General features: G+C 31.5%; 202 protein-coding genes and 2 pseudogenes (1 of these 204 cut by a window edge). 28 read left to right on the plus strand and 176 right to left on the minus strand.

Annotated elements, in window-relative coordinates:
* From JOC47_RS03050 to JOC47_RS03110, 13 genes are all read right to left on the minus strand, one after another.
* Positions 1–200: hypothetical protein (locus JOC47_RS03050; protein ID WP_204700512.1), on the minus strand; the 200-nt coding region annotated here is incomplete at its 3' end.
* Between the two features lie 201 nt (positions 201–401).
* The gene (locus tag JOC47_RS03055; RefSeq protein ID WP_204700513.1) at positions 402–1,016 is read right to left on the minus strand and encodes a sugar O-acetyltransferase; all 615 of its coding nucleotides are present in this window, start codon (positions 1,014–1,016) and stop codon (positions 402–404) included.
* A gap of 70 nt (positions 1,017–1,086) precedes the next feature.
* Positions 1,087–3,348: a restriction endonuclease-like protein gene (locus JOC47_RS03060; RefSeq protein WP_204700514.1), complete on the minus strand. Its 2,262-nt coding sequence runs from the start codon at positions 3,346–3,348 to the stop codon at positions 1,087–1,089.
* 15 nt (positions 3,349–3,363) lie between these two features.
* Positions 3,364–5,787, minus strand: coding sequence for an McrB family protein (locus JOC47_RS03065; RefSeq protein ID WP_204700515.1), 2,424 nt, complete (start codon positions 5,785–5,787; stop codon positions 3,364–3,366).
* Between the two features lie 65 nt (positions 5,788–5,852).
* Positions 5,853–6,893, minus strand: a complete 1,041-nt coding sequence (locus JOC47_RS03070; protein WP_204700516.1) for a hypothetical protein — start codon at positions 6,891–6,893, stop codon at positions 5,853–5,855.
* A gap of 71 nt (positions 6,894–6,964) precedes the next feature.
* Positions 6,965–7,522: an HNH endonuclease gene (locus tag JOC47_RS03075; protein WP_204700517.1), complete on the minus strand. Its 558-nt coding sequence runs from the start codon at positions 7,520–7,522 to the stop codon at positions 6,965–6,967.
* A gap of 97 nt (positions 7,523–7,619) precedes the next feature.
* Positions 7,620–8,843, minus strand: coding sequence for a PD-(D/E)XK nuclease family protein (locus JOC47_RS03080; RefSeq protein WP_204700518.1), 1,224 nt, complete (start codon positions 8,841–8,843; stop codon positions 7,620–7,622).
* Positions 8,844–8,927: 84 nt separating this feature from the next.
* Positions 8,928–9,818: a cold shock domain-containing protein gene (locus JOC47_RS03085; RefSeq protein ID WP_204700519.1), complete on the minus strand. Its 891-nt coding sequence runs from the start codon at positions 9,816–9,818 to the stop codon at positions 8,928–8,930.
* A gap of 203 nt (positions 9,819–10,021) precedes the next feature.
* Positions 10,022–10,333 carry a nucleoside triphosphate pyrophosphohydrolase gene (locus tag JOC47_RS03090; RefSeq protein WP_204700520.1) on the minus strand — a complete coding sequence of 104 codons (312 nt, stop codon included), beginning with the start codon at positions 10,331–10,333 and terminating at the stop codon, positions 10,022–10,024.
* Positions 10,334–10,335: 2 nt separating this feature from the next.
* Positions 10,336–12,723 carry a DEAD/DEAH box helicase family protein gene (locus tag JOC47_RS03095; RefSeq protein WP_338035306.1) on the minus strand — a complete coding sequence of 796 codons (2,388 nt, stop codon included), beginning with the start codon at positions 12,721–12,723 and terminating at the stop codon, positions 10,336–10,338.
* A gap of 273 nt (positions 12,724–12,996) precedes the next feature.
* Positions 12,997–14,868, minus strand: coding sequence for a methyl-accepting chemotaxis protein (locus tag JOC47_RS03100; protein WP_204700521.1), 1,872 nt, complete (start codon positions 14,866–14,868; stop codon positions 12,997–12,999).
* Between the two features lie 181 nt (positions 14,869–15,049).
* Positions 15,050–16,246, minus strand: coding sequence for a methyl-accepting chemotaxis protein (locus tag JOC47_RS03105; protein WP_204700522.1), 1,197 nt, complete (start codon positions 16,244–16,246; stop codon positions 15,050–15,052).
* Positions 16,247–16,447: 201 nt separating this feature from the next.
* Positions 16,448–16,714, minus strand: coding sequence for a hypothetical protein (locus tag JOC47_RS03110; RefSeq protein WP_204700523.1), 267 nt, complete (start codon positions 16,712–16,714; stop codon positions 16,448–16,450).
* 253 nt (positions 16,715–16,967) lie between these two features.
* On the opposite strand from JOC47_RS03110, the gene JOC47_RS03115 reads away from it, so the two are divergent.
* Positions 16,968–17,675: a putative metalloprotease CJM1_0395 family protein gene (locus tag JOC47_RS03115; RefSeq protein ID WP_204700524.1), complete on the plus strand. Its 708-nt coding sequence runs from the start codon at positions 16,968–16,970 to the stop codon at positions 17,673–17,675.
* 66 nt (positions 17,676–17,741) lie between these two features.
* Here JOC47_RS03115 and JOC47_RS03120 read toward each other — a convergent pair whose 3' ends face one another.
* Positions 17,742–18,416 (minus strand): methyl-accepting chemotaxis protein, encoded by a 675-nt coding sequence (locus tag JOC47_RS03120; RefSeq protein ID WP_204700525.1) that lies wholly within the window; start codon positions 18,414–18,416, stop codon positions 17,742–17,744.
* 166 nt (positions 18,417–18,582) lie between these two features.
* Here JOC47_RS03120 and JOC47_RS03125 point away from each other — a divergent pair, with 166 nt between their 5' ends.
* Positions 18,583–19,332: a metallophosphoesterase family protein gene (locus JOC47_RS03125; RefSeq protein WP_204700526.1), complete on the plus strand. Its 750-nt coding sequence runs from the start codon at positions 18,583–18,585 to the stop codon at positions 19,330–19,332.
* 28 nt (positions 19,333–19,360) lie between these two features.
* Here JOC47_RS03125 and JOC47_RS03130 read toward each other — a convergent pair whose 3' ends face one another.
* From JOC47_RS03130 to JOC47_RS03170, 9 genes are all read right to left on the minus strand, one after another.
* A complete protein-coding gene (locus JOC47_RS03130) occupies positions 19,361–19,795 on the minus strand; it encodes a DUF4476 domain-containing protein (protein WP_204700527.1) in 435 nt (144 codons plus the stop codon).
* Between the two features lie 42 nt (positions 19,796–19,837).
* Entirely contained in the window at positions 19,838–21,154 is a 1,317-nt protein-coding gene (locus JOC47_RS03135) for a TolC family protein (RefSeq protein WP_204700528.1), read from the minus strand.
* A 97-nt stretch (positions 21,155–21,251) separates the two neighbouring features.
* Positions 21,252–22,637, minus strand: coding sequence for an outer membrane protein assembly factor BamB family protein (locus tag JOC47_RS03140; RefSeq protein ID WP_204700529.1), 1,386 nt, complete (start codon positions 22,635–22,637; stop codon positions 21,252–21,254).
* Between the two features lie 148 nt (positions 22,638–22,785).
* A complete protein-coding gene (gene htpG, locus JOC47_RS03145; protein WP_204700530.1) occupies positions 22,786–24,675 on the minus strand; it encodes a molecular chaperone HtpG in 1,890 nt (629 codons plus the stop codon).
* 160 nt (positions 24,676–24,835) lie between these two features.
* A complete protein-coding gene (locus JOC47_RS03150; protein WP_204700531.1) occupies positions 24,836–25,582 on the minus strand; it encodes an MBL fold metallo-hydrolase in 747 nt (248 codons plus the stop codon).
* Between the two features lie 20 nt (positions 25,583–25,602).
* Positions 25,603–26,238, minus strand: a complete 636-nt coding sequence (locus JOC47_RS03155) for a hypothetical protein (protein ID WP_204700532.1) — start codon at positions 26,236–26,238, stop codon at positions 25,603–25,605.
* 317 nt (positions 26,239–26,555) lie between these two features.
* Entirely contained in the window at positions 26,556–28,883 is a 2,328-nt protein-coding gene (locus tag JOC47_RS03160) for a Lon protease family protein (RefSeq protein WP_204700533.1), read from the minus strand.
* A 59-nt stretch (positions 28,884–28,942) separates the two neighbouring features.
* Complete coding sequence (locus JOC47_RS03165; protein WP_204700534.1) at positions 28,943–29,974, minus strand: potassium channel family protein; 1,032 nt, start codon at positions 29,972–29,974, stop codon at positions 28,943–28,945.
* A gap of 134 nt (positions 29,975–30,108) precedes the next feature.
* On the minus strand, positions 30,109–30,768 hold the full coding sequence (locus JOC47_RS03170) for a flagellar brake protein (protein WP_204700535.1): 660 nt from the start codon (positions 30,766–30,768) through the stop codon (positions 30,109–30,111).
* A gap of 241 nt (positions 30,769–31,009) precedes the next feature.
* Between JOC47_RS03170 and JOC47_RS03175 the strand changes: the two genes are divergently transcribed.
* The 3 genes from JOC47_RS03175 to JOC47_RS03185 are packed head-to-tail and all read left to right on the plus strand — an operon-like array spanning position 31,010 to position 33,808.
* The gene (locus JOC47_RS03175; protein WP_338035307.1) at positions 31,010–32,329 is read left to right on the plus strand and encodes an FAD-dependent oxidoreductase; all 1,320 of its coding nucleotides are present in this window, start codon (positions 31,010–31,012) and stop codon (positions 32,327–32,329) included.
* Between the two features lie 2 nt (positions 32,330–32,331).
* A complete protein-coding gene (locus JOC47_RS03180) occupies positions 32,332–32,610 on the plus strand; it encodes a ferredoxin family protein (protein ID WP_204700536.1) in 279 nt (92 codons plus the stop codon).
* A 1-nt stretch (position 32,611) separates the two neighbouring features.
* Positions 32,612–33,808, plus strand: coding sequence for an MFS transporter (locus JOC47_RS03185; protein WP_239550892.1), 1,197 nt, complete (start codon positions 32,612–32,614; stop codon positions 33,806–33,808).
* On the opposite strand, the gene JOC47_RS03190 is transcribed toward JOC47_RS03185, so the two are convergent.
* The 8 genes from JOC47_RS03190 to JOC47_RS03220 form a co-directional block, all read right to left on the minus strand.
* The gene (locus JOC47_RS03190) at positions 33,801–33,968 is read right to left on the minus strand and encodes a hypothetical protein (protein WP_204700538.1); all 168 of its coding nucleotides are present in this window, start codon (positions 33,966–33,968) and stop codon (positions 33,801–33,803) included. The two genes, JOC47_RS03185 and JOC47_RS03190, sit on opposite strands and share 8 nt — an antisense overlap.
* A 69-nt stretch (positions 33,969–34,037) precedes the next feature.
* Positions 34,038–34,196 (minus strand): CDP-alcohol phosphatidyltransferase family protein, encoded by a 159-nt coding sequence (locus JOC47_RS15945; RefSeq protein ID WP_369127956.1) that lies wholly within the window; start codon positions 34,194–34,196, stop codon positions 34,038–34,040.
* 50 nt (positions 34,197–34,246) lie between these two features.
* Positions 34,247–34,546 carry a hypothetical protein gene (locus tag JOC47_RS03195; protein WP_204700539.1) on the minus strand — a complete coding sequence of 100 codons (300 nt, stop codon included), beginning with the start codon at positions 34,544–34,546 and terminating at the stop codon, positions 34,247–34,249.
* 13 nt (positions 34,547–34,559) lie between these two features.
* The gene (locus JOC47_RS03200; protein ID WP_204700540.1) at positions 34,560–34,838 is read right to left on the minus strand and encodes an acylphosphatase; all 279 of its coding nucleotides are present in this window, start codon (positions 34,836–34,838) and stop codon (positions 34,560–34,562) included.
* A 262-nt stretch (positions 34,839–35,100) separates the two neighbouring features.
* Positions 35,101–35,466, minus strand: a complete 366-nt coding sequence (locus JOC47_RS03205; protein WP_204700541.1) for a response regulator — start codon at positions 35,464–35,466, stop codon at positions 35,101–35,103.
* Positions 35,467–35,584: 118 nt separating this feature from the next.
* On the minus strand, positions 35,585–36,118 hold the full coding sequence (locus tag JOC47_RS03210; protein WP_204700542.1) for a Holliday junction resolvase RecU: 534 nt from the start codon (positions 36,116–36,118) through the stop codon (positions 35,585–35,587).
* Positions 36,115–37,695: a fibronectin type III domain-containing protein gene (locus tag JOC47_RS03215; protein ID WP_204700543.1), complete on the minus strand. Its 1,581-nt coding sequence runs from the start codon at positions 37,693–37,695 to the stop codon at positions 36,115–36,117. Before JOC47_RS03215 ends, JOC47_RS03210 begins: the two co-directional genes overlap by 4 nt.
* Before the next feature lie 54 nt (positions 37,696–37,749).
* Positions 37,750–38,655 (minus strand): cation diffusion facilitator family transporter, encoded by a 906-nt coding sequence (locus JOC47_RS03220; RefSeq protein ID WP_204700544.1) that lies wholly within the window; start codon positions 38,653–38,655, stop codon positions 37,750–37,752.
* A gap of 207 nt (positions 38,656–38,862) precedes the next feature.
* Between JOC47_RS03220 and murB the strand changes: the two genes are divergently transcribed.
* Entirely contained in the window at positions 38,863–39,774 is a 912-nt protein-coding gene (gene murB, locus JOC47_RS03225) for a UDP-N-acetylmuramate dehydrogenase (RefSeq protein WP_204700545.1), read from the plus strand.
* A gap of 106 nt (positions 39,775–39,880) precedes the next feature.
* Here murB and JOC47_RS03230 read toward each other — a convergent pair whose 3' ends face one another.
* The 20 genes from JOC47_RS03230 to JOC47_RS03320 form a co-directional block, all read right to left on the minus strand.
* Positions 39,881–42,394, minus strand: a complete 2,514-nt coding sequence (locus tag JOC47_RS03230; protein ID WP_204700546.1) for a bifunctional diguanylate cyclase/phosphodiesterase — start codon at positions 42,392–42,394, stop codon at positions 39,881–39,883.
* A 101-nt stretch (positions 42,395–42,495) separates the two neighbouring features.
* Complete coding sequence (locus JOC47_RS03235) at positions 42,496–43,935, minus strand: TrkH family potassium uptake protein (RefSeq protein ID WP_204700547.1); 1,440 nt, start codon at positions 43,933–43,935, stop codon at positions 42,496–42,498.
* Positions 43,936–44,380: 445 nt separating this feature from the next.
* The gene (locus JOC47_RS03240) at positions 44,381–45,751 is read right to left on the minus strand and encodes an NAD-binding protein (protein WP_204700548.1); all 1,371 of its coding nucleotides are present in this window, start codon (positions 45,749–45,751) and stop codon (positions 44,381–44,383) included.
* A 152-nt stretch (positions 45,752–45,903) separates the two neighbouring features.
* Positions 45,904–47,991 (minus strand): diguanylate cyclase, encoded by a 2,088-nt coding sequence (locus JOC47_RS03245; RefSeq protein ID WP_204700549.1) that lies wholly within the window; start codon positions 47,989–47,991, stop codon positions 45,904–45,906.
* Positions 47,992–48,170: 179 nt separating this feature from the next.
* Positions 48,171–49,175, minus strand: a complete 1,005-nt coding sequence (locus JOC47_RS03250) for a LacI family DNA-binding transcriptional regulator (protein ID WP_204700550.1) — start codon at positions 49,173–49,175, stop codon at positions 48,171–48,173.
* 199 nt (positions 49,176–49,374) lie between these two features.
* On the minus strand, positions 49,375–51,693 hold the full coding sequence (locus JOC47_RS03255; RefSeq protein WP_204700551.1) for a glycoside hydrolase family 65 protein: 2,319 nt from the start codon (positions 51,691–51,693) through the stop codon (positions 49,375–49,377).
* A gap of 46 nt (positions 51,694–51,739) precedes the next feature.
* Positions 51,740–54,100 carry a glucosylglycerol hydrolase gene (gene gghA, locus JOC47_RS03260; protein ID WP_204700552.1) on the minus strand — a complete coding sequence of 787 codons (2,361 nt, stop codon included), beginning with the start codon at positions 54,098–54,100 and terminating at the stop codon, positions 51,740–51,742.
* Between the two features lie 522 nt (positions 54,101–54,622).
* Positions 54,623–55,267 (minus strand): beta-phosphoglucomutase, encoded by a 645-nt coding sequence (gene pgmB / locus JOC47_RS03265; RefSeq protein ID WP_204700553.1) that lies wholly within the window; start codon positions 55,265–55,267, stop codon positions 54,623–54,625.
* A gap of 17 nt (positions 55,268–55,284) precedes the next feature.
* The gene (locus JOC47_RS03270) at positions 55,285–56,604 is read right to left on the minus strand and encodes an ABC transporter substrate-binding protein (protein WP_204700554.1); all 1,320 of its coding nucleotides are present in this window, start codon (positions 56,602–56,604) and stop codon (positions 55,285–55,287) included.
* 28 nt (positions 56,605–56,632) lie between these two features.
* Positions 56,633–58,201, minus strand: a complete 1,569-nt coding sequence (locus JOC47_RS03275) for a methyl-accepting chemotaxis protein (protein ID WP_204700555.1) — start codon at positions 58,199–58,201, stop codon at positions 56,633–56,635.
* 227 nt (positions 58,202–58,428) lie between these two features.
* Positions 58,429–60,117, minus strand: coding sequence for a glycoside hydrolase family 13 protein (locus tag JOC47_RS03280; protein WP_204700556.1), 1,689 nt, complete (start codon positions 60,115–60,117; stop codon positions 58,429–58,431).
* Positions 60,118–60,222: 105 nt separating this feature from the next.
* A complete protein-coding gene (locus tag JOC47_RS03285) occupies positions 60,223–61,617 on the minus strand; it encodes an ABC transporter substrate-binding protein (protein ID WP_239550893.1) in 1,395 nt (464 codons plus the stop codon).
* Between the two features lie 253 nt (positions 61,618–61,870).
* Positions 61,871–61,996, minus strand: a complete 126-nt coding sequence (locus JOC47_RS15645; protein WP_275579363.1) for a hypothetical protein — start codon at positions 61,994–61,996, stop codon at positions 61,871–61,873.
* Positions 61,997–62,160: 164 nt separating this feature from the next.
* Entirely contained in the window at positions 62,161–63,027 is an 867-nt protein-coding gene (locus JOC47_RS03290) for a carbohydrate ABC transporter permease (RefSeq protein WP_204700755.1), read from the minus strand.
* Positions 63,027–64,100, minus strand: coding sequence for a carbohydrate ABC transporter permease (locus JOC47_RS03295; protein WP_204700557.1), 1,074 nt, complete (start codon positions 64,098–64,100; stop codon positions 63,027–63,029). The genes JOC47_RS03290 and JOC47_RS03295 overlap by 1 nt, the downstream gene beginning before the upstream one ends.
* Positions 64,101–64,571: 471 nt before the next feature.
* Positions 64,572–65,264, minus strand: a complete 693-nt coding sequence (locus tag JOC47_RS03300; protein WP_204700558.1) for a PilZ domain-containing protein — start codon at positions 65,262–65,264, stop codon at positions 64,572–64,574.
* Between the two features lie 128 nt (positions 65,265–65,392).
* The gene (recJ, locus tag JOC47_RS03305) at positions 65,393–67,684 is read right to left on the minus strand and encodes a single-stranded-DNA-specific exonuclease RecJ (protein ID WP_204700559.1); all 2,292 of its coding nucleotides are present in this window, start codon (positions 67,682–67,684) and stop codon (positions 65,393–65,395) included.
* An 18-nt stretch (positions 67,685–67,702) separates the two neighbouring features.
* On the minus strand, positions 67,703–68,521 hold the full coding sequence (locus tag JOC47_RS03310) for a PD-(D/E)XK nuclease family protein (RefSeq protein WP_204700560.1): 819 nt from the start codon (positions 68,519–68,521) through the stop codon (positions 67,703–67,705).
* Positions 68,514–70,715 carry an ATP-dependent helicase gene (locus JOC47_RS03315; protein WP_204700561.1) on the minus strand — a complete coding sequence of 734 codons (2,202 nt, stop codon included), beginning with the start codon at positions 70,713–70,715 and terminating at the stop codon, positions 68,514–68,516. The genes JOC47_RS03310 and JOC47_RS03315 overlap by 8 nt, the downstream gene beginning before the upstream one ends.
* Positions 70,715–72,721, minus strand: a complete 2,007-nt coding sequence (locus JOC47_RS03320) for a UvrD-helicase domain-containing protein (protein ID WP_204700562.1) — start codon at positions 72,719–72,721, stop codon at positions 70,715–70,717. Before JOC47_RS03320 ends, JOC47_RS03315 begins: the two co-directional genes overlap by 1 nt.
* Positions 72,722–73,110: 389 nt before the next feature.
* On the opposite strand from JOC47_RS03320, the gene JOC47_RS03325 reads away from it, so the two are divergent.
* The 5 genes from JOC47_RS03325 to JOC47_RS03345 all read left to right on the plus strand — a co-directional run bounded on the left by JOC47_RS03325 (position 73,111) and on the right by JOC47_RS03345 (position 76,498).
* A complete protein-coding gene (locus tag JOC47_RS03325) occupies positions 73,111–73,953 on the plus strand; it encodes a DUF4349 domain-containing protein (protein ID WP_204700563.1) in 843 nt (280 codons plus the stop codon).
* 142 nt (positions 73,954–74,095) lie between these two features.
* Entirely contained in the window at positions 74,096–74,677 is a 582-nt protein-coding gene (locus JOC47_RS03330; RefSeq protein WP_204700564.1) for a hypothetical protein, read from the plus strand.
* Between the two features lie 25 nt (positions 74,678–74,702).
* On the plus strand, positions 74,703–75,509 hold the full coding sequence (locus JOC47_RS03335; protein ID WP_204700565.1) for a type IV pilus modification PilV family protein: 807 nt from the start codon (positions 74,703–74,705) through the stop codon (positions 75,507–75,509).
* A complete protein-coding gene (locus tag JOC47_RS03340) occupies positions 75,502–75,879 on the plus strand; it encodes a PulJ/GspJ family protein (protein WP_204700566.1) in 378 nt (125 codons plus the stop codon). Before JOC47_RS03335 ends, JOC47_RS03340 begins: the two co-directional genes overlap by 8 nt.
* Positions 75,880–76,084: 205 nt before the next feature.
* Positions 76,085–76,498 carry a hypothetical protein gene (locus JOC47_RS03345; protein WP_204700567.1) on the plus strand — a complete coding sequence of 138 codons (414 nt, stop codon included), beginning with the start codon at positions 76,085–76,087 and terminating at the stop codon, positions 76,496–76,498.
* 65 nt (positions 76,499–76,563) lie between these two features.
* Here JOC47_RS03345 and dapF read toward each other — a convergent pair whose 3' ends face one another.
* The 14 genes from dapF to JOC47_RS03415 all read right to left on the minus strand — a co-directional run bounded on the left by dapF (position 76,564) and on the right by JOC47_RS03415 (position 95,420).
* Positions 76,564–77,403, minus strand: coding sequence for a diaminopimelate epimerase (gene dapF, locus JOC47_RS03350; protein ID WP_204700568.1), 840 nt, complete (start codon positions 77,401–77,403; stop codon positions 76,564–76,566).
* A gap of 45 nt (positions 77,404–77,448) precedes the next feature.
* Positions 77,449–77,673: an RNA chaperone Hfq gene (gene hfq / locus JOC47_RS03355; protein ID WP_204700569.1), complete on the minus strand. Its 225-nt coding sequence runs from the start codon at positions 77,671–77,673 to the stop codon at positions 77,449–77,451.
* A gap of 100 nt (positions 77,674–77,773) precedes the next feature.
* On the minus strand, positions 77,774–78,322 hold the full coding sequence (locus JOC47_RS03360; RefSeq protein WP_338035308.1) for a hypothetical protein: 549 nt from the start codon (positions 78,320–78,322) through the stop codon (positions 77,774–77,776).
* A gap of 152 nt (positions 78,323–78,474) precedes the next feature.
* Entirely contained in the window at positions 78,475–79,383 is a 909-nt protein-coding gene (locus JOC47_RS03365) for a phosphate ABC transporter substrate-binding protein (protein ID WP_338035309.1), read from the minus strand.
* Between the two features lie 110 nt (positions 79,384–79,493).
* Complete coding sequence (locus tag JOC47_RS03370) at positions 79,494–79,790, minus strand: hypothetical protein (protein WP_204700570.1); 297 nt, start codon at positions 79,788–79,790, stop codon at positions 79,494–79,496.
* Positions 79,791–79,808: 18 nt separating this feature from the next.
* Entirely contained in the window at positions 79,809–80,741 is a 933-nt protein-coding gene (gene miaA, locus JOC47_RS03375; protein ID WP_204700571.1) for a tRNA (adenosine(37)-N6)-dimethylallyltransferase MiaA, read from the minus strand.
* Between the two features lie 279 nt (positions 80,742–81,020).
* Positions 81,021–83,003, minus strand: a complete 1,983-nt coding sequence (gene mutL, locus JOC47_RS03380) for a DNA mismatch repair endonuclease MutL (protein WP_239550895.1) — start codon at positions 83,001–83,003, stop codon at positions 81,021–81,023.
* A complete protein-coding gene (gene mutS, locus JOC47_RS03385; protein ID WP_204700572.1) occupies positions 82,963–85,695 on the minus strand; it encodes a DNA mismatch repair protein MutS in 2,733 nt (910 codons plus the stop codon). Before mutS ends, mutL begins: the two co-directional genes overlap by 41 nt.
* A 266-nt stretch (positions 85,696–85,961) precedes the next feature.
* Complete coding sequence (locus tag JOC47_RS03390; RefSeq protein WP_204700573.1) at positions 85,962–88,016, minus strand: methyl-accepting chemotaxis protein; 2,055 nt, start codon at positions 88,014–88,016, stop codon at positions 85,962–85,964.
* 198 nt (positions 88,017–88,214) lie between these two features.
* The gene (locus JOC47_RS03395; RefSeq protein WP_204700574.1) at positions 88,215–89,105 is read right to left on the minus strand and encodes a mechanosensitive ion channel family protein; all 891 of its coding nucleotides are present in this window, start codon (positions 89,103–89,105) and stop codon (positions 88,215–88,217) included.
* 139 nt (positions 89,106–89,244) lie between these two features.
* Positions 89,245–90,726, minus strand: coding sequence for an AAA family ATPase (locus tag JOC47_RS03400; RefSeq protein ID WP_204700575.1), 1,482 nt, complete (start codon positions 90,724–90,726; stop codon positions 89,245–89,247).
* Positions 90,719–91,249, minus strand: coding sequence for a hypothetical protein (locus tag JOC47_RS03405; RefSeq protein WP_204700576.1), 531 nt, complete (start codon positions 91,247–91,249; stop codon positions 90,719–90,721). Before JOC47_RS03405 ends, JOC47_RS03400 begins: the two co-directional genes overlap by 8 nt.
* A 493-nt stretch (positions 91,250–91,742) precedes the next feature.
* Positions 91,743–93,869, minus strand: coding sequence for an RNA degradosome polyphosphate kinase (locus tag JOC47_RS03410; protein ID WP_204700577.1), 2,127 nt, complete (start codon positions 93,867–93,869; stop codon positions 91,743–91,745).
* Positions 93,870–93,872: 3 nt separating this feature from the next.
* Positions 93,873–95,420 (minus strand): Ppx/GppA phosphatase family protein, encoded by a 1,548-nt coding sequence (locus JOC47_RS03415; RefSeq protein WP_204700578.1) that lies wholly within the window; start codon positions 95,418–95,420, stop codon positions 93,873–93,875.
* A gap of 266 nt (positions 95,421–95,686) precedes the next feature.
* On the opposite strand from JOC47_RS03415, the gene ppx reads away from it, so the two are divergent.
* Positions 95,687–97,225: an exopolyphosphatase gene (gene ppx, locus JOC47_RS03420; protein ID WP_204700579.1), complete on the plus strand. Its 1,539-nt coding sequence runs from the start codon at positions 95,687–95,689 to the stop codon at positions 97,223–97,225.
* Positions 97,226–97,375: 150 nt separating this feature from the next.
* Here the strand turns inward: ppx and JOC47_RS03425 are convergent, their stop codons facing one another.
* Both JOC47_RS03425 and JOC47_RS03430 read right to left on the minus strand, forming a co-directional pair.
* Positions 97,376–98,551 (minus strand): M23 family metallopeptidase, encoded by a 1,176-nt coding sequence (locus JOC47_RS03425; protein WP_204700580.1) that lies wholly within the window; start codon positions 98,549–98,551, stop codon positions 97,376–97,378.
* 24 nt (positions 98,552–98,575) lie between these two features.
* Positions 98,576–99,343 carry an exodeoxyribonuclease III gene (locus JOC47_RS03430; RefSeq protein WP_204700581.1) on the minus strand — a complete coding sequence of 256 codons (768 nt, stop codon included), beginning with the start codon at positions 99,341–99,343 and terminating at the stop codon, positions 98,576–98,578.
* Between the two features lie 250 nt (positions 99,344–99,593).
* Here JOC47_RS03430 and JOC47_RS03435 point away from each other — a divergent pair, with 250 nt between their 5' ends.
* On the plus strand, positions 99,594–100,172 hold the full coding sequence (locus tag JOC47_RS03435; RefSeq protein ID WP_204700582.1) for a hypothetical protein: 579 nt from the start codon (positions 99,594–99,596) through the stop codon (positions 100,170–100,172).
* Positions 100,173–100,304: 132 nt separating this feature from the next.
* Here JOC47_RS03435 and JOC47_RS03440 read toward each other — a convergent pair whose 3' ends face one another.
* Positions 100,305–102,074, minus strand: a complete 1,770-nt coding sequence (locus JOC47_RS03440) for a M3 family oligoendopeptidase (protein WP_204700583.1) — start codon at positions 102,072–102,074, stop codon at positions 100,305–100,307.
* Positions 102,075–102,482: 408 nt separating this feature from the next.
* On the opposite strand from JOC47_RS03440, the gene JOC47_RS03445 reads away from it, so the two are divergent.
* Positions 102,483–104,246: a DUF4153 domain-containing protein gene (locus JOC47_RS03445; RefSeq protein WP_204700584.1), complete on the plus strand. Its 1,764-nt coding sequence runs from the start codon at positions 102,483–102,485 to the stop codon at positions 104,244–104,246.
* A gap of 124 nt (positions 104,247–104,370) precedes the next feature.
* On the opposite strand, the gene JOC47_RS03450 is transcribed toward JOC47_RS03445, so the two are convergent.
* The 9 genes from JOC47_RS03450 to JOC47_RS03490 form a co-directional block, all read right to left on the minus strand.
* Complete coding sequence (locus JOC47_RS03450; RefSeq protein ID WP_204700585.1) at positions 104,371–105,342, minus strand: polysaccharide deacetylase family protein; 972 nt, start codon at positions 105,340–105,342, stop codon at positions 104,371–104,373.
* 123 nt (positions 105,343–105,465) lie between these two features.
* Positions 105,466–107,124, minus strand: a complete 1,659-nt coding sequence (locus tag JOC47_RS15870) for a methyl-accepting chemotaxis protein (RefSeq protein WP_338035313.1) — start codon at positions 107,122–107,124, stop codon at positions 105,466–105,468.
* 6 nt (positions 107,125–107,130) lie between these two features.
* Complete coding sequence (locus JOC47_RS03460) at positions 107,131–107,478, minus strand: hypothetical protein (RefSeq protein WP_204700587.1); 348 nt, start codon at positions 107,476–107,478, stop codon at positions 107,131–107,133.
* A gap of 11 nt (positions 107,479–107,489) precedes the next feature.
* Positions 107,490–107,654: a hypothetical protein gene (locus tag JOC47_RS03465; RefSeq protein ID WP_204700588.1), complete on the minus strand. Its 165-nt coding sequence runs from the start codon at positions 107,652–107,654 to the stop codon at positions 107,490–107,492.
* Positions 107,655–107,800: 146 nt separating this feature from the next.
* Positions 107,801–110,971 (minus strand): BTAD domain-containing putative transcriptional regulator, encoded by a 3,171-nt coding sequence (locus JOC47_RS03470; RefSeq protein ID WP_204700589.1) that lies wholly within the window; start codon positions 110,969–110,971, stop codon positions 107,801–107,803.
* Positions 110,972–111,244: 273 nt separating this feature from the next.
* A complete protein-coding gene (locus JOC47_RS03475; RefSeq protein ID WP_239550896.1) occupies positions 111,245–111,706 on the minus strand; it encodes a phosphatidylglycerophosphatase A family protein in 462 nt (153 codons plus the stop codon).
* The gene (pgsA, locus tag JOC47_RS03480) at positions 111,693–112,241 is read right to left on the minus strand and encodes a CDP-diacylglycerol--glycerol-3-phosphate 3-phosphatidyltransferase (protein WP_338035310.1); all 549 of its coding nucleotides are present in this window, start codon (positions 112,239–112,241) and stop codon (positions 111,693–111,695) included. The genes JOC47_RS03475 and pgsA overlap by 14 nt, the downstream gene beginning before the upstream one ends.
* Positions 112,241–113,578, minus strand: coding sequence for a 30S ribosomal protein S12 methylthiotransferase RimO (gene rimO, locus JOC47_RS03485; protein WP_369127955.1), 1,338 nt, complete (start codon positions 113,576–113,578; stop codon positions 112,241–112,243). Before rimO ends, pgsA begins: the two co-directional genes overlap by 1 nt.
* Before the next feature lie 86 nt (positions 113,579–113,664).
* Positions 113,665–115,959, minus strand: a complete 2,295-nt coding sequence (locus JOC47_RS03490) for an alpha-amylase family glycosyl hydrolase (RefSeq protein WP_239550908.1) — start codon at positions 115,957–115,959, stop codon at positions 113,665–113,667.
* A 133-nt stretch (positions 115,960–116,092) separates the two neighbouring features.
* On the opposite strand from JOC47_RS03490, the gene JOC47_RS03495 reads away from it, so the two are divergent.
* Positions 116,093–116,266: a hypothetical protein gene (locus tag JOC47_RS03495; protein WP_204700592.1), complete on the plus strand. Its 174-nt coding sequence runs from the start codon at positions 116,093–116,095 to the stop codon at positions 116,264–116,266.
* A gap of 28 nt (positions 116,267–116,294) precedes the next feature.
* On the opposite strand, the gene JOC47_RS03500 is transcribed toward JOC47_RS03495, so the two are convergent.
* From JOC47_RS03500 to JOC47_RS03525, 6 genes are all read right to left on the minus strand, one after another.
* The gene (locus tag JOC47_RS03500) at positions 116,295–116,744 is read right to left on the minus strand and encodes a hypothetical protein (protein WP_204700593.1); all 450 of its coding nucleotides are present in this window, start codon (positions 116,742–116,744) and stop codon (positions 116,295–116,297) included.
* Between the two features lie 96 nt (positions 116,745–116,840).
* The gene (locus JOC47_RS03505; RefSeq protein ID WP_204700594.1) at positions 116,841–118,010 is read right to left on the minus strand and encodes a LysM peptidoglycan-binding domain-containing protein; all 1,170 of its coding nucleotides are present in this window, start codon (positions 118,008–118,010) and stop codon (positions 116,841–116,843) included.
* Positions 118,011–118,115: 105 nt separating this feature from the next.
* The gene (locus tag JOC47_RS03510) at positions 118,116–118,415 is read right to left on the minus strand and encodes a DUF2103 domain-containing protein (protein ID WP_204700595.1); all 300 of its coding nucleotides are present in this window, start codon (positions 118,413–118,415) and stop codon (positions 118,116–118,118) included.
* Positions 118,416–118,706: 291 nt separating this feature from the next.
* Positions 118,707–120,110, minus strand: a complete 1,404-nt coding sequence (gene argH, locus JOC47_RS03515) for an argininosuccinate lyase (protein ID WP_204700596.1) — start codon at positions 120,108–120,110, stop codon at positions 118,707–118,709.
* Positions 120,111–120,133: 23 nt separating this feature from the next.
* Positions 120,134–120,598, minus strand: a complete 465-nt coding sequence (locus JOC47_RS03520; RefSeq protein WP_204700597.1) for a GNAT family N-acetyltransferase — start codon at positions 120,596–120,598, stop codon at positions 120,134–120,136.
* 169 nt (positions 120,599–120,767) lie between these two features.
* Entirely contained in the window at positions 120,768–121,973 is a 1,206-nt protein-coding gene (locus tag JOC47_RS03525; RefSeq protein WP_204700598.1) for an argininosuccinate synthase, read from the minus strand.
* A gap of 258 nt (positions 121,974–122,231) precedes the next feature.
* Here JOC47_RS03525 and JOC47_RS03530 point away from each other — a divergent pair, with 258 nt between their 5' ends.
* Complete coding sequence (locus tag JOC47_RS03530) at positions 122,232–122,885, plus strand: deoxynucleoside kinase (RefSeq protein ID WP_204700599.1); 654 nt, start codon at positions 122,232–122,234, stop codon at positions 122,883–122,885.
* Positions 122,886–123,212: 327 nt separating this feature from the next.
* On the opposite strand, the gene JOC47_RS03535 is transcribed toward JOC47_RS03530, so the two are convergent.
* The 8 genes from JOC47_RS03535 to JOC47_RS03570 all read right to left on the minus strand — a co-directional run bounded on the left by JOC47_RS03535 (position 123,213) and on the right by JOC47_RS03570 (position 133,180).
* On the minus strand, positions 123,213–123,992 hold the full coding sequence (locus JOC47_RS03535; protein ID WP_204700600.1) for an ATP-binding protein: 780 nt from the start codon (positions 123,990–123,992) through the stop codon (positions 123,213–123,215).
* A gap of 389 nt (positions 123,993–124,381) precedes the next feature.
* Positions 124,382–125,932, minus strand: a complete 1,551-nt coding sequence (locus tag JOC47_RS03540) for a bacteriohemerythrin (protein ID WP_204700601.1) — start codon at positions 125,930–125,932, stop codon at positions 124,382–124,384.
* A gap of 104 nt (positions 125,933–126,036) precedes the next feature.
* Positions 126,037–126,654: a phospholipase D-like domain-containing protein gene (locus JOC47_RS03545; protein WP_239550910.1), complete on the minus strand. Its 618-nt coding sequence runs from the start codon at positions 126,652–126,654 to the stop codon at positions 126,037–126,039.
* A 45-nt stretch (positions 126,655–126,699) separates the two neighbouring features.
* A complete protein-coding gene (locus JOC47_RS03550; protein ID WP_204700603.1) occupies positions 126,700–127,107 on the minus strand; it encodes a phospholipase D-like domain-containing protein in 408 nt (135 codons plus the stop codon).
* Between the two features lie 162 nt (positions 127,108–127,269).
* The gene (hcp, locus tag JOC47_RS03555; protein ID WP_204700604.1) at positions 127,270–128,928 is read right to left on the minus strand and encodes a hydroxylamine reductase; all 1,659 of its coding nucleotides are present in this window, start codon (positions 128,926–128,928) and stop codon (positions 127,270–127,272) included.
* A 199-nt stretch (positions 128,929–129,127) separates the two neighbouring features.
* Positions 129,128–131,074: a GTP-binding protein gene (locus JOC47_RS03560; protein WP_204700605.1), complete on the minus strand. Its 1,947-nt coding sequence runs from the start codon at positions 131,072–131,074 to the stop codon at positions 129,128–129,130.
* A 93-nt stretch (positions 131,075–131,167) separates the two neighbouring features.
* The gene (locus tag JOC47_RS03565; RefSeq protein WP_204700606.1) at positions 131,168–132,124 is read right to left on the minus strand and encodes a polyprenyl synthetase family protein; all 957 of its coding nucleotides are present in this window, start codon (positions 132,122–132,124) and stop codon (positions 131,168–131,170) included.
* Between the two features lie 21 nt (positions 132,125–132,145).
* Positions 132,146–133,180 (minus strand): FAD:protein FMN transferase, encoded by a 1,035-nt coding sequence (locus tag JOC47_RS03570; RefSeq protein WP_204700607.1) that lies wholly within the window; start codon positions 133,178–133,180, stop codon positions 132,146–132,148.
* Positions 133,181–133,378: 198 nt separating this feature from the next.
* Between JOC47_RS03570 and JOC47_RS03575 the strand changes: the two genes are divergently transcribed.
* The 3 genes from JOC47_RS03575 to JOC47_RS03585 are packed head-to-tail and all read left to right on the plus strand — an operon-like array spanning position 133,379 to position 137,106.
* On the plus strand, positions 133,379–135,178 hold the full coding sequence (locus JOC47_RS03575) for an FAD-dependent oxidoreductase (RefSeq protein ID WP_204700608.1): 1,800 nt from the start codon (positions 133,379–133,381) through the stop codon (positions 135,176–135,178).
* Between the two features lie 50 nt (positions 135,179–135,228).
* Entirely contained in the window at positions 135,229–136,110 is an 882-nt protein-coding gene (locus tag JOC47_RS03580; protein WP_204700609.1) for a prenyltransferase, read from the plus strand.
* Positions 136,111–136,125: 15 nt separating this feature from the next.
* Positions 136,126–137,106, plus strand: coding sequence for a hypothetical protein (locus JOC47_RS03585; protein WP_204700610.1), 981 nt, complete (start codon positions 136,126–136,128; stop codon positions 137,104–137,106).
* Positions 137,107–137,207: 101 nt separating this feature from the next.
* Here JOC47_RS03585 and JOC47_RS03590 read toward each other — a convergent pair whose 3' ends face one another.
* The 6 genes from JOC47_RS03590 to JOC47_RS03615 form a co-directional block, all read right to left on the minus strand.
* Positions 137,208–137,477, minus strand: coding sequence for an SHOCT domain-containing protein (locus JOC47_RS03590; protein WP_204700611.1), 270 nt, complete (start codon positions 137,475–137,477; stop codon positions 137,208–137,210).
* A gap of 45 nt (positions 137,478–137,522) precedes the next feature.
* Positions 137,523–138,083, minus strand: coding sequence for a periplasmic heavy metal sensor (locus tag JOC47_RS03595; protein WP_204700612.1), 561 nt, complete (start codon positions 138,081–138,083; stop codon positions 137,523–137,525).
* Positions 138,084–138,399: 316 nt separating this feature from the next.
* A complete protein-coding gene (locus tag JOC47_RS03600; protein ID WP_204700613.1) occupies positions 138,400–139,500 on the minus strand; it encodes a DUF2141 domain-containing protein in 1,101 nt (366 codons plus the stop codon).
* A 212-nt stretch (positions 139,501–139,712) separates the two neighbouring features.
* Complete coding sequence (locus tag JOC47_RS03605) at positions 139,713–140,489, minus strand: methyl-accepting chemotaxis protein (RefSeq protein ID WP_204700614.1); 777 nt, start codon at positions 140,487–140,489, stop codon at positions 139,713–139,715.
* Positions 140,490–140,694: 205 nt separating this feature from the next.
* On the minus strand, positions 140,695–140,916 hold the full coding sequence (locus JOC47_RS03610; RefSeq protein WP_204700615.1) for a NifU family protein: 222 nt from the start codon (positions 140,914–140,916) through the stop codon (positions 140,695–140,697).
* Between the two features lie 35 nt (positions 140,917–140,951).
* The gene (locus tag JOC47_RS03615) at positions 140,952–141,338 is read right to left on the minus strand and encodes a carboxymuconolactone decarboxylase family protein (RefSeq protein WP_204700616.1); all 387 of its coding nucleotides are present in this window, start codon (positions 141,336–141,338) and stop codon (positions 140,952–140,954) included.
* 455 nt (positions 141,339–141,793) lie between these two features.
* On the opposite strand from JOC47_RS03615, the gene JOC47_RS03620 reads away from it, so the two are divergent.
* The gene (locus JOC47_RS03620; protein WP_204700617.1) at positions 141,794–142,381 is read left to right on the plus strand and encodes a hypothetical protein; all 588 of its coding nucleotides are present in this window, start codon (positions 141,794–141,796) and stop codon (positions 142,379–142,381) included.
* 67 nt (positions 142,382–142,448) lie between these two features.
* Here JOC47_RS03620 and JOC47_RS03625 read toward each other — a convergent pair whose 3' ends face one another.
* The 6 genes from JOC47_RS03625 to JOC47_RS03650 form a co-directional block, all read right to left on the minus strand.
* A complete protein-coding gene (locus JOC47_RS03625; RefSeq protein WP_204700618.1) occupies positions 142,449–143,123 on the minus strand; it encodes a Crp/Fnr family transcriptional regulator in 675 nt (224 codons plus the stop codon).
* A 130-nt stretch (positions 143,124–143,253) separates the two neighbouring features.
* Positions 143,254–143,700 (minus strand): hypothetical protein, encoded by a 447-nt coding sequence (locus JOC47_RS03630; RefSeq protein WP_204700619.1) that lies wholly within the window; start codon positions 143,698–143,700, stop codon positions 143,254–143,256.
* Positions 143,701–143,733: 33 nt separating this feature from the next.
* Positions 143,734–143,970 (minus strand): dehydroquinate synthase/iron-containing alcohol dehydrogenase family protein, encoded by a 237-nt coding sequence (locus tag JOC47_RS03635; protein WP_239550897.1) that lies wholly within the window; start codon positions 143,968–143,970, stop codon positions 143,734–143,736.
* A 480-nt stretch (positions 143,971–144,450) separates the two neighbouring features.
* Entirely contained in the window at positions 144,451–144,876 is a 426-nt protein-coding gene (locus JOC47_RS03640; protein ID WP_204700620.1) for a PPC domain-containing DNA-binding protein, read from the minus strand.
* A gap of 122 nt (positions 144,877–144,998) precedes the next feature.
* Positions 144,999–145,793 carry a family 1 encapsulin nanocompartment shell protein gene (locus JOC47_RS03645; RefSeq protein ID WP_204700621.1) on the minus strand — a complete coding sequence of 265 codons (795 nt, stop codon included), beginning with the start codon at positions 145,791–145,793 and terminating at the stop codon, positions 144,999–145,001.
* A 20-nt stretch (positions 145,794–145,813) separates the two neighbouring features.
* The gene (locus JOC47_RS03650) at positions 145,814–146,173 is read right to left on the minus strand and encodes an encapsulin-associated ferritin-like protein (protein WP_204700622.1); all 360 of its coding nucleotides are present in this window, start codon (positions 146,171–146,173) and stop codon (positions 145,814–145,816) included.
* Positions 146,174–146,364: 191 nt separating this feature from the next.
* On the opposite strand from JOC47_RS03650, the gene JOC47_RS03655 reads away from it, so the two are divergent.
* Positions 146,365–146,934: a 2'-5' RNA ligase family protein gene (locus JOC47_RS03655; protein WP_204700623.1), complete on the plus strand. Its 570-nt coding sequence runs from the start codon at positions 146,365–146,367 to the stop codon at positions 146,932–146,934.
* Between the two features lie 40 nt (positions 146,935–146,974).
* Here the strand turns inward: JOC47_RS03655 and JOC47_RS03660 are convergent, their stop codons facing one another.
* From JOC47_RS03660 to JOC47_RS03730, 16 genes and pseudogenes are all read right to left on the minus strand, one after another.
* Complete coding sequence (locus JOC47_RS03660) at positions 146,975–149,032, minus strand: methyl-accepting chemotaxis protein (protein WP_239550898.1); 2,058 nt, start codon at positions 149,030–149,032, stop codon at positions 146,975–146,977.
* 133 nt (positions 149,033–149,165) lie between these two features.
* Positions 149,166–151,148, minus strand: a complete 1,983-nt coding sequence (locus JOC47_RS03665; RefSeq protein ID WP_204700624.1) for a SpoIIE family protein phosphatase — start codon at positions 151,146–151,148, stop codon at positions 149,166–149,168.
* A gap of 42 nt (positions 151,149–151,190) precedes the next feature.
* Positions 151,191–152,243 (minus strand): protein-glutamate methylesterase/protein-glutamine glutaminase, encoded by a 1,053-nt coding sequence (locus JOC47_RS03670; RefSeq protein WP_204700625.1) that lies wholly within the window; start codon positions 152,241–152,243, stop codon positions 151,191–151,193.
* A 57-nt stretch (positions 152,244–152,300) separates the two neighbouring features.
* Positions 152,301–153,173, minus strand: coding sequence for a methyl-accepting chemotaxis protein (locus JOC47_RS16015; RefSeq protein ID WP_439109072.1), 873 nt, complete (start codon positions 153,171–153,173; stop codon positions 152,301–152,303).
* Between the two features lie 312 nt (positions 153,174–153,485).
* Positions 153,486–153,857: pseudogene (locus JOC47_RS16020) on the minus strand (CZB domain-containing protein); the annotation flags it as partial.
* Between the two features lie 189 nt (positions 153,858–154,046).
* Positions 154,047–156,110: a methyl-accepting chemotaxis protein gene (locus tag JOC47_RS03680; RefSeq protein ID WP_239550900.1), complete on the minus strand. Its 2,064-nt coding sequence runs from the start codon at positions 156,108–156,110 to the stop codon at positions 154,047–154,049.
* A 3-nt stretch (positions 156,111–156,113) separates the two neighbouring features.
* The gene (locus JOC47_RS03685; protein WP_338035311.1) at positions 156,114–156,935 is read right to left on the minus strand and encodes a CheR family methyltransferase; all 822 of its coding nucleotides are present in this window, start codon (positions 156,933–156,935) and stop codon (positions 156,114–156,116) included.
* A 36-nt stretch (positions 156,936–156,971) separates the two neighbouring features.
* On the minus strand, positions 156,972–157,550 hold the full coding sequence (locus JOC47_RS03690; protein ID WP_204700626.1) for a chemotaxis protein CheW: 579 nt from the start codon (positions 157,548–157,550) through the stop codon (positions 156,972–156,974).
* 47 nt (positions 157,551–157,597) lie between these two features.
* Positions 157,598–159,685, minus strand: a complete 2,088-nt coding sequence (locus JOC47_RS03695; RefSeq protein ID WP_204700627.1) for a chemotaxis protein CheA — start codon at positions 159,683–159,685, stop codon at positions 157,598–157,600.
* A 12-nt stretch (positions 159,686–159,697) separates the two neighbouring features.
* Positions 159,698–160,081 (minus strand): response regulator, encoded by a 384-nt coding sequence (locus JOC47_RS03700; RefSeq protein WP_204700628.1) that lies wholly within the window; start codon positions 160,079–160,081, stop codon positions 159,698–159,700.
* Positions 160,074–160,373, minus strand: coding sequence for an STAS domain-containing protein (locus JOC47_RS03705; RefSeq protein WP_204700629.1), 300 nt, complete (start codon positions 160,371–160,373; stop codon positions 160,074–160,076). The genes JOC47_RS03700 and JOC47_RS03705 overlap by 8 nt, the downstream gene beginning before the upstream one ends.
* A gap of 13 nt (positions 160,374–160,386) precedes the next feature.
* Complete coding sequence (locus JOC47_RS03710) at positions 160,387–162,234, minus strand: hypothetical protein (protein ID WP_204700630.1); 1,848 nt, start codon at positions 162,232–162,234, stop codon at positions 160,387–160,389.
* A gap of 194 nt (positions 162,235–162,428) precedes the next feature.
* The gene (locus JOC47_RS03715; RefSeq protein ID WP_204700631.1) at positions 162,429–164,744 is read right to left on the minus strand and encodes an MASE3 domain-containing protein; all 2,316 of its coding nucleotides are present in this window, start codon (positions 164,742–164,744) and stop codon (positions 162,429–162,431) included.
* A 63-nt stretch (positions 164,745–164,807) separates the two neighbouring features.
* A complete protein-coding gene (locus JOC47_RS03720; RefSeq protein WP_204700632.1) occupies positions 164,808–165,119 on the minus strand; it encodes an STAS domain-containing protein in 312 nt (103 codons plus the stop codon).
* A 33-nt stretch (positions 165,120–165,152) separates the two neighbouring features.
* Complete coding sequence (locus JOC47_RS03725) at positions 165,153–165,737, minus strand: chemotaxis protein CheD (protein WP_204700633.1); 585 nt, start codon at positions 165,735–165,737, stop codon at positions 165,153–165,155.
* Between the two features lie 153 nt (positions 165,738–165,890).
* On the minus strand, positions 165,891–166,271 hold the full coding sequence (locus tag JOC47_RS03730) for a desulfoferrodoxin (protein ID WP_204700634.1): 381 nt from the start codon (positions 166,269–166,271) through the stop codon (positions 165,891–165,893).
* Between the two features lie 262 nt (positions 166,272–166,533).
* Here JOC47_RS03730 and JOC47_RS03735 point away from each other — a divergent pair, with 262 nt between their 5' ends.
* The gene (locus JOC47_RS03735; RefSeq protein WP_500683575.1) at positions 166,534–167,091 is read left to right on the plus strand and encodes a biotin transporter BioY; all 558 of its coding nucleotides are present in this window, start codon (positions 166,534–166,536) and stop codon (positions 167,089–167,091) included.
* Between the two features lie 47 nt (positions 167,092–167,138).
* Here the strand turns inward: JOC47_RS03735 and JOC47_RS03740 are convergent, their stop codons facing one another.
* The 5 genes from JOC47_RS03740 to JOC47_RS03760 all read right to left on the minus strand — a co-directional run bounded on the left by JOC47_RS03740 (position 167,139) and on the right by JOC47_RS03760 (position 169,693).
* Positions 167,139–167,516: a YlbF/YmcA family competence regulator gene (locus tag JOC47_RS03740; RefSeq protein WP_204700635.1), complete on the minus strand. Its 378-nt coding sequence runs from the start codon at positions 167,514–167,516 to the stop codon at positions 167,139–167,141.
* Positions 167,517–167,613: 97 nt separating this feature from the next.
* Entirely contained in the window at positions 167,614–168,180 is a 567-nt protein-coding gene (locus tag JOC47_RS03745) for a hypothetical protein (RefSeq protein ID WP_204700636.1), read from the minus strand.
* A gap of 103 nt (positions 168,181–168,283) precedes the next feature.
* Positions 168,284–168,457, minus strand: a complete 174-nt coding sequence (locus JOC47_RS03750; RefSeq protein WP_204700637.1) for a small, acid-soluble spore protein, alpha/beta type — start codon at positions 168,455–168,457, stop codon at positions 168,284–168,286.
* Positions 168,458–168,768: 311 nt separating this feature from the next.
* A complete protein-coding gene (locus JOC47_RS03755) occupies positions 168,769–169,110 on the minus strand; it encodes a class II SORL domain-containing protein (RefSeq protein WP_204700638.1) in 342 nt (113 codons plus the stop codon).
* 28 nt (positions 169,111–169,138) lie between these two features.
* On the minus strand, positions 169,139–169,693 hold the full coding sequence (locus tag JOC47_RS03760) for a rubrerythrin family protein (protein ID WP_204700639.1): 555 nt from the start codon (positions 169,691–169,693) through the stop codon (positions 169,139–169,141).
* A gap of 214 nt (positions 169,694–169,907) precedes the next feature.
* Here JOC47_RS03760 and JOC47_RS03765 point away from each other — a divergent pair, with 214 nt between their 5' ends.
* Complete coding sequence (locus tag JOC47_RS03765) at positions 169,908–170,414, plus strand: ferritin-like domain-containing protein (protein ID WP_204700640.1); 507 nt, start codon at positions 169,908–169,910, stop codon at positions 170,412–170,414.
* A gap of 107 nt (positions 170,415–170,521) precedes the next feature.
* Here the strand turns inward: JOC47_RS03765 and malQ are convergent, their stop codons facing one another.
* The 12 genes from malQ to JOC47_RS03825 form a co-directional block, all read right to left on the minus strand.
* Positions 170,522–172,027, minus strand: coding sequence for a 4-alpha-glucanotransferase (gene malQ, locus JOC47_RS03770; protein WP_204700641.1), 1,506 nt, complete (start codon positions 172,025–172,027; stop codon positions 170,522–170,524).
* A gap of 312 nt (positions 172,028–172,339) precedes the next feature.
* Positions 172,340–173,419, minus strand: a complete 1,080-nt coding sequence (locus tag JOC47_RS03775; protein WP_204700642.1) for a hypothetical protein — start codon at positions 173,417–173,419, stop codon at positions 172,340–172,342.
* 36 nt (positions 173,420–173,455) lie between these two features.
* Complete coding sequence (locus JOC47_RS03780; protein ID WP_204700643.1) at positions 173,456–174,214, minus strand: outer membrane lipoprotein-sorting protein; 759 nt, start codon at positions 174,212–174,214, stop codon at positions 173,456–173,458.
* Positions 174,215–174,231: 17 nt separating this feature from the next.
* Entirely contained in the window at positions 174,232–175,488 is a 1,257-nt protein-coding gene (locus tag JOC47_RS03785; RefSeq protein WP_204700644.1) for an ABC transporter permease, read from the minus strand.
* 13 nt (positions 175,489–175,501) lie between these two features.
* Entirely contained in the window at positions 175,502–176,737 is a 1,236-nt protein-coding gene (locus JOC47_RS03790) for an ABC transporter permease (protein WP_204700645.1), read from the minus strand.
* Positions 176,738–176,757: 20 nt separating this feature from the next.
* Positions 176,758–177,444, minus strand: a complete 687-nt coding sequence (locus JOC47_RS03795) for an ABC transporter ATP-binding protein (RefSeq protein ID WP_204700646.1) — start codon at positions 177,442–177,444, stop codon at positions 176,758–176,760.
* Positions 177,445–177,588: 144 nt separating this feature from the next.
* A complete protein-coding gene (locus JOC47_RS03800; protein ID WP_204700647.1) occupies positions 177,589–178,041 on the minus strand; it encodes a ferritin-like domain-containing protein in 453 nt (150 codons plus the stop codon).
* Positions 178,042–178,437: 396 nt separating this feature from the next.
* Positions 178,438–179,610, minus strand: a complete 1,173-nt coding sequence (locus JOC47_RS03805) for a tRNA pseudouridine(54/55) synthase Pus10 (protein ID WP_204700648.1) — start codon at positions 179,608–179,610, stop codon at positions 178,438–178,440.
* A gap of 82 nt (positions 179,611–179,692) precedes the next feature.
* The gene (locus tag JOC47_RS03810) at positions 179,693–182,350 is read right to left on the minus strand and encodes a diguanylate cyclase domain-containing protein (protein ID WP_204700649.1); all 2,658 of its coding nucleotides are present in this window, start codon (positions 182,348–182,350) and stop codon (positions 179,693–179,695) included.
* A 63-nt stretch (positions 182,351–182,413) separates the two neighbouring features.
* Positions 182,414–183,919 carry a sensor domain-containing diguanylate cyclase gene (locus JOC47_RS03815; protein ID WP_204700650.1) on the minus strand — a complete coding sequence of 502 codons (1,506 nt, stop codon included), beginning with the start codon at positions 183,917–183,919 and terminating at the stop codon, positions 182,414–182,416.
* Between the two features lie 128 nt (positions 183,920–184,047).
* Positions 184,048–184,590: an NUDIX hydrolase gene (locus JOC47_RS03820; RefSeq protein ID WP_204700651.1), complete on the minus strand. Its 543-nt coding sequence runs from the start codon at positions 184,588–184,590 to the stop codon at positions 184,048–184,050.
* A gap of 110 nt (positions 184,591–184,700) precedes the next feature.
* On the minus strand, positions 184,701–185,021 hold the full coding sequence (locus JOC47_RS03825; protein WP_204700652.1) for a DUF1232 domain-containing protein: 321 nt from the start codon (positions 185,019–185,021) through the stop codon (positions 184,701–184,703).
* Between the two features lie 121 nt (positions 185,022–185,142).
* On the opposite strand from JOC47_RS03825, the gene JOC47_RS03830 reads away from it, so the two are divergent.
* On the plus strand, positions 185,143–186,903 hold the full coding sequence (locus JOC47_RS03830) for an Rqc2 family fibronectin-binding protein (protein WP_204700653.1): 1,761 nt from the start codon (positions 185,143–185,145) through the stop codon (positions 186,901–186,903).
* An 88-nt stretch (positions 186,904–186,991) separates the two neighbouring features.
* Here JOC47_RS03830 and JOC47_RS03835 read toward each other — a convergent pair whose 3' ends face one another.
* The 11 genes from JOC47_RS03835 to JOC47_RS03885 form a co-directional block, all read right to left on the minus strand.
* A complete protein-coding gene (locus JOC47_RS03835; RefSeq protein ID WP_204700654.1) occupies positions 186,992–187,870 on the minus strand; it encodes a GNAT family N-acetyltransferase in 879 nt (292 codons plus the stop codon).
* Between the two features lie 237 nt (positions 187,871–188,107).
* Complete coding sequence (locus JOC47_RS03840; RefSeq protein WP_204700655.1) at positions 188,108–188,461, minus strand: YlbF/YmcA family competence regulator; 354 nt, start codon at positions 188,459–188,461, stop codon at positions 188,108–188,110.
* Between the two features lie 26 nt (positions 188,462–188,487).
* Complete coding sequence (gene miaB, locus JOC47_RS03845) at positions 188,488–189,819, minus strand: tRNA (N6-isopentenyl adenosine(37)-C2)-methylthiotransferase MiaB (protein WP_204700656.1); 1,332 nt, start codon at positions 189,817–189,819, stop codon at positions 188,488–188,490.
* Between the two features lie 152 nt (positions 189,820–189,971).
* Positions 189,972–190,271 carry a carbohydrate-binding protein gene (locus tag JOC47_RS03850; protein WP_204700657.1) on the minus strand — a complete coding sequence of 100 codons (300 nt, stop codon included), beginning with the start codon at positions 190,269–190,271 and terminating at the stop codon, positions 189,972–189,974.
* A gap of 221 nt (positions 190,272–190,492) precedes the next feature.
* Positions 190,493–193,069: an ATP-dependent chaperone ClpB gene (gene clpB / locus JOC47_RS03855; protein WP_204700658.1), complete on the minus strand. Its 2,577-nt coding sequence runs from the start codon at positions 193,067–193,069 to the stop codon at positions 190,493–190,495.
* Positions 193,070–193,236: 167 nt separating this feature from the next.
* The gene (locus JOC47_RS03860; RefSeq protein ID WP_204700659.1) at positions 193,237–194,142 is read right to left on the minus strand and encodes a Gfo/Idh/MocA family protein; all 906 of its coding nucleotides are present in this window, start codon (positions 194,140–194,142) and stop codon (positions 193,237–193,239) included.
* A 28-nt stretch (positions 194,143–194,170) separates the two neighbouring features.
* Complete coding sequence (gene nagB, locus JOC47_RS03865) at positions 194,171–194,899, minus strand: glucosamine-6-phosphate deaminase (RefSeq protein WP_204700660.1); 729 nt, start codon at positions 194,897–194,899, stop codon at positions 194,171–194,173.
* Positions 194,900–194,914: 15 nt separating this feature from the next.
* Positions 194,915–195,214: a DUF7916 family protein gene (locus tag JOC47_RS03870; RefSeq protein WP_204700661.1), complete on the minus strand. Its 300-nt coding sequence runs from the start codon at positions 195,212–195,214 to the stop codon at positions 194,915–194,917.
* A gap of 77 nt (positions 195,215–195,291) precedes the next feature.
* The gene (locus JOC47_RS03875) at positions 195,292–196,017 is read right to left on the minus strand and encodes a GntR family transcriptional regulator (RefSeq protein WP_204700662.1); all 726 of its coding nucleotides are present in this window, start codon (positions 196,015–196,017) and stop codon (positions 195,292–195,294) included.
* A gap of 157 nt (positions 196,018–196,174) precedes the next feature.
* On the minus strand, positions 196,175–197,572 hold the full coding sequence (asnS, locus tag JOC47_RS03880; protein WP_204700663.1) for an asparagine--tRNA ligase: 1,398 nt from the start codon (positions 197,570–197,572) through the stop codon (positions 196,175–196,177).
* A gap of 46 nt (positions 197,573–197,618) precedes the next feature.
* The gene (locus tag JOC47_RS03885) at positions 197,619–198,182 is read right to left on the minus strand and encodes a hypothetical protein (RefSeq protein ID WP_204700664.1); all 564 of its coding nucleotides are present in this window, start codon (positions 198,180–198,182) and stop codon (positions 197,619–197,621) included.
* A 205-nt stretch (positions 198,183–198,387) separates the two neighbouring features.
* On the opposite strand from JOC47_RS03885, the gene JOC47_RS03890 reads away from it, so the two are divergent.
* Positions 198,388–199,083, plus strand: coding sequence for a hypothetical protein (locus tag JOC47_RS03890; protein ID WP_204700665.1), 696 nt, complete (start codon positions 198,388–198,390; stop codon positions 199,081–199,083).
* 71 nt (positions 199,084–199,154) lie between these two features.
* Here the strand turns inward: JOC47_RS03890 and murC are convergent, their stop codons facing one another.
* From murC to JOC47_RS03905, 3 genes are read right to left on the minus strand one after another with little or no spacing between them, the layout of a single operon-like run.
* Positions 199,155–200,528, minus strand: a complete 1,374-nt coding sequence (gene murC / locus JOC47_RS03895) for a UDP-N-acetylmuramate--L-alanine ligase (RefSeq protein ID WP_204700666.1) — start codon at positions 200,526–200,528, stop codon at positions 199,155–199,157.
* 18 nt (positions 200,529–200,546) lie between these two features.
* The gene (locus tag JOC47_RS03900; RefSeq protein WP_204700667.1) at positions 200,547–202,157 is read right to left on the minus strand and encodes a hypothetical protein; all 1,611 of its coding nucleotides are present in this window, start codon (positions 202,155–202,157) and stop codon (positions 200,547–200,549) included.
* A gap of 59 nt (positions 202,158–202,216) precedes the next feature.
* Positions 202,217–202,360: a hypothetical protein gene (locus tag JOC47_RS03905; protein WP_204700668.1), complete on the minus strand. Its 144-nt coding sequence runs from the start codon at positions 202,358–202,360 to the stop codon at positions 202,217–202,219.
* Between the two features lie 196 nt (positions 202,361–202,556).
* On the opposite strand from JOC47_RS03905, the gene JOC47_RS03910 reads away from it, so the two are divergent.
* Positions 202,557–203,135, plus strand: a complete 579-nt coding sequence (locus JOC47_RS03910; RefSeq protein ID WP_204700669.1) for a metal-dependent hydrolase — start codon at positions 202,557–202,559, stop codon at positions 203,133–203,135.
* Positions 203,136–203,225: 90 nt separating this feature from the next.
* Here JOC47_RS03910 and JOC47_RS15875 read toward each other — a convergent pair whose 3' ends face one another.
* The 9 genes and pseudogenes from JOC47_RS15875 to JOC47_RS03955 all read right to left on the minus strand — a co-directional run bounded on the left by JOC47_RS15875 (position 203,226) and on the right by JOC47_RS03955 (position 209,717).
* On the minus strand, positions 203,226–204,617 hold the full coding sequence (locus JOC47_RS15875; protein WP_204700766.1) for a ribonucleotide reductase barrel domain-containing protein: 1,392 nt from the start codon (positions 204,615–204,617) through the stop codon (positions 203,226–203,228).
* A 57-nt stretch (positions 204,618–204,674) separates the two neighbouring features.
* On the minus strand, positions 204,675–205,616 hold the full coding sequence (locus tag JOC47_RS03920) for an NUMOD3 domain-containing DNA-binding protein (protein ID WP_204700670.1): 942 nt from the start codon (positions 205,614–205,616) through the stop codon (positions 204,675–204,677).
* 193 nt (positions 205,617–205,809) lie between these two features.
* Positions 205,810–206,790: pseudogene (locus JOC47_RS03925) on the minus strand (ribonucleotide reductase barrel domain-containing protein); the annotation flags it as partial.
* Positions 206,791–206,889: 99 nt separating this feature from the next.
* A complete protein-coding gene (locus tag JOC47_RS03930; RefSeq protein ID WP_204700672.1) occupies positions 206,890–207,171 on the minus strand; it encodes a metal-sensitive transcriptional regulator in 282 nt (93 codons plus the stop codon).
* 88 nt (positions 207,172–207,259) lie between these two features.
* Entirely contained in the window at positions 207,260–207,586 is a 327-nt protein-coding gene (gene trxA / locus JOC47_RS03935) for a thioredoxin (RefSeq protein WP_204700673.1), read from the minus strand.
* A gap of 217 nt (positions 207,587–207,803) precedes the next feature.
* Entirely contained in the window at positions 207,804–208,067 is a 264-nt protein-coding gene (locus JOC47_RS03940) for an HPr family phosphocarrier protein (protein ID WP_204700674.1), read from the minus strand.
* A 238-nt stretch (positions 208,068–208,305) separates the two neighbouring features.
* Positions 208,306–208,848: a stage V sporulation T C-terminal domain-containing protein gene (locus JOC47_RS03945; protein WP_204700675.1), complete on the minus strand. Its 543-nt coding sequence runs from the start codon at positions 208,846–208,848 to the stop codon at positions 208,306–208,308.
* A gap of 236 nt (positions 208,849–209,084) precedes the next feature.
* The gene (gene rd / locus JOC47_RS03950) at positions 209,085–209,246 is read right to left on the minus strand and encodes a rubredoxin (RefSeq protein WP_204700676.1); all 162 of its coding nucleotides are present in this window, start codon (positions 209,244–209,246) and stop codon (positions 209,085–209,087) included.
* A gap of 84 nt (positions 209,247–209,330) precedes the next feature.
* Positions 209,331–209,717 (minus strand): PadR family transcriptional regulator, encoded by a 387-nt coding sequence (locus JOC47_RS03955; RefSeq protein ID WP_204700677.1) that lies wholly within the window; start codon positions 209,715–209,717, stop codon positions 209,331–209,333.
* A gap of 84 nt (positions 209,718–209,801) precedes the next feature.
* Here JOC47_RS03955 and JOC47_RS03960 point away from each other — a divergent pair, with 84 nt between their 5' ends.
* Entirely contained in the window at positions 209,802–210,059 is a 258-nt protein-coding gene (locus tag JOC47_RS03960; RefSeq protein WP_204700678.1) for a hypothetical protein, read from the plus strand.
* Positions 210,060–210,097: 38 nt separating this feature from the next.
* Here the strand turns inward: JOC47_RS03960 and gyrB are convergent, their stop codons facing one another.
* Positions 210,098–211,999: a DNA topoisomerase (ATP-hydrolyzing) subunit B gene (gene gyrB, locus JOC47_RS03965; protein ID WP_204700679.1), complete on the minus strand. Its 1,902-nt coding sequence runs from the start codon at positions 211,997–211,999 to the stop codon at positions 210,098–210,100.
* Between the two features lie 657 nt (positions 212,000–212,656).
* On the opposite strand from gyrB, the gene gyrA reads away from it, so the two are divergent.
* The gene (gene gyrA / locus JOC47_RS03970; RefSeq protein ID WP_204700680.1) at positions 212,657–215,044 is read left to right on the plus strand and encodes a DNA gyrase subunit A; all 2,388 of its coding nucleotides are present in this window, start codon (positions 212,657–212,659) and stop codon (positions 215,042–215,044) included.
* Positions 215,045–215,085: 41 nt separating this feature from the next.
* Here gyrA and JOC47_RS03975 read toward each other — a convergent pair whose 3' ends face one another.
* The 16 genes from JOC47_RS03975 to JOC47_RS04050 all read right to left on the minus strand — a co-directional run.
* Positions 215,086–216,165: a chemotaxis-specific protein-glutamate methyltransferase CheB gene (locus tag JOC47_RS03975; RefSeq protein WP_204700681.1), complete on the minus strand. Its 1,080-nt coding sequence runs from the start codon at positions 216,163–216,165 to the stop codon at positions 215,086–215,088.
* A gap of 22 nt (positions 216,166–216,187) precedes the next feature.
* Positions 216,188–216,550 (minus strand): response regulator, encoded by a 363-nt coding sequence (locus JOC47_RS03980; protein ID WP_204700682.1) that lies wholly within the window; start codon positions 216,548–216,550, stop codon positions 216,188–216,190.
* An 18-nt stretch (positions 216,551–216,568) separates the two neighbouring features.
* Positions 216,569–218,578, minus strand: coding sequence for a chemotaxis protein CheA (locus JOC47_RS03985; protein ID WP_204700683.1), 2,010 nt, complete (start codon positions 218,576–218,578; stop codon positions 216,569–216,571).
* Between the two features lie 23 nt (positions 218,579–218,601).
* Positions 218,602–219,072, minus strand: coding sequence for a chemotaxis protein CheW (locus tag JOC47_RS03990; RefSeq protein WP_204700684.1), 471 nt, complete (start codon positions 219,070–219,072; stop codon positions 218,602–218,604).
* A 143-nt stretch (positions 219,073–219,215) separates the two neighbouring features.
* Positions 219,216–219,866, minus strand: a complete 651-nt coding sequence (gene hisIE, locus JOC47_RS03995; protein ID WP_204700685.1) for a bifunctional phosphoribosyl-AMP cyclohydrolase/phosphoribosyl-ATP diphosphatase HisIE — start codon at positions 219,864–219,866, stop codon at positions 219,216–219,218.
* Entirely contained in the window at positions 219,857–220,615 is a 759-nt protein-coding gene (hisF, locus tag JOC47_RS04000; protein ID WP_204700686.1) for an imidazole glycerol phosphate synthase subunit HisF, read from the minus strand. The genes hisIE and hisF overlap by 10 nt, the downstream gene beginning before the upstream one ends.
* 103 nt (positions 220,616–220,718) lie before the next feature.
* Positions 220,719–221,444: a 1-(5-phosphoribosyl)-5-[(5-phosphoribosylamino)methylideneamino]imidazole-4-carboxamide isomerase gene (hisA, locus tag JOC47_RS04005; protein WP_204700687.1), complete on the minus strand. Its 726-nt coding sequence runs from the start codon at positions 221,442–221,444 to the stop codon at positions 220,719–220,721.
* Between the two features lie 3 nt (positions 221,445–221,447).
* Positions 221,448–222,065, minus strand: coding sequence for an imidazole glycerol phosphate synthase subunit HisH (hisH, locus tag JOC47_RS04010; RefSeq protein ID WP_204700688.1), 618 nt, complete (start codon positions 222,063–222,065; stop codon positions 221,448–221,450).
* 263 nt (positions 222,066–222,328) lie between these two features.
* A complete protein-coding gene (gene hisB / locus JOC47_RS04015; protein WP_204700689.1) occupies positions 222,329–222,916 on the minus strand; it encodes an imidazoleglycerol-phosphate dehydratase HisB in 588 nt (195 codons plus the stop codon).
* A 221-nt stretch (positions 222,917–223,137) separates the two neighbouring features.
* Positions 223,138–224,430: a histidinol dehydrogenase gene (hisD, locus tag JOC47_RS04020; protein ID WP_204700690.1), complete on the minus strand. Its 1,293-nt coding sequence runs from the start codon at positions 224,428–224,430 to the stop codon at positions 223,138–223,140.
* A gap of 157 nt (positions 224,431–224,587) precedes the next feature.
* Positions 224,588–225,232 (minus strand): ATP phosphoribosyltransferase, encoded by a 645-nt coding sequence (hisG, locus tag JOC47_RS04025; RefSeq protein WP_204700691.1) that lies wholly within the window; start codon positions 225,230–225,232, stop codon positions 224,588–224,590.
* Positions 225,225–226,463 carry an ATP phosphoribosyltransferase regulatory subunit gene (gene hisZ, locus JOC47_RS04030; protein ID WP_204700692.1) on the minus strand — a complete coding sequence of 413 codons (1,239 nt, stop codon included), beginning with the start codon at positions 226,461–226,463 and terminating at the stop codon, positions 225,225–225,227. Before hisZ ends, hisG begins: the two co-directional genes overlap by 8 nt.
* Before the next feature lie 171 nt (positions 226,464–226,634).
* Positions 226,635–227,243, minus strand: a complete 609-nt coding sequence (locus JOC47_RS04035) for a cell wall hydrolase (RefSeq protein ID WP_204700693.1) — start codon at positions 227,241–227,243, stop codon at positions 226,635–226,637.
* Positions 227,244–227,259: 16 nt separating this feature from the next.
* A complete protein-coding gene (locus JOC47_RS04040; protein ID WP_338035312.1) occupies positions 227,260–227,931 on the minus strand; it encodes an S-layer homology domain-containing protein in 672 nt (223 codons plus the stop codon).
* Positions 227,932–227,933: 2 nt separating this feature from the next.
* On the minus strand, positions 227,934–229,925 hold the full coding sequence (locus tag JOC47_RS04045) for a cohesin domain-containing protein (RefSeq protein ID WP_204700694.1): 1,992 nt from the start codon (positions 229,923–229,925) through the stop codon (positions 227,934–227,936).
* A 10-nt stretch (positions 229,926–229,935) separates the two neighbouring features.
* Positions 229,936–230,686, minus strand: partial view of an energy transducer TonB gene (locus JOC47_RS04050; RefSeq protein WP_204700695.1) — the 3' portion only. Its footprint extends 587 nt past the window's final position; only the last 751 of its 1,338 coding nucleotides appear in the window; its start codon lies beyond the right edge, outside the window; it ends in the stop codon at positions 229,936–229,938.

A 230,686-nucleotide genomic window follows, 5' to 3' on the forward strand; every position in this document is an offset into this window, starting at 1 on the left:
ATTTCAGTATAAAGTTCAGATTTATATATATGATTCTTTTTCTCATCTTCATAATTATAATTGAATATTAAAGAAATATCATTATGAAATTTCTTTTCATTTTCTACATTCATATTATATTTATTTTTAGAATATTTTTTCATTAACTTAGTATGTAATTCTTCAAATGAAAGGTGGTTTTGTTTTTCTTCTTCCCCCATTCTATCCCTCCTCCCTAATTATTATGCTCATAATAATTATATCATATTAAAAATGAAATTATAAAAATTATTTTTTAGTCTAATTTTTAAATTCTTTATGCGTTTATAAACTCCTGTTTGAAATTAAATATATTTCAAAAATACAAAAATTATTCTAAATCTATTCACTCCAACCGCCAAAAAACCATAGTTAAGGAGAAATTACTCATTAACATCTTTATAATATTCATTTTTTAATTTATTCCAATATTCTTTATCTTCATTAGTAATTTCTCTGATTACTCGACAAGGGTTTCCTGCTGCTACAACTCCATCAGGAATATCTTTAGTAACCACAGAACCTGAGCCAATCACTGTATTGCTACCAATTGTTACTCCGGGGTTAATTACTGTATTACCACCAACCCACACATCATCTCCAATAGTAACCGGTTCGCCAAATTCTAACATTTCATTTCTCACCTCAGCAGAGATAGGGTGCCCAGCCGTATATATATTAACTCGCGGGCCAAAAAACACATTGTTCCCTATTTTCACTTCTGCTACATCAATTATAATACAATCATAATTAGCGTAGAAATTATTTCCCACTTCAATATTCGACCCGTAGTCACAATTAAACGGCGGTTCTATGTATATTTTTTCACCAGTAGCAGCGAATAATTCTTTTAATAGCTTTTCCCGATGCTCTTTTTCTTCTTCGGTAGTATTATTAAATAATCTAGTTAGTTTTTTAGCTTGCTGATTATCTTTGTTTAATTCTTCTCCCTGTGCTTTATATAGTTTCCCAGCTAACATTCTCTCTTTTTCAGTCATTTCGTATTCCTCCCGTAATTATTAGATATAATATGCTATCACACTATCTTATTTTTAACAATTTTGCTCTTTATAATTTACTTTGTCTTTTTTCTTCTAACAGTTTTCTCCACTGCTTTAAGCTATCAATTTTTAGTTCATCTAAACTATCAGCTTTCTGCAACAGCAAATAATTAGTATAGATATGACTACCAACTAGACCGTAATCAGCTGGATTTACTGCTTGGTCTAACTCCTGCCATTCTGATAGTTCGAAATAATAATAATCTTCGTTACTATTATTATGAGTTAATGGAACAGGAATATCTTTTCTCTTCATTATTTCATAATCTTTAATTTCTGCATAATAATTAACTCCGGCTTCTTCTGAAAACTTCTTTTTACTCTGATATAAAGCTATATATTCTAAAGGATGGTCGACAAAATCTGCTCTTTTTACAGGAATATAGTAGAAGTTTTGCTCCTGCATAATTTCAAATTGCTTCTGACTTCTTATTGATCCGACTAGTACATTTTGCTCAAAATCTAACTTAGTCTGATACTCCTCTTCTCCTTGCGGTAATACATTACGTTCGAAGTTGCTTAATGAAGTTTCATTAACTAATTTTTCTAAAAAATCAGCTACTAATTCAATATTTCCCGGTAAGAAAGGAAAGGCGCCTACATTTACTTCTTCAATACTTTTATAGAAATGATGTTCTTTAAACTCTTGTTCATTATTATAAGGAAATAATACATAAGCTCCGACAACCGTTCTTTTTGCTCCATTAGACTCTCTAGCCAAAATAGCATCACGATAGCGATGCATTGTATTAATTGTACCTTCCTCTGGGCCAGGGCTTTGATACTGTCTGCTATAACTACTATCTGCTTCAGCAGGATTAAGCCGATATTTAGCATCAAAGACAAACTTATAATCAACTGCACTATCTTCCTTACTTAAACTTAGTATATTATCTGGTTTTTGTCCTGTAGTGACACTTGCACCTGCCTTAGCATTATATGTTAAAGTAAATTTTTCTTTTGTCTGCGGGTGTTCGTATTTAACTTGAGCTGTTTTGCCTTTTCTCAATGTAACAGAAATCCCTGAATAATCAATATCAATTAATGTACTCTCCAACAAATTATATCTTTTTCTTAAAATCTGATTTAACTTTAAGAAGCACCAATACTCATATAATTTCCACGTTTCTTTCATGGACAGATTGAACAAACCATCACTTAAAGATAATCCTTTTCTTAACATCAGAAAATATTTATATAGTTCACGATAGCCAGGTGCTAACTGCAGCACTAAGGATAAAGAGTTTAACTTTTGTAAGTTACTAACTTCCTGCAAAAATGTATGATCACTCATATAATCCAACTCTTGTCCTAGGTCTTCAATTCGAGCAAGTAGTTCTGGATCTGCATCTTGACCGTGAATTTCCTGATATTCTTCTTTAAAATCAAATAATCTCTTCTTTAATTCAAAAATAACCCACTTAACAAACTTATTCTCAAAAGTATTATAACTGATGTCTTTCTCCATATCCAAACATTTAGTCGGGCGTCCTGTAGCTTGATCATAATGCTGAGGATTCTTTTTTAACCATTTAATACTCTGCTGATTAATCTTTCTCACTCGAGCAGCCGGTTTCACTTTCCGATTAGCTTCTAAACGATGGTGAGGCGCTTGTTCTATCCGACGAAAAGCTTGTTTAAATTTATTAAAGATATTATCTAAAATCGTAAAAAACTCACTATGACTAACATTTTCAGCCTGCTGAGGACTTAAATTGTTAAAGGCCCGCCGCAAAAAATCATAAGCTAAATTATAGACTTCTTGATTAACTTCCTGCAATAATTGTTCATAATCTGTTTTATAATCTAATTTGGAAGGATAGACTTCTAGCTGTAGATTGAATAGCGGCTCGCCTTCTTCCCTAATCTCTAATTTAGAAAAACCGACATCTGTTCTGAAATTGATGGTTCCTGTTAAAATATTTTGGTTACTACTTAACGGAGTGACTGCTTCTCTTAACTGCTGATTGCTGTGATAGAATTCTAAGTTAGTATTTTTTGAAGCTGTAATGATTATCTCATAATCCTGCCATTCAAAGAACAAAGGCTGTAGTTGGGCCAAATTACCTGTCCCGGCAACTAAATTTTCTTCTGCAGGCGCGAAATAAGACCACTCTTCAACTTTACAATCTAGCGGCATGATTTCTATTCTTGAAGATTGCTCTTGCTCATTATGTATTTGCTCCCACTGCGGATGATAGGGCTTCCCTTTGATTGTGAGATCAAATTTAGTTGTTTTAATTGTTACTAACTCTCTTACATCAGACATTAAAAACCCCTCTCCCTACAGCCAATAAGCTGTAAATCCATCTTCTTCAAAACGCTTAATCATATAGGCTATCTTGTGGGCTGATTGCGGATAAGGGCCAACCGCTCCCTCGTTGACCAACTCTAATGCTTCTCCTGCTACACGACGATTATCTGCTGTTAAATCCGCACCACTACTTAGATTAAATAATTCAATTAATACTTCCTTAATCATATTAGAACTGCCTTGAATTCGCGGCAATATCTTTTGCTGTAGTTGATAATCGATAGCTTGATCAAAATCAAGTAACTGATAGCGTTGGTTATAAATCAAATAAAAACAAACCTCATCCCTCACACGGTAACCAACATGGAGGTTATCTAGCTTTAAAATTTGATTTATCTCTTGGAGACGATCTACAACTTGATTGATAAGTTCTCTTTTTTCTTCTGAACAATCTTTTAAAGTTAAATAGTCAGGTGCTAAAAAGTCATTTTGAATATCAGTTAAGGTTTCACCTTGCTTAGCAGTTAAATTAAATTTGCTTAGTTCAACTTCAGAAAATTCAATTGTATTAGCTCGATCTAAAACTTTTTTGCTAAAAGGATGTGTAGTTTCGTCCATATTAACTGTTCCAATTAAATAGAGATTATCAGGGATTCTTAATCCAGCATATTGTTTTTTATCATTTTCATTAGTAAAGTAATCTTCTTCTAACAATACTGCTGACTTAATTCCATCCACCATTTGTTTTCTAGTTTCAATTGTACTCAACAAGTCACTAAAATAATACTCAACACGGGCCAAGTTCATCTCATCAAGACAGACAAAGTGCGGATAGCTAGGATTTTGATTGGCTTGCTTAATGATATCAATTATGGCCCCAGGTCTGAAGTTGCCGTCTAAGTCTTTATACCCTAATAAGTCAGAAGGATCACTCCAATCAGGCCGCACAGGAATAATTTGAAAGCGATTATTCTCTGGCGTACAGCCAATTGCTTCGGCAAATAATTGGGCTAATTTAGTCTTCCCAGTACCAGAAATACCTGCTAAAAGAACAAACGGTTTTGTTTTCAGAGATAGATAGAAATTTTCAATTAAACCTTGCGGATAATTAAATCCTTTTGCAGCAATATACTCTTTTACTTGCTCTACAATTTCTGTAGTAGAAAGTTCAACTTCTTCTTCTCCTGTTAACTGTTGTTTATATTGTTGATAGATATCAACTAATTCCATTAAATCTTCTTCTAACACTTCTTCACTTGCTAAATCATCTGCTTGATATTCTAAATAAGCAATAGTAGAAGTCTCATAATCTGAACCAATTCCACTATCAGTTAATTCTAATTCATTATCTACTGTTAAGTCTTTTAAATCTAATTCTTCTCTTAGTTGAGCTCGAGCTTGGAGTTGTTCTTCAGTACTTGTGTTAGTTACTCCTTGATTTAAAGTAAGATAGACGCGGCTCATATCTTCCGCAAAGAGATAAACAACATAAACTCCTTCCCGAGTGGTAGTAGTGATATCTTGGTCCATAATTGCTAGCCACGGGACCTTGGCCCAATTACCTTGTCCAATCGAGCCTCTGACTTCATAGTTATCTTCTAACGAATAAGACTGTAATTTTTCTGTTATGATTTCTGGTAATTTATGACGCAATAAATCACCTAGTTCATGTTGCTTAAATTGTTCATTCATTCTGGCTTGATAATATTCATCTAGTACTTTAGCTAAATTATTTCTCAATTGCCCACCAATAGTATCTAACTCTACTATAAATTTTTGTTCTTCATCACTAGTATAAATCTTCAGGAATTCTTTTTTATCCTCTGGTAATTTAACTTGCGGTCTTTCTTCGCCGTTTTCAATCTTTCTTTTCCGTTCTTCAATTATGTATTGCTGACTGAATTTAAATTTTTCTGCTAATAAATCTTTTAATTGCTGGTTATTATCATATCTAAGTTGTAAAGTTTCGCTTTTTGAAGTACGATCTATGTTTTTTAGGCTGGCTTCATACTCTTGGTCCTCAATTACTAAAGTAATCGTTTGGCTTTCTCCAATGTTTAAACGGCGACCATTAGCTCTATAGAACTTATTGTGTAATTCAACTGGTATTGTTAGACCCCATTCAAACATAGACCAATTAATTTCTTTCTCTAGGAGTTTCTCGCGATTATTTTGCTTGCGATATTTTTCTAGGTCTATTATTTCAAATCCTCGCTTACGAATAAAACTATTAGCTTCTTTTCCGCCGCTAAAATAAGGTCGATCCAATCCTGCTTCTTGGGCTGCAATGCGAATTATTTCTTTGACGGGATATAATTTATCTTTATATGTAATGGCATATTTATGATTGCGGTTATTTATCAAATTGGCCCATTGTTCTTTTGGTCTGTAATCACGGTCAAATATTTCAAATGCTTTAGTTATGTATTTGCTATCAAAATCAGGAATTGCCATAGATGTACCTCCTTGCTTATTTAATTAACTTTAATCTGGATAATTAAAACCATCTAATCAGATTATTATTTATCCCTTTTTACTATCTTACTCCAAATTTCATCAAAACTATAATATGTTTGATATGAATTATTCTGCTTTTTAGTTCTTTTAGGAGTATCAAAAGGCAATTTGTCTCCTAAAATAAAAACTTGACCACTTTTAAACTCTTCATCCTCATACCATTTTTCTACTTTTTCTTTTATTTCTTTATTTTCTATTTCGTTTACCGTATTTTTATCTACTGCAAAAGTATCTATAATCGGATAAAGTTCTTCAAAAACTCCAACTGCAACATCAGTATTGAAAAAATCTGAATCTTTTTTACTCTTTGTTAAAGGAATTCTAGGCATTAAATACAAACTCTTTTTTATAGTTCTATCATATTGACAGCAGTAAATATTCAATTCCCTTATCTTATCAATTGTCTTTCCAGCTGGGGGACTAAATATTTCTTTTTTAAAAAATTGCATCATTTCTCCCTCCAATAAATGTTTATAAAACATATTAATATATTCGTCTTTTTCTTTATATCTTTCTAAAAGGTTGAAAATTTCCTTCCATGTTATAGAAATCAAATCAATATCTCTTCTTTTCCGATATATTTCTTCAATATTAGTAAGAAAAATCCCTATTTTACGATTGAAATTAGATACATCCGAATAATGATCTTCTGATAAATATTCTAATAATTGATCTTCTACTTTAGATAAATTTTTTAAACTTAATTTAGGATTTTTAGCTTCTATTACAATCAAAGAATTATTCATTTTTTCTGGATTAAGCTTTAATGTTATATCCCTTCTTATTTTTTGTTTACTAAAATTAGGATATTGCTCAGATAAAACTTTTAATATTTCAACTTGTCCTATTTTATTTAGCCCTCGTTCTTTTAATTTTTTATTTATTAATTTTAAAAAACCGTTACAAAACTTTTTTGATTTATAAATCAAAAAAGATAACCCCTTAGTTAAAGCAGGTTCCTTATAACCTATAATGCTAAATATATTATGTGATAAACTCTTAGGAGGTATCTCTGAAGAATATAACTTAAAATATTTTTCCATTTATTATTCCTCCTATTGTGATATTTTATTAGTAAAACACATTACTTCTAGATAAGCGGACTTTAAGCCTTCTATAAATTATTATTCTTTATTTTACTATATTCCCAAAACAAAGCAACTATTGTTGAAGGAGTAATTTGAGATCCGTAACCAGATTGACTAAAATGAATACCTATTTTATCTCTTGCCCATTCTTTAAAATCTTTAGATATTAACATATCACTCAATTCCTCTATTTCCTTTGGAGTTTTTTCATCAAATCCAAAAGTTTTACATTCTTCTTCTATACTTTTAAACATTCTGCCTGTCCAACTTTGATTTTCGACCCACTTAAAAAAGGCCTCACGAGATGTTGTATCAGGTGCTCTGTCATGACATTCTATGCACATTAAAAATAAATTTGATGGTTCATCTTCACCGCCCAAGGATTTAGGAATAATATGACAACGTTGTAATGGAACCTTATTCCAAGCTTTTCTAATCTCTTCCCATGGTGCATTCGGGTCTTCTACATCATATTTTGTATCCCACCAATGTCCACAAGCCCAACAACTAGGTTCTCCCCAATCAAAACCTCTTTCATCTAACCAGTCTTTCCAATATTCAAAAATATCTGCTTTACTTTGCATGGTAATATTTATATCCTCCTTTTAACAATCGTATTAGCTTATCCTAATTTCATCTAACCCCATATTAACCGAAGTACCCTAATCCATTTAAATCCTTTTAATTATTTTTTTCAGGTGCTCTTATTTTATATCCTTTTTCTTCTAAAACATTACAAAATTCTTCACCTGTAAACCACTGGGGGGTTTTTCTTTCATTTGATACTTCCCATCCTTTTCTATCTTTGATTTCACCTATATCCATATTTCTTAATTTTTCTAATCCTCCTCTCATACCAATACAAATATTACTCTTTTCATCTTTAGAAACTAAATATAATAAATCAGTAAAAAAGGGTTTGCCTTCCCAATGAATTCCCGACAAATTATTATCTTTTGGATTAATTGCCCAATTGCAAATAGTTTTAAATTCTTTTAAACTAAGATATTGCCAACTTTCTTTAGTATCAGAAACATTTAAATATTCAGAAGTAAAATCTGAATTTTCCCACGCTTTTCTTATTAAACCAGCCTTACCATGCTGAACTCCAATATATATTTCTTTATTACTCTTTAAAATATTTTTTACTTTCATTTTTTCATGAACATTTTTCTCAACAACTTTATCATACGGATAACCATTAAAATCATTTAAGCAAAAATTTATAAATGATTTTAATGACTGATTTAGGTCATATGTAATAGGGTCTATTTCACCACTTCTAGACTGATTCAAAATTTCTCTAAATATTGATACTATAGAAATGGTTTCATCATCTTCAGGAGGTTGCCAATAAACAACAGATGAATAATCTCCTTCACCAAGTTTGAAATCTAATTCATTTTCATAAAATTCTCCTGAACTCCATACTCCTTCTGATGAAATAGCAGGGACTAAATATAAAATTAATATATTGTGTTCTTCAATATCCTTCTTTTCTAAAGTTTCTTTAAACCCTAAATATTGTTCATAAACTTGACCATCAGTACATGAACTAGAATTTATTTTGTTTTCAATTATTATATACCATTTATTAATACTTAAAACTATATCAATATAACCAATACCACCTTGCTTATTATATTTATACTCCAATTCTAAATTAAAATTATTATTTTTAGATTCATCAAACAAATCAGTTCTGAAATCATTTTGTAATTCATCAACCAAATCAGATAACTCAGGTAAATTTTGTACTTCTCTTATTTTCTTTACAATCATTTTTAATAAAACAAATCCAAGTCCATGATCCATCTTTGGGGATAATAAATATGCAAAATAAGCTGAAACAAATTCTTCTCTAAGGCTATTTTTCCCAGATGCTAATACTTTAAATATATTCATTTGTTCACCTCTGTTTGATTTATTAATATATTACCACAAGGGTATTTGAGCTAACCCATGTTAAGCGATGTTGATTTTATTTACTTAATTATCATTAATAATCTCTACATACTCTGCCTTTATTCCTTTTTTAGAATAATTAATAAAAAAATCTACTTTGCTCCCTTCTTCTAATGAATCTAAATCTTTCACTTCTGAAAAATGAAAGAATATGTCCCCTTTTTTATCGTTTTTTATAAATCCATATCCTTTATCGTCATTAATAAATTTAATAGTTCCGGGAGTTTTATTATATAATCTTAATTCAAGCATTAATGAATTTATTTTTCTCTTAGCTTCATAGTAATCTATATTAAAAAATTCTCTATCAGTTCTTATTCTATATTCTTCTAATTTTTTGAATATTTCTTTTTCAGCATAAGCAGGATTTTTTACTTTAAATACCTCTCTTGGCGAAAAAGGTCGTAAAATTCCTGTAGCAGAATTTATTTCTTTTACTCTTTTAACAACATTTCTTTCTGTCATCCCTATTTTTAGAACGTCTTTTTCATTTCTTCTTGACAAAATATAAATATATCCCAAATCATCAACCGACCATTCTTCAATGCCAAGAAAAATTTCACATATTTTTTTTGCATAACTATTTCTTAAAAATTTTATATTGTCATCAACCACTTCTTTATCTTCTTCAATCAATCCATTTCTCAATTCAGATAAGGCTTGGGGAAGGGGATATAAGTACCTTAAATCTGGTTCTCCAAACAATTCATAAACTGTAAACCAATCCCACTGATCTTGTCTAAGACATCGATTTATCATACCTTTAAATTCGCTTATATTTCCCAAAATATTTTCATCTGTTTTCTCATTTTGTATTAAATTATAAACAGAAGTTACCGCATTATTATATTTCTTTTTTGTCTTATCTTTTAATGGAGCCATTCCAAATCCCCATTTGTTATGAATCTTTTTCATTTTATCTCCTCCTCGAAAAATATAATAAAACTCACTTGAATTCACATAACGATAAACAAAAATAAACCAATATCGTCTAAAGTCCCGATGATTCGCTACGTCTGGAAAATGTGCACTGAAACTTTCATCCCCATAAGTTTCACAAGTCAGCTCCAGTCTCTGTTTATACACAACTACCAGATGTCACTAATCCTGTGTTTAGTTCACTCAAAAACCTTCAACAACTTCAATCTATCCTCAAAACCACCTCGTTCATACTTCTTCTCCTCACGAATCCTTTCTATCTCCTCAAAATCAACATCATCCAAATCAACAATAGCCCTCATAACCTCCAAAACATCAGCCAATTCCTCTATTTCTTCCGACTCTATATATTCTTCAACTTCTTCCACTAATTTATCCTGTAAATACTTCTTATACTCTTCCTCATCCATTACCTCTACTTCATATTCTTTACCGTCTGCTGCAATAATTTCTGGTATCTTATCGCGGATTAATTTATCATATTTTTTCATTGTTATTCCTCCTTGAATCTGCGGCTAAAGTATTTTCTACTTCTATACTCTAAAATATCTTTAACATGATTTGCTAGATTATTATCCACATAAGGAATTAATTCTTTACTCAATCTAAGTTCTTGATTAACTTCATCATAGATGAAATACTTACTCTCTCTACCTTTCGTTAAATAATGAACTGGATTTTCTAAGGCTAACTTAACAAACTTCTTTTTAGACCAGTCTTGCCATCCTTCATGCTTTTTATTATTTAAATCTTTTTGATGAATTTGATTGTTAAGATAATAATTCATAAATTTTTCTCCAACTTGGTCAATACTTACTTTCACTTGGAGTTCTTCTCCTGTTAATAAAGCTAATAGTACAGGGATTTTATACGACTTACTCATACTAGTTCTTTCTAATCTATATAAGAATTTTTCAGAGATAGTATCTAGCCATTTTTCTTCTTGCTCATTCAACTCATTAATACTTGCTAAAAATCTTAGATAACCTTTTTGTCCTTGATAAGTGCGGTTTAAGTATTCTTTTGTTTGAATATCAATTCCTTCTTGAACATCTACTCGTAATGGTCGATATCCTAAATATTTTTTCAAGCGATAGTATTCTTCTTCCATCTTATCGCGGAAAGAATCATACTGCTGCATTTCTTGAAACAAATCAATCACCTTAAAATCAAGTGAGACTTGACATCCTGTTGGATACTCAAAATCATTAATTTTATCTAAGTCCTGTTTATCTTTCTCCATAGGATTTTCTCCTGCTAATAAAAAAGGTACATAATGAGCTCGTTTATAATTTCCTATAAAGTCTAAAACAGTTAAGTATTCTTTTTCTTTATACTTTCTTAAACCTCGCCCTAACTGCTGTAAAAATACTACATAAGATTCAGTCGGTCTTAGAAATAGAACCGTATCTAAGGCCGGAATATCAACGCCTTCATTAAAGATATCCACTGCAAAAATAATATCAATTTCTCCTGCCTCTAGTTTTGCTACTGCTTCTTGTCTTTCCATATCATACTCTTCTTGCCCGGCAGAACTATGAACTGCTACTGCGCGAATATTATTTTCGTTAAAGTGATCAGCCATATAACGAGCATGATCAATGGACGCACAAAAGCCTAATGCTTTATCTCCTGCTAAATGATGATAGTTTTTTAAAATTAGATTAGCTCGTTTATGAGTTGATAATTTTTTCTCTAAATCTTTAATATTATAAGAGCCATTAGAATAATCAACTTCATCATAATCCACTTCAACATCATAAACACCGTGGTATTTAAATGGTACTAATAGATCTCGATTGATAGCATTTTTTAAGTTTAGTTCATATATCACATTATCATTGCATAATTCATAAATATCACGATTATCCATCCGATAAGGGGTAGCAGTTAAACCGAGTAGAAATTCGGGTTGGAAGTACTCTAAGACTTTCAAATAACTATCTGCTCCAGCGTGGTGAAACTCATCTACTACTATGTAGTCAAACTCTTCCGGGCCAAGCTCCCCCGCGCCCAAATACTCTTCTTTTCGCAACGTCTGCACACTAGCTAACACCAAATCTCCACTCGTATCCTTCTCATCACCAGTAAAGAAGCTCACTTCCAAATCAGGTGCAATACTTTTATATGTCTCCTTAGTCTGACGCAGTATTTCCTCCCGATGGGCTACAAACAAAACTTTATCAAAATCTATTGAATCAAAGGCAGCCAAATAAGTCTTTCCTACTCCAGTAGCTGCAATGACTAATCCTTTTTCAATTCCTTCTTCTCTTGCTAATCGCAATTCATGTAAGGCTTCAATTTGAGCGCCTCTCGGTTCTGGTTTATCATCTGTTGCAGCATCTTCTTCAACCATCTGCACACTTGGTTTACTCCACTGACTAGCATATTTTCTTAACTGCTGCTGATCAATTACAGTTGTTTCTTCGGCAAAAATTCGATCAAATTCCTGTTCAAATCTTCCATAGGAAACACCATCAGTTTCTTCTGCCATCCGATAATTCCATTCTACTCCATCAGTCAATGCACTTGAAGAAATATTAGACGAACCAATAAATAAAACTTTTTCCTTCTCCTTTTTTAAAAAATAGGCCTTCGGATGAAAAGAAACAGCATCTTGATCATAAAACCTTAAATCTACCATCTCCCCCAACTTATCTTTTAATAAATAAAGGGCTGATGGTTCAGTTATATTTAAATACTTCCCAGCAATTATTTTTATATCAGCACCTTTTAAGGCTTGTTTCTTTAACTCATCAACAATCAATTTAACTCCAGATTCTTTAAGAAAAGCAACAATTATTTTAATTTCTTGAGCTTGTGGGATCTCTTTTTTAAATTGACTGTATAAATTCTCTTCTCCTCCAGTCAGTGCATTCACTATTTAAACCTCCTGATAAAATCATAATGCCAATAACACTTGCTATATTAATAATATTCAACTGCTAACTATTAAGAACATCCATTATTATATTTTCTATAATTTCTACTATATTCCTTTAAATAAATGATAATTTAACAAAATAAAATATATTTTGCTATAATCACCTTTCTTAACAAAGAAAAACCAAGCTACACTAGGATTTAATCTAGTTCAGCTTGGTTTTAATTTAAAAAATATCTTATTTTTATGAAATTTTAATTCTACCTTGATCTATACTTTAAATTTATTCACTATCTCTTGTAATTCCTGGGCCATCACCGATAATTCTTGCGAAGACTCAGTTACTTCATCAGACATCTGTTCGATTCCTTCTGAAGCCTCTTTTATTTCCTCGCTATTTTGGGCCAAATCCTGAGTCGAAGATGCAGTCTGTTCAATTTGAGCTGATGTTTCTTCCGTTGCCTCTTCAATCTCTGCAAATACTTGACCAGTTTCTTGCACAATCTCTTGTCCATTTTCTGCCTTGTTTTTAACCTCTTTAATTGCTTCTATTCCTGCATCAGATTTTTCTTGGGTTTTATTAATTAAATTAGCTATTTTATCAGTAGCATCTGCAGTATCTTCAGCTAAATCTCTAATTTCTTCTGCTACTACAGCAAAACCCTGTCCATGTTCACCTGCCCGGGCTGCTTCTATTGCTGCATTTAGAGCTAAGAGATTAGTCTGTTCAGCAATATTAGTGATCATTTCTACAATTTGACCAATCTCTTCTGAAGTATTATCTAAATCATTAATAATTGTTACCGTTTCATCTACTGCCTGATTAATCTCTTTCATATTATTCATAGTCTGCTCTATCTTTTTTCGTCCTACTTCAGTTTGTGAATTAGATTCTTGAGCAAAACTAGTTACCTCTTGGGCACTAGCAGAAATCTGTTGGATACTTGCCGACATATTTTCAATCAAATTATTAGTAGTCTCTATAGTAGCATTACCCTCTTCTGATGAAGCAGCTAATTCTTCACTATAAGCTGATAAGTTTTCTGTAGTATCAAGTATATTTTCCACTATATCATGTAAGTTAGTAATCATTGTATTTAAAGCAGACTGAATTTGTCCAATTTCATCTTCTTTAACATTATCTACTTTTCTATCTAAATCGCCTTGGGCTACTTTAGAAATTAATTCTACTAATTCATTAATTGGATTTAATAGATACTTTTTATTAACAAAATAGACTGCCGTACCTACTATAATTAAGACCAATAAACTCATACCAAAAATTATTAACTGCAATTCATTTTTTACTGCATAAGCTTCTTGAGACTCTATTTGAGCAAAAATAGTCCCATTAATTCTATCTACTGATACATAAGAAGCTAGCTTGTTTTTTTGAGTATCAATATCTTGATATTCAATCGAACCTTTCTCTTTTTCCAATACAGATTCAAAATCTAAATCTTGGTTAATATTATAGCTTTCTTTAACTAAGCTAGAATCAGGATGAGCAATAATCTCACCTTTATTATTTGTCATATAAGCATAGCCAGTTTTACCAATCTTTCGACTAGCCACAGCTTGACTTAATTTTTCTAAAGAAACATCTCCTGCCAAAACCCCAATTAGTTGACCCTGGATATCTTCTACTGGAATAGCAGTAGTTATAATTGAATCTCCACTACCTGCATCTGTGAAAACATCAGTCCAAATCAAACCATCCTCTTGCATAGCCTTTTGATACCATGGTCTTGTCGTAGGATCGAAATCTGAACCTAAATCCGCTTGAGGATAAATAATCATTTCTCCTTCAGTAGTAGCCAAATATACATATTTAAAATGTGGATTCTCTTCTTTAACTTTTCTAACCATTTCTAGAACATCCTGTTTATTTTCACTCTTGATTTTATCAAATCTAGACGTTAGCTTAATTACTCCCTCTGTCTGATTTAAAAAATCATTTGCATTCTGTTGTAATGAACTAGCTATTTCTAGATTTTTTTCTTCAACTTGATTAGTAATTTCTTTAGAAACTAAATTATTAACTACCAATCCTAAAATTAGCATAAAAATAATTAAAATAAGAATTATACTCCCATTGACCTTAACTAATAGGCTTTTGTACCACTTTACTTCATCTTCCATTTGATTCACTCCTTACTTAATTATAAATTTATAAACTTTTTAAAGGTGCTTATATTATACTTTTCTATACTAATCAACAACTTCCCTGCAATAATTTTCGACAAAAAATATAATACCCCCCAGCTAACAGGAAAGGCTCCTATTAGCTGGGGGGTATTATTACTTTAACCTATATCTAAATCTAAACTTCAAATTGATTAACTATTTCCTCTAATTCTTCACCCATCTCTGCTAATTCCAGTGACGAATCAGTAATTTCATCAGTCATACTCACAATCTCACCTGAATTAGTCATCAACTCATCACTACTTTCTGCTAATTCCTGCGTCGCATTAGCAGTCTCTTCTATCTGCTCTGTAGTCTGTTGACTAGTATTAGCAATTTTTCTAAAGATTTCAGTTGTTTTCTTCGCATTTTCTTGTCCTTCTTCTGCTTTCTTTTGTACTTCATTAATTGCTTCTAATCCTTCATCAGTTTCTTCTTGTATCTCGTCAACTAAATTATAAATTTTAGTTGTAGCTTGATTAGTTTCTTCAGCTAAATCTCTAATTTCCTCTGCTACTACTGCAAAACCTTGACCATGCTCTCCTGCTCTCGCTGCTTCTATAGCAGCATTTAATGCTAAGAGATTTGTCTGTTCAGCTATATCAGTAATTAATTCCACAATTTCTCCAATTTCTTCTGATTTATTATCTAAATCAGTAATCACTTTAACTGTTTCTCCTACAGTCTCATTAATTTCACGAATACTAGCAACTGTATCTTGAATATTATCAGTCCCTAAATCAGTTTGCGAACTCGCTTCTTCAGCAAAACTAGTCACTTCTTCACTACTAGCAGAAATCTCTTCAATTCCAGAAGAAATAGTTTCTATTAATTCATTCGTTTTTTCTACTGTAGCATTACCTTCTTCAGCTGAAGCGGATAATTCTTCACTATAAGCAGATACTTCTTCAATAGTATCCATTAATTTCTCTATTATGTTTGATAATTGTCCATTCATTTCATTCACTTGTCTCTGTAACTGACCAATCTCATCTTTACGCTCTACCTCTATGTTTTCTACATCCAAATTACCTTTTTTAACCTCATTAATTCTTCTAATTACCCTTTTTAAAGGATTGATAATCAACTTACGATTAATAACTGTTAAAACTCCTATTAAAGTAATAGTATTAACTACAGATGATATTAAAGTCCGCCAATTACCCATTCGCCCACCATGTAATAAATAATTACTAATTACAAAATTAATCCCACTAGCTAATATTGTAGATACAAAAATGGAAGCTACAACCGCAATCATAAACTTCAGATTCAAATTTAACTTAATCTTTTGCTGCATATCATTAACTTGCTCTCCTGCACTTTGGCTCATTTTATCCCCTCCTATAATAGTTATTATTGTTAATAATTTAATTCGTTATTTTTTTATTTATTCCTTCATTTAAGTAAAAAAATTATGTAAAATTCGACAATTTTCTAAAAATTAAACTTTTTAAAGCAAAAAAATAATATCCTAAATATATTTAGGATGTTAAACTAATCATTATTTTCTCTTTTATCTAAAATTCATTATTTAAACTTCAAACTTTTCAGTTAGTGCTCCTAATTCTTCTGCCATTTGTGCTAGTTCCTGAGAAGAATTAGTAATTTCAATAGAAATAGTTTGCACATCTTCAGTACTTACCTTGACTTCCTCTCCTTTTTCAGCTAATTGCTGTGTTGCATTAGCAGTTTGTTCAATTTGTCTAGCAGTCTGTTTACTGGATTGTTGAATTTCTGCAAAAAGTTCTTTAGTTTCAGTTACTACCTGCTCTCCTTTATCAGCTTTTTTGATTAACATTTTGAATTTCTCTTGCTCATATAATTCACCCTCTACTGCATAATTTTTTAGACCACTGCTCCTCATCTTTATTTCTAATAGCAGTTATAAGGTGTTTCTTTTTTAAATTTTTACTATAATCTTTCCATAATTCAAATCCTATTTTGATACTAGTTTGCTCTCGATTATTATAATTTTCTGAGCAAAATAAAATAAAAATAAATTGCAGAATTCACTTTAAAATTATATAATATAGATAAGGTAGGTGATATTTATGAGCATTAATACAGTTAGATCTCAGCCCACACCATCTTGGGCCAAAAATATAAATAATAATCAAGCTCAAAAAAATAATGAACAGCAGAAAAAAACTGCTAAGAGGCAAACTACTGGAAAGCAAAGAAAAGAAGAACAACAATCTCAAAATAGTACTCAACGTAGGCAATCAATCTCTAAAGAACAGCCTCAAAGTAATAAAATTGCTAATCAAGAAACAAAAACTAATAATTCGGATTCTAAATCAAAAGAGTTAGATATTAAAGAACAGCAGCAAGTTCAAAAACTAAGGCAACGTGATAGTGAAGTTCGACAACATGAATTAGCTCATAAAACTACCGGTGGACAATACGCTGGTAATATCACTTACACTTATCAAGAAGGACCAGATGGAAGGCGTTATGCTGTAGGTGGTTCAGTCGGTATGAATATTTCTGCTGAACCTGGTGAGCCTAAAAAGACAATTGAAAAGGCTGAACAAGTACGTAAAGCAGCTTTAGCACCAGCTCAACCTTCTGCTCAAGATTTAAAAGTTGCTGCTAAAGCAGCGCGGATGAAGATGGAAGCTAAAGCCAAATTAGAAAATCCCCAAGCCAACAAACAGCCAGGGGAAAATAATAAAAACCAAAATAATAAATTAAATGAACTATATAACAACCAACAATCACAACAAGAACAACAACAAAATATTTCATTAATCGCTTAAAAAGACTTCTCCCGCAGTGGAAGAAGTCTTTTTTAGTACATAATTTTCAATATGTAAAATAGTCAACTAATTTCTATCTTCCAAATCACTAATCACCTGTCCAATATTCTCATTTAAATCTACAATATCATCATTAACTTCCTCAATTTCTCCTACTATTTCATTCGATTCCGATGATAACTCTTTAACTTCATCAGCCACTACTGAAAAACCTTGGCCTTGCTCTCCTGCTCTTGCTGCCTCAATTGAAGCATTCAAAGCCAACATATTTAAATTATTAGTAATTTTTTCAATCTGATTTAATAAATCGCTAACCTTCTTTGAATCATCTTCAATAGCCGTATAAGCATCTTCTAAATGTTCGATAACTTTTGTTAGTAGGTTTCCTTCTAAACATTTATACTCATTAATCAAATTATAAATAAAGTACGAAGATTCTCCACTAATAATTTCAGCTTGCCGAGATTTATTCTCTCTTATCTGCTCTAACACCTCTTGTGAACCAGTTACTTCTAAAATTATATTAATACTACTATCCTGTACAGCTGTTTTTAAATCTGTAGTAGTAGGAATATCATTTTCTTTAGCTAATTGCATTCCTTCTGCCTCAGGATCAATGTCTACCATGTACTCTACTGCCACTGCTTCCATTTTCAAAAACATGTTCAGCAAATTACTTCCTATTTCCCCACCGCCAATTATACATACTTTCTCTTGACTACTCACATTATCATCTGCCATTTAGAAGCCCCCCTGTTTCTACTCTATTCTACATTTAATTACTTTCTAATTTTATTATATCGCACTTTTCTAAAAATTCAAAAATTAATATTATAAAACCTGAGCTTTTGTTTTCATTTGACAAAAACATTAATATTTATTACTTTAAACTTAAGAGGTGGTAATTATGAAAATAGCTGTTTTTAGTGACATTCACGGTAATTATACTGCCTGGAAAAAAGCATTCTCAATCATGCAGGCTAAAAATATCGATAAATATTTATGTGCCGGTGATTTAGTAGGATATGGTCCGCGGCCTAATGAAGTGATTAATCACATTAAAGAACAACAAGAGACGGGACTAGATATTACTATTGTCCCCGGTAATCATGATTATGGGGTGATTAATGAACAATCTCTAAAACGATTTAACTCTCATGCTAAACAAGCCATTCGTTGGACTAGAAAAGAACTAAATGCGACTAATAAACAGTTTTTAGAGGAATTACCTCTCAGCTGGTCGAACGAAGAAATTCTTTTGGCTCACGGTACACCTAATAATCCAATTTGGCAGTATTTAAAAGGCTGGAATGTTAATCATATATTTGCTGAATATGATTTTAAATACTGCTTTGTCGGTCATACACATTTATTACAGTCTTTTATAGCACCACTTGACTCTGCAGAGGCTAAAAAAACTGAACTAAGTACTAATCAAAGTTTAACTCTTGAATCTCAACAGCGTGTAGTTATCAATGACGGCTCTATTGGACAGCCGCGTGATCACAATCCACAGGGTAGTTTTATTATCCTGGATACTAGCAAAAATAAAATTGATGTTATCCGTTTCCAGTATAACATCAATCAGACACAGCAATTAATTTATGATTCTGATTTGCCTAATCTTGAGGGAGAACGACTAGCTGAGGGCCGATAAAATAATACTTGGCCCTGGCTATACTTTTTTAACTACTTAGATCACTATCTTTTTTTATGTTTTTAAGATATTCAAATAAACGATACATATCTTTGGGATTAGATATATTAGGAACGAGCAATTCGAGGATAGTAAATTTATTATCTATGTCCTTAATAGAGTGCAAAATCCTATAGACTTGATTAACAGTAAAATTTTTCTGAAGAGAAGTCATGAGTAAGACATTCTTCTGTTTAGCAAAGGAGTTATTAGTCATTAAAACTTCTAATAGTTTATTAAACTGGGTTCGGGACAAAGTATCTTTACGTTCATTAGTTTCAAATCCTTCTTGTTCCATAATCTGATCGACTAATTCTCCAATTTCATCTATCATGACCACAGCTTCTCTTCTCTCTTGTGAAGACAGTTCAGAAAGATACTCCTCTTCAATTTCATCAAGTTTTTGGACTATTTTATCTTTCAAAATATCACCCTCTTTAAAATTTTAAATCCCGCTGGGCTTCACTTATATTTTCAAACCGCCTAATAACTTCACCAATTCATATTTACTAAGTAATAATTGATGCTGCTCTTCCTGTAAAGACAACTCTGCTTTTTTTAAATCTAATTGCTGATCCTGATATTCTAAAGCACTAATTTCATCTGCAGCCATTTCTTTTTCACTTTCTTCTAAATCTAAAACGCTTTCTTCTAATCTCAGCTCTTTTTCTGTTACTTGCAATTGATTAACTGTAATTTCTCCTACTAAATCCTCAATCTCAGCTTGTAATTCTCTAATATATTCTGTCTTTTCTGCCTCAAGTGCTGCCAATTCGTCTGCTAACTCTTCTCGTACAAGTTCATCTTGCTTATGATTAAATAATTTATGAGTTAGATTAAGTGCTACCTGCCATTTATCCGTTCCACCCTCATAATTAGCATTTAAATCTAATTGTGGTTTTTGCTCTTGCTGCAGTTCTTCTTGTTCTTGCTGTAATTGCTTCCTTTCTAATTGTTGAATCAATAATTCCTTGCTATTAGCCTTAGCCTGAGCTAATAACTGCTGACTATTATCCAAATTCGGTAGTACTTCTTCTAATTCAGCCAACCAATGTAAATTACATTCTTTAGTAATCGAAACTTCTAATTGCTGTTCATTCTCTAATCCTAAATTATCTTTCAATATTCTAAGAGACTTTTGATAATCGTTTCTAACTTCTTCGACATCTTGCTGAGCTTCATTAATATCTATTTTAGCTTGTAGGACTTTCTTACGCTTGCTATATCCATCCTTTTCTTCTTCCTTTATCATTTCTAATATTTTTTCAGCTAACTCTAATTCTTCACTGCTGATCTTTTCCTCTAGTTTTAATTCTATTAATTCTAAATAATCTGCTAAGTAATCTAATAATAGTTTCCTTTTTAACTGCTGCAATTCAGCCCTCTCAGCTTGCAATCTTAACTGCAAATTTTGTTCTTCTTTTTTATTTTCTGCTTCTAAGGCTGGATAAAGAGGCTGCTCAAGTTCAATACTAAAGTCAATACTCTCATCACTAAGTCCAGTTTCCCATAATTCTTTTTCTTTTAATGACACTTCCGGGTTTATCTTTAACCCTTGATTAAACTCTCGCTCCCCTTTTAGAGTAGCAAAGTTCTTCTGAGCTGTAGTACGAGTATTATCACTAACAGTCCGCCCCTCTAAAGCAGCCTCCCACTGCCAATCATTTTCTGCTTCCATTTCTTCTATTCTACGTTTCAAATTATTTATTTTTCTTTTCTGTTTCATAATTCTAGAATTTTTTTCAAGGCCTTGCTGCACAGCCTCAGCAAATGTTAACTTCATTGCTATCTCCTTCCTTTTACTAAGTAGATAATATCTACATTGCTTTTATTTCTACACTTATAAAAATATTCCTTGCTGTCGTATAATTATTTTAAAATTATTCTTGTTCAGTACTTTCTTTTTCTGATTGCAATTGATTTAAACAATATAACATTCCACTTTGATCACTATAATATAATTTACCATCAGCTATTACTGGTGCAGAAACGATTGTATTCTGTCCTTTAAAAGACCACTGCTCTTGACCAGTATCAATATTCAAACCATATAAATTACCTTCTGAATCTCCAATATAAACTACATTCTTAGTTGTAATTGGAGCAGCAATTATTTCCCCTGGAGTAGAAAAACTCCACTTTTTCTGCTGAGTCTTAGCATCAACAGCATGTAAATCTCCTGCTAAAGTTCCCACAAAAATAGTATCATCCTGATAAGCAATGGCATAAGGACTAGGATCCTCAAAATTCATTTCCCACTTCTTATCACCATTCTCGCCATTTACTGCAGTTAATAGTCCTTCATTTTGCCGGTAAGAGACATAGTAAATAATATTCTCATCATTAACAGGAGAAGATACAATTGGATGATCCATTTCTTTCATCCACTCTTGTTCTCCATTATTCTTATTAACCGCATATAATTCTCCATCTACAGTACCAATCACTACTGTATCTGCTGTGACTGCTGGGGTCGAATACATAATTGCCGAAGCAACTTTAAATTTCCATTTCACTTGCCCAGTTTTAGCATTAACTGCATATAAATTTCCTTTTTTATCTCCAAAGTACAATATATTATCTTCAATTTTAGGTGCTGAATAATAAATTGCTCCTTCTGTCTCTAACTGCCAAATCTTTTGCCCCGTTTCTGCATCTACAGCATAAAAATTACCTGTGTCTGCTTCTTGAGCTGCAGTACCAAAATAAACTGTTCCTTCATTAACTGCTGGAGTCGATATCACTCGTGACTGTACTGCAAACTGCCACTTTTGTTGGCCTGTTTTACTATTTAAAGCATATAATTTCTTCTTTTTACTGCCCAGATAAATTGTATTATTGACCACTACTGGAGAAGAACTAACTTGATAATCAGCTTGTGAAGTCCACAATAAAGCAACGCCTTCTTCTATATCGCTGCTAAAATAAGCACTCTTATTATCTAATCCTCCACTTGACATCACTCTAGTTTTAACAAAATTAGCTTTAACCTCTAAATTCTTTTTTATGACTACTGTTTTAGGATTTTTACTCCCCGTAATTGCTCCTGCCCATGAAGCAAATTTCCAACCTTCAGCTGCCTGAGCATTCAAGACCACCTTGCTACCTAATTGATACTGGTCTTGATTACTGCTCACCACTTCAACTTCTCCTTTTCCAGTACTAGACAATAATCTCAATTGATATTCTTCCTGCTTACAGGCTGATATAAAAAACAACAAACAAATTACCAGACCTATGCCCATCATTTGGCGCTTATTAATCATCGCTGTCACTCCTCTATTAAAGATTATATTACAAGCCTGCTTTAATTAATCTTTTACCCTTCTTATAATTCATATTCTATATTTTCTATTATTTTCCTTTAAATTAATTAAAACAAAGCCGGCCGCAGCCGACTTTGTTTTTGAATACTTATTCTGCCATTAATTCTGTAATTTTATTACTAAATTCAACTGGATCTTCAGGCGTAAATCCTTCTACTAACCCTGCCAAAGAGTACAACAAATCACTATATTTACTTAGTTGCTGAGAATTACCTTGCTGCTCATAAATAGTTTTTAATTTAGAGAATAATTGATGTTTAGGATTAATCTCTAAAATCCGCTGAGCCCGACCAACATTTTGATTCATCTGCTCTAACACCTTTTCCATAGACATACTCAATCCTGCCTCTGCACTAACTAAACAGACAGCACTCGACTTTAATCTCTTACTTAAGCGTACTTCATCAACTTTAGATTCTAGATTTTCTTCAATTGCTGCTAATAATTCTTCTGTTTCATCATCTTCTTCATCGTCTTCTTCATCTTCATCTAATAAATCCAAATCACCACTTAGGACAGACTTAAATTCAATTTCATCATACTCCGCTAAATTATTAATTACAAATTCATCAATTTCATCAAAGAAGTACAGAACTTCTAGTCCTTTTTCTTGTAATAACTCCATCTGTGGTAGCTTTTCTACAGTAGCTTCATTTTCTCCAGTCACATAATAAATTTTATCTTGCTCTTCATTCATTCGCTCCACATATTCTTCTAAAGTAGTGAACTCATCACTATGAGAAGAAGGGAAGACCAATAAGTCCACTAATTTATCTCTCTTATCACCATAAGTCATATTAACGCCACTCTTAATTAATTGCCCAAATTCACTCCAAAACTTTAGATACTGTTCCCAATCATCTTCTAGCATCTTCTTCAATCTTTTTAGAACAGCCTTTTCTAGATTCTTGCCAATTATTTTCAATTGTTTATTATCCTGCAGCGTTTCACGGGATAAATTAAGAGAAAAATCAGGCGAATCTACTAAACCACGCACAAATCGTAAATAATCTGGTAGTAGTTTCTGACAATTATCCATCACAAAATTATTTTTAGAATATAAACGCAACCCCTGTTCAAAATCTTCAGAATAGATATCTGATGGAGCCTGTTCAGGAATAAATAACAATGTCGTATACTTAACTAAGCCTTCAACTTTTTTATGTATAACTTCTAGTGGGTCACTCCACTCTTGAAATACTTCCTGATAAAATTCACTGTATTCCTCTTCAGATACATCCTGTTTATTACGCTCCCACAGCGGCTTCATTGTATTTAAAGTACGAACTTCTTCTTCAGTTTCGCCCTCTTCATTTTCTGGATAGAACTTCATTTTAATTGGATATTCTACATAGTTAGAATAACGTTTAACTAACCGTTGAATAGTCTGGCGGTCTGTCACATCTATTTCATCTCCACCAGCAGTGAAATCATCTCTTAAATCTAATTTAATAGTAGTTCCTCGCTCTTCTTTATCAACCTTTTCAATACTATAAGTACCATCACCTTCTGATACCCATTTAACTCCTTTATCTGCTTGAGGTGCTCGAGTAATTAAAGTTACTTTATCTGCGACCATAAAGGAAGAATAAAATCCAACTCCAAATTGTCCAATGAAATCTACTGCATCTTCATCGTTTTGATGTTCCTGCAGTTTTTGAAGGAACTCTTGTGAACCTGATTGAGCAATAGTTCCAATATTCTCAATCACTTCATCATAAGTCATACCAATTCCATTATCAGAGATAGTAAATTCCCCTTCATCAGCGTCAACATCTAAGCAAATTTCAAAATCAGAATCTCCTTCTAACAAATCCACATTAGTTAAAGACTCAAATTGAATTTTATCAATTGCATCAGAAGCGTTAGCAATTAATTCTCGCAAAAAGATCTCTTGATTAGTGTAAATCGAATTAATCATTAAATCCAACATCTTCTGAGTTTCTGTTTTAAATTCTCTCTGTTCTGCATTAGCCATTGGACTGAACCCCCTTAGTATATTCTTCTTAGTTAACCTACCCATTATTTTAGCATCAACTAACAGTATATGTCAAACCAAAACCACCTTCCAATTAAATAATTAATCAGAAGGTGGCACTAGTTTCAAATTTATAATTAAACTCAAGCTTATTCTTTACTTATTTATCATACACTATTTTTTCTCCCCGACCATTAATTACTGCACTCTCTACAGCTAAATTATTAATTACTTCAGCAAATTCTTCAGTAATATAATAATTATCACTAAAATGGATCGGTACCAACAGTTTTGGGGCTATAGTCTGAGCAAAATACTGCCCTGCCAAATAGTAATGCTCTTCTAATCGTGGATCTACAGGTACAAAAGCAATATCTAAATTCTTATCTTTAAATCGAGCTAATTCTTCTTTAAAGTCTTCTTCTTCTACTTTTCTTTCGGCAGCACTAAATTTCTTCCAATGCCACCAATTCAAATCTCCTGAATGAAAGATATTAAATCCATCAACTTCTACATAATAAGATAAACCTTGGTCTGTCGTACCATAAGTTTCAATTACTAAATCATCTATATTTAAATTTTCATATTTATCAAGTACATAGTAATTATCCTTCTTTTGTTGGGCAGTCGACAATTTAACATCTGCACTTAAAATATAATTTATATTATCATTCTCTTCTTCCCAGTCAAAAATAACCCGGTTAAAATGATCATGATGATTGTGCGTTACAAAAACAAAAATATCCTTCTCTTCTCTTAATAATTCTTCATTAATTACTCCCTGTTCTAATCTTCTTTCATCGCCGGCTGAACGATCATTATAATAATCAAAGATAAGTACCTTATCTGCAGTTTTAACTGCTACTCCGCTATGATAGAGATGATATATCTCTACTTCCGCACTCATCAATAACCCCCCTTTAGAAATTACCAAAACCCAAACATTCGTTTATCATCTTTTTTCTTATTTTCTTGTTTTAGTTCATTTACTTCTTCTTTCAGCTCTGTGACTTGCTGTTTATAATCTTCCAATTCATCTTTTAAATTATTCTTAATCCGCTGTTCCTTAGCCAAAGCAAATTTTAGAGACGTCACATTTTCTTGCGAATCGAAAACACTTAATAATTTTCTTTTTTCATCTTTTTTAGCTTCAGCATCATCTACATTATTTAAAATCAACTGACATACATTTTTCAAAATAAAATAAATTTGTTCTTGACCAACATTTTCATTAGCAATCATTTTATCGATTAAAACTGAAGCCCGGTTAACACTTTTGTTATTAGTATTTTCTTTAAAATTTTCATTATTAACGAGCATTTTGTTCAAAATCTGTTGCCGATTATCATCTAACTTTTGAAAGTAATTCATATAAGCTCTGACACCAATTGTTGATGGAAAATCTATTACATAATCAATTGCTTCAGAAATTTTCTGCATTTTTTCCTTTTTCAGTAGCTCAACTATCATCTGTCTGGCGGCTTTAGAATCACTCTGTGATAACCGATACCCATTCTCTTTGTATTTCGTTCTTAAAGTTTTTAATGATTCACCTGCATCCATAAGAATCCCCCTTCGAACTGATTTTCCTAATTTACCCATTCAGCAAATTTCAGCTCCTTGACACCATATTATAATTTTCTACAATATATAGAATATTCCTTTTTAAAATCTAATTTAATCATGAATTTAGCTGAATTAATTAGTTAATTTGGGATGACTGTATTATTTTCTACCAAATACCCAAAAGACTCCACTATTTGCAGATCAAATCTTTTCTAGCTTCAATAGTTTAGCTTTAGAATCTATTATTCGACAATTAGTATTATTATTTTAGCATATCCTCAATTACAATTCAAAACTAATAATTTCATTTTATTTTATTCCGCCCATTTATTCATCTTTTGTTGTACTAGTTCGTTAACATTCTGCTCAGTAGCAGTTAATATTTCAAGCCCCTCACTAACATTACTAATTGTATAAATATTAAACTTATCTTCAGCAACAGCCCTAATCACTTCAGATGAAAGCATTAAATCATCTTCATTTTGCTGAGGAATAATCACTCCTTGCTCACCGCTTAAACCTTTTAATTGACACAGACTAAAAAAACCTTCTATTTTATCTATAACTCCCCCTACTGGTTGAATAACTCCTTTCTGATTAATAGAACCAGTCACAGCAATCCCCTGTTTTAATGGTACTTCCGCTAAAGCAGATAATAAAGCATATAACTCAGCACTCGAAGCACTATCACCATCAATTTCTGAATATAATTGTTCAAAACAGATCCGCGCTGATAAATTCAAATTTATCTCTTGAGCAAAATTTTGCCCCACATAACTCTCTAAAATCATAACACCTTTATCATGTATTTTACCACTAGTATTGATTTCTCGTTCAATATTAATAATTCCTTCTTCCCCTTTATAAGCTACAGCAGTGATCCGGGTTGGACGCCCAAAACTATAGTCTCCTACATCTATAATTGATAAAGCATTTACCATACCTATTTCTGCGCCTGTAGTATTGATTAGAATTTTATTGTTTTTATAAAATTCTTGCAATTTACTTTCATATTTATTATTCCAATACTTTCTTTGCTGTTGTACTTGCTCTATCTCAGCAGCAGTAATTAATTGTTGTTCATTTTTAGAAGCAATTAAATTAGCCTCAACTAATAAATCTGTTACTACACTATAATTGATTTCTAATTTATTTTTATTTTCAGCCTGTCGTGAACAATATTCAATCACTTTTGCTACTGCCTCGTGATTTAAATCTAATAACCCTTCTTGACTACATTTATAACTTATAAATTGAGCTAGTTTATAAATATTAGCATGATTTCTAGACATCTCAGTACTAAAATCAGCTTTGATTTTAAATAACTCTTTAAATTCATCATCATAACATTGTAATAAATAATATAATTGCGAGCAACCAATTATAATCACTTTTATATTAGCTGCTAACTTCTGCGGCAACAAAGTAGCAATTGGTAGCTGTTCATATTCTGTTCCTAAATTCTCCATCTTTATCTGCTCAGATTTTAATACCTGCTTTAATAAGGGCCAAGCCTTAAAGTTACTTAATAATTTCTCGGCTTCAAGGATTAAATAACCTCCATTAGCTTGCTGCAAGGACCCAGCTTTAATCTTCTTAAAATTAGTTTTTAATCCCTGCTGTAAATTTTCATACTCTACACGCCCTAATAAATTATAATAAGTAGGGTTATCTTCTTTAATTACTGGAGCCCCTTTTAAAGAGCTATTATCAACAATTAAATTAACTTCATACTGAGAAAAGTCTTCTTCTTTCTCTTCAGTAAATAAAATAACACTTTCCGATTGTTCTTCTTCTTTGAATTGATCAATATTATTTAATAAATCTAATTTTAAATCATCTAAATAGGAAACAACTTTATCTAAATTAGCAAATGACTGATATAAATTTTCTAATTTATTTTCTACTATTTCTTTCACTAATTTATTATTTAAGGCAGCTAACTTTGTTTCATATTTTGCTTCTAAATCATCTAAACGATCAAAAACTAATTCTATTTTATCTTCAATAATTGATACTTTATGGTCAATTTCTTCTTGCTGTTCTAAGGTTAAATTATTATATTCTTCTTCACTCATTGCTTCTTGATCATCGCTTAAAGGGGTAATAGAAAAGCCTTCCTCCTCTTTGATTAATAAATATCCCATTTCCTTTGCTTCTACCTTAATTTTAGTTAAAATTTCCTTTGTTTGTTGTTGATACTCTTTTTTTATCTCACGTTTTTGTTTATTATACTTTTCACTCGTAAATAAATTATTAACCTCATCTTTAATCGCTTCAATCTTACTCTCTATTTCCTGCTTGAATTCTCTTCCCCGCCCCGCAGGTAATTTTAAAAGCAAAGGCTGAGTTGGAGAATTAAAATTATGAACATAACATAAATCTGGCGGTATTTGTTCTTGAGCAGCAGTCTCTTTTATCTTTTTGATTATGTAATCTCTTTCTTCAGTACCAGAAAAATTGAGCACATAAATATTATATCCCTTCTGTTTGAGGTTTAAACCAAAATTGAGAGCCTCAAGGGCTCTATCTTGTCCTATTACTTCAAATTGCCCTTCCAATTCAGCCGTAGTTGTAAAATTAAATAACTCAAAATTGCAATTACAGCTTAATTGTTCCGACTTTAATCTATACTCAGACATGAAATCACTCCTTTCATGTTATAGTATATTTGTTTACTTTGGATTTTGATAATTATTTTTTAACGAAATTGAGGTTCAGTAAATTCTCCTAGGGCAATGTATATTAAATCATCTCCTTGTTGAATTAGCTCTTCATTAGCAGGATTAGTTATAATCTTCCCTTTACGTTTAATGCCAATTAAAATCAAATTTGTTTCTCGTTTGTATTTAATAAACAAATCAATAAATCTAACTCCTAATTCCGCCTCAACTGCTGTTAACATATAAATTTGCCGGCCGCTTTCATTTGATAATAACTGTTCTATAATTTGTGAAGTGCCACTATATAAAGCACTCCGGACTAATAATTGACTATTAATCGAACTATTGACTATAACTTCATCTACCTGAGCATTAATTAAATGAATTTGATTCTCTCTATTACTAATTTCAGCAATAGTATAAATATTCGGATTGAGATTTTCAATTGTTAAAACAGTTAAAACTGTACGAGCATCATTATTAGTTTCATTTAAAATAATAGCTGCCCGCGCTGTTTTAACTCCCGCTTTAATCAATGCTTCTTTTTGGTCTGTCTTACCCCGAATAAAATGAACTAATTCGTTATCTACAAATGGATCACGCTCTAAATCTGCTAATAAAACTAATTTACTATCTTCAATCTCTTCATCTAATAATTGATTAACTACATTCTTAGTTTTTTTGTTCCAGCCACAAACAATTAAATGATCTGTATAATCAGTTTGCACTTCTCCTAACTCCTTTCGTCGGCTACTGCCAATTAATAAATCCGAAAATTTTGCCGTAACACCACTAACCACTCCAATACCTACAAACATCAAAATAACAGCTATAACTCGTCCTAAAAAAGAATGAGGATATTTATCTCCATAACCTACTGTTGTTATTGTTACTATCACCCACCACAGATCATCAGCAAAGTTGCTAAAACTATCGCCGCTTTCTACAATCAAAATCCCTGCTGCACTTAAAACCATAATTACAACTGCAATTAAAATTAATCTAATAAAAACATATTTATCACTTGCTTTTCTTAAATTACTAAAATAGTTGTTCAATAAATCAAACATCTCTTTCCCTCCAATTAGCTAATTTCTAATTAATTATAGTTTTACCACAAGCAGCAAAAAAATTAATCATTTTTTTCTACCAATAAAAAAATCATAGGTCTCAGACCTATGACTAAAAATACTATCTAATGTTTTTACAATACTCCCTTTTGTCTCAATTGTCTTTGTTTAAATAGAACCCATTCAATTAATTTCTCTTGTTCTGTAACTGAAATATCAATAAATTCTACTCCTAAATCATAAAAAGGTTTTTTAGGATCAGGGTCCTCTTTTTCATCTAAACGAACTACTCTACCTTTGAGCAAATTAATACCACAAGATAAATTATTTAGCTTTAAATCTAAAACTTGATACATAGCTACTCCATTTAATTCCTCTAACCTGATTTTCAAGCCTGAAGCACTAATATCTAACATCATTGCTGATAAGAAATTATCTTCTATATTAATAATTCTTTGATATTCAATTTCTTTTCTTAAAGGGAGCCGCACATACTTTCTTCTTTGAATCCGTCTTATCTTACTCTTTCTGGTCACTATAAATTTCTTACGATATTCTTTAACTCTTTTAACTTTAACATCTAAACGATTTAGCCCAGCCTGTCCAGCAAAAGAAATAGTTAATAACTCTCCTTGCTCAATTATATCCGGTTTTTGACCGTCTTTTTTTGGTAATTCTAGTTCAATCATTTTCTTATAAACCGCTAATACTCTAACCCGATATAGGTTAGTATTATTGTTATAGTCTTTACCTATAGTAACCTTTTGCCCTGAACTAATTTTATTCTGATGCAAAATTTCATCTCACCTCCACAGTTACCTCGATTATATTTTTAATTAGAATAGATTCATTTTTTATATTTTCTAAATAATGTATTTTATTAATTTTTTTTCTTCTTTTTACTTATTTCTATATCTTTTATAAAATTCCTGTTTCAAATATCTTTTATTTTCCAATTGATAGTTAAATAATCACTTATTATAAAATGAAAACTAATAATTTAATTAATTAACGTAAATAATACTATTAAGTGAGGTGATTAAAATAACTGCTAAACATTATGATGTCATCATTGTTGGAGCTGGTCCGGCTGGAATAGCCGCTGCTATTAAATTAGCTCAAAATAATATCCCCGTTTTAGTCATCGAACGAGGACGTTATCCAGGAGCAAAAAATATGTTTGGAGGAGCAATTTATCGCAAACCAACAGCAAAAGTGATTCCAAATTTTTGGGAAAATGCTCCATTAGAGAGATCGATTATCACTGAAGAATTATGGCTTATGGATACTACTTCTGCTGTTAAGCTAGGTTTCAGTGGGGTTAATTTCTCTAAACCCCCTCATAATAAATTTTCTGTTATTCGCAGCAAATTTGACAACTGGTTTGCTCAACAAGCCGTCACAGCAGGAGCAGAACTATTAACTAATACAGTTGTCATCGACTTAGTCTATCAACAACAAGGCCTAATTAAGAAAAAAGTAAGTGGGGTTAAACTAGATTCAGGAACTACAATTTCAGCCAATATAGTCTTATTAGCTGAAGGGGGGCAGGCTAAGTTAACTCTTCAAGCTGGATTACGAGACAAACTAAAGGCAGAAGATTTCAGATTATATATTAAAGAAGAACTAGCTTTACCTCAATCAGAGATCAATTCACGTTTTAACCTAAAAGATAATCAAGGTGCTATTATTGCAATGATGGGCCAAGCTGTCTCTAATATTATTGGCAAAGTTGGTCTATGGACCAATCGCAATTCTCTATCCTTAACTATAGGAGCTAATTTACAAAAATTAAATGAACATGACTTAGAATTACAAGAAATGATGGCTCATTTTAAATCACATCCGCTTATTCAAAATTTAATCAAAGATACAGAACTAATCAATTACAAATCACTCACTGTACCAGATGGAGGATATCATAAATTACCTAAATTATATGATGATGGTATATTAGTTGCTGGCAATGCTGCTAGGTTAGTTGCAGGTCGTCGCGGGTCTGATTTAGCTATGCTAAGTGGTATCTATGCTGCTGAAGTGATTACTCAGGCTCATGCAGCACAAGATTATAGTGCTAAAATTCTTAAAATTTATGAGCAAAAGATAAAAAACAGTTTCTTTATGCAAGATATAAAAAAGGAAACAACAATTAATAATTACTACCGGACTAATCCTCAAATTGAATGTATGCTCTCTAAAAGTTTAAATAATGCCGCCTATAAATTTTTTGATACTGGATTTATCTCTACTTCAGATAAAATTGACCAAATAAAAAGTGAAACACTGGAAATGCAGCCTTTACCACAGACTATATCTGATTTATTCTATACTATTAAACGTTGGAGTGTGTATTAATTATGACTAAAACCACCAAAGAATTATTGCAATCTGTCAAAATTTCAGCAGCAGAGGAGTCACATATTCACATTGAAAATAAAGATATCTGTTTAGAACAGTGCCAGAAAAAATACTGTACTAGCTTTTGTCCAACTAATGTATTTACTTGGTCCACTGAACAAGAAAAAATTATAATTAATAATCAGCACTGTATTGAGTGCTTAGCCTGTCCCTTTGGCTGTCCCTACAATAATATTTACTGGCAGTTTCCACCATCAGGCTATGGAGTGGAATACTAAATTGATTGATAAACAAACTTCTGATATCCAAAATAAAAAACTAATCACTTTTTCTTTAGCAATTGTACCTTTAGCTATGGTCCTTGGTAATTCTATGTTAATTCCTGAACTGCCAAACTTAGCTGAGGTTTTAGGAGTAAGCAACTTTGAAATTGGCTTATTAATCACCTTCTTTTCTTTAAGTGGTGGCCTCTCTATACCCATTTTAGGCTATCTATCTGACAAATATAATCGTAAGCGAATCCTAATTTATTCTCTTTTAATCTACGGCACTGGGGGAATCATAGCTGGGCTATTAGCTTTACTTAATAATCCTCAAATTTATTCTTACATTTTATTTGCCCGAATCATTCAAGGCTTTGGAGCGGGAGGAACTTATCCACTAGCTATCGCTTTAGCAGGAGATATTTTTAACCCTCAAAATCGCAAACAAATTTTAGGTATTTTAGAAGCTGCTAATGCCTTCGGAAAGGTTGTTAGCCCTTTCTTAGGGGCTTTAATTGCTCTTTTCTTCTGGCCAGGTTTATTTTTTATTTATGCTATTTTAACACTACCCTTAGCAATTATTATTTATTACTTTATTCCGGAACCACAACCTAGTACTATAAAAATAAATTTTAAAGACTATCTGATTCAAATCACTACTATTATCACTGACAAAGGAAGTTCTTTTATACTTTACTTAGCCACTTCTATAGTTGTTCTATTTATCTTATTTGGAGTTTTATCTTTTGTTTCAGAAACTCTCAGCACAGTTTACAATATTTATGGTTTAACTAAAGCTGGGTTAATTGCTATTCCAATTATAGCAATGGTAATTACTGCTTATTTGATGGGATTATATCTAAAAAGAAATAATCCGCAGCTCAACTATTTATTGAGTAGCGGATTATTACTTGATGCTATTTCACTTTTAACTCTACCTTTTTTAGATGGTTTAATACTCTATTTAGTATTAATTGCTTGTGTTGGAATTGCTAACGGTATTGTTCTAACTGTTTTAAATACAATTATTACTAGCAGCAGTAGTGAAAGCTACCGCGGTGGTTTAACATCTATTTATAGTAGTATGAGATTCTTAGGAATTGCTCTTGGCCCACCTGTTTTCACACTATTAAATCAAATTAGTACTTTTACTATGTTCGCTATACCAGCTTTAATAGCTATGATCCTCAGTTTATTTGCCTTCTTTATCTAATGATCCCATTTTCATGACTTCGAATAATCTCTTCAAACTCTTTAACAATATATTCAATATCATCTTGATAACCTAAATCAACTAAATTTTTTCCACTTTCAGAATCTAAATTTAATTTAATCCCTCCAATAATAAAAAAGCTAGATACAGTTAACTGCATCTAGCTTAAACTTTTAATTATTATTTTTACGTCTCATTTGTACCATAATGCAACTATTAGTTATGAGATCTATATATAAGCATCTAAAAAATCAATCAGACTAGACAATACTAGAACTATGCCAGCGGTTAAATTATTATGTACATAATTACTAAAGAAAATAAATAAAAATAGGGGTAAAATAATAATTTGAGTTAAAGTAAGATAATTAGCTAAACTCTCATTGATTCCTCCTAAACTAAATAAAACTAATTCCCCCTAATAAAATTATAAACTTATTATTTTTCTTCTTCTGTTGGGTTTATGATCTGTCCCCCGCTAATCTCTTGACTTAAAATATTTAAATTCTTATCAAGTTCTAAAGATAAATTAATGGAATCATAACAATTAGGACAGACAAGTTCTTTTTGAATAGAGTAATCATATTCTTCAGCACCATAAGTAGGTTGAAAATCATAATTCTTTCTAAATACAGAATCAATTTCTTCCTGACATTTATTGCATCTTACTTTTAATTTAATTAGATCCTTCTGACTGCCAATACCTAATAGCTTTTTTATTTTATCAAAAATGCCCATTTTATCACCTCAATTAATACTTGATAGTAAATCGAAAGTGATCATCATCTGGTTCTACCCATTCATAATCAAACTCATCAATTTCAGCACCTGATGTTCCAGATTCTAAAAATTCAATCAACTCTGTTAAATCATCTTCAGCGCCTTGAGCTAACACTTCTACTTCATTCCCCGATACATTTCTAATATATCCAGTGATACCAAGTCTTGTCGCCTTTTGTTGTGTAGAAGCCCGATAAGCAACACCTTGAATTCTTCCCTTTACAGTTACTTTAACTGCTTTATCAGCCATAAATTAAAATCCCCCTATTAGTTAATTTTTCCTCAATTCACTAATTACTATTCCCTATACAATATATTTTAATTACTATATATGAATTTCTTTAAAAGAATCAGTTTTCCTTTACTACAGCTTTAGATTTACAAAAAGAATAAATGTGCCTCTTGCTAAATACAACAGGCACTTTAAAAATATTTTTATTACAAGCTATTATCGACAGAAAAAACAGTTAATCTAAATACTTAGATTAACTGTGCCCAAATAGATTACTAATCTATTCTTCTAACAACTTCTCTAAAGTTTCTTTAACTTTATCTGGTTTAATTGGTTTTACAATAAAGTCTTTAGCCCCTGCTTCAATTGCTTCTAATACCATCGGCTTTTGCCCCATAGCACTACACACAACTATTCTAGCATCAGGATCATAATCAATAATCTCTTTAGTAGCTTCAATACCATCCATTCCAGGCATTGTAATATCCATAGTTACTAAATCAGGCTCTAATTCTTTATACTGTTGAATTGCATCTTCACCATTTTCTGCTTTTCCTACTACTTCATAACCATTATCTTCAACTATTTTAGCAAGCATTGTTCTCATAAAATTAGCATCATCTGTAATTAATATTTCTTTAGCCATGTTAGCCCTCCTAACTTATACCTAACTTACTTTATCATCATAAAATTAAATATGTAGTAAAGTTTATTTCTGACTGTCTCCTTTATAATTTTATTATATTTAGAGCTAAAAATCAAGTTCATTCCTCACTATCATCTAAAAAAATCTCATCTACTACCGCTAAATAATCTACAACTATCATTCCATCATTAGTTATTTTGTAATCTTCTTTTGCTATTTCATTATAGGGTATACTTTTTCGCCCTCCATTATTCATTTGTTCCCAATATTCCTCTAATAACCCAAATGGCAAATAATAAATTTCATCTAAAGTACTAAACTGCAGTAAGATAAATCCTATTCCTCCACTAGCCACCCATGATTTTAAAAAGCTATACTGGTGCTCTTTAATATTACTCAAATCAAATCTTGTTTCCACATTGGTCTCTTTAGCTTCAAAGGCCAAAGCAATACCTTGGTAAGTCCCCATATAATCAACTGTTGATTTTTGTTCATAAAAACCACTACGGATATTTCCCGTTTGAGGATTAATATCTAAGACTTTTACTGGTGTAGGTATTTTTTGTACTACTGCTTTGTTTTGAAATTTATACTGCTGATTAGAGGTCTGAATCATTTTTTCAAATGATTTTCCTCTATTTCCATATCTCATGTATTATTATCCTCCCTACTGAATTGTTTAAGATCAGCTATCATTAAATTATAATTACTTTGATTAATTTCTGAAGTTAATAAATATAATTTATTTTGCTGCTGGTTCCAAGCCAAACGATTAATATAATGATCCAATTTAATTTTATTAAGTAATTGATTATTATCTAAAGAATAGATATAAATCATTTTATCAACTGCTGCAAAAATTCTGCGTTGTTCTTCATCAACTGCAAAATCTTTAGGAGTCGAAATCTTATCAAATTTATTTTTCAATGAAGCTTTTCCAGATTTTATTCCTGAATAAACCTGCAGTGGATGATGTGTATTAGCTACATAGAGACAACTTTCTCCATTAATCTCACAAAACATACTATTTTTAACAATTCCAATATCAAATTTAGAAATAGGCTGCTGTAAATTATCCAATATATAAATTAAACTCTCACCAAATACTTTATCAATAAATAAATATTCTTCATCTAATATATCTATTTGTGAAGCATTAATTACATTATTATTATGAGTTACTTTTAATCTTTCTATTATTTTACCTTCTTCAATATCAAATTTGATTAAATTGTATTCTCCACTAACAGCTACATACATTTTTTCTGCAGTTAAACTAATATCTTTAATAGATTTTGCAAAAGAAAACTGCTGCTGCGAAAAATCTTCTAAATCTAGCCGGAGTAAAGTTTTCTTATTCTTGGCTAAAGCGAATAAATAATTGTTCTGTTCCCCTAAAAATAATTTCTCAACTGCAAAATCCCAATTTACTTTTTTCTCTACTTTTTGACTTTCAGCATCTAAAATAAGCAACTTGTTTTGTTGAGCATTATTCAAGTATAATTTAGAACGAGTTTCATCAATAACTATATCTGATAGTTGGCCCTGTAAATCAACCTTAGTTATTCTTTGTGGTAGAGTTTCAATCATTTTTTCATTACTAATAGATAAATAACCGGAATTATTAATAACCATTACTTGATAAGAATATACCTGTTTCGGATTAATATTATAATCGACATAAGAGTTTTGACTTTGATTATTAATTGTAGCAATTACATCTGCTTGACCGTCAATAAAATTATTATTACTGCGTAAAATTTTATAAGTGTAAAAATCATCTTTAGGATATTTAGACCAAGTGACTTTAATACCTGATTTTAAAGAAGACGTAGTCAAATCATCTAGAGATACTTGTGGTGGATAATCTCCTTTAACATTAAAAGAGAATTCATGTTGAATTTGTTCCCCAGATTGATCTTTGATAGTTAAAAAGAGAGTATAATCCCCAGGTAAATTAGGAGTTAAATAATTTATTTGTGACTTATTTTTTTCTAAAATTTGGCCACCATTAGCTGTCCATTTATAATCTAAATCTCTTCCTTGATCGTTTTTTACATTAACAGAAAATTTAACTAAACGTTTAGGAAGAAAATGACCTTCCTTATTATATTGTTCTGAATCTACATTAAAATCATTGATGACTAATGATTGATTACAACCACTTACTACTAACAACATTAAACTTAATAGTATAAATTTAGCTAAAAGTTTATAATTTCGTTTCATTACAATTATTAACCCCTTTGTATTTTTAATCATTAGGATTTTAACAATAATAAATCAGTTCATTGTTTCTTTAACAGACTGGTTATTATAATAAGCTTGTTCAGGGTCTACATGAACCATCACTTCCCGAACTCGCTCATGATTAGCAACTAGCTCTTCCCTAACCTTAACAGCAATTTTATGCCCTTCAATTACAGTTAATTGATCTTTAACTACAATTGCTACATCTACATATAAATAGGGTCCATATGACCTTAATTTTATATCTCCTACAGTAATTACTCCCGAAATTTCTTTTACATCCGAAGTAATCCTCTCTACTTTATGAGTGTTTGGTACAGCATCCATTAAATCATCAATAGCATCAAGTAAAATTTCAACTCCTACTTTAATTATTAATGAGGAAACAACTAATCCTGCTACAGGATCTAAGATAGGATATCCTAATCTTGCTCCAGCTGCTCCAATTAAAGCAGCAATTGAGGATAATGCATCAGAACGATGATGATGGGCATCTGCTATTAAACCCTTGCTATTAATTTCACGCCCTATCTTTACTGTATATCTATAAAGTAATTCTTTAACTAAAATAGATAATGCTGCTACCCATAAAACTAAAGTACCCGGTACAGCAATCTGATTATTGATAATACTAACCACTGCATCTTTAATTAAGAATATTCCTGTTGCTATTAAAATTAATCCTAATATTATAGTAGCAATTGATTCAGCTTTACCATGTCCATAAGGATGGTCTTGATCAGGTGGGGTTTTAGATATTCTAATACTCATTAAGATAATCACTGTTGAAACAACATCTGATACTGAATGAAAACCGTCAGCCACCAGTGCCTTACTACTAAAAGTAAATCCTACAATCACTTTCAAAACAGCTAGTAGGACATTAGATATCAAACTAATAATACTTACTTTTTTTCCTTGTTTATATCTTTCTGACATTGTTAGCCTCTTTTCTTTTAAATAATAAACATAAATGTCAAAGTAATTAGTTTAATACTTTGACATTACTATATTATAACTTATTTAAGCCCCTTTTTCAATTTAATTAGAAAAAAGTTTTTAAATTTATTTGGTTATTACTTATATATATGATAAATTAAAAGTATACAATATAAGAACAGAGTAATTTTACAGGAGGTAAAATTGATGAATAAGCAAGATTTAATTAACAAACTAGAAAAAATAAATAATTTAGAAGTAATTAAAAATCAATCATTAAGCCACTATACTTCTTTTGAAGTAGGTGGTCCTAGTGATATATTCTTAATCCCTAATCATATTACAGCAGCCCAAAAATCTTTTGAATTAATTAATCAAGCTGAACTACCTTACTTAATTTTAGGTGCAGGTAGTAACTTAGTAGTTTCTGACCAAGGCTTCCGCGGAGCAACTATTTATACAGAACAATTAAATAAAATCAAAGTAAATGATACAACCATTACTGCTCAAGTTGGTATTTCATTAGCTGATTTAGCAGAAAAAGCTGCTGAAGCTGGCTTAACTGGCTTAGAATTTGCTAGCGGTATTCCTGGTAGTTTAGGAGGGGCATTATATATGAACGCTGGCGCTTATGGGGGAGAAATGAAAGATGTTGTCTCGGAAATTACTGTTATTAACCCTCAGGGCCAAAAAGAAACTCTTGATCGTTCCGAAATCAACCTTGGTTATCGCCAAAGTATTTTACAGGAACAACCTTACCTAGCTGTGCAGGCAAAAATTGAATTAGACCGCGGGGTTAAAGAAAAAATCAAGTCTAAAATCGAAGAACTAACAAACAAACGCTGGGGCAAGCAGCCAATGGAAATGCCGAGTGCAGGCAGTATGTTTAAACGACCTGAAAACCACTATGCTAGTGCCTTGATTGATGAAGCTGGATTAAAAGGCACTCGAGTTGGAGGCGCTCAAATATCTACTAAACACGCTGGATTTGTAGTTAATTTAGGCTCAGCTACTGCTCAAGATATTAAACAATTAGTACAAGTAGTCCAAGAAAAAATATATCAAGAATATGAAGTTAAATTAGAAACAGAACCGCGCTTTATTGGAGACTTTAAATGAACTAAGGCTGCTCATCCAAGCTTATTTTAAAAAAGACGTTTAAATTATCTAATTTATTAAGTAAAGAAAGCAATTACAATCTAGATTGTAATTGCTTTCTTTACTATTATTCTTCATTGATTTTCTCTATAAAATTAATAGTAGTTATCTCTTTTATTTTCTCCCACTTCTGCGGCCGACTAAATAAATAGCCTTGGATATAATCACATCCCTTTTCTTGCAATCTTTGGTATTGCTCTTTATCTTCTATTCCTTCTGCTACTACAGGCAAATTAAAACTATGAAATAACTTTATTAAATTCCCCATAGCCGATGCCTTTGCTTCTAAAAACTTATCATTTAAAGATTTATCAAGTTTAACCTTATCTAAAGGAATATAATTTAAATAATTCAAAGAAGAATATCCGGTTCCAAAATCATCTAAAGCAAGTTTAATCCCTAAATCTTTTAATTGCTTTAAAAATTTCACAGCCTCTTCTTCTTTTTTGATCAGTATACTTTCAGTGATTTCTATTTCAATCAATTCAGGAGCTACATTATTTTCCTGTAGAGTTTCCTTTAAAAACTTAATATAATTATGGTCTTCTAATTGATGTACTGAAAAGTTAATAGCAATTTTTTTAGGAGCTTTTCCTTTTGCTAAGTCAGTGCTAATTTTTCCTATTACTCTTTTAGTGACCCACCGCCCAATCTCTATAATCAATCCACTATTCTCAGCTATAGGAATAAATTTACCAGGCGATATATCATATTCCTTTAATCTGATTAAGGCTTCTAAATACTCAGCTTGACCATTATCAAGATCGATTTGGGGTTGATATTTTAATTCAAATCCATTATTATTTAAAGCCTTCTCTAATATTTTCTTGATTCTTTTTCTTTCCTCTATTTTTTCTATCAATTTAATATTATAATAGAAATAATCCTTCTTTGTATTCTCTTTAGCCCGATACATAGCTGCATCAGCATTAGTAATTAATTGATTCGGACTATAAGCATCATTAGGATAGAGAGTAATACCGATACTAAAATCAATTTCTAGTTCATTATTCTTAATTAAAAAAGCTTTATTTAAACTATTTCTAATTTTATTAATTTGAGTCTCAATACTTTCCAAATCAGTTCTATTCTTTAATAAAAATAAAAACTCATCTCCCCCATACCTTGCTACAAAAAATTCCTCATTTGATAATTTAAGCAACCTTGCTCCTAATCTTTTTAATAATCTATCTCCGTAAATATGTCCTAAAGTATCATTAATTTCTTTAAAATTATCTAAATCTAATAGCATTACTACTCCTTCTTTTTCTTCATCTAATTCTGCTTCAAGCTCTTTCATAAATTTACTTCGATTCGGTAATTCTGTTAGTGAATCATGTTCTGCTTGATATTCAAGCTTTTTATTTAATTGGCTTATTTCTTCAGTATAAGCTCCTAATTGCTGATATGCCGCCTTCACTTCATCTAAATAATCTCTTAAATTATTTCTCATATTATTTAATGCTTGACCTAAATCTCCTATCTCATCTCTTGATTCTATTTTTAAATCTTCAACTTCTAAATTATTGTTAGAAATCTCTTGGGCAAAATTAGTAGCATTAATTATAGGAGTTGAAACTAAATCACCAATATATATAGCTATTAATATAACTGCTAAGGCTACAAATAAGGTTGTTATTATTATTTTCCAATAAAGAGTTTCTGTTTTAGCAGTTAATTCTTCTTTTGGAATTACAGAGATAAACTTCCAATTTGTTTCTTGATCAGTATATATATTAAACAAATAATCTTGCTTATTCATTTCAGCAAAAAAATTATCTGAGCTTATATTTTTCAAATTATTTAGAGCTTTAATATTTAATTTATCGATAGTTTGAAAATTGAATTTAGGATTCTGGGGATGAGCTAAAATCTTTCCCTGCTCAGTAGCTAAAATCAAAAAACCTTCTTCTCCAATTTGAATATTCTTAATCATATTCGTTAATCCATCTAAACTAACATCTAAACCCTGAACTCCAATTACTTCGCCATCATTATTCTTAATTTTAGTCACAGTACTAACAATTATGTTATTATCTAGTTGAGCATGATAAGGGGCAGTTAATACTACCTCCTCTTGACTATTAATTGCCTGTTTATAAAATGGCCTCTCACGAGGATCATACTCAGCACTATTTACCCCTCGTGGCCATTGCACATAACCTCCATCTTTAGTACCAAGATAAACATAGGCAACATTTTTATGTGTTTTAGCAAAATCTTCATAAAATTTATAAATTTCTGCTTCAACCTCTCCGTTTTTTAAGGGGGTCATTTTTAATTTTTCTTTAGTTCTTTTATTGATATAAGTAGTAATCGTCTCATCAGCTTTTTTAACTACTGGGCGAGAGGCTAAAAATTTAGAGTTTTTTGCTACTTCCTCAAAGTAAAGATTTAGAGTATCAGAAGCTTTTTTCATCTCTTTGCTACTAGTTGCAATAAAGTTATTTTTAATTGTTTCCTGCATTGTACTAATTGAAAAATAACTAGCTAACATTAAGGGAACTAAAGCCATTAACAAAAATAGTATAATTAATTTCTTTTTTAGACCACTAAACAATAGTTTTTTTAATTGCTCCATCTTAAAAACCCCCCCCTTTAGAAGATCAATTGCATTTTTTGTCGTTTTTTCTGTTTGATTTATTATTTCTAGTAATAGGATAAAAGTTCCTGCACTATTTTTTATTTACGCCAAAAACCAGATAGTAAAAAGACCAATACTGTATATATCTCCAAACGACCAAGGATCATACAAAAACTAAGCAATAATTTCCCCACTATCGGTAGCGGCACATAAGTATTCAAAGGGCCAATTAACCCCAATCCTGGACCAATATTCCCCAAAGTAGCTGCTACCGCTGAAATAGAACTAATTAAATCTATACCAAAAGAGGTTAAGGTAATAGTAGAAATCACAAATACAATAATATATAAAAAGAAAAAACCCAAAATACTTGTTGATACTTCTTCTGAAATAGCTCTATTTCCTATCTTCAGGGAAGTTACAGCCCGGGGACGAATAACTTTATATAATTCTTGAAATCCTTTCTTCATTAAAGCATAAATCCGAATCACTTTAATTCCCCCAGCAGTTGAACCTGCACAACCACCAATAAACATCAAAATCAACAAAATCCCCCGCGAAAATGGAGGCCAAATATCATAATCTACAGTAGCAAAACCAGCCGTACTAATAATAGAAGTTACTTGAAATGCAGCATACTTAAAAGATTCCACAAATGTCTTATAAACCTGTAGTCTTAAATTAATAGTAATCGCAACAATAGCAGTTACTACAATTAAAGTATAGAAACGAAATTCTTGATTAGTTAATAAAGCCTTAACTTTCCCCGTTAAAACTTGATAATGCAAAGTTAAATTAACCCCTGCTAAAAACATAAAAAACGCCATAATAACTTCAATCATTAAACTATCATAAGCCTTAACACTTAAAGTCCGAGAAGAAAATCCCCCTGTTGAAATAGTACCAAAAGAATGAATCACTGCATCAAACAACGGCATTCCCTGCAGACATAGAACTATTATCTGAACTACAGTTAAAATTAAATAAACCACCCACAGTGTTTTAGCAGTTTCTTTAATTCGAGGTTTTAAGCGTTCATGAATTGGCCCTGGTACTTCTGCTTTAAATAACTGCATTGAACCAGCTAATTCTGGTAAGATTACAATTGAGAGAACAATAATTCCCATTCCTCCTAACCAATGCATTAAACTCCGCCACATTAAGATAGTATGGGACAAACTTTCTAAAGACATAATTACTGTAGCACCAGTTGTAGTAAAACCACTTACACTTTCAAAAAAAGCATCTACGAAATTATCAAAAACTCCAGCTAGTAGAAAAGGAATAGCACCAAAAATGGAAATCAAAAACCAACCTAAAGTCACAATTGCAAATCCTTCCCTATGACGCAGATTCTCTTCTCCTGTTGCTAAATTGCGCAATACTTGTCCGACCACTATTGTAAATCCCATTGTTACAATAAATGCTACTCCATCAACATCTCGATAATAAAGCGCTGTCAAAATGGGAAATACCATACTACCGCCAATGAAAATTAATAAAGTACCTAAAAAACTAAATACTACTCTTAATCTCATATCCTCTCCCCCTAAGCTATATAAAGTGGCACTTTCAGTGCAACTTTATAGTGACAAGTAAAGAGTAATCAATAATGAGTTAAAACCATAAAGTCAAAACCTTAAAAAGATATGAACCCTGAGATGATAGTTTTTGAATTTGATTTTGACTAACTATTAGCTAAATTAAAATCAAAACCAAAAGGCACAACCAAAAAAATAAGCAACCTCATAATGGTACATCCTTGCCTCCACCATTAAAGTAAAACTGCCTTGGATTGAGATAAAATTGTTTCGCAGCGTCTTTAAATCTAGTTTGGTAACGAGTCTTAATAAAGTCTAGTGAATATAAATTTTGTGAGCTTAATTCCTATTTAATTAAGCTAAATTTATATTCACTAGACAAGTTTAGACGAATCAAACTAGATTTATAAGCAAAGAAATTATTTTATCTCAATCCCGAAAGTTACACTTTATATAAATAACTCTCTACTTCTTCTAAAGCTAAAATAGTAAATACTAATAGTTCGTCTTGAGGTGCTAACTTTTGTTCTGGGCTAGGAATAATGACCTCATCCCCTCGCCAAATTAAGACAATTACTAGATCAGCTGGCAAATTCAAACTATCAATACTTTTCCGCCGTTTAGACTTAAAAGTTAATTTATGTGCTTTAATTTGCCCTCCAAAAACTGTTTGCCCAGTTAATTGGCCCTGATGTAAGTAATCTAAGATGGTATCTATAGCTAATAAGGCGGGGCAAATACTATAATCTAATTCCAAGTAATCATCTAAATTACTATAAAAAATTTCATCTACTAAAGCAATTGTTTTTTTACTGCCTAATTTTTGGGCCAAGGCTGCTACTAATAGGTTCTGTTTTTGATCCTCAGTCCCTGCTACAAAAACATCAGTTTGAGCTACTCCTTCTTCTTGCAATAAATCTAAATCCAAGGTAGAACCTTCTAAGACCAATATATCCTCTAAATTTTCTGCTAGTTCTTGGCCCTTAGCTCTCTGCTCTTCAATGATAGTTACTACTGTTCCTTTAGAAAAAAAGCAGGCTAACTTTTGATTAATTTCCCCAGCTCCAGCTAAAATCAATTTATCCTTCTGCGTTGTAGTATTAATCAAATCAGAAATTTTATTTTTTATCCCCCGCCTAGAAATTACAAACAATAGATCACCTGGGTATAACTTTTCTGTACTCTGAGGCAATAAAGCTCTTCCTTTACGCAAGATAGTAATTAATAAAGCATCTTGGCCTAAATCTAACTGTCTTACTTCTTGGTAAGCTAAACGATTTTGATGAGAAATTTTAAATTTATTAATCTTAACCCTATTATCTAAGATCTGTTTTAACTCTAGCTCAGTACCTGAATTAACCAAACCTTTGATTCGTTTGACAGCCATAGCAAAAGGGTTTAACACCAAATCCAAACCCAAGTTCTGACCCTGCATTTTTTCATCATATAAATCTTCATCTGTAATTTGCACAATTACTTCTTTGACTCCTGATTTTTTGGCATAAATCCCCGTTAATAAATTATATTGATCATTATTAGTTACAGCAATCACCAAGGTAGCTTCGGCAAATTTACTTTCTTTTCTTGTTTCAACCTTTGTAGCTAAGCCTTGAATCACCAAACAATCAAGGCGTTCTTGAATCTGTTTACACAATTTGATATCTTCTTCAATAATAATAATTTCTTGCCCTAACTGGCTTAATCTATCTGCTAATTGAATACTAACTTCTGTACCACCTACTATAATTGCACAGCCATCAGATTGAACTAAATTACTAGTTACCTGTTTAATCTTATTAAAAACTTTTTTCATCTCTACCCGCTCCTATTCCTTACTAACTACTACAAAATTTATGCAAAATAATAATTTAAAATCACAAAAAATAAAAAAGAACAGAGAAAATTATTCTCTGTTCCAAAAAACTATTTCTTAAAGCTTAATATTTCTTACCTTTCTCCCTTAATTCAAACAAGTTCTAAAAACATTTCAACTAATCGAGGGTCAAATTGCTTACCAGAACAATTCTCCAATTCCTTTTCAGCTTCTTTTTTGCTTATCGCTTCTTGATATGATCTCCCACTAGTCATCACTTCATAGGCATCAATAATTGCTATAACACGTGCTAATAAAGGTATCTCTTCTCCTTGCAACCCTTTAGGATAACCAGAACCATCCCACCATTCATGATGATGTAATATTTCCTCAGCAATATGAGCAAACTCATCTGTAGCAGAAGCAATTCTATAACCTGCTTCACTATGATTTTTCATAATTGCCCATTCTTTATCTGTCAAAGGTCCTGCTTTCTTCAATATTTTTTCTACAATAGTTACTTTTCCAATATCATGTAGAGAAGCCAGTAAAGACAACTCTTTTAATTCCACATCAGAAAGCCCAATTTTGCTTCCTAAACTAGAACCTAGTTCTTCTAAGCGCTGCATATGTCTATCTGTTTCAAAACTTTTATTCTGCAACGTTTTTACTAAAGTATTTAAAGTATCATTCTGTACAATTTTATGCTGAATTAATTTATTTTTATACATTTCATCTTCAGCTTCTTTTAATATTTCATAAATATCTTCTTCTGCTTTTTCTTTAATAGAACTGCCAAGAGCTAAAGAAATTGATATAGGATCTGCTGGAGACTCAGCGCAAGCCTGTTTAATACGCTTTCTTATCTGATCTACCACTTTATTATTTACATTAAATAATACAATAACAAATTCATCTCCACCCCAGCGGCAGACTATATCTTCACTTCGACAAGATTTTTCTAATAAATCAGCTGCTCTCTGTAAGATTTTATCTCCCGCCTCATGCCCAAAACCATCATTAATTAGCTTTAAACCATTTAAATCAATCATAATCAAAGCAACTGCTACTTTCTCAGTCGCATTAATTTTCTTCAACTCTTGGTCTAAATAAGTTCTATTATACAAAGTAGTTAACTGGTCATGATAAGTTAAATGAGTTAAACTCTTTTCAGCCTCTTTGAGCTTAGTAATATCTTGAAAAGTACAAACTAAGCCTAATACTTGTTCCCAATTATCACGCAGAATAGAGGCAGAAAAAAGACAAGGGATTACTTCATTATCATTTGTTAATAACATTTTTTCTTCGCTTTTAAAAATATAGCTCTGTTTAGTATCTTTATAAGTATTAAGTTCAAATGCTTCTTTATCTTCTTGACTAGCAAAGATATTACTTAAATGATAATTAAGTAATTCTTCTTCTTGATAACCTAACAACTGTTTAGTACTTTTATTGATTCGCTTTATTTTTCCTTCTACATCACAAGTTAATAATCCCTCTTCCATTGTTTCTAAAATATCTTGATTTATCCGTTCTGTACTTAAAGCCATAAATCTATATTCCTTAATTATATAAAACATTACAGGTAAAGAAGTCAAATTTACTAATATGCCTAATGCCGGTATATTTATACCAAAGGCAGGTAGGATAATATCAGGAGTAGAACCAATTATTATTGCAAGTACAAAAGCTATAAAGATAATTTTAGCCTGCTTCTTTTCTCGTTCAAAATCAGTCTTCCACCACCAAGAAATAACTACTAACATCCCTAGCAGCGTAAAGCTAGAATAATAAACAGTAAAAGACCAAAACATTAGTTTATCATCTTGAAAAAACAGATAAGTCCAACCCCAATCTGTTAGCAATAGATGCTCTTTATCGATTGGACCCTTTAAAAACCAAAATAAATATGTGAAAATAAACCCTGGTAAATAAATCCCCAAATAAACCCACCATTTTTTCAATAATTCTTTCTTTTTAGCTACTAATAAAAAGAAATGTAAGAAAGGTCCATAATGTAAACACCAGCCAGGTACAGAAAGCTTTCTCCAAAAAACAGCCTCCTCTGCACTAGGAGCTGTTTGCATAAAAGCATAAGTGAAAGCCCAATAGGCAGCCGTAAGACAGACTAAAAAAAAGGTTTTACTGATACTTGATTTATGATTTAGCCACAGTAAATAACCACCTAGAAGTAAAGCCCCAAAACAAGTTATTAAATATAATATAGTTATTATGTTCATAAATTCTCCTCCTAGCCAATAGCAAATATACCAAAACAATTAATATTAGTGCTAATTAGTTTATGTATTATAAAATAATTCCTTTATTATATATTTATTGTTAAAGCTTATATATCCTTTATCAAAATAAAAAAAGTCTCGGATATCCGAGACTTTTGACTACTTCGCCTATTTCTAATTTAAACTGAATCGCGAATCAATAATTCTAAATCTAAAACTTTATGCCAATTAAAATTTTTATTTCCATTAATCAAATTAATTAAACTTTCTACTGCCTCTTCTCCTAACTCATAAGCTGGTTGCCGTACAGTAGTTAATCTTGGTTCAGTATAAGCCCCTAAATCTATACCATCAAAGCCCATTACAGCACATTCTTCTGGAACTGCTATACCTTCTTCTTTCAAAGCCCTAATAGCTCCAATAGCCATCGAATCACTAACTGCAAATACCGCACTAAAAGAATTACCTTGAGCTATTAATTCCTTCATCTTTTGATAACCACTCTCTCTAGTAAATTCTCCGCTAACTATTAAATTTTCATCAAATTCAAGATTATTTTCTTCTATAGCTTGTTTATAACCTTTAAATCGAAGTCTACTAGCCACAAATTCATCAGTCCCAGTTATACAAGCAATTTTTTCATGTCCCTGCTCAATTAAATATTCAACTGCCTCATAAGCACCACCTACATTATCACCATCAACCCAACATACATCATCTCTATTCTTTAACGGTCTACCTAAGAAAACAAAAGGCAAATCTTCTTCTTGAAAATATTCTATCCGAAAATCATTAACCTTCGGATTAACTATAATAACCCCATCTAATTGATTAAAATTAATCCCTTCTTCATATAATTCTCTTTTATCTTTTTCACTAACTGTTGGTAATGATAAGCTATAACTATATTCTGCTGCTTTATTGCCAACTCCATGTAAAAACTCTAAGAAGAAAGGATCCGTAATATCACGAGGGGGACCAGGAATCATTAACCCCAAAGTATGAGATAAATCCCGTGCCAATCCTCGAGCTACAGTATGAGGTTTATAGTCATACTTTTGTACTAAGTCCATTACTTTTTTTCTAGTATTCTCACTGACATAGGCATCTTTATTAATTACTCGAGAAACAGTTGCTTTAGACACACCTGCTTCTTTAGCAATATCCTTCATCGTTACCGACATAACATCCCCCCCTATATTAAATAATACATTAAAGAGTGATGAGAGAAGAGTAATGAGTAAAAAATCAAGTTCAAAATCTTTCATTCTAAGCATAATTTATTCTTTTAAGGTTTTAATCTTATGGTTCTTACTCTTTACTCTTTACTCTTTACTCTCTTTACTCTCTTTACTGATTACTAATTACTCATTACTTGTCACTTTATATAGAAAATTCAACACTTTCTCCCTCATTTAATTTCTTAGTTACACCATTAACATTCAAAGCAAGTGCTTCTTCTCCTTGATTAGTCTTCATCTTTACTTTGAATTTATTCGGAGCAATACTAATTATTAAGGATTTTCCTCTAAATTGCAAGTTAAATTTGATTTTATCCCATTTCTCTGGTAAAGCAGGATTAAACTTTAATTCTTCACCAGCAATTCCTAAACCAGCAAAACCTTGCACAATCATCTTCCAAGCTGCACCACAAGCAGCAGTATGAACTCCACCAATAAAAGTACCACCGTGAATTGCTTTATTAGTATTATAAAGGTCAACAGTACAAGATTCCATAAAGTAATCATAAGCTTCTTCTAAATATCCTACCTTACTAGCAATAATTGAATGAGCTGAAGGACTTAAAGAAGAACCATGTTCACAGCGCGGCTCATAATAATCATAGTTAGCTTTCATTACTTCTTCACTAAATCTATCCTGCATACTAAATAACTGTAATAGGTCTGCTTGTTTAGATACTTGAGTTCTAGTAGCTACACCTACTGGCCAACCTAAATATTCATGAGGGTCTTGTAATCTACTTTCTACTTCTTCTGGAGTTGCATCTTCTAACTCAAAAAAGCCATCAAATTGTTCAATTAATAGACTATCTTCATCTGGCTGTGGTAAATAGATCAATTCTGCCATCTCTTCCCAATTTTCACGATCAGAACTATCTAACTCAAGCTTAGATAACAGCTTTTCTAACTGTTCTGGGTTTTCTTTCTCTAATTTTTCATAAATCATTACAGCTTTATCAAGTACATATTGAGCTTGGTAATTAGTAAAGGCATTATTATCAACATTTTCATGATATTCATCAGGACCTAAGACACGAACGATTTCGTATCTATTCTTATCTTTTTTGAAATAAGCATGAGAAAACAGAAACTGAGCTATTTCAAAAACAACTTCTGCGCCATAATTCTCAATGAATTCCCAATCACCTGTTGCCTGATAATAATGCCACATTGCATATGCTATATCAGGTGAAATATGAATCTGCCAATCATTAAAGTGATTTCTAATCTTACGACCTGTTAGCACATTTTCAAAGAAGAAATCAGGACATAGTTCTTGGCCTGTTTTACCACTGATCCACGGATAATAAGCTCCATAATAGCCTAAATCTTCTGCTTTTTCTCGCGCTCCATCTAAGGTATGATATCTATATTTTAATATATTTTTAGCAATTTCAGGCTGGGTATAGAGGAACATCGGCATATTAAAGATTTCTTGGTCCCAAAATGCTGACCCCTGATAAGCCTGACAAGATAAACCTCGTGCTCCAATTGGTAATTTATCAGTATGGGCTGGAGTACAGATAATATTGTGGTATAGATTGAAGCGCAATAATACTTGTGCTTCTAAATCACCTGCAATCTCAATATCTGATACATCCCACATTTTGGCCCATTCTTGTTCATGCTTTTCCTTTAATTTACTATATCCTTCTTCTTCTGCTGTAGCAATATCATTGACTGCAGCTCCTAAAGGCTTATCTACATCATTACTACTATAAATCCCTACGAACTTCTCTAAAGTTACTTCTTGACCAGCCTCTAAGTCAAAAGTTAATTTTCTTAGTATCTTTTTATCTTGATGAATTATATTTTCTGTTTTTGCTCTACCTCCAATAATATTAATCCCTTCTACTACATCTAAATTGATCTCTTCTTCGACAGTAGTAGCTTCAATAGCAATCAAATCTTCTTCTTCCATCAATTGATAGTCTTTAAGATGTTGTCCATTCAAATCCCAAACTGCACCATCAATTCCAGTAACTAAAGTAACTTTTGTATCTTCTTTAGCTTTAAAACTATAATCCATCGTCAGTAGATGTAAATTATCATAGCTAGCAAATCTTTCCGTAGTTAATTCAACTTCACTCCCAGCATCACTTTTCCACGTTGATTCTCTTTTTACAACACCATTTTTTAAGTTTAACTCGCGTTGATAATCAATTGTCTCTCCTGCTCCTTCAAAAGCAGACAACTCTTGCTCATCAACTATTAATTTAGTATATAAGCCATTAGGAGCATTACATAATTCTCTCCATTTCCCATCAGCCATATCATAAGTATCAGTCACAATACATCCTACATAATCTTCTTTATCCCACTCTGCTAAAGTACCTCGATAACCTAAATATCCATTACCGGCTAAAAAGTTACTCCCCGTAATAATTGTCTGCTCGGGATCAAAAGTATTAGTTTTTATTTCCCAACCACTTTCTGTATATAAATCATTTTCTAATTCCATTATTATGCCCTCCTGATTAACTAGTAAATAATTTATAGTATTGAAATTAATTATTAAAACGCTTAAATACAATTCCTTGACTATTGCTTAAAGTTATTTCTTCATCAACTGCAGCAGCTTCAACTTCTGGAGTTGTAATTGCTACTTGCCATCCATCTTCTTTCAAACCAGGAATTTCTAACTGATTAGGAACTACTGTAACTGGTGTTCCTTCCATATTAGCTATAAATAATAGTTGTTCATCACTATCAGGAGCTTCACGTAAACCATAGAATAAAACTGTTCCTTGGCAGGGATGTTGATAATCAAAATATTCATTTCCATCTAAATTATCCATTAACCATGGACGCTGCAACCGGAATCTTCTCAATTTTAGATTAAATTCTGTTTGTTGACTATTTTGTTCATGCCAATGGTTACTAACATTACAGTATTCAAATACATCTTCCATCCAAGCAGTACTTATCTCTTTTAATTTTTCACTAGTAATTTCAAACTCTACATCAGAATCTGATAGAGTATTTAAAATCTTAGTTATTTCAGCCAAATCATGATCTGTCATTTGAACTGCTTCATCTACTTTTCTAACAAAAGATTTTAACTGATCTAATTCACTAAAGCCTAAATTCTTTAATCGCTCAAAATTGTCTACTTCATTATAATCTTCTTCTGTTACCTGCCAATCTAGGAAATACTTTTCTTCAGCGAAGACTTTAACAGCATATTGATCATCAGTGTTACGGATAAAGCTCCATGGTGCGCGCATTGAAGCATTAATAAAGTCCATTGGTAATCCTGGGAACATAGCATAAGTTAATAGTTTCTCAGCTGGATTATCATAAGCATTTTTTATAATTTCAGGTAATGTAGAACCTAACTTTTCATTAATTTTAGCATCAGGAGCAATTTGCGTTCCCCGACGCAGAGTATCATGATTAGAACAACCACTGATCCATTGATCACCAAAGTTGATTATTTCTTGAATCCGCCACCATTTTGAAACCCAAAATGTATATAAAAATGGTGTATTATGAGCAAAAGTTAAGGGACCCCATTGAAAAATATCAGGTTGTTCTTCAATTACTGAGCGATAAGTAGAGGCCAACTCCCAATCTTCTCGCGGCCAAGGTCGACCATCTTCAAAGATCATCCACGGATAATACTTCTGACCAGCTACTTCTTGTACAACATTACTCATATTTTTTAAATATTGATCATCATGATATAATTCTTGATCTTCTTCATCCCAGTAAACAAAGTCCTGGGCTCCATCAACACGAACACCATCAACACCAAAGTTCACTTTGCGACGCTGCATTTCTAATAAAATAGCTCTCACAGTTGGATGTTGATAGTCTAACCCTTGTCCATACATATCAGGACCAGAGAAGAAATTCTCATTTAATACATTTAAACCTTGATTGTCAGAATGACCAAAGACTACATCAATCACTACTTTAATTGGCCCATTTGGAAAATTATGCAGAGTAGAAATTAAATCTACTAATTCATACGGCCGACCACTACCTAAAATAGATGGATTAACAGCTGAAGAATCTGATACTACAACATCATAACCCCAATTAATCACATCTGGCTTAACTAGTTTTATCTCTACTTCTTCACCTTCTACATCTTCTTCCTGCTGCCAAAAGCCAGGGCCAACTTCATACTCAATTGTAGGTTCAATGGGCATTAATTGAACGCCCTCATAGCCAATATAATTTTCTTCTGCTGCTGTTAATTCTTCTTCATTCTTAATTTTCTTTCCAATCTCTTGATAGATATTAGCTAACCCACGTAAACTACCTTCTTCTGATGCAGTTCCTGGGTGAATCTGCAGTAAATTAGTTGGATCGCTAATCTTAGGAATTTCTTCCTCTCTATCAGCCAATTTATCAAAATAGGATTTATCATTTCTATTTTCTTGTAATTGCTGCATATCATAAAGCTCAGCTGGAGCAAAAACACCAAATGGTACTGAATAAGCTACTGGATCATAAACATGACCCCATTCACCATCTGCTTTCTGATATTTAATCCAATAAAAGGATCCCGCCTGCTCTCTAGTTCCTGCCTGCATTCCTGACAGGATCCCCCATAAGTATTCTCCTTCTTGCTCTAAAGAGATTAAGTCTTGTTCAAATTTTATCTGCTGTTCCTCAGCTTCAAAGTCTAAATCTTCAACTGGAGTTAGTACTTCTAAATAAACATCTTCTACCTCATCATCTGCTAATATTTCCGGTAGCCAAAATCCAATTTGAGTCTTGCCATTATTATAATGTGCTCCTAATTTAGTGGCTAATTTTTTCGCTGCTTCAAATTCAGACTCTGTTTCATTTTTGACTTTCCGGGTCCAATCTATTAATTCTTTTGTCTCTTGCTTTAATAATTTTATTTTGCTCATAATTACCCCCTTCTGTAACACATGGTTGCCTACTTATTAACAAAACCATCTCTGTTTTATTTTAGCTTCGCACTTATTGTTGCCCTCCGTGTTTTCAAAAAACGGAAAACACTCCGTATAGCACTAGTCTCTGTACTTAGAGCTAATTAAGTGTCTACGAGTTTTGACAAGCAAAACTCTCCGTGTAGCCCAAGACACTTAGCTTTGCTATTAATTACTTTGCGCAATCAATATGCAATACATTTTGCAAATTGCTGTGATTCCGCAATCTATATACTTTTATTTTTGCTAGGTTGCCTACTTGCGCTTAAAACTCGAAATACTATTCCTATACTAAGATATTGTTTCAATGGTATATTAATTTTAGTCCTCCGAGTTTTTTAAAAGCAAAAAACTCTCCGTGTAGCCCTGAACTCTCTACTTCTTGCTATATACTCTGCGCAATCTATATACGAGTTCTTTTTGCTAGGTTACCTACTTGCTGTTACCGGTTTCAAGAACTTTAAAAAAATTATGTTATATCTATAATATCTTTTCTAAATCTATATCTGCAGTACTATCAAATCTATAATCTCCATGTCCTACTCTTTCTTCTGGGCCAACTCCTACTGCTATCATCTCTGCTGCTATAGCAGCATCAATACCAGATTCTGCATCTTCTAATACAACACATTCTTCTGGCTTCAATCCAATTTCTTTAGCTGCATGCAAGAAAATATCTGGAGCTGGTTTAGCATCTTCTACACTATGTCCATCAGCAATAGCATCAAATTCATCACTAATATCTAAGCTGTTTAAAACACGTTTAGCATTCCGACTCGAAGAAGCAATTGCCATTTTTAGTCCCCGCTCCTTAATTTCATCTAATAATTCTCTAGCCCCAGGTAATAAGTCATCATCATCCATATCATCAAGAAAAGATTGATAGTATCCATTCTTCCGATCCATCATTTCTTGAAATTCTTCATCACTATAATCATCTATTTTATCACCTAATAATATTTCTAATGATCTGCTGCGGGAAACACCACGCAATTGTTCATTATCTTCACGAGTGAACTCAATACCTTCTTCTTCCGCTAATCTTTTCCATCCTTGAAAGTGATATTCTGATGTTTCAGTAATTACTCCATCTAAATCGATAATAAAGCCTTTAATATTTGACATTGCATTGCCCCCTTGAATTATGGATTATCAGTTTTAAAAGCTGTTATTTTCTTTAACTTTTCTTCTAACTTTTCTAAAGCAGTTGCTGTATCTTTTTCTCCAGTTAACACTGAATGCACTGCCTGATAAAAAGCCTGAGAAACTTGATTATAGTTCGGTGCTGTAACACTAGCTGGACGAGGAGTTGCAGTTATAAATACATTATATAGTTTCTCAAAGAATGGGACAGCTGCTAATACTTCTTGATCTTGATACAAAGACTTAATAGTTGGATTCAAAGCAGCTTCAATAGCCCTCATTTTCTGCACTTTAGGTGAAGTCATAAATAATGCTACATCAGCAGCAACTTGAGGATGTTCACTATACTTACTAACTGCTAAACTGCCACCACCTAAAACAGATGTCGAGTCTCCATCTCCTGCTGGTAAAGGCGCCACATCAAATTTACCTTCTACAGCACTATCTTCTGCACTAGCTAAGGCATAAACGTAAGGTAAATTACGCATGAATACAGCATTTCCCGACTGCCACATTTTACGAGTACTTTCTTCAGTCATGCTAGTAACTCCATGAGGAGAAATTCTACCAACCCAACTAGCAACTTCTTTAATCATCTCTCTTGCTTGTTGATTATTAACAGTAATCTCTTGCTCAGAATTAACAATTGTACCGCCATTATTAGATGCTATCCATTCTAAAGCATTAGAAGTTAATCCTTCATAAGCTTCTCCCTGCCAGAGATAACCCCAAAAATTCGAATTGCCTTTATCACGTTCTTCTTTTTGGATTTTTTTAACCATCTTTTCTAGTTGATCCCAAGTTCTAGGAGGCCCCTCATATCCATACTTTTCTAACAAGTCACTACGGTAATATAATAAAGAACTTTCAATAAACCACGGTATAGCTATTAATTTATCATTAACCCTATTACTTTCAACAACAGTTTGAAAATGTTTTTCTATAGCCTGATTAATTTCATTATTATTCAAATCAATAAAATACTGTGCTAAGTCACCAGGCCAAGTCATATCAATTTGATAGAGGTCTACTTCTGAACTTTTATTTTTGAGATACTGCAAATAAAGATCTAAACGGTCTTGAGCTAAATTAGGGGTATCTAATACTTTTATATCTACATTAGAATGATCATTTTCATACATTCTAGCAGCTTTTTTAATAGTTTCTAATTCTTTACCAACAGCTCCACCAGCAATAACAATTTCAACCTTATCATCACTTTTTTCTTGCGAACTTGACTGTTCTTCAGCATTACAAGCCACTAATAATAATGACACCACTACTATTAAAATTAAAAATAATTTTTTTCTTTTGAACATGTGTTCCCCCCTTATTAAGATTAATTAATCAAGTATTAAATTTCTTAATAATTTTTCTCAGTTCCTTAGACATATTAGATAATTTATGAGCTGAGCTAGCTATTTCATCAGACATGGTATTAACTTCATTAGAAGCAGCTAACACTTCATTACTATTCTCATTTAATTTTTCTGTTGCAAGAGCTGTTTCTTCAACTTTATCAGAAGTGTTTTCGATTGAGTTTTCAATCTCATTAAATATTTCGCCTGCTCTTTCGGCAATCTTTCGCCCTTCATCTGCTTCCTCTGCTACTTCTTTTACAGATTCTAAACTACTTTCAGATTTACTTTGAATTCTATTAACTAATGAATTGATATCATCAGTAGCATCTTCAGTTTCTTCAGCTAAGCTTCTAATCTCATCAGCTACTACTGCAAAACTTTCTCCAGCCTTTCCTGCTCTAGCTGCTTCAATTGAAGCATTTAAAGCTAATAAGTTAGTCTGCTCTGCTATATCATTAATCAAATCAACAATTTTACTGATTTCTTTGGAATCAGCAGTTAGATCTTCAATTTCATCTACTGTAGTATCAACTTTGTTATCAATATTTTGAATACTTTTGACTGTATTATTTATCTTTTGATTACCAAACTCAGTCTGAGAGTTAGCTTCTTGAGCTAAGCTATTGACTTGCTTACTATTAGCAGATATCTGTTCTATTGCTGTAAACATATCTTCAAGATGATTAGTTGTTTCTTCAATTGTAGCATTACCTTCTTCAGCAGTTGCCGATAGTTGTTCACTATTAGAAGATAAGTTATCTATTGAATCAGATAACTTATTTACTATTTCTTTTAATTCTCTTAACATTTTATTAAGAGCTTCTACTAAAAACCCAATTTCTCCTTTAGCTTCAATCTCTAATGGACTAATATTCAGATTGCCATTAGCAATTTCATTGGCAAAATTAGCTGCTTGAACAATTGGCGTAGTAATTTTACGGTATAAAATAACAAATGTAACTAAGATACTGATTAGTACAATTCCTATTAAAATATTAGTAATCCACAAATAAAGATTTGCTTTCTTTTGAGCTGTATTAATTTTTTTCTGCGCTCGGGTTTCAATTCGATTTTGAAATTCTCTAATTGGAGTTAAGACCTTTTCTTTTTGCTTGGTATAGTAACTATCAAAAATTGTTTTGCGAGCATCTAAAAAATTACCGTTTTTAGCCTTTTTTAAAGCAGCTTTTTCAGTAGCAGTTATCATCATCGAGCCTTCAATTGCTTTTTCAATCAAGGCTATATCTTTATCAGGAATATCCATCTGCTTTAGTTTTTGCAATACTTTTGCTTTAGTTTTAGTTTCATTAACTTCTTTGAAATAATTGTTATAATATTTATCTTCACCTTGAACAGCATATTTATTAACTTGCTCAGTCAAATAATCAAATGTAGTAAGCAACTCTTTACTTAACTGTTTTATTTTCTCCTGGCGATTAGTAACTTCTCGTTCCTTTCTAAAACTAACATTTAATTTAAATACAGTAAAACTAACTAAAATAAGTAGTACGAATATAGTGATTCCAACTATTTTTAAAAGTTTAGATATTTTCAATGTAACTCCCCCTTTTTTATACTTAGTAATTACTTTCTAATCTTTGTTTAAAGTTAACTATAACTATAATTTCAAATTTTATTAATTATAACTTTTTATATTATTTCCCTATCAAACAAAGGGGGCTTATTTTGATTATTTACTAAATTTTACTTATTCCTTAAACTTATACTCAAACTCTTATTTTTTATACTTATGCTTTTTATGCTTTTGCTTATACTTATCCTTTAACTCAATTTATATACTCTAGCCTCATAAGGTTTTAAATCTATCTCTTTAATTTCAGAATCAGCTCTAACTTCATAATTATTAATTAATAATTCCTGCTCTGAAAAATCTATATCTTGTGGTAATTCAAACTTAGTTTCATCGGCACTAAAGTTTAGCATTACTAATACTCTTTCTCCTTCTAAAACTCTTAAATAAGAATAAATACTTTGGCTATCTTCTAACAATAAACGATAATCACCATAGACTAACACATCTTCACTTTTTCTTAAATCGATTAAATCTTGATAATAATGAAAAATAGAGTTAGGGTTAGCAAGATTAGCTGCTACATTAATCTCTTCATAATTAGGATTAACATCAATCCATGGTTCACCATCACTAAAACCAGCTTGCTCGCTATTATCCCACTGCATTGGAGTTCGACTATTATCTCTACTCCACGTTCTAATAATTTCTTTAGCATCGGCGAAGTTATCAATATTACCTTTTTTCTTCTCTTCTTTAAACTTATTTAAAGTATCTACATCTTGTACTTGTTCTAAACTTTCAAAAGGGAAATTAGTCATGCCAATTTCTTCACCTTGGTATAAATAAGGAGTACCACGTAAAGTTAATAGCAAAGTAGCTAACATCTTAGCAGATTCAACTCTATACTCTTCATCATTAGCAAATCTAGACACAGCACGCGGTTGATCGTGATTATTGAGATACAAGCTATTCCAACCATTTTGCTCCTGCATTTCAACCTGCCATTTAGTAATAATCTCTTTTAAATCTGTTAACTTCCATTCGCCAGTTCCACTCCAGCGTCCTCCTTCAGGTGTATCAACTAACATATGTTCGAAGTGGAATAACATATTTAACTCATCTCGATCAGAACTGACATATTTAACTCCTTCATCTACATCCACAAAGGGCATCTCTCCTACAGTCAGAATATCATAGTTGCTCAATACTTCTTGATTCATCTCTTGTAAATAATCATGGACTTTAGGTCCATCAACATAATGATTAGCTCCTGTAGGTAGTTCTCCCTCATTATCTTTATCATCTGGCAGTTCAGGTTCTTTAGAAATAAAGTTGATAACATCCATTCTAAAGCCATCAATTCCTTTATCTAACCACCATTTCATCATCTCATAAATTTCAGTTCTAAGATCTGGATTCTCCCAATTTAAATCAGGCTGCTTTTGATGGAATAAATGTAGATAATATTCTCCTGTTTCTTCATCATACTGCCAAGCTGAGCCGCCAAAGTTAGACTCCCAATTATTCGGTGGAGTTCCTTCTTCTCCAGACCTCCAAATATAATAATCTCGATAGTCATTATCTTTAGCAGAACGAGATTCTACAAACCACTGATGTTCATCAGAAGTATGATTAACTACTAAGTCCATAATTAATTTCATATCTCTGTTATGTAATTCATCTAATAGTTCTTCCCAATCATCCAATGTACCAAACTCATCCATAATTGCTTTATAATCACTAATATCATAACCATTATCAGCATTAGGTGACTGATAAACTGGACCTAACCAAACAACATCTATTCCTAATTTATCTAAATAGTCTACTTTTTCAATAATCCCTTGTAAATCCCCAATTCCATCACCATCAGAATCATTAAAACTCCGTGGATAAATTTCATAGGCTACAGCTTCTTTCCACCACTGTTGTTCCATATAATCTCAACTCCTTGTCTTCCGTAATTAAAATATGTCTCCCACCTAAAGCAAATTGCTTCAAGTGGGAGACTAAATAGTTATTACTTGATCTTAACTAATTCTTTACTCTATAGTTTTAGTTGGTTCTCCAGATTCAAAACCAGTAATATCCTTTAACTTATATTCAAGAGATCTTAAAGCACTTCCTGCTTCTTTTTCACCGTTTAGTACAGAATAAACAGATTTAAAGAATGCAGTTGATACTTCGTTATAGTTAGGAGCTACTGGAGTAGATGGTCTAGGTGTACTGTTTCGGAATACACTTAATAAAGTCTTGAAGTACGGATTCTCGTTTATAATTTCTTCGTCATTATAAAGAGCTTTTCTACTACCAGTTAATCCTGCTTCCATAGCTCTTAACTTCTGAATCTTATAAGAAGTTAGAAACTTAACAACTTCTGCAGCTGCTTCTTTGTTGTCACTATATTTACTAACAGCTAATTGCCATCCACCTAAAGTAGCAGCACCGTGTCCACTATCTCCTTTAGGTAACGGAGCAATATCAAATTTACCTTTAACAGCAGAATCATCACTTTTAGCTAATGGATAAGCATACGGCCAATTACGCATGAATAATGCGTGACCACCTTGCCACATCTTACGAGCATCTTCCTCTTTCATACCAGTTACACCCGGAGGAGAGATCTCACCAATCCAATCTGCTGCCATAGTAATAGCTTCAGCAGCTTTTTCGTTATTGATAGTAACTTTCTTATCAGGGCTAACGATTACACCGCCACCATTAGAGTAAACCCATTCTAGAGCGTCACAAGTTAGACCTTCATAAGCTTCACCTTGCCATACAAATCCCCAGAAGTCCTGCTTACCTTCAGCACGTTCTCCTTTTTGAACTTTCTTTGCCATCTTCTCCATCTCTTCCCAAGTTTTTGGAGGATTGTCGAATCCATATTTTTCTAATAAATCTGTTCTATAATACATTACAGCAGCATCGACAAACCATGGAATAGCAATTAATTCTCCATCAACAGTATTGTTCTTGATACTACCTTTAAAGAACTTATCGATTTCACTTTGGGACATATAATCTTTAAAGTCTATGAAGTGTTCACCCATATCTCCAGACCAAATAACATCAGTCTGATAAACATCTAACTTATTACTCTGTGCTTCTAAGTATTGTAGGTATAAAGAATATCTCTCAGAAGAACTTTCCGGCATAGAAACTAACTCAATATCAATATTAGGATTTTCTTCTTCATACATTTTTGCAGCTTTCTTAGTTACTTCAAATTCTTTACCAACATTTCCTACACCTACTTTAACAACTTTCTTATCGCTACTACTTTCTTCTTGAGACTGTTCTTGTTCCTGAGCTTGATCTTGAGCTTGTTGATCACTACTTTGATTGCCACCACCACCACAACCTGTTACTAATAATGAAAACATTAATACTATACCTAAAACTAAAACAAAACCTTTCTTCTTAGATAAAACCATTTCACTACCTGCTTATAAAAATCTATGCAAAGCTATACATAGACCACAATCATACAGGATTAGATCGTATTAGGTATAATCGCTTGATTATAATCTTCCCTCCTGCCCTTAATATCTACAATATCAAGGTGCTAGAAAGATACAGGTGTTACCTGTCCCTAAATTTACATTCTAGGCAAAGTCCTTTCTCTACGTGGTGCTTTGCCCTATATAAGCTATTTGAAAATTGATTCTTTTTATCAGGTTATAATTATTAAGCGATTTCCAACAACCTTTTCCTGTATCTAGAATATGCATAGTCTTTGCTATAAGCAGGATTTTCACCACCTTCCTTTTTAATATTTTGGATTGATTTTTTATAGCTTTTAAAATATTTCATTCTGTCACCTCCTAGATATAGGGTGCCCTATATCTAGGCAATAAATTAAAAAGTTTTTTACCTTGATTTGAATAATTTTACAGGAAATTTTACCTCCTTCCTTAGTTGCAATTTAATAATTAGTAATTGCTTTATATAATTATATAAGGAAGATTTCCTTATTATTATCCTTTTACTGAACCAGCAGTTAAACCTTTTACGATCTTCTTCTGGAAGTATAATACTAATCCAACAATAGGCAATGTAACCAATACAGCTGCGGCCATTTTAGCTCCTGCTGGTTCCTGTCTAGAAACTTCACCACTAAACAATGCAATAGCTACAGGAACGGTTCGCGCTTCAGCATCAAAGGATGTAAAGGTTAAAGCAAATAGATATTCATTCCACGCTCTAATAAATGTTAACAATCCTGTAGTTACTAATGCCGGAGCAGTCAATGGTAATAAGATCAATCTAAAGGTCTGAAAAGCAGTTGCTCCGTCTACTTGAGCAGATTGCATTATTTCATCAGGTAGATCTTTAAAGAATGAAGTTAAGACCCAAGTAGTAAATGGTAATGCAAATAACATATATGAGAAAATCATACTAAACCTTGGCCCTAAATTATACTGCCTGATTAAAGCATACAAACCAGTTAATACGGTAACCTGTGGGAACATGGTCATCGATAATATGACATATAAACTCAGTTTTTTACCTTTAAACCTTAATTTACCTAAAGCAAAGGCGGAGAATGAACCAACCATTAATGATAAGACTGTAGTACTGGTCGCTACTATAGCACTGTTAAGTATACCCCTCATAAAGGTATCATTATTAAATAATTGTTTATAATTTGTTAATGAGATGTCTATTGCTCCTGTATCAGGATCACGAGGTACAAAAGTAGCAGGCATCATCATCAACTGATCTTCTGTCTTTAATGAAGAGTTAACTGCCCAATAAAATGGAAATAGTAAATAAAAACAAATTAAGCCGATTATAAACCAAAAGCCTACTTTTTTAAGAATTTGAATTCTTTCGTCAGTCATCATTCGACATCAACTCCTAACCCTTGAATATAGGCATACGCAAAGATAGCAATAAATATAAAGATTACTACTCCAATAGCAGATGCTAATCCCATCTCTCTATTTCCAATTAACTGAAAATAATTATAAGTAGCTAAGGAGTAAACACGATCTCCTAATAGAACTTGGAACACACCAAATGCTCTTAATGTGTCTAGAGTTCTGAAGATTAAAGCTACACCAATAGCTGGTTTTATTAAAGGCAATGTAATAGTAAAGAACTGCCGTACTTTACTAGCACCATCAACTCGTGCAGCTTCATACAAAGATTGCGGAATTAACTGCAATCCTGCTAAAATCAGCAAAGCCATAAATGGTGTTGTCTTCCACACATCAACTGCAATCAAGGACGGTAACTGTAGTGAGGGATCTCCTAAAAAGTTTATTTGACCTTCGGTTATACCGAGCATATCTCCTACAGTATTAAATAATCCCATTCTGTTTGGTTCCAACATCCAAGCCCAAATTTCAGCTGAAACAACTGTAATAACAGCCCAAGGTACTAACATAATTGCTCGCATGGCGCCTCGACCTTTAAAGTTACTGTTAACTGTCAGGGCAATAATCAAACCAATTATCGTTTCTAAAGTTACTGCCACAATTGTATATATCAATGTGTTTTTAATGGCACTCATAAAGTCCGCATCCGAAGCTCCTACTACATATTTATTACCAAAGAACCCAACAGTAAATAATTTTTCATAAAGAAATGGTTCCGATGGCAATGCTTCATATGCAGGCTTATATACTTTTTCACCTGTCTCAGAGTCCACTTTCACCTTCCCTGTATCGGGATTAACTTGTGGTTCTAATTTTTTAACTGTTACACCTAATAACTTGCGATAATTCCTTAAACCTACAAATTCTGTTTTTTGGGAACTAGCAAATCTCTTATTAGTAAAACTAGTAACAAAGACTTGTGCTAGAGGATAAAATGCAACTAAGAGTAAAATTAACATCGTCGGGATCAATAACTTATACGCTGTTCTCTGTTCTTTTTTAGCTAATTCTGACATACTAGACTTTTGACTCATTAAGCCCCCCCCTTTTTTTAGGCAACAATAAATACAGTTGATTATAAAATAAAGAAAACCCACCTCAACTAGTTCAGTAATGAATTTCACTGATCCTGTGAAAACACTAGCAACTAGATAAAGGAAGGTCTTATAGGCTTATATAAATTATTAGTATTAAATTATGATAATTATATTTTCTTCAAACTTGTAATTAATAATAACTTCATCTTATACCTTAGTCATCTTTATTTTTTAATCAACTACAAAATAATTATAAATTTGATTTTAATTAAGTTAGCTTGATAATTAATAATTTTGGGTTATAGGATTATTGCTTATATTTTTAAAACTAACTTATTTTATTATTTTGTAACGCGTTTCTGAAACCGGTTACTGAAACTGTAAAAATAAAAGCATGAACTTCTTCGATTCATGCTAATTTAATTATAGTGAATATAAGATTAATTGTCAAGAATTTTAAAAGAATTTCTATAAATATCTGTTAGTTTGTCGATTTAACCAATTAGCTAACTCATCTTGGTGACTCAAATCTTCCCATACAAACTCTAACCCTGCTTCATAATATTCAGCTTCTTTAAAGGAGGTTGCCTTATTATCAACTCTAGAAACTTTAGCGATTACTTTATCAAAAGAAAGACCAGCAAAACTAATATCTAGATTAAGATGACTACTTTTTACTAAGGGTACATGTGTTACTAATTTAACTCCCGCTGCACTAATATTTTCAATTACCCCTTGGTACTCTTGTATCTCAGATTCTGCATCAAATTTAGTGATTTTAGTAAAATTAATTCTCTTATATATATTCAAACGGAAATAACTTCTATTTTGAATCTTATAGTTCTTATCTTTAGCTCTAACTTTTAAGATTAAATCTTCTCCATTATTAATCACTTCTTCTAACTCTACTAAGACCTTATAAACTCCCGTTTTCTGCATGAATATAATTTCAAATTCTTGCCCTATATCAAGTGGAATATTACATTCATTAACTAATTTAAATTTAAGTGTTTCCGTTTCTACATCAGTTATTTTAGCCAGACAATTATATTTTTCTTGTTCCATAACCACTCCTAATTTAACAATATCTTTAGGAATCAATTTACTCTTTAAATCTAAATTATTGATTCTACGACTATTATCAAAGTCAAATTCTAACATAATACTCCACCTTCTTTCTTTCTTACATTTCAAATAAAAATTATCATTTAAAATATAATTTAAGTTTTGCTTATCCACTTTTTGTTATTATAGATAAATATCTTAATCCCTTCTTTTAATTAGAAAATTTATCTTAAATTTATTAATTTTTCAAGCTGGGATAGCTCTTTATTAAGCATATAACTTCTAAAAGCTCTACTTTCGCTTAATAAATCTTGCAAATCTTCTTTATTATTCTTTTCTTTTTTTATTTTACGGCGAGATAATAAAATTTTATCTGGCTTAATAAAACGCACTCTCAGTTGTCCCTTAAACTGTAAATATTTTAAGCCTAAGAGCACAGTTAACTCTCGTTCTCCAGTTAAAATAGTTAATGTATATATATCCGTAACACCATTTTTATTCTCTAATACATTTTTGACTAATCCGACTAAATGATTAATAAATTTCTTGCTTAATTCTAAATCTTGTTCAGTATAAGCTAAAATCAAACGTTTAGGGTCTACTGTATATAACAAATCCTTAACAATTTTTAAATCAGGTGGACAAGATAATAATACTAAATCATCACTCTTATCAGCTGCATAGCGATCTATAACCTCTACAGGCCAATCTTGAGGAGGACCTTCATAATAATATAGAGCATCATCAAATTTGGGAAATTCACGCCCGCGGTGATACCAATTACGCCAATCTATTAATTCACAGTCTAACTCCCGCTCAGTAGTCAAATCTTCTGTTTCTTTAATTATTTCTTTTACTTCTAACTGCAAATTACGCTGCCCCTGCCAAGTATTAGACTGTAGGGTGTACACTACATCTACTTCATCGGCTAGCTTTTCTTTATCTCCTCCCCACCATAAAGCAGTCCGCTGCACTCTGCCATCACTAACAGTTAACTTTAAATTGTCTTCAGTATTTAATGTCCGATAATTAACTACTTCTAAACCCTTATCATAAAATAATGGTTCCGGATTTCCTTCCCCAAAAGGAGCTAGTTGACGTAATTTTTCATATAAATCCAAATTAGTTGCTGCTAAGTTTAACTGTTGGTCAACCTTAATCTCTCTTTGCTCTCCTAATTCTGCTAAACGTTGCTTTAAAATTTCTTCCAATCTTTGCTTAAAAGTAGGCCAATCTTCTTTATGTAGTGAGCATCCAGCTGCTCCAGCATGTCCTCCAAAGCTAAGCAATAACTCCTTAATTTGGGCCAAAGCATCGCGAATATGAATCCCTTCAATTGAACGCGCTGAACCAGTGATTATGTCCTCCGAATTTTCTTTATTACATAGTAATAAAACCGGAACCCCAAATTTTTCTGCCAATCTGCCAGCAACAATTCCTACTACTCCTTGATGCCAATGAGGTTGATATAATACAATTGCCTCTGTTCCGTCATTATCTACTGTTAAATCTAAAGCCTCTTCTCTCATTTTAGTCCCTATTTCACGTCGCTGCTGATTAATTTCATCTAATCTATCAGCTAAAGTTTTGGCTCGTTCTTCTTCCTGACTTAATAACAACTCTACTGCTAAATCTCCTTTTACAATTCTACCAGCAGCATTTAAACGAGGTCCTAATCTAAATCCAATATCCACTTCAGAAATTTGAAAAAGTTCTACGCCTGCTACTCGGCATAATTCAGCTATTCCAGGCCAACTTGTAGCAGCTAAAGACTCCAAACCTTTCTGCAGCAAATAACGATTTTCTCCTCTTAATTTAACCACATCAGCTACTATGGCCAAAGCAGCAAAATCAATTAAACTAGCAGCTAATTTATCCTCACCTGCTCTACTTAATACGGCTTGGGCCAAAAAATAAGTGATTCCAGCACCCGGCAAATGATAAGCACGATGTTCAGGGTCTAATAATTTAGGAGATACTATTTCATCTGCTGCCTCCGGTAGTTTTTCCGGCAGGTCATGATGGTCAGTCACAATTATATCCAAACCTAAATCTTTAGCAAATTCAACCTCTTCCCAATTAGAAATCCCACAATCACAAGTGATAATCAAATCTACTCCTGCTGCAGCCAAATCTTCAATTACTCCTTTATCCAAACCATAACCTTCACTAAAACGATCTGGAATATGATAATCAACATCTGTGGCTATTCTCTGTAGCATCAACATTAAAATAGAAGTAGAAGTAACACCATCAGCATCATAATCACCATAGACACAAATCGTTTTTTCCTCTGCTGCTGACTTTAAAATTATATCCGCCGCTGTCATTAACCCTGGAAAATCTCCAGGCTCTACAGGTTGATAAGAGTCCGGATTTAAAAAGTGTTCAACTTCTTGTGGAGTATCAATCTCCCGCTGCACTAATAATTTTGCTAAGAGTTCTTCGCCATCAACTTTATCAAGCAGCCACTGTGGAACTTCTATTTCTTCTTGATAATCAACTTGCACTCCCATTTATTCTACCTTCCCTTCTTAAAAAGATATCGGATCAATCTCATCCCAATCTTCCATTAATTCTAAATCTTCTTCCTTCGGTTCTATTTCTAAAGCCGGCTCTCCATGACAAATAGGTCTGTATTCACAAGAAAGACAGTTATTTTTCTCACTAGTTGCTAAAACATCTTCATCTACTGCAAAATTAGTCTCTTTAATCTGCTCAATTATATTTTTAATCTTATCTTCATCCCTAGCATACTGCTCTTTAGTATAAGGAAGTTCTTTGCTATCATCAGGAAAACGAGGATTCCAATAGATCAAAGTAATATCTTCTGCTGCCCACTCTCCTGTTTGTGAATAATCTCCTCCCGCTCTTGCTAATAAATAACGGTAAACAATGGTCTGCATACTTCTTTTTAAGAAGCTTTTTTTAGAATTGCTACGGTAAGTCTTCCAATCATAAATTACAACTCGATTGTCCTGAGTAATATGCAATAGGTCATATTTAGCTAGTAATTTTAACCCCTGATTATTAAACTGCAGACGATGTTCAGGCAAAAATTGATCTTCCTCATTATAAGGTCTAAAATCGACTAAGCGTTCTAACCACTTAACTACTTTGTCTTCAATTACTTCCTTAGAATCAACCACTTTGCCCCGCAAATAGTATCTCTCAGCTAAAGTATGAAATAATTGACCTAAGCGCTGTGTTTCTTTCTTTTCTTTATCCTTGACCCAATCATCAGGCCAAAATAAACCATCTATATAACGTCGCTTGAATTTTAATTGACAAGTACGATAAGTACGCAGTGATGAAGCACTAAAATATAATTCATCAACTTTTCTTTCACTCATGATGATTGCTCCCTTCTAAATACTGCTGTAAAATTTGAAATACTAAACTCGGTTTAACATTCCACCAACTATCATTAAATGGACTACGTCGTTTATAGTGACTACTTAAATATAAATTTTTCTCCGCTCTAGTGATTGCTACATACAATAATCTAATCCGTTCTTTGATCACTTTTATTTTAGCTTCACGGTTAGAATCTTGATAAGACTGACCATCAACTAACTTCTCTAATTCAGCTTCTACCTGCGCTTTAGGATTTTTGCGCCCATCTACTAAGTAGTTAAACTCACCTCTGAAACGATCATTCAAGGTAATAGGATAACTATCATGGACAATAGAGTTGACAAATACAGTATCCCACTCCAATCCTTTTGACTTATGAGCAGTTAATACAGTGATAACTCCCTCTTGGGGTTGAAATCCACTTAATTTATTAAATTTATCCGCTAATTGATTGAAAGAACGTTTTAAATCATTTAGTTGCCCCATAATATCAATTAATCTATATTCAGGATTCAAACGCAATTGATCTCTGATTTGTAGAGCAATTCCCTGCACTAATGCTAATAATTCACCTTCAAATTCTAAGCTCTCAGCCACAAATAATAGCAATTCATCAGGTGGTAGTTCTACACTAGCCTCTAGCCAATTTTTAATCTTCTCTTGGGCTCGGTTAAACTGTTGATATAACTGTTGGTTATTAAATAATTCTTCTGGCAATTTAGCTGCTGATAATTGCCCGCCTAAGGGATATATAATCTCTTCTATATTTTCTTCCTTAAATAATTTAGCAATTATTTTATCTTCTTCATTAGAGAAATCTTTCATAAATACCTCAGTTAACAGTTCTAGTAATTTTTCTTCATCTTGTGGTTGAGCTAAATAAGCAATAGCTTTTATTAAAGCCGAAATAGTAAATTGCTGTCCTTGTTTTAAATCCCCTACTGATTCAACCGGTAGGTCTTTTTCTTCTAAGGCATTCACAACATCTTCCTGCACATAACTATTAGGTACTAAAACTCCTATCTTCTGAGCTTCATTATCTTCTAATTCAAATTTAGCTTGATTCACAATCCAATCTATCTCTTCTTCCTGCGTTGTAAATACTTTCGCTGCTACTTGATGTCCTTCTGTCGTAGGATTTTCTTCAGGGCCCACAGCTTGAATTTTTTGTTCTTCTAAGGCATCACGACAAGCCGAATTAGGATGTTCTTTACGAGTCCAATCAACTAAATAATTAGCTACATCAATGATATCTTGACTACTGCGGCCTGAATAAAGGATTGACTCCTGTTTTACATCATCACGAGCACAAAAGTCTCTAAAAACTTTAGGATTAGCTGCAGTAAAGGTACCCATAATTGCTTGATTAGAGTCCCCTACGCGTACTAAATTACCATCATCCCCTGCAATTAATTTCAAAATAGTCTCCTGCACTAAATTTGAATCTTGGGCTTCATCTTCAAAAACATAAGTCCATTTATTACTTAAACGTTGACAAAATTCAGCATCAGATTTAAGTAGCTTCCAAGTATTAATCAATAAATCATCAAAATCAACCCAGGCATTTTCATTTAATTCTTCAATATAAGCTACTAATAATTCTAAAGCCCACGATAAGTACTGAGAATCAAAAGTATGTTTATGTAACTGTAGTGCTTTAGAGCGATTAATTCCCCTCATTTTCAGATAACTAATCCAACTCTGCACAATGCGCGGGAATTTCTTTTTAAACTTTTCTGCTTTACGATGGTTACTTAAAGTCTTTTTCCAACGCTGTCGATTATTAACTAGCCACTGAGCTGTAATATTATATATGCTTTGACTCTGCTGCTGTTGGTCAATTACAGTAAAGTCATCATTAATCAAGACTAAATCAGAGCGTTGTTTTAAAATATTAACTGCTAAAGAATGAAGGGTTTTGACATCATAACCTCTGTTTTCTGCTAAACCATAAGCTTCTAAAAAGTTATTGATTCTAGTTCTGAAATTAGCTACAGCAGAATTCATATAAGTTACAATTAATATTTTACCAGGCTGTACTTTCCCATCAGCAATCAACTTAGCTGCAAGATGGGCCAAAGTAAACGTCTTCCCCGCACCTGGTACCGCTGGTACTGCTAAGTGTCCAGAGTCATATTTTAATACTTCATCTTGACCAGGTCTCAATTCAATTTCCGATAAATCAAACATTAATAATTCACCTCTTCTACTCTATCTTCAGCTAACCATTCTCCTAACTGTCCTTCTTGTTCCCAGCCGCGACTGCTTAAATCACTATCAGCTAAATAAAGTTTCTCTGTAGTTTTATTAAAGATACCTTGTAAGTAATCGGCTAATTGCTCTCTGCGCAAATGTTGATCAATTCTATCGCCCCATTCTCCGCTATTGGCCCGCGATAAAACATAAGGGTTACTTAATTCCTTACCACTACCTAATAGCCATAGCTCACTAGATAAATCTAATAAAAATAGATGTTCGACTTCTTCCACATCAGGTAAAGATAAGAAAGTATAAGGGGTTGCCAATACAACTTTATCTTCTCTACTCTCTGTGCCAAATAATAACTCAGCTGCTAAAGTACCATCTAAAACCATCTCAATGAATTTAGAACCAATAGCCCGTTGGTCAATTGCTTTAAACTCTTTAACGGCTCGTTTAAATTTAACAATTGAATCCATAATTTTACGACAAGATAAGATAATCTCTTCTTTCTCAGCTTCATCAGAAATCGAGTCTAAGAGCGGAGCTAATAACTCTCCAAATGCTTCGCGGAAGAAATATTCTAACTCAAATTCCTGTTCTTGTTTATCTTTAATCCACTCTCTGAAAGTATCATATTGATTAGCTTTATCAAAACCAATCCGTTCTCTTAAATGTGGATTAGCTTCTAAATCAGGCAGTTCATATCCCTCCACTTCTTCAGCTACTAAAGCAGCTCGTACAGGGTCTAAATCCAAGATCAAATCAAAGGTTTCAATCAACGAAGAAAAGTTTAATTCTAAATTCCAATTAGGATTAGTTAAAATTGTTAAGACCACTAATACTTCAGCAAAAGAATTATCTAAAAGGCGTCTTTCGCGGCGCAAATTAAATACCGAATAGTCTTCATCATCTAATTCTCGCTCTAAAATAAACTCTAAAATTTTATCTATTTGCGGTGCTATTAAAGCTATATTCTCAGCTTTAACACCATCAGCAATTAACTCTTTGACCTGTTCTACAACCTTAGTTAACATTTCCCCACGAAATTTTTCGTGAATAATTTGCTCGTGAGCAATAAATTGATTATAACTCAGTTGACTCCCATCTAAAATTTTATCTGCTACTGCTTCTGACATTTCCTGCGCTTCAACTGAAGCAGTATGTGAATCTTTTAATTCAATCACTTCTCCTCCCTGTATGAATCTATCTGCCGCAAGTTCCGGCGCAGCACCAAAAAACTTTTCAAATCCTCCAGCGGGATTATAAGCTAAATAACTTTCCTGCACATTTTCTAGTAATTTAGCAATTAAATCTTGGGCTGCGGGAGAGCTTTTTTCTAAATCATCAACAATTAAATAATTATAATTTTTCTTTAGAAATTGATTATATTCTTTATTATTTAGTAAAAATTTATTATATAGTTCTATCACCAAAGAATAGTCTAAACAACGTCTTTCTAAGCAAATATTTCTAAACCTTTTCATAATCGTAAACGCATTCTGATAGGACATCTCTTGTTCTTCTACTAAAGCCCAATTAGCCAAACGCTCTTTAACCTCTTCTAAATCTAATGTATTTAAAGCAGCATAATTGAGGTTATTAATTAACTGTAAAGCTATCTGCTGCTCAGTAGCATTAACTTCAATAAAACTTCCTTTTTCTCTAGCTTGTTTAACTAAAGAAGTCATTAAATAATGCGTCGGCTCGACTGTCATAAAAGTTGGCTCTAGTTTTTGTCTTACACCTTCTAAATTTTCTTCAATTAAGTCCCAAAATCTTTTTACTTCTTGATTTATCAAACCAAAATAAGTCATAATATTTAACTTACCAGCCTGTTTTAGCTCAATTTCAGAGCGCCATTTACTCACGGCTGAACCTTGATTTAATAATACTAAACAATTATCTGTTTTATTTTCTCTAGCAATCTGATGAAATTTATCTTCTAACTTAGTAGTTTTCCCACTTCCAGTTGGTCCCACATATATTTTATGCACTTAAACCCCTCCAAATCAGACTTAAGACTCTAAAAATCAGCTTAAAATTTTAATTCCCTTTGTTATCATTTCTGCATTGATAATAAAATTCCTTGCTTAAAAGGATATTGACTACTCTGGGAGAAATAATACATTGTAGTAATGAATATAATTTAGTATAATCTATATAAAGTGGCACTATCGTGCCACTAGCTAGTAGATAAAAGCTAGTAGCTAGTAGTAAATTCAAAACCAAAAAACAGTTCACAGCTTTGAATTATTGAATACTAGGTTAATGTTTTAGGTTTTGAATTTGATTTTATGTTTTTTACTACTACCTCCTAGCTACTTACTTCTAGCTATAAAGCTTCACTGCAAAGTGCAACTTTATATAGAAAAGGAGGTATTCTATGACAAAAAAATCTACAGTTTCAAAATCATTTTTATTAGTTGTAATTAGTATTTTAATTATCATTTCTGGCTGCCAAGGTAATCAGAGTATGGATCAACAAAGCAAAGTAAAATCCACTATGAGGACTGAGTCTGTATCTAATCAATATGGGTCTCCAGAACCCAGTGGAAAATCTGCTCTTAAAGCAGAAGAATATCAGGCACAAGAAACTATAGAAAGAAAAATTATCACTAAAAAGTTAGAATCTATTCCTGAGCAAGTTAAAACAATTATTAAGACTTATGATGGTTATTTAGCTAATTCAAATCAATGGCAAAGTGATAGAAAATATTATCGTTATAATATTAAAATCCCGCAGGAAAATTTCCAAACTGCAATTAGCGAATTAGAAAAACTAGGTGCAGTCAATAATAAACAGATTAGTTCCCGCGATATAACTAAAGAATATATCGACTTACAATCTCGTTTAAAAAACTTTAAGGCCCAAGAAGAGAGGTATTTAGAACTTTTAAACCAAGCTAAAAATGTTAAAGATATGTTGACAATTGAAAAAGAACTTAATCGTGTCCGGAGAAAGATTGAACAAATTCAGGGCCAATTAAATTATTATAATAATAAAATTAACTTCTCAACTATCAATATTACTTTTACTGAACCAAAACCAGTCATCAATAATAATTCGTGGGGGATTTTCAATAGTCTTAAGCAAGCCATCCAAGAATTCGTAAACAGCATTAATGCAATTATAGTTATCTCAGGTGCTTTATTACCCTGGTTACTTTTAATTAGCGTTTTAGCTCTAATAGCTTATAAATTATATCAAAAGAAAAAGAATAAATAATATTTTTTAGAGAAAGCCGTATTTAAGTACGGCTTTCTTTTTTTACCCTTTATGCAGGAATTTTTATTTTTATATAGTATTTTATATATAATAATGTTAATAATTAGTAATTTATTTTCTGTATCTAAAGGGGGAGTACACATTGCGCTTACTTACTAATCTAAATTATAAATTAGCAGCAGGTTTTTCTTACTTAGAATTATTAATTGTGATTTCTGTATTTGCATTATTAATTATACTCTTAGTCCCCCCTTTAATTCAGACTAAAAATTCAGCTCAAAAAGAAGAAATAGACCAACAAATCATTCATCAACTGCAAATAATTAAATTGAGTTTAGAAAAGTTTAATTTTAATCACGGCTATTATCCAGTCTATAATTTTCCTCTACCCCAACAAAATAATAATAAATATGCTACTTTAAAAGACATAACAAAGCATTATCCTAAATTAGCAAAGTTACTTCAAAATAAAATAAAAGAAGCAGAAAAATATTATTATTATGCTCCAGCAAATACTAATTTAGTGAACTCCTCACCTTTTTATCCTTCACAAGAGGTATTAACTCAGCAGCCTTTAAAGGGAGCTAATCGCTTTATCCTTATTTATAATGGCAACCATAAATATTATAAGTTAACTAGCTATAGTTCTAGTCTAACTATTAAAGAAAAAAAAGATACAAACAAAAAGCAACAAGAACAATTGAAAGACTTAGTTAAATTTTAATTTATTAAATAATTGAGGTGAAAAAATGAATAATTGGAAAAATGAAAGCGGCTTTAGTCTAATTGAACTCTCCTTTAGCATTGCTATTTTTGCGACATCGTTAGTATTTATTAGCAGCTTTTTTCTTAATAATTTCGGGGCACAACAACAAACATTAAGATATCAAGCTTTAGATTTATGTAGGTCTACTTTAGAAGAATATAAAAGCAAATCAGCCAAATCTGCAACTATTATAAATGATTATGGAGAAATTAAAGGCTATGGCCCTAACTCAAAACAGTTCAAAAGAAAGATTACAATCAGTAAAGGCAAACTTAGACAGATTAAAGTCACTATCTTTTGGAAAGAAAGATTGCAAGAAAAAAAAGTTAGTTTAAGTACTATCTACAGTACTCACCCTTTCTCGATTAAGAATGAAAAAATTAATTCTAATCAAGTCTTAAAAAAACTATTAACCGCTAAACAAGAATTAGCCAATTATAAAAAACTGCAAAAACAGTTCCCAGCTTGGGATCGCAGAACTGGAAATCTTAAAGAATTAAGTAATTACTATCCCCAATTTAATACTTCAATGACTGAAGCTGAAAAATTTGTTTATCGCAATCCTAGATTTTATGATTGGTGGGAAGAAGGTTATTTATTACTCTATAAAGAAGCAATTAACGGGAAATTCTACTGTTTGACTAATCAGAGTGGAATTTATACTATTCCGGCTGAAGGTAGAACTGCTAAAGAAATATTAGGCGATTTAGTAGCCAATAGTAGACGAGATAAAGTTATTTTTATATCACATGCTACTAAATTTTGGCGAGGAAGTGATGGGAATGAATAATTTAAATCACCATAATAAAGGCTATTCTCTAATAGAGGTTCTCTTTGTAGTAATCATTTTTTCTATTATCGGCTTAGGAATTATTCAAATTAGTAATTTCAGTTGGAACTCTTACACTTATAATAAAGAACAGTCTATACTACAAAGAAATCGCACTGCTATTCAAAAAATCACTAAGCAGATTAGAAATGCTTTAAATATCATGATTAATGATTCTGGCCAAGAAATAATTTTGAAAACAAAAACAGCTAATAATCAATTTAAATATTATCACTATCTACTCCAAAATAAAAATTTATATTTACAAACTAGCAATTATCAACCACACTTTAAGCAGAAAAAAATAATTTACTGGAAGATTTTAAATTAATCATTGACCAAGAAATCATTAATAATAACAACATATTTTCTTTTACTGACAAGCAATTAATAGCTCTATCATTTGACTTTAAAAAGAAGATAGCTCAAACAGATACTAAAGAAAAAATTAAACTTCAGCAAACTATCCACCGTAAAGTTTATCCCCGTCAAATTAATATTAATATCAATTTGAAATCTCAAAGTGAGGTGCAAAAATGATTGCTAATGAAGATGGTTTAACGATGATTTTAAGTATATTTATAATTGTAACTCTTTTAAGTTTAGTCTATGCCTTTAATTTTATCTCACGCAGCAATAGCGACAATCTAGTCTTTGCTACTAATTCAAGCAAAGCATTTTATGGAGCAGAAACTGGGATCGAAACTGCTCTTGTTTATCTTAATAAAATCGAGCCTGATTTAAGTAAAAAAAATTCTATCAAAGGTCAATTAGCAACAGTTAATTACCAAGTTGTAATAAAAAAGGATGCTACTTTTAAATATCAGATTATATCTAAAGGTCACTACCAAGACCTTAGTAAAACTATCATTGCACAATTAGAAAGTATTGACCACAATGGTGATGGTCAATCAGATGGATTAGTAATTGCCTCTTGGAGAGAGTATTAATTAGATAATAAAAACCCTGATCAAGGCATTTCTCAATACCTAATCAGGGTTTAAAATTAGTTTTATTAGTTAAGATAATCTCCAGTGAATACTTCCGTAGCAGGACCACTCATATAAACATGGTCATCATCAGCCCATTCAATTACTAAATCTCCACCTAGTAAATGAACCGTAACTTTTTGTTTAGTTAAATCATTTAAAATAGCTGCTACTGTAGAGCCACAAGCTCCCGTACCACAAGCTAAAGTTACTCCAGCACCTCGTTCCCAAACTCTCATTTCTAATTCTTCTTCATTAACAACTTCTATAAATTCTACATTAATATCTTCAGGGAATAAATCATGAGTTTCTATTTTAGGACCTAATTCTCTCACTGGAGCTTCATCAGCATCATCTACAAAAATAACACAGTGGGGATTCCCCATGGAGACACAAGTAACTTCAAATTTTTCTCCAGCTACCTCTACTGGCTCTTTAACTACTTCTTCACTTTCTTCTCCCTTCATTGGGATTTCACTACGCTTCAAACGTGGTTGGCCCATATCGACCTTAACTAACTTTACTGCTCCATCTTCTAAAATAAGTTTAGGCTTTATAATCCCAGCTAAAGTTTCAACATTTAAATTAGTTTTAGTAGTTAAATCTCTTTCATATAAGTATTTAGCAAAACATCTAATTGCATTACCACACATTTCTGGCTCACTACCATCAGGATTAAAAATTCTCATTCTAAAATCAGCTTCTTCTATCTCCGACGGTAAAACTAAAACTAGTCCATCAGCTCCAATTCCAAAATTTCTATCACACATCTCTTGAGCTAATTGTGAAGGGTTATCAACAGTTCCTCCTAAGCAATTAAGTAAGATGAAATCATTACCTAAACCGTGCATTTTAGTGAATTTCATTTTCTAAGACCTCCATTTTAAAATTATAAACTTATAATTAACTGTTTATCCAAATAAATTATCTACTTTTTTAGCTGGTTCAATGGTAGATACAGCATGTTTATAAACCATTTGCTGACCTTTATCTGATTCAACCATAATAATAAAGTCGTCAAATCCCTCTACAGTTCCAGTTAGACGAACTCCATTAACAAGATAAATAGTAACTTGGATCTTTTCTTTACGTACATGATTTAAAAACTTATCTTGAATTTTAATTTTATTTCCCACTTTTTTTCCTCCTTTTATTTATATTATCTAATTTAGCTTTTTCTATATAATTATCTTTTTTCCTGCTTAATTACTACTTTATCTAAAAATATATCTAGCTTTACATTAAAAGATTAATTAAAAAGCTAAAAACGATTATCAATAAAGTTAACTGCCAGTTAAGATTCAAACTAAAAACTAAAGAAAATATAATAATAAAAAAAGTCCCCGAGCGCCCAAAGTAATTAATAAAGTTATCTCTTGCAATATATTTTTCCCGATAATAGTCTATATAATCATCAACTGCTTGAATAAATAAAATAATTATTAATGCAAATAAAAATTGAGAGCTATCTAATACTAAAAAAGCAATTATTAATAATAAAAATACTTCTTGATACATCTTTAAAGTAAATGGCAATTCTGTTTTATTAATTCCCATTCCTACAATATAACTAGCCCAAAATAATGAAATTGCTAATTTATAATTACATAATATCGCAAAACTAAATAACAATAAGCTATAAGGAACAATCCCTCGTTTTAACTTTACTGCTAAGGCATTGCGATTATTCAATCTATCAATCTCTTGGTCCAAATAGTCATCCATTAACTTAATTACTAAACCAGTTAAAAAAACAGCAAGGCTTGTTTTTAGTATACTCCTCACCCCCCTGTTTATATTCCATCTTTACTCATTACCGTTTCTATAATTATATGCTGCATGATGGAAAAAGATGTTGACTCTTCCTAAAATTAATAATAAAAAAATTAAATCAGCTGCAGGACCAATCCCACAGCTGATTGTTATAACATATTTTTTTAATATAAAGGTACATATCCTTGTTCTTTAACTATCTTTTGTCCTTCAGGACTTAAAATGAAATTAATAAATTTATTAGTTACTCCTTCCGGCCAACCATCAGTAAACATAAATAAAGGTCGAGAAATCGGGAATTCTCCACTAGCTACTGTTTGGTTAGTCGGCATAACACCATTAACTTTCACTGCTTTAACATCATCTGTTAAATAGCCTAATCCTATATAGCCAATAGCTCCTTTAGTATTAGAGACTGTGCTTTTTACAGTTCCATTAGAAGACTGCATTAAAGCAGTTTGAGCTACTCGAGAACCATCTAATGCAATTTCACCAAACACTTCAAAAGTTCCAGAACTAGAATCTCGAGACACAATAACAATCTCAGCATCTGGGCCACCTAATTCTTTCCAATTTTCTACTTCTCCAGTATATATTTGTTTCAACTCTTCTAAAGTCAAGTTCTCAATCCCATTCTCTGGATTAATAATTACTGCAATACCATCCATTGCTATTCTATGCGGCACAGGATAAACTCCATTATTATCAGCCTGCTTAAATTCTTCATCAGTAATAAAGCGGGATGTATTTGCTATGTCAACTGCATTATCAATCAATGCAGCAACTCCATTACCTGATCCACCCCCACGAACACTAATACTAGCTTCAGGATTCTTCTGCATATAATCTTCAGCTGCTTTTTGGGCAATCGGTAAAACTGTAGAAGAACCTTGGACTGATAAACCACCTTCATTATTTTTCTGTTTCTTTTCTTGCTTTTCACTCTGCTGCTCTTTCTCCTGCTGCCCTTGTTGCTTATTATTTTTTTCAGGGGCAGAACCACCACAAGCAGTAACTATCACAACTAAAGCTAACATAAGCACTACTAATAAACTAGATTTCTTATTTAACACTGTTGGTCCTGGCTATAAATTAATCATACCACCCATATCATATTATAACCAGGTTCCCCACCTCCTTTAAATTTAATAATTTATATTTTTTTATTATTAACTAATTTAGATTATAAATTCAACTCACTAGAACAGTACTTTTCACATAACATCAATACTTCTTCATTAGACGAAAAGATTTCTTTTCCTAATATATCATTAACTAGTTGATAATCATTACATAATTCAAATCTACAACAAACATCACAAACATATCCGCTTACAATTGGGCAATAAACATACTCTTCATGCTCACCATCAGAACATGAACAGGCACAACATTCTATACTTATATTCTTAATCGGGCTATCTTGGTCTTCCTTCATTTTAGTAATCAATTTACCTACCTGTTCATTTATTTTAACCATTTTTTTACCCCCTGACGATTATAACGCTTCGCTAATCTCACTCTTTACTGCAGTTACTAATTCTTCAAATTCATATTCTCCTACATCAAACCATTTAATATCATCATCTCTTTTAAACCAAGTTAATTGGCGTTTAGCAAAATGACGGGTATCTCTTTTAATCAATCTAATGGCTTCTTCTAAATCATATTCTCCTTCAAAATGCTTGATTAATTGTTTATATCCTAAAGCTTGCATTGATGTTAATTCAAGATCATATCCCTGTTGATAGAGACTTCTAACCTCTTCAATTAGTCCTTGCTCAATCATTTGATCAACTCGGTCATTAATCCGTTCATATAATTTTTCTCGTTCACGAAACAGACCAATTTTGACTGCATCATAACGCGGAGGACGTTCTTTGGCTTTTTCTTTGAAATGAGTGCTAGTCTTACCCGTTTGACGATAAACTTCTATTCCTCTAATTACTCTTCTTAAGTCATTTGGATGTAATTTATCAGCTAATTTAGGATCAATTTCTTTTAATTTATCATGTACATATTCAGTTCCTTTTTCCTCAGCTTCTTCCTCTAATCTATTTCTTAAATCCCAATCTTTTTCCATATCAGGGAAGATAAACCCTTCAATCACTGATTTAACATATAAACCAGTCCCCCCCACTAACATTGGTAACTTCCCTCGTTGATCAATTTCAGGTATCAATTCATCAACTTCTTCTTGGAAATCTGCTACACTAAATTCTTCGTCAGGCTCTACTATATCAAGCAAATGATGAGGTACCAAGTCTCTTTCTTCCTGCGAAGCTTTAGCTGTTCCTATATCCATTCCTTTATAAATTTGCATTGAATCTGCAGAAATAATTTCTCCTTTCAAATCCTGGGCCAAACGCAGCGACAATTTGGTCTTTCCTACTGCAGTTGGTCCTACTAAAGCAAGGATTTGTTCACGCACTATACCACTCCCCTATAAAAAATAGTAAGCAGTAATGAGAAAAGAGTGATGAGTAGAAACCTAAAAAACAAAAGTCAAAACATTGTATTTATAGTCCTACAATATTAATTAATACTGCAAGATTACAATTCTATTTTATGTGTTTATTTTTTTAGTCTTTGACTTTGTTTTTTAACTCATTACTTCTTACTCATTACTTCTTATTGTTTCACTGTCTTTATCCTATATAACAGTATAGCCCATTAATCAATTATTATCAACTTTTTGCTAAAAAAGAATTTAATCTCTTTGAAATTTATCGGCTAACTGTTCTGCAGTTAATTTTAGCATCACTGGGCGACCATGAGGACAATTAGTAATATTATACTCCTCCATATCACTTAGCAACTTATTCATTTCCTGCTTGGATAATTTATCGCCTGCTTTAACTGACATTTTACAAGAAATCATAGTAATAAAGTCTTCTACTAATTCATGTTCTTCGCTAATTTCCTCAGTTAATAATTTTTCAATACTATCTAAAATCAACTGCTGATTATCTAAACTATATAATTTAGCAGGTACTCCCTGCACTACATAAGTGCCGCCACCAAATTCTTCAATCTCAAATCCTAACTCTGCTAATTTATCATGTTTCTCTTTTAACATCTGGGCTTCTTGATGAGTTAAATCCAATTTTAATGGTACTAATAATTCCTGCACATTAACTTCTTGAGATTTGAAATTAGCTAGTAATTTTTCATAATTGATTCGTTCATGTAGGGCATGTTGATCAATTAAGCACATTCCATCTAAGCTTTGAGCTACAATATAGGTTTGATGAATTTGACCTAATGGTACTAAGTTTAAATCTTCCTCATAATCTCCTGCTGTTTCCTGGATTTGGCCATCTAAAGTTTCTGCTTTATCTTCTACTGTTGGCCCTTGTTTTTCTCGTTTATCTTCTGGTACTTCTCCCCCATATAATTTTTCTATTTTTTTAGCTCTAGTTTCTTTATCATCATAATCTTTTTTCTGCTGCTGATAATTATTTGATGTATTAGACTTAGCTTTTGACTTTGACGTAGACTTAGACTTAAACTCATCCTTGTCCTTATTCTTATCCTCAGACTCAGACTTAGACTTATTCTTAGCTTTACCCTTAAATTTCAACTCGGACTGTACTGCATCTTCTGTTTCTGTTTTAGGCTCTGATTTTTTATTATCTTCCAAACTCATTTCAGGTACTAAATCACTTTCTTCTAAGGCTTGACTAACTCCCTCTTTCACTAACTTATAAACTACATTACCGCGACTAAATTTTGCTTCTAACTTAGTAGGATGCACATTTACATCTACTAAAATAGGATTTAAATCAAGTTTCAAAGCTACTATCGGATACTTGTGTACCTTTAATAAAGTATGATAAGCTTCCTTTAAAGCTTTGCCCATTAAATTACTCTTAATAAATCGTCCATTAACAAAGAACGATTGGTGTTTACGAGAAGTTCTAGTCACTGTTGGCTTAGAAACATAGCCCTGCAATTTCATATATTGATCTTCATAATCAACTTCAATCATATTTTTAGCAACTTTACGTCCGTAAATATTAAAGATAACATCTAATAAATTATCACTACCGCTTGTTTCTAAGATATTACGACCATTATGTTCTAAAGAAAAACTGATTTCAGGATAAGCTAAACTCAAACGATTTATAATATTACTAATATGACCTATTTCAGTTGAAGTCTGTTTCAAATATTTATAGCGGACAGGGGTATTAAAGAACAAATCCCGTACTCTAATATTCGTCCCTTTACGACAACCATAACTTTCTTCTTCCTTAATTTCGCCGCCCACTACTTTTAATTTAGTACCTTTTAAATCATCTTCAGTCCTTGTAATTAATTGCACTTTAGATACAGCAGCAATACTCGGTAAAGCTTCACCTCTAAATCCTAAAGTCCGCAGAGCAAATAAATCATTAGCTTTTTTTATTTTACTCGTTGCATGACGTCTAAAGGCTAGTTTAGCATCTTCAGCATTCATCCCATAACCATCATCAATTACTTGTATCTCTTTTTTTCCTCCGTCTTTAACTTTTATCTTGATTTCACTGCTGTCAGCATCAATAGCATTTTCTACTAATTCTTTAACCACAGAGGCTGGTCTTTCCACTACTTCTCCAGCAGCTATTTTATTACTAACCTCTTCTGGTAATTGAGTTATTCGCCCGATATTAATCCCCCCTATCCTTTTTCGCTTTTTTCTGTAATTCATGTAATTTATTCATCGCTTCTAATGGCGTCATAGACATAATATCTAATTTTTCTAATTCTTCTGCTAATTGATTATCAGTTCCCCCGGTATTAAATAAAGCTAATTGTCCATCGGAACTCTCTTTAACCTGATTTGTAGTTTCTTCTTGTGCTTTCTTGTCCTTATCTTCTTCAACTTCTATAACTTCGTTATCATTTTTTTCTGCAACCTCTTCTTCCGTCTCAAATTCCGAATCATGATAAATCTTATTCTCTACTGCTTTTTCTTCTGATTCTAAATTATCTAATATATCTCGCGAACGGTCTATTACTTCACTTGGAATTCCAGCTCGCTTAGCAACTTCAATTCCGTAACTTTGGTCTGCACCGCCAGGAATGATCTTCCGCAAGAAAACTACATCTTCATCCTCTTCTTCTACAGCTATGTTATAATTTTTTACTCCTGGTAAATGTTCTTCTAAATCAGTCAATTCATGATAATGAGTGGCAAATAAAGATTTGGCACCAATTTTGTCTTGGTCACTAATATATTCAGTCACTGCCCAAGCAATACTTAAGCCATCATAGGTGCTTGTCCCCCGACCAACTTCATCTAAAATAATTAAACTCTTATCAGTAGCATTATTTAGAATATTAGCCACTTCATTCATTTCGACCATAAAGGTACTTTGTCCAGTAGTTAAATCATCAGAAGCCCCTACTCTTGTAAAGATCCGATCGACAATTCCAATTTCAGCTGCTTCAGCAGGCACAAAACTACCCATTTGAGTCAATAATGTAATCAACGCTACTTGACGCATATACGTAGATTTACCGGACATATTGGGACCAGTAATAATACAAAAGCGATCCTCTTCACCATTTAAATAAGCATCATTAGGGACAAAAACTTCTTGATCCATCATTTCTTCCACTACCGGATGTCGTCCCTCTTTTATTTCTAATTCATCACTATTATTAACTTCAGGCTTCGTATAGTTATTATTTAAAGCTACATCTGCTAGTGAAACTAATGAATCCAATTGGGCCAATACATCTGCTGAAACCTGAATTCGTTCTGTTTCTGCTGCTACTTTGTCTCTTAGCTCTACAAATAATTCATACTCTAAATCCATACTTTCCTCTTGGGCCCCTAATATTTGCGACTCTTTATCTTTAAGTTCAGGCGTAATATATCGCTCACTATTACTTAGAGTCTGTTTACGCACATAATCATCAGGCACTGCATCAAGATTAGCTTTAGTAACCTCAATATAATATCCATGCACCTTATTGTGGCCAACTTTTAAAGAACTGATTCCTGTTCTTTCTCGTTCCTGCTTTTGTAAATTAACAATCCAATCTTTACCTTCATTCATGGCATCTAACAATTCATCTAATTCTTCATCATAACCATACTTAATAATTCCACCCTCAGTCAAAGTAGTAGGCGGCTCTTCTTGAATTGCTTCATCAATCAATCCACTTACATCTTCTAATTTATCTAAAGTCTCTCTTAATCTATCTAATTTAGCAGTATCAAATTGGGCCAATAACTCTTTGATATCAGGCAGCACTACTAAAGAATTCTTCAGTGAAATTAAATCTCTTGCATTAGCAGATCCATAAATCACCTTACCCATTAAACGTTCAATATCATAAACTTGATCTAATAAATCTTTCAAATCTTCTTTAATCAAAATATTATTCTTAATTTCCTCTACTGCATCTAAGCGATCTTGAATTTTATCTACTTCTAAAAGGGGTTGTTCTAACCACTTTTTCAGTCTTCTGCCCCCCATAGCAGTTACCGTTTGGTCAATTACTCCTAACAAGCTCCCAGCTTTACTTTTGTCCCGCATAGTTTCTACTAATTCTAAATTACGCCGAGTATTAACATCTAAGATCATATAATCCGTAGTTGAATAAGTAGATAATTTATTAATATGATTCAAACTTCTCTTCTGAGTTTCAATTAAAAAATCTAAAATAACACCTGCTACTTTAATTGCATGAGGTTTATTCTCACAACCAAACCCTTCTAAGCTGACAGTATTAAAATGATCTGTTAATAATTCATAGGCTTCTTCTCGACTAAATTCATCCTCTAAATCTGTAAGACTAGGATTTAATTGAGCATCAATAAAATCCATAATCCGTTCTGATTTTTTAGTACCTTCATCTATCAAGATTTCAGCTGGATTCAAACGCGATAATTCATCAATCACTTTCTCTAAAGCCTCAGCACCTGTTAATTCAGTTACAGAAAATTCTCCAGTGGAAACATCAACAAATCCAAACCCATAGCCTTCACCATCGCTAACTACTGCAGCTAAATAATTATTATTCTTATCTTCTAAAATATTATTATCTACTACAGTACCTGGAGTGATAATTCTAACTACATCTCGTTCTACTAACCCACTTGTCTGACTTGGCTCTTCCATCTGTTCACAAATTGCAACTCGATAACCTTTATCTATTAATTGTGAGATGTATGAATCAACTGATTTACAAGGTACACCTGCCATCGGTGTTTTTTCTCCGCCCCCCTTTTTTCTTGAAGTTAAAGTTATCTCTAACTCTCGGGAAGCAACCTCGGCATCTTCATTAAACATCTCATAAAAATCTCCTAATCTAAAAAACAAAATTGACTCTGGATATTCTTCTTTCAACGAAAAATACTGCTGCATCATTGGTGTTAAATCTGCCATTATATCCCTCCAACTATATAAAAATACAGTAATTAGTAAAGAGTAACAAGTAATCAGTTAAAAAACAAAACAGGAAAACAATTTAGACTTTATCTCTAGATAATAATATATGTTCTATTCTTCACTCTTCACTCTTCACTTCTTTACTCTTTACTGATTACTCTTTACTATTTTATTCTGAATTGTTATTATACCATATTTAAAACAAAATAAAAACTAGCATCCAAAATTTCGGATGCTAGTAACTTTGTATTACTAATTTATCATTAAATATTGAATTCTTCAATTAAATTTTGTAACTTATGAGCCATCTCGGCTAATTGTTCTGATGAGTGAGTAATTTCATCAGAAATACTACTTACTTTTTGATTAACAGAAGTAATTTCATCACTACTTTCATCTAATTCACTAGCTATAATTGAAGTCTTTTCGATCTCTTCTGAGGTATCTTCAACTGCTGTCTGAATTTGAGAAAACACCTCATTTGTTTCTTCTACAATTTCTTTACCTTTTTTCGCCTCTTCTTCTACTTCTTTAATTACCTCCAGACTAGTTTCAGATTTATTCTGCGTCTTTTGCACTAAATCATCAATCTTTTCTGTCGCTGCTGTTGTTTCTTCAGCCAAACTTCTAATTTCTTCAGCTACAACTGCAAAACCACTGCCGGCTTCTCCTGCCCTTGCTGCCTCAATAGCAGCATTCAAAGCCAATAAATTAGTCTGTTCAGCAATGTTATTAATCATATTTACTATCTGTCCAATTTCTTTTGAAGTTTCATCTAAGTCTTCAATATCTTCTACAGCTTCATCTACAGCGTGATTAATAGCATCAATATCTTTAATCGTATCTTGAATATTTTCACTACCAATTTGGGTTTGTTGATTAGCATCTTGGGCTAAATTAGTTACTTCTTCACTAACTGAAGATAATTTAGTTATATTATTTGAAATTTCTGCTAAGTTTTGATTTGTTTTTTCAATCGTATCATGACCTTCTTCAGCTGAGGCTGCTAGTTCTTCACTATGACTTGATAAATAATCTACTGGTTCAATTAAATCATTCACAATTCCTCTTATATTCTGATACATTTCATTAAGTGCTTCTTCTAAATCCCCCATTTCATCATTAGACTCTACTTCTAATGGGTCAATTGATAAATCTTTCTTAGCAATCTGTTGAGCAAATTCAGTTGCAGCCAAAATAGGTTCGGTAAATTTATGAGCAAAAACAACTGCAATAATAATTACTAGAACAGTAAAAGCAATTGCCACCCAAGTGATACGCTGATAAATTGGCATCAGTTTTTGGGTTAATTTCTTTTTGGGAATTATCGAAATAAACTTCCAATTTGTCTTAGGAGAAGTATAAACATAAATTAAAGAATTCACTTCATTTACTTGTGCTTCAAAAGTCCCTTCATCAATTTTTTCAATCTGATTTAACTTTTTAACACCAAGTTTTTCAATACCTTGGAAGGCCATTTTATTAGGATATCGTGGGTGTCCTAAAATAGTTCCATCTTCTGTAGTTAAAATTACATTTCCTGGTGTCCCTACACTAACATCTTGCATTATATTAGTTAATACTTCTATATTAATATCTATCCCCTGGACTCCAATCACTTCTCCTCTCTCAGTTTTAATCGCTTTAGCCATACTAATAGTAGTATGATGCCCTCCAATTCCTCTAATTGAATTATAAGGTTTAGTTCTTATGACTTGACGAGGATTTTCCATTGCTAGTTTATAATAAGGTTTTTGACGCGGGTCATAGTTTTTCTGAACTCGATTAGTAGGAGATTGTACATAACCTCCATCCTTAGTAGCCACATAAGCATATGTAGAATCTGCCCGTGGCAGTGAATCTACATAATTAAATAATTGACGATATATTTTTGCCTTCAGATCATTATTAGCCAGCGGATTTAGCTTTAATTCTTCTCTATCAGTTTTGTTAACAAAACTGCTTAAGTTACCCTTAGCCTCTCTAATCACATTATTACTAGCTAACATCCGCGTATTTGATTTGATCTGAGAAAAATACATCTCAATTTGATTATCAACCTGTTTGATCTCTCGTTTTGTCGAATTAATAAAATTTTGTCTGATTGTATTCTTCGTCGAATTAACTTCAAAATAACTTAAAGTCACAATTGGTAGTAGTGCAATTACTACTAATAAGATTACTAACTTATTTCTAATCCCATGGCTAAAAAAATCTTTTATCTTTTGGGTAGGATCTTGCTTGAAATTATTAAATTTTTCTTTAAAATTTAATTTCTCTTTTATTTGATCGATTATTTTCTCAATTTTTTCTTTCATAACTGCCCCCCTCGAGGTATAGAATAATTATTATTTTTATTTACATTCAATTATTATTATAATAACTAGTTGTTAACACTAAATTATATTTAGTTTAAAACTATGTTAAATTTCAAGCAATTGTAGTCGCATTTACTAATTTTTTTAACAAAAAAACAAAAAACAGCAGCTTAATAAGCTGCTGTTTCAATAATTATATTAATCTCCATCTGATAAATTACTCCGATAGACCCTTCTAGTAGGATAAGCTAAATCAATATCTTTTTCCTGCTGAAATGCTAATAGAACTTGTTCATTGATTTTATGTTCACTTTGCCTTCTTCCCCGGGCTGAAGTTAAATATCGCAAAGTGATTTGTACTCCACTTTCAGCGATATCAACATAAGTAATTGGCGTTAACTTATTATATTTAATCATATACTTCTTGGACATTGTTTTTAATTCAGAACGGGCTTGTTTTTCAATATCTTCTAAGTTTTCTTCTGCTACTTCTAAAACTATTTTTTTAGCTCGCTCCCAATCACTATCAAAAGTGATAAGTATTTTTATTTCATTCCACAAATACTCAAAGCCGCTAGTATAATTAAATAAAGAACGACTAAAAATAGTGCTATTAGGTATGTTTACTACTCGACCTGTACTTTGGTCTGCTTCTACCCAATTCCCTATTTCTACTAAAGTTGTATAAAAAACTTGAATATCTATTACGTCTCCTCGAACATCCCCCAATTCTATACGGTCACCTAAATCAAATGGTTTACGCAAAATTATTAATACCCAGCCTGCAATATTAAGTAGAACTTGATGTAATGCTAACGCTAAACCGGCTGATAGAAAACCAAAGAAGGTACTTACTGAAGTGAATTTTTCGATCCATACAAAAGCAATAATCACAATCGCCAATAAAATAATTATGTACTGTAATGTTCTCCGCGCTTGATGGCGTTTCTTATAATTTTCAACTTTATTGTTAATTATTTTTCTCAACCAGAAAAATAATCCATAAGATAAAATAACAGCTATAATTGACAAACTCCATTTTTGTAGTAACGGATTATTTAAATCTAAACTTTGTAAATTAAAATTCAATTCTCACACCTCTTTTTTTGTCTAATTAATTGTCTATAAGTTACTTTAAATTTAATTATATCATTAATCTTTAAAAATAAAAATCCCTAACTACTATTTTAAAATAGATAGTTAGGGATATAAATAATTATATTTTAATTTATGATACTATTTTTTGCTTTTTATTTCTAAATTCATTCCCTGCAATACTTTCTCGTTCTAAAAGTATTTCCGCTATTTCTGCTACAAAGTTCTGCTGCTGATTAATAATTCCCATTACTCTTTTTTCTTGTTGAGCAATGATGTTAGATACTGTATCATGTAATTTATTTTGCGGTAAACTATCTTTACTGACTACACCTAACTCAGACATACCAGAAAAAACAATTTTTTCTGCTAACTGCACAGCTTTTTTGAAATCATTCTTAGCCCCTGTACTTAAACAGCCTAAAATTTCTTGTTCAACTATTGAACCTGCCAATAAGACAGCTATTTGATCTAGCAAATAATCAATTGTTTCTAAATAATAGTCATCATCTGGGTTATGACGTACATAACCTAACGCCTTGCCCCGAGAAGTAATGGTTATATTAGATACCGAACCTGGCTGTACTAATTCACCTATTAAGGCATGTCCTACTTCGTGATAAGCCACTCGCCTTAATTCACTATCATTTGGTTTACGATTTAATTTTTCACCCATCATTACTTTATCAATAGCATCCTTGAAATTGGTAGTAGTTATTTCATCATTTTTATCCCGCATGGCCATAATTGCTGCCTCATTAGCTAAATTTTCTAATTGTGCGCCAGAAAAGCGAAATGTTTCTTTAGCCAATTGAGTTAAATCAACATCAGCAGCTACTGGTTTATTACGAGTATGAATAGTTAAAATCTCTTTTCTTCCTTCTTTATCTGGTAAATCAACTTTGACTATTCTATCAAATCTACCAGGACGGAGCAAAGCACTATCTAAAATATCCATCCGATTAGTAGCCCCAATGACCAAAATATTTATTTCATCATTATTAGACATTCCATCTAATTCCACTAATAATTGATTTAACGTTTGGTCATATTCTAAATGACTACTATTCTGTCCCCGCTTCCCTGCTAATACTTCAATTTCATCAATAAAAATAATCGCATTATTCTTATTATTTTCTTCTGCTTTCTTACGGGCTTCTTTAAATAAATTTCTAACTCGTTTAGCACCTACTCCAGCATACATCTCTACAAATTCACTTCCCGAGGCAGCAAGAAACACAGAATCAATATAATTTGCTGCTGCTTTAGCTAGCAGAGTTTTCCCTGTTCCTGGAGGACCACTAAGCATAATCCCTTTCAGAGGTCTAATACCTAATTTCTGTATTTCTTTTTTATTTTTAACAAAATCAAGGGCTTCTAATAATTCATTTTTAGCTGTATCTTGTCCGCCAATATCAGAAAAATCAATTTCTGATCCTTGCGATTCATTTCCTTGACTGAAAATCAACTTGCCGCCAAAATCCTGATTACCAACAAATTTATAAAGAAAATATCCACCACCAACTAAAAACAAAAAGGGTAAAATATTAATCCCTTGACTCATCAAAAATATCCCTGCTGCAATAGTAATTCCCAAGCTAAGCTCTTTAACCATTCTCATCACCTACTTTACTTTTGCTTCTAGTCAAGACTTTATAAATTGCTCCTTTATCATCAGCTAAAGTTAAATAAATGTAATCATGATCCACTTTTACTTCTGCTTTTTGCAAATTATATTGCTCCCGATATTTATCCACTTCACTCCCAAATTTAGTATACTTACCAGTTACTAATGATTCATAAAGGGCCAAATTGATCTTATTATAAATCTGTTTTAAATTAATCGATTCTTTTCCTCTAAATATCAAACTATAATTATCAGTATTTAAAATATCACTTATTTTCTTTCTAACCTCTAAATTAACAGTTCGCAAATCTTCAATATCAACTAAAAATATCTCTAATTGATACTCTTTTTCTTCTTCTACCTTCACTTCCTTAATTTGGGGCAGCTCCGTTAATTGTTTTTCGAGTTGACGATCAACACGATAATCAGTAATTAAATAATTGCCTGAAAATAATAATATAAGTGCTATAATAGCTGCTACAATAACTTTTTTTAGATTGATATCTTCCACTGCCTGACTCCTTTCTTATCTTTATATTTATCTAAAATGTCTCAAGAAAACTCCACGTAAATCTTGTTTTTGATTAGGGTGGAGTAGTTGACCTATAACTCTCATAAGTTTTAAGCTACAAACAATTATAGCATAATTAGAAAGAGGAATCTAATGTAATATAAATCTAAAATATGTAATTTATCTATATAAAGTGTAACTTCGAGATGGCTGAGCAAGCATTTCTTCGCTAAGAAATGCTTGCTCAGCCATCTAATGATAGTTTTACTTTAATAGTGGGGTCAGGGATTGTCTTAAAGTGAGGTTACTTATTTTTTGATTGTGCCTCTTGCTTTTGATTTTATGTTTTTAACTACTAGCTACTAGCTTTTATCTACTAGCTAGTGGCACGATAGTGCCACTTTATATAGATATTATTTCATTTAAAAAAGGGATTAAATGACTGAAAACAGTCATTTAATCCCGAAAATTATTTCTCGACTAACAAACTTTATTAATGGAAATTAGGTAATTTAGGCTCAAACTTTTTTATCATTTCATCTTGTGATTCTTCTAATCTCTGTTTAGCTAACTCCCGAAATTTCTCCTGCGAATTAATCTCCTCTTCACCATCAACATTAACTCGTTCATAACTTCCATCAGGTTGCTGTTCTCTAGCTTTAACTGTGTCCTTAAGAGTTATGCGCAAAATTTTAATTATTCGCTTCTTTAACTTTTCATTTTCAACGGGAAATAACGCTTCCACTCTACGATCTAAGTTACGAGGACGCCAATCAGCACTAGATAAAAACACCTGGGCTTGTCCACCATTAGCAAAATAGTAAACTCTACTATGTTCTAATAGTTGGCCCACAATACTGATCACTCTGATATTCTCACTAACTCCTTCTATCCCAGGTCGTAAACAGGACATACCTCGCACAATTAAATCAATTTTTACACCTTCTGAAGCTGCTTTGTAAAGTTCTTTAATTATCTTCTTATCAACTAAAGCATTCATTTTGGCAATAATATGTCCCTCTTTACCTGATTTTACTTGTTCAACTTCATTTCTAATCCAATTAATAAATGTTTCTCTTAAATCTAAAGGAGCAACTGATAGTTTTCTCCAGCGAGGGGGTTTGGAATAACCAGTTAATAGATTAAATAAGGAAGACACATCAGCTGCTAAGGGTTCTCGACAGCTAAACATACTTACATCAGTATAAGTTTTGGCAGTCTTATCATTATAATTACCAGTACTTAGATGAGCATAGCGTCTAATTCCATCAGATTCCTGTCTCACAACTAATAATAATTTAGAGTGAACCTTAAGACCTACTAAGCCATAAACAACATGACAGCCTGCTGCCTCTAATTTCTTGGCCCACTCAATATTATTCTTTTCATCAAAACGAGCTTTTAATTCCACTAGTACTGTCACCTGCTTACCATTTTCTGCTGCTTTTGCTAAAGCATCTATAATTGGCGAGTCACCACTAACTCGATATAATGTCTGTTTAATTGCTAAGACATTTGGATCATGCGCTGCCTCTTTGACAAAATCAACTATAGGATCAAAAGATTCATAAGGAACATGTAATAAACGATCTCTCTTCCTAATTGCTGCAAATATATCATCCTGATTATGAAAATCTATAGCTGGTTCAGGATAATGAGGTTCGAAACGCAAATCTTGATAGCCCTCTAAATCTCTAAAGTCAAAGAAAGGGCTTAAATCAATTGGCCCGTCAATTTCATAGACATCATCGGAACTCAAATCTAAAGCATCAACTAAAAATTTCTTAATATTTTCATCCATATCATCCTCAATTTCCAATCGAACTGGAAAACCTTTTTCTCTTCTTTTCACATAGCGCTCCATTTCAACTAACAAATTGCGTGCATCTTCATCTAAATCTACATCAGCATTCCTAGTTATTCTAAAGTTATTAACCGCTTCAATTTCATAACCACTAAATACTTGATCTAAGTATTCTTCAATAACCTTTTCTAAAAAAATAAACACTTTTTGTCCGTCAGGTGCTGGAACTTCAACAATCCTCGGCAGTACTGCTGGAACTCTAACTACTGAAAAAAGATTTTGGCCCTCCTTGTTTGGAAGTAAATCTTCTTGTTCATTACTCTTCAAACGTACAGCTAAGTTCAAACTTTTATTTAAAATAACTGGAAACGGTCGACTCTGATCAATAGCTCGAGGCGTCAACACAGGTTGAATAGTATCATTAAAATAATCATCAAGATACCTCTGCTGTGAATCATCCAATTGCTCATACTGAGCAAAATGAATACCTTTTTCCTCTAATTTAGGAACTATATCATTCCAACACTGATATTGGGCTGCTACTAAATCATGAATCCGATTAGATAATTCAGCAAAAATCTCTTTAGGAGTTAATCCAGCCTTATCTGTCTCTTTATATCCAGAATTAATTTCATCTTTTAATCTAGCAACTCGCACCATTACAAATTCATCTAAGTTAGAAGCAGTGATTGATAAAAATTTTAATCTTTCTAATAATGGAGTCTTATCGTCTTGTGCTTCTTCTAAAACTCGTTTGTTAAATTCTACCCAGCCAAATTGTTTACTAATATAAAATTCTGGATCTCCATAATCCATTTCCTACCACCGTTCCTTCTTTATTAGTTTAGTTTTAATTCCGAATACATCTTCAAATAAATTAGATTTCTGCTTAAAAGTCCATTCTTCTAATAAAGTTGGTTCATTAGTAATTATAGTTAATATTAATTGATTATCTTTTAATTTAACTGCTAAATTGTTGAATTTATTGCGATGGCCTCTATCTAGAGCATCACCCAAACGCAAAATAGAAACTAATTTAGACATCAAAACTCTATCTTTTCTTTTTAACTTATAATAAGAACGATCTTCTTGCCGCGGTACTTTGCGACTATGATATCTAGCTATATTAGCTACTATTTCTAATTCCCGATTATTCAATCCCAGAATATTAGAAGAGCGGATTAAATCATAAGAATTATAATAATGACGTTTTAAACTAATAAACTTTCCTACATCATGTAAAATAGTAGCTACTTGTAGTAAATCTCTTGCTCGTTTACCTAACCCATGAACCTCTTTTGTTTCATCAAATATTTTCAGCACAAATTCTTCTACTTTATCAGCATGAGCTTGATTATAGTTATACTTTCTTCCAATGCTGCGAGCTGATAAAACTGTATTTTTATAGAACTTTCTTTCGTCTTTTTTAGCCTGTTTTGGATAGAGAACATCAAACATTACAACATCTAAAACCGAAACAAAGGGAGCAATAATTCTTTTAGCAGAGGTTAAATTAAATATAGCCTTATAGATAGCCATTGAAGGTAATAATATTTCTGCTTTTTCAGCTGATAAACTATACATCTGCTTAACCTGATTAGGAGTTTTATCCTTAATTTCATTATATAAATTCAAAAACTTATCTTTAGAGATATAACTAAAATTTTTATCTGCTTTAGCCTCACATAATTCAGAAATTAATTCAATCTCTTTACCTGAAGCAATAAAGTGATCCATCTTTTCTTGTGGTAAGAAACTCTTTAGCATATACGTAAAACTACTTAAATATTCCTCAACTACAATATAAAATTTATTAGTCTTCTCTTGAATTTCCCCTAAAATTTCACTTAACTTTAAAGACCCAGTTCTAATATTTTGACTAGAATTAATATTCCCGGCTGTATAAGTAGCAACACCTAAACGGCCTGTTCCTATATAAGAAATTAAAGAACGATCAATATCTGAATTATTATTCTTTAATTCCTTTAAAATTCCACGATAAATATACTTCTTTTCTTGACTATCATCAAAAACCTCAACTTCTAAACCGGTTTTAACTTTAATCTGGTCTAATATATAATCTCTATTCTTAGCTTCTCGGATTGCTGTAGTAGCAATCACTTTTATATACTTAATTTGATAATCATTAATTAACTTTTGAAAATTAACTAATGTCTTACACATCTCATCAACTTTCTCAAACTTTATTTTATTACCGGTAAACGTATCATGTCCTAAATTAAGTGGATACTCTACTTCTTCTAAAACCCTAAAATTTTCTTCGCCCTTTTTTTCTGCTATATTCATATATAGGGCACTTGAACCTAAATAAATAACTGCAGCTTTGTTAGGTGAATCGTTTTCCATTTTATGCCTCCTCACTTTAAATGGAATTGTAGTTTAAATATTCTAATAATTTCAATTAGTATCTAGTCTTATCTATTGCTACTATTAATCATACACCTTTTATTATAGCACAATTCTTACTTGAATATCAGTTAATAAAGAGTTAAATTTGTTAAACTTCTGTTAATTACATGTACAAATAATATCAACACTTGCATTCTACTATTTTATATATTAGAATTTTAATTAGATTTTAGTCTACTGACTAAAAAAAAGGAATGAAATTCATGCATAATTTAGCAATTATTGATATCGGTTCAAACTCAATGAAAATGGTTTTAGCAGAAGTGAAAAAAGGTCATTCATTTACTATAATTGATGAATTAAAAGAAACAGTACGTTTAGGAGAAGGAATGAGCATCGAAAAGAAATTGAAACAAGATCGCATGGATAAAGCAATTCAAACCTTACGTATGTTTAAAGATTTATGTGATGCAACTGATACTGAAGAAATTATTACTGTAGCTACTGCAGCAGTAAGAGAAGCTACAAATAGGCAGCAATTTTTACAACGCGTAAAAAGAGAAATTGGCTTAGATGTTAAGGTTCTTTCAGGAATCGATGAAGGCTATTATGACTACTGGGGAGTAGCTAATAGTATCGACAAAGAAGATGGCTTAATTATGGATATTGGGGGAGGGAGTATTGAACTAATTTGGATGAAAGATAGGAAAGTAAAAGAATCTACTAGTCTTTCTTTTGGGGCCTTAGATATAACTCAAAATTTTGATTTATATGACAGTATAAATGAAGAACAGGAAAAAGAATTGGAAGACTTTTTACATGATGCTTATCAAGAAGTACCTTGGCTTTCAGAAATGGATCATACAGCTCTATTAGGAGTTGGCGGCACAATTAAGAATATTGCCCGCATTGACCAACGTAAAAAAGACTACCCGCTTAATATACTGCATAACTACAAAATGTCTAATGAAGCAATTAATGACGTTTATCAACTAGTTAAAAGCAAAGATTTAGAAGAAAGAAAAAATATCAGTGGTCTTTCCACAAAACGTGCTGATATCTTCATCGGTGCTTCAGCAGCAGTTAAAACATTAATTGATTTCTGTGATATCAAAAAATTAATTTTAAGCCGTAAAGGAATTCGCGAAGGGCTAATTTATCATCACCTCTGTCGTTCTGATCAACCAGTTAAAGATGTAGTTAACTTTTCTATTAAAAATATAATGAATAATTTCAATTTAAACCAAGACCACGCTTATCATATTTATAAACTTAGCAAATCTCTTTATGATCAGCTAAAAGACCTTTATGAATTAAAACCATCTGAATTTAATGGCGATATTGATAAAATAATCTTAGTGGCAGCGATGATGCATGATATAGGAAATCACGTTAATTATTATGATCATCATGAACACTCTTTTTATATGCTTTTAAATTCAGGCATTAATGGTCTATCACACCGTGAATTGCTGCTTAGTTCCTATATTGCAGCCTCGCATAGACATACAAAATATAGTCTGCATAAATATAATCTAAATCGAGCTAGTCTCCAAAAAATAATCAACAAAAATGGACCTGATAAAGAAGCCATTCGTAAAACTGGTATTTTATTAGAGATAGCAGAAAGTTTAGATCGCAGCATGAACGGGATTGTTGAAGCAGTACAATGCTCTATTACAGATGAGCAGGTTAATATTAAGACAATTGCTCGTGAAGAAACAGAATTAGAGATTAATGATGCTTTAGAAACTGCTGAGGGATTTGAAAAGTTATATGGTAAAAAGCTTAATATATATTAGTAATTAGTAATGAGAAAAGAATGACAAGTTAAAAGATTAAAATCAAAATCACTTATAAATTTCCCAAGTTTTCTCCAAAGTATAATTTAATTAATCAAAAAGAGGCTTAGCATATTGATTGCTAAGCCTCTTTTAATTTCTACTTACAAACTACTTGCGGTAACTATATTGAAGTGAATAACCCCACTGCTGTTGATGATTAGCAGGTCTGAATAAAAAGGCATAAACTTCAGTAGTAGCTGGTACTATTTTGGAATATGGAATACTCTTACTAGTTTCAATATTTTGAGCTTGCTTAAAATCAACTTCAACTTCTACCTCTTTATCATAACCATTTTTTATAAACAGAATAATTGTATCATCAATTCTTTCTCTCTTTAATTCCAATTGATTAGTTTGATTTATAGGCGTTGAATAACCTGCATAGTCTTGATTACTTAATTTTCTTCCCAATTGAACTTTAAAATCATTCATTCCAGGCTGATAGGCATAATAATAATTACCAGCTCGAGCTCTAACTCTCTGAGAATTATGATTTAAAAAATCGGTAGCAATTGTTTTATGATTCATTCTAATTGGCTTAAAAATTTCAAAATGCAAATGAGGACCACGGGACCAACCCGTATTACCACTATAAGCTATTACTTCCCCTGCTCTCACTTTATCACCAACTTCGGCTCGCGCTCCATTATATTTCAGGTGAGCGTAATCAGCAAAGGTACCATCCTCATGATAGATCGTTATATAATTAGCATGCTTAATATATCTTCTACTGGGCCCACCAATATTTGAATTTTCCTTAACTCTAACCACTACTCCACTGCGAGCAGCAGTAATAGGAGTACCTCGTTTCATTTCAAAATCCAGGGCCAAAGTATTGCGATGCGAGTAACCACCATTATACCCTTGCGTTAATTTATGCTTATTCCCATGTTGATAAGGAAATAAATAAGCTTTATCATCAGGTCTAACAGCATTAGGATCACCTAGCAAGTATTGATACTTATAATTAAAACTATATTTGCTTCCCTCTTCAGCAGTTACTGTAAACAAATATTGTTTAGTCTCTCTAGCATCTATCACTCCATAATAAGGAAGCTGCGTATCTACTTTCATATTTCGCAGCTGTTGAAATGATAATTTAATCTGATAGGGAGCATAATTTAAGTTGCGCGCATAAAATTTGTACTGTCCAGCTTCTACTTTCTCATAATAAATTTCTACTTTTCCCTCTTGAGACCCTGCAGCATAACTTAAACTACTAAATAATAAAAGAAACAACAATAAAATTATCAGTCTAGCTTTAAATTTGTATCTATTTAACATTCCCAACCACCACCTTCAAAACTACTAATCAGTTGCTAACTTTAACCAGACCGGGCAATGGTCTGACCCCATTACTTCTGTTAAAACATCAGCATCAATTACATCAGTCATCAAATCATCACTAACAAAGTGATAATCAATCCTCCAACCGGCATTTCTTTCTCTAGCCCGAGTACGATAACTCCACCACGAATATTTTACTTCTTCTGGATTAAATTCTCTATATGTATCTACATAATCATGTTCTTCTAACTTATCTAACCACTCTCGTTCTATTGGCAAAAATCCTGATTTCTTCTTATTAGCATCAGGATTCTTTAAATCAATTGGGTGATGTGCCGTATTATAATCCCCCGAAATAATCAAGCGATGGCCTTCATCTCTTAATTCTTGACAATATTCAAAAACCGCATCATAAAAATCTAATTTATAATCCAATCTTTCTTGACTACTGCGTCCATTGGGAAAATAAATATTCAGTAATGTAAAATCATCATAATAAGCAGTTAAGACTCTTCCTTCACGATCAAAGCTCTCAATTCCTAATCCAAACTCTACTTTATTAGGTTCTTCTTTAGTATATAAAGCTACTCCACTATAACCTTTTCTATCTCCACAATTAAAATATGAATAATAATCATCTATATTATCTAACTTATCAGGAATTTGATGAGGTTGAATTCTAATTTCTTGCAAAGCTAAAACATCAGGTTGAGTATCTGCCATCCAATCAAGAAATCCTTTCCTTTTCACTGCTCTAATACCATTCACATTCCACGAATATATTTCCATAATTATACACTCCTTTTATAATTAATTGCTTAATAATCTAATAGTTTTGTGAAAAATTCTTATTTATATTGTACAAAACAATATCATAAACTACAAGTAAGGTCTCAAAATAATATTAATTTTATAAAGCAAATTATATTAAAAAAATTAAATTTTCTAAAGGAATAGCTATTAATTTCTAGAAATATAAAATTAATGACATATTTTATCTAAAATTATTAATTTTTTCAGATGATAGGAGGTTTTAAATTTGGATTTAACTAAACTTAAGAAATTGTCAGATTTGAAGGCTGAAAAAGAAGAAATAACTAGTCGTTTTGAAGAAATATGGAATCAAAAAAAGAATAAAATCATTGTAGAAGCAAGAAATAAATTTCAAGATTTCTTTGCTAGCACTGCTTTTGAAACTAAAGATTTAGAAGAAAAAATTGAAGCGAGATATGATAGTATCAAAATTTCTCTAACTGATTCTAAAAGCAAAGCAGGTATTAAAGCTGGTCCTTATTACTTAACTTTTGAAATAACTATTGATATGGATGAACCCCAAGATATAATTTATAAAATTCCAGTTGATAAATATGATAATAATCCAGTTTTAAAAAAAGTTTTTAGAGTACGACAATACTGCAGTGATGATTTAACAGGCAAAATAGAAAAAATTGAACAATCAATTACAGAAATTAAAGAGATGACCTCTAAATTCAAAGAAGTTGAATTGGGCTATTCTTTAATTCAAGATACCACTTCTTCTAAAAATATATTAGAGCATCAACAACTTACATTAAATTATGATGATTTCACTTCAGTTTTAAGTGATATATTTGAGTAAGTTATAAACTGATGACTGTTGGCTATTGCCATAAACTTAAAAGCCAAAATAAGAAAACCAAGCTTGAAAAACTATAAACAACTTTTTTCAAGCTTGGTTTTAATGTTTTTCATTTATGATTTTAGCTGAAAGCTAATTATGATTGATAAATTGCTCAATATCATCTTTGATTATATCTAATGACTGCCGCCAAAAGTCAACTTCAGTAATATCAATATCCATCATCTGAGCAACTTCTACAGCATCTTTCTTTCCAGTAGCAGCTAATAAATCTTGATATTCAGCTACAAAACTAGCTCCCTGCTCTTGATATTGTGCATATAATCCTTTGCCAAATAATAGCCCAAAAGCATAAGGATAATTATAAAAATCAAAACCTGGAATATAATAATGAATTTTATTGACCCACATATAAGGATGAAGTTTATCATGACCTAATCCATCACCATAAGCTTCTTTTTGCGCTTTGACCATTAAATCTTTTAGTTCTTCTACTGCTAAGGCAGAATTTTTTCGTTTTTCAAAAACCTCTTTTTCAAATAAATAACGACTATAAATATCAACTATAACTTGACCAGCTCCCATTAAAGAGTTTTCTAAAATTCCTAACTGCTGCTCTTGATTCGCTTCTTCTAAAGCAGCCTTTTGAATTATAGTCTCACAGAAAATAGAAGCTGTTTCAGCTAAAGGCATCGGATAGTCAGTATTAAAAATACTTTCTTCTTTCAGACATTCACCATGAAAGCCATGCCCTAATTCATGGGCCAAGGTCGAAACATTACTAAAACTTCCCTCAAAATTAGCTAGAATTCTACTCTGCCCTAACGGATGAATATTCATACAGAAAGCACCGCCATTTTTCCCGGCCCGCGGTTCAGCATCAATCCAATTTTCTTGAAAAGCACGCCGCGCATAATCTGCTAAACTGTCAGAAAAAGTTCTAAAATTATTAACAATGAAGTCCTTAGCTTCATCATAATCAAATTCCATCTCTGCAGAGCCTACAGGGGCAAATAAATCATAAAAAGGAAGTCCGTCTTCATGCCCTAGCAACTCAGCTTTCTTCCGATAATACTTTTGAAAAGCAGGTAAACTCTCCTCCATTGCCTCTAACATAGCATCTAAGACATCTTGTTCTAAACGAGAGCTAATTAATGATTTTTCTAACGGAGATTCATAACCACGTCTATCACTTAAAGTTAGAGATTCTCCTTTAATACTATTTAAACAACTAGCTACCGGCTCCTCAATTTTGCTATATGAGTCTAACTCAGCTTGATAAGCCTTCTTTCTTTTGGCTTGATCACTATCATAGGCCATATTACGCACTTTTGATAACGGCAGCTCTTGTTCTTCACCATCAACAGTAATCTCTACCATCAAATTAGAGACAAGTTTTTGCTTCAATTTATACCACGCACTAGAACCCGTTGTTTGTAACTTAGAAATAGTGACCTCTTCTTGATTACTTAATAAATAGTTACTTTGCTCAGCTAATTCCTTTAAATAAAATTTATGTTCAGTTAATAACTCAGACTTAGTAATAATCTCTTCTAAATTATTAATCTCTCCTAGCCAACGTTGAAAAGATACTTTAGCTTTAGTTAAATTAGTCTCTTTTTTCTCTAACTGTTCAACATAGCTAGCCGCTTGATTATTATTAGCATCAACACTTAGCTTTAATTGTGCATATTTCACTAATAAAGAATATTTGCGCCTAAATTCACGCAGTAATTCAATAAACTCTTCTATTTGCTCAACTTCATCTTGCTGTTGATTTAAATTATCTTCTACCCAGGTATTAATTTCTTCTATCTTATTATCTACTTGCCCAAAGTCTTCCTGAAAATCATCAGTTTCAAATCCAGTATATAAATCTTCTAAATTCCAACGCATTTCCATAATAAGTTACACCTTCCTTAACTTAAATTGATATTCTTCTTGATACTTTTTAGCTGTTTTAATATTCGTTCTAGCCTCTGTAATAATCTTATAAGTATCTAGATTATAGATGCCCTTATTAATTTATTCCGTTTTTTCTATCTCTTCTATTTAATAGTACTGCCTTAAAAGTTGCTCAATATTATTCAAAATTCATTATTTCACTCCCTCTATTGTAAATTCTTCTACTTAATCAGCTAAATTCCTTTTGAATTTTTTATTCTAAGCTAGAGAACATCAATTTTTTTGCAAACTTCAAAAAAAACATTTTCTTTTGTTACGGTAACTGATATAATATATGAGCAGTTTTATGTAATTCATTTACACTGAATGACAAATTTTACTAAAATAAAAAGGAGAGCTATTCTTATGAAATTATTAATGCATCTAAAAAAATTATTAAAAAATTTATATTTTAGTCTTAAACGGTTTCCCTATACTATAGCCTTTTCAACTGCTACTACTATCATATTGATTATACTAATCAACTACAAATCATCATTTAATGCAAATACTGTGGATACCTTAATTAAAACTGCTATGACTTTAGCCTTAGGATTTCCTCTGTCTCTATCTCTTAGTTTATTATTTGAAAGAATTAATGATTTTAAAAAAATAACAAAAATAATAATTCTACTAGGCGCAGGATTATTACTATCTCTATATTATTTTTATTTATTAAATGAACTAAATTTGCTAACATCTATTAGGTATATAGCCGTCAACATTACTTTATATCTCACTGCTTTAATGATTCATTATCTATATCAAAGAGAAAATTTCGAATTATATATTGTTCATATAGCTTCACGAGCTTTTGTAACAGCCATTTATTCTGTCGTTCTTTATCTTGGTTCGGCTGCAACGATTTTTACTTTAAATAAACTTCTTGGGCTTACAGTTTCACCACAAATATATAACTCTACTTGGTTTGCAGTAATAGGAATCTTTGCTCCAATCTTTTTATTGGCAGGGCTACCGACTTATCAGCAGAAACTTTATACTGAAGATTATCCTAGCTTTTTAAAAGTATTATTACTTTATATAGTTATGCCTCTTATTTCTATCTATACTATTATTTTATATTCATATTTCATTAAACTTTTGCTTATCTGGCAGTGGCCTCAGGGCTTAGTTTCTCATCTAGTTATCTGGTATTCAGCAATTAGTCTAGCTGTTATTTTTGCTATTGCTCCTTTAAGTAAAAATAACAAATGGGTAAAGTATTTTAGCTTTTGCTTCCCTAAAGTAATATTACCCTTATTAATTATGATGTTCTTTGCCATTGGAATTAGAATTAGCGAGTATGGCGTCACTGAAAATAGATATTTTGTTGTCTTACTTGGCTGCTGGCTTCTTGGCATCATGATGTATTACAATTTGATCGACAGGAAAAGAAATATTATGTTGCCTTTATCATTGGCCTTAATTATATTTCTTTCTGTCTTTGGCCCTTGGAGTAGTTTTGCTATCTCTATAAATAGTCAAAATAAACGTTTTGAAGAACTTCTTTATAGGAATGACATGATAAAAAAAGAGAAAGTTGTTAAAAATAAAGGATCAATAAATCAAAATGACAAAAAAGAAATAAATGCTATCATCACTTACTTTAAGAATAACCATAGCTTAGAACAATTAAATTATTTACCTGCAGATTTTACTATTAAAAACATGGATAAATTTTTCGGTTTTTCATATCAACCTCATTATAGATATAATCGTGATAAATATATTTCCCTGTATATAGATAGATATCCGATTAGAATAAGTGGTTATGACTATTATTTTGAAATACCTAATTATTATCCTAAAAAGAATGAGGAAAACCTTAAAACAAATCACCCCCTAACACTTATCTATAATAGAGATGATTTTGTTCTGAAAATAAATTATAATAACAAAACGCTTTATCAGAAATCTCTTTCTGAAGACATTACAGATATATATAGAAAAATCAAAGATAAACCAAAGACTAAACTTGCACCTAACGACTATGCCTTTATTGATGAAAATAAAGAGGTTCAGATAAAAATAATCGTCAAAAGATTGTCGGGCAGAATAGACAATATAAATAAAAATGATGTAACAATTAATAGTGTACAATTAATTGTTTGTATCAATCTTAAAGATTGATACTAGTAAATTCTATAGCTTTAATATTACTCCTAAGGTTCTAAGCAGTTATTGGAAGCAAATTTACTCGAGCCAAAATTGCCCGAGTAAATTTGCTTCCATATCTTTTTTTGAATTAATTACTCTATTTCATAATTAATTTACCGCTCAATTTATTATCATAAGTTTTTAAGAAAATTCTATTACGGCTGTATTTCAGTTCCAAATCAAGCTCTAAATCTAGGGTACCCTGCTCTAATTCTACTCTTCTCCAGCCATGACCACTGACATAAAGCTGAGCTTTTTCTATTTCTGGAGCAACCTCAACTTTAACTCTCGTCACACGACCATCAGTGACCATCTCATCACGAGAAATCCATTTGGCAGGCAAATAATCATAGGCTAATTTAATGTCTAATTCAGACGCTTCACTAACTGCTATCCGATTTATATCATAGCTATCACTTTCTTGAGCTACCGCACCTAAATTTTGATTAAAGACTGCTTTAAAACCTAATCCCCTTACTGTATTTTTTACATACTTATTATATTCCCCATAAGGATAAGAAAAGAAGTCCGGTTTTTTACCTAAATTCTCTTCTATATCATCTATACTCTGCTTAACATCCTCTTTTATCTCAGATTTACTTAAAGTTGTTAAATGAGGATGGTCATAGCCGTGACTAGCTATAGTACCATGGTTATCAATCTCCTTCACTTGCTCCCAAGTTAAAAAGTCACTATAGCCTTGATTAATCGGTTTAGTATTAATAAACATAGTAAAAGGATAATCATAGCTTTTGAAAATATCAAGTCCATGATCATAAAAACTACGGTAACCATCATCAATAGTTAACGCTACTGTCTTATCCGGAACTGCTTGATTATTTTTTACCCAATTAACCATCTGTTCTAATTTAACTACTTGATAATTATTGTTTTCTAAATAATCAAATACATTAGTTAGTTGCTTTTTAGTAATATTAGTTGAAGGATACCTTGCATCAGCAAAACGATGAAAAACCAAAATATGTCCATCAGCTGCTACATTAGTAGAAAATAAAAATAAAACTAATAGCAATAAAGCAACTACTTTGAGTTTATTGTTAAATAACATAGTATACCACCTCTTAAATATTAAAATTAAAAACGGGTCAATAAAAATTGACCTGTTTTTAATACTCCAGTTTATTTAATTATATTATACTTTAATTATATTTCAAACAGAGTTTTAAATAATTTAATAACTCAAATTATTTAAATTATCTAAATTAATATCAAGATTTTCTTCTTGTAATTCATCTATTTCTCCAAATTTATTCTGTTTCAATAACTTTAATAAATCATAATTTTTATCTTTAACTTTAAATTCATTTACTAACCCATCCATTTTTTCTGCATCCTGATTAAGATTTTCACTAGATTGAGCTATATCTTCTACTAATTGAGTATTCTTTTGCGTACTAAGATTTAACTCTTCTAACGCTTCCTGCATTTGTTCTACTGCACTTGATTGTTCTTCTGTCGAACTACTAATCTGATCAATTCCTCTATACACTTGGCTACTATTTTCTACAATTTGATCAAACATCTCATCAACTACTTGAATCTGTTCTGTTGATTCATTAATCCCAGTAATAATATTTTGAATTAAACTGTTGATTTCTTTAGCAGAATTAGAAGTCTGATCAGCTAATTCACCAACTTCCGTAGCTACTACAGCAAAACCTTCCCCATTTTGGTCTGCTTTAGCAGCTTCAATAGCTGCATTCATCGATAACAATTTAGTTTGAGCTGCTATATCATTGATAATTACTATAATTTCAGAAATTTTAGAACTCAAATTATCCATTGCTTCAATTTCATCTTTAGTTTCATCAATGATATCTGATCCTTTTTTGATTGCTTCCATATTATCAGCTGAAAGACCATTGACTGTATTAGCGTGACTTGCTATATCTTCCATAGAAGCACTTATTTGTTGTACCGTAGCTGATATTTCTTCTAAAGAAGAAGCTACATCCTGAGTACGCTTGGAAAGGTTATTATTTTCATTGCTTAATTTATCAGAAGCAGAACTTACATTAATAACAGTATTTCTTACTTCTCTAATAATATTATTTAATTCTCCTACAGTATTATTTAAATCTTGACTCATTTTCCCTAATTCATCATGAGAAAAATAGTCTACCTCTTTAGTTAAATCTTTATTAGTCACAGCATCTAATACATCTCGCACTTTATGAATCGGATTACTGATCATAAATTTAACAAAAATGACTGTTATTAATACTGCTATTAAAATAGTAATCCCTGTAATCCATAATATTCTTCTCATCAAGTCATAGACAGGTTTTAAAATATGACTTCTATTAACTTCTACAAACAATCCCCAATTCTGACCAAAAATATCTATTGGCATATAAGAAGCTAAGACTTCCACTCCCCGATAATTAGTATAGCTATTAACTCCCGCTTCGCCACTTACAACTTTATCAACATAACCATTTTCTATTTTTTTAGCCATCATAGTATTTTTTTCTAAAAACTTTGATTTAGATCTCATTAAATGATCTGCACCAACTAAATAAGACTCACCATATTTACCTAATCCACTCTCCCGGTGCATTATTTCATTAATTCTGCTAATAGGAAATTCTAATGCTGTCACTCCTAAAATAGTACCATTTTGATCAATCACTGGTGCAGAAACAAATCCTACTTGAGTACCACTTGGTTCATAATAATTAAAATCAATAAATGATATCTTACTTTTTCCTTGTTGATAAGCTGTAGCTAAACTTGATTCTTGATAAGGCCCAGAAATTAAATTAGTACCATAATCTTTACTTTTATCTGAACTATAAATAACATTCCCCTTAGTATCAATTAAATAGATATCATTTCAATTTTCATTATCAGCAAAATATTCAACGCCTGTATTAATTTCTTTAACTGCTCGTTTATATTCTTGGCTCTCTATCCCCGACTGATTATAAGTAGTACTTAAGTTAGGTAATTCTTCTTCTAAAGTTTTAAAATTACTTAAATACTTAATAGAATCTTTTAGTTCCTTAAAATAATCCTCGACTTGATCTCCTTTCAAATCATTAATAGCCTTTAATTCTTCATCAGTCTTATCAAACAGTCCCTCATAAATACCTTGATAAGAAAAATAGGCAGTAGTACCTAATCCAACAATTAAGATTACCAAAAACAATCCTGTCAATTTCCAACCTAAACTAATTTTCATTTTTACCACCCCTAATTGTTTTTTCCATTATAGCTATCTAAACAATCGATAGCACTAACCACTTTTTTTAGAGCAACAGATAACTCAGTTACTTCTTGCTGCGTTGGCTTCACTTCATCATACTGCTGGTTTAACTTTTTTTCACAATTTTCTAATTGCCTAATAATCTGTTGCATAATCATCCCCTCCTTTTTTTATTAATAATTATTATTGTTACTATTTTAATATTTAGCTATTACAGATCACTTACAAAATAATTACAAACCATAATATTTAAATTAAAATAAAAAAATCAAGAGCAAAAATGCCCTTGATTAAAAAATTAATTTGAAATTTTTAAATACTTATAATATTTTTTTAATTCTTGATTAGGAGTAATATCTAATTCTTCAGCTAAAATTCGTTTGCAACTTTCATAAGTAGTAATTGCTAATGCCTTTTTTCCTAATTGATCATAAGACATTATTTTATACAAATAAGCCGGTTCAATATATTGGTTCTTATTTAAAATTTGGTCTGCAATTTCAATTGCTTTTTCATATTTTTCTATATCATAATAGTATTTCATTAACTTTTCTGAAATATCAATATACTTTTTTTCTAAACGCTCTCTTTCATTAATAATCCAATTATTGCTCAGATCCTCAATTAAGAAATCATTTTTATAAATCTCAAAAGCTTCTTGATAAAATTTCATTTTTATCCTATCTTGATTTGAATTTTTCCCTTGCCGAATAAACTCTTCAAACAACGATACATCATAATAATAGGCAAATTCTTTCTTCAAACCATAATAATTATCTTTCTTTACTATAAAATAAGGACCAGTTCTAGATTCTCTATCTGGTTCTAATACTTTATTTAAATTATTTAAAACTACATAAAAACTACTCGTAGCCTTTTTTAATTTTTTATCAGGCCATAGAAAATGACAAATTTTTTCTTTAGAAATAAATTCACCATAGTGAACTAAAAATAATTTAAATAATTCCTTAGACTTTTTTCTAGTCCATTCATCCTCTTCTACTTTTTGACGTCCTCTAAATAATTCCATATTACCAAAAGCCTTGATTTTAAGCATGTAATACGGACTATGTTCTATCCCTTTTAATTTCTGTTTCTTAAATGCTTGCTTAATATCTTTAGTTTCTACCCCTTGGATTTGAGCTCGATTAAAAAGGTCTACTAACATATTTGGGTCTCTAACAAACAAAGAAGTTCTATTTAAAACAAATTTATCATAATCATTCTTTTTGAAAATATTGATAGCCTCTTTCATCTCAACTTTAAATTCTTCAAATCTATCTTGTTGATAAAACATTTCAGCTCTACCTAATAGTGCTAAAAACAAATGTAATTCCGCTCCTGAGGCTACAAGTTCATTAATTGCTTGACTAAGTGCTTCTTCAGCTTGAGAAAATTGTTCTAAACAATAATAAGCAATTCCTTTTAATAATAAGACCATACCTTGAGCTAAAATATCTTTTCTCTCAACGGCTTCTTTTAAAGCTAAATCAGAATACTCTAAAGCTTGCTCAGGGTCTCCATTTAAAGTTTCCCAAAATATAAGTTCTCTATAAATAGCCATCTTGCACCAAGAAATTCCAAACGGGCAGTCTTTAGTATGCTCCAAAAACTTCGTATATTGCTTACGACAATAATTAACCTTGTGAACTCCTAATAATTGATAAACTAGTGTCGAATAATACTCTCCCAATTTTTTAAGGTAACAATTACTTTCAGATAATTCATCCCAAATATAACGCTGGGCACTAAATAATTTGCCTGTAAACAAATATAATAAAGCAGGCATAATAATAGTATGATACATTAAATAATTAGAATGATCTTGAAACCTAATCTTTTCTAATAGTTTTTCTGTTTGTGAAAACTTACCGCAAGCAAATAATATATTAGCCTTTAATTCTCTATAAGCATCTATATCATTTTGTTTTATTTTTTCTACTCTTAATTCTGCATCTTTAAATTCACCTTTAATTATTAATTCAACAACTTTTAATTTATAAAAGCTTCTTTTTTGTTGTTTAGAAAAATACTTCTGCTGCCTTTTTAACTTAGGAATATAATCTAAGCATTTATTAGAATTAAAAAAAGCTAATAACTCTGTTATCTTAAATAAAACAGTTACCAAAGTAGAGTTTTTCCCTTCTGAAAGACATATTCTTTCAGCTTGTTGATACTTATTAATAGCTTGATGGTACTCTTCAGATTTATTATACATATCTCCTAAATATACTAACAACCGAGGATGATTTTTTAAGTCATTTTCATTAAATATTTCAAATGCTCTCTGCAGAGGAGCTAAATTATTATTTTCAAGCCATACTTCTGCATTATCTTTTATTATCTTTATAATTTCAGCTTTATTATTAATTTTTAGATTATAATCAATTAACTGTTCTACTTTATTTTCTTGATCATAAACTTCTTTTGCTTTTATAAGTAATTGATTAACATCATAAAGTTCTTCTAATTTAGATTCTAAAACTTCTTTAAGAGTTGAATTATATTCATACGTATTTTTAGATGTTTTTTTAATAGGAACCCCTAAAGTAATCATCTTTTCAATTAATTGTTGACTGTTATTAATCTGAAAAAAATTATTACATATTTCAACTTCTAATTTAGATAAAATAGAACTTTGCACCAAAAAACGATTCAATTCAGAATTTTGTTGCTCGATATAATCTAATAAAGCAAAATCTAAATAATCACATAACAATTCACATTCTCTGCCAATATCATTGATTATTTTTTCTGTTCTTACTCTCTGACTAATTCTATCAGCTAATAAATCAACTGCTAAAATCCAGCCATCGGTTTTATTAAAAATCATTTCACTTTCATAACTAGATAACAATAATTTATGTTTTTCTAAACAAAATTCTTCTATTTGTTTTTGATTTAACTGAAATTCATCTCCAAAAATTAATAATACTTTATTCTTAACTTTCCAAAAAGCTAATTTAGTGAATTTAACTTGCCCTCGACTAGAGATTACAACATGAACAAAAGCAGGACTCAATTCAATAAAATAACTAATAGTCTCTAATATAACTTGATTATTTTTTATGATTTCAAAATTGTCTAAAACTATATATATTTCTTTTTCTTGGGGAAGTAAATAATCTTCAATTAAAATATCTAAACTTTGATAAATATTATTAGAATCAAATAAAACTTTACTTTCTTCAGGAATTAAATTGTTCTCTATTAATGAATTATATACCATAGTCCAAAATTGAATCGGAGTAGTAATAGAACTTTTAATTTCATACCAACTAACATTCTGGAATCTTTCTTTTTGTAAAACATTAGTTAAAGCTGTAGTTTTACCAGACCCAATTACTCCTTGGATAATAGTTACAGGATAGTTTTTAATCTGCATTAACTTATTACTTAATTGATTGTTTTGCCAAATTTGATAGTTCATTTGCGGTACATCAAATTGAGGATTGCTTACTTCTGTCATCTAACTACCACCTGCTTTGTTATTTTTTAATATTAACTTATTCATAATACTTACTGTCTAATATACTTATAGGGAAAACAACAAAACCCTTCTTTATCTACAAATTTTCTCAAACTTTTTCAATATAAGATTTTTATATACATTTTTCGACATTTTTTCAGAGGCATTAAAATAATAATTTACCCACAGTAATGATATATCTTATGATTAAAAAAACTATTTTTTATAAATACTTACAAAAAAACATAAAGCACAACTAAAATTAGTTGTGCTTTATACAAATAACAAAATAAAATGTAATAATACAGCAGTAATTGCTCCCGCCCCTAAATCATCCATAACTACTCCTAAACCACCACGAAATTGTTCCAATTTATCAATCGGTTGTGGCTTTAAAATATCAAAAATTCTAAATAATACAAAGGCAGGAATCAACATATTAATTGGTAGTAAATACATAGCTAAACAATAACCTGCTAATTCATCAATTACAATTTCGGAAGCATCTTTTTCTTGATAAATTCTCTCTTGGGCCAATTGAGCAATAATTACAGAAGATAAAACTACTAGAAACGCTAAGGGAAAATCAACCTGAGATATTAAATTAATTTTAAAACTCAAATACAGCAAAACTACTCCTAATAATGTTCCTGCAGTTCCAGGAGCTACCGGACTTAAACCGCTGTAAAATCCAGTAGCTAAAAATTTAATCCAGCTATTTTTAATCTTCATCATTTATCACTTCCCGCGAATTCATCATATAATCTGCACCGGAAATTACTGTTAAGGCTACAGCAATCCACAGTAAAATTTGCCCGATTATAGCTGGTACAGCAGAAGTCGCCATGCTTAAAACAAGGAAGATAACTGCAAAAATTTGAGCATTAGTCTTATACTTCCCTAAATTACTAGCTGCAATCACAATTCCTTGGTCGGCAGCTAAAACTCTCAATCCAGTAATTGCAAATTCTCGTGCTAAAATAATAATTACTGGCCAAGCAGATATTTGCTGTAAATCGATCAAAGCTACTAAAGCACCAGCAATCAAGAGCTTATCAGCTAAAGGATCAGCAAATTTACCAAAATTAGTTACTAACCCCCTTTTGCGCGCTAAATATCCATCAATAGCATCAGTAATAGAGGCCACAATAAAAATACCTAATGCTATATACTCACCAGATCCAACCGGGTCTACCAACAGAAAGAACATAAAAATAGGGATCAAAAAAATTCTTAATAATGTAATTTGATTTGCTATATTTAATTTCATCAGGCTTCCACTCCTATCAAATCATATTCTTGTGCTTCAGTAATCTCTACAGTAACAAATTCTCCCTTATCAGCAGTTGTATCCTTAATGAAGATAGCACCATCAATTTCTTCTGGAGCTTCTCTTTGACTGCGACCAATCATAATTCGCGGCTTTTGAGACTGATAATCTTCTACTAATACATCAACCTCTTTATCTATCCAATTAAGATTGCGGCGGTAAGAAATTTCACTTTGCAAATTCATTACTTTCTCGTATCTTTCTTCTTTCCTATCTTCAGGAATTTGACAGTCCATCTCAGCTGCAGCAGTGCCTTCTTCCTGAGAATAAGTGAAAGCACCTAGATTATCAAATTCAGCTTCTTTTACAAAATCTAATAAAGTCTGAAAATGTTCTTCACTTTCACCAGGAAAACCAACAATAATTGATGTTCTTAAAGTGATATCTGGAATTCTATCTCTTAATTTATTAATGACTGCTAAAATTTCTTCTTTGCTACCAGGGCGATTCATTTTTCTTCTAATCTCTTGATGAGCATGCTGCACTGGGACATCTAGATAATTACAAATTTTATCTTCCTGTGCCATTAGTTCAATTAATTCATCACTAATATGCAGTGGATAAGCATATAATAGTCTTATCCATTTAATCCCTTCTATCTGAACTAGTTCCTTTAATAGGGGCACTAATTTACTTTCTCCATCTAAGTCACGTCCGTATTGAGTAATATCTTGAGCAATAACATTGATCTCTTTAATTCCATTAGCTGCTAATTGTTCTACTTCAGCTACAACATTCTCTATGCTACGGCTCTTTAGACCACCTCTTAATTTAGGAATTAGACAATATGAACAGTTATTATTACACCCTTCAGCAATTTTTACATAAGCGGAATTCTTGTTACTAATAGTAGTTTCAGCAATATAGTCATCGTAATTAAAATCAGGCTCAGAAATTTTAATATTCTTCTTGCCAGCTAAACCTTCTTCAATCACTTTTAGAATTTCATCAAAATTACCTGTACCCAGCATTGCATCAATCTCAGGCATTTCCTCTTTTAGTTCATCGCTATATCCTTGGGCCAAACAACCTGTAACTACTAACACTTCACAATTTCCGTCTTCTTTATATTGAGCTAACTGCAAAATTGTTTCAATCGATTCCTCTTTAGCATCAGCTATAAATCCACAAGTATTAACAATAATTACTTCAGCACTTTCATAATCATCAGTTCTTTTATAATTTTTACTTTCTAAAATATCAATCATAATCTCTGAATCAACTTGATTTTTGGCACATCCTAAAGTCGTTAAAGCAACTTCTACCATATTTGACACTCCTCAACTAGATTACTAATTTTCTTAATTTATTACTTATACTCTAATTATACATTATCTTTCATTTTAATTCAAAAATAATATTCTTAAGCTAAAATTAATTTTTGATGCGGTTTTAATTGAAATTGTAATCGCCCATTAACTATTTGATATTCTGTAGCAGTCAATAGATCAATTACTTGTTTCTTATTAGCTTTATCAAAACCTGATAAATCAACATTAATTTTTCGTTTTTTAGCACTTAAATTTAGAAAAACCAGAATTTCTGATTGTTCATTATACTTAATATAAACCCATACTTGAGCTTCATCATCAATCACTAAATCTTTGCGCTGACCAATAGCTAACACATCATTCTCATTTCTAATTGTACATAAGCGCTGATAAAAATCATACAGCTCTTTATCTTGTTCATCGCCCCACAGCATAAAATCTCTTGAATTATCAAAAACTATACGACCAGTATTATCATCAGAACAAGGTTCTTGCTGTGATAATCCCACCTCGGTTCCATAATAGATATATTGAGCTCCAGCTAAAGTAAACTGGCAGGTAGCAGCTAATTTTAATTTTTCTTTATCACCATTAGCTTCCCACAAAAAGCGGTCCATATCGTGATTATCAAGAAATCTATTAATTATAAATTCTGAATCATAATAATTATTTAAATAATTCAAATCAGATATAAATTCAGACACCTGCTTACTACCGTAAATAAATAATTCTCTAAAAGACCAAACTAAAGAAAAATCAAGACAACCATCTAATTCTCCTTCAAATTTCTTAATTTTACCTGGGCTTTCCCAAACTTCACCAAAAATATAGGCATCTTCTTTATTAGATTTAATTACTTTTCTAAACTCAGTCCAGAAATCATGGGAAAGACCATAAGCATAGTCAAGTCTTAGGCCATCAGCACCATAATCACATAACCAATGCAATGCTTGTTCATAAATGATAGAATGACGTACTTCTTTATTATCAGTATTAAGAGTTGGTAATTGAGGTACTCCACAAAACTTTTCATAATCATTAGGCCACTCAAAAAAATTATACCAATCATAATATGGGCTCTCGTCATCTCCTTGAGCTGTTAAGAAAAAGGGATGCTGATGTGAGGTGTGATTAGGAACAAAATCTAAAATAACTTTCAAATCTAATTTATGTGCTTCATCGATTAGGGTTTGTAATACTTCTTCATCTCCAAAATGAGGGTCTACTTTTAAAAAGTTAGTAATATGATAACCATGATAGCCTTCACCCTCATAGACTGGCGATAGCCAAACTACCGTAGCACCTAAACTTTTAATATAATTTAATTTATTAATTATCCCTTGTAAATCCCCACCTTGATAGCCAGTTGCTTCATAAGATAAATCATAATTATTACTAGGATTTCCATCACAAAATCTATCAATCATAATCTGATATACAATTGCATTTTTGGCCCAATCTGGGGCTTTAAAATCTTGCACTAAATAAGAAAATCTTTGAGCTTCCCCTATTTCAGCACCATTTTCTGCATAGTATGATTGCTGCCCTTGACTATCATAACCTTCTATAATATATCTAATTCTTTTCCCGTTACTATGAGCAGGTATTTTCCCTTCCCACCAATCTATCATTTTACTTTCTTTAGGAGCAGCCTCAGTATATTTATAACTTAATTCAATTTTATCTCCAGTTTCTACTTGCCCCTTTTTTCCTTGAGGCAAACTTCCGTCACTAGTATAATAAACATAAATTTTATCAACTAAATTTCTATAACTACTAACTCTAATCGAGACTGAGTCATTTGCTGTCACAATATTAGGTTTATAATTAAAATTATGAAATAGTGAATTATTAAAAGCATCACCTTTACTATTAGACTCATAAGGCCTCATAGATTTAGTATAATAAGCGCTTTTATGTTTAGTTACGTCCCACAAAGATATAGAAGTAAATACATTATCAAGTGCTTCTTTTCTTAAATCATCAGACAATTGGCCCTTGTTCTCTATTAATCGGCATAACTTTTCTTGTTTAGGAATAAAAGTTAATTCTTGCTCTTGATAGATATTATAAATTTCTTCTTCAAGTCCATTAGTTAGAATTATAATTGGAGCAGGATTTTCTAATAATCGAGCATAGGATAACGTCTGAACTTTAATATGATCTGTTAATTCCTCCGCACCACTCCTAACAGCAATTACAATTGCTGCTTTTCCTTCAATATAAACTACTACATCTGCTGTAATATGAATTTTCCTTCTCCCTTTTGTTACTAATTGTTTCTGATCAAACTTAATTTGATCAATTTGATAACCTAACTTATATAATTTAGGTAATAAATATTTCTCTCTAACTCTTTTTCTTTGTTTTAATTTTTTCTTCCACATTTTATCCAAATTCACACCTCACAATTATATTTTAATGATTTAGTGGATTTAATATCCAACTTAATAAGTACTTTCTTAGCATTAAAATAATGATTTATACAAATAATATTTTTATATTCAAGGGGGAATTACTATGCTAGACTATACAGATTTAAATGGACTAAAAAAAATAGTAAAAGATCTTAAAAAGATTCAAAATGATGAAGTAACAGATACTAGATATATTAAAGAGGATGAACTAGATGGAGTTATTACCCTGTTGAATGCAATTATTAATACTAAGGAATTTAATCAAAAAATAAGGTAGCCTTAAAATAGGCTACCTTACTTTAAGCTTAATAATAAAAACTAATTAATGATAGAGCATTAAAAGCATATGCAAACTCAATTAATCCAATGAGAAAATCCATTTTTCTTTTTTTATGATAATTATCTTTCTCATATTTAACAGTTTCTTCAAAATCATCAAGTGAATTAATTAATAATTTTCGTCCTAGTCTATAAGCACTCACTATAATTAATAAATAAGTAGCAAACTCAATCATTAAAGAACTATCAAAGAAAACTAATACAGCAATATAATACATGAACAAAAAGAAATAAAAAACACTATTCAAAAATTTCATCATTAAAAATGGGTTCTTTTGCTGACCGACTAACTTTAATTTCTCTTTTAATGCTTCATATTCTTCTAAATGTTGTTTAAAACTTTTCTTACTATCTTTTAACTTTACGATAACCGCGATAATATACATTACAGATAGTACACCTATATATTTTCTCATCATCTCACTCCTTAACCTAAAATTTAGATAACATTTGTCATATCACACATATAATAACAAAAAGATGACAAATTTAAAAGTATAATTACCATTTTTTTAATAGGTCAAGGTATCATCATCTGGATTATAATCAGTATTAGAATCTTCTTCTAATTGAATCCCTTCTGTTCCTTGTTCCTGTTCTTCCTCTTCTTGTTCTTCTGTCTCCTCTTGTAGTTTATTAATTTTATCAAGCAAATCGTTATACTTTCTTTTTAATTGTTTCAACTTACGAGTTTGATCATCTATTTTTTCAGATTGTTGTTCTAATCGCTCTTTATATTCAGTTACTTCTATATTTTTAGCTAGCTCTTTTGCTTTAGATTTATAATCCACATTTAGATTATCTTTTTGGTCAGTTAACTGATAAGCACTGACAACTAAACGATTAATTTCCTTCTTTCGTTCTTTATTTGCTTCATAAGCAGCTACAGAAATATAATAAAAGTAAGAAGGATAATTAATATATGAACTATTAACTCGTGGAATATAAATCTTTTGCCCAGGATAAATTAAATTAGGATTTTCAATGTGACTATTTACTTCAATTAATAATGATACAGGCAAATTATAATTACTAGCTATATCAGATAATGTATCTCTCTTTTTAGCTTTTATTACAAATAGATTATTAAACTCTTTAACTCCTAAAGTTAAATTCAAATATTGGTTAATATGTTGCAAAGTTAAATCGCGCTGTAAACTATTTAACTTTGCTTGAGCAGGTAAATCACCACTAGATATTTGTTCTACTGTATTTGCATTTGGCTGACCTACATCAGGAATCTGATTAATATCAAATTCTACAGGAGGTAAGTTAGCTAATAAATAATTAGTTAATCCTAATAATGTATCTACTTTTCTTTTAGCTTCTAAGCCATAACTATCTGCTTCTGTTTTAAATTGCTCTCGTCTATCCTGATTAGTTAAAGGAAGTGCTTTTTGTCCTTCTGAAATATATTCCTTTATTTCTAAATTACTCTTGAGCTCAGCAGTTATTAAGATACTTTTTAAATAAATAGCCTTAGCCAAATATTCAGAATAAGGTAAATCATCTAATAATATTTGGTCTAAGTACTGCTTTGTCTGCTGCAAATCTTTTTGTTGCAGAGATTGTACTGCTAGACTATAATTTTGTAGAGCAGTATTAGTAGCAGCTTCTACCTGGGAAGTAATAAAAACTGACATAATTAATAATATTAAAATAACAGTTATTTTCTTTAACATTGCAGCTCCCCTCCTCATTTCCTATAAAACAATCTCTATCAGCCATATATATTAATTATTCTTAATAAAAATCAGTTTTCCTCTAGTTCAAATAAAATTTAGTTTTTATTTGACTAATTTTTTCTTTTTCATTAACTTAATTGCTTTATCAGAATCATCAGTTACTACAAAAACTTCTTGAATAGAGGCACTATTTTTAGCTAAAATTTTAATACCACTTGGGGTATCATATTTTAATTTTAAATGAGGCTCCATACCACTACCACTACGTTGATTTATACGACCAGGAATTACACTTTTAATCACAGATAATTTTGCTAGATTTTCTAACAAAGGCAAAATATCTTCAATGATAGTATGTTCCTGCTTGATTTTATTAGTTCGATATTTATTAGATTTAGCCATTTTATTACACCTCCTAGTTTAACTTGTATAATTCTTAACATTTATAATTATATAATAAATTTATTAAATATCCAAACACTAATCCCTAAAACAGAAACAAGTAATGAGTAAAAAATAACAAGTTAAAATCTTTAAAGACCAAAAAATTTAAAAATAAAACAACAAGTGAAAGCACCAGAATTCTGGTGCTTTCACTTGTTAATTGCTCCCTCCGTGTTTTCAAAATTCAGAAAACACTCCGTGCAGCCCTACTCTCTTTACTTTTTGCCTTATTAGTTGCCCAATCTATATTCAGCAATCTCCCCAAATTTCACTACTGGCTTCACTTGTTACTAATTCTTTTTCCTCTTGTATCACTTTAAGAACTTCTTTCTTAGCTGGTCCACCAATTGTATCTCGAGCATCAACACAGTTCTCAATAGTAATCGCATCATAAATATCGGAACTAAATACATCAGAAAACTCCTGCCATTTATTTAAAGATAACTCTGCTAATTTTTTATTATGTTTATCACAATAAAGCACAGCTTTTCCTACAATTTCATGAGCTTCCCTGAATGGAATTCCATTATCCACTAAATAATCTGCTACATCAGTAGCATTAACAAAACCTCGTTCAGTAGATTCTTTCATATTATCCTTTTTAAATTCAGTATTATTTAACATCCGGGCCATTAGTTCTAAAGTCTTTTTTAGGGTATCTACAGTATCAAACAATCCTTCTTTATCTTCCTGCATATCCTTATTATAAGCTAATGGTAATCCCTTCATAGTAGTTAATAACTGCATTAAATGTCCATAAACACGGCCTGTTTTACCTCGAATCAACTCTGGAATATCAGGATTTTTCTTCTGCGGCATAATACTACTTCCAGTACAAAATGCATCAGAAATCTCAATAAAATCAAATTCTGAGGATGACCATAAAATCAATTCTTCACTAAAGCGGCTTAAATGCATCATAATCGTCGAAGCAGCACTTAAAAATTCAATCACAAAATCTCGCTCACTAACTGCATCCAGACTATTTTGACTAACTGAATTAAATTCTAATTCCTGCGCTACAAATTCTCTATCAATATCAAATTTAGTTCCCGCTAATGCTCCAGAACCTAAAGGCAAGACATTAACACGTTGATAGCAATCCTCTAAACGCTCATAATCACGTTTTAGCTTTTGTTGATAAGCTACTAAGTGATGGGCCAAGCGAATTGGCTGAGCGCGCTGCAAATGAGTATAGCCCGGCATTATAATATCTATATGTTCTTCACCTAAACTTAATAAAACATCCTGCAGTTGCTGTAATAACCCTTGTACTTGTTTAATCTGGTCTCTTAAGTATAATCTAATATCTAAAGCTACTTGATCATTTCTACTACGAGCAGTATGTAATTTACCTCCGACTGATCCAATCTTCTCTGTCAATTTATGTTCAATATTCATATGAATATCTTCTAACTCAACACTAAATTCAAACTCTCCCTCTTCTATTTCAGACAAAATTTCTTCTAATCCTGCGATTATTTTATTTTTATCAGTTTCAGTTATAATATCACACTTAGCTAACATTTTAGCATGAGCAATGCTACCTTCAATATCATATTTATATAATTTATAATCAAATCCAATCGAGGCATTAAATTCTTCTACCAATTTATCCGTATCATCTTCAAATCTTCCCGACCATAATTTCATTTTACCACCCCATAATTGATGATTTACAATTGCTTCTTTAGCTCTACCCTAGTATAATCTTCATCTTCCCTTATTTCTTCTATTTCATATCCTAAGCGTTGATAAAAATGTAGTAACTTCTTCTTCTGATAAGCTGAAATTAGTGTTATTTCTTGCCCTCCAGAAGCTTTAACTCGCTTTTCTACTTCCTTAATTAATTTCTTTCCAATATTCTTACCCGCAAATTTATTTAATACTCCTAATCTACCTAAATGATACTCTTTTTCATTTATAGAATAAAATCTAACTGAACCTGCTGCCATACCATCAACATAAGCAATCAATACTTCTTTATTTTTTATATCCTCTTTTACATCTATCTTACTTTCTTGTAAAGCAGGAACTAAAGAAGAAAAAGCAGGGCCAAGATAATCTTGGAAAGCCTGCTTAGTAATTTGATATACTAAGTCACTATCTTCAACCCCTGCTGTTTCTATTTTAATCTCCATTCTTAATACTCTCCCTTAATAATTAGCAATTTACAATTGATAATTAAAATCAACAACATACAATCAAAACCTAGCCTTGGCAGTGCCAAGGCTCTACAATAGTTATAATCCTCATAAGACTGGGGTTTCCGGTTTTGCTGGTTTTACTGCTCTTCACTCTTCACTATTCCTACTCGTTATGAACTCGGCCATTAACTTTTAACGGCAGTCCAAATAATTCAATAAATCCTTCTGCAGATTCATGTTTGAACTCATCAGATTTATCATAAGTAGCTAATTCTTCTTGATAAAGAGACTGATCAGATTCTCGACCTACTACTTGACAATTACCTTTGAATAATTTCACTTTAACAGTTCCCGTTACATACTTCTGCGTCTCTTCAATAAAAGCATCTAATGCTTTACGCAATGGAGAGAACCACTGTCCATAATATACTAACTCAGCATATTTTTGTGCTACTTGGTCTTTATAATGAGCTGTCTCACGATCAAGTACCATATCTTCTAACTGCCCATGAGCTGTTAATAATACTGTAGCAGCAGGAGCTTCATAAATCTCACGTGATTTAATTCCTACTAAGCGGTTTTCTACCATATCAACTCGTCCCACACCATGTTTAGCAGCAATATCATTCAACTGCTCTACCAATTCTACTGGGCCAAGCTCTTGCCCATTTAAACTAACTGGTTCTCCCTGTTCAAAGCCGACTTCTACATATTCAGGGTCATCAGGAGTATCTTCTAAATGATTTGTAATTTGATAAACTTCTTTTGGCGGTTCCACAGTTGGATCTTCTAATTCTCCGCACTCAATACTAATTCCCCATAAGTTACGATCTATACTATAAGGATTTTCTTTAGTAGCACTTACTTCAATTCCTGTTTTATTAGCATAATCAATCTGTTCACCTCGAGAACCAAACTCCCATTCTCTAAGTGGAGCTACAATATCAATTCCTGGTGCTAATGCCTGGAAAGAAACATCAAATCTTACTTGATCATTACCTTTTCCAGTACAACCATGTGCTACAGCATCTGCACCTTCCTCTTTAGCAACTTCAATCATACGTTTAGCAATCAACGGACGCGAATAAGCTGTAGCTAAAGGATACTTACCTTCATATAATGCCCCAGCCTTCAATCCTTTAAACGCATATTCTCTTAAAAATTCTTCCTGTAAATCATCAACATATGTCTCTACTGCTCCAGTCTTAATTGCTTTTTCTTTAACTGGCTCTAATGGTTCGTTCTGTCCTACATCTGCTGAATAAGCTACTACCTCTACATCATAAGTATCTTGTAACCATTTAATTGCAATTGAAGTATCTAATCCTCCTGAATAAGCTAACACTACTTTTTCAATATCTTTTTTCATTTAATAAAGCCTCCTTGTCTAATATATAACTGTTTATTATTTACTTGTTTATAATTATACATACATTTGTATAATAATACAAGAAAAAATTAAAATTCCTCAGTTAAGCTTACTATAGTTAATAATTCAAGACCAACTTAATAAATCCTTTTATATTTAAAAAGCAAATTCGAAAATTTGCAAATTAATTTTTCTATGATATTCTTTAAAAGAACATAGAATTGAAATAGGATTTGCGCAAGGAGGATATTGCTAAATATGAATAAAGGAGAGGATAATGTGATAGTCCTAGGTGGAATGATTGGAGTCGGTAAAACAACATATGCTGAAATGATAGCTCAACATTTAGATAGTAAAGTTTTTTATGAATCTGTAGATGATAATCGTTTATTGGAAAAATTCTATGACAATAAAAAAAGGTGGGCTTTCGCTCTGCAGATCAACTTTTTAAATCATCGTTTTCGAGCTATAAAAAAAGCTCTACAAGATAAAAACAATGTCTTAGACCGTTCTATTTATGAAGATGCCTTGTTTGCTCGTATAAATTATGAAGATGGCAATATGAGTCAAGCTGAGTTTGACTGCTATTTAGATTTATTAAATAATATGATGGAAGAAATTGAAGGAATGCCTAAAAAGGCACCTGATTTGTTTATTTACTTACAGGCTTCTTTCTCTACAATTGAGAGAAGAATTAAAGAAAGAGGAAGAGAATACGAACAGTTCGAAAACAATCCAGAACTAGAAAATTATATGAGAAATTTACACAGTAGATATGATGATTGGGTTTTTGATCATTATGATGCTTCAGAAGTTTTAACTATTAATGCTGATAAATACGATATTACTAATCAGCAAGATGAAGAAGAAGTATTAGATATCATTGATCAGAAACTAAGTGAAACTTTATAGCTAGAAGTAAGTAGCTAGAAGCTAGTAGTTAAAAACATAAAATCAAAACCAAGAGGCACAATCAAAAAATAAGTAACCTCACTTTAAGATAATCCCTGACCCCACTATTAAAGTAAAACTATAATTAGATGGCTGAGCAAGTTTTTCGTAGTGGCATTAAATTTAGGATGTTAATGAGTCTTAATGAAGTGAAAGTAAAATCAATTTTGTATTACTTAATTTCCAATTTAAATTAAGTGAAATTGATTTTACTTGAACGAATTTTAGACGAATCATCCTAAATTTCTGAACGAAGAAATGCTTGCTCAGCCATCTAGAAGTTACACTTTATATAGATACTTCCCCATTAATCCCAATCGTCTTCACTTCTAATTCCAAATCAGAATTTGCTTTATCTAAAGCTTGTTCTGCTATTTGCACCATTCCCCCACAACAAGGAACTTCCATCCGCAAAATCTTAATACTATTCAAATCATTCTCTTTTATAATTGACGCTAATTTATTGACATGGCTTTGAGCATCATCAAGTTTAGGGCAACCCATTGCTACTGCTTTACCTTTCAATTCTTGTTGATAATTACCATAAGCTACTGGGACACAATCAGCTGTGATTAATAAATCTGCTTCAGAAAAATAAGGGGCATGAGGTGATAATAGGTCAATTTGTACAGGCCATTGTTCTAATTGTGATTTAACTTCCCCTACCTTATCATCATTATTAGATTTTTCGTTTTTATTCATCATCTTCATTCTACTACCAGGACAGCCTCCACTATGATGTCCATGTTGATGTTGATGACTTGTTTCTTCTGCTGCATGTTCTTCTTGAGCCTGTATCATTTCTTTTGCTGCTTCTTCCCCTCTTAAGTTTTCTACGTGTTCTTTAGTTGCTTCTAAATCAAATTCTTCTGCTTTTCGTTCTTCAATTTTTAATGCTCCGGTTGGGCATTCGCCAATACAATCACCGAAACCATCACAGAATTGTTCATTAACTAATTTAGCTACTCCATCAACAATTTGTAGTGCTCCTTCATGACAACCAGTAACACAATTTCCACATCCATTACATTTTTCTTCATCAATATTGATTATTTTTCTTGTTTTCATTATTATCTCTCCCTTCTATTTATTATTTATTTAATTCAATTAGGTAAATTGTAATTTAACTTTGCAACTTAATTAACTACTAACTTTTTCTCTCTACTAATACTATATCCTTTTTTATTTTAATTTGCTATGATATATATCACAACTAATAAAATCATAAAAAAAAGCCCCGTTATGGGGCTGAACAATTTTATTATTTACCAAGCACAGAAGCAGCATAAGATTAAAATTAAAAAGAAAAAGCATAAATAATCACTACCATAACGTCCGCAACTTCCCATTATTCTCACTCCCTTTTATAGTTTTACTATAATATATGTCAGGAGCTAAATTTTTGTTAAAAATAAAAAAACAGGGCCGAAACATTGACCCTGTTGCTAATAAAAGCATTATGCTTTTGTTTGATTAATGTGCTCACCTAATTTTTGGTCAATACCTTTCACATGGTCAACTAACCATTCGGTAATTCGTTTATTAAACTTCATCATCTGAGCAGTATCTACATCTCCAGATTCAAAGTCATTTTTGAAATCAGAAATTTCTTGAACAAAACCATCGTGGATTTCTTTATGAGTTTCATAATGAGGATAATTATACTTTTGCTGTAATTCCTGCTCATCATTAAAGTGTTTAACAGTATAATCTTCTAAAAACTCTAATGTATCAGCTATTTTCTCTTCCCCTTTATTTTCTTTATTAGCTTTAATTAAATCATTGATTCGTTTAAATAATTCTTTATGCTGCTCATCAATCAAATCCACACCAACTAAATAACTATCATCCCATTGGAAGACCTCACTTCCACTAATTTGATCACCAGCTTCATGAATTAGATTAGTTACTCTTTTACTCATTTCTGCTAAATCATTTGAAGAATCATTTACTACTTCAAAGATATTAGTTATAGTTCGAGATTCTTCCATTAACTGGTCACTATTTTGAGCTAAATCTTGAGCTGCATCAGCTGTTTGTTCAATCATTTTAGCAACCTCTTGACTAGCTTCCTCAATTTCATAGAAAACTTCATCTGTTTCTTGAGCTATTTCTTTACCAGCTTTAGCTTTTTGGTCAACCTGTTTAATTGCTTCTAAACCTTGGTCAGATTTATCTTGAGTAGCATTTACAATTTCTATAATGTCACTTGTAGCATCAGAAGTTTCTTCAGCTAATTCTCTAATTTCCTCAGCCACAACCGCAAAACCTTGTCCATGTTCTCCTGCTCTTGCTGCCTCAATTGCTGCATTTAAAGCTAATAAATTAGTCTGTTCAGCAATATTAGTAATCAGTTCAATAATTTCTCCAATCCGTTCTGTATTCTGATTTAAATCCTTCATAATATCTACTGTAGAATCTACTGAATCATTAATAGATTGAATATTAGATATTGTCTCTTCAATATTTTCTCTTCCCATTTGTGTCTGCGATGTAGCCTCTTCAGCAAAACCTGTCACCTCTTCAGCACTAGCAGATATCTTTTGAATATGTTCAGTCATATTTTCTACTAATTGATTAGTAGAATGAATAGTTTCATTCCCTTCCTGCGAAGAAGCAGACATTTCTTCACTGTAAATAGATAAATTACCTAATTCTCTTCTGATTTCATCAATCACTTCTTCATTGTCAGAACTAGAATAATTTTTCATTTCAGAAATTAATAATCCAAACTCATCTGAACTTGCTTCAATTTCCTCTTGCTCATCATTAAGCCAATCAATAATGCTATGAATTTGATTAGTAACTAACTTATTAAAAAGTAATTCAGATAATGCTAAAACAATTACTATTTCTATTATCTTAGAAACATAAGTCATCAAAGCAGAACCAAGAAAAACATTTAAAAAACCATTAATTATGTTAGCAATTGGAATAGTAATTAACATTATTAATATTAAAGCTATTCCAAATTTGAAACTTAATTTAGATTTTGTCTTTTTATTCACTATACCCACTCCCTACTTTTTATAAATTAATCATACTTATCAATTATATTTCTACAAATTTCGCTAGATTCCTTTATCTATTTTAAATTCATCAATAATCATTACTAAAAAGTTGATAATCCACTCCATTCTTGCAAACGATAAAGAGCTTTTTTAATAGTAGATTTATCACTGTATTCTTCTAAAGCTATAGTATAATGTCCCTGTTGATTATTCCATATCTTTTCGAAATAAACTTCAACTTCTTTAACGAATTGACTATTATTATTACTTTTAATTTTAAGTTCTGCTTCTAAATTATAATTATCTAAATTTCTCCGCGTTAAATTAGCAGAACCACCAAAAACTAAACTATAGTTTTTATATTTAATCGATATTAATTTTGTGTGAAATTGTTCCCCTTGAGTATCATACCATCTAGTTTTAATCTTGCCCTTTGTTTTATTAAACAGTTCATAAGCCACAACTCGATTAGGTATTCCATTTTTTACTCTACCAAAAGCATCTCGATTAGGATCTAACACAAGTTGAACATCTACTTTTCTATGATTAGCTTTAAAATTTAACAGTTTTAAATAAGAACGTAAAGTAACTTTAGGTCCATCAGGATTAAAAGGATTTCTTAGCCAACCTTTTCCGCCTGTACCAAACCATCTAAAAAATAGCCTCCAAAATCCTGAATAAAAAGCATTAGAATCTCTAGCTTTGCTCATATCCGTCATAATCACTTTAATGCTATTAGTCCTCAACTTTTTTAAATTTTCAGATTAATAAGAACCATAAAAAGTATTAATCTCATCAGTGATAAAAAAAATCTTCACTCCTGGGTCATTCTTTTTTTTATCAATTAATTTTTTAGTTAATTGATTAGATAAATCTGGAAAATCATAATGGTCTGCATACTGACCATTAAATAAAAACATGTCTACTACTATTGTCTTTTCAGCCTCTTCAATTATTTCAAATATTTTAGAGAAAATTTCTTGTTCATAAACTTTTTCTCCCTGTTTTTGATAAGTCAAATCGTATAAAAATTCTACACTCGAATTTTTATATCTTTTACTTTGTAATGCAACTCCTTCAGGAAGCGGCTTAAGCAGACCATAAATACCGGTTAGCAAAACTAAAAACAATAATACTACCACCACAATTAACAATTTCTTCTTAGTTTTCATTTTTAATTCTCCCATCTATTATACTAATAGCTATAGTATTTATTTAGCATCAACAACCCAAATTCCTCCTTTTTAATATTTTACATTTTTTATTAATCTGATTCAAAAAAATAAAAACCTCACCACTTTCGTGATGAGGTCGGTATAAACTCTATAATTTGATTAAGCTAACATTGCTTCTAAATCATTTTCTACAGTAGTATTAGGTTTAATATTAAACTTATCCACTAGTACATCTAATACATTTTCAGAAACAAAAGCAGGTAATTTAGGTCCTAAATGAATATCTTCCACACCTAAATAAAGTAATGCTAATAATACTAATACTGCTTTTTGTTCATACCACGCAATATTGTATTCAATTGGTAATTCATTGATATCATCAACATCAAAAGCTTCAGCTAACTTTTTAGCAATTACAACTAAAGAATAAGAGTCATTACATTGACCAGCATCTAATACTCTTGGAATACCGCCAATATCTCCTAAATCTAGCTTGTTATAACGGAACTTAGCACAACCTGCTGTTAGAATTACTGTATCTTCAGGCAACTGCTTAGCAAATTCAGTATAATAATCGCGATCTTTATGACGTCCATCACAACCACCCATCACAAAGAATTTCTTAATATCACCATTTTTAACTGCTTCTACTACTTTATCAGCTACTCCTGAGACTGCATTATGAGCAAAGCCTCCCATAATTGTACCTGACTCTAATTCTTCAGGTGCTTCACATTGCTTAGCATGGTCAATAACTGCACTAAAGTCTTTAGCTTGATCATCTTTTCGACCTGGAATATGGTCTACACCATCAAAGCCAACCACACCAGTAGTATAAACTCGATCTTTATAAGAATCTTTAGGCGGCACAATACAATTAGTTGTCATTAAAATTGGACCATTAAACTTTTCAAACTCTTCTTTCTGTTTCCACCAAGAACCACCATAATTACCTGCAAAGTGATCATATTTCTTAAATTCAGGATAAGACTGAGCCGGCAGCATTTCACCGTGCGTATATACTTCTACACCAGTTCCTTTAGTTTGTTCTAATAATTCTTCTAGATCTCTTAAATCATGACCACTAACTAAAATACCAGGTTTATCTCCAGTCCCCAACTCTACTTCAGTTGGTTCAGGATGACCATAATTTTCAGTATTAGCCTTATCTAATAGTGCCATAGTATCAACGCCAAATTTACCACACTTCATAACTAAAGCTAATAAGTCATCAATACCTAAACTATCATCAGTAGTTGCAGCCAAGCCTTCCATTAAGAAAGAGAAAATTTCATCACTTTTTTCACCTAATACATAAGCATGGTCAGCATAAGCAGAAATTCCTTTTAAACCGTAAGTTAATAATTCACGCAACGAATTGATATCTTCATTTTCAGTAGTTGGAATACCTACTTCTTCAGCCTTTTGATAAATTTCTGCTTCATTATCTGCAGTCCAAGTTGCCATTTCTGGAACTTCAGCTTCTAACTCTGCTTCTGAACCATCATACTCTGCTAATAATTCTTCTTTTACTTCTTCTCTAACTTCAAAAGCCTCTTCAATCAACTCTACAAAATCATCTTCGGCAAAATTAGCATTAGTAATTGTAGCAAACAAGCTTTCCATGATAAATTCTCCAGCTTGCTCATCTTTAATCCCTAATTCTTCCGCTTTAACACCATAAACAGAAATTCCTTTTAATAAATATACTAATAAATCCTGCAAATTAGCTACAGTATCTGTCTTCCCACAAACACCTTGTACCGTACATCCTTCACCTTTAGCCGTTTCTTCACATTGATAACAAAACATAGACATATTAAAAGCCTCCTTATTATTTTTTTATTACTGCTATGAGGGGGAATGAGCTTTGCAGACTATAAAGCTGCATCATTCCCCCTCCTTTCTCAGCAGTAATAAATAATTTTCAACTATTACATTTATAAGTATAACTAACTTGCAAAGTTTAAGATATGATATATATCACACATAGTGAATCTTTTTATAAAAATCATTTCTAATCACAGTGCATTTTCTCTTTTGCTTCATCCCACGGGACTCTATAGCCTTGACCTTTAGAACAAAATACAGAAGAAGAACTATACTCCTCATCTGCAATTTTATCATAGTTACTCTTTTCTATGACTTCAGCTTGATTATGGCAGATATCATATCCGCCAAATACCAAATTTATCATTCCTTTACCACTAGTAAAAGATGCTACTTCAGTCGGATAATTCATCAAAGTAGCAACTGGAGCTGTTCCTTTAATTATAGCTTTGTTTTCTATAACCTCTGGTTCTTCAAAACTACCACTCGCTTTTTCAATATCAGATAAAACTCGCCCCATATTATCTAAATCAACTTTGATTTTAAAATCATAATAAGGTTCCAGTAGAATATTATCAGCTTTTTCAAGTCCTTGCCTTAAAGCCCTATAAGTAGCTTCTCTAAAATCTCCCCCAGAAGTATGTTTGTTGTGAGCTTTACCTGTAATTAATGATATTTTCAAATCCGTCAAACCACTCCCAATCAATAATCCATTATGTTCTTTCTCAAAAATATGGTGTTTAACAAGATTTTGACGCCCACTACTCAAATCGTCGCTAGAACACAAATTTTCAAATACTATACCACTACCCCGTTTTCCTGCTTCTATTTTTAAATGAACTTCAGCATAATGTCGCAACGGCTCAAAATGACCATAGCCAAACACCTGATCTCTAATTGTTTCTTTATAGATAATGCTGGGTTCTTCAAAATCTATAGTAAGACCAAATCTATCCTGCACAATCTTTTTTAATACTTCCAGTTGAATAGGACCCATTACCCGAATCTGGATTTCCTGTGACTCTTTTTCCCAGTTAACCTGTAAAGAAGGATCTTCTTCATTTAAAATATTAAAAGCTCTTAACACTTCTTTGGTATTAATTTGAGAAGTAAAACTTACTTTTGATCTTAAAGTCGGTACCAGATTATAGCTTGGCCCTTGCTCAATATCACCTAAGGCTAATCCCGCTTTACTTTTAGATAATCCTAACACCCCAACTACTTGGCCCGCTTCAGCAGATTTCACCGTCTGATATTCTTTCCCATTATAAACTCTAATCTGAGTTATCTTTTCGGTTACTTCAGTCCCATTAATAGAATAGCTGAGTTTATCTCTTATCTTAATTCTACCACCTAATATTTTCATAAATGATATCTTATTTTCACTCTCATCATGAGCAATTTTATATATCCTAGCCTTAAAGCTTTCATCATTATAATTAGTTACTGTTAAATGGTGCAGGGTATCAAAAAATTCGATTACTCCTTCATTATGTAAAGCAGAACCACTTGCCGCTAAATATAGACTATTATTTTTAATCATTTTTTTTATCTGAGCTATCCATTTTTCTTGATTATATTTATTTTCAAGATACAATTCTAATAAGTTATCATTTCTTTCTGCTACAAACTCTATCAATTCTTGATTTAATCCTTCTCCTAAAGAACTAGGCAAAAATGCTGCATTTTCAGTTAAGTTATTTCTTATTTCTTCCATCACTTGTTCTACATTAGCACCAGCTCTATCTGTTTTATTAATAAAGAAAAAAGCTGGAACTTGATACTTTTTTAACAACTGCCACACTGTTTCTGTATGACCCTGAACACCTTCTACAGCACTTACAATTATAATTGCATAATCCATGACCATAATAGTTCTTTCCATTTCAGGAGAAAAATCAACATGACCTGGAGTATCTATTAAATAATAAGTATCTCCTTTATAATTCATCACAGCTTGTTCTGCAAATATAGTAATACCTCTTTCTTGTTCAAGTTGATGAATATCTAAGTAAGAATCTTGATGGTCTACTCGCCCAATCTTCTCAATTGTATCTGTGTGATATAAAAGTCCTTCCGAAAATGTAGTTTTCCCTGCATCTACATGAGCTATCACACCAATTGTTTTATCCAAAATAAAACCTCCTTAGTCAAATATAAGAATATTTACCGTCATCTAAAATAAAAAGCACTGGAAATTAATCCAGTAACTTTGTTGATAACTATTTTAAAAATTTCTCTGAATCACTTTATCAGCTAAAGCAATTAATATTTCTTGATAAGCATTATTTTCTAATTTATTTATTTTATCTTTAGCCTTTTTAATATATGATTCAGCAATGTCCAAAGTATAATCTAATCCCCCAGCTTTATTGACAATTTCTTTTATTTCAGAATGATTTTCTACTGGCTCTTCTAGTAATTCTTGCAATTGCTGGTCATAATCTGTTTCATTATAAACATATAAAATAGGTAAAGTATAAATCCCTTGAGTAAAATCATTATTATTTGGTTTACCTAAAGTTTGGCTATCTTCACTAAAATCTAATACATCATCAACAAGTTGATAGGCCATACCTAAATAGCGACCATAGTGAGCCGCTCTACGAATATTGAACTTACTTAAATCAGCTATTCCAGCTCCTAAAGCACAACTACCTTCAAATAATAAAGCAGTCTTACTTTTAATTCTTCTAAAATAATCCTTATAAGAAATTGACAGATTATTTCTTTCCTCTTGCTGTTTGATCTCTCCTTCACAAATTTTTCTGATGGTTTCTGCTATTTTTTGCAATTGTTGATTAGTAGCAGACCCAGATAAAATGTCAAATGTTAAAGTGAATAAGTAATCACCCGTAAACACAGCTACATCTTTACCATAATTTGCTTGTACAGTCTGCTTTCCTCGTCTTAAATCGGACTCATCAATAATATCATCATGAATCAAAGTTGCCATGTGCATTATTTCTACAGCAGCTGCAATCTGCCAAACCTTTTGCTTATCATATTCTCCAAAATGAGCAGTAGCAATTACCAAAGCTGGTCTTACCCGTTTACCACCTGCTTGAGCTAAACTTTGAATTGCTCCTTCTATTAGGGGCTCTCTACTAGCCAAGGCATCTTTTAAATAATCTTCAAAATCCTCCATCTCTTTTTTCAGTAAAGGAAATTCACTCCAAAACATATTCTATTACCTGCCTTTATATTAATTCACTATCTGATATTTATCATTTTTCAACAGATCCACCTTATCTCTAATTCCTTCTGTAATATATATTTTATTATCTTCAGTAGCTACTAAAGCTTGTACATTATCTAAATCATTAATCAATTCAAGACCTTTATCAACCCCCAGAATATAAACAATTGTTGACAAAGCATCAGCATCAAAAGAACTATCAGCTATAATTGTGGAACTAATAATTCCATTTTTAGCGGGACGTCCAGTATTAGGATTCAAAATATGGTGATATCTGACTCCATCTTTCATAAAATATCGTTCATAATTACCAGAAGTGACTACTGTTTTATTCTTTAATTTTATGCTAGCCATCACTTCTCCTCTATTGGCTTGGGGGGCTTGAATCCCTACTTCCCAAGCAGAACCATCGCCTTTAGTACCTAAGACTGATACATTGCCACCTAAACTAATAAAAGCCTTCTCTACATTTTTTCCTTTGAATAAATCAATTACTTTATCAGCCGCATATCCTTTAGCTATGCCACCTACATCTAAGCTCATATCTTTTTTTAATAACATTATCTTCTTCTTCTCAGGATAAAGCTTTACTTGTTGATAATCAACTAATTCTACTTTTTCTTTTAACTCATTTTCTTTAGGCACTTTTTGACTATCAGTTCCTATACCCCATAATTCAACTACAGGTCCTATAGTAGGATCGAATCTGCCCTTGCTTAACTTAGCATATTCAAGAGCCTTACTAACAACCCTATATGTATCATCACTAACTTTAACTGCCTTCTCCCCTGCCATTGCATTAATCTTATTAATTTCGCTCTCTTTAATATGTGAGCTTAGCTTTTGTTCTAGTCTATCAAGTAACTTAAATGTCGACTCAATTATTTGTTCTGCTTTGGGGCTATAGACTTTAATTTTAACTATAGTTCCCATCTTATAAGATGTCCTAGTTTTAGAAGTGCTTCGATTATTATAGAAAAAAATAGCTGCTAAAATTAAAACAAGTACTAAAGCTAATATATATAACTTTTTATTTCTCATAATTTCCCTCCCACTAAATTTGGTGGAATTTATCTATTTTAATTTATTCTATCATTGCTAATAATAACTTTCAACCACATATAACAAACAATTCCTACAAAAATACTATGAATTTGACATTCACCTAATAAAATAGTAAGATAAAAATATAATAATAATCATTATTACTTAATCAAACTTAGAAAAGGAGGGACGAACATGGACAAAAAAATAGCCATTCTCGGCGCAGGGTATGCAGGAGTTAAAGCAGCAAAAACTCTAAATAAAAAATTTAAAAAAGACGATTCAGTAGAAATAACTTTAATTGACCAAAACTCTCATCATACTCTTCTAACTGAGTTACATGAAGTTGCCGGGAATCGAATTGAAAGCAGCGGGGTTAAAATATCTTTAACAGATCTTTTTGCTAATAGTAAAGTAAATGTTGTTAAAGATAAAGTCAACGATATCAATACCGAAAAGCAAGAAATAATAGCCCACAATAGCAACTATGATTATGATTACTTAGTATTAGGGGTTGGCAGTGAACCTACCTATTTCAATATTCCAGGCATGGAAGAAAACGCTTTTACCCTCTGGTCATTAGAAGATGCTCAAAAAATTAATGATCATATCCGCAATATGTTTAAATTAGCTGCTAATGAACAAGACTTAGTTAAACGGCAACAAATGCTAACTTTTGTTATTGGCGGTGCTGGATTTACAGGAGTAGAAACTGCTGGTGAAATTGCAGAGTGGACAGACAAGCTATGTGAACAATATAACATCTCACCTCAGGAAGTTAGTATTAAAATAGTAGAAGCCCAAGAGGGCATCCTTCCGGTTTTAGAAGAAAAACAAGTTAAAAATGCTGAAAAATATTTAAGCGAAAAATTAGGAGTAGAATTACTTACACAATCCAATATTTGTGAAGTTAAGAACAACAGCATCATTATTAATAACTGCAGCAAGGAAGATGGTTATATTACTGATACTTCAAATCAAGAGGAAGAGATCGATACTAACACCCTAATTTGGACTGGTGGAATTAAAGCTAAAGATTTAGTTAAAAAAACAGGAGTTCAATTAAATCATAGAGACCGAATTGAAGTTAATGACTATCTCCAAACTTCTATTGAAAACATTTATGCTATTGGAGACAATGCCTATTTTGAAACCGAAGATAATTCTGCTCTTCCCCAATTAGTAGAAGGGGCTTTACAGGCAGGATCATGTGCAGCTCATAATATTTATGCTTCTATCACAAACAAAGAGTTGAAAGAATTTGATCCTCAATTACATGGAGTTATGGTTTCAATTGGTTCTAACTATGCAGTAGCTGAACTTAAACCAATTTCTAATCTTACTATTCCATTAGTAGGTTTTCTAGCGATGATGACAAAACATTTAATTAATATTCATTATCTTTTCGAAGTTAAAGGATTTAATCTAATTTTTAAATATATCAAAGAACAATTTAGTCATACTAAAGGAGGGATTGGCATGTTAGTGAGACACTTTTCTAAAAAGTCAGGTACCTTCTGGCTAGCATTTTTAAGAGTTTTCTTAGGCCTTCGCTTTCTACTAGAAGGGATTAGCAAACTCCAAAAGGGATGGCTAACTAGCCCAGATGGATTTCTTGTCTCCGGTGCTTCTTCAGTATTATGGAGTGAAGGTTCGCCAGAATGGTATATAAACTTACTTAAAACCTTTGTAGTTCCTCAGCAAGTGCTCTTTCAAAAAGTATTAGTTCTAACTGAATTAGCTGTAGGATTAAGCCTTATTTTTGGTTGCCTAACTATTTTAGGCGCTTTAGCAGCAGCAGGAATGAGTGCTAACTTTATCCTTGGAGCTATGGGATCATCCGCAGGAATTTGGGAACCAGTCTGGTTATTCTTAATTTCTATCACTATGCTTTCAGGGGCAGGCAAAGCTTTTGGAATAGATTATTATCTTATACCCTGGCTGCTTAATTTATCAGATCAATCAGTAGAATATAATGAAGATATTCCAGCCTAATCTTAAATTTATTATAGTTACCTAGCCTAGCTTCTAAGAGGTGATAGTAGATGCTGAAAAAATATTTGATTGCTTGGTGGAAGGCTTTACGGCCTTTTTCCTTATCTGTAGCATTAATTCCAACTACTTATGGCAGTATATTAGCTTGGACTGAAGGAAAATTTAACTGGCTAATATTTTTTCTAGTAATTTTAGGAGGAGTCTTATTACAAGCAGGTACTAATTTAGTAAATGACTATTTTGAATTTAAACAAGGCTTAGTTGAGGATAAAGCAAATTTAAATTTATCTTTTTCAGCTAGAGACCCCATTGAAAAGTTTATATTTTTATCGGGGCTATTCTGCTTTATAATTGTTATTCCTTTAGGCCTATACTTTATTTATCTAAAAGGCATTACTATCTTCATCTTAGGAGTGATTGGCCTCTGGGGAGGATATGCTTATACTGGTAAGCCTTTTGTCTATAAAAAAAAGGGCTTAGGTCCTTTACTTGTGTTCTTCTTAATGGGCAATTTAATGGTCTTTGGTAGTTATTATATGCAAACTGGATATCTTTCTTGGCTCCCCTGGTTAGCATCAATACCTATTTGTTTACTAACTTCATTACTACTCATTAGTAATGAGTTAAGAGATATTAAAAAGGATGCTGCTAAAGGGATTAAAACTATGTCAGTTAGACTGGGAGAAAAAAAGTCTATTACAATCTTTAAAATGATTTTAATAATAACTTATTTAAGTCAAATCATGCTAATAAAATTTAATATTTTTTCTAGTCTAAGTTTATTTACTATAATCATTATTCCTTTAGCTTTTCGTCTGCTTAAATTAATCAAGACTAACCGAAAAAAGTTAGTTTTTAAAACAGCTCATTTCCATATGTACTATGGATTAATTTTAATTTTCACTAAATTATTAACACAGTTCATACTTTAAAGGAGGTATGTAAATATGAAGAAATTTTTAAGTTTAACTTTAGTAATTTTGTTATCACTTGTAGTATTAACAGGTTGTGGAGGTAGTCAGCAGGCAACAAATGAAGACCAAGGTCAAGAGGAAACAGATGTAGTAACAACAGCTTCTATCGTTAAAGAAGAACAAGCTTTTCAAGAGGCAATCACTAAAGATGGTACTTGGATTATAGCTACATTAAATGATTTATCTTTTGACCAAGAACTTGTAGTAGAAGGTACATTCCATGATAAAGGTAACTCTGACAATGAAGTATATCGTAAGCTTGCTCCATATAGTCAAGATGATGACCATAATATCACTGAAAGATATACTATTACTGCACCAAAGATGACTATTAAAAGTCCTAATACCAAATTCCAGGGTGGTACTTTCGTTGGAGATGTTTATGTTCAGGCTAATGGATTTACTTTAGAAGATGCTACTGTAGAAGGTAATATCTACTTTGCTACAGAAGAATATAAATCAAGTGCTAATATTACAGATAAAAGTGAAGTCACTGGCAATACAGAAGTTAAGGGGTCAACAGACGTAGTATCTGCTGCTTCAATAGTTAAAGAAGAAGAAGTCTTCAAGAAAGCTATTGCTAAAAATGGTAAGTGGATTATCGCTACATTAAATGATCTATCTTTTGACCAGAAACTTGTAGTAGAAGGTACCTTCCATGACAAAGGTAATTCCGACAATAAAGTCTATCGTAAGATAGCTCCTTATACTCAAGATGATAATTACAATGTTACTGAGCGCTTTACTATCTCTGCTCCAAAAATGACGATTAAAAGTCCTAATACTAAGTTCCAAGCTGGAACTTTTGTGGGCGATATTTATGTGCAGGCTAATGGATTTACTCTAGAAGATGCTACAATTGATGGAGACCTTTACTTTGCTACAGAAGAATATGAATCAAGTGCTAATATTACAGATAAAAGTGAAGTTACTGGTACGGTTAGCGTAAAGTAATTAGTATTTAGTTAAATATATTATAAATAATTAATAGGAGCGGCTATCTAAACTAGATAGCCGCTCCTGCTTTGTTTTAACTATGTCATTTTATTTAATTACTATTGTAACTCATTTTTTATTTCTTGAAATTCTTCTTTATCTATTTCACCTTTAGCATATCTTTTTTTAGCTATTTCTAAAGGGTCTTCTGTAGATTTAGAATTGGAATTATAATTACTCGGATAATGAGAATCATTGGAGGAACTATTACTAAATTGTTTCACTAAGAAAATAATCAGTCCTACAATTACAACTAACCACAGAATCATCATTATCATTCCACCTCCTCCAAAACCACCCATAAATCCACGTCCCATGTGATGCCACATAAAATATCATCTCCTTTTTAAAATAATTTGTTAATCTATTCTAATTTAAAATCCATTCATCATTCCGCCGCCGTGATGTCCACCTGGACCATAACCATTAGCTCCAGGACCTCGCTGCATCATACCTGGTTCATACATCTGTCCTCTGCGTCTAAAACCACGACCATATCTACCGCAATTATAAAAACCCATACCTCTCATACCTCTCATACCATATCTACTCATCTCTTCTAGTTGTCTATCACTTAGCATTGCTCTTAATTCCAATCTATACTGCTGATTAATCTCAAATAATTCTTGTCTTAATTTATTAATTTCGCTGTGCATTTCATTTATTCTTTCTTTTTTAACATCTTTATCAATATAAGCATCTCTTAAATCTTCTTGCTTATCCCAAAGATTGTCTCTTAAATCATCCACTCGATCATAATATTCATCTTCTAACTCTTCTAAATCATCTATCTGCTGTTCAGATAAACGAAGTTGATTATAGTAATCATTCTGGTCATAACCATTACCTCTTCTAGTCCTTCCATGGCCCAACACTAAAACTGATAATCCTAATACTAAAACTACTACCAAACTAATACTCATTATTTTTTTCATACTTATCGCCTCCTAATTAATTTTATTTTCTATTTACAGAAAATCATATCTTTATAACTTATTTATAGTATACTAGCTAAATATTAAGAAAGTATTAAGAAAAGTATTAAAAAACTATTAAATAATAAATTTAGCAAATTTTAATACTTTTATACCCCTACCCCCTATTGGTATATTAATATAATACTATCTTAATTCTGATTTGTCAAATTAGAATTATCTAATCTTAAATTAATCTTTACTTGTTTGCCAGAAACTAAAAAAGCACTCTAAATAAAAATTAGAGTGCTTACGAAAAAAGTTCTAAATTATCCAACTAATAAACAATACCGTTAACAAAATCGAAAATAGTAATTTTATCTGCTTCCACTTTTAATTCATACTCATCAAAACTATAGTTATTTTCAGAAGCAGTAAGTGTATAATTCCCAGGAGATACATCTTTAATCACAAATCCTGCTCCACCAGAACTTTGTGTTTCAGTCAAGTCATAATTTACTCCAGCATCATCCATGTAACCAATAGTACCACTACTAGGATTCAACTCCACACTAGCACCATATATTCTCTCATAAGAAGTTGCGTCAACTTCTGCTGTTTCTCCTCCTATCAGACCAGTACCTTCAGTATATCCTACTCCTTCTGCTTCAGTTGCAGTTAACATTGCAATAAACAAGTCATCTTCAGCTACAATATTATCTCTTTCTCCCCAGACTAAACTGCCATCTACAACTTCAAAATAAGGTGATAAGGTAGGTAAATAAGACTCTTCAACTGCTTCTAAATAATATTTGCCATCGATAATTTGAGAAGCAAAGCTAAATAATCCTGCATTATCAGTAGTAGTTTCAGCCACTTTCATATCATTAGTACCATATATTTCAATTACAGCTCCATTAACAGCTTCTTCTGAAAAAGCTGTTTCTACTGTCCCAGCAATAGTAATCGGAGTCGCCTGGCTTTCTATTTCAAAATCAATTCCTAGCTCTTCATCACCAGATATAACTATTTGCTGTGCTTCATCGCCTACATCCATACCATAAAACCCTGCTGAGTCAAGAGGACCACTAGAATCTGAAACATCAATTTCACCATTCCCATTTAAATCCTTATAAGCAATTACATAATATTCTCCATCTGGGATTTCATTAATAGTATAGCTACTACCGGATGATATAGTTGTTTCCTTAACAATAGTTAAATTTGTAGTATCTGTACTATCAGCAGTTGGGTTTTCTTCAATCACTAATACTTTAATAGGAACAATAGCACCTAAATCACTACTTTGGTCAGTTATTGTTCCAACAATAGAACCACTGCTATTTGAATCATCTCCTCCTCCTGATGAACTTGAACATCCTACCAATATAAACAACATAAACAGGGAACCTAACAATAAGATTTTTCTATTTCTCATAAGCTCCACCTTCTTTTCTTATTTTTATTCTATACTTATATTATACTACTTTTTTTATTTTAAAACTATATAATTATAATGAAATTGCTTTTTAACATAATAATTTTTATAAAATTTAAAATAACATTTGTTATCTACTATTATATTTAATCAATCCAAAAAATATATAAGACCTCTGATAAATATCAGAGGTCTTATTAAATAATTACTTTTTAACTTAACTCTTCTAAAATATCATCCCCTAGTTCTAAATGTCCTTCTCCAGCATTATTAATCTGATTGATTTTGGCAAAAATATCATCTATTAAATCGGTAACTTGATTAAACTGATTATCTAATCTCTCAAAGCTATGCTGTAAATCCCCCATATAAGAAGTTAAATCTTCCATATTATCCTGCGAACCATCAACTGAATTTTGAATTTCGGCTGTATTTTCATTTATGTTTTCTAATAAATCAGAAGTTTGTTCAGCTAATTCTTTTATTTCTTCAGCTACAACTGAAAAACCAGACCCAGCTTCTCCAGCCCGTGCAGCCTCAATAGAAGCATTTAAAGCTAACATATTAGTCTGCTCAGCAATACTTTGAATTTCTTCAGTGAATTGAACAATTTTTTCAATACGCTCTACTAACTGCCTAAAACGATCATCAAAATTATTTAATTCCTGCTCAGAATCAGCAAGAATTTTATTTACTTCAGCAATTATTTCTTCGTTAGTTTCATTTTTATCTAACAGCTGTTCAGTATCAGAATTTATTTCATTTACCTGCTCTATAATCCAACTATCTTCCTCTTCCATTTGTTTCATTTTGCTTCTAACTTTATTCTTTAAATTAATTAATTTTTCTTTTCTAACTGTATCTTCTTCTAATTTACTTTCTAATTCAGCTATTCGAGATTCTTTTTCTTCTAACTTATCCTTTAACTCTTCATTTTCAATTTCTAATCTTTCTTTTTCTTCTTTTAATTCACTATCACTTCCAAACATATTATATCATCCCTTTCTATAAATAATTCTTTATAATTTCTTATAAAAATATAGCTTATGTAATTAAGTCGTTATATTTTATAAACGAAAATAATTAATATTCTTTTATTTAATTTTAACAAATCATTGCGGAATTTTTAACTATAATTAAATAATAATAACAAAAAATTAATTAGCCAGAGGAATATTCCTCTGGCCAGCAAAATTAAACTGCTTTTACTTCCTCAACTTCAGGAATTTCTGCTTTCAATTTTTTCTCAATTCCATTCTTTAAAGTCATCTGCGACATTGGACATCCTGCACACGCACCCTGCAGTTCAACTTCTACTACACCCTCATCAGTAACATTAACTAATTCAACATCTCCACCATCAGCCTGCAGAGATGGTCTGATTTCTCCTATTACCTCTTCTACTTTATCTCTCATAATTAATCTCTCCTTTTTATTGATAGTTAAGTTTTTTATTCATCCTTTAATTGCTTATTCATGAAATTAAGTAAAGGAGTTAATTTAACTAATGTTGGAGCTCCTTTTAACCACACTACTTGTCGAAAAACTTCAATTATTTCCTCTCTAGTTGCTCCTTCTTGAATTGCTTTTTTCATTTCTAACTTAGCTCGTTCTTCATGGTCATCAAATATTGCACTTGATAATGCAATCAAATATTTATATTTCATTGGAATTACTTCATCCCGCCATACAATATCATGATAATCTGAAATAATCTGTTGAAAATCTTCTCCTAAATTTTCACCTGTAAAAACTCCTGGGGGAATAAAGCCAAGCTCTTCTTTAAATTTTTCTTTCATTTCTTCTTTACTAAATCTTTCTTCAGTTTTATCATTCATATTTTTTTCCCTCCCAGATATTATTTTCGTTCTCACTTACTACAATTATATTTTAATATATATAATATAATTATAGTATGACTTATATCACAAAAAGTATATTATTTTTATAATTGATAATAACTATCATTTCTAATTAAAATTATATCTTCTTTCCCCACTCTTGTCAATAACTTCCTCTCTTTTATCATTTAAGTTAAATCCATATTATTATATTAAAATTAAAAAATATATGATTTATATCACATAAGATTATTTTTCACAATAAATTAGATTAAAAATGCTTATTTATTAAAAACAAATAAATATATAATCTCATGGTATTATTTTAAATTATTTACAATAAATGGTATAATAGATTTAATCTTTATTATAAAATAATAATTTTAATATAAATATTATTAAGAGTACTGCCTGAAATTAATATTTAAAAACTAAGTCCAGGGGGGGTTTTTGTGAAATGTTATTATCATAATCATAGAGAGGCTGTGACTCAATGTGAAGACTGTAGACAGGGTTTGTGTCCAGAATGTGCTATAGCTGAAACTAATCTTTGTTTAGACTGCCTACTGAATTGGGACAAAAAAATTAAAAAAACTGCATTTGAAAAGACAGTTAATATTATTTCATTCTGGCTTATTATCTTTATTAGTTTCACATTTATTTTTCAATTCGAAGAAGAAATAACTACTATAGCAGACCTTTCTATCATATTCAAGTTAACTTGTTTAGTTTTATTTTGGCTTAAAGCAATTCCTTATGGTTGGCAAACTATAAATAAGATTAGGGATATTTGGTTCTTTAAAGTACTCGAATATCAACGCTATGAAAAACCAAGTAATTTAATAATTGCAATTGGCTTCTTCTTAAAACCAATACTTTGCCTTATCATAGCACCTTTTTCTTTACTATATGAAATCTGCAAAATAATAAAAAATCTAATATGCATCCATAGAATAAAATCTAATTTAACTAAAAATTCTTCAAATGAAGCAAAAGAGATCAATGAAGCAAAAGAAATTAGACAAAGAAATCCAATTTAAACTCAAATCTATTATATTATCTTAGACTATAAAAACAGCTACTTTTCTAACAGTAGCTGTTTTTATTTTAAATAAAATCTTTTAACTGCTCTAAATCATTAATAATCATTTTTTTATGAGCAGTTTTTATTATATCTTTTTCTTTAAATTTATTTAATACTCGAGATATTGTTTCTCTTGTAGTTCCAATCATATTAGCTAGTTCTTGCTGCGTTAATTTCAAATCAATTCTAATTCCATTACTTCTTTTAACTCCATATTCTTGGGCCAAATAAAGCAACAAACTAGCTGTTCGACACGTTGTATCCTTCAATCCCATATCTCTCACTAATTTCTGTGCTCTACGCAGTCTCTTGCTCATTAAATCTAATAATTTAACTGCAATAGATGGTTTATCCTTAATTAATTTTTCCATATCCTTACTACGAATTAAGTATAACTTAGAATCTTCTAATGCTACTGCAGTAGCAGGGTAATCAGCATTTCCAAATAAAACAACTTCGGCAAATACATTACCCGGTTGAATAATAGTTAAAATTTGTTCATCTCCGCTTTCTACCATTTTAGTTAATTTTACTTTCCCAGATTTAACTAAAAATAATCCCTCACCCGGCTCATCTTCAAAAAATATAATTTCTCCTTCATTATACTTTCGCGGTCTCATTATCTCTTTTATCTCTTTTATCTCTTTCTCTTCTAAATTAGAAAAGAACTTACTATTCTTTAATAACTTTTCAGGCAATTTAATCTCCCCTTCCCCACCAATAAAAATAATTCAGTTTATATTATTAATTCTCATTATTAATTATAGCAAATTTTATAACTTAACAAAAGAAAAAATGCTATACTCTTCAGAGCATAGCATTTTGAGTTTAATTAATATATTTTTTAATAATCTTTTTACTGATCCAAAATCCTAATGGTAATAAAGTTAATAATTGTACTACTGGCAGTAGTCCTATATTAGTGCCTGGAAAAAAAGGCATTTCAGCACTATAGCCCCATCTACCGTGGTATAAAGCATGTACTTCAAAGAAAAAGCTAACAAATAAACCGTATAAAATCATAATTATTTTATCTTTTTTATCCCAGTCTGATAAAAACCAATTCCAATCACTATTTCCAATGACTAATATCAGAAACAAAGTTAATGCTATTCCCACATCTCCAGTAGTAGCACTAAACATCAACTGGGTATGCTCGAAAGAACTTTGTCCCTCCATTGTATAAAAAATACCACACTGTGCATATTCCCAAATCCCATGTAAAATTAATTGAACTACAGCTACTATAACTACATTTTTAATCTTTTTACTCATAAATCTATCCCATCCCTATATTAAACTTATTCATTATCTTCCTAATCTATCTGCTGCTAAAATAGCATCTTTCACCATCTTAGGAGTTACTTCAAAAGGTAAATTATAAATAGTTTCTCCTTCTGCACAACTAGCTTCAGCAACATCCATTATTTCTGATTCATTAATTTCTATTATGCCTAAATCAGCTAAAGTAGTCGGCAGACCTAATTCTTGACAGAATTCAATTACTTCTTCAATTAATTGCGGCGATTTATCTGTTAAAACCAACTGTACAATAGTACAAACGGATCACAAATAGCCAGCACCTTATCTTCTAACACACCTAAATATTCTTCTAATTCCTTGATCGTTCCTTGGCCCTACACATACTTACCCGGTGAAGTTAATACTTTCGCCATTTTGGTAGCCTCCCTTTATATTAGTTAAACAGTAAGACAGTTAAGCAGTTAAAGTCAAAACCAAAAAATACAATCAAAAAAACAAGCAATTTCAAAAAGGTACAGTTCCTGCTCCCTCTATTAAAATAAGACTGCCTTGGTGAGAGATTAAATTATTTCAGAGTGACTTTAAATCTAGTTTTTTAATGAGTCTTAACGAAGTCTAATAAAAAATAATTTTGGGAGTTTAATTTCAAATTTAATTAAACTAAATCATTTTTTATTAGACGAGTTTAGACGAATCAAACTAGATTTTTGAGCGAAAAAATAATTTCATCTCTCACCCGCCAGCTACATTTTACATAGATATTTATTCCCATAAAGGCAATTCTGTCATTTCATGAAATCCTCTTTCCAGTGCCTCTCCATCATACTCTTGAATTACAAACTCACAGGCAAAAACAGTCGTTCCTTCTTCCAAATGACCACCATAAACATTTCCTTCTTCATCTGCTAAAGCAATATGAGCGTGTACGATTGGCTCACCATCTTTTAAAGAAATATTTCCTTCTAAATTCACTATTTCCATCGCTTCATCAAATTCTTTGGCCCCATACTCTTTAGTTTCTTGGTCATAATAAGAAATAGTAGCATTTTGTACTGCTCCAATTGCTGATATTTTCCCTGCTTTAATCTCTTTACCCTGTACAAATTCAGTCAATTCTTCTGCTAAATCATCCCCTGTTTCTAACCGACCTTGATATATTTCTGTTAAAGAATATTTATTAACTAACATATCTATCCCCCCTGTGATTTAAAAATCAATCTATCAATTAAATTCTAAGTATTTATTAAATTTCCTTGATTAAAATAAAAAAAGTAGCGATCCTAACGGACCACTACTCTTAAGTAAAATATTTAGTCTAATACAACAGCTGCTTCTGGAGCATTTACTCTGAAAGTAAATGATTCTGTAAAGAAGAAGTCTAATTCATTTCCATTTTGCTCAGAGAATCCAATAGAAATATCCTGCCCAGAAACAAATTCAAAGTCTTCACTATCTTGAGGCAATAATAGTCCTTTTCCTTCTAGACTTGGAGCATAAATAATATTACCTTCAATTAAATTTGTAATTCTACGCTTTACTGGATAACCTTTGTTACTCTTAGATTCATATAGTAAAGAATATAGGTCAGAACCTAATAGTAAATTATAAGGCCCCTTAATACCTTCTGCAACAAGCTTTTTAGTAGCTTCTACTACTGGAGCTACTAAATCATCTTCCACAGCTACTGCTTCATGTTCAGATGCAGCAAGAATTCCTTTAATATTAGCTTCATCTAACCCTTTTAATACAGCTTCATTTTCAGCTTTCGCAACTTTCTCAGCAGCTTCAATTAATGGGGCAGTATCTACATCTTCAGCACCTCGAGTTAAAGATTCTAATTCATCTAACTCTAACGTAAACGGCACCTCAAGTTCAACTAATGGTAACACATGACGTTTAGAGTAGCTTACTCCGTCAACTAAATCTTTAGTTAAATCTTCTCTTCTTCCTGTATTTACAGCAGCAAAATCCAGACCCTTTGGTCCTTCGAAATTGACTACTTTTCTTGCATTTAACTTTGAAGCTAAAATTTCTCTCGCTTCATCATCAATAAAATTCCACATTTCATCAGTAATTGGTGCTAAATGTCTTTTTAAATTAGTCATGATTGCTCCCCCTTTCGAATTTACTTAATATCTTTAATACCTAAAGAATCATCAGCAGATGCTGCAGAACCTTCATCCTCTGCTCCATCTCCATGTCCTTCTTCTTCTAATTCAGTAATTTCTCCTTCAGTAAATAAGAACTCACGCATAAATTCATCCCACTGCGGATAATTTCTACGTAACCATTCTAGACCCATACAGGCATGTTCTATTTCTTCATCGCGGTTATGTTCTACAATTGCTTTTAGTGACTCATCATTAGTCACTGCTGCGCGTTGATTGTACCAATCAACTGCTTCTAACTCCTCCATTACACTCTTAATCATCCTATGAAAATCTTTTGCATCTTCAGGTAAATTATCTTCATGATACTCACTCATATTTTTCCCTCCTCTGTAAATATATGTCTTATCAATAATCATTTCCACTTATAAGTATAATAAAACTTTCCTTCATTGTCAATATATGAAGCATTAAAAAACTCAAATTAAAATAATCGTTTGCTATTATCTTACTAATATATTAAAATATTTATACAAGAGATTAATGTCATTTAATGGGGGTTAAAATTATGGTTAAACCTGCTGACTTAGATAAAGAGTATTTTGTAGTTTTAACATTAGACTATGAAGACTTAGCTCCAGCTGTCAAGATTCAAAATATCATCGCTGATAAATATGATTTATATGATGAAAATGATTGTCCTGAACTACATGTTACTATAGACCGCATAAATAAAGAAAAAGTTACTGAGGCTAAAGAAATAATAGATACTATTACTAAAGAAATTGAAGAAATTAAAATAGAAATAAATAATTTAAAGTGTTTTCGGCATACCAATAATTTTTTAATTTTGGATGTCAAAAATACCCCTTCGCTAACTGAAGCTGCAAATGAAATGCATGAGAGTCTAGAACAACAAAGCATCTCTACTATTGAAAATTATGAAGATTGGAAATTTCATATTACTCTAATCAGTAATCACTTTGCTGATAATCCTATTCCTAAATTTGAATTAGACCAATTATGCTTAAATTTAGATGGCGTACCACATGAAATTTCTACAACTGCTAAAGCTATTGAAATCTGGCAGCCTAAATTAGATCCTGAAGAAAAAACGATTGTTTCTAGCAAAATTTAACCTAATGAAAAACGGGCTGCATTACAGCCCGTTAATGATATTAAAACTTTTCAAAATCATCCTTACTAAATTGATCATCCATCTCAGATTCTAAATCATTAATCTCTGTTTTTTGTGATTGACTTTGACTATTCATTTGATTATTAAAATTATCATTAACTTGTTTACGAGCAGTTCCTTTGCCAAGGTCCAATTCAAATCTACGCACTACTGATGCTAAATCATTAGCTTCTCCATTTAGAGATTCACTAGAACTTGCTATTTCTTCTACCATTGAAGAGTTCTGCTGCGTTACTTCATCTAATTCCTCTACTGCTCCTTGAATTTGGTTGGCAGCAGATGACTGTTCTTCCATTGCCGCTGCAATCTCAGAAATTGCTTCAGAAGTTGTCTTGCTATTCTCAATAATTTCATCTAATGCTTCTCCTGTTTCTTCTACTAAATCATTGCCATCTTCAATTTGATCAATAATTTTACTAATTAAATCTTCTATTTCCTCTGCCGATTCAGCAGTTCGACTAGCTAAATTTCTCACTTCAGCTGCTACTACTGCAAAGCCTTTACCGTGTTCACCGGCCCTAGCTGCTTCTACAGCAGCATTTAAAGCTAATAAATTAGTTTGGAAGGCAATATCATTAACTGTTGTTATTATCTCTGCTATTTCCTTACTGCTAGCTGTAATTTCATCCATCGAATCCATAGTTTCATCTACTACTTCTGAACCTTCCTGCACTGCTTCCATAGTCTCATCAGATAGATTATCAGCCTGACTAGAATTATTAGCCACTTCCTGCACCGAAGAAGTGATTTCTTCAATTGTAGCTGACACCTCTTCTAAAGAAGAAGCCTGCTCTTGCGTTCGCTGGGATAAATCCTGATTACCTTCTGCAATTTCATCAGAAGCATTCGTCACATTTAAAGCTGAATGTCTAACCTGCAGCATTGCTTGATTTAAAGAGCTAATGGTTTCATTCAAATCGGCTGCCATTGTTCCTAATTCATCATTAGAAGTAACTTCAGTTTGAACATCTAAATTATTATCAGCAACTGCAGCTAATGTTTCCTGCACCTTTTTAATTGGTTTCACAATAATCCCTCGAATTAATAAAAAGCTAATCACAATTGCTGAAATTATTACAAGTCCTAATACTAATAAAATATTTCTTAATAGATTATTTACCGGAGCTAAAACTTCTGCTTCATCTATCTCAACTAACATCGACCAATTCATACCTTGAATATCAACTGGAGTATAGGCACTAAACACCCTCACTCCCCGATAGTCTTCAACAACTTCTATTCCACTTTGGCCCTGTAGAGCTTTGTTTACGGTTACAGTATCAATTTTCCTCTCCAAAATAGTACTTTGCTCACTAAACCGAGAATCAGAGCGCATTAATTTATCTGAACCAACTAAATATGATTCTCCACTATTACCCATACCAGTATTCTTTTTCATAATATCATTAATTTCATCTACTGGTACCTGCAGGGCTACTACTCCTAAAGTTTGCTTACTTTGCTCAGATTTAATTGGAGCAGAAACAAAGGCAGCTGGTTCTCCACTTGGTTCATAATACTTAAAATCTGTTATAGTCACATTATTTTTACCTTCTCTATAAGCTTTAGCTAAACCTGAATCATTATAAGGTCCTGTTTCTAGATTAGTCCCATAATCACTTTCTTTAGCTTCACTATAAATAACATTACCCTGCTTATCAATTAAAAAGATATCATACCACTGATGTTCAGTTTTAAACTTATCCAAATCATGACCTACAGTTTTAGTTAATTCCTGATATTGCTCACTATTAGTTCCTTCTCTAAAAGCTTTAGCAAAACCTTCTATATTATTTCCAACAACTTTCAATTCAGCAACAATCTCAATATTCTGCATCAACTCTCCATAATAAGATTCAATAGTATCTTTTTTTAATTCTCTTACGGCAGTTAATTGTTCCTCTATTTCGTGAACTAAGGCAGATGAAGATTGTCTATAACTTATATAAGCAGTCATACCCACTCCCAATATAATTACAATCACAAAGGCTGTAGTTAATTTTATTCCTATATTCCAATCTTTCCAATTAAAACTCATAATTTAGCCCTCCTGTTATTAAATTTTAACTGCTACTTATCATTTTGATTTTCTACTTTATTAATTATTTCAAAACTTAATTCCTAGATGAAGTGAGCATGACTAATTAAATAAATCAGATATATAATAACTATTATGAATGAAAATTAATCAAACAGACCTGATTACCTGCTTGATTATAAAATATTTCATCAACAATTTTAGCAGTAATTACAATCCCCCGGCCTCGTTCTTGATTCTCTTGTCGATATAATTTCTTGGACATGCGTGAGTGATGGTCAAAACCTGAACCTTGATCAGTAATAACTACTCGACAATAATTATCCGTTACAGTTATATCTATTGTTACTATCTTATCTTCACTAAACTGATTACCATGTTCAATAGCATTAATTATCATTTCATGAATAGCCATTTTAATCATATTAGCTTCTTTTACACAGCCAGATAAAAAATTAATGATCTTTTTCTCTATAGCTGCTAATTCATTAAAATCGCTCTTGATTTGATACTGCTCATGAATTTCAGAGTTTCGTTCAACAACCATAAAAGTAACATCATCTTTAGTATTGTTTTCAGTAGTAAACTCTAAAAAATTCCTTCTTATTTTATCTTTCAATATTTCTGGTGGAAGGTAGTAATACTTCTCTAATAATTTTTCTACTCTAGCTTCACCATAATAGTTATCACCATTAGTCTCTTCTATCAATCCATCGGTACTCAAAAATAATTTCGCCCCTGCTTCTAAGGAATATTCTTCTTCATTAAATTCTATTAGGTCTTTACTAATTGCTGAAGAAATAGGCAAATCTGCATTAGTTAATTTAATTAAATCACCAGTTGCTTTAATAATATAAGGAACTATTTGCGAACCAGAATTACTATATAATAATTTTTCTCGTTGTAAATCAATCAACACAATCTGCAGGCATAAAAAATAATCATCAGGAAACTCCTCCTCTAAATAACTTTGAAAAACTGATTTCATTATTTGTTGAGGAGTTAATTTATTTTTATATAATAAACTCAAAGGATTGGTCTTACTATATTTAACTTTAGATTTATAATTAGAAACTAAATTCTTTATTTTCTCTTTGATTGATATATTCAACATTGCTCCATCTAGTCCATGGCCACTCACATCAGCTAAGTAAATAATAACTTTATTATTTACTTTTTGGTAGTTATAAAAATCACCACCTAATTCTTGAGCAGGATGATAATAAACAGCTCCCGTTACTTCTTGTTTACTAAAATGATTATTTGGCAAAAAGTTTTGATGTAATTTATGCGCTTCATTAATATTCTCATTAAGTCGATTATAAGCTTGATTTAATTCCTTTTCTTTCTCTTTCCTAGTTGTAATATCAATCAAAGATACAATTGCCCATTCTTTTTCTGCAAAACTATTCTTTTTAATTAATACATCTTTAATATTTCCACTTTTATCTCTGATAGCTCCTTCATATTTACCACTTTCAACCTTAACTAGTTTTTGCTTTTCTTCCTCTGCAGGAATAGAATCCCCGATAACTAATAAGTCAAATAAGTTTTTCCTCTCTAGTTGATTTTTAGAATATTCAGTTAACTTCTCCATTTCTCTATTAATCAATTTGATTTCATTATATTTATCAACTATCGCTATAGCTACCCCACTATTTTCAAATAAAAATTGATACTCTTTTTCTTTTTCTCTTAATTTCTGGTTTGCTTGTGCTAACCTTTTTTCAAGTAGAATATCTTTAAAGGACTCCTTGAGCACAGTCGGTAATAACTCAATGAAGTTCTGATCTTTAACTAAATAATCTTTGGCCCCTAGCTTCATCATTTGCACTGCTAGTTGTTGATTTCCATTAGCTGTCATAACAATAAACGGGGGTAACTTTATTTGAGCTTGAGTAATTAAATTTTCGATGGTTCCATCAGGCAAATTATAATCTAATAATAACAGATCAAATCCTTTTTTAGCTAATATCTGTTGACCGTGTTTAATTTTTCTAGCAAATTCAACTTTATAGTCTAAATTTTCTAATTTCTTTTTTATTAATTTACTAAGAATTTGATCATCTTCAATCACTAAAATAGTTTTAGATTCGATATTAGGATTAGCACTCATATTAATCAGCTCCAAAATTAGATTTAAAACAAGCTAAATCATTTACTTAATTATAGAAATAACCTGATTTGGAATTTTAGATAACGGTAATACTTTATTAGTTGCTCCAATATTAATTGCTTTTTTAGGCATCCCAAAAATAGTTGCCGTTTTTTCTGACTCTGCTATGGTATAACCTCCCGCATCCTTAATCTCTTTTAGACCTTGCGCTCCATCTTCACCCATTCCTGTTAACAATACTCCTACAGTATTGCGTTCAACTGTTTGGGCCAAGGAAGAAAATGTAACATCAACGGCTGGACGTTGATGACTAACTTTAGCTCCTTTATCTAAACTAACATAATAGCTAGAACCTTTTTTATTAATTTTCACATGTTCATCTCCCGGTGCTAAAAGGGCCTGTCCCGGCTTGATTTTATCTCCTGCTGCTGCTTCTTTTACTTTTACTTGAGCTACATTATCTAAAGTTTTAGCAAAAGATTTAGTAAATTCTTTTGGCATATGTTGCACAATAACTATCCCCGGACAATTAGCAGGAAAATTAGGGATTAAATTTTTTAATGCTTTAACCCCACCCGTTGAAGCGCCAATCCCAATTACATATTTATTATTAAATTTAGTCTGTGGTTGAGATTTCTTTTGACTTTGCGAGCTTCTTGACCTTTTTAAATTTTTCTTTAGCTTCTTAACTCTAACTCCAGCAGCAAGTTTAACCTTTCTCACTACCTCTGTAGCAAACTTCTTCTTACTTTGCTCTTTGTGCAGATTACTTTTAGCTACAAAATCTACTGCTCCATACTCTAATGCTTTAATTGTTTCACTACTCCCCTGTTTAGTTAAACTACTAATCATAACTACCGGCAAAGGATAGGTAGTCATTAATTTCTGTAAAAACTGCAGCCCAGACATCTTAGGCATTTCAACATCTAAGGTAATTACATCCGGATTAAACTTTTTTATTTTTTTCACTGCTTTATAAGGGTCTCCTGCTGCTCCTACAACTTCAATCGAACTATCAGCTTCTAATATCTCGGTTAATAAATTTCTTACTACAGCAGAATCATCTACTACTAAAGCTTTTATTTTCTGAGTCATTATTACCAACCTTTCATTTTAATAAAAAATTACTTTCAATCCATTATCCAAAAGTGATTAATCATCTAACTTAAACTGACCTACTATTTGAGACATCTCTTTAGCCTCAGAATTTAAGGCTTCACTAGAACTAGCTATTTCTTCGACCATTGAAGCATTTTGTTGGGTCACTTGGTCTAATTCAGAAATTGCACTTTGAATTTGACTAGAAGCAGCAGACTGTTCATCCATTGCTGCAGCAATTTCTGAAATTGCTTCCGAAGTCATCTTACTATTTTCAATGATTTCATCTAAAGCATCTCCAGTTTCTTCTACTAATTCATTACCATCCTCTATTTGATTAATAATTGTACTAATTAAATCCTCAATTTCATCTGCTGAATCAGCAGCTTGACTAGCAAGATTTCTTACTTCTGCTGCTACTACCGCAAATCCTTTACCATGTTCACCGGCTCTAGCAGCTTCTACTGCAGCATTTAAGGCTAATAAATTAGTTTGGAAAGCTATATCATTAACTTTGGTAATTATCTCTGCTATTTCTTTACTGCTAGTTGTTATTTTTTCCATAGAATCCATAGTTTCTTCCACTACCTGAGAACCTTCTTGCACTGCCTCCATAGTTTCATCAGATAGATTATCAGCACGCTCAGAATTATTGGCTACTTCCTGCATTGAAGCATTCATCTCTTCAATAGTAGAGGATACTTCTTCCAAAGAGGAAGCTTGTTCTTCAGTTCTAGCTGATAAATCTTGATTACCATTAGCTATTTCATCAGAACCTGTACTGACTGAATCACTTGAAATCTTTATCTTATAAATTATATCCTGTAACTTATTAATAAATTGATTAAACCAGTATGCTAAATCACCTATTTCATCATTATTATCAACATCAATTTGTCGGGTTAAGTCACCACCACTTTGGGCCAAATCTTTAAGAAAATCAACTACTTCATTAATTGGTTTTGTAATACTCCGGTTAATATATAAAGCAATAGTAACTCCTATTACAACAGCAGCAATAGTTAAAAAGATTATAAGCTGATAAGTATTATTCAACTTTTGATTAGCTTGGGTGACTGATATTTCTTTTTCATTAGCTAAAAACTCTCTATAATCTGCTAACTTCGCTTGAACTTGAGCCAGATGCTTTTGTGTTTGATTATTATAAACATCAGTCGCTAAACGTTGGCCCTGCTTAGTATCTGTACCATATTGATTATTGATATCTATAATTTTTTGGGCTGAATTATGAAGTTTAGTATGCGGCTCTTCCATATTTTGAATTGTAGTTTTAATTTTATCAGGCATCTGCTCAAAGGCTTCTGATTCAATAAAATCATAATACCACTGCCCAAATTTACATTGAGTAGGGTCAACTCCACCAGTAAATTCTGCTCCTGAAATTACAGTATCGGCAAGATTATTAGTCCAAATTAGATGGTCTATCTCTTTTTCTGCTATAAATTGATCTTGCTCCATACTATTATTCACTTGGTTTTGATAAGAGTCCATAGAATCAACCATCATATAAGACCCTAAACCCATAGCAATCATAATTAATAAAATAATTCCAAAACCACTTAATAATTTAGTTCGAATATTAAATCTCATGCTTAAACCTCCTTTATTAACTCTTAAATTAATCTAAGTCAGATTGATTTTTAATAAAAATATAATTAAGATAAAAAATTGCTATTCTTTATCTTAATTAGTTCAAGAAAACCTCTTCCAAATCTATGATTTATGGGTGGAGGTTCACATTATTAAATAGCGGGCTGTATATACAGCCCGCTAAAAAGTTTAAAACTTTTCAAAATCATCTTCATCAAAGTGATCATCCATTTCGGATTCTAAGTCACTAATATCTGACTTTTGTGATTGATTTGGACTTGGATTAGAATTAGAATTAGAATTTGAACTTTGCTTAGAAGAATGATTATTCATCTGTTGATTATTCTGATAATCTTGATAAGCATTACCTAACTTAAATCTACTTACTACTGATGCTAAGTCATTAGCTTCTCCATTTAAGGCTTCACTAGAACTTGCTATTTCTTCGACCATTGAAGAGTTCTGTTGTGTTACTTCATCTAACTCTTCTACTGCTCCTTGAATTTGGTTAGCAGCAGATGACTGTTCTTCCATTGCCGCTGCAATCTCTGAAATAGCTTCAGAGGTTGTCTTACTATTCTCGATAATCTCATCTAATGCTTCTCCAGTTTCTTCTACTAAATCATTACCCTCTTCAATTTGATCAATAATTTTACTAATCAAATCTTCTATTTCATCTGCAGATTCAGCAGTTCGACTAGCTAAATTTCTCACTTCAGCTGCTACTACTGCAAATCCTTTACCATGTTCACCAGCTCTAGCTGCTTCTACAGCTGCATTTAAAGCTAACAAATTAGTTTGGAAAGCTATATCATTAACTGTTGTGATTATTTCTGCTATTTCCTTACTGCTAGTTGTAATTTCATCCATAGACTCCATAGTTTCATCTACTACTTCTGAACCTTCCTGCACTGCTTCCATAGTTTCATCAGATAAATCATCAGCTCGGTCAGAATTATTAGCTACCTCTTGAATCGAGGAAGTAATTTCTTCAATTGTAGCTGACACCTCTTCTAAAGAAGAAGCCTGCTCTTGCGTTCGCTGTGATAAATCTTGATTACCTTCAGCAATTTCATCAGATGCATTATTAACATTCATAGCTGATTGTCTGACTTCATTTAAGGCTTTATTTAATTTACCTTTCATCTTATTTAAAGCCTGGGCAAGAGTCCCGATTTCATCTTCTGAATTAACATCTATATTGCTAATATTAAAGTTGCCATCAGCAATTTCTTTAGCAAACTCCACACCTTCATTAACAGGTTTAGTAATTGCTCTTGTAATCACTACTGCAAGTAAAATACCAATTACTGCTGCTATAATAGCTGCCATTAAGATATTCCTAACGGCATTATTTTGTGTCTCAGCAATCTCTTGAGATTTTTTATCAGCAATTTCTAATACCTTTTCTTCTAGTTTATGTGCGTTTTCTATCATAATTGGTTTCTGTTTGTCTTTAACTTCTTCACTATTAACAATATCTTGAAAAGCTTCTCGCCCTATTTGTAGTTTTTCAGATAAGGTTTCAACCATATTAATATTTTGTTGGTCATCCAAATTAGCTTTTAATTTAGCAATAGTTTCTTCGGCTCTATCAAATTCATCAAAAGTAGCTTGATTATACTTCTTCTGTTTTTCTGCATTAGTCATATTAATAATAAAGTTTCTTTCTTGACGACCGATATCATCTACATTTTCTACTATTCGGTGAGCTAATTCAATACTAGTACGTTTCTTATCTATCTCTTCTTCAGTAGCACCATTTGCTATTAACTGGTCTAATTCAGCTTGTTGGTCTTCTAATAATTTTTTTACACTAGCAACAATTTCTTCTTCTCGATTAACAAATACTTCTCTATATTCTTGCTGTTCAAAAGTCTGCTGTGCATATTTATTAAAAGCCTGTTCATACTCCGTAGCTAAGGTCATAACTTGATTCATTTCTTCTTTTTCACTAGCTACATTCATATCTGTTTGCAAATTATTAATTGCTTCTTTTAACTGTGCTAAATTTCGATTAGCTTTTTCTAAATTTTCTTGGTTAGAATTTAACATAAAAGCTTCTTCATTAATTCGTGCTTTCATTGTATATTCATCAATTTCATTTGCCCCATTACTGATTTCTATTTTATGTCCTATTAAATTTAAATTGGAATAGCCTAACCAGGCCATAATAGCTCCAATTATGATTAAGATAGCAAATCCACCACCAATCTTAACCCCTAAATTTAAGTCTCTTAATTTCTTAAACATATATTACCGCCTCCTTTTTTGGTACACAGTTTTATAAACTGATTCCCATTTACCTTCTCGCTCCTCAGTATTAATAGATTCTGAATGTCCTAAAAACAAATATCCTTCTGGCTTTAAATGTTTGTGAAAACGATTTAAAATTTTATTTTGAGTTTTATCATTAAAATAAATAAAAACATTGCGGCAGAAAATAAAATCTAATTTTGATTTAATAGGATATTGATTTTGATTTAAATTAGATCGTCTGAATTGAACTAGTTTTTTTAATTTGGATTTGACTTTAAATAATCCTTTATTTTCACCAGTTCCTAATTGAAAATACTTAGTTAACAACTCATACGGAACTTTCTTCACTTGACGTTGGTGATAAATACCTTTTTGAGCTGCATTTAAAACTTCAGTATTAATATCAGTTGCTAAAATTTTTGTATCCCAAGACTGATTAAAAAACTCTGATAATAAAATTGCTAGAGTATAGGCTTCTTCCCCACTAGAGCATCCTGCACTCCAACCCCGCACTTTTTTGCCTGCTTTCTCATCCTTCACTTGTGGCAATACATTATTACATAAAAAATCAAAATGATGCTTTTCCCTGAAAAAATGAGTTACATTAGTAGTTAATGTATTAAACAAGTGCAGTAATTCTTGTTTATTATTTTCTAAGTATTGACAATAGTCCTCAAAGTCCTGTAACCCTAACTTTCGGATTCTTTTACTCAATCTTGAATTAACCATTGCTTTCTTTTTCTGCGGCAAATGAACGCCTATCTCTTGATAAATCAAATCACTAATGTGGTTAAATATTTTCTCACTAATTTCTTGCACTGTTATCCCACTTTCTTAACTAAAATAACTTTTTATTTATTCTTCACTTTCTTTAGTACTATCTTTTTCTAAGTTACTACCAACTTTATTAACTGCTTTAAACTCTTCAAAGGATAATAATTTTTCTAGATATAACAAAATAATTAAGCGTTCATCTAAACGAGCCATTCCTTTAATAAACTCAGTATCAACTTGAGATCCAAACTCTAAATTTTCTTGGATATCTTCATCAGAAAAACTAACCATATCTGATACCTGGTCAACTATAACTCCTACAATTTTATCCTTAACCTCTAAAGCAATAATTACAGTGAAATTGTCATACTCTTTATCAGCTAAATTAAATTTTTTTCTTAAATCCACAACTGGAATAACTTCACCACGAAAATTAATCACTCCCTTAATTACTTCAGGAGCATTGGGCATAGCAGTAGGCTCACGATAGCGAATTATTTCTTGAACTTTTAGTACATCTACTCCATACTCTTCATTATCAACTTCAAAAGTTAAAAATTGATTTTCAGCAGAAATATTAGTTAATTGTTGATTTAAAATATTAACTGTATTATCATCAGCTTCTACCATTGTACTATCTTTCTTTTCAGTTTTCTCCATTTTATTTCCTCCTTTCTCTTAAATGTTTAATTTCAAATTATATTTGATTAACGAAATGCCATATTAATAATAGTAGCAATATCTAAAATCATAGCTACATTTCCATCACCTAAAATAGCTGCCCCTGATAGTCCTTCAACATAAGTATAATTATCCTCTAAACTCTTAATTACTGCCTGCTGTTGGCCCAAAATTTCATCAACTAACAAACAAATTTCACGACCTTCATCATGAACAATAATTACTATCCCTTCAGTTGGATCACTAACATCGGCTTCAACATCTAATAAATTACTCAAACGACTTAAAATAACATACTTGTCTCTAATCTTAACAACTTCCCCTTTACCTTCTACCGTCTTTAGTTGACGAGCAAATGGTTGGATGAATTCTACAATTGAATTTAAAGGTATAATAAAGTATTCATCACCAATTTTAACCTTCATCCCATCTATAATAGCTAAAGTTAAAGGTAACTTTAACTTAAAAGTAGTCCCTTCTCCTTCTTCACTAGAAATTTTAACTGAACCACGTAATTTTTCAATATTGCTCTTAACTACATCCATTCCTACTCCCCGACCTGAAGTTTCAGTTATCTCTTCAGAAGTAGAAAAACCAGGTTCCATAATCAATTGATAAATTTCTCGGTCTTTTAATTCTTCGTCAGGCTCCACCAGACCATTTTCTTGCGCTTTCTCCAAAATTTTGTCCTTGTTTAGACCACGACCATCATCTTTAATCTCAATCACTACTTTACCCTCTTTATGATAGGCATTTAAAGTAATAGTCCCAGTGCGACTTTTACCTTGCATTTCTCTTTCATCAGGCATTTCAATACCGTGGTCAATCGAATTCCTGATCATATGTTTTAGTGGGTCACCAATTTCTTCAATTACAGTTTTATCTAATTCAGTCTCTTTACCTTTGATTTTTAGATTTATTTCTTTACCTTGTTCCTGCGATAAATCACGAACCAGACGTTTAAAGCGCATAAAAGTACTACCGATTGGAATCATTCGCGTATTCATTACTTCTTCCTGCAGCCCTCTCACTTTTTTATCAACCTCATCAAGGGCATTATCTATCTCAATATTAGAACTTAAATCTGCTTTATTTTTAATCAATTCACGCACTTTAGATTGACTAATTACTAATTCAGCCATAGAGTTCATCAAATCTTCTAACTTATCTGTATCAACTTTAATAGTACTCTTTTCTTTAACCTCTTTACTTTTTTGCTGTTCTTGTACTACCTTATTAACTTGTTCTTTAGATACTTTACCGCTCTTTTCTAATAAATCACCAAGTTTATGTTGCTGCGACAATGCTTCCTCTATATCTTCTTCATCAACAATTCCTCGTTCTACTAATATTTCTCCTGTTAGCTTGTCCGCTAAAGACACATCTAAATCATCAGAAAAATGATCTGTTACATTAGTAATTTCTATTTCATTATCAAACTCTACAAAAACAAAGACCTCTTCTATTTCTTCTTGTGGTTCTTCAGTTTTCAACATCACTGTAATATTTAAATGACATTTTTCTGGATCTAAATTATAGATTTCAGGAACTTTAGTTAAATTTATATTGCTATCAATAACTTCACCTAACTCTGCTAACTCCTCTAATAACATGATTGGATCTGTGCCTGTAGCGAATAATTCTTGATTGAATTTTAATTTAATTTTATAAATTTGTTCTCCTTCAATTTCACTTGCTTCATCCTGAGTTCCAATTTGTGAGGGGGTATCATGATCTAAAAAATATTTTAAGGATGATTCAACCTCCTCTACTTCTCCATTATCTACTTCAAAACCAGAGGTAGTTACTTCTTTAACCATGTCTTCGACTAAATCATGTACTTTTAATAATAAATTTATAATGTCAGAATTTATTTCTAATTCACCATTTCTCACACGGTCCAATAAATCTTCAGCATGATGCACAAAATCAGCTATTTTAGTTAAACCAGTTAAACTTGCGCTCCCTTTTAAAGTATGAAATGAGCGAAAAATTTGATTAATCAAGTCTTGGTCATGCGGATTGTCTTCTAATTCAATTAAATTAGTATCTAAATCAGTTAAGATATCATTTGCCTCTTCAATAAACACTTGGAGCAACTGATCATCTGACATATTCTCCCCCCTCTATCTAACGAATTTTTCAACTACATCAATTAATTGCTGTGGTTTAAATGGTTTTACTAACCAACCAGCAGCCCCAGCTTTCTTCCCTTTAGATTTCATTCTATCCTGTGATTCTGTAGTTAAAACCAAAACAGGAATGAACTTAAACTTACTATTTGATTTTACTTCTTCAATAAATTCTATTCCTCCCATCCGCGGCATATTGATATCGCTAATTATCATTTTAGGACGATCAGACATAGAACTATTTTCTTCCAACACTTCCAAACCATCTTTCCCATCCTCTGCTAATAAAACTTCATATCCTTCTTTTTCTAATGTATATTTAACTGATGAACGAATCGTTTTTGAATCATCCAATACCAAAATTTTCTTATTAGCCATTCTTATTTGCCTCCTCTAACAATAATTCTTTAACACCTACTAATGATAAAGTTTCTTTTATTTCTGGGCTGACATCATCTAAAAACAAATCAAAATTCTCCTGCAGCGAAGTCTTAACTATTGATAATAACAATTGTATTCCCGCAGCATCAATTTCTTCTAAATTACTACAGTTAAATAGCAAATCTGATTCTCCAGACAGTTCTTCAATTTTATTTAATAAATCAGATTTGAGTTCTGATACTGTATAAATTGTCAATTCTTCCGGTAAGTCATATTCTACATAGCTCATTTTAACCCTCCTTTTAAAACAATGTTAATTCCCCACCTTCACTACCAGTATCAATATCTTCAAAATCATTAATTTCTTCTTGGGCTGTTTTTCTTTCTATATAACTTGTGAATTTTTCCTCTAATGATTTTAAACGTTGGTTATTTTCTTCCCATTCTTCCTCCCCTAATTTATCTAAATACTTTTCTTTTAAGGCCATACTTTCTTCTTCTAATTCAGCTAAAAACTGAATTACTGTATCTCCTTTATTCTCTAGTTTTTGTACTTCATCTAGCTGTTGATTGACAGTTAAAATTTCAGAAATCAAATTATCTACTGAACCATGCAACCCTTGAATCGCATCTTTAACCATTTTTTTAGTTAATAATAACTTCTCCTCAGAATCTGAAATTATTTCTGACGAATTCTCAATCTCTGTTTGATTAGCTTCAGCTAATTCTACAAATTCTTGATAATCAGCAATCAATTTATCTTTTAATTCAAAATAAAGTTTTTGGTTTTCTTGACTAGAATTAATAAAATTTTCAATTGCTTCTTCAATATTTTTAATAAATGAATCATCTTGATTACTAACTCTAGTAAATTCAATCTTAGCTAATACTTCTACTTTTTTAAACCTATCAGCAATTTTATCAATTTCAGCAAATCCTGTCTGTAGTCCTTCGATATTATCATAAAATTGGTCATTAGCTGTAATTATCTCTTGATATTTATCTTCTAATTCATCTAATTGTTCAATTAATCCTGGCACAAATTCTACCAATTCTTGATAAATTAAATCTACACTAGTTAATTTACTATTTTCGTTTTGAGTTGTTCCAGCAAAAAAATCAGTTAAGTGGGCTCCTTCTTCTTCAATTTCTAGTAAGTCATTTTTCATTTCTAAAAATTTATTCTTAATATCAAATAATGATTCATTTAATTGCTGTAAAATATTATCCATTAAACGTTGTGATAATTGGGTAGTATTAATAATGAACACTAATCTATCTAACATTTCTTTAGGCTTCATTTGCTTAAGATTAATATCATTTAACTCATCTTTTAAAGTAGTTAATATTTCAATTAAATTCTCTAAATTCTGTCTAATTATATCTTGGTTTTGGACTAAGACAAGAATATCATAAACTGGTTCTACAGCTTGCTGCACATGGCCCATAAAATCCTTTAAAATATTTGAAGTAGTTTGTAATGATTCTAAAACTTCAGAAAATATTTTTTTAATTTCCACTTGGTATTCGTTAGATATTCTAGTTTCAGTCTTAATTAATTGCTCTAACTCATCAGCAAATTGGTCATTCCAATCTTTCAGTTTAATAATTTTATCCTTGATTGTTTCATATTCTTCTTGAATTTGAGAAGATAAATCATTAATCTCATCAGATATAACTCGAAATGCAGCACCTTCTTGGTCAGACTTAACAGAAAATATAATTGCATTGATTGATAAATTATTTAACTTTTTTAAAGTCTGCCTTAATTCATCAATTAAGGTTAGTATTTTCCCAAAATCAGTAGTTTCATTATCACTATCATTAACAAAACTTTCTAAAACTTTAAAAATATCTTCTCGGGCTGATAAAGAATCATAAACTCGATTAATTTTACTTTCTAAAGTTTCAAGCACTTCTAATATTTGAAATCCTTCTGTTATCTCATTATCTTTCTCTTCAGCGTCAGTAAAATAACTAATCAAAAGTTCAGTCTCTTCAATCGTATCATCAATTTCTGCTTCTATTTTAGGAAGTTCATCAGAAATAAACCCATAAAATTCTTCCGTTCTAGCAATCATTGTTTCTAAAATATTTATTTGTGATTTTAAATCATAATTCAATTCATAATCAGATGTACTCGTTTCCATCACTTCCCCCCCTAGCAATATCCAAAATAGAACCTATCTATTTATATCAAAAAATATTAATCGCAGTCAAAAAATCAAATTCATTACATTTAATTGTACAACTAATTTTATTTATTCAACAAAATTCTACTTTTACCTGCATTATTATCAAAATTAGTACATTCTTTGTTTATAACCACGCAATTATTAAAAAATTAATTTAATTTTTTAATAAGTTGCACTTCATTTCCTTGTTGATTATAAGTTAAATAATCACTAATCATATTAGCAATTATAATTCCCCGCCCTCTTTCAGTTCCTTCTTCTAACTTCAACTCTTCATATTCTAAAGCCGATTCCCAATCAAAACCACTTCCCTCATCACGAACAGTTAACTTTAAATCATAATCAGTAATTAACAAATTAATATAAACTTTTTTATTAGGAGCAAATTGATTACCATGTTCAATAGCATTAATTACTAACTCTTGAAAAGCAATTAAAATACCTTGTTGAAGGTCACTATCCAGTTGCGACTGCTCTTCTAACAGCTTAACACATTCTTTCTTAGCAATATAGAACTCATCTAATCTATCCGCTATTTCCCAACTTTTTTCTAACTTTATTTCAGGCTTGTTGTATAAAGAAAAAATAGTAATATCATCTTTTCCTTGTTTTTTGCCACTAAACTCATAAAAATCATTTACAATCTCTTTGACCAGCAATTGTGGAGTTAAATAATGGTTTTCACGTAATTTCTTTTCTAAACGATTAGTACCATATTTTTGCTCTTGATTATTTTCTTCAATTAATCCATCTGTAGTTAAAAATAAAGTGTCGCCTGGGTCTAAATACATTGTCTGGTCATTAAAATTATATTTATCCATATTAATTACAGCAGAAATAGGTAAATCTGCTTCTTTAATCTCTTTTAATTCTCCCTGTTTAGATAAAATAATAGGTGGAATTTGAATCCCAGCGTTATTTAATTTTAATTCTTTAGTTTCTAAATTTAAAACTCCTACTGCTAAACAAATAAAATAATCGGCTGGAAAGTCTTGTTTCTGAAATTCTTGTAAGATGAATTCCATGATCTTACTTGGCGCTTGATTATCATTTAACGGAGCATGAGATAATAAAAAACTATCAATTGTACCTCGGATGAAAATATTCAACATAGCTCCATCCAAACCATGTCCAGTTACATCTACAATATAAAATATTAACAAATTATCAATTTTTAAAATATTATAGAAATCACCGCCCAGCTTTTTAGCTGGTTGATAATATGTAGCACATTCTACTTCTTCTAGTTCAGGAAAACCTGTCGGTAAAAATTGCTCATGCAATGCTTTAGCTTTATTTAAATCTTCAATGATTTTATCATTAGCTTTTTTTAATTGCTGACTTTTTTCTTCTAATTCTTTTTCGTATTCTTTACGGTCACTAATATCTTCTCCTACTTTTAGGAAGTGACTAATATCTCCATCATTATCTTTAATAGGAGAAATAGAAGCATCTTCCCAGTAATAAGCACCACTCTTTTTTTGATTATAAAATTCATCTCTCCACTCATCACCCGCAGTAATACTATTCCATAAATCTTTATAAAATTCTTCAGAATGATAACCAGATTTTAAAATCCTAGGATTAGCCCCTTTAACCTCTTCATACTTATAACCAGTAATTTCGGTAAATTTAGGATTTACATATTCAATTTTCCCCTCAACATCAGTAATCACCACAGTACTCGGACTTTGGTCCACAGCTTGACTTAATTTATTAACTTCTTCTGTTAGTTTACGAATAATAGACAAATAAATAAAATAGAATGATAATGCTTTCAATATATGACCAGCAGTATGAATTGCATCTATTGCTTTAAAATTTTTCATAAAAAATATTTCAGCTACAATAGTCATTATCATTGCTAAAAATAGGAATTTAACATTATAATCATGAAAAAGCTTTCTTTTCTTAACTAACAATCCAGCAGCAGTAACTATAGCAGAAATAATCAAAATTTCAGCTATAATCTTAAAATTAGTCATTGCTCCTGTTTCTGAATAAACTGCTGGAAAAATATCCCAACGGATGATTGTTAATATTAGAAAAATAGATATTAAAGAATATATAATTACAGTTTTAAATCTCTTAACCTGTTTTTGATTAAAAAAGTAAAATGAAAACACCAAGGCAAAACCTTCTATACTTCGGGCTACTAACCATAATTGAGAAGCTACAGTAAAGTTATTATCTGCTAAAATATTAATTTGAGGGTAACTTAAAAAATGTAATAAATCAAATAAAGCTACAACACCATAACTGATACCTAAAAAAGTAAAATAATCATGACGTGAAATGCGATAACCACGAATAGCAATAATAAACATATTAACTGCTATTACAATACCTATTAATTCTAATAAGGCATGGTAGAAAAAACTATTTTTTAAAACAATACAAAGAAGCAAAGCAATTAAAGCCCCTACGCCCATAATTTTTATTATTTTTTTATTAATTTTTGTCATAAACATTACCCCTTAAAATCTAGGATAGAAAAAAGGTCTGATATAGACCAGACCCTAATATATTTATTCTATTCCTTCAATATCTAATACTTTATTTAAGTGAATCATAGAGAACATTTTCTTAACATACTCATTATTTAAATTAATTATTTTTAAAGCACCGTTCTTTTCTTTCAAACGTTTATGAATTAATAATAATTTACCTAGACCTGAGCTATCAACACTTTCCACTCTGTTAAAATCAATAGTAATTTCTGTATAACCTTGCTGAATTAAATCCAATAATTCTTCCTTCAATTTTTGAGAATTAGTAATATCAATCTTTTTATCTGCTACTACTGTAACCTTTTCTTGAGTTTTATTTCTAATTTCCATTTTAATTCCTCCTATCATTTTAAAATAGCAAAATTATTCAAATAAAGTTAATTCGCCAGCTTTATCTTCTTTCTTCTGTTGATTAAAGTGCTTTCGTTCTTGCTCTTTTGTTTTTTCTAAAGCACTTTTCATATTAATTCTTCTCAAGTAAACACTAAAATCTTTAGGAAAAAAAAATATCTTCCTCCCCCCATGTCCACCTGTATCACGAGCTAAAATGGGAATCCCTTCATTTTCCAAATATGAAACTGCAAAATCAACATTAGCATAAGCTATGTCAGTTTCATTATTATTAAGTACTTTACCTCCTCCAAAAACTTTAGCTTTCAATTCTCTTCTACTCGCCCCCTTTTTTAACATATTATTAATCAATAATTCCATAGCATGAATCCCATAGCGGGAATCTTGACTTAATAACATTTGCTTGGGGTCAGCACTTTTAGAGATCATAATGTGATTAATACCTGCAATACCATGATATTGATCAACCATGCATACTGCTACACAAGAGCCAAGTAAAGTTGATAAAATTACATTTGATTGATCAGTAGTGTAGTATTCTCCAGCAAATATTTCTACTACTCGCTTATTAAATTTGTGACTAAAGGTTTTTTTCATAATTAATTTCACCATCTTTAAATAAATTATATCATAATAGCAAAGATTAATAAAACAATACTTTTTCTTTTTCTACAAAAATATGTATTTTTTTATAATTTTAGTTAAAGATAAAGTCGCAGGAATATTCCTGCGACTTTATCTAAGTCTTATCTATGCTTTCCATAAACCGTGAACATCACAATATTCTCTAACCTTAACTATATCATCCGCATCAACAGCAAATACAGCTTTTGGTTCATCACCAGGATTTAGTTCAGCTCTCAATACTTGCTCCTCAGTTAAAACTTCAATGAATCTAATAGAATGATTTTCTTCCATTGGATGTAAAGTTGTTCCTACAACTACCTCAACACCTTCTTCTACTTCATTAACTACTGGAACATGCTTTTCATTACTTGCATCTTCAGTCTGCTCTTCTAACTTCTTCATGTCTTCTCCACAACATACTAATGCCGGTTGACCAGCTTCAGCAACTTCAACTACATTCCCACAAATATCACACTTATACAATTCTCTTCTTTCAATTCCCATTAATAAATCTCCCCCTCTAAAGTTATTATTCCTAAGTATATCTTCATCAGGTGTCATAATTCACCTGAATCTGACCAAAACCATCAAATTTATCTCCATTTATTATTATTATACATCACTAAGAATAATTCCTGCTTATTTTTCAAAAATATTATTTTTTAATTGATAAATCAATCGGTGTTTGTTATAATTCTTTTAGTTAACCTTAAAAATAGAACGTTAACAAACTAGAAAGGAGTGGTCTACAATTAAATCATTTAATATTAACACTAGAGAATTAATTCTTGTTGCATTATTTGCAGCTTTAACTGCTGTTGGAGCTTTTATTAAAATTCCAACACCTTTTGGAGTTCCTTTTACTTTACAACCTCTATTTGTTATGTTTGCTGCTAGTTTACTAGGAGCAAAATTGGGCTTAATTAGTCAATTAGTCTATATTTTAACTGGATTAGTTGGGTTTCCGATTTTTACTAAGGGGGGTGGAATTCATTATATTTTTCAACCTACCTTTGGTTATTTAATTGGGTTTGCCGTAGGAGCATATGTTATTGGAAAATTAATTGAAAACAAAGAAAAAAACATCAGAACTTTCTTAATAGCTAATTTAACAGGATTGATTGTATTCTATCTTTTAGGAGCTTCTTATCTCTATTTAATTATGAATTTCTACATTGGTCAAAGTTATTCCTTAAATAAGACAATAATTGGCGGGTTTTTAGTTTTCTTACCTTGGGATGCATTAAAAGCAATTATTACTGCAATAATTACTCCTAAAGTTATCAACAGAATCAAAACATTTGTACCTATATCAAACCCATAATAAAAAAAGGCTTTTGGGGAAACCCCAAAAGCCTTTTTAATAATTAATTAACAACAACCGCCAGCACAACCACCATGGTCATGGCCGCAATCTTCTTCTTCACCTTGAATTGCTGTACTTAAAACATTATTTACTTCTTCCATAATTTTATTGAATTCTTGTTGTTTACTCATTAATTCACTAATAACATCATTATCTTGCATCTCACTACGTAAAGATTGTAGTTCCTCTTTAACATCCTCATCTATTTCTTGACCAGTTTGCTGCATCATTTGTACTTGCTGTTGCTTAGATTGAAACTTCTGCATAATACTTTGTGCTTCCTCATTTTCTTCTAACTTTGCTTCTGCATCTTTCAATTCTTCAAATTCACTAGAATTTGCAATAGCATCTGCTAAATTTTCTGCTTTTGCTTCTAAAGACATTAGATTAATTTCCCCTTTCAAATTTTTAAATTATTAACCTTCAGTTCGCTTTTTAATGTTAACATTAATCACCTGAATTGTAAACATCAATTTTAAATTATTTAAAGTCCCAGACTAGATTTTCATTTTCAGATTTAGATTTTTGTTCTTGTTTTTCTATTTCTTCATCACTAGTCTCTTGCTGAGATTCTTTTTCTACTTTTGATTGTTCTATCCTTTCTTCTGTTTCTCCTAGTTTTTCTTCTTTTATATCTTTTGATGATTCAGTTTCTTCATCACTAGATTGATTACTCTCTTCTGCTATCTCTTCATTTTTTGAGTCATCAGCAGAAATATCATTAGTAGTTTGAGATTGTTTATTATCATTATCTTCTTTTTCAAAACCTAATTCTATTTCTGTTTCACTTTCCTCTAAACGTAATAATCTACTACCATTTTTAGTTAAGTGATAGGCTTTAGTTCTACCATAGCTCTCATAAGTCAAAAATAATTTTACTTCTAATTCATATAATAATTTTTTTAAATGTTTATGATTCAAAGATAATTTACGCACTAAATCTCTTTCGGATAATTCGTTGAATAATTCTACTTTATTTAAAACTGCTAGAGCTTCCTCAGATAAATCATTTTTTAAAACTTTAATACAATCATCACATAACTCCATTTCATCTCCCCCTTTTATATAATCCCTATTAAATATTTATTATTTTTTTAATTAAAATATACATCAGGAGAGAAAAAAATAGAGAAAACAGCAGGGCCAAGCCCTACTGCATTCTTTGCTGAGCCATATTTTCTTCTGCTTTCTCAATTGCTCGTCTCACTAAAGACCCAGCTTCCCTGGTGGTGATATTCCCCCAATTACCATCCTTAACCTTATCAGCAAACCCTAACTCTTGGGCTAACTCGTATTTGCTTTCTTCTGACATTATACGGGACATCGGGTTAACCACCTCCAAAATATAGTGTAACCACTTTTGAAAAAGATATACATTATCTATATAAAGCTTCACCTTTAAGTGAAGCTTTATAGTAACAAGTAATGAGAAAAGAGTGATGAGTAGAAAATCAAAAACAAAGTCAAAAACAAGTTCAAAACCTTTCATTTCAAAGGAATTTAAATGGATTTTGAGGTTTTGACTTTAAGGTTTTTACTCATTACTGATTACTTTTTACTCGTCACTATAAAGTTGCACTGAAAGTGCAACTTACTATAAAAAACCGGCACAAAGGCCGGCTTTTCTATAGTATACTATTCAACTGTAATTTCTTTTTTAGCTTCCCACTGTCCATGTAAATTACAGAACTCAAAAGCTCTTAATGTACAAGACTCTTCTAACATAACTTTAAACGTAACTTCTGGTCGCATTTCTGGAGTGAAATTAACTCGACCTAATTGATAATAATTAGCATACAACTCTACATATTGAATAAAGTGATCTTTTTCAGCTGGATGATCAATTTCCCCCATTTTTACTGTAACTTCAAATGGCTCACCCTTTTTCACAGTATCTGGAGCATCAATAATTGGTACGTGCTTCTTTTCTAAAGCATTGTCAGGATTTTCAGCACTCTTAATATCATAACAACTCATAATTTTTTCCTCCTTGATTTATGTTATTTTAAGCAAAATCTTTATATTCTTCGTGATCTGCACCACAAACTGGACATTGATCTGGAGCTTCATCAGTAATAGTATGCCCACATACTTGGCAAACATGAACTGATTCTATATCATAATCTTCACCATTTTCAACAGCTTCTTTAGCTTCAGAATAAAGTTTAGAATGCATTTTTTCTGCTTCTAAAGCATAATGGAAAGATTTGATAGCCTCTTTTTCTCCTTGATCTTCAGCTACAACTTTATAAGCTGGATACATCTGTTCAATTTCATGATCTTCCCCAGCAATAGCTCCTTCTAAATTCTCAGCTGTTGTTCCAATACCAAATACAGCACCAGATGCAACAAGGTGATCACCTTCAACATTATCATGAGCATGAAAGTGATTAGATGCATGTACTTGCTCAGCATCAGCAACAGCTCTAAATAATAATGCTACTTGTGGATAGCCATCTTCTTCAGCCTTATCAGCCCAAACTTGATACCTCTGATAGGCTTGACTTTCACCTCCAAAAGCAGATCGTAAATTTTCAGCAGTCATATCGTTATTAACCATTATTTGGCCTCCTTGTTATTATAAATAATAATTATCACTATTGATAATTATAACAATCTTCTTTCTACTTGTAAATATATTACTTTAAACAATAATGATTATCAATTGCTTGGACTGTCTTTGGTCTAGCAATAGACAAATAATCCTTTAAAAATACTAAAATTTACATTATAATAATAGTAGTAATAATTATAAATACTAGGAGGGATTATTAATGAGTATTTCTCAAGAATCTTTAGATTTAGCAATTGAATTAGAACAAAAAGGTCATGACTATTATGAAGAAAATGCTGCTAAAACAAATAATCCAATGGCAAAATCAGTTCTAGAAAGCTTAGCTGAGCAAGAATTAGATCATATTGAAACAATTAAGCAAATTGCTGCTGGAAAAGGTGTTGAAAATGTTGAAGTTAAATCATCAAATGTAGAAGATAATGTGAGAGACGTTTTTGAATCCTTTTCTGATAAAGAGAAAGAAGAATGGGAAGACATAGATGAAGAAGTATATAAGCATGCTTTAGATTTAGAGCAAGATATTTATGACTTATATGCTAATTTAGCTGATAAAACTGAAGGAAAAGAAAAAGAATTCTTTGAAGCATTAATGGAAGAAGAAAATAATCATTATGAATCAATTCAAAATGCTTTATATTACTTAACTGAAAATTCCAAATGGTTAGATGAAGAGGAAAGCCAGGTTTGGAACTGGATGAATATTTAACAGAGCTTAAAAATTCAAACACTAAAATATTAAGCTCCCTGCATTATGCAGGGAGCTTTTATAATTAATAATCAAACAATTATGCTAATAGCTAAATACGAATTAAATTAAACTCGGTCATTTCTTTCTGTGACACCTTTAATCCGTTCAATTAAATTTTCATCTATCATATCTTTAGTATAACGCCACTGCCAATTTCCAGAAGAAGTTCCCGGAGTATTAAATCGAGCTTCACTGCCTAAAGTTAAAAAGTCTTGTAATGGAGCGATAGCCATTACTGCTTTAGACTGCCAACCTAACTCGATCAAATCCCAAACTATATCATCATGACGAACTTCTAAATTTTCATCTAGAAACTTTAACATATCTGTTTCATCTTCTGCAACAAGGTCTTCTTCATACCAGCCTAAAGTAGTGTTATTATCATGAGTTCCTGTATAAACAATACAATTTTCATCTTCATAAGGTGGCAAATAATCATTTTGCTCTTGATTATCAAAAGCAAATTGTAAGATCTTCATCCCAGGAAAATTAAAGTGATCTCTTAATTCTTCTACATCATCAGTCACAACTCCTAAATCTTCAGCCACAATTGGAAGTTCGCCTAACTCAGATTTAATCACTTTAAATAATTCTTTACCTGGTCCATCTTCCCATTCTCCATTAATTGCAGTTTCAGCTCCATAAGGAACTGCCCAATATTGAGAAAAGCCTCGGAAGTGATCTAAACGAATGATATCTACTAAATCAAGTTGTTTCTCAACTCTTTTGACCCACCATTGATAATTGTTTTTTTGTAGTTTATCCCATTTATAAAGAGGGTTACCCCATAGTTGACCATTCTCATTAAAATAATCAGGTGGTACCCCAGCTACTTTAGTAGGCTTTAAATCTTCATCAAAGAAAAACATCTCTGGATTGGCCCAAGCATCAGCACTATCCATAGCAACAAAAATAGGAATATCTCCTAAAATCTTAATCCCTTTCTGATTGGCATATTCTTTAACCTCAGCCCACTGCTGAAAAAATATGTACTGCAAAAACTTTCTGAATTCTATTTTTTCTTCTGATTCTGCCCGATATTTCTTTAATGCTTCTTCTTCTCTAAAGCGAATATCATCATCCCACTCTGTCCAAGCTACTCCCCCAAATTTTTCTTTAATAGCTCTAAATAAGGCATAATCATCTAACCAATCTGCATTTTCTGCACAAAAGTCTGCAAAGTCTTCCTTTTCCTTTTCAGTTGCAGATTTCTTAAAATTATTAAAAGCTTTTCTTAATAGTGGCATTTTAAAATCAATTACCTGTCCATAATCTACCCTGTCTGTAGGGAAATCTATCTCTTCTTCTAAATCATCTTGCACAAGATACCCTTCAGCTAGCAATTTTTCTAAATCAATCAAATATGGGTTACCTGCAAAAGCAGAGAAGCACTGATAAGGAGAATCACCATAGCCTGTAGGACCTAAAGGGCACATCTGCCAGACTTTCTGCCCAGCTTCATTTAAAAAATCTATAAACTCATAAGCTTCTTCGCCTAGTGAACCTATTCCATATTTACCTGGTAAGGATGTTGGGTGTAAAAACACACCGCTATTTCTTTTGAATTTCATATTAATATATTCCCTCCTTTATTTTTTAATATTAATAAAATTACTAAATTCTATTTTTATAAATATAAGAATATAGCTAAATTAATCTAGCTATATTCTAAATTCCAACTATAGAAATACATTTAATCTATCAATATACCTAAAAAATATATTTAGCGTTCAATTCACTAAAAATAATTTTGATAATCTTAATGTTGTATAAAGAACACAACAGCAGATACAATAATAATTATAACTCATAAATTGCTTAAGTAAAAGTATAAATCTCAATTTTTTTATTTTAGCATAAATAAAATCTGAATTAATCTTACCCTAAAAAGGATAACTAAGCGTTATTTCTAAGAAATTATCAAGGTTACTAAGGTTAGAAGTGGAATTATCTGTAATATTAATCTCTTGCGGGCCAAATACTTCCCCCCTAGCTCCTAACAATAATCCCCAGCGTAAATTTAAATCAAGATTACCTACTAACTGAGATTCATATTCAGGAATTAATAATAAACTAGAATCCTCTAAATGCATTAAAGCAGTTACCTTAAGAGTATTAAAATCATCTATACCATAATTTATTGTTCCTGCTACAAGTTCAGAACCTACTTCAGTAGTCAATATATTAGAACTGCTAGTAAATATATTAGCTAAATAATTATTAATGCCTACTTTATCATAAAGATATTCTCCTTGTAAAATAATTTGATGAATCCCTTGATAAAAACTATAATCTGCTCCTATTAAAAAGATATTCTCATTTTGCTCTATATAATGTCCTGCTGCCCCATAAACTCCTATCGTTCCAATATCCCCTTTCAGAGTAGCAGCGATTCTTTTCTCCAAATCATTTCTCTCTTTAACAAAATTAGCAGTTAAATCATAACCGTTAATAGTAGTTCTTGCTCTAACACCATACTTGATTTTTCCACTATCTGTTGTAGATAATACTCCAGTCAGATTAGAACCCCAATTAAAAGGATGATAAATTTCTACAGCATCCACATTTTTAGCAGATGATTCCTGTTCTATTGTTTCAGCACCCAAATTGAAGTCAACAGGATTTAATAATGAGCCAAATAACCACGAAATAGGCTGCCGACCAACTGTCAGGTCAAATTCTTCATATTTTCTACTTAGATATAATTTTTTAATCTGGGTATTATTACTTTTAGTCTTAGAATCTGTCATAATATCAATTTCAAACTTAGCCTCAGTCTTTTCAGTTTCAGGTAAAAATAATTCTAAATTTAGCTTCTCCTGCAGTAAAGTACTATATTCACTATTATTTCCTACAGTATATCCCTTAACTTCTATTTCCCCGCCTACCTCAATAGCATACACAGATGTTGGAGCAATTATAACTAATAATATGATAAATAACAGGGATAATTTTAATTTCATTTTAATATCACCTCAGACTTAGTTTTAAATAATAATCTATCTGAGACGCTGAAGGCTAAAAGTGTTAGCCGGCAGCTCCAAATCAAATTCAATCTTTTTTATTTCATAAACAGTCTGGCTATTCTTTTTCAATTTATTATCTATTATCTGATACATAGGATACCAACGTCCTTCTAACTGTTCTACTTTCTTAGTTTGCAATTCTTTTAATAATCTGCCACTACGGGCATATAATTCTTCTCTCCACAATACAAATCGTTCTTTATCAACCCATTCCTTCCTTCGGTAATAGGACGCTTCTTTACCTTCTTCCTTAATCCCCTCAATTACATAACAGCTTCTGCCATCTACCTTTTCTTCACCGATAATAGTAAACTGATATAAATCAGCTAACTTAGTTGATTCCATCAAATCCTGATAAGAAAAATCACTACCCATCATCCCTTGTTCTAGCATGTGTCCGGAAATTTTAACTATATCTTCAGCATCAGGAAAAAACATCCACAGGTTATTCTCTCTTTTTAAAAATTTACTACCTCTATCACGCGGATTAGTGAATTTAGTCAGTCCATAATCTGCTCCTTTAATATAACTCGTCATTTCCTTAACCATTTTTCGCGGGCCTTTAGTAATTATCATCTTAGATTCTATTTTAGCAGATTGTAAATGTTGATATTCATCAACTTGTTCCATAATTTCAGCTGCAGATGGAGCAGCAATTATTTCGGTGCCAGACAGTGATAAAGCAACTACTAACATTAATCCTAGAATTAATCGTACTAAAATATTATTCATAATAATCCCTCCACTATTTAATTTCTTAAAGCTTCAGTTGGATTTAAATCAGCTGCTTTTTTAGCTGGAATCACTGCTGTAATTGTAGTAACTATCACTCCTAGTATAAAAGAAAAGATTAAATTACTCATCTTAAATTGAGGATAGAAGATAGGGCGCATTAATAATTCTGCTTCCATATCAGCTAAGGCAGCTGAATAATCAATTCCTACAATCGATAAAATTTTAGTAGCTATTCCCCCTCCTATCACCCCTAAAAAACTACCGACTACTCCTAACACCAATCCTTCTAATATAAATAAAATTAAAATTTCTCGGCTTTTCAATCCTAAGGCACTTAACATCCCAATTTCAGATCTTCGCTCTTTAACTATCATTAACAAAGTATTAATTACTACTAAACAGGCTAATAATATTACAAAAATATAAATCAAATTATAGATTTTTCTACCTATCTGCAGATACTGAATTATACTATTGCCTTGATCCCAACGCTTTAAGAGATAATCATCAGCAACTCCTTGAGATTGAAATAATCTTTTCAAATCAGGCATAACCTTTGCTACCTTCCTATAATTATTAGTTTCAACTAATAATTCTGTCGCTTGATCAGGCAAAACAAGCATCTTCTGGGCTTGACTTAAAGGTAAATAAAAACTCTTTTCATCTAACAACTTAAAACCACTATCTAATTCACCTACTATTTTAACAGTACTGCCTTTAAAAGACCCCCAAGAAGTAGTATAAACTATTGTTAACTTATCTCCTACTTGAGCATCTAACTTTGTTAACAAATCTGTTCCTACTGCTATTTCTTTATTACCTTCTTTAATCATTCGCCCTGCAACTAAATAGTCTTCAATATCAGTAAAATTCACTTCTTTAGTAGGATTGACTCCCCAACCCATCATTGTAATCAATTTATTTTTAGTACTCACAGCAGCTCCAAATTTAATGCGAGGAATAGTCTCTTTAATTTCTGACAACTCTTTTATCTGTTGCTGCATTTTTTCAATACCTTCATTTTCAAATCCTTTGACCGGATAATTTAAAGAAAGCAGTCTCTGTTTCTGTTCATATTTTTCCCTAATCACCTTAACATGACCACTATTATATTGAATATGCAATTCAAACATAGAATCAATCATTCCTAAAACAAATCCTCGTAAAACAACTACCATCATTACTGCAAAAGCAATCACAACTATAGAAATTAAAGTCCTTAATTTATTACGAAATAAATTTTTAGCTGCTAATTTACTTAAAAATTTCATATTCGCTCCCCCTTTAACTCCGGATTGCCTTTACAGGATCCTTTTTAGCCGCCCAATAAGCCGGAGGAATACTAGCTAAAACCGATAATATAATTCCAGATATAAAAATAAATCCAAAATGCCAGGGAGCATAAATACCATATAAATGACCTATGACTGGTAGACCAAAGGTCTGCTCACCTAATAAAGCAGATAAATTAATGCCAACAGTAGTCAAATAATAAACTCCAACTCCACTTAATAAAAGACCAATTATACCACCTAAAACTCCAATCCCTGCTGCTTCAATCATGAATATTAAAATAATTTCTTTTTTCTTAAAGCCCAATGCTTTCATCATTCCTATTTCTTTTGTCCGCTCTAAAGCAGATAAAATCACTGTGTTTACAATTCCAATCGCTGCTATAATTAAAATTATCCCCATCATAAATCCTGTCTCTATATTTTGTGCCTTACTCATAGCAATCACTGATTCTGCTGAATCACGCCAAGAGTGAACAGCTAACTCTTTTTCTTGCATTATTGTTTGTTTTTTTAATTGCTTTATTGTTTCTTCAACTTCTTCCTCATATTTCAATCTAACTATTACTTGACTGATTTTATTATCTACATCTAAAGCATTTTGCGCTATGTTTAAAGGAACATAAACATAATTACTATTAACTTTTGGATTTTGAGTATTAACTAAGGCTACTATCTCTGCATCAATAGTATTAAAAGTTTCTTCAGCAGTTTTAACTAATAAAGTTAAATAATCTCCTACTTTAAGTTCCATCAAATCAGCCAATTTTTTACCTAATATAGCTTGATAGTTACTATCTGTAAAATAACTACCTGCAACTATATACTTTTTTAACTGAAATACTTGCGCAGCTTGATCAATATCTAAACCGTAACCTGTAATAGGTAGCTCATCTATTCCATTATTTAATTTAGCAGCAAATTTCAGTTGTGGCACTACTGCTTTTACAGTCTGCTGATTTTTGATCTTTTCGCTCAATTTAGATTCCCAAACAATTAAATTCTCTAACTCTAAATCTTCTCGTTCAGGCCAATACTTTTGCTTTACTACTTGTAGATGCCCTGTTTCTAAATTAATTAAATTATCAAAAGACATCTGGGTTAAACCTAACATTAAAGAATCAAGAGTCAAATAAACTGCAATGCCAATTGCTAAAATAATAGCAATTGCTATCACTCGTCGTTTATGGCGGGTTAAATTCCTGAGGGCTAATTTGACTAATAACATCTTATACACCCCACTAACTTTCAACTACTTTTTTCCTCTGCAATTTGACCATCCTTTAAGGTGATTATCCTCTGCGCATAATCCCATACTAAAGGGTCATGAGTAGAAAAAATAAAAGTAGTATCTAATTGTTGGTTCATCTCAACCATTACTTCTAATACCTCTTCACTGGTTTTAGAATCTAAGTTAGCTGTTGGTTCATCGGCTAAAATCAATTTAGGTTCTTTAACTAAAGCCCGAGCAATAGAAACTCGCTGCTGTTGCCCTCCGGATAATTCCCCCGGGGTATGATGAGCAAAATCTGCTAATCCAACTGCTTCTAAAATATTTTTAACTCTTTTTTCAACCTCTATCTCCTTAATATCATCAAACAATCTAAGCGCTAATTCTACATTCTCATAAGCACTTAATACAGGAATCAAATTATATTCTTGAAAAATAAAACCTAAATTATATCTTCTTAATAAAGCTAATTCTTCTTTTGATAATTTTTCAATTTCTCGATTATCAAAAAATATTTTCCCTTCTGTAGGAGTATCTAAACAGCCAATCAAATTTAATAGTGTTGTCTTACCTGAACCCGATGGTCCTACAACTGAAGTAAATTCTCCGCGGTGAATCGTTAAATCAATTCCTCGTAAAGCCGGCACTTCAACTTGGCCCTGCTGATAGATTTTTTTAATTCCTTTTAATTCTAAGAGGTTCATTTCATCCCCCCCCTTTTCTATAATCAATGAAAATAATTCAAAGCAATAATCATAATTTTAATTCACCAATGACTCAATAGTCAGTTTATTATAAAAAATACTTCTCAACTTCATTAGTTATTTTTTAATTTCATCAAATATTATTTAACTTAATAAATCTCTTAATTGTTCAAGATTATTAGTATTTATTGTCTTAATCCGCTTAATTAGTTTTTGACTTTGAGCATCTAAAGCAGATACCTCTACATTTTTAATCTTTTGTAATCCTTTAGCTTCATTATTATAAATTTTTTCAATAATATCCTTGTCTTTAGAGCTTAAACCTACTATACTAGAAACTTCCATCATTGCTTTATCAATTAGCTCTAATACCCCAAACTTATTTTTAGGTTCAATATTCAAACTTCTCATCCGTGATTTTAATCTTTCAATAATCAACTTATGATCATCTTGAAAAGCAGCAAGCAACTTTTGAATACTTTCATCATCAATTTTATGCAGTGAACTATTATAAGCTCTAATAGCTAACCTTTCTCCTTCTAGAACCTTATGCAAAACAGAAGCAGCTACATGATTTTTTTCTTTCTCATTTGCCATTCATCTCTCCTGCTTATAAATCCTCTGCATAACTATACATGATTATGTATAGCCTTTGCAATAAGCAGGATTTTCACCACCTTTCTTTTTAATATTTCTATTTCAGATATACTGAAGTATTTCATCACAACCTAGATATAGTATGCCATATATCTAAGAGAGTTATTTATATTAATTTAAATATGTTTAAACAATTGTTCTAACCTTTTACCTAAAGCCAATCATATTTTTTTAATTCTATTAAACTTTCCTCTAACCTTTTTTTAATATGATTTTTGTTACCTACACCAGTTAAATCGTCGATGAAAAGTTTAGTTTCTAAATCTTTATATCGCTGTAATAAGGATATATAATCGGAATTATTACTAAACACCTCTACTGTTCCAATTACTGCTCCTAATTATCAATACTAATTACATCTAATCTTTCACATTCAGCTTGACAATCTAATAATTCAGCTACACTAGGTTGAGTTCGTCCATTGTCTCCAGATATTAGTTCTTTAATATAAGCTCCTGCTTCTGTCTTAATAATTAATTCAATTTTATGAGAAGTAATCACTTCTGCTAATACTTGATAAATTTCTCGCTTACGAAGTCTATCACCTCTATTTTTAAGAACACGACTAGGGGTCTCTTGTTCTACTAAGCCCTTCAATTTTTCTAATTCAAGCACATCATTAGCGCTTAGGTCATCATCTATATGAACTATAGCTTTATATGTTTTATCTGCTTTTCTATTTTTAATCACTTCTTTTTTATCAGGTGTCACGAATTTTAAATTAAAGATTTCAACCTGATCTTGACTTTGATTGACAACAGTAGTTAATTTTTCAAGGTCAACAGTTCTTCGTTTAGGTTCCATTAATTCTAAAATAAACTCTCGTTTAGCAAAACATCTTACATTCAAATCTTCTCTACCTGCCCCATGAAACTTCGTTTCTACAGCATCAAATTCATTTAAAAAAGGAGTCTGTAATACCTGCTGCACTGAATTTTCTGAATAATTCCAAATAGTTTGAGAAATATCCCGCACATATTTATTATATTGGCCATAGACCAATACCGAACTAAGATACAATTCTACCTCATCACTAGGAATATCAACTACTGCTTGAATATCAGGACGTTCTAAATCAGAATCAACATTTAATCTCCGCATTATTCTCTTAGCTAATAAACGGTTGAACTCTGTTTTCAACGGTTCCGCATACTGCTTCCCATAATCTTCCCATAATTCTTTTTCTTTCTTTTTTACGGACTCAGGGGGTCTAGTTCCTACTAAAATAGTATTAAATTGATATTCCTCTAATCTATCTATCATTAATTTAGTATATTTATTTAATTCATTAAACAACCCTTGACATAAATAACACTCTCCACCAACAGACAAATTCCCTGCTAAATTATCACGTTTAAAGCTCTCTTGGCTTAAATCATTAATATTTCTAAGTAAATAACCACGTTCATAATTTTCTAAACCACTTCCTAATTGAGCAAATTGTCTACCTAAACAATGATTACACAAATCTTCAGCTAATAATTCTTGACGTTGATACTCTAAATCCATATTCTATTCCCACCTTTATAAAACAAACTTTCTTTATCATATGAAGTGAGACTAATTTATATTCTTTAAACACCAGTTAGAATTAATTAAGACAAAATTGATCTTTCCCCTTTTCTTTAGCTTTATATAAGGCTTTATCAGCTTCTTCAATTAATTCTTTTTTAGTCTTATCTTTTTCATAAATACTACCACCAATACTAATAGTGATTTGAAAAATCTGCCCCCCATAATCTATTTTCATCTCTCGAATTTGAGAAGTAACCCGCTGCCCTAACTTCTTTACCTCTTTTCTAGTGACATCAGATAAGATAATAACAAATTCTTCTCCTCCATATCTAGCTAATAAATCTCCTGTTCTAGTTAAACTTTTTAATTTGACAGCTAACTCTCTTAAAATCTGATCTCCAGCCTGATGACCATATTGGTCATTAAAATACTTGAAATTATCGATATCTAATAATAATAGACCAAAATTAGAATTCTTTTCTTCTAATGATTTGATTTTATTTGCTAACTGTTTTTGAAAATAACTATGATTATATAATTTTGTTAAACCATCTTGAACTGCTAGCTCTTCCATTTCTTCATACATTCTAGCATTTTCAATTCCAATAGCTACTTGATTAGATAAAATATTGATGAACTTTTTATCTTCAGTTTGAAAGATAGAATTAGATTGAGTATGCCCTGAAAATATAACCCCAATACATTCGTCTCTAATATTAATAGGTACAGTTAAAGCTGATTTCAAACATATCTCTTCACAATCAATAAACTTAGCAGAAATATTATTCATGATTATTGTTTGATTATCTTTTATTGTTTCAAAACCACTATTTTGAGCACACTCAAACAATTTACTTTCACTTTCTAAACCTGACTGTGCTGCTAATTCTAATTCACCATCTTCCAATAAAAACAATCCAACTACAGCAACTCCCATTGTCCCTTTAATTACATCTATTGCTAACTCAAACACTTCTTCTAAATTTAGAGTAGAATTGATTTGACTACTAGTTTGCTGCAAAATACTAAGTTCTGCTAAATTACGCTCCATATGTTCAAAAGTATTGGCTTTTTCAATAGCTAACGGAGCTTGATTAATTAATGGTTCAATTAATAATTTATCTTTAGCATTGAAAAAGTTTGCCTGAGGATGCAGAAAAAAGATTACTGCTGTAGTATTATTAGTACTAATTGGAGCTAATAATGCAGATTTATATTGTAGCTGTGATAGTAAAAATCCTTGTTGCTGATTATAAACAATTATTTTTTGCTCTGTTTTATTTAACTCATTAATCTGAAACTGAGTTAAAATTTTATTTAATTTTTTCTCTTCTGCATGAGAAAAACCAGTTAAAACAGTAGTTTCAAAGTTATCTTCAGAGTCTAAAATAAAAGCTCCGTGCTCAACCTTTAATTGTTCACACCCAATTTCTATTATAGCTTGACCTGTTTCAGATAAATTCAAATTTTTATTAACTTCTTCATTTAATTTCTTTAATTCTTTATTTCTTGCTTCTAATTCATCAGTCATACTTTGAGCCAAATTTGCTAAAGCTTTAATAGTTCGATAATGCCATTTATCATCTAAATCAAGTTCTTGCTCCCTTAATTTATCATTAGTCTCTGAAGTACCCTCTGATAGTGCAAGAACAGTAGTTGTTTTATTGAAAAAATAATTTTTCCTCTCTTTGTGATAAAATTCACCAAAAGTAAAAAAACCAGCTGTTGGGGCTTCAGCTTGCAAAGGAGTAAACTCTAGTTCAATATCTTCTCCTAATAAACTAGCTCTCGAAACACAAGAATAGATATAAACTCCATCTAAAGATTGCTTTGTTAACTTATTTAAATCATTAGTTCCATTTTGCAAAATCATTTTAGGGTTTCCATAGCCAAATTTGACCTCTTCTCCTTCATGAATCTCACCCGTAAAAGCTAAAGAATTATTTTCTTTACTTATCGCTCCTCTGACAATTAATACCCCATCTCTATTTAATACAATTGGAAATTCCATTTCAGCGCTTTGAGGTAAATTAGCAGCAATTTCCTCTCCTAAATAACGTTTATAAACCTCATCAATATTTTCATTATCTAACTCATAAAGTCGATTTCCATCAGCTTTAGTAACCGTCATTGTTTTCCCAATCTGCTGCCAACCAAAACCATAGCCAGTATTTACTGTTAAATCTTTATTATTTAAACTAACTCCTACAATCCCCCGATTAGAAATTTCATCAGCTGTAAAAATAAATGTTTGCTGTTCATCATTATTACGTCCAGCTTTTCCTCCTGCTACTATTACTTCTCGATCGATTTTTTCAATACCACTCAAAACTTTTTCTCCATTAGCATGTATCCCATCAGCAAATAAAATCAAAGCTTTACTCTTAGTTTTAATAATTCTCTCTCCCAAATTTTGAGCTTGTTGATAATAATCACCGACTGGAAATTTTACTAAAGCCACCTCTAAATCAGTTGTTTTAAACTGAGAAAAAGAAATGACAGTTGAACCTTTAACTTTTTTTGCATTTACAATTCCTTCAGATGATGTAGCACCAATTATCTTAGCAGCAGGCAACTTAATCTTTAGTTGCCATAATAATTGCTTAATGTATTTATAATTACAATGGTCAGTAAAAATTTGAATTAATAACTTATCGCTATTATAAATTTTGGATTGTTCAATAAAATAATATAATTGTTTTTGGTTTTGGTAAAGGATATTAAATACTTCCATAACTTGGTCTCATCTCCTTAAAAAAATAAGAACTGACTAAAGCCAGTTCTTATCAGATACATTTCATTGTTCTAGAGCACAAAACTCTTTAGCACAAGTTTGATCTTTGCCATGGTCTTTAGCCTGATATAAAGCATCATCCGAATCATTAATTAATTTCTTTTGTGATTTACCTTCATGATAAGATGAAGCTCCAATACTCACAGTAATCTTAATCTCTAATCCTTCATATTTAATAACCATATTTCTAATAGCTTTATTAAGTCGTTTTCCCATTTCTACTGCCCCATTGAGATCGGTTTCAGGTAAAATTACTGCAAATTCTTCTCCTCCATAACGAGCTACTATATCAGATTCTCTAGCTTCTTTTTTCAATAACCGAGCTAACTCTTTTAATACTTCATCACCAACTTGGTGCCCATAAGTATCATTAAAATCTTTAAAATTATCTATATCCATCATCAATAAAGACAAATCACGTTCATAACGTTTTGCCTTCTCAATTTCTTTAGCCAATATTTCTTGGAAATGGCTGTGATTATATAACTTAGTCAGACCATCTTTAGTAGCTAATTCCTCCATTTGATTATACATCCTTGCATTTTCAATAGCAATCGCAATTTGGTTAGCTAGAGTAGTTACAAATCTGGTATCAGCTTCTGTAAAATTACGTTTGAATCCAACTTGCCCAGCCGCAACAGCACCAATTACTTCACCGCGAATAATCAATGGAATTATCATCCCTGACTTCATATTAAATGTATCCAATTCATTATGTTCATCAGGAATCTCATCTTCAATAGCCGCCTCTTTATTTTCTATTACTCGCCAACATAATTCTTGAGTCTTAGCAATTAATTTTTCTTCCGCTTCACCTCCAGGTACACCAGTAGAAGCTACTAAATTCAAATTTTCTTTACTTTCATCTAGTAAAAACAACCCCGACATAGAAACTCCCATTGTCCCCATGATCACATCTACAGTTAAGTTAAAAACTTCTTCCAAATTTAAAGTTGAATTAATAGTACTACTAGTTCGCTGCAAAATAGAAAGCCCTGCTACATTACGTTCCATTTTTTGAAATATTTTTGCTTTTTTTATCACAAGTGGGGCTTGAGTAGTAATTGTCTCTACAGGTAAAAAGTCTTCTTGAGAAAAATAATTTACATCACTATGTAAAAAGAGTAATAGACCTTCTAATTCATCATCAACAAAAATAGGGGCTGCTAATAAAGATTTAAAACCTTCTGCAATAAATAAATCTTGGCTATACTTATTTTTGGTTTTAGCTTGTTGCAAATTATCAACTATTAAGATTTCAGATTTAGCTTTTTTTAAAATACTATTAGATAAACTATAATGCAGTTTGAAATATTCATTGTTCAAACCACAAATAGCCTTAACTTCAAGTTGACCATTATCAGTCAAAAATAATGCTCCATAATCGATCCCCAATTCTTGACATCCGATATCTACTAAAGTTTGATAAGTGTCGTCTAAACTAAATTGAGAAATCGTTTTTTCATTTATTTCACTTAATACCTGTAAATTATCGTATTCTTCCCCCATATTTTCATTCCCTTTTCTGTTTAGATTTTAGTCACCCTAAATAACTTTATTTTCTTTTATTCTTATGTAAATTATTCTATACAATTCTAATTATACCTTCATAATTTGAATTTTTTTATGGAATCTAATTATAGAAAATATTTTTGCGCATACATAATTCCTAATATCGTCAAAGAATGAGTAATTTCGCCACTAGAAATCAAATCATCTATCTCTGCCCAAGGTACTAAAACCACTTCTATATCTTCTGAATTATCTAATTCTTGTTCTCGAAACTTCTCTACTTCTGTCGCTAAATAAAAGTGACAATAATTATTCTGGATAGCTGGATTAACTGCAACATTTCCTAATGAAATTAGTTCTTTTCCTTTATATCCAGTTTCCTCTAATAATTCTCTTTCAGCAGCTAACTTAGGCGCTCCTTCTCCATCATCTAAAGTTCCCCCTGGTAATTCTAAGGTCACTTCTTCAGTACCAAAACGATACTGCTTAACTAATACAAGTTGATTATCAGAAGTAATAGGCACAATATTAACCCAATCTAAAAACTCCATTTTAAAGAAGTTATGTTCAACATCTTTTTCAGAATGATAACATTCCTGTTCACTAAAACGAACAATCCCTTCATCATATAAAATCTTTTCTTTAATAATATCCCATTGATTTTTCATTAAGATCCCCTCCCCTAACACTTTAAATATAAGCGAAAATCCTCTTAAATACTAATTAACTAATAAACCAAAGAAATTTTATAATCTTTTATAGATCAAATCATAATAATTTACTTAACATCATATTCATCATCTTTAAATTCATAATCTACATCATTATTCTCTTCATCTCCAGTCTTTTCCTTTTTTTCAGAAGTATACTTCTGTTCTTTTATTTTATTTAAGATATAACTCCAAATCACTACTGCCACTAATGTATCATCTAACCAACCAATCACTGGAAAAAAATCAAAATCAAAAGGAAAAACTATATATAACAAAGGAAATATAGCCAGTCCTTTATTAAATAGAGATACTTGAGGGTCCTTAAGATATTGATAGGCTAATTTAATATTCTTCATTATACTCCGTAATTTTTGTAATTTATTCATTATCAATCTCCCCTCATCGGCTAATTTTTTACCTTTTCACCTTTTAAATCAACTTACAGTTGGAAATATGCTTACTAAAATGTTAACATATAAATAAAATGAATAAAAGGAGTGTTAACAAATGGCATTAGATGGTACTACTTTAGCTGCAATCAAAACTGAATTTGAAGATAAATTAGTTGGTGGCCGAATAGATAAAATTTATCAACCCCAAGATAACTTATTAACTATAAAAATTCGACAGCCAGGTAAAGATTTAAAGTTATTAGTCTCAGCTAACTCGCAAAATCCTAGAATTCATCTAACAGATCAAGACTTTAGTAATCCGTTGAAACCACCTACATTTTGTATGCTATTGCGAAAACATTTAGAAAGCGGCCGAATTAGAGAAATTAGACAACCTAAGTTTGAACGTATTTTAGAAATTGTAATCCAGTATAAAAATAGCACTGGGGAATTAGAAAATAAAATTTTAACTATAGAATTAATGGGCCGCCATAGTAATATTATCTTAACTAAAGAAAACAAACAAGTTTTAGATAGTATTAAACGAGTTACAGGTAAAATGAGCCGTCATCGAGAGATATTACCAGGAAAGCAATATAAACGTCCTCCTGAACAAGGTAAGAAAAACCCTCTAACTACTGAAAAAGATGAATTTATTACAGAATTAAAAGAATCTATGAATCAGCCATTATATCGAGCGATTATGAATAACTATCGTGGTATCAGTCCCCTAATTGCAAAAGAGATAGCAGTTAGAGCTAATTATGATGGGACAAAAGAATTAACATCTATCAAACAGATTAAAAATTTGTGGTCCCCTTTTGCAGAATTAGTTACAGCAATAAAAAATAATGACTTTAATCCCACACTAATTTATAATGATAACCACAAAGATTTGACAGCGTATGCAGCTTTTGATTTACAACAATTTAATTCTCCTAAAGAAAAATTCAAAACAATAAATCAGCTACTCAATTATTATTATACGACAAGAATAAAACAAAAGAAAATTAATAAATTAACAGAACAAATTGAAAGTGTAATTGCTAATAATAAGGAAAATGCTTATAAAAAGTATAATAAAGTTAAAGGACAATTAAAAGGAGCTCGCAACGCAGAAAAGTATAAACTAAAAGGTGAATTAATTACAGCTAATATTTATCAATTAGAAAAGGGACAGAAAAAAGTTACTCTCAATAACTATTATGAAGATAATGAAGAAGTAACTATAGAACTCGATGAAGATTTAAGCCCTTCTGAAAATGCTCAACGCTATTTCGAAAAATATGAAAAAGCAAAAACGAGTGTCAAATATTTAAAAAATGAAGTCACCAAGGCTAAAAATGAAATAAAGTATCTAAATCAATTAGAAAATAATTTAAATAATGCTGAATCAATAGCAGAATTAGAAGAACTTAAAAAAGAGTTAGTTGAACAAAATTATATTAAAGAACAAAAATCTAATCAAAACAATAACCAAGATAAAAAATTACCACCACTTAAATTTAAATCTAGTGATGATTATGATATTTTAGTAGGGCGCAATAATCGTCAAAATGATAAATTAACTAAAAAAATTGCTAATAACCAAGATCTCTGGTTTCATGTCAAGGACTTAGCAGGCTCTCATACAGTAGTCAGAAATCATACTGGAAAAGAAATTCCTGAAGATACGATCTTAGAAGCAGCCCAAATTGCAGCTTATTATAGTAAAGGTCGACAATCAAGCAAAGTTCCTGTTGACTATACTTTAGTCAAACATGTTAACAAACCTAAAGGAGCTAAACCAGGTATGGTTTATTATGAACAACAAACTACTTTATATGTAGACCCTGATGAAGAGCTAGTCCAAAGTTTAAAAATTAAAGATAGCTAACCTGAAATAAGTTCAGCAGCAACTTTTATACCTTAATTATAAATAGGTGGCTAATTAGCCACCTATTTACTCTCTTTAATTATGTAATTTAAAAGTCCATTTTCATTTCTAAGCGCTGTTCTTCTTTCTTTATTTCCCATAATTGATCTAATCTTATCTCCGAGGAAATCTCAACCGGTAAGTTTATTTTTAAATTATTAATCCCCTTTTCAAAGGCTAAATTAGAGGCATAAATCAATAAATCCTTAATTAAATCTGCTTCTTTTTCTTCCTCTTTTGGCAAATAAATATAAATTCCATTCCCATCTACTAATACTATCGCTGTCACATTATTTCTTTTAACCCGATGAACATAAGGTCCTTGATAATCTAAAAAATTATTTTTTGCTGTTTTAAACGCCTTTTGCCAAATATAATCTTCCGCCCAAGGACAACCAACTACTATTTCAAATCCTTTTGGCTGCTGTTTGAAATCTAATTCTTCTATTTTTTCTATTTCTACTGTTTTCTTTTCTAAAACATCGATTGTCAATTCTGGATTTTCTTTAATTTCCTTTAGTCCTACTTTTTTATATAATCCTTTAGACTTATCAGGATTAGGCCAAGTGACATAACTTTCATAGCCTAGGTTTTTCATCATAATAGCAGAAAATCTAACTAACTCAATCCCAAATTTTCTACGTCGATATTCATCATGAATTTCTAGCCGAATTAAATAAACTGGGTCTGCCTTATCAGGTGGTAAAATTAGTTCAATGTGCCCAATTACTTCATCATCTAAAATTGCCACAAATACTTTACCATTAGCTTTTTCAACTAAATCATATCTGAATTTACTCGTTTCCTTTTCTTTCCACCATGATTTAGGAGTTGAGTCTTGATACATATCATAAATTTTAATAGCATCCGCTGACGTAGCCTCGCGTAATAAAACCCGTCCTTCATTCGAATAAACAAATTGCTCCATACCATCACCTCTTACTAATTAAATTAACAAATAGATCACGTCTATTTAAATATAAATACTTCGAGCTTTTTTAAGCCGCTTAATTTCTTAATTCTATACAAACTCAATTTATCCTTCATTTATTATAAAATTTACTTTTACCACAGTATTATATTATATACATTTTTACGTTATAATATACATAAAAACCCCGAACCAAACTGGCCCGGGGTTTAATAATAAGTAAATTATTTAAATCTAAGCTTCAGCTTGCTCTTCTTCTTCTTCATCTTGTAGAGCAGAACTGATAACTTGATTAACAGTCTCCATTACTTTATTGAACTCTTGCTGAGCTTCCATAAAGCTTTTAACTTTTTCATTTTCTTGCATTTTACTTTGCAGACTTTGCATCTCCTGTTGTAGATCTTCTCCTGGCTGTTGTCCATTCATTTGAGCCATTTGAGCTCTTTGTTGTTGAGCTTGATACTGTTGAAGAAGCTCTTGAGCATCTTCATCTGCTTGCATAGCCTCTTCCTTTGCTTTTAATTCTTCATATTCACTAGAATTAACAATTTCTTCAGCTAACTCTTCTGCTTTTTCCATAATTGACATAAATTAAAATCCCCTTTCATGTTTTCCTATTCAGATTTTTCGACTAATTCACCGAACAAAGTCCAACTCTGTGCTTCATTAATCATAACATTAACTATCTCTCCTGTCAAATTTTCTTCTCCTTCAAAAATAACTATCTTGTGAGTCCGGCTTCGACCGGCTAATTTACTTGGATCTTTTTTACTAGGACCGTCTACTAAAACTTCGACAGTTTCACCAATTAACTCTTTATTTTTTTCAGCACCAATTTCACTTTGTAAATCCATTAAATACTGCAAACGCTCTTTTTTAATTTCTTCCGGCACTTGATTTTCTTTTTCTGCTGCTGGAGTACCACTACGCTGCGAATAATTAAACATATAAGCCATATCAAATTTTATCTCTTTATATAACTCAATAGTCTTTTGGAAATCTTCTTCAGTCTCACCAGGAAAACCTACAATCGTATCAGTACTAATTGCTGCATTAGGATTTTTATCTCTGATTTTATTCACTAATTCTATATATTCTTCTCTAGTATAACCACGATTCATTTCTTTTAAGATTTTATTACTTCCAGCTTGAACTGGTAAATGAAACTGTTCACAGACTTTATCTAAATTACTAATAGTATTTATTAATTTATCATTAAAATCCCTTGGATGGGGAGTCATATAGCGAATACGATCTAAATCTTTAATTTCATTAATTTGCACTAATAGATCAGCAAAATCAATCTCCATATCTAAATCTTGACCATATGAATTAACATTTTGACCTAACAACATCACTTCTTTAACTCCATCAGCTGCTAAATCTTTAATATCTTGGACTATACTTGCAGCTGGTCTACTTCTTTCTTGGCCTCTTACATAAGGAACAATACAGTAAGTACAATAATTATCACAACCATAAATAATCGTCACTTTAGCTTTATGATCTTCACTTCTTTGCACCGGCATGTCTGAAATCAATTCTTTAGATTCATCCCAAACTTCTACTAAAGGACTATTTTCTTGTTTAGCCTCTTCTAATAATTCAGAAAAATAATGCAAATTATGAGTACCAAAAACTAAATCTACATGAGCATATTTCTCTTTGATTTCCTCTACTACATGATCTTCCTGCATCATACAGCCACAAATTCCGACTAATAATTCTGGATTTTCTCTTTTTAACTGTTTTAACTGACCTAATTTGCCAAACACTTTTAATTCAGCATTTTCTCGCACACAACATGTATTTAAAATAATAATATCTGCTTCTTCTATTTCATCTACCGCTTCATACCCCTTGTTTTCTAAGACACCAGCTATTTTTTCAGAATCATTTTCATTCATCTGACAGCCATATGTGCGAATAAAATAATTTTCTCTCATTACAAATCGCTCCTTTTTTAAAAACACAAGTATATCTACTTTAATCCAAATAGCATTATAACATAGAAAGTACAAATTGCAAAACAATAAAAACCCAGTCCTTGTATAAAAACAAGGGCTGGGTTAATTAATTTTTATTTCTTTATTCAACTTTAATCTCTAATTTGATAACTCCAATTATAACCACTATTATTATCCCAATTATTTGCACAATCCTTAAAACAAAAATTGAATTTATCTGCTTCTTCTACTTCTGTTTCAGCTGTCCACCTTCCATCTTCATATCTCATTTCTATGTCTCGTACATTATCCCAAGAGTCACCGCGGCTTATTCCTTGATGTAAATAAACTTTATGAGCACCGCTTTTAGCAAGTAACCCATTATAATTTACTCTAACTCTATCACCTGGATTAATATTTTCTGGATCCACTCTTACTTCTTGTGAATGCATATTTTTCCCCCTTTTAAGTATTAAAATTTCAGCTATGTCCTTTCACAGCTGACTTTTCATCTTATTACACAGTATATAGTGTACAAAGACTTCATCTTTTATTAGTAGGAATTTATACCAAAATTACTAAACATCTCTGTTAAAAACAAAGAACCCTGCCAAAATAATTTGACAGGGCCAATTGATACCATCTATCACACTGATAATTCTATTATTTAGCTCTATCTAACTTCAAAAGTAAACTCTTCACCATTATAATCAACAACTACTTGATCCCCTTCAGTAATGGATCCATCTAGCATTTCCATAGCTAATTCATCCTTAATATATTTCTGAATTACTCGCTGTAATGGACGGGCACCATAAGTTGGATCATAACCTAATTTACGAATTTCTTTTCTAGCAGCATCCGTCAATTCAATTTCTAAATCTTGCTGGGCTAATTTATCTTCAAGATATCCCAACTGAATTTCTATAATCTTATCTAAGTCTTCTTCAGATAAAGAGTGGAAAATAATTTGTTCATCAATTCGGTTAATAAACTCTGGCCTAAAATGAGATTTCACTTCTTCTTGTACCTTATCTCTGATTTTGGTTTCATCATCTAAATCTTGAATATACTGCGAACCAATATTAGAAGTCATAATAATCACTGTATTTCTGAAATCAACTTCTTTACCTTGACTATCTGTTAAGATACCATCATCTAAAATCTGTAACAGAATATTAAATACATCAGGATGAGCTTTTTCAATCTCATCTAATAGAATTACAGAATAAGGCTTGCGGCGTATTTTCTCAGTTAATTGTCCTCCTTCTTCAAAACCAACATAGCCCGGTGGAGATCCAATTAATTTAGCTACAGCATGTCGTTCCATATACTCAGACATATCTAGACGAACTAAAGAACTTTCATCATCAAATAATGTAGCTGCTAAAGTTTTAGCTAATTCAGTCTTACCAACTCCAGTAGGACCCATGAATAAGAAAGAACCAAGTGGTCTCTCTTCATCTTGCAAACCAGTTCTAGAACGACGAATAGCATTACTCACAGCTTTAATAGCATCATTTTGCCCTACAACACGCTTAGAAATTTCTTCTTCTAAGTTAACTAGCTTTTCTTTCTCACCTTCCATCACTTTAGTTACTGGTATATCAGTCCACGAAGAAATTATTTTAGCAATATCTTCTTCAGTGACTTCTTCTCTTAATAAATCACTATCAGTTTTTAATTCTTCTGCTTTTTGATTGGCTTCTTCTAATTCTTGTTTTAATTCATGAAGTTTACCGTGTCTTAAACGAGCTGCTTTTTCATAATCGGCTTCCCTTTCTGCAGCATCAGCAGCAAGCTTAGTTTCTTCAATTTCTTCTTTTAAATCCTGGATTTCTTGGATTACTCCTTTTTCTGCCTCCCACTCAGCCTTTAATGGGTCTAATTCTTCGCGAATATCAGCAATTCTTTCATTAATATCTTCTAATCTTTCTGCTACATTCTCTCCTTCTTCACTCTTTAAGGCTTCTTTTTCAATTTCTAAACGACGCAACTCGCGATTTAATTCATCAATTTCAATCGGCATTGAATCAATTTCAATCTTAAGTTTCGAGCCTGCTTCATCTACAAGATCAATTGCCTTATCAGGTAAGAATCTATCCGTTAAATATCTATCTGATAACTCTGCTGCAGCAACTAAAGCATTATCTTGAATCTTAACTCCGTGATGAATCTCATATTTTTCTTTTAAACCCCTTAAAATTGAAACTGTATCATTGATACTTGGTTCTTCTACCAATACAGGTTGGAATCTACGTTCTAATGCAGCATCTTTTTCAATATGCTGTTTATACTCTTCTAAAGTTGTAGCTCCCACACAATGCAATTCTCCTCGAGCTAGAGCAGGTTTTAATAAATTAGCAGCATCCATAGCACCCTGAGTAGCACCAGCACCAACTAAAGTATGCATTTCGTCAATAAACATAATAATTTGCCCCTGAGCTTCTTTAACTTCTCTTAAAACAGACTTTAATCTATCCTCAAACTCTCCTCGATACTTAGTTCCTGCTACTAAAGAACCCATATCTAAAGAAATGACTCGTTTATCACGCAAGGCATCAGGCACATCACCATTGATAATTCTTTGGGCCAAGCCTTCTACAATAGCAGTTTTACCTACACCAGGCTCCCCAATCAAAACTGGGTTATTCTTTTTACGCCTAGATAACACCTGCATTACCCGTCTGATCTTTTCATCACGACCAATAACCGGATCTAACTCTCCTTCTTCAGCTTGCTGAGTTAAATCTATAGTATAATTTTCTAACGATTGGTATTGACTTTCAGCATTTTGGCTTGTCACGCGTTGGTCACCTCTAATTTCTTCAATAGCATCTTCTAATTTATTAGCACTAATATTCTTTTCTTCTAACAAATCTGCTACTTTATTATTTCCTTCAGCTAAAATTCCTAATAACAAATGTTCAGTAGAAATATACTCATCATCCATTTTCTGAGCTTGTTGACGTGCTTTTCTTAGCACTTTGCGCAGCGTATTCGAAATATAAAGTTCTCCTCCATCAGAATAAACTTTGGGATACTTATTAATTATTTTTTGTAAATTCTGCTTCAAATTATCTAAATTGAGACCGACTTTGCGCAGTAAAGGAGCAGTTATCCCTTCTTCAGATAGCAAAGCCAATAACAAATGAGCGGTATGCACTTCTTGATTATTATAGTCTTCTGCCAAATACTGAGCCTCTGCTATACCTTCTTGGGCTTTACGCGTAAAATTGTCCATTTTCATTTTTTATCCCTCCAATTTAATTTTTTCTAGGCTATGACTTGGGAATCAAAACTACTAAAAATAAAACTCTGAATTAGATAATAAATTATAAATACAGTACTTTATTACAATATTATAAAATAAAATTATATTTTTGTCAATACCTGCAAAAAAATATAATCAATCAGTTACAAACATTTTATTTTTTGAACTATTTCCTCACAAACTTTATGCGTTAATAAATGATCATTTATCATATTTGCATTATAATCATTAGTCTTTAATAATTCTAAAAAATGATCGATTATATTCACAAAACCTCGATTATACAACATTTGATTCCAAGGTTCTGATCTAATCACCTCTTTACTCCCATCTTCATACTTACTCATTTCAGTCAGTTCCTCAACTACTAGTTTCTTTTTAAAGCCCATTACTTCTACTCTTTCTTCTGTAATCCCATTATCCCTGTTCATAATCCCCACCGCAGTATAATTAGCACCTCGATAAGTAATCATCACTCGTTTCAAAATTTCCTCTTCCATTACTGCATCTATATCTAGATCTTCTATTTCTCCCCCAGCTAAATATCTTAATGTATCAACTACATGAATGAAATCATCAAAAATTACTTCTCTCACTTGACCTGGATTGTAAGTTCTATTTTTATCCATTTTTAATATTCTATTTCCTTCTACAGCATTTAACTTTTGATACATAGGTACATAACGCCGATTAAAACCTACCATAAAGTTTAGTTCTTTTTTAGCTGCTAAATCACCTAAAGCAGCAGCTTCTTCATAATTATAAGCAATCGGTTTATCTACATAAACATGAATATCATTTTCTAATAATTTACGCACAATTTTAACATGAGCCTCAGTAGCTGCATGAACAAAAGCCGCTTCAATATCTGTAGTTACTAATTCATCTACTGTATTCATTGTCTGCTTTACATTATATTTAGCAGCTAAACGTTTTCTTGTTTTATCTGTGCGAGTAGCAAAGACCAACTCTAAATTTTCTCGTGTTCCCACAATTGGCAAATATGCCTTTTGTGCTATATTCCCTAATCCAATTACTCCAACTTTCATTATTTCACCCCATTTTTTTATAATTATTTCATCTAATAAACTTTGCTGCTGCTTGATCTGCTAAAATAGTTACATTTGTATGCAATTGTAATAAAGATGCTGGATGTCTTGTTGTGATTTCACCATTAATACTTTTCTTAATCGCTTCTGCTTTCTTCTCTCCACTAGCTAAAAGCAAAATTTTATTAGCTTTCATAATTGAACTCATGCCCATTGAGATAGCTTGCCGCGGCACCTCATCTTTTGAGGAAAAGAATCTACTATTAGCTTCAATAGTATCTTCAGCTAACTCTACTACATGAGTATCAACATGCAATTTGTGGTCAGGTTCATTAAAACCTATATGACCATTAGTTCCTATACCTAATATTTGCAGGTCAATACCTCCGGCTCGAGAAATTTCCTTATCATATTTGCTGCAAATTTTCTTACAATTTTCTTTCTTTCCTTGCGGAATATGAATGTTTTTTTCTTTAATATTAACCTGATTAAAAAAATTATTATACATATAATAATGATAACTCTGTTCATGATGCGGATCCAAGTCTAAATATTCATCAAGATTAAAAGTAATTATGTCTCCAAAATCGACTAAATCATCTTCATACATAGATATCAACTCTTCATACATTCCCAAGGGGGTTTCGCCAGTAGCTAATCCTAGGACTGAATTAGGGTTGGAGGTGATTTGGCTAGAGACCATTGTAGCTGCTTTTAAACTTAATTTCTTATAATTGTCTAATACTTCAATCTCCATTTTAAACCTCCTTTATTATTTATTAATTGAAATAGCCATCTGTTTATGAGTATGTCGTCTACCTCTAATTGCAGTTGAATAAGCTAAAATATTTTCAGGAACTGCTAATCCTTGGTACCCAGCATCACCTATATGATGTAAATCCGCTCTTGCTTCAATCATTTGCAAAGGCAAATCAGAAGTTAAGTCATCTCCATGGACTCCAGCCGAATGCATTTTTCCAGCCATAATAATAGTGTCTTTTGCTATAGAGGAAATAGTTTTAATTTTTTCAATAATTTTTTGATTAGTAACTCCTGTTTCTGGACTAGTCATAGAAAAACCTATTTCTTTTTTCTGTTGTTTTGGTGTTTTTATCCATCAGGCCACCTCCGTTACTCATAAATTATTATTTATTCTAAAAGTACTTCATATTTGTACTCATCACTTCTGTAAATTGATTTAGTATACTCAATTATATCATCATTAGATAGGTAAGTAGTTCGTCTAAATAATAAAGCTAATGACTCTTTAGGTAAACTAAGCAAATCACTTTCTTCATTTGTTAATACAGTTGGTTCTATAGTTTGACGCGCATGGTCTAATTGATAATTATATCTTTCTTCAAAAATATTATAGAGAGAACTCCCAGCTAAAACATCCTCAGTCAAATCAGGGCATAATTCGCAAGGAACCCAAACGTTTTCTATAGCTAACGGAACATCATCAACAATTCTTAATCTCTTAATAGCAATTGCCTTCTCTGATTGTAGATGTTCTCTTATTTCTTTAGTTACCTCTTTAATAGTAAATGATAAGATTTTACTTTCTGTTTCAAAATCTTTATTCTGCATTTCTTCAGTGAAACCATGTAGTTCAGATAATTGCTGTTTAAATTTAGCTTCAGCTTCTTCAACAAAAGTACCCCTACCTTGCTCTCTATACAGCAATCCCTCATTAACTAATTCATTAACCGCCCTCCGAGCTGTCATCCGACTAATATCATGAATCTCACACAATTCTCTTTCGGTAGGTATTTTTTCCCCTGCTCTTAAAACATTATTATTTATCATTTCTTTTAGTATTTCTTTCAATTGATAATATATTGGGACTGGCTTATCTTTTGATATTTTTTTCAATTTTTCCCCCTCCAATCTGAATTAAACTTATTAACATGTCGATATATTGTATATACCAATTTTATTATACTAAAAATTGCGGTCTACTGTCAACCGAAATAGCAGAAATTAATTAGAGGAGAGGATATCCTCTCCTCTATAATATAATCATATTGATTTAAAATTCTGCATTACCTGGAGTACGAGGGAAAGAAATTATATCTCTAATATTACTAACCCCCGACATGTACATTAAAATTCGCTCAAATCCTAATCCAAATCCAGAATGAGGTACTGTTCCATATTTCCTTAAGTCAAGGAACCATTGATACTGTTCTTGTTCCAATCCAAATTCATCAATTAAATCTACTAAAACATCATAACGTTCTTCTCTTTGACTACCGCCGACTATTTCTCCTACACCAGGCACTAAGCAATCAACAGCTCGCACAGTTTTTCCATCTTCATTCAATCGCATATAGAATGCTTTAATATCTAATGGATAATCAGTCACCATTACCGGTTTAGCAAAATGATCTTCAGCTAAATATCTCTCATGTTCAGTTTGTAAGTCAATACCCCACTCAACTTCAAATTCAAAATCTTTATCTGCTGCTTCTAAAATATCAATTGCCTCAGTATAAGTAATACGAGCAAATTCAACTTCTACTAATTCTTCTAACTTAGCAATCTTATCTTCTTCAGCTACATGCTGATTAAAGAATTCTAATTCTTCTTTACATTCTTCTAAAGCATATTGGAATAGATACTGCAAGAATTCTTCTATGATCTGCATATTATCTTCTAAATTACAAAATGCCATTTCGGGTTCAATCATCCAGAATTCAGCAGCATGACGTCTGGTATTTGAATTTTCAGCTCTAAAAGTTGGCCCAAATGTATAAACATCACCTAATCCACAAGCTAAAACTTCTGCTTCTAACTGTCCACTAACTGTTAAACCAGTCTCTTCAGCAAAAAAGTCTTGTTCAAAATCTGCTTGCCCTGCTTCAGTAACTGGCACATCAGCTAAGTCAAAGTTAGTAACAGTAAATAATTCTCCTGCTCCTTCTGTATCATTAGCAGTAATAATCGGCGTATGTACATAACTGAAATCTCGTTCTTGAAAAAATTGATGCACAGCATAAGACATCTTACTTCTAAAACGATTAATTACACCAAAAGTAGTTGTCCGCGGTCGCAAATGAGCAATTTCTCTTAAGAACTCATTAGAATGTTCTTTCTTTTGTAATGGATAATCAGCAGGACAATCTCCAATAATACTTAATTCCTCAGCTTTCATTTCTACACTTTGTTCTCGCCCTTCTACTGCTTCTAAATAACCATTAATTCTTACACTAGTATCTGGATTTATATCTTCTAATTCTTCAAATTCAGCTGGATTTAAAATTACAACTTGTAAATTCTCTACTGTACTGCCGTCATTCAACTCAAGAAAAGCAATATTTTTAGAACCACGCTTGGTTTTCACCCACCCCATCACAGTTACATCTTCTTTATCTTCTACTTCTAATTGTAATGCATTTTTAATCTTAGTTTTATCAAAATAAGTCATTTTTTTACCCCCATCATTAAAAATTCAAAATCAATATTATTTTACGCTAAAAATCTATTTTGATTCCATAATGTACTCCTTCAGCAGTTTCATAATCTTCATGAGTAGCTATCTTATAGCCAAGCACTCCCATAATCCCTTGACCAAAGCGACCACAAAATCCTACTTCAGCATCAATAATCATAGCTGAACTATTAATTATATCTGCTTCAAAATATACTTCTCGCTCTCTATCAATCTTTCTTTCAATTACAACTCCTGCTTTTAAACCACTAGAATCTTCTTCCCAGTAGTCCCCTGTAACAGCACCTATTTTAGCTGCATAATTAAAATTTTTATTTCTTTCTTGTAAGTTCTGAGGAATAAACTGATATTCAACTTCAATCCCACTAGCATTATCCCCACTAAAAATATCAGCCGCAAAACCTGAATATTGGTCTTGCCCATAACCTACACTCACTAAAGTAATATCAGATACAGCAGAACGAGGACTAAAATTGCTAAATTTAACATTATAATTCCCCTGACCAATACTCAAAGTCGAAGCAGCAACAGTACCACTCATTAGTATAATTAAACACATAGTTACTAGTATAATTCTCTTGTTCATTAAAAATATCCCCCTCATTCTATTATTTATTAATTTTGACTCCAACTAAATGTATTCTTGATAATTTCCCGTTTTCCTTCTTCAAACGACAATTATTGCAATTATAAAAAGGAAATTAATCTCTAATCTAGAATAGTATAAATTGAGATTAATAAAAGATTTTTTATCATCTACTTAAATTTTTAGACAGAAAGGAGTTCAATAAATGAAAAGAAAATTACTAATACTTGTTATTTCACTAAGCTTAATCGGAATATTATCTCTACCAGCAGATGCTACATTTACTACAGGTAAAGGTCAACGTACTTTTAAAATCGAAAGTTTCCGGGTAACCCCTAAAATTCAACTTAGGGGCTTTTTAATTGGATTTGGGATTGATAATCAATCTTCATTCAATATTAAAATAACTCAAGCTAGTGAAGATGAAGAAGAGACCAAACCCAAAATGAACTTTATTATACCTAGTTATGAAGATATTGATGAATCTTATACTAAATTTTCATTGCGAGGTCCAGTAGTAGATTTAACTTATCAGTATATTCCTAAGAACCGTTTTTTCGTAACTCCTAATTCTTTAAATGCTCTCGAAGTGGGCCTAAAAAGATATACAGGCGAAGTATATGACACTCGTAATGATTCTAATACAGTAATTCAAAATGTAGATAAAACTTATTTAATACTAGGTCTTTTAAGTCGTTCACGTTGGGAAAATTATAATCTCTTCTCTGATTTCAAATTCTCTTATGACCTGCAAGAAGTCGGCGGCTGGCTATTTGACAGCCAAGTAGGATTAGAGTATAAATTTAAAGAAAACATTCGCTTACAGTTAAGTTATAAAGCCATAGCATCTACAGCTGATTCAGAACAAGGAATTAATCTCGGCGTAAGAATCCATTATTAGAAAGTAGGCAACTAACGAAAAAATCAGCATACAGATTATTAAAGCACCGGAATTACTCCGGTGCTTTATTTTTATTCTAATTTTTGCACCCATTCTCTGCCCCACTGGTCAATATCTCCTGCTCCTAAAAATAAATATATAACTCCTTGCTCACTTTTATAATCGTTTAACCACTCCTCTAACTCAGGATAGCTATTAAAATAATGAACAGTCTGCTCACTTATTTCTTGACTTAGTTCTGCTCCCAGTTGTACTAATTCTTCTTCTTCAACCTGCTCACGAACTTTATAAATTCTAAATATAGCCCGTTCAGTAACATCTTGATTTAAAATATTTTCATATTCATCTAATAACCTTTTAGTCCGCAGATATTGATGGGGCTGAAAAACAACCACTTTATCTTTATTACTCTCTATTTGAGCTAAATTATCTACTACAGCCTTCACTTCACTAGGATGATGAGCATAATCACTGATTATTATTTGTTCTTGATCTTGATAAAGGGTTTCAAATCTTCTTTTGACCCCCATAAATTTAGCCAAAGCATCTTTCATTTCTTCAAAAGAAAATCCAAAATAGTATCCTACAGCAATTGCCTCTAGAGCATGTTTTATATTATATTCCCCTAAAGCCGGAAGTTTAAAGCGATCAATTTCTTCTCCTTCATATTCTAAGGTGAAGAAAGAACTTAACTCCTCTTCCTCAATATCTACCGCATTAAAAGTAGCTGCGGAATCATTAACTCCTACTGTATCAACTCGAATATCTAAATCACTTATTATCAAATTCAATTGTTCAATCACTTGGTCATTAGTCACTAAATATTCTGTCAGACCAGCCACATACTCCTGATAAGCTGCTAGCATATCATCTAAATCATCATAAATATCAGGGTGATCAAATTCAATATTAGTTACTACCCCTACATCAGTTCTATACTTTAAAAAGGAACGTTGATATTCATCGCCCTCTAAGACAAAATAATCACCATCTTTAATAGCAAAATTACTAGCAAAGTTATTAACAATCCCCCCAATAATAAAGCTTGGTTCTGCTCCCGCTCCATCTAATAGTTGAGCAATCAAAGCTGAAGTGCTGGTCTTACCATGAGTTCCAGCAGCAGAAATAACTCTGTTGTTGTGAGTAATTAAAGCTAAAGCATCAGAACGATTTAATATATCTAAATTTTTATCTTTAGCAGCCTTTAGTTCAACATTTTCTTGGGGAATAGCATCCGAAAAAATAACCTTATCTAAATCAGCAGTAATATTACTTTGCTGATGACCAATGGTAATTTCTACTCCTTTAGATTTTAAGTCTGTTACTAATTCATTTTCTTGCAAATCTGAACCTGTAACTTCATAATTTAAACTCAAAAAATATTTAGCAATTGCTGACATAGCAATTCCGCCTATACCAATGATATGAATTTTTTTATTATCCATCAGTAGCACCCTCTTCCCTTAATCATCATTAACTGTTTGATAATCATAAACATAAATTTTACTTTGTTCATCATTATTAACTAATACTAATAATTCCTGTTTGCCATCTTTATTGATATCTCCACTTGCTAAATCAACTATATCATCAGCTAATTTTTTACTCTGCCAAATCTGCTGATATTTATTATCCTGCCATTCAAACACTATAATCCTATTATTTTGTTTAGAATAACTATAAATTTCGGGCTTTTGATTAGTATTTAAATTAGCTATTACAAATTCAGCTCCTAAAATTTTATCAAGCTGAGCTTTTAACTTATAATCTAGATCATAGATTTTTAATCTATAACCTTTTTCCTCTTGATAACTTGTTAAAATTAATTCCTTATCTTTATTTTCATCTAAGTTTGATAAATTCACTCTATAACCTTCATTCTGCCCTATTTCAATTTTGAAATCCGTTACAAACTTTTTTTGCTGCCACAAATTAAATTTTAAAAGTCCTTTATAATCGCGAGTAACAAGATAAGTCTTACCATTTAAATCAGCAATTAATTTAGGGCGATTCCTGTTAAATTTTTTTAAGACCTGAACCTTATCTTCAGGTGGGTTAACTTTAAATTGAATCGGATAATTATAATTTTCAGCAAATATTTCTACCCCACCTTTTTTATCTGTATCTCCTATTACTAAATTATAATCATCATACTTAGTACGTTTATAATTCTCAATTGTATATTCAGAAGTTAATTCACTATCATAATTCATTATTTCTATTCTAGAACCATGATTGACTACTACTGAGCCATACTTCAAATTTCCCCAAGCCAAGCTGTAACTTGGCCCAGCAAAATCATCAGTCTTAAATAATAATCTATATCCAGTATGCTCATTAATGTATTTCTGACGATAATAATTTACTACTTCATCTTTATTAGCAAAAGATATAACTTTTTCAGCAGCAGTTAAAGCAGTATTCATATAATATAATTCCACTTTTAAAAATATTTTATCACGACCTTCATAAACTTCTCCTGTCACTAAATAATCTCCCTGCTGCTCAATATTATCTAATTGACGATAATTGGATATATCGACTGAATTAACCCCAAATAATTTCTTCCTAGTTAAATAACTATAAAATTTACCCTCAATATGCTCCGTCAATTCTTGCAACCTTTTAGAATTACTAAATTGAGCTAATAAAATCTGTACTTGTTCTTTATCATTCATTACCTTATCACCAGCTTTAATCTCATCTTCTTGCAATTTGTCTGTTATTTTAGCTATAGAATAATGATCTTCAATTTTAGTTATAGAAATTTCTGCTAAAGATTTATTAATTGTACCTAATCTTTCTTGAGTAATAGGGTCTTTTAATAAATCTATTCTTCTTTTAACTACTAATTTATCTCCGGCAGAAAAATTTCCTTCCTTCCCCTGGTCTAGATATAATTTATCTTTTTCAACTTTAGCAATATAAGCATTAACAGACTGAATCTCTAAATTATTAAACACCTCAGATAACAATCTGTTGATTTGGGAAGAGAAGTCAACATCTTTACTCACTACTGGTGGAGTAATTAACAATAATAAAATTAAAGTCATACTATATATTTTAGACCCCAAAATTTCTCCTCCTCTTATATCATTTTATTAATTAAGCACATTATTTATTTCTAGAAGAATCACTTAACTCCTTCATTTTGCTTTTCATTAGTGTTACTTTTCGATTGAAAATATCTACATTTATCAGTTAAGTAAACATGACATTGTAATTTCATACAATAAAATCGCTGCTCATTAAAATAAACACAATTTTTACAGACCATAACTTAATACCTCCTATTAATCCTATACATATATTATTATGTATTAAGAATAATATATTGTGATGTAATAATTTCCTGCTTTTCCTTCCTATAATCCTACAGGATTTGACACTATCTTCAGAGCAGTATATAATTAAAAAACAACTATTTAACTAAGAACTATGAAAGATATATAGTCTAGTTTGGAGGAAAAAGAATGAATTATCATACACATTCAGCTTTTGGATTATTATTCACATTAATCACAGTAAAAATTATAGTTTTATTTGACCTAGTTGATATTTCTTATTTATTAAATGGTTCTTTATTTAACGGCACTCTGATTAAATTCTACTTAGCAGCAGTAGTTGGTGCACTTATGCCTGACTTGGACCATGCTCAAAGCAAAATGGGGCAATTACTTTGGTTTATCAGTAAACCGCTCAAGTTTTTCGGTATTAAACATCGTGGATTAACCCACAGTTTAGTAGGTATTGTATTATTCAATTTACTATCTAAACAATTAGTCACTCATAATTGGATTGAAATTACTACCTGGTGGGGATTGAATATTGGTTATATTAGTCATATTGTTGCAGATATGATGAATGTCCAAGGTCTTCCTTTATTATTTCCTAATGACAAGAGATTTAAATTTCATAGCAATATCACTACAAATTCTTGGCAGGAACAATTTTTAGTTTTTATCGTTTCTTTAGCTATAATAATCATCATTCTTCAGGAAAGAAGTTATATTAACTTAAGTGAGATTATTAATATGATAACGCTTAATTAGCTATCAAAAATGAATCTTTAACTTTCAACTAAATATATTTCAAAAAATAAAAAAAGAGGAGGGGAAAATCCCCGCCTCTTTTACTATTAGTTAACCACAATGGCTATATCCACAATTATCACAGAAATCGCATCCTTCTTTAAATTGCAATTCTGCTCCACATTCTGGACATAAAGGCTTTTTACTTTCTTCTTTATTTTCTTTAGCTGCTTCTTGTTCTTTACTTTTTTCTTTTTCTTCTTCTATCACTTCTAAATCAGATTTAAGATGTTTAAAAGTTTTAGAATTAATTATCTCTTTTAACGCTCTCGCTACAACATCAGGACAACTACGTCCTTCTAAATCTTTACCTTGTCCTTTTTCATACATAAAGCTTGGACAAGTCGATGTCGATTGTAATTGATCAATTATCTCTTCTGGGGCAATACCGCTTCTTAAAGCTAAACTAGTTAAGCGGCTTACAGCTTCAGTCATTACAAAGCAACCACCATCACTACCAGTAGTTAAGAAGGTTTCAATTGGCTCCCCTTCTTCATCAAGGTTAATTGTTAAATATAGTTTGCCACAACCAGTCTCATATTTAATAGTTTCTCCTGCTGCAGCTAATGGTCTCTTCTCAGGATAAATCTTACCATCAATTTTAGTCGGTTGATCTAATAATTCTTTTTCCTGCCCTTTATCTTCATTATCATCAGTACTTAGTACTTGAGCAGTTCGGCTACCATCTCGATAAACAGTCAATCCTTTACATCCTAATTCATGTGCTAATTGATAAGCTTTAGAAACATCTTCTCGACTTGCTTCATTAGGGAAATTAATTGTTTTACTAACTGCATTATCAACATGTTGTTGGAAAGCAGCCTGAATTCTAACATGCCATTCAGGGTCAATATCCATTGCTGTGACTAATACTTCTTCTGAAGCATCTTCAGTAAAGTCATACTTGAACTGACTTACATTACCATCAGCATCTGTATGTGAATATTGAAAACTAAAGAATGGCTCAATTCCACCACTAGTTCCACCTAAGAAACTAATAGAACCAGTTGGAGCAATAGTAGTCAAAGTAGCATTTCTCTGTGGTTCTTCATATTCACTTTCATCAATCCCAGGGAAAGCACCCTTCTCTTGGGCCAATTCACGGCTGTATTGATGAGCAGTGTCATTAATGAAGCCCATGACCTTCTCGGCCATTTCTACTCCTTCAGGACTATCATAAGCAATTCCTGTCTTAATTAACAACTCATGAAAGCCCATCACTCCTAATCCAATCTTACGATACTTCATTACTTGCTCTTCAATCTCATCTAATGGAAAGTTATTAACTGAAATTACATTATCTAAAAATCTAACTGCTAAACGAATCGTCTCTTCTAACTGCTCCCATAATACTTCACCATCTTCAACAAACTTAGATAAGTTAATCGAACCTAAGTTACAGGCTTCATTAGGAAGTAGCGGCTGTTCCGGTTTTGTTGTTATCTTAAGAGTTTTTTATCTCTTAATTCTCATAGTTTCCTATGAGGTCGGCGTACATTTTTAGTCAGTTTGCGCAATTCTTTTAAAATCTTTTAACATACTTTTCATACTATATGAATAATCACCATAAAAAGCGAATGCTATATTTCTAAGGTCTTTCAAATTATACTTTATTAAAATTTCTTTAAATAACTTTTCAAAACTAGATGATATGTCATTATATGGTATAGATAATATAAATTCTGAATTAGAATTTATAACCTTTTTTACTTGTTTTCTAATTTCTTTATTTCGTTTTTTTCTTTCAATTTTTTGCTTTCTATTAGAAAACTTTAATGCATTTGCTGCAGCACAAGTTTTTGAACAAAATTTTCTATTAGAAGTTTCTATAACTAAAAATTCATCTCCACAGATTTTACATCTTTTTGATATTCGAGATTTCTTATTTCCTAATTTACTAGTATCAACTTTTTTCATCGCTTTTTTCACAGCATTTGAATGCTTTTCTCTAAATTTTTTATCCTTAAACCTTTCTTTCGATTTTTGCCCGATTAATTTTTTGGTTTTTTGAGTATGTTTTTTTCCGAATAATGGATTTAATTCCCCTTCTAATACATGATTTTTAGAAGTGTTTTTATTATCAATCCAGCTTTGAGTTAATTCATAGAAATTCAACCCTATTTTTTTACATAAATTCTTTAATTGTTTTTTTCTAATCAATTCTATTGTGATATCAACTTGGTTTTGTAATAAAGCAATTTGGGTTTTAGCTTTTTTAATACGGCTTTTATATTCTGATTTAATTTCTACTATCTTAACTAATTCATCATTATCATATAGGAAAAAGTCTGGTTTATAAGATGTACCATTTTCTAAAAAATAAGTAGTTTCCTCCACTTCATAATCTATATTCAACCTTTCTAAACATTTAGCATATACAAATTCATAAGAACTGCGCAAATAATTATTTCTATAAAATCCTGCATAACTATTAAAATCCAAAATAATCACTCCTGATTTTAACATGACTATCGGAGACTCTTGGGAATATTTTTGCTTTCATAATGCTCAATTCCTACGCTCTACAAGAGATTATGATTTAATCTCTCACGGTATTAGCATATTAGTAATATTATTAGCTTAAATTGAAAATTTTATACTAACTTAACCTCCACCGTTTTTCCCCGATTTTTTACATGAGGCGAACATCACCACATGGATTAGTCGCTTCAATTTCACGATTAATTGGATGTTTGTCATTTACTTCATCAATAAAGACCATGCCTGGTTCACCATTTTGCCAAGCATAATCAACAATTAAGTTATAAACTCGACGTGCATTTAACTGATCTACTACTTCATTAGTTCTAGGATTAATTAAATCATATTCTTCATCTGCTTCCACAGCCTTCATAAAATCTTCAGTTACTGCTACAGATAAATTAAAATTAGCAAACTGGTTGTCCAATAACTTTCTTTTGTAATTATCTAATTTCTGTTCAATTTTTTCTTGAGTGAAATCTGACTGCATTAAATTTTCTTTGAATTCATCATACAATTCTTGATTCTCGTCTGTCAGTTCTCCTTTAGCATTAATAAAATCTAAAATATCAGGATGATCAACTCTTAACATCCCCATATTGGCCCCTCTTCTCTTTCCGCCTTGTTTCACAGTGTCTGTAGCACGATTAAATACTTTCATAAAGCTTAAAGGTCCTGAACTAACTCCACCAGTTGACTTTACAACATCATCCTGTGGTCGTAGTCTACTAAAAGCAAATCCAGTTCCTCCACCACTCTTATGAATTAAAGCAGCATTCTTAATAGCAGAAAAAATACCTTCCATACTATCTTCAACCGGCAGCACAAAACAAGCTGCTAACTGTTGTAACTCAGCTCCTGCATTCATTAATGTAGGAGAATTTGGTAAAAACCTTAAACTCGTCATTAAATCATGAAACTCTTCTTTATACTTTTCTTCTTTCTCTGGCTCTTCTTCAGCACTTGCAATATTAGAAGCAACTCTATCAAATAGTTCTTCAGGTGTTTCTGTTAATTCACCAGCTTCATTTCTTACTAAATATCTCTTTTCTAATAAATTTAACGCATTATCTGATAATTCTAAATCCAAATTAATTTCCCTCCTTAAATAAGTATCATACACTATTATAATCATTAATTCTTTTTCTTGCAAATGACTTATCCCTATCTTAAGATAAAAAATTCCTTACTATTTGATGATAGTAAGGAATAATTAAAGCTTATCGTAAATTATCTATTCTGTAAATTTAAAAATAGAAGTCATAGCTTCCTCTACAGCTGTTTTAACTTCTTCGCCCTCTTCTAATGATTCCGTAATAAATTCACATACATTATTCTCCGCTAGATATAATCCTAATTTATTAACTGAGGATTTAATAGCAGAAATTTGGAGCAGTATATCTTTGCAATCTTTATCATTTTCCACCATTTTTTCTACTCCACCAATATGTCCTTTAATCGTTCTCAATCTAGAAATCACTTCTTTCTTAACTTCTTCATCTTCTAATTCCGCCATAATTACCACCTCACTTTTAAAAGAGGGAATTTTCACAAAATCGCTCTTACAGTAGGGTTGCCCCTACTGCAAGAAAATAGTTAGTATATTAAACTAAGTTATCAACTTTTTCAATTAGTGCTTCTTTAGAAGTGAAACCTACCTGTCTATCTACTGCTTCACCTTCATTAAAGAAGACTAGATTTGGAATACTGCTTACTTGATATTTACGAGCTAAACCTTGATTATGATCAACATTTACTTTCGCTACTTTTAATTCACCTTCATTCTCTTCAGCTAATTCTTCTAAAACTGGTGCAATCATTTTACAAGGTCCACACCATGGTGCCCAAAAGTCAACTACAACTGGTACATCTGCATTTAAAACTTCTTCTTCAAAATTTTCATTACTTACTTCAATTGTCTTTTCACCCATATTAAATCACTCCTATTTAAGTATTTATGTTTAATGATTATTTTTTACCCCCTACCCACAGGGTACGGTTTAATTATATGATTGTTTCCTCACTTTGTCAAGTCTCTTAATTACTCTTTTACTATTATAATATTATATTCAACTTCATTAATTATTATTTTTCTGCTAAAAACAAAATGAAAAAGACATCTGAAGTCAGATGTCTTTGCTTAAAAAGCTATTCGTTAATATTCTCTTCAATTAATTTTTTTAATTCTTTTAAGGCTTGCTCTTCATCAGATCCTTCAATTCTAATTGTAATTTTAGTACTTTGACTAATTCCTAAACTCATAATTCCCATAATACTCTTAGCATTCGCCTCTTTATTATCATTAATAATTAATACCTCTGCATCAAACTCACTTGCTTTCTGTACAATTAAAGAGGCAGGGCGAGCATGAATACCAGTCCTATTTGTAATTTCTATAATTTCTTCTTTCATAAGATCAGCTCCTTTATTCATGTTTAAATTCTATTATTAAAAGTAATATGCCTTAAATTACTCATTATTACAAATTAATTTATATATAAATTAATTAAGTTACCTCTAACACAAATTATTAAATTTATAAGTATATCATTTATGAGGACTAGAATCAATATTTAATTTTATAACTTTTTAATCAATTTGTCAATAGCTAGTTCAAAAAAATAAAAGCAGGAACATAAAGAACCTGCTTTTATAATCCTAATCTTTTACTAATTACTTTTGCTGCTACCTTAGTACTTTTAGACTCAAAGTCACTTAATTCTTCTTCAGTGGTTGCTAAAATTATACCTCCTAATATATCCCCTTGTTTCATAATTGGAGTAATAATTAAATTACCTAAGTCTTGATTAGTTTTGCTTCTAAAATCTAAACAAATATCTTCATCTGAAATCTCATTCAAGAACTTTGTCTTTCTATTTTCCATAATCTTTTTCACTTTTTTAGATAAAGTATGACCTTGATATTCTTTTAATTTAGAAGAAACAGACACAATTCTATCTGTATCAGCAATTAATACATTAGCATCAGTAGTCTCCTCTAAAGTTTCAATATAGCCCTGTAAATCTTCTAATTCTCGCACCGGACTATATTTCTTTAATACCACAGTATCATTTTTATCCACATAAATCTCTAAAGTATTCCCATTATTGATCTGCATTTCTGTTCTTATTTCTTTCGGAATTACTACTCTTCCTAAATTATCAATTTTACGTACTATCCCTGTAGCTCTCAAAATATCCCTCCTCAAAATTAGACAACCTAAAATATATATTCAAATAATTATCTCTATTAATTAATTTTTCTTAAAATCAAATAAATTATTCATTTTAATAAAATATATTTAATTTTTTTATTATTTATAAATAAAATATCTCAATTCTATCATATGCATTAAGCAAAAAAATAAGAAGTAATCTTAATTTCAAAAAAAAATAAAGCTGGCTAAATAGCCAGCTTTTATGTTAAAAACTATTCTACTTTTTCAAACATATCTTTTCCTACACCACATAAAGGACAAACCCAATCTTCTGGTAAATCTTCAAAAGCAGTTCCTGGTTCAATCCCACTATCAGGGTCTCCTTCTTCTGGGTCATAGATGTAACCACATACAGTACATTCATACTTATCCATAAATTTATTCCCCCTCTTTAATGATATCAACTATTGATAGTATAAATTATAATTCCTTTATTGTCAATTCTTTTATTAATCTGATTAAATATTGCCATCATAAATTTCATCTATGGTAATTTCAACAATTTTTCTTGCATCTCTAAAAGAACTCTTATATTTAATCTTCATCTTTTCCAAATGTTCAGCTCCCTCTTCAGTAATCTTATAATACCTAATTGATCTCTTATCTGGTTCATCCCACCAAGCTTTTAAATACCCCTCTTCTTCCATTTCTCTAAGTAAAGGATAAACCATTCCTCTTGATGGCTTCCATCTGGTACCCATCTGTTCTTCAATTGTATCTAAAATCTTTTGTCCATACATTTTACCGAATTTATCAACTAAATGTAAAATATAAATAGAAGTAAAAGCGGTAGTACTAATTTTAGCTGGAAACTGCCGATTTAATTTACCTTTGTAATCTGACATCAATATCACCTCATAAAATTTTATTTTTCCTCATAATTTTTTCAATTTTAAGCCAAACTATATTTTGGAGGAGGGGTTCGCAATATGGACGACGATAAAACATTTAATGATAGTCTTGAAAATCCAACTAATCATTTAGCTCAAACTAAAGAAAACATTGAAAGAGAGTTAGGTTCTTTTCAAGAACCTTCAGACACCCCAAAAGGTTATCCGGAAGGTCATAGCATGCCTGCGTTATTTGCTTGGATAACTCCTGAATATCAAAGAATGGTAGCTAAAGAATTAGTAGAGCTAGGTAAAGAAATTACTCCTAGAAGAATCAAAAGAATTAAGAACGAATAATTAACAACGAATAGACCAGAATTAACTGGTCTATTCGTTTATACATCAATATTATCAGCTAAATCTGCATTATTCATAATAAACTCTCTCCGCAAACTTGCTTTAGAACCCATTAACTGATTAAAGATTTCATCAGCCTCTATTTCATCTTCTATCTCTACTTTTTGTAACTTTCTATTCTCCGGATTCATTGTTGTTTCCCATAATTGTGAAGGATTCATTTCTCCTAAACCCTTATAACGTTGAATACCAACTCTATCTCTATTTTTATCACTTAAATACTCTTGTAACTGATTATTAGTATAAATGTATTTCTTACTACTACCATAGGAAACTTGATATAATGGAGATTGAGCAATATAAATATGATTATTTTCAATTAATTCTGGCATATAACGATAGAATAAAGTCAAAATCAAAGTACAGATATGAGCCCCATCCACATCAGCGTCAGTCATAATTATAATTTTATGATATCTGAGATTTTCTAAATCAAATTCTTCTCCAATCCCTGCTCCTAAGGCAGTTACAATTGATTTAATCTCTGTATTCTTCAAAATCTTATTTAAACGAGCCCGTTCTACATTCATTATCTTACCTTTTAAAGGTAGGATAGCTTGAAATTCTCTATCTCTAGCTTGTTTAGCTGAACCTCCAGCTGAATCTCCCTCAACTAGATATAACTCTGATTTTTCCGGCTTACGACTACTACAGTCAGATAATTTCCCTGGTAAAGAACTATTAGTTAATGCTCCTTTTCTCCGGGCCAACTTTCGCGCCTTTTTAGAGGCATTTCTTGCTTTCACTGCTTCTAAAGCCTTATTAACTACTAATTTTGCTAACTTAGGATTAGTATCTAAATAATAACGCAAATATTCATATACTGTTCGTTCCACAATTGTTCTAATTTCACTATTTCCTAACTTAGTCTTAGTTTGTCCTTCAAACTGTGGATCAGTCAATTTAACACTTACTACTGCTGTTAATCCTTCTCTTAAATCACGGCCCTTAAGATTAGGATCTTTTTTCTTTAAAAGATTATTTTCTTTGGCATAATTATTAAATGCTTTAGTAATAGCAGTTTTAAACCCAGTTAAGTGATATCCACCATCATGAGTATTAATATTATTTGCAAAACTATAAATCCGTTGGTTATAGCTTTTATTATACTGAAAAGCAATTTCTACATAAGTGTCATCTACTTCTTTTTCTGTATATACAATTTCATCTAATAATGGAGTTTGATTCTTATTCAAATACTTAATAAATTCTTTCAATCCTCCACTATAGCAAAAATTAACTTCCTCATCATTACGTTCATCCTTTAAATTTATCTCTAAGTTCTTGTTCAGAAAAGCTGATTCCTGTAAACGTTTCTTTAAAGTTTCGAAATCATATTCAACTTCATCAAAAATTTCATCGTCAGGTCTAAATCTGATTTTTGTTCCTGTTTCTTTAGTCTTTTCTACTTTTTCTAATTCAGTAACTGGATAACCTTGTTCATAACGCTGCTTATATAAATAACCATCACGATAGATTTCTAACTCTAACCATTCTGATAGAGCATTAACTACAGAAACTCCAACTCCATGTAAGCCACCTGAAACTTGGTAACCACTACCATCAAATTTACCTCCGGCATGCAAAGTAGTCATTACCAATTGAGCAGCAGGTAGTCCCTTTTCAGAGTGAGTATCTACAGGAATCCCTCGCCCATAATCGCGCACAGTTACTATCTCATCAGGTTCAATAACTACCTCTATTTTATCTCCATGATCAGCTAAAAATTCATCTATACTATTATCTATTACTTCCCACACTAGATGATGTAATCCTTTAGTACCAGTAGAACCAATATACATCCCTGGTCTTTTGCGAACGGCTTCTAACCCTTCTAAAACTTGAATCTGTTCAGCATTATATTGATTAGTTGCTGTCATTGTTTAAACATCCTCTCCCTTTGTTCAGCAATTAGTTGTCTCATGTTATATTTAATATAATAGCATATAAAGACTTAGATAGCAACATCTAGACTTTTTCTCTTACTTCTTTATGAATAAGTTAAACAATTTCTCTCTATTCTATACAACTTAATCTATATAAAGTTACACTTTCAGTGCCACTTTATAGTAAAAAGTAAGTAGCTAGGAGCTAGTAGTTAAAAACATAAAATCAAAACCAAGAGGCACAATCAAAAAATAAGTAACCTCAAAATGGTATCTCCCTACTCCCACACTTAAAGTAAGACTGCCTTAGATTGAGATAAAATTGTTTCGCAGCGTCTTTAAATCTAGTTTGTAGATGAGTCTTAATGCAGTATAATAAAAAATGATTTAGTTTAATTTCCCATTTAATTAAACTAAATCATTTTTTATTATACAAGTTTAGACGAATCAAACTAGATTTATAAGCGAAGAAATCATTTTATCTCAATCCCGAAAGTTACACTTTATATAGATTTTCTTTCATAAATCCATTTTTAATGATATAATAGAAAATTGTATGAATAAATTAATAGCAAATATTTAAAACATCTATCATTGCAAATACTAAAATTTATAGTTAAAATTGTATAAAAGAAAGGAGTTTATTAACTTATGACCCCAGATAAACAAATCACTTCTGTATCTATTGAAGATAAGATGCAGAATTCTTATTTGAATTATTCATTAAGTGTAATTATTGGACGGGCTTTACCTGATGTAAGAGATGGACTAAAGCCGGTTCATAGAAGAATTCTATATGCTACTAAAAAATTAGGTTTAGTTCCTAATAAACCTCATAAAAAATCGGCTAGAATTGTAGGAGAAGTTCTAGGTAAATATCATCCCCATGGTGATCGTGCTGTCTATGATGCTATGGTACGTATGGCACAGGACTTTAGTCAAAGGTATAAACTAATTGATGGTCATGGTAACTTCGGTTCCATAGATGGTGATAGTGCTGCAGCTATGCGTTATACTGAAGCTAGATTAGCCCCTATCTCAGAAAAATTATTAGAAGATATCGAAGAGAAAACAGTGGAATTTGTTGATAATTTCGATGGTAGTTTAGAGGAACCGACTGTATTACCTACTAAAATACCTAATCTACTTGTTAATGGTAGTAGTGGAATTGCTGTAGGAATGAGTACAAATATACCACCTCATAATCTATCAGAAGTTATAGATGGGTTAATTGCTTTATTAGATGACCCAGAAATGAGTATTAGTGATTTAAGAGAAATAATACCTGGCCCTGATTTCCCTACTGGTGGGCAAATTATTGGTAATTCAGGAATTAAAAAAGCTTATGAAACAGGCAAAGGAAAAATCACTTTACGCGGTAAAAGTAAAATTGAAGATAGAGGCCGCGGTAGGAAAAGAATTATAATTACTGAAATCCCTTATCAGCTTAATAAATCAAAATTGATTGAAGAAATCGCTAAAGCGGTTAAGAAAGAAAAAATTAGTCATGTTAGCGATGTTAGAGATGAATCAGATAAAAGTGGTCTTAGAGTAGTTATTGATTTAAAGAAAAAAGCAAATCCTGATATTATTCTTAATCGCTTATATAAATATACGTCTTTACAATCTAATGTTAGAATTAATATGCTAGCTCTACACAATCAAAAACCAGAGATCATGAATTTAAAAACAATTTTAAATCATTTTCTTGAATTTAGACAAGAAGTAATTACTAAACGAACCAAATATAAATTAAATAAAGCTCAAGATAGGAAACACATATTAGTTGGACTAAAAAAGGCTATCGATAATTTAGATGATGTAATTGCAATTATTAGAAATTCTGAATCAACAAAGCGAGCTAAAAAGAACTTACAACGAAAATTAGAAGTCACTAAAAATCAAGCTGAAGCAATCTTAAATATGAAACTACAACGTTTAGTTAGTCTAGAAATTGAAAAATTAGAAGAAGAATTAGAAGAGGTAAGAGAAAAAATAGACTATTATCAATCTATATTAAACGATGAATCTATTTTGAATAATATCCTAAAAGAAGAATTAAATAAAATCAAAGAAAACTTTGGTGACCAAAGAAAAACTGAAATTATTCATGATGATTCTAAAGCAGATTTAGAAAAAAGTGATCTGATTAAAAATGAAGAAGTTGTAATTTCATTTTCACAGAGAAATTATATTAAAAGAACTGATAGCACTGATAACATTCGAACTAGTAAGAATGATTTCATAACTAAAGTTTTATCAGGAACAACTCATGATAAGCTATTATTTATTACTGATCAGGGACAAACTCATATTTTGAAAAATCATAAAATCCCTGCTCATCATGGTTTATCAACAGGTGATCCATTAAATAACTTTTTAAAATTACCTTTAAACGAGAATTTAATTGATATTATTCTTTTAAATGACGAAGTTAAAGAAAAATATATTACAATTGCTACTAAAAAAGGGTTAGTTAAAAAAACTAAAGGCTCAGAATACGAAAGTACTGTATCCACAATTAAAGCTATTAACTTAAATGATGATGATCAAATAATAGATATTACAGTTACTGATGGAGAACAAAATTTACTGTTAGCCACAAAAGAAGGATATACAATTCACTTTGATGAGTCAGAAGTAGCACCAACTGGTCGAAATACTAAAGGTAGAAAAGGGATTAAATTAGCTGATGATGATGAAATTATCTCAATTAACAAAACTACAGAGCAAGACTTAGTTTTAGCTTTAACTGCTGAAGGTCGTGGGAAAGCAAGTTCCATTGAAGATTATGAAATGCAGCATAGAAATGGTAAAGGGCTAAAAACGATGAGTAATTTATCTTATCAATTATTATCCGCATTTACTGTTAAAAAAACTGATGAGATTATAGCCTTAACTAATAAAGATAATATAATCAAAAAAGAAATTACTGATATTACCCAAACTGACCGCTTGGGCGGCATGTATTCTCAATTTGACTTAAAGGATGATGAAACAATCACTAAAATTATCAAATCAATTCATAAAAAAGAATAAAAGTATAAAAAGAGCTAGGGGATATCCCCTAGCTCTTTTGCTTATTTGAATAGTTTTGCAATTTCTTTAGGAATATCATAGACTGGGCTAACTTTATCTACTGCCCCCATTTTATAAGCAACTTTAGGCATTCCATAAACAACAGAAGTTTTCTCATCTTGGGCAATTGTTTTTCCTCCAAATTCTTTAATTAGCTTCATCCCTTTCGCTCCATCTTTGCCCATTCCAGTAAGAAGAACACCAACAATAGAATTTTTATAATCCTTGACTACTGAACCAATGGTTTTATCGATCGCTGGTCGCACATTATGTACTTTTACTCCTTGAGATAATTTCACTTTACCATTCTTAATTAGCATATGATAATCTCCAGGAGCTAATAAAGCAGTTCCAACTTTTACTTTGTCTCCTTCTTCTGCTTCTTTAACCCGATAATCAGACAATTTATTTAATCTTTTAGCTAAGGATTTAGTAAATCCTGCCGGCATATGTTGAACAATTAAAATTGCTATCTGCAAATTACCAGGCAAAGAACTCATAACTTCTTTAATTGCTTTAGGCCCACCAGTTGAAGCTCCTATAACTAATAAATTAGTCTTGCTACCATTAAATTTTAGGGAGGATGACTTTTGAGCACTTTCAACCTCTTTAGACAAAGACCTTTTTGTAGTTCTACTACTTTTTCTTCTAACTTGACGATTAATTTTCTCTTGTACACCTGATTGAGCAGCTAACTTAACTTTTTTAAGTAGCTCATCCTTTACTTTATCAATATCCAATGAAATTGAGCCTGAAGGCTTAGTAATAAAATCAAAAGCTCCACGTTCTAAAGCTTTAATAGTCTCTTCACTGCCCTCAGCCGTTACACTACTAAGCATTACAACTGGAATCGGCTTTTTAGCCATTAATCGCTTTAAAAAATCTAACCCATTCATCTTAGGCATTTCTACATCTAAAGTAATTACATCAGGTGTATATTTTTCTATTTTTTTAAGGGCGTCTACTCCATTACGGGCTGTATCCACTACCTTAAATTTATTATTTGTTTCTAATAATTCAGTAATCACTTTTCTCATGAAGGCTGAATCATCGACTACTAGAATTTCAGTTTTATCGTCCACCTCCCTGACACCTCCTACAAAATCATTCTAATATATTATTTAACGCTTCTTTTACCTTTTTAGGTTTAATTGGTTTTACAATGAAATCTTTAGCTCCTGCCTCTAAAGATTCTACTACCATTGGCTTTTGGCCCATCGCACTGCAGACAATTACATTAGCATCAGAATCTATATCCATTATTTCTCTAGTTGCTTCAATTCCATCCATTTTAGGCATAGTAATATCCATAGTTACTAAATCTGGAGATTGTTCTTTATATTTTTTTACTGCTTCTTCTCCATTTACTGCTTCATCTGCTACTTCGTAGCCGTTTTCTTCGACAAGTTTTTTCAACATCGTCCTCATAAATTGTGCATCATCAACAATTAAAATTTTTTTTGCCACTCTATCTTCCCCCCCTTATTAGCCAATAGTAATCTCTTCAACATTTAAGATTAATGCAATACTACCATCACCTAAAATAGCACCACCGGCAATTTTTTCAATGTTTTCTGATAGATCATTAATTCTCTTAATTACAACTTCCTGTTGTCCAATAATAGAATCAACCATTAATCCATAATAATCATTGGCAATCTCTACGATTACTGTTGAAATTTCTTCTTCTTCAAAGTCATCTTCTTTACCTAATTTATTTCTTAAAGAAATCAAAGGAATTACAGAACCACGGCGGTGAATAACTTGTTCTTGTCTAATTGTTTGAATATCTTCTGGTTGGACATCAACAATTTCTTGAATAGATTCTAATGGTATTACATACTTTTGGTCTGCTACGGTAGTTAAGAAACCTTGAATAATAGATAAAGTTAATGGTAATTTCATCGTAAAAGTTGAACCTTTACCCACTTCAGACTTAATATCAATTGAACCATTCAATGAATCCAATTTATTCTTTACAACATCCATTCCTACTCCACGACCCGAAACATCACTTACTTCTTCATTAGTACTAAAACCAGGAGCAAAAATAAGATTAATAATTTCTTGGTCAGACATATTTTCTATTTCAGACGGGCTAGCTACCCCTTTATCTATTGCTTTTTCTTCAATTACATCTGGGTCAATACCGGCCCCATCATCTTCAATCTGAATTACTACATTATTCCCTTCATGAAAAGCAGATAGTTTAACTAATCCTTCTCTAGGCTTATCTTTTTCTTCTCTTTCTGCAGGTGGTTCTATACCATGGTCAATTGAATTTCTGATTAGATGAACTAACGGGTCACCAATTTCATCAATAATAGTTCTATCTAATTCCGTTTCTTCACCTTCAATTTTTAAGTTAATATCTTTTTCTAAATCTTGGGCCAAGTCCCTCACTAAACGCGGAAATCTATTAAAGACCATACTTATTGGTACCATTCGCATTTCCATTACAGCATCTTGTAAATCAGTAGTCACCTTACTTAGTGGCTTTAATTTCTTTTCTAAATCATCTAGGTCATAACTTCTAGCCACTGATTCTACTTGAGTTCGTTTAATTACTAACTCTGCTACTAAATTCATCAAGGAGTCAAGACGATCAACATCAACTTTAATAGTACTACTTGATCTTAAACGACTTGATAATGATTGAGTTTTACTCTTCTTTTTAGATTTACTGTCCTTATCTTTAGCCCCATCAATAGTGGATTCATCTTCTTGCTCAGCGCCTGTACTTTCTTGTTGTATAGATAAATCATCTAAATCTTCAACAACTTCAATTTCAATTGTATCCACTTCGGAAATATTACTTAAAGCATCAGATAATGTCTCTTTAGATTCTTTAGTTAAAAATAAGACCTGAAATTCTTCATCTAATTTTTCTTCTCGAATATCATCTATACTAGGGTTAGCCTTAATTAATTCCCCAAGTTCTTCTAGAGCATCAAAAACCATATCTGCTCGTAAAGACTTAAAGACACAATCTGACTCTAATATAACTTTTATAATTACAGTTTCACCTGGAGTATCTTCTACCATTTCTAATTCGTCTTGGTCTAAGCTAAAATAATCATTATTACTACTAGCAGATGTTTCCTGATTGCCTGTACTTAACTCAGTATCATCTCCAGTATAATTTCTTAATTCTTTAATTAACCCCTCTAAATCTTCAACTTGATCCGGGTCACTACTTAATAATTCTAAATTATCAACAGCTCTAAATAATAAGTTAATAACTTCTGTCGTAACTGCTATTTCACCATTTCTTAATTCATCTAATATATTTTCCATAGCATGAGCTAACTCACTGACTTGGTCAAATCCCATAGTACCCGCCATACCTTTTAATGTATGAGCAGCACGGAAAGATTCATTGACCATTTCCATATTTTCTGGATCATTCTCTAAAGTTAACAATGCATCATTTAATATATCTAAATGCTCTCGCGATTCGCTAGCATACATTTCCTGAAACTCGTCCATATCCATAGTTACTTAATCCCCCTTTCTTTCTATTCATTTCCTTGTTTTTCTTTATCTAATTCAATTTCTTCTTTAGATTCTAATAAATTATCAAGATCTAAGATGATAACTATATCCTCATCTACTTTCACTATCCCTTGTAAATAATCATCTTTAATACCAACCATACTTTGAGGAGGATCATCAATATCGGCTTCATTTATGTGTAATACTTCTGAAACTCCATCCACTATTAGGCCAACATCCTTCCCCTGAAAATCAATTATAATTATTCGCGTATTATCTGTTTCAACAATTTCCTCTAGTCCAAATCTTTTTCGTAAATCAACTACTGATACTATATCTCCTCTTCTATTAACTATTCCAGCAAAATATTCAGAGGAATCAGGTAATTCAGTAATCTCTTTCATCCTGATTATTTCATGGACTCGAGTAATTTTAATTCCAAATTTCTCATTACCAATATCAAAAATTATCATCTGCTGTGTATCCTCACTCACAGAAAGACCTCCCTTCTAAAACTATAAAAACTTTAATAAAATAATATATTGTGTTTTCTATATTTATTATTCTTGATTAAAACTATAAACCCTGCTTAATATTCTAAAAAAATCTAGTCTTTTAAACAAAATGACTAATATATTTAACTATTTTTCCTTCTCATTTTTAATTCTTCTACTATTTCTTCTAATTCAATATCATGATAGACTAAAACTACTAATAAATGATAAATGAAATCTGCCGTTTCATAAATTATTTCATCATCATCTTCATCTTTAGCAGCCATTACTATTTCTGTTGCTTCCTCTCCAATCTTTTTTAGAAAAGCATTTTCTCCTTGTTCATATAAGTTAGATGTATATGAATTTTGCGATGGATTTTCTTTACGGTCATTAATTACATTATATAATTCCTTAATTACATGAGTCTTATCATAAGCCTCTTCAGGGTCAAAGACTTTTTCTGCTTCTTCACTACGTTTAATTCCGCGATAAAAACATGACTTATGCCCTGTATGGCAAGCTCCCCCAGTCTGTTCTACTTTTATTAATAAAGTATCACCATCACAATCATATTTGATTTCTTCTACTTCTTGAATATTACCTGAGGTCTCTCCTTTCCACCATAGCTCTTGTCGGCTACGACTCCAAAAACATGTTCTACCAGTTCTAATAGTATTTTTTAATGATTTCTCATTCATATAAGCCATCATTAGTACCTCATCAGTTTCTGCATCTTGTATAATAGCAGGAATTAACCCATCCTCATCAAACTCTAAATTACCTAAAGACATCTTACATTAACCCCTTTCTCATCGAGATATTTTTTAACTTCTGCAATTGTATATTCATTAAAATGAAAAATAGAAGCAGCCAAGGCTGCATCAGCTTTTCCGTTAGTATATACTTCTTTGATATCCTCTAAATCTCCTGCACCCCCAGAAGCAATTACAGGAATATTTACTTTTTCAGAAATAGTAGAAGTCAATTCTAAATCATAACCATCTTTAGTTCCATCAGCATCCATGCTTGTTAATAATATTTCTCCTGCTCCTAATTCTTCAACTTTTTGTGCCCATTCTATAGCATCAATACCCGTATTCTTGCGGCCACCGTGAATATATACCTCCCACGAATCATCGGCTTTTTTAGCATCAATTGCTATTACAATACACTGACTGCCGAATTTTTTTGCTCCTTCAGCTATTAAATCAGGATTTTTTACTGCTGCAGAATTAATAGAGACTTTATCTGCACCAGCATTTAATAATTTTCTAATATCTTCTGTAGTCCTAATCCCGCCTCCGATAGTAAAAGGAATAAATACTTTTTCTGCAGTCTTTCTTACTAACTCTACCATTGTCTCTCGTTTATCGCTAGAGGCAGTAATATCTAAAAAAACCAATTCATCTGCTCCTTGCTGATCATAAACTTCTGCTAATTCCACCGGATCACCAGCATCTTTAATATCTACAAAATTAACCCCTTTGACTACTCGACCATCATCTACATCCAGGCAAGGGATTATTCTTTTAGTTAACATTAAAATCACTCCTCTCAAAGCAGTAACTAGTAATCAGTAAAAAGTAATGAAGGGTCTGACTTTGAATTTTCTGTTTTTCTTGTTACTCATTACTCATAACTGATTACTTCTTACTTACCTTTATCGCTTCTTCTAAATCAAGATTTTCACTATATAATGCTTTCCCTGTAATTACTCCTTTAACTCCTGCATCTTCGATTTTCTTCAAGGCTTTAATATCATCAATATCTGATACTCCTCCCGAAGCAATTACATTTAATCCTGTTTCCTCAGCTAAATTTTTAGTACTCTCTATATTAGGGCCAACTAAAGTCCCATCGCGACTAATATCTGTATATACAACCCACTTTACTCCTCTATCTTTCATCTCTTGACCTAACTCAACTGCAGCAGTATCAGAAGTCTCTAACCATCCTTCAGTAGCAACTTGACCATTTTTAGCATCAATACCAACTACGATCTTCTCTGCTCCAAACTGATCAATTGCCTCTACTACCAATTCTGGATTTTTAATAGCTGCTGTTCCAATAATCACTCGTTGAATTCCTATATCTAAATAATGACTAATAGTTTCTATATCCCTAATTCCTCCTCCAACTTGGACTGGAATATCAACTTCATCTACTATATTAGCAATCAAATCTAAATTTTTAGGTTTAGCATCCAAAGCTCCATCTAAATCAACAATATGTAATCTTGAGGCACCTTTATCTGTCCATAACTTAGCCATTTCAACTGGTTCTCCATAAACAGTCTTTTGCTCAAAATCACCTTTATATAAACGAACACACTCTCCATCTTTGATATCTATCGCTGGTATAACTTCCATTATCTACTCCTCCTCTATAATCTGACCAAAATTCTTAAGAATCTGCAGCCCTTGTTGGCTACTTTTCTCAGGATGAAACTGTACTGCATAAATATTATCTTTAACAATACTTGAGACAAACTCAATTCCATAGTCTGTAGTTGTTGCAATCACATCTTTATCTTGTGGAGCTACATAATAAGAATGCACAAAATACTGATAAATTTCTCCTTCTAAATCTTGATACAATTTAGTTTCTTGCTTCAAATTTAGTTCATTCCAACCAATCTGCGGTACTTTAAGGTCTAAATAATCTGGAAACTTTACTACTCGGCCTTCAATAATGTCTAACCCTGGTGTTAAACCAAACTCTTCACTTTCTGTGAATAATAACTGCAGTCCTAAGCAAATTCCCAAAAAAGGTTTATCTTCTTCAATTACATCTTTAATTACTTCTACTAAATTCGCTTCTTCTAAATTATTCATGGCATCTTTAAAAGCTCCTACTCCAGGTAGTACTACACCATCAGCAGCTAAAATATCTTTTTCACTATCTGTGATTTTAGCCTGGTAACCTACCTTTTCAAAACCTTTTTTAACATTTTTTAAATTTCCCATCCCATAATCTATAATCGCAATCATCATTATCACCTCCAACTTAAAATCAGTTAAACAGTTTAGCAGTCTGACAGTAAAACAGTTGAAAACATCAAAGATAAAGACTAGACTTGGCACTACCAAGTCTCTACATATATTATTTTAATTGTTGTTAATAATTTCACTGTCTCCTCCGAGTCTTAAAAGGCAAAGACTCTCCGTGCAGCCCCATTCTCTCTACTTTTCTCTTTTCTCTTTTCTCTTTTCTCATCACTCATCACTCATCACTCATTTCTCTTTACTAATTACTATTCTAGTTTCCCTTTAGTAGACATAACTCCTTTTATATCTTCATTAATTGTAGTTGCTTTATTTAAAGCCCGGGCAAAAGATTTGAATATTCCTTCAATAATATGATGAGTATTAGTTCCTTCTAATTGGCGAATATGCAAATTCATTTTTGCATTGAAAGCAAGAGCACGAAAAAACTCTTCTACCAATTCTGTATCAAAATCTCCTACTGTCGCTTTTAAATCTGTTACAGCAAAATTAAGATAAAAACGTCCTCCAAAGTCTATCGTACTTTGCAGTAAAGCTTCGTCCATTGGTAAAACTTGATTACCATAGCGATTGATTCCTTTTTTATCACCTACTGCTTCTTCTAAAGCTTGGCCTAACACAATAGCAATATCCTCAGTAGTATGATGAGCATCAATCTCTATATCACCCTCAGCTTCGACTACTAAATCAAACTGCCCATGTTTAGCAAATAACTCTAACATATGATTTAAGAACGGAACCGGTGTTGTAATTTCAGATTGCCCTGTCCCATCTAAGCTAATTTTTAAATTGATATCGGTTTCTGCTGTTTTACGCTCTATCGATGCTTCACGCATTTTAACCACCTCCACTTCAAACATAATTGATGATCTATATACAGTGTTTTTTGCTTATTGCCTACTTGCCTATATAAAAACTTAAAATTCTTAGCTTCGCTCAAATTTGCCCTCTGGGTCTCATAAAAAACATGAGACCCTTCGTGTAGTCCTTATCGCTCTGCTTAGAGCTAATTAAGTATCCAATCTATATACAGTGTTTTTTGCTTATTGCCTACTTGCTACTCAAATCTTACTTTAACACTATTGGCATGAGCATCTAATCCCTCTACTTCAGCAATTTTAATTGCATCATCTTTTACTTTTTCTAATCCCTCTTTAGAATAAGAGATTACACTTGATTTTTTAATAAAATCATCAATATTTAGGGGAGAATAAAATCTTGCTGACCCACCTGTCGGTAAAACATGATTTGGTCCGGCTACATAATCACCAATTGGCTCTGCTGCATACTCACCTAGAAAGATAGCCCCTGCATTTCTTAATTTACCTAAAATAGCAAATGGATCATCAACTTTAACTTCTAAATGTTCGGGAGCAAATTGATTAGTAACTTTAATAGCTTCAGTTAAATCTTGAGCTACAATCAAAGAACCATAATTTTCTAAAGCTTCTGCTGCTATTTCTTCTCGCGATAACTCTTTTAACTGTTGCTTTAATTCCTCTTTAACTTCTAAAGCTACCTCTTTAGAAGTAGTTACTAAGACTGAAGAAGCCATAGGGTCGTGTTCAGCCTGAGATAACATATCTGCAGCTACATAACGTGGATTAGCAGTCTCATCTGCTAGTACAAGAATTTCGCTTGGCCCTGCTAACATATCAATATCAACATATCCGAAAGCTAATTTTTTAGCTAAAGTTACATAAATATTGCCCGGGCCAACAATCTTATCCACCTGCATCATAGTATTTGTCCCTAAACTCAATCCTGCTACAGCTTGGGCCCCACCTACTTTATAGATAGTATCTACTCCTACTTCCGCTGCTGCCACTAAAGTATAAGGATTCATACTTCCATCTGCTGCTGGTGGAGAAACCATACTAATCTCATCTACTCCTGCTACTTGAGCTGGCACTCCATTCATCACTACCGACGATGGATAAGCTGCTCTACCCCCTGGTACATAAAGACCTACCTTTTCTAGAGCAGAAAACTTCTGTCCAACTATAACTCCATCTTCTTTAATATCCATCCAATCTTCACGTAGCTGTTTTTGGTGGAAATCTTCTACATTAGCAATTGAAGTCTGTAGAGCGGATATGAATTCCTCATCAACTTTTTCATATGCTGCTGCTATCTCTTCTTCCTGCACCTCTAAAGTTGATTCATCTAATTCTGCCCCATCAAATTTAGCTGTATATTTAAAAATTGCTTGGTCTCCATTATCTTTAACATCATCCCAAATATTCTGCACTGCTTCCATTTGGCCCTCATTATCAAAAGAAGAACGATTTAAAATCTTATTTAATTTTTCTTTCGCCCCACTATCTGTAGTATTAATAACTTTTAACATTTTTTCACCTCTCCCATTAAATTATTTTACTTTGTTTTATAATTTGTGCATAAAACTATGCTGTCTTGCTCCGTGGTAGGTCATAGATCAGACTTGACATTGTCAAGTCTCTTCTTCACTCTTCACTCATTACTGTTTACTAATTACTCTTCACTCATTACTGTTTACTAATTACTGCTTTAACATCATCAATAATATTTTTAATTCTTTGGTGCTGAGTTTTATAACTAACCCTATTAGTAATTAAGCGGGCTGATGATCTTGCAATTTCAGCTATTTCTATCAAATTATTTTCACGCAAAGTTCTACCTGTAGAACTAATGTCTACAATCATATCAGAGAGCCCCACTAAAGGCGCCATTTCAATTGAACCATTTAATTTAACAATTTCTGTTTGAATACCCTGTTGGTCAAAAAACTCTTGGGCTACATTAACATATTTAGTAGCTACTCGCCCTGTAGAAGGTAGTTCTTCTAAAGAAGTAATTCCTGCTTCTTCTGGAATAGCCACAACTAATCTACAACTACCTAATTCTAAATCTAAAACTTCATAGACACTAGCCCCAGCTTCTAACAACACATCTTTACCGACAACCCCTAAATCTGCTACTCCATGTTCAACATATGTATGGACATCTACAGCTTTAGATAATAAGAAATCAATCTCTAATTGTTCATCTTCTAAAATCAATTTACGCGAATCATCATCTAATTCTCGATTAACCACTCCAGCTTCTCTTAAAATTTCAACTACTGGGTCAAACAACCGACCTTTAGGTAAGGCAATAGTTAGTTTATCCATCTTGTTCCCCCGCTTTTATTTCAATTTCATTTATTTTATAATCTTCTTTTGAAGTACTAGTTTCTAAATTTAATACTTGGTCTATCTTCTTTTCTTTAGCATAAGCAATAGTCTCTTCTAAATCTCTAGTTGCTAATTCAAGTTCTACATTATTATTCTGACGTAACTCCTCAGCTAACTCAAAACCTTTTTCTTTATCTTCGGGTTGCAAACGCAGAATAACTTTTTTATTCTCCATTTCAAACTCATATCCCTGCTTTTCTAATGATAAAATTAATCTATCAACTCCTACTGCAAATCCTGTAGCAGTTGTAGGATAACCAAATTTTTTAACTAGATTATCATAACGACCACCACCGCAAATAGTATAACCTAAATCATGGGTATAGCCTTCAAATACAATTCCAGTATAGTAATCAAAACCACGTACTACACTTAAATCAATATATATATAATCTGCTACTCCCATTAATTCTAAGTTTTTATAGACTTCCTCTAGATTAATTAAAGCTTCTAAAGACTCTTCATTATTAACTAGGTCTTTAGCTTCTGCAATTACCTCTTTTCCTCCACGCAGATCTTGAGCAGCTAAAATAGCTTTTTTTTGCTGTCCATTTAAATCAGTTCCTGATAGCAATTCTTTTAGCTCCACAAAATTTCTTTCTGAAAGAGCATGTCGGATTTTAATCTGTAATTCTTCATCTAATTTAGCTTCCTTCATAATCCCTGTAAAATATCCAACATCCCCAATATCAATATTAAAATTATTCAACCCAGCATTTTCTACTGCTTTAACAGCAATTGAAATAACTTCTGCATCACCAAGCGGATTATCTACTCCAAACAACTCTACTCCTGCTTGATAAAATTCTCTATGTCTTCCTGCCCGCGGTGTTTCATAACGATATACATTCCCTTCATAAGCTAATCTAAGTGGTAACGATTTTTCTCTCAATTCAGTAGCTACCATACGAGCTATAGAAGCAGTCATTTCAGGTCTTAATGCTAAAATTTCTCCTTTTCTATTAAAAAATTTGTACATCTTAGCATGTAACCCTTCTGTAGCAGCTGATAAAATATCATAATACTCAAAAGTAGGAGTAATTATTTCCTCATAGCCCCAACTATTAAAAACCTCCATTACTTTCTCTTCTATAATTTTTTTCTTCCTAGCTAAATCTGGCAAATAATCCCTTGTCCCTTCTGGTCTCTGCAACTTATTCCAATCCAAAATAACTCCTCCTCATTAATTAAAATTCTTTATTACTTTATCGAATTAAAGAATGATTTATTAAAATATAACATATCCCCTATCGATTGTCAATTGAAATTTAATAGTAATTAGTAATAAGAAAAAAGTAATAAATAGAAAAAAAAGCGATCCTAGAAATGGATTCTAAGATCACTTAGCAAAAACATGTTTCCCAATTTGAACTGTCTTTTCTCTCGTAGTTAGCCACCACATAGTTTTAGCAATAATAGGATTATAAAAATACATAGCATTTTGAGATGGATCTTCTCCTGCTAAAGCCTTTTCAGCTGCTTTATAGGCTTCTTGATCAGGTTTTAATTTAATCTGTCCATCTTTAACGGAACTAAACTGTCCTTCCTGATAAATCACACCATAAACAGTATCAGGGAATTGAGAGCTGTTTACTCGATTAAGTATAACTGCTCCTACAGCAATTTTCCCTTTAAATGGTTCTCCCCGTGCTTCAGCATGAATTGCTTTAGCTAACCAATAGACATTATCATCATTCTTTTCAACATTTTTAGATGCTTGTGCTGATTGATTATTATAGCGATTCGGTTCTCCTTTAGAGTTATCAATTATTTTCTCTAAAATTACAACTAATAACCCACTTATAACTAAACCTTGTGCTGCTTTTTCTCCATCAATTCCCTGCGCATAAGTTCTAGAAAAATCAGCACTAATTAACAGACTTACAGATGGGGTTATTAACATTATGATTAATGTTAAAGCAATAACGTTGGTTATTTTATATCTCATGCCCTTGCCCCCTCAATTATTGAGAAGCTAATAATAAAGCAGAAACTATCCAGCCACCTGTTAGCCAGAAGAAACGTTGCTCTAATTTCTCTACTTTTTCTTCTGTCTTTTTACTTGCTGTTTCAGAAGATAATTGATCAACTTTCTGTTTGAGGTTCTCATTTTTAGTTTCTAATTCATTAAGCTTTTTCTGTAATTTATTAGTTCTAATTGCTTCTTCAGTAATGCTCTTTAAAATTTTATCAACTTGTTTACGCAGATCATTAATTTTAGCATTTGTATTCACTAAATCTTCTTGATTAACCTCTTGTTGGTCTGATAATTCATTTAATCTTCTCTTTAAATTTTCATTTTGATTAACGACTTCAACTAATTCAGATCTGAATTCTGTTGATAATTTCTTTAAAGTAAGTACATCGCCGCTTTCTGGATTAACCTGCCCTTGATTAATATTACTTAACATTTTAGCTATAATTTCTGCTAGTTCATAGCGAGTCACTTCTTTTTCACCTTTAAATTTATTGCCATCATAAAGAGACATATAACCCTTATCTACCAATTTAACTACACTTTTATAGGCCCAATGATCACGAGATACATCTTTAATATTATCACTTGCTAACACTACAGAAACATTAGTTGAAAGTAGTAATACTACTAACAACAGACTGATTACTTTTTTATTCACCTTTATTCCTCCTTGAAGTTAATATTTTCTATTTCACGCTTTAAATTTATATGATGCTGCTTGCTATCAAAAACATTTAAATTTTCAAATTCTAAATTAGAATTTCCTTTAGCTAAAACTTTAAAATGAATTTGAGCTATGATATCACTTTTAACCTCTTGCGGTGCATCTAGACTAGCTGATAAATTCTTGATTAATCCTCCTTGCTCTAAATCCGGACGATTAAAACTTAATAATTCTTTATTATCTACAAATAACTTACCACGAGAAATATAAATTGCTTCTAGAACATATTGGTCATATTTTAAGCTGAAATTAATCTGATAAAAATCAGTAATATTCTCTAATTTAATATTTGCTGTTACATAATCACCCACCTCAAAATCTTTTTTATTAAATTCAATTTTAAGTTTAGGTGTTAATTTAGGTAAAACAACACTGCTCTTTTCACTCTTGCGAGCAGTATTATCGCTATTAACTTCAACATAATAAGGTAAATCTCCGTCAATAATCCCAATAGTATCTACTAACCAAGGAACTTTAATAGTTTCACCAGGCTTTAGCTGACCTAAAAACTTATTTACTTTTTCACCTTTAGCAATCTCTAATCCCGGAGGTAAGACTATTGTAGAATTAACTCCATAAGCAGTAGAGTTTCCTACATTAGTAATCACTCCATAAATATCAAATTGTTCTTGACTTAAATGATTATTCTCTTTTTTTATTCTAGTTGGTCCTTTGATATCAATTCCTAAATTTGGAGGGCCAACCACTCTTAAACCTCTAGTAACTTGATTATCATCTGTATTCTCAGCAGTGACTTCAACTTGATAATCCAATTGCTTGGGGTTAACATTTTTAGGACTTATTTCCCACATTACCTGAGCAGTAGCACCAGGTTTCATATGACCTAAATTCTTAATTCGTTTCTCTGATTCCAATTTTAGCTGTTCTGGTAATTTTAGTTCAATCTTCACATCTTCGGCTTCAATCTCAGCTGTATTTTGTACATAAGCTACTATTTGAGCTTTTTTATCTGGTCTATCCATAACTATCTCAGCGGGAGAAGTTACCCCTAAAGATAATAAACCAGGAACAACTGTGATGCCTCCTAAACCATAATTAGTGACATAATCTTTTGTTTCACCAGGAGATAACTTTTGCGGCTGCCAAAATAAAGCCATAGCACTATCTAATTCAAATTCTCCTTTACGCATAAATTCTTGTCCCGGATTAAATTCAAATTTCCAAGCATCATCTGCTAAACTACCCCAATCAGCAAAATAAACTTTATCTGCTTGAGTCAAACCTGGTCCTTTGATAGTCCCCTGAGCTGTAACTTTAGGATTACTTAAAGTATCAAAGGCCTGCCAAAAGCTCGGCATCTCATCACTAGAATAGACTTTATCAGCAGTAATCGCTTTATTCTTGATCCTAAATGGAGCTCCATCATTTTCTCCCAGCATAGTATCAATCATAACTCTAGCTCCAACTTCTTTCGAGCTTTCACCTTGATTAGTAATTCGATAGCGAATTTGAGCGGTATCAGGCAAAGCAGTAGTAGTACTTTTGACAAAACTTAAAATTTGTGTGACTAATATCTTGCCATATTTGTATTTAGTAACTATGCGACCATCTTCAATTTGAGGTTCTTGAACTAAAGTACCATATTTAGCGTTTTTTCCCGCTCGCTTTTTTGTTTTACCACCAAAAACATAATTTTCGCCATCAATTCTAATAGTAGTATAAGAAGTCCAAGGATTAGGATGACCATAAATTAGTGGTTTGCCATCATCCCCCTCCCTCATAGGGGCTCCACCTGTAACATCAATAGCAAAACGCCCCTGATTATGTTCATTCTGATTAACAAAAATAGATATATAATCATTTTTTATTTCTAAATTACCCTCATCATCAACTTTAGCAAAGCCAATAGAGGAGAAAATAATTAATAATAAACTCAAAAGAGTAATTATTTTAACCCGATTTGTCATTCTTGACACCTCATTCCTCAACAAAATTTAAGTTAAGAAATTCAACTTTAACTTGATCACTATTATTAGGTCTAAAGTGAACTATAATGTTAACTCGATAACTTTTAGCAGCAGCCTTAAATCTCCACCCACGGTGAATAGTATTTATTGCTGCCTCGTCTAATCTTTGATCTTGAGATGAAACTAAAACTTTTATCTGATCTCTATCTACCTCACCTGTCTTATCAACTAATATTGATAATTTAACATCACCTGCTACTCCTAAATTCGAAGCATCTTTAGGATAATAAGGGTCAGGATGAGTTGTCAATGACTGTTGTGGTTCAGAAAAAGCAGGTTCTTGTTCTTCTTTATCTTTCTCTTCAGTTTTTTCCTGCTCCTGCTTTGGTGCAGAACTTTCTTCTGCAGTCGACTTAACATTTTCTTCTTTTTTATTATCAGCAGTTTGCTGCTGACTTTGATTTTGTTGTTCGTCTTTTTCTTCTGCCTTTGAAGAAGTTTTTTCTTGTGTTTTTTCAGCTTCAGTCTCAGTTTTTTGAGTTTCTGTTTCATTTTTCTGATTATCGTTTTCTTTATTTTCAGACTGTTGTTTTTCTTCTCCTTGAGTACTTTCTTCTTTTTCAGCTACTTTAACTTCTTCAGAACTATTTTCACTACTTAATATTTCTTCAGGCTTTTCCTTAGTAGCTGTTTCTTGTTGTTTGCTATCATTTTTTAGCTCTTTACTTTGTTCTGGTTCTGGTTTAGTCTCTTGTTCTTCA

Source organism: Halanaerobacter jeridensis (assembly GCF_016908315.1).
Classification (GTDB): domain Bacteria; phylum Bacillota; class Halanaerobiia; order Halobacteroidales; family Halobacteroidaceae; genus Halanaerobacter; species Halanaerobacter jeridensis.

What these genes read in the sequence shown, in the direction of transcription:
- JOC47_RS03055 (WP_204700513.1), bottom strand. Translation starts at nt 1,016, where the DNA reads ATGACTGAAAAAGAGAGAATGTTAGCTGGGAAACTATATAAAGCACAG.
- JOC47_RS03060 (WP_204700514.1), bottom strand. Translation starts at nt 3,348, where the DNA reads ATGTCTGATGTAAGAGAGTTAGTAACAATTAAAACAACTAAATTTGAT.
- JOC47_RS03065 (WP_204700515.1), bottom strand. Translation starts at nt 5,787, where the DNA reads ATGGCAATTCCTGATTTTGATAGCAAATACATAACTAAAGCATTTGAA.
- JOC47_RS03070 (WP_204700516.1), bottom strand. Translation starts at nt 6,893, where the DNA reads ATGGAAAAATATTTTAAGTTATATTCTTCAGAGATACCTCCTAAGAGT.
- JOC47_RS03075 (WP_204700517.1), bottom strand. Translation starts at nt 7,522, where the DNA reads ATGCAAAGTAAAGCAGATATTTTTGAATATTGGAAAGACTGGTTAGAT.
- JOC47_RS03080 (WP_204700518.1), bottom strand. Translation starts at nt 8,843, where the DNA reads ATGAATATATTTAAAGTATTAGCATCTGGGAAAAATAGCCTTAGAGAA.
- JOC47_RS03085 (WP_204700519.1), bottom strand. Translation starts at nt 9,818, where the DNA reads ATGAAAAAGATTCATAACAAATGGGGATTTGGAATGGCTCCATTAAAA.
- JOC47_RS03090 (WP_204700520.1), bottom strand. Translation starts at nt 10,333, where the DNA reads ATGAAAAAATATGATAAATTAATCCGCGATAAGATACCAGAAATTATT.
- JOC47_RS03100 (WP_204700521.1), bottom strand. Translation starts at nt 14,868, where the DNA reads ATGGAAGATGAAGTAAAGTGGTACAAAAGCCTATTAGTTAAGGTCAAT.
- JOC47_RS03105 (WP_204700522.1), bottom strand. Translation starts at nt 16,246, where the DNA reads ATGAGCCAAAGTGCAGGAGAGCAAGTTAATGATATGCAGCAAAAGATT.
- JOC47_RS03110 (WP_204700523.1), bottom strand. Translation starts at nt 16,714, where the DNA reads ATGTTAATCAAAAAAGCTGATAAAGGAGAGCAGGTAGTAACTGAAACT.
- JOC47_RS03115 (WP_204700524.1), top strand. Translation starts at nt 16,968, where the DNA reads ATGAGCATTAATACAGTTAGATCTCAGCCCACACCATCTTGGGCCAAA.
- JOC47_RS03120 (WP_204700525.1), bottom strand. Translation starts at nt 18,416, where the DNA reads ATGGCAGATGATAATGTGAGTAGTCAAGAGAAAGTATGTATAATTGGC.
- JOC47_RS03125 (WP_204700526.1), top strand. Translation starts at nt 18,583, where the DNA reads ATGAAAATAGCTGTTTTTAGTGACATTCACGGTAATTATACTGCCTGG.
- JOC47_RS03135 (WP_204700528.1), bottom strand. Translation starts at nt 21,154, where the DNA reads ATGAAGTTAACATTTGCTGAGGCTGTGCAGCAAGGCCTTGAAAAAAAT.
- JOC47_RS03140 (WP_204700529.1), bottom strand. Translation starts at nt 22,637, where the DNA reads ATGATTAATAAGCGCCAAATGATGGGCATAGGTCTGGTAATTTGTTTG.
- htpG (WP_204700530.1), bottom strand. Translation starts at nt 24,675, where the DNA reads ATGGCTAATGCAGAACAGAGAGAATTTAAAACAGAAACTCAGAAGATG.
- JOC47_RS03150 (WP_204700531.1), bottom strand. Translation starts at nt 25,582, where the DNA reads ATGAGTGCGGAAGTAGAGATATATCATCTCTATCATAGCGGAGTAGCA.
- JOC47_RS03155 (WP_204700532.1), bottom strand. Translation starts at nt 26,238, where the DNA reads ATGGATGCAGGTGAATCATTAAAAACTTTAAGAACGAAATACAAAGAG.
- JOC47_RS03160 (WP_204700533.1), bottom strand. Translation starts at nt 28,883, where the DNA reads ATGTCTGAGTATAGATTAAAGTCGGAACAATTAAGCTGTAATTGCAAT.
- JOC47_RS03165 (WP_204700534.1), bottom strand. Translation starts at nt 29,974, where the DNA reads ATGTTTGATTTATTGAACAACTATTTTAGTAATTTAAGAAAAGCAAGT.
- JOC47_RS03180 (WP_204700536.1), top strand. Translation starts at nt 32,332, where the DNA reads ATGACTAAAACCACCAAAGAATTATTGCAATCTGTCAAAATTTCAGCA.
- JOC47_RS03190 (WP_204700538.1), bottom strand. Translation starts at nt 33,968, where the DNA reads ATGCAGTTAACTGTATCTAGCTTTTTTATTATTGGAGGGATTAAATTA.
- JOC47_RS03195 (WP_204700539.1), bottom strand. Translation starts at nt 34,546, where the DNA reads ATGGGCATTTTTGATAAAATAAAAAAGCTATTAGGTATTGGCAGTCAG.
- JOC47_RS03200 (WP_204700540.1), bottom strand. Translation starts at nt 34,838, where the DNA reads ATGGCTGATAAAGCAGTTAAAGTAACTGTAAAGGGAAGAATTCAAGGT.
- JOC47_RS03205 (WP_204700541.1), bottom strand. Translation starts at nt 35,466, where the DNA reads ATGGCTAAAGAAATATTAATTACAGATGATGCTAATTTTATGAGAACA.
- JOC47_RS03210 (WP_204700542.1), bottom strand. Translation starts at nt 36,118, where the DNA reads ATGAGATATGGAAATAGAGGAAAATCATTTGAAAAAATGATTCAGACC.
- JOC47_RS03215 (WP_204700543.1), bottom strand. Translation starts at nt 37,695, where the DNA reads ATGAAACGAAATTATAAACTTTTAGCTAAATTTATACTATTAAGTTTA.
- JOC47_RS03220 (WP_204700544.1), bottom strand. Translation starts at nt 38,655, where the DNA reads ATGTCAGAAAGATATAAACAAGGAAAAAAAGTAAGTATTATTAGTTTG.
- murB (WP_204700545.1), top strand. Translation starts at nt 38,863, where the DNA reads ATGAATAAGCAAGATTTAATTAACAAACTAGAAAAAATAAATAATTTA.
- JOC47_RS03230 (WP_204700546.1), bottom strand. Translation starts at nt 42,394, where the DNA reads ATGGAGCAATTAAAAAAACTATTGTTTAGTGGTCTAAAAAAGAAATTA.
- JOC47_RS03235 (WP_204700547.1), bottom strand. Translation starts at nt 43,935, where the DNA reads ATGAGATTAAGAGTAGTATTTAGTTTTTTAGGTACTTTATTAATTTTC.
- JOC47_RS03240 (WP_204700548.1), bottom strand. Translation starts at nt 45,751, where the DNA reads ATGAAAAAAGTTTTTAATAAGATTAAACAGGTAACTAGTAATTTAGTT.
- JOC47_RS03245 (WP_204700549.1), bottom strand. Translation starts at nt 47,991, where the DNA reads ATGAACATAATAACTATATTATATTTAATAACTTGTTTTGGGGCTTTA.
- JOC47_RS03250 (WP_204700550.1), bottom strand. Translation starts at nt 49,175, where the DNA reads ATGTCGGTAACGATGAAGGATATTGCTAAAGAAGCAGGTGTGTCTAAA.
- JOC47_RS03255 (WP_204700551.1), bottom strand. Translation starts at nt 51,693, where the DNA reads ATGGAATTAGAAAATGATTTATATACAGAAAGTGGTTGGGAAATAAAA.
- gghA (WP_204700552.1), bottom strand. Translation starts at nt 54,100, where the DNA reads ATGAGCAAAATAAAATTATTAAAGCAAGAGACAAAAGAATTAATAGAT.
- pgmB (WP_204700553.1), bottom strand. Translation starts at nt 55,267, where the DNA reads ATGTCAAATATTAAAGGCTTTATTATCGATTTAGATGGAGTAATTACT.
- JOC47_RS03270 (WP_204700554.1), bottom strand. Translation starts at nt 56,604, where the DNA reads ATGTTCAAAAGAAAAAAATTATTTTTAATTTTAATAGTAGTGGTGTCA.
- JOC47_RS03280 (WP_204700556.1), bottom strand. Translation starts at nt 60,117, where the DNA reads ATGGAACAACAGTGGTGGAAAGAAGCTGTAGCCTATGAAATTTATCCA.
- JOC47_RS03285 (WP_239550893.1), bottom strand. Translation starts at nt 61,617, where the DNA reads ATGGTTTTATCTAAGAAGAAAGGTTTTGTTTTAGTTTTAGGTATAGTA.
- JOC47_RS15645 (WP_275579363.1), bottom strand. Translation starts at nt 61,996, where the DNA reads ATGAAATATTTTAAAAGCTATAAAAAATCAATCCAAAATATTAAAAAG.
- JOC47_RS03290 (WP_204700755.1), bottom strand. Translation starts at nt 63,027, where the DNA reads ATGACTGACGAAAGAATTCAAATTCTTAAAAAAGTAGGCTTTTGGTTT.
- JOC47_RS03295 (WP_204700557.1), bottom strand. Translation starts at nt 64,100, where the DNA reads ATGAGTCAAAAGTCTAGTATGTCAGAATTAGCTAAAAAAGAACAGAGA.
- JOC47_RS03300 (WP_204700558.1), bottom strand. Translation starts at nt 65,264, where the DNA reads ATGTTAGAATTTGACTTTGATAATAGTCGTAGAATCAATAATTTAGAT.
- recJ (WP_204700559.1), bottom strand. Translation starts at nt 67,684, where the DNA reads ATGGGAGTGCAAGTTGATTATCAAGAAGAAATAGAAGTTCCACAGTGG.
- JOC47_RS03310 (WP_204700560.1), bottom strand. Translation starts at nt 68,521, where the DNA reads ATGAGTGAAAGAAAAGTTGATGAATTATATTTTAGTGCTTCATCACTG.
- JOC47_RS03315 (WP_204700561.1), bottom strand. Translation starts at nt 70,715, where the DNA reads ATGTTTGATTTATCGGAAATTGAATTGAGACCTGGTCAAGATGAAGTA.
- JOC47_RS03325 (WP_204700563.1), top strand. Translation starts at nt 73,111, where the DNA reads ATGACAAAAAAATCTACAGTTTCAAAATCATTTTTATTAGTTGTAATT.
- JOC47_RS03335 (WP_204700565.1), top strand. Translation starts at nt 74,703, where the DNA reads ATGAATAATTGGAAAAATGAAAGCGGCTTTAGTCTAATTGAACTCTCC.
- JOC47_RS03340 (WP_204700566.1), top strand. Translation starts at nt 75,502, where the DNA reads ATGAATAATTTAAATCACCATAATAAAGGCTATTCTCTAATAGAGGTT.
- JOC47_RS03345 (WP_204700567.1), top strand. Translation starts at nt 76,085, where the DNA reads ATGATTGCTAATGAAGATGGTTTAACGATGATTTTAAGTATATTTATA.
- dapF (WP_204700568.1), bottom strand. Translation starts at nt 77,403, where the DNA reads ATGAAATTCACTAAAATGCACGGTTTAGGTAATGATTTCATCTTACTT.
- JOC47_RS03370 (WP_204700570.1), bottom strand. Translation starts at nt 79,790, where the DNA reads ATGGTTAAAATAAATGAACAGGTAGGTAAATTGATTACTAAAATGAAG.
- mutL (WP_239550895.1), bottom strand. Translation starts at nt 83,003, where the DNA reads ATGAATTACAGAAAAAAGCGAAAAAGGATAGGGGGGATTAATATCGGG.
- mutS (WP_204700572.1), bottom strand. Translation starts at nt 85,695, where the DNA reads ATGGCAGATTTAACACCAATGATGCAGCAGTATTTTTCGTTGAAAGAA.
- JOC47_RS03390 (WP_204700573.1), bottom strand. Translation starts at nt 88,016, where the DNA reads ATGAAAGAAAAAATTGAGAAAATAATCGATCAAATAAAAGAGAAATTA.
- JOC47_RS03400 (WP_204700575.1), bottom strand. Translation starts at nt 90,726, where the DNA reads ATGGTTAAAGAGCTTAGCTTGGGAATTACTATTGCAGCAGGGATATTT.
- JOC47_RS03410 (WP_204700577.1), bottom strand. Translation starts at nt 93,869, where the DNA reads ATGGATTATGGAGATCCAGAATTTTATATTAGTAAACAATTTGGCTGG.
- JOC47_RS03415 (WP_204700578.1), bottom strand. Translation starts at nt 95,420, where the DNA reads ATGGAAAACGATTCACCTAACAAAGCTGCAGTTATTTATTTAGGTTCA.
- ppx (WP_204700579.1), top strand. Translation starts at nt 95,687, where the DNA reads ATGCATAATTTAGCAATTATTGATATCGGTTCAAACTCAATGAAAATG.
- JOC47_RS03425 (WP_204700580.1), bottom strand. Translation starts at nt 98,551, where the DNA reads ATGTTAAATAGATACAAATTTAAAGCTAGACTGATAATTTTATTGTTG.
- JOC47_RS03430 (WP_204700581.1), bottom strand. Translation starts at nt 99,343, where the DNA reads ATGGAAATATATTCGTGGAATGTGAATGGTATTAGAGCAGTGAAAAGG.
- JOC47_RS03440 (WP_204700583.1), bottom strand. Translation starts at nt 102,074, where the DNA reads ATGGAAATGCGTTGGAATTTAGAAGATTTATATACTGGATTTGAAACT.
- JOC47_RS03445 (WP_204700584.1), top strand. Translation starts at nt 102,483, where the DNA reads ATGAAATTATTAATGCATCTAAAAAAATTATTAAAAAATTTATATTTT.
- JOC47_RS03450 (WP_204700585.1), bottom strand. Translation starts at nt 105,342, where the DNA reads ATGTTATTTAACAATAAACTCAAAGTAGTTGCTTTATTGCTATTAGTT.
- JOC47_RS03460 (WP_204700587.1), bottom strand. Translation starts at nt 107,478, where the DNA reads ATGAAAATTAGTTTAGGTTGGAAATTGACAGGATTGTTTTTGGTAATC.
- JOC47_RS03465 (WP_204700588.1), bottom strand. Translation starts at nt 107,654, where the DNA reads ATGCAACAGATTATTAGGCAATTAGAAAATTGTGAAAAAAAGTTAAAC.
- JOC47_RS03470 (WP_204700589.1), bottom strand. Translation starts at nt 110,971, where the DNA reads ATGACAGAAGTAAGCAATCCTCAATTTGATGTACCGCAAATGAACTAT.
- JOC47_RS03475 (WP_239550896.1), bottom strand. Translation starts at nt 111,706, where the DNA reads ATGATGAAGATTAAAAATAGCTGGATTAAATTTTTAGCTACTGGATTT.
- pgsA (WP_338035310.1), bottom strand. Translation starts at nt 112,241, where the DNA reads ATGAAATTAAATATAGCAAATCAAATTACATTATTAAGAATTTTTTTG.
- JOC47_RS03490 (WP_239550908.1), bottom strand. Translation starts at nt 115,959, where the DNA reads ATGTGGAAGAAAAAATTAAAACAAAGAAAAAGAGTTAGAGAGAAATAT.
- JOC47_RS03495 (WP_204700592.1), top strand. Translation starts at nt 116,093, where the DNA reads ATGCTAGACTATACAGATTTAAATGGACTAAAAAAAATAGTAAAAGAT.
- JOC47_RS03500 (WP_204700593.1), bottom strand. Translation starts at nt 116,744, where the DNA reads ATGAGAAAATATATAGGTGTACTATCTGTAATGTATATTATCGCGGTT.
- JOC47_RS03505 (WP_204700594.1), bottom strand. Translation starts at nt 118,010, where the DNA reads ATGTTAAAGAAAATAACTGTTATTTTAATATTATTAATTATGTCAGTT.
- JOC47_RS03510 (WP_204700595.1), bottom strand. Translation starts at nt 118,415, where the DNA reads ATGGCTAAATCTAATAAATATCGAACTAATAAAATCAAGCAGGAACAT.
- argH (WP_204700596.1), bottom strand. Translation starts at nt 120,110, where the DNA reads ATGAAATTATGGTCGGGAAGATTTGAAGATGATACGGATAAATTGGTA.
- JOC47_RS03520 (WP_204700597.1), bottom strand. Translation starts at nt 120,598, where the DNA reads ATGGAGATTAAAATAGAAACAGCAGGGGTTGAAGATAGTGACTTAGTA.
- JOC47_RS03525 (WP_204700598.1), bottom strand. Translation starts at nt 121,973, where the DNA reads ATGAAAAAAGATATTGAAAAAGTAGTGTTAGCTTATTCAGGAGGATTA.
- JOC47_RS03530 (WP_204700599.1), top strand. Translation starts at nt 122,232, where the DNA reads ATGAATAAAGGAGAGGATAATGTGATAGTCCTAGGTGGAATGATTGGA.
- JOC47_RS03535 (WP_204700600.1), bottom strand. Translation starts at nt 123,992, where the DNA reads ATGAAAACAAGAAAAATAATCAATATTGATGAAGAAAAATGTAATGGA.
- JOC47_RS03545 (WP_239550910.1), bottom strand. Translation starts at nt 126,654, where the DNA reads ATGACGGATATGAGCAAAGCTAGAGATTCTAATGCTTTTTATTCAGGA.
- JOC47_RS03550 (WP_204700603.1), bottom strand. Translation starts at nt 127,107, where the DNA reads ATGAAAACTAAGAAGAAATTGTTAATTGTGGTGGTAGTATTATTGTTT.
- hcp (WP_204700604.1), bottom strand. Translation starts at nt 128,928, where the DNA reads ATGTCTATGTTTTGTTATCAATGTGAAGAAACGGCTAAAGGTGAAGGA.
- JOC47_RS03565 (WP_204700606.1), bottom strand. Translation starts at nt 132,124, where the DNA reads ATGTTTTGGAGTGAATTTCCTTTACTGAAAAAAGAGATGGAGGATTTT.
- JOC47_RS03570 (WP_204700607.1), bottom strand. Translation starts at nt 133,180, where the DNA reads ATGAGAAATAAAAAGTTATATATATTAGCTTTAGTACTTGTTTTAATT.
- JOC47_RS03575 (WP_204700608.1), top strand. Translation starts at nt 133,379, where the DNA reads ATGGACAAAAAAATAGCCATTCTCGGCGCAGGGTATGCAGGAGTTAAA.
- JOC47_RS03580 (WP_204700609.1), top strand. Translation starts at nt 135,229, where the DNA reads ATGCTGAAAAAATATTTGATTGCTTGGTGGAAGGCTTTACGGCCTTTT.
- JOC47_RS03585 (WP_204700610.1), top strand. Translation starts at nt 136,126, where the DNA reads ATGAAGAAATTTTTAAGTTTAACTTTAGTAATTTTGTTATCACTTGTA.
- JOC47_RS03590 (WP_204700611.1), bottom strand. Translation starts at nt 137,477, where the DNA reads ATGTGGCATCACATGGGACGTGGATTTATGGGTGGTTTTGGAGGAGGT.
- JOC47_RS03595 (WP_204700612.1), bottom strand. Translation starts at nt 138,083, where the DNA reads ATGAAAAAAATAATGAGTATTAGTTTGGTAGTAGTTTTAGTATTAGGA.
- JOC47_RS03600 (WP_204700613.1), bottom strand. Translation starts at nt 139,500, where the DNA reads ATGAGAAATAGAAAAATCTTATTGTTAGGTTCCCTGTTTATGTTGTTT.
- JOC47_RS03605 (WP_204700614.1), bottom strand. Translation starts at nt 140,489, where the DNA reads ATGTTTGGAAGTGATAGTGAATTAAAAGAAGAAAAAGAAAGATTAGAA.
- JOC47_RS03610 (WP_204700615.1), bottom strand. Translation starts at nt 140,916, where the DNA reads ATGAGAGATAAAGTAGAAGAGGTAATAGGAGAAATCAGACCATCTCTG.
- JOC47_RS03615 (WP_204700616.1), bottom strand. Translation starts at nt 141,338, where the DNA reads ATGAATGATAAAACTGAAGAAAGATTTAGTAAAGAAGAAATGAAAGAA.
- JOC47_RS03630 (WP_204700619.1), bottom strand. Translation starts at nt 143,700, where the DNA reads ATGAGTAAAAAGATTAAAAATGTAGTTATAGTAGCTGTAGTTCAATTA.
- JOC47_RS03640 (WP_204700620.1), bottom strand. Translation starts at nt 144,876, where the DNA reads ATGTTAGTTAATAAATATTCTTTAACAGAAATATATCAAGGTCGGTTA.
- JOC47_RS03645 (WP_204700621.1), bottom strand. Translation starts at nt 145,793, where the DNA reads ATGACTAATTTAAAAAGACATTTAGCACCAATTACTGATGAAATGTGG.
- JOC47_RS03650 (WP_204700622.1), bottom strand. Translation starts at nt 146,173, where the DNA reads ATGAGTGAGTATCATGAAGATAATTTACCTGAAGATGCAAAAGATTTT.
- JOC47_RS03655 (WP_204700623.1), top strand. Translation starts at nt 146,365, where the DNA reads ATGGTTAAACCTGCTGACTTAGATAAAGAGTATTTTGTAGTTTTAACA.
- JOC47_RS03660 (WP_239550898.1), bottom strand. Translation starts at nt 149,032, where the DNA reads ATGAGTTTTAATTGGAAAGATTGGAATATAGGAATAAAATTAACTACA.
- JOC47_RS03665 (WP_204700624.1), bottom strand. Translation starts at nt 151,148, where the DNA reads ATGAGTGCTAATCCTAATATCGAATCTAAAACTATTTTAGTGATTGAA.
- JOC47_RS03670 (WP_204700625.1), bottom strand. Translation starts at nt 152,243, where the DNA reads ATGACTCAGAAAATAAAAGCTTTAGTAGTAGATGATTCTGCTGTAGTA.
- JOC47_RS03680 (WP_239550900.1), bottom strand. Translation starts at nt 156,110, where the DNA reads ATGTTTAAGAAATTAAGAGACTTAAATTTAGGGGTTAAGATTGGTGGT.
- JOC47_RS03690 (WP_204700626.1), bottom strand. Translation starts at nt 157,550, where the DNA reads ATGGAGAAAACTGAAAAGAAAGATAGTACAATGGTAGAAGCTGATGAT.
- JOC47_RS03695 (WP_204700627.1), bottom strand. Translation starts at nt 159,685, where the DNA reads ATGTCAGATGATCAGTTGCTCCAAGTGTTTATTGAAGAGGCAAATGAT.
- JOC47_RS03700 (WP_204700628.1), bottom strand. Translation starts at nt 160,081, where the DNA reads ATGGCTAATAAGAAAATTTTGGTATTGGATGATTCAAAAACGATTCGT.
- JOC47_RS03705 (WP_204700629.1), bottom strand. Translation starts at nt 160,373, where the DNA reads ATGAGCTATGTAGAATATGACTTACCGGAAGAATTGACAATTTATACA.
- JOC47_RS03710 (WP_204700630.1), bottom strand. Translation starts at nt 162,234, where the DNA reads ATGGAAACGAGTACATCTGATTATGAATTGAATTATGATTTAAAATCA.
- JOC47_RS03715 (WP_204700631.1), bottom strand. Translation starts at nt 164,744, where the DNA reads ATGACAAAAATTAATAAAAAAATAATAAAAATTATGGGCGTAGGGGCT.
- JOC47_RS03720 (WP_204700632.1), bottom strand. Translation starts at nt 165,119, where the DNA reads ATGGAAATTAGAAATAAAACTCAAGAAAAGGTTACAGTAGTAGCAGAT.
- JOC47_RS03725 (WP_204700633.1), bottom strand. Translation starts at nt 165,737, where the DNA reads ATGAAAAAAACCTTTAGTCACAAATTTAATAAGCGAGTAGTAGAAATA.
- JOC47_RS03730 (WP_204700634.1), bottom strand. Translation starts at nt 166,271, where the DNA reads ATGGGAATTGAAAGAAGAGAATTGTATAAGTGTGATATTTGTGGGAAT.
- JOC47_RS03740 (WP_204700635.1), bottom strand. Translation starts at nt 167,516, where the DNA reads ATGTCTTTAGAAGCAAAAGCAGAAAATTTAGCAGATGCTATTGCAAAT.
- JOC47_RS03745 (WP_204700636.1), bottom strand. Translation starts at nt 168,180, where the DNA reads ATGGAGTTATGTGATGATTGTATTAAAGTTTTAAAAAATGATTTATCT.
- JOC47_RS03750 (WP_204700637.1), bottom strand. Translation starts at nt 168,457, where the DNA reads ATGTCCCGTATAATGTCAGAAGAAAGCAAATACGAGTTAGCCCAAGAG.
- JOC47_RS03755 (WP_204700638.1), bottom strand. Translation starts at nt 169,110, where the DNA reads ATGAGTTGTTATGATATTAAGAGTGCTGAAAATCCTGACAATGCTTTA.
- JOC47_RS03760 (WP_204700639.1), bottom strand. Translation starts at nt 169,693, where the DNA reads ATGGTTAATAACGATATGACTGCTGAAAATTTACGATCTGCTTTTGGA.
- JOC47_RS03765 (WP_204700640.1), top strand. Translation starts at nt 169,908, where the DNA reads ATGAGTATTTCTCAAGAATCTTTAGATTTAGCAATTGAATTAGAACAA.
- malQ (WP_204700641.1), bottom strand. Translation starts at nt 172,027, where the DNA reads ATGAAATTCAAAAGAAATAGCGGTGTGTTTTTACACCCAACATCCTTA.
- JOC47_RS03775 (WP_204700642.1), bottom strand. Translation starts at nt 173,419, where the DNA reads ATGAAATTAAAATTATCCCTGTTATTTATCATATTATTAGTTATAATT.
- JOC47_RS03780 (WP_204700643.1), bottom strand. Translation starts at nt 174,214, where the DNA reads ATGAATAATATTTTAGTACGATTAATTCTAGGATTAATGTTAGTAGTT.
- JOC47_RS03785 (WP_204700644.1), bottom strand. Translation starts at nt 175,488, where the DNA reads ATGAAATTTTTAAGTAAATTAGCAGCTAAAAATTTATTTCGTAATAAA.
- JOC47_RS03790 (WP_204700645.1), bottom strand. Translation starts at nt 176,737, where the DNA reads ATGTTATTAGTCAAATTAGCCCTCAGGAATTTAACCCGCCATAAACGA.
- JOC47_RS03795 (WP_204700646.1), bottom strand. Translation starts at nt 177,444, where the DNA reads ATGAACCTCTTAGAATTAAAAGGAATTAAAAAAATCTATCAGCAGGGC.
- JOC47_RS03800 (WP_204700647.1), bottom strand. Translation starts at nt 178,041, where the DNA reads ATGGCAAATGAGAAAGAAAAAAATCATGTAGCTGCTTCTGTTTTGCAT.
- JOC47_RS03805 (WP_204700648.1), bottom strand. Translation starts at nt 179,610, where the DNA reads ATGGATTTAGAGTATCAACGTCAAGAATTATTAGCTGAAGATTTGTGT.
- JOC47_RS03810 (WP_204700649.1), bottom strand. Translation starts at nt 182,350, where the DNA reads ATGGAAGTATTTAATATCCTTTACCAAAACCAAAAACAATTATATTAT.
- JOC47_RS03815 (WP_204700650.1), bottom strand. Translation starts at nt 183,919, where the DNA reads ATGGGGGAAGAATACGATAATTTACAGGTATTAAGTGAAATAAATGAA.
- JOC47_RS03820 (WP_204700651.1), bottom strand. Translation starts at nt 184,590, where the DNA reads ATGAAAAATCAATGGGATATTATTAAAGAAAAGATTTTATATGATGAA.
- JOC47_RS03825 (WP_204700652.1), bottom strand. Translation starts at nt 185,021, where the DNA reads ATGAATAAATTACAAAAATTACGGAGTATAATGAAGAATATTAAATTA.
- JOC47_RS03830 (WP_204700653.1), top strand. Translation starts at nt 185,143, where the DNA reads ATGGCATTAGATGGTACTACTTTAGCTGCAATCAAAACTGAATTTGAA.
- JOC47_RS03835 (WP_204700654.1), bottom strand. Translation starts at nt 187,870, where the DNA reads ATGGAGCAATTTGTTTATTCGAATGAAGGACGGGTTTTATTACGCGAG.
- JOC47_RS03840 (WP_204700655.1), bottom strand. Translation starts at nt 188,461, where the DNA reads ATGTCAATTATGGAAAAAGCAGAAGAGTTAGCTGAAGAAATTGTTAAT.
- miaB (WP_204700656.1), bottom strand. Translation starts at nt 189,819, where the DNA reads ATGAGAGAAAATTATTTTATTCGCACATATGGCTGTCAGATGAATGAA.
- JOC47_RS03850 (WP_204700657.1), bottom strand. Translation starts at nt 190,271, where the DNA reads ATGCATTCACAAGAAGTAAGAGTGGATCCAGAAAATATTAATCCAGGT.
- clpB (WP_204700658.1), bottom strand. Translation starts at nt 193,069, where the DNA reads ATGAAAATGGACAATTTTACGCGTAAAGCCCAAGAAGGTATAGCAGAG.
- JOC47_RS03860 (WP_204700659.1), bottom strand. Translation starts at nt 194,142, where the DNA reads ATGAAAGTTGGAGTAATTGGATTAGGGAATATAGCACAAAAGGCATAT.
- nagB (WP_204700660.1), bottom strand. Translation starts at nt 194,899, where the DNA reads ATGGAGATTGAAGTATTAGACAATTATAAGAAATTAAGTTTAAAAGCA.
- JOC47_RS03870 (WP_204700661.1), bottom strand. Translation starts at nt 195,214, where the DNA reads ATGACTAGTCCAGAAACAGGAGTTACTAATCAAAAAATTATTGAAAAA.
- asnS (WP_204700663.1), bottom strand. Translation starts at nt 197,572, where the DNA reads ATGACTTATTTTGATAAAACTAAGATTAAAAATGCATTACAATTAGAA.
- JOC47_RS03885 (WP_204700664.1), bottom strand. Translation starts at nt 198,182, where the DNA reads ATGAACAAGAGAATTATACTAGTAACTATGTGTTTAATTATACTAATG.
- JOC47_RS03890 (WP_204700665.1), top strand. Translation starts at nt 198,388, where the DNA reads ATGAAAAGAAAATTACTAATACTTGTTATTTCACTAAGCTTAATCGGA.
- murC (WP_204700666.1), bottom strand. Translation starts at nt 200,528, where the DNA reads ATGGATAATAAAAAAATTCATATCATTGGTATAGGCGGAATTGCTATG.
- JOC47_RS03905 (WP_204700668.1), bottom strand. Translation starts at nt 202,360, where the DNA reads ATGGTCTGTAAAAATTGTGTTTATTTTAATGAGCAGCGATTTTATTGT.
- JOC47_RS03910 (WP_204700669.1), top strand. Translation starts at nt 202,557, where the DNA reads ATGAATTATCATACACATTCAGCTTTTGGATTATTATTCACATTAATC.
- JOC47_RS03930 (WP_204700672.1), bottom strand. Translation starts at nt 207,171, where the DNA reads ATGGCGGAATTAGAAGATGAAGAAGTTAAGAAAGAAGTGATTTCTAGA.
- trxA (WP_204700673.1), bottom strand. Translation starts at nt 207,586, where the DNA reads ATGGGTGAAAAGACAATTGAAGTAAGTAATGAAAATTTTGAAGAAGAA.
- JOC47_RS03940 (WP_204700674.1), bottom strand. Translation starts at nt 208,067, where the DNA reads ATGAAAGAAGAAATTATAGAAATTACAAATAGGACTGGTATTCATGCT.
- rd (WP_204700676.1), bottom strand. Translation starts at nt 209,246, where the DNA reads ATGGATAAGTATGAATGTACTGTATGTGGTTACATCTATGACCCAGAA.
- JOC47_RS03955 (WP_204700677.1), bottom strand. Translation starts at nt 209,717, where the DNA reads ATGTCAGATTACAAAGGTAAATTAAATCGGCAGTTTCCAGCTAAAATT.
- JOC47_RS03960 (WP_204700678.1), top strand. Translation starts at nt 209,802, where the DNA reads ATGGACGACGATAAAACATTTAATGATAGTCTTGAAAATCCAACTAAT.
- gyrB (WP_204700679.1), bottom strand. Translation starts at nt 211,999, where the DNA reads ATGACAGCAACTAATCAATATAATGCTGAACAGATTCAAGTTTTAGAA.
- gyrA (WP_204700680.1), top strand. Translation starts at nt 212,657, where the DNA reads ATGACCCCAGATAAACAAATCACTTCTGTATCTATTGAAGATAAGATG.
- JOC47_RS03985 (WP_204700683.1), bottom strand. Translation starts at nt 218,578, where the DNA reads ATGGATATGGACGAGTTTCAGGAAATGTATGCTAGCGAATCGCGAGAG.
- hisIE (WP_204700685.1), bottom strand. Translation starts at nt 219,866, where the DNA reads ATGTCTTTAGGTAATTTAGAGTTTGATGAGGATGGGTTAATTCCTGCT.
- hisF (WP_204700686.1), bottom strand. Translation starts at nt 220,615, where the DNA reads ATGTTAACTAAAAGAATAATCCCTTGCCTGGATGTAGATGATGGTCGA.
- hisA (WP_204700687.1), bottom strand. Translation starts at nt 221,444, where the DNA reads ATGGAAGTTATACCAGCGATAGATATCAAAGATGGAGAGTGTGTTCGT.
- hisH (WP_204700688.1), bottom strand. Translation starts at nt 222,065, where the DNA reads ATGATTGCGATTATAGATTATGGGATGGGAAATTTAAAAAATGTTAAA.
- hisB (WP_204700689.1), bottom strand. Translation starts at nt 222,916, where the DNA reads ATGCGTGAAGCATCGATAGAGCGTAAAACAGCAGAAACCGATATCAAT.
- hisD (WP_204700690.1), bottom strand. Translation starts at nt 224,430, where the DNA reads ATGTTAAAAGTTATTAATACTACAGATAGTGGGGCGAAAGAAAAATTA.
- hisG (WP_204700691.1), bottom strand. Translation starts at nt 225,232, where the DNA reads ATGGATAAACTAACTATTGCCTTACCTAAAGGTCGGTTGTTTGACCCA.
- JOC47_RS04035 (WP_204700693.1), bottom strand. Translation starts at nt 227,243, where the DNA reads ATGAGATATAAAATAACCAACGTTATTGCTTTAACATTAATCATAATG.
- JOC47_RS04045 (WP_204700694.1), bottom strand. Translation starts at nt 229,925, where the DNA reads ATGACAAATCGGGTTAAAATAATTACTCTTTTGAGTTTATTATTAATT.